At 39.7% G+C, this 203,795-nt stretch carries 184 protein-coding genes, 40 tRNA genes, 1 rRNA gene and 3 pseudogenes; 87 read left to right on the top strand and 141 right to left on the bottom strand.

Going from position 1 to position 203,795, the window contains the following annotated elements; translation table 11 throughout:
* Positions 1–482, bottom strand: a 16S ribosomal RNA gene (locus ATS75_RS12515); the annotation flags it as partial.
* A gap of 624 nt (positions 483–1,106) precedes the next feature.
* Here ATS75_RS12515 and ATS75_RS12510 point away from each other — a divergent pair.
* Positions 1,107–2,528 (top strand): alanine/glycine:cation symporter family protein, encoded by a 1,422-nt coding sequence (locus tag ATS75_RS12510; protein ID WP_058560748.1) that lies wholly within the window; start codon positions 1,107–1,109, stop codon positions 2,526–2,528.
* Between the two features lie 705 nt (positions 2,529–3,233).
* Here ATS75_RS12510 and ATS75_RS12505 read toward each other — a convergent pair.
* The 12 genes from ATS75_RS12505 to ATS75_RS12450 all read right to left on the bottom strand — a co-directional run bounded on the left by ATS75_RS12505 (position 3,234) and on the right by ATS75_RS12450 (position 8,648).
* Positions 3,234–3,320: transfer RNA gene (locus ATS75_RS12505), tRNA-Leu, on the bottom strand.
* Between the two features lie 37 nt (positions 3,321–3,357).
* A tRNA-Cys gene (locus tag ATS75_RS12500) sits at positions 3,358–3,431 on the bottom strand.
* Positions 3,432–3,450: 19 nt separating this feature from the next.
* Positions 3,451–3,526 (bottom strand) — tRNA-Gly (locus ATS75_RS12495).
* A gap of 47 nt (positions 3,527–3,573) precedes the next feature.
* Positions 3,574–3,660, bottom strand: a tRNA-Leu gene (locus tag ATS75_RS12490).
* A 39-nt stretch (positions 3,661–3,699) separates the two neighbouring features.
* A tRNA-Gly gene (locus ATS75_RS12485) sits at positions 3,700–3,775 on the bottom strand.
* Positions 3,776–3,871: 96 nt separating this feature from the next.
* A tRNA-Leu gene (locus ATS75_RS12480) sits at positions 3,872–3,958 on the bottom strand.
* A 37-nt stretch (positions 3,959–3,995) separates the two neighbouring features.
* Positions 3,996–4,069 (bottom strand) — tRNA-Cys (locus ATS75_RS12475).
* A gap of 30 nt (positions 4,070–4,099) precedes the next feature.
* A tRNA-Gly gene (locus ATS75_RS12470) sits at positions 4,100–4,175 on the bottom strand.
* A gap of 141 nt (positions 4,176–4,316) precedes the next feature.
* Positions 4,317–4,862 (bottom strand): CDP-diacylglycerol--glycerol-3-phosphate 3-phosphatidyltransferase, encoded by a 546-nt coding sequence (gene pgsA, locus ATS75_RS12465; protein WP_058560747.1) that lies wholly within the window; start codon positions 4,860–4,862, stop codon positions 4,317–4,319.
* 42 nt (positions 4,863–4,904) lie between these two features.
* Complete coding sequence (uvrC, locus tag ATS75_RS12460) at positions 4,905–6,728, bottom strand: excinuclease ABC subunit UvrC (protein ID WP_058560746.1); 1,824 nt, start codon at positions 6,726–6,728, stop codon at positions 4,905–4,907.
* A gap of 8 nt (positions 6,729–6,736) precedes the next feature.
* Complete coding sequence (gene uvrY / locus ATS75_RS12455; protein WP_058560745.1) at positions 6,737–7,387, bottom strand: UvrY/SirA/GacA family response regulator transcription factor; 651 nt, start codon at positions 7,385–7,387, stop codon at positions 6,737–6,739.
* Between the two features lie 109 nt (positions 7,388–7,496).
* On the bottom strand, positions 7,497–8,648 hold the full coding sequence (locus tag ATS75_RS12450; RefSeq protein WP_058560744.1) for a dicarboxylate/amino acid:cation symporter: 1,152 nt from the start codon (positions 8,646–8,648) through the stop codon (positions 7,497–7,499).
* A 213-nt stretch (positions 8,649–8,861) separates the two neighbouring features.
* Between ATS75_RS12450 and ATS75_RS12445 the strand changes: the two genes are divergently transcribed.
* The 4 genes from ATS75_RS12445 to ATS75_RS12430 all read left to right on the top strand — a co-directional run bounded on the left by ATS75_RS12445 (position 8,862) and on the right by ATS75_RS12430 (position 15,374).
* Positions 8,862–11,195, top strand: a complete 2,334-nt coding sequence (locus ATS75_RS12445) for a carbohydrate binding family 9 domain-containing protein (RefSeq protein WP_058560743.1) — start codon at positions 8,862–8,864, stop codon at positions 11,193–11,195.
* A gap of 473 nt (positions 11,196–11,668) precedes the next feature.
* Positions 11,669–12,637 carry a cysteine synthase A gene (cysK, locus tag ATS75_RS12440; protein ID WP_058560742.1) on the top strand — a complete coding sequence of 323 codons (969 nt, stop codon included), beginning with the start codon at positions 11,669–11,671 and terminating at the stop codon, positions 12,635–12,637.
* A gap of 188 nt (positions 12,638–12,825) precedes the next feature.
* Entirely contained in the window at positions 12,826–14,814 is a 1,989-nt protein-coding gene (locus tag ATS75_RS12435) for a sensor histidine kinase (protein ID WP_161936899.1), read from the top strand.
* 83 nt (positions 14,815–14,897) lie between these two features.
* Positions 14,898–15,374, top strand: coding sequence for a hypothetical protein (locus ATS75_RS12430; RefSeq protein ID WP_058560740.1), 477 nt, complete (start codon positions 14,898–14,900; stop codon positions 15,372–15,374).
* Between the two features lie 84 nt (positions 15,375–15,458).
* On the opposite strand, the gene ATS75_RS12425 is transcribed toward ATS75_RS12430, so the two are convergent.
* The 4 genes from ATS75_RS12425 to gltB form a co-directional block, all read right to left on the bottom strand.
* Complete coding sequence (locus ATS75_RS12425) at positions 15,459–16,148, bottom strand: response regulator (protein WP_058560739.1); 690 nt, start codon at positions 16,146–16,148, stop codon at positions 15,459–15,461.
* Between the two features lie 324 nt (positions 16,149–16,472).
* On the bottom strand, positions 16,473–18,641 hold the full coding sequence (locus ATS75_RS12415) for an ATP-binding protein (RefSeq protein WP_058560737.1): 2,169 nt from the start codon (positions 18,639–18,641) through the stop codon (positions 16,473–16,475).
* Positions 18,642–18,769: 128 nt separating this feature from the next.
* On the bottom strand, positions 18,770–20,185 hold the full coding sequence (locus tag ATS75_RS12410; protein ID WP_058560736.1) for an FAD-dependent oxidoreductase: 1,416 nt from the start codon (positions 20,183–20,185) through the stop codon (positions 18,770–18,772).
* 9 nt (positions 20,186–20,194) lie between these two features.
* On the bottom strand, positions 20,195–24,652 hold the full coding sequence (gltB, locus tag ATS75_RS12405) for a glutamate synthase large subunit (RefSeq protein ID WP_058560735.1): 4,458 nt from the start codon (positions 24,650–24,652) through the stop codon (positions 20,195–20,197).
* Between the two features lie 760 nt (positions 24,653–25,412).
* On the opposite strand from gltB, the gene ATS75_RS12400 reads away from it, so the two are divergent.
* The 6 genes from ATS75_RS12400 to ATS75_RS12375 all read left to right on the top strand — a co-directional run bounded on the left by ATS75_RS12400 (position 25,413) and on the right by ATS75_RS12375 (position 32,670).
* Positions 25,413–26,666: an efflux RND transporter periplasmic adaptor subunit gene (locus ATS75_RS12400; RefSeq protein ID WP_058560734.1), complete on the top strand. Its 1,254-nt coding sequence runs from the start codon at positions 25,413–25,415 to the stop codon at positions 26,664–26,666.
* A gap of 33 nt (positions 26,667–26,699) precedes the next feature.
* Complete coding sequence (locus ATS75_RS12395; protein WP_058560733.1) at positions 26,700–27,410, top strand: ABC transporter ATP-binding protein; 711 nt, start codon at positions 26,700–26,702, stop codon at positions 27,408–27,410.
* A 3-nt stretch (positions 27,411–27,413) separates the two neighbouring features.
* Positions 27,414–28,727, top strand: coding sequence for an ABC transporter permease (locus ATS75_RS12390; RefSeq protein ID WP_058560732.1), 1,314 nt, complete (start codon positions 27,414–27,416; stop codon positions 28,725–28,727).
* Between the two features lie 9 nt (positions 28,728–28,736).
* Positions 28,737–29,942, top strand: coding sequence for an ABC transporter permease (locus tag ATS75_RS12385; protein ID WP_058560731.1), 1,206 nt, complete (start codon positions 28,737–28,739; stop codon positions 29,940–29,942).
* Positions 29,943–30,025: 83 nt separating this feature from the next.
* Complete coding sequence (locus ATS75_RS12380; RefSeq protein WP_058560730.1) at positions 30,026–31,354, top strand: sigma-54-dependent transcriptional regulator; 1,329 nt, start codon at positions 30,026–30,028, stop codon at positions 31,352–31,354.
* Positions 31,354–32,670 (top strand): sensor histidine kinase, encoded by a 1,317-nt coding sequence (locus ATS75_RS12375; RefSeq protein ID WP_058560729.1) that lies wholly within the window; start codon positions 31,354–31,356, stop codon positions 32,668–32,670. The genes ATS75_RS12380 and ATS75_RS12375 overlap by 1 nt, the downstream gene beginning before the upstream one ends.
* 52 nt (positions 32,671–32,722) lie before the next feature.
* On the opposite strand, the gene ATS75_RS12370 is transcribed toward ATS75_RS12375, so the two are convergent.
* Positions 32,723–33,061 (bottom strand): Grx4 family monothiol glutaredoxin, encoded by a 339-nt coding sequence (locus ATS75_RS12370; protein WP_058560728.1) that lies wholly within the window; start codon positions 33,059–33,061, stop codon positions 32,723–32,725.
* A gap of 275 nt (positions 33,062–33,336) precedes the next feature.
* Between ATS75_RS12370 and ATS75_RS12365 the strand changes: the two genes are divergently transcribed.
* The 4 genes from ATS75_RS12365 to ATS75_RS12350 all read left to right on the top strand — a co-directional run bounded on the left by ATS75_RS12365 (position 33,337) and on the right by ATS75_RS12350 (position 39,098).
* Positions 33,337–33,918, top strand: coding sequence for a superoxide dismutase (locus ATS75_RS12365; protein ID WP_058560727.1), 582 nt, complete (start codon positions 33,337–33,339; stop codon positions 33,916–33,918).
* A 404-nt stretch (positions 33,919–34,322) separates the two neighbouring features.
* Positions 34,323–36,245 (top strand): PrkA family serine protein kinase, encoded by a 1,923-nt coding sequence (locus ATS75_RS12360; protein ID WP_058560726.1) that lies wholly within the window; start codon positions 34,323–34,325, stop codon positions 36,243–36,245.
* Positions 36,246–36,278: 33 nt separating this feature from the next.
* Entirely contained in the window at positions 36,279–37,562 is a 1,284-nt protein-coding gene (locus tag ATS75_RS12355; protein WP_058560725.1) for a YeaH/YhbH family protein, read from the top strand.
* A gap of 21 nt (positions 37,563–37,583) precedes the next feature.
* Positions 37,584–39,098: a SpoVR family protein gene (locus tag ATS75_RS12350; RefSeq protein WP_058560724.1), complete on the top strand. Its 1,515-nt coding sequence runs from the start codon at positions 37,584–37,586 to the stop codon at positions 39,096–39,098.
* A 341-nt stretch (positions 39,099–39,439) separates the two neighbouring features.
* Here ATS75_RS12350 and ATS75_RS12345 read toward each other — a convergent pair whose 3' ends face one another.
* Together ATS75_RS12345 and ATS75_RS12340 are read right to left on the bottom strand one after the other, a co-directional pair.
* Positions 39,440–40,420 carry a diguanylate cyclase gene (locus ATS75_RS12345; protein WP_058560723.1) on the bottom strand — a complete coding sequence of 327 codons (981 nt, stop codon included), beginning with the start codon at positions 40,418–40,420 and terminating at the stop codon, positions 39,440–39,442.
* A 4-nt stretch (positions 40,421–40,424) separates the two neighbouring features.
* Positions 40,425–41,429 (bottom strand): response regulator, encoded by a 1,005-nt coding sequence (locus tag ATS75_RS12340; RefSeq protein WP_058560722.1) that lies wholly within the window; start codon positions 41,427–41,429, stop codon positions 40,425–40,427.
* A 202-nt stretch (positions 41,430–41,631) separates the two neighbouring features.
* On the opposite strand from ATS75_RS12340, the gene tpx reads away from it, so the two are divergent.
* Positions 41,632–42,213 (top strand): thiol peroxidase, encoded by a 582-nt coding sequence (gene tpx, locus ATS75_RS12335; protein ID WP_058560721.1) that lies wholly within the window; start codon positions 41,632–41,634, stop codon positions 42,211–42,213.
* A 58-nt stretch (positions 42,214–42,271) separates the two neighbouring features.
* Here the strand turns inward: tpx and adk are convergent, their stop codons facing one another.
* The 10 genes from adk to ATS75_RS12290 form a co-directional block, all read right to left on the bottom strand.
* On the bottom strand, positions 42,272–42,916 hold the full coding sequence (gene adk / locus ATS75_RS12330; RefSeq protein WP_058560720.1) for an adenylate kinase: 645 nt from the start codon (positions 42,914–42,916) through the stop codon (positions 42,272–42,274).
* A 177-nt stretch (positions 42,917–43,093) separates the two neighbouring features.
* Entirely contained in the window at positions 43,094–45,007 is a 1,914-nt protein-coding gene (htpG, locus tag ATS75_RS12325) for a molecular chaperone HtpG (protein ID WP_058560719.1), read from the bottom strand.
* Positions 45,008–45,184: 177 nt separating this feature from the next.
* Positions 45,185–45,793, bottom strand: a complete 609-nt coding sequence (recR, locus tag ATS75_RS12320; RefSeq protein WP_058560718.1) for a recombination mediator RecR — start codon at positions 45,791–45,793, stop codon at positions 45,185–45,187.
* An 8-nt stretch (positions 45,794–45,801) separates the two neighbouring features.
* Positions 45,802–46,128 carry a YbaB/EbfC family nucleoid-associated protein gene (locus ATS75_RS12315; RefSeq protein ID WP_058560717.1) on the bottom strand — a complete coding sequence of 109 codons (327 nt, stop codon included), beginning with the start codon at positions 46,126–46,128 and terminating at the stop codon, positions 45,802–45,804.
* A 58-nt stretch (positions 46,129–46,186) separates the two neighbouring features.
* A complete protein-coding gene (gene dnaX / locus ATS75_RS12310) occupies positions 46,187–48,625 on the bottom strand; it encodes a DNA polymerase III subunit gamma/tau (RefSeq protein WP_058560716.1) in 2,439 nt (812 codons plus the stop codon).
* Positions 48,626–48,629: 4 nt separating this feature from the next.
* Positions 48,630–49,169 (bottom strand): adenine phosphoribosyltransferase, encoded by a 540-nt coding sequence (apt, locus tag ATS75_RS12305; RefSeq protein ID WP_058560715.1) that lies wholly within the window; start codon positions 49,167–49,169, stop codon positions 48,630–48,632.
* A gap of 265 nt (positions 49,170–49,434) precedes the next feature.
* Entirely contained in the window at positions 49,435–49,557 is a 123-nt protein-coding gene (locus tag ATS75_RS20750) for a hypothetical protein (RefSeq protein WP_268801568.1), read from the bottom strand.
* A 60-nt stretch (positions 49,558–49,617) separates the two neighbouring features.
* Positions 49,618–50,379, bottom strand: a complete 762-nt coding sequence (locus ATS75_RS12300; protein WP_058560714.1) for a DUF2063 domain-containing protein — start codon at positions 50,377–50,379, stop codon at positions 49,618–49,620.
* A gap of 5 nt (positions 50,380–50,384) precedes the next feature.
* On the bottom strand, positions 50,385–51,206 hold the full coding sequence (locus tag ATS75_RS12295; RefSeq protein WP_058560764.1) for a DUF692 domain-containing protein: 822 nt from the start codon (positions 51,204–51,206) through the stop codon (positions 50,385–50,387).
* A 206-nt stretch (positions 51,207–51,412) separates the two neighbouring features.
* Complete coding sequence (locus ATS75_RS12290; RefSeq protein WP_058560713.1) at positions 51,413–51,925, bottom strand: hypothetical protein; 513 nt, start codon at positions 51,923–51,925, stop codon at positions 51,413–51,415.
* A 182-nt stretch (positions 51,926–52,107) separates the two neighbouring features.
* On the opposite strand from ATS75_RS12290, the gene ATS75_RS12285 reads away from it, so the two are divergent.
* On the top strand, positions 52,108–53,064 hold the full coding sequence (locus ATS75_RS12285; RefSeq protein WP_058560712.1) for a tRNA-dihydrouridine synthase: 957 nt from the start codon (positions 52,108–52,110) through the stop codon (positions 53,062–53,064).
* A gap of 72 nt (positions 53,065–53,136) precedes the next feature.
* On the top strand, positions 53,137–53,478 hold the full coding sequence (locus tag ATS75_RS12280) for a TraR/DksA C4-type zinc finger protein (protein WP_058560711.1): 342 nt from the start codon (positions 53,137–53,139) through the stop codon (positions 53,476–53,478).
* Positions 53,479–53,483: 5 nt separating this feature from the next.
* Here the strand turns inward: ATS75_RS12280 and ATS75_RS12275 are convergent, their stop codons facing one another.
* From ATS75_RS12275 to pyrC, 10 genes are all read right to left on the bottom strand, one after another.
* Positions 53,484–54,539, bottom strand: a complete 1,056-nt coding sequence (locus ATS75_RS12275) for a hypothetical protein (RefSeq protein WP_058560710.1) — start codon at positions 54,537–54,539, stop codon at positions 53,484–53,486.
* A 112-nt stretch (positions 54,540–54,651) separates the two neighbouring features.
* Positions 54,652–55,911: a tetratricopeptide repeat protein gene (locus ATS75_RS12270; protein WP_058560709.1), complete on the bottom strand. Its 1,260-nt coding sequence runs from the start codon at positions 55,909–55,911 to the stop codon at positions 54,652–54,654.
* 10 nt (positions 55,912–55,921) lie between these two features.
* Positions 55,922–56,494 (bottom strand): energy transducer TonB, encoded by a 573-nt coding sequence (locus ATS75_RS12265; protein WP_058560708.1) that lies wholly within the window; start codon positions 56,492–56,494, stop codon positions 55,922–55,924.
* The gene (locus tag ATS75_RS12260) at positions 56,494–56,898 is read right to left on the bottom strand and encodes an ExbD/TolR family protein (RefSeq protein WP_058560707.1); all 405 of its coding nucleotides are present in this window, start codon (positions 56,896–56,898) and stop codon (positions 56,494–56,496) included. The genes ATS75_RS12265 and ATS75_RS12260 overlap by 1 nt, the downstream gene beginning before the upstream one ends.
* Before the next feature lie 14 nt (positions 56,899–56,912).
* Positions 56,913–57,437, bottom strand: coding sequence for a MotA/TolQ/ExbB proton channel family protein (locus ATS75_RS12255; RefSeq protein ID WP_058560706.1), 525 nt, complete (start codon positions 57,435–57,437; stop codon positions 56,913–56,915).
* Positions 57,437–58,801, bottom strand: a complete 1,365-nt coding sequence (locus ATS75_RS12250) for a MotA/TolQ/ExbB proton channel family protein (RefSeq protein WP_058560705.1) — start codon at positions 58,799–58,801, stop codon at positions 57,437–57,439. The genes ATS75_RS12255 and ATS75_RS12250 overlap by 1 nt, the downstream gene beginning before the upstream one ends.
* 6 nt (positions 58,802–58,807) lie before the next feature.
* The gene (locus tag ATS75_RS12245; RefSeq protein ID WP_058560704.1) at positions 58,808–59,578 is read right to left on the bottom strand and encodes a DUF3450 domain-containing protein; all 771 of its coding nucleotides are present in this window, start codon (positions 59,576–59,578) and stop codon (positions 58,808–58,810) included.
* A gap of 462 nt (positions 59,579–60,040) precedes the next feature.
* Positions 60,041–60,652, bottom strand: a complete 612-nt coding sequence (locus tag ATS75_RS12240) for a response regulator transcription factor (RefSeq protein ID WP_058560703.1) — start codon at positions 60,650–60,652, stop codon at positions 60,041–60,043.
* Positions 60,653–61,044: 392 nt separating this feature from the next.
* The gene (locus ATS75_RS12235; protein ID WP_016707789.1) at positions 61,045–61,254 is read right to left on the bottom strand and encodes a cold-shock protein; all 210 of its coding nucleotides are present in this window, start codon (positions 61,252–61,254) and stop codon (positions 61,045–61,047) included.
* Between the two features lie 308 nt (positions 61,255–61,562).
* Positions 61,563–62,615 (bottom strand): dihydroorotase, encoded by a 1,053-nt coding sequence (gene pyrC / locus ATS75_RS12230; protein WP_058560702.1) that lies wholly within the window; start codon positions 62,613–62,615, stop codon positions 61,563–61,565.
* Between the two features lie 222 nt (positions 62,616–62,837).
* Between pyrC and ATS75_RS12225 the strand changes: the two genes are divergently transcribed.
* A complete protein-coding gene (locus tag ATS75_RS12225; protein ID WP_058560701.1) occupies positions 62,838–65,207 on the top strand; it encodes a GGDEF domain-containing protein in 2,370 nt (789 codons plus the stop codon).
* A 69-nt stretch (positions 65,208–65,276) separates the two neighbouring features.
* Here ATS75_RS12225 and ATS75_RS12220 read toward each other — a convergent pair whose 3' ends face one another.
* Positions 65,277–66,665: a YjiH family protein gene (locus ATS75_RS12220; RefSeq protein ID WP_058560700.1), complete on the bottom strand. Its 1,389-nt coding sequence runs from the start codon at positions 66,663–66,665 to the stop codon at positions 65,277–65,279.
* 67 nt (positions 66,666–66,732) lie between these two features.
* Positions 66,733–67,794 carry an outer membrane protein assembly factor BamC gene (gene bamC, locus ATS75_RS12215; RefSeq protein ID WP_058560699.1) on the bottom strand — a complete coding sequence of 354 codons (1,062 nt, stop codon included), beginning with the start codon at positions 67,792–67,794 and terminating at the stop codon, positions 66,733–66,735.
* A 343-nt stretch (positions 67,795–68,137) separates the two neighbouring features.
* Between bamC and ATS75_RS12210 the strand changes: the two genes are divergently transcribed.
* The 10 genes and pseudogenes from ATS75_RS12210 to ATS75_RS12160 all read left to right on the top strand — a co-directional run bounded on the left by ATS75_RS12210 (position 68,138) and on the right by ATS75_RS12160 (position 82,075).
* On the top strand, positions 68,138–68,671 hold the full coding sequence (locus tag ATS75_RS12210; RefSeq protein WP_058560698.1) for a glycine cleavage system protein R: 534 nt from the start codon (positions 68,138–68,140) through the stop codon (positions 68,669–68,671).
* A 10-nt stretch (positions 68,672–68,681) separates the two neighbouring features.
* Positions 68,682–69,053 (top strand): annotated as a pseudogene (gene bcp, locus ATS75_RS12205) (thioredoxin-dependent thiol peroxidase); the annotation flags it as partial.
* Positions 69,054–69,172: 119 nt separating this feature from the next.
* Positions 69,173–70,417 carry a tyrosine-type recombinase/integrase gene (locus ATS75_RS12200; protein WP_058560697.1) on the top strand — a complete coding sequence of 415 codons (1,245 nt, stop codon included), beginning with the start codon at positions 69,173–69,175 and terminating at the stop codon, positions 70,415–70,417.
* Positions 70,414–72,225, top strand: coding sequence for a tyrosine-type recombinase/integrase (locus ATS75_RS12195; RefSeq protein ID WP_058560696.1), 1,812 nt, complete (start codon positions 70,414–70,416; stop codon positions 72,223–72,225). The genes ATS75_RS12200 and ATS75_RS12195 overlap by 4 nt, the downstream gene beginning before the upstream one ends.
* Positions 72,226–72,234: 9 nt before the next feature.
* The gene (locus tag ATS75_RS12190) at positions 72,235–74,289 is read left to right on the top strand and encodes a site-specific integrase (RefSeq protein ID WP_058560695.1); all 2,055 of its coding nucleotides are present in this window, start codon (positions 72,235–72,237) and stop codon (positions 74,287–74,289) included.
* Positions 74,282–74,752 (top strand): hypothetical protein, encoded by a 471-nt coding sequence (locus tag ATS75_RS12185; protein WP_058560694.1) that lies wholly within the window; start codon positions 74,282–74,284, stop codon positions 74,750–74,752. The genes ATS75_RS12190 and ATS75_RS12185 overlap by 8 nt, the downstream gene beginning before the upstream one ends.
* Positions 74,753–74,830: 78 nt before the next feature.
* Entirely contained in the window at positions 74,831–77,071 is a 2,241-nt protein-coding gene (locus ATS75_RS12180; RefSeq protein ID WP_058560693.1) for a retron Eco8 family effector endonuclease, read from the top strand.
* A 121-nt stretch (positions 77,072–77,192) separates the two neighbouring features.
* Complete coding sequence (locus ATS75_RS12175; RefSeq protein ID WP_235591177.1) at positions 77,193–78,389, top strand: reverse transcriptase family protein; 1,197 nt, start codon at positions 77,193–77,195, stop codon at positions 78,387–78,389.
* A 54-nt stretch (positions 78,390–78,443) separates the two neighbouring features.
* On the top strand, positions 78,444–78,902 hold the full coding sequence (bcp, locus tag ATS75_RS12170; RefSeq protein WP_058560692.1) for a thioredoxin-dependent thiol peroxidase: 459 nt from the start codon (positions 78,444–78,446) through the stop codon (positions 78,900–78,902).
* A 935-nt stretch (positions 78,903–79,837) separates the two neighbouring features.
* The gene (locus tag ATS75_RS12160) at positions 79,838–82,075 is read left to right on the top strand and encodes a hypothetical protein (RefSeq protein WP_058560690.1); all 2,238 of its coding nucleotides are present in this window, start codon (positions 79,838–79,840) and stop codon (positions 82,073–82,075) included.
* 108 nt (positions 82,076–82,183) lie between these two features.
* Here ATS75_RS12160 and ATS75_RS12155 read toward each other — a convergent pair whose 3' ends face one another.
* Entirely contained in the window at positions 82,184–82,723 is a 540-nt protein-coding gene (locus ATS75_RS12155; protein ID WP_058560689.1) for a hypothetical protein, read from the bottom strand.
* Positions 82,724–82,844: 121 nt separating this feature from the next.
* On the opposite strand from ATS75_RS12155, the gene ATS75_RS12150 reads away from it, so the two are divergent.
* Positions 82,845–83,156, top strand: coding sequence for a helix-turn-helix domain-containing protein (locus ATS75_RS12150; protein ID WP_058560762.1), 312 nt, complete (start codon positions 82,845–82,847; stop codon positions 83,154–83,156).
* 147 nt (positions 83,157–83,303) lie between these two features.
* On the opposite strand, the gene ATS75_RS12145 is transcribed toward ATS75_RS12150, so the two are convergent.
* Both ATS75_RS12145 and ATS75_RS12140 read right to left on the bottom strand, forming a co-directional pair.
* On the bottom strand, positions 83,304–84,707 hold the full coding sequence (locus ATS75_RS12145; RefSeq protein ID WP_058560688.1) for a DUF4145 domain-containing protein: 1,404 nt from the start codon (positions 84,705–84,707) through the stop codon (positions 83,304–83,306).
* A gap of 248 nt (positions 84,708–84,955) precedes the next feature.
* On the bottom strand, positions 84,956–85,651 hold the full coding sequence (locus ATS75_RS12140) for a hypothetical protein (protein ID WP_058560687.1): 696 nt from the start codon (positions 85,649–85,651) through the stop codon (positions 84,956–84,958).
* Between the two features lie 385 nt (positions 85,652–86,036).
* Between ATS75_RS12140 and ATS75_RS20835 the strand changes: the two are divergent.
* Positions 86,037–86,144, top strand: a pseudogene (locus ATS75_RS20835) (thioredoxin-dependent thiol peroxidase); the annotation flags it as partial.
* Between the two features lie 59 nt (positions 86,145–86,203).
* Here the strand turns inward: ATS75_RS20835 and ATS75_RS12135 are convergent.
* Entirely contained in the window at positions 86,204–86,890 is a 687-nt protein-coding gene (locus tag ATS75_RS12135; protein ID WP_058560686.1) for a DUF3334 family protein, read from the bottom strand.
* A 117-nt stretch (positions 86,891–87,007) separates the two neighbouring features.
* On the opposite strand from ATS75_RS12135, the gene cmoA reads away from it, so the two are divergent.
* From cmoA to ATS75_RS12110, 5 genes are all read left to right on the top strand, one after another.
* Positions 87,008–87,733: a carboxy-S-adenosyl-L-methionine synthase CmoA gene (gene cmoA / locus ATS75_RS12130; protein WP_058560685.1), complete on the top strand. Its 726-nt coding sequence runs from the start codon at positions 87,008–87,010 to the stop codon at positions 87,731–87,733.
* A 15-nt stretch (positions 87,734–87,748) separates the two neighbouring features.
* Positions 87,749–88,717: a tRNA 5-methoxyuridine(34)/uridine 5-oxyacetic acid(34) synthase CmoB gene (gene cmoB / locus ATS75_RS12125; protein WP_058560684.1), complete on the top strand. Its 969-nt coding sequence runs from the start codon at positions 87,749–87,751 to the stop codon at positions 88,715–88,717.
* Between the two features lie 229 nt (positions 88,718–88,946).
* Positions 88,947–89,999 (top strand): phosphoribosylformylglycinamidine cyclo-ligase, encoded by a 1,053-nt coding sequence (gene purM, locus ATS75_RS12120; RefSeq protein ID WP_058560683.1) that lies wholly within the window; start codon positions 88,947–88,949, stop codon positions 89,997–89,999.
* Positions 89,999–90,646, top strand: coding sequence for a phosphoribosylglycinamide formyltransferase (purN, locus tag ATS75_RS12115; protein WP_058560682.1), 648 nt, complete (start codon positions 89,999–90,001; stop codon positions 90,644–90,646). Before purM ends, purN begins: the two co-directional genes overlap by 1 nt.
* Complete coding sequence (locus tag ATS75_RS12110) at positions 90,591–91,394, top strand: DUF3108 domain-containing protein (protein ID WP_082665472.1); 804 nt, start codon at positions 90,591–90,593, stop codon at positions 91,392–91,394. The genes purN and ATS75_RS12110 overlap by 56 nt, the downstream gene beginning before the upstream one ends.
* A 128-nt stretch (positions 91,395–91,522) precedes the next feature.
* Here ATS75_RS12110 and ATS75_RS12105 read toward each other — a convergent pair whose 3' ends face one another.
* The 24 genes from ATS75_RS12105 to ATS75_RS11995 form a co-directional block, all read right to left on the bottom strand.
* Positions 91,523–92,287, bottom strand: a complete 765-nt coding sequence (locus ATS75_RS12105) for a class II glutamine amidotransferase (RefSeq protein WP_058560681.1) — start codon at positions 92,285–92,287, stop codon at positions 91,523–91,525.
* 662 nt (positions 92,288–92,949) lie between these two features.
* Positions 92,950–93,756 (bottom strand): hypothetical protein, encoded by an 807-nt coding sequence (locus ATS75_RS12100; RefSeq protein ID WP_058560680.1) that lies wholly within the window; start codon positions 93,754–93,756, stop codon positions 92,950–92,952.
* Positions 93,757–93,758: 2 nt separating this feature from the next.
* Positions 93,759–94,448, bottom strand: a complete 690-nt coding sequence (locus tag ATS75_RS12095; RefSeq protein WP_058560679.1) for a hypothetical protein — start codon at positions 94,446–94,448, stop codon at positions 93,759–93,761.
* Positions 94,448–94,939, bottom strand: coding sequence for an adenine glycosylase (locus ATS75_RS12090; RefSeq protein ID WP_201020964.1), 492 nt, complete (start codon positions 94,937–94,939; stop codon positions 94,448–94,450). Before ATS75_RS12090 ends, ATS75_RS12095 begins: the two co-directional genes overlap by 1 nt.
* Positions 94,940–94,960: 21 nt before the next feature.
* Positions 94,961–97,498, bottom strand: coding sequence for a phage tail protein (locus tag ATS75_RS12085; protein WP_058560678.1), 2,538 nt, complete (start codon positions 97,496–97,498; stop codon positions 94,961–94,963).
* 1 nt (position 97,499) lies between these two features.
* Entirely contained in the window at positions 97,500–98,144 is a 645-nt protein-coding gene (locus ATS75_RS12080; protein ID WP_058560677.1) for a phage tail protein, read from the bottom strand.
* Positions 98,141–99,337, bottom strand: coding sequence for a baseplate J/gp47 family protein (locus ATS75_RS12075; protein WP_058560676.1), 1,197 nt, complete (start codon positions 99,335–99,337; stop codon positions 98,141–98,143). The genes ATS75_RS12080 and ATS75_RS12075 overlap by 4 nt, the downstream gene beginning before the upstream one ends.
* Positions 99,337–99,672 carry a DUF2590 family protein gene (locus ATS75_RS12070; RefSeq protein WP_058560675.1) on the bottom strand — a complete coding sequence of 112 codons (336 nt, stop codon included), beginning with the start codon at positions 99,670–99,672 and terminating at the stop codon, positions 99,337–99,339. Before ATS75_RS12070 ends, ATS75_RS12075 begins: the two co-directional genes overlap by 1 nt.
* On the bottom strand, positions 99,669–101,471 hold the full coding sequence (locus tag ATS75_RS12065) for a phage tail tape measure protein (protein ID WP_058560674.1): 1,803 nt from the start codon (positions 101,469–101,471) through the stop codon (positions 99,669–99,671). The genes ATS75_RS12070 and ATS75_RS12065 overlap by 4 nt, the downstream gene beginning before the upstream one ends.
* Positions 101,471–101,596 carry a DUF6890 family protein gene (locus ATS75_RS20830; RefSeq protein WP_414858285.1) on the bottom strand — a complete coding sequence of 42 codons (126 nt, stop codon included), beginning with the start codon at positions 101,594–101,596 and terminating at the stop codon, positions 101,471–101,473. Before ATS75_RS20830 ends, ATS75_RS12065 begins: the two co-directional genes overlap by 1 nt.
* A 62-nt stretch (positions 101,597–101,658) precedes the next feature.
* On the bottom strand, positions 101,659–101,922 hold the full coding sequence (locus ATS75_RS12060) for a putative phage tail assembly chaperone (protein WP_058560673.1): 264 nt from the start codon (positions 101,920–101,922) through the stop codon (positions 101,659–101,661).
* The gene (locus ATS75_RS12055; RefSeq protein WP_235591176.1) at positions 101,919–102,179 is read right to left on the bottom strand and encodes a hypothetical protein; all 261 of its coding nucleotides are present in this window, start codon (positions 102,177–102,179) and stop codon (positions 101,919–101,921) included. The genes ATS75_RS12060 and ATS75_RS12055 overlap by 4 nt, the downstream gene beginning before the upstream one ends.
* Positions 102,176–102,565, bottom strand: coding sequence for a 3TM-type holin (locus ATS75_RS12050; protein ID WP_058560672.1), 390 nt, complete (start codon positions 102,563–102,565; stop codon positions 102,176–102,178). Before ATS75_RS12050 ends, ATS75_RS12055 begins: the two co-directional genes overlap by 4 nt.
* A gap of 2 nt (positions 102,566–102,567) precedes the next feature.
* A complete protein-coding gene (locus ATS75_RS12045) occupies positions 102,568–103,125 on the bottom strand; it encodes a pesticin C-terminus-like muramidase (protein WP_058560671.1) in 558 nt (185 codons plus the stop codon).
* Positions 103,126–103,129: 4 nt separating this feature from the next.
* Positions 103,130–103,330: a TraR/DksA C4-type zinc finger protein gene (locus ATS75_RS12040; protein ID WP_058560670.1), complete on the bottom strand. Its 201-nt coding sequence runs from the start codon at positions 103,328–103,330 to the stop codon at positions 103,130–103,132.
* A gap of 12 nt (positions 103,331–103,342) precedes the next feature.
* Positions 103,343–103,792, bottom strand: a complete 450-nt coding sequence (locus ATS75_RS12035; protein WP_058560669.1) for a phage protein — start codon at positions 103,790–103,792, stop codon at positions 103,343–103,345.
* 2 nt (positions 103,793–103,794) lie between these two features.
* Positions 103,795–104,907 (bottom strand): DUF2586 domain-containing protein, encoded by a 1,113-nt coding sequence (locus ATS75_RS12030; RefSeq protein ID WP_058560668.1) that lies wholly within the window; start codon positions 104,905–104,907, stop codon positions 103,795–103,797.
* A 4-nt stretch (positions 104,908–104,911) separates the two neighbouring features.
* Positions 104,912–105,568, bottom strand: a complete 657-nt coding sequence (locus ATS75_RS12025; protein ID WP_058560667.1) for a hypothetical protein — start codon at positions 105,566–105,568, stop codon at positions 104,912–104,914.
* Complete coding sequence (locus tag ATS75_RS12020; protein ID WP_058560666.1) at positions 105,565–106,047, bottom strand: phage tail protein; 483 nt, start codon at positions 106,045–106,047, stop codon at positions 105,565–105,567. Before ATS75_RS12020 ends, ATS75_RS12025 begins: the two co-directional genes overlap by 4 nt.
* Entirely contained in the window at positions 106,044–106,493 is a 450-nt protein-coding gene (locus ATS75_RS12015) for a head completion/stabilization protein (protein WP_058560665.1), read from the bottom strand. The genes ATS75_RS12020 and ATS75_RS12015 overlap by 4 nt, the downstream gene beginning before the upstream one ends.
* A gap of 114 nt (positions 106,494–106,607) precedes the next feature.
* Positions 106,608–107,219 (bottom strand): phage terminase small subunit, encoded by a 612-nt coding sequence (gene gpM / locus ATS75_RS20140; RefSeq protein ID WP_268801569.1) that lies wholly within the window; start codon positions 107,217–107,219, stop codon positions 106,608–106,610.
* A 47-nt stretch (positions 107,220–107,266) separates the two neighbouring features.
* Positions 107,267–107,842 (bottom strand): hypothetical protein, encoded by a 576-nt coding sequence (locus ATS75_RS12005; RefSeq protein WP_058560664.1) that lies wholly within the window; start codon positions 107,840–107,842, stop codon positions 107,267–107,269.
* A gap of 67 nt (positions 107,843–107,909) precedes the next feature.
* On the bottom strand, positions 107,910–108,923 hold the full coding sequence (locus ATS75_RS12000) for a phage major capsid protein, P2 family (protein ID WP_058560663.1): 1,014 nt from the start codon (positions 108,921–108,923) through the stop codon (positions 107,910–107,912).
* Positions 108,924–108,971: 48 nt separating this feature from the next.
* Complete coding sequence (locus ATS75_RS11995; protein WP_058560662.1) at positions 108,972–109,904, bottom strand: GPO family capsid scaffolding protein; 933 nt, start codon at positions 109,902–109,904, stop codon at positions 108,972–108,974.
* Between the two features lie 195 nt (positions 109,905–110,099).
* Between ATS75_RS11995 and ATS75_RS11990 the strand changes: the two genes are divergently transcribed.
* From ATS75_RS11990 to ATS75_RS11980, 3 genes are all read left to right on the top strand, one after another.
* Positions 110,100–111,881: a terminase large subunit domain-containing protein gene (locus ATS75_RS11990; RefSeq protein WP_058560757.1), complete on the top strand. Its 1,782-nt coding sequence runs from the start codon at positions 110,100–110,102 to the stop codon at positions 111,879–111,881.
* Positions 111,860–112,894: a phage portal protein gene (locus tag ATS75_RS11985; protein ID WP_058560661.1), complete on the top strand. Its 1,035-nt coding sequence runs from the start codon at positions 111,860–111,862 to the stop codon at positions 112,892–112,894. The genes ATS75_RS11990 and ATS75_RS11985 overlap by 22 nt, the downstream gene beginning before the upstream one ends.
* Positions 112,895–112,969: 75 nt before the next feature.
* Complete coding sequence (locus ATS75_RS11980) at positions 112,970–113,215, top strand: ogr/Delta-like zinc finger family protein (RefSeq protein WP_058560660.1); 246 nt, start codon at positions 112,970–112,972, stop codon at positions 113,213–113,215.
* Positions 113,216–113,338: 123 nt separating this feature from the next.
* On the opposite strand, the gene ATS75_RS11975 is transcribed toward ATS75_RS11980, so the two are convergent.
* From ATS75_RS11975 to ATS75_RS11930, 10 genes are all read right to left on the bottom strand, one after another.
* On the bottom strand, positions 113,339–113,524 hold the full coding sequence (locus ATS75_RS11975) for a hypothetical protein (protein WP_058560659.1): 186 nt from the start codon (positions 113,522–113,524) through the stop codon (positions 113,339–113,341).
* Positions 113,525–113,596: 72 nt separating this feature from the next.
* Positions 113,597–115,117 (bottom strand): DNA cytosine methyltransferase, encoded by a 1,521-nt coding sequence (locus ATS75_RS11970; protein ID WP_058560658.1) that lies wholly within the window; start codon positions 115,115–115,117, stop codon positions 113,597–113,599.
* Positions 115,107–115,391 (bottom strand): hypothetical protein, encoded by a 285-nt coding sequence (locus ATS75_RS11965; protein ID WP_058560657.1) that lies wholly within the window; start codon positions 115,389–115,391, stop codon positions 115,107–115,109. Before ATS75_RS11965 ends, ATS75_RS11970 begins: the two co-directional genes overlap by 11 nt.
* Positions 115,388–115,654, bottom strand: a complete 267-nt coding sequence (locus ATS75_RS11960) for a hypothetical protein (RefSeq protein ID WP_058560656.1) — start codon at positions 115,652–115,654, stop codon at positions 115,388–115,390. The genes ATS75_RS11965 and ATS75_RS11960 overlap by 4 nt, the downstream gene beginning before the upstream one ends.
* A gap of 8 nt (positions 115,655–115,662) precedes the next feature.
* On the bottom strand, positions 115,663–118,260 hold the full coding sequence (locus tag ATS75_RS11955; protein WP_058560655.1) for a replication endonuclease: 2,598 nt from the start codon (positions 118,258–118,260) through the stop codon (positions 115,663–115,665).
* Positions 118,261–118,264: 4 nt separating this feature from the next.
* Positions 118,265–118,540, bottom strand: coding sequence for a hypothetical protein (locus ATS75_RS11950; RefSeq protein WP_058560654.1), 276 nt, complete (start codon positions 118,538–118,540; stop codon positions 118,265–118,267).
* Between the two features lie 32 nt (positions 118,541–118,572).
* Complete coding sequence (locus tag ATS75_RS11945; RefSeq protein WP_058560653.1) at positions 118,573–119,157, bottom strand: hypothetical protein; 585 nt, start codon at positions 119,155–119,157, stop codon at positions 118,573–118,575.
* Positions 119,158–119,166: 9 nt separating this feature from the next.
* Positions 119,167–119,562, bottom strand: coding sequence for a hypothetical protein (locus ATS75_RS11940; protein ID WP_058560652.1), 396 nt, complete (start codon positions 119,560–119,562; stop codon positions 119,167–119,169).
* A 9-nt stretch (positions 119,563–119,571) separates the two neighbouring features.
* A complete protein-coding gene (locus ATS75_RS11935; protein ID WP_058560651.1) occupies positions 119,572–119,847 on the bottom strand; it encodes a helix-turn-helix transcriptional regulator in 276 nt (91 codons plus the stop codon).
* Positions 119,844–120,131 (bottom strand): helix-turn-helix transcriptional regulator, encoded by a 288-nt coding sequence (locus tag ATS75_RS11930; protein ID WP_058560650.1) that lies wholly within the window; start codon positions 120,129–120,131, stop codon positions 119,844–119,846. The genes ATS75_RS11935 and ATS75_RS11930 overlap by 4 nt, the downstream gene beginning before the upstream one ends.
* A 162-nt stretch (positions 120,132–120,293) precedes the next feature.
* Here ATS75_RS11930 and ATS75_RS11925 point away from each other — a divergent pair, with 162 nt between their 5' ends.
* Positions 120,294–120,758 carry a helix-turn-helix domain-containing protein gene (locus tag ATS75_RS11925; protein ID WP_058560649.1) on the top strand — a complete coding sequence of 155 codons (465 nt, stop codon included), beginning with the start codon at positions 120,294–120,296 and terminating at the stop codon, positions 120,756–120,758.
* Positions 120,759–120,787: 29 nt separating this feature from the next.
* On the opposite strand, the gene ATS75_RS11920 is transcribed toward ATS75_RS11925, so the two are convergent.
* From ATS75_RS11920 to ATS75_RS11910, 3 genes are all read right to left on the bottom strand, one after another.
* Positions 120,788–121,498 (bottom strand): hypothetical protein, encoded by a 711-nt coding sequence (locus ATS75_RS11920; RefSeq protein ID WP_058560648.1) that lies wholly within the window; start codon positions 121,496–121,498, stop codon positions 120,788–120,790.
* A 106-nt stretch (positions 121,499–121,604) separates the two neighbouring features.
* Positions 121,605–121,949, bottom strand: a complete 345-nt coding sequence (locus ATS75_RS11915; RefSeq protein ID WP_058560647.1) for a hypothetical protein — start codon at positions 121,947–121,949, stop codon at positions 121,605–121,607.
* Positions 121,949–122,500, bottom strand: a complete 552-nt coding sequence (locus ATS75_RS11910) for a hypothetical protein (protein WP_058560646.1) — start codon at positions 122,498–122,500, stop codon at positions 121,949–121,951. The genes ATS75_RS11915 and ATS75_RS11910 overlap by 1 nt, the downstream gene beginning before the upstream one ends.
* A gap of 426 nt (positions 122,501–122,926) precedes the next feature.
* Here ATS75_RS11910 and ATS75_RS11905 point away from each other — a divergent pair, with 426 nt between their 5' ends.
* Complete coding sequence (locus tag ATS75_RS11905; RefSeq protein ID WP_058560645.1) at positions 122,927–123,343, top strand: helix-turn-helix domain-containing protein; 417 nt, start codon at positions 122,927–122,929, stop codon at positions 123,341–123,343.
* Here ATS75_RS11905 and ATS75_RS11900 read toward each other — a convergent pair.
* The 3 genes from ATS75_RS11900 to ATS75_RS20450 all read right to left on the bottom strand — a co-directional run bounded on the left by ATS75_RS11900 (position 123,340) and on the right by ATS75_RS20450 (position 124,555).
* On the bottom strand, positions 123,340–123,720 hold the full coding sequence (locus tag ATS75_RS11900) for a hypothetical protein (protein ID WP_058560644.1): 381 nt from the start codon (positions 123,718–123,720) through the stop codon (positions 123,340–123,342). The two genes, ATS75_RS11905 and ATS75_RS11900, sit on opposite strands and share 4 nt — an antisense overlap.
* Positions 123,713–124,297: a hypothetical protein gene (locus ATS75_RS11895; protein WP_058560643.1), complete on the bottom strand. Its 585-nt coding sequence runs from the start codon at positions 124,295–124,297 to the stop codon at positions 123,713–123,715. Before ATS75_RS11895 ends, ATS75_RS11900 begins: the two co-directional genes overlap by 8 nt.
* 84 nt (positions 124,298–124,381) lie before the next feature.
* On the bottom strand, positions 124,382–124,555 hold the full coding sequence (locus ATS75_RS20450) for a hypothetical protein (protein WP_161936898.1): 174 nt from the start codon (positions 124,553–124,555) through the stop codon (positions 124,382–124,384).
* 69 nt (positions 124,556–124,624) lie between these two features.
* Here ATS75_RS20450 and ATS75_RS11890 point away from each other — a divergent pair, with 69 nt between their 5' ends.
* Complete coding sequence (locus ATS75_RS11890; protein WP_058560642.1) at positions 124,625–124,996, top strand: LexA family protein; 372 nt, start codon at positions 124,625–124,627, stop codon at positions 124,994–124,996.
* On the opposite strand, the gene ATS75_RS11885 is transcribed toward ATS75_RS11890, so the two are convergent.
* Positions 124,982–126,214 (bottom strand): tyrosine-type recombinase/integrase, encoded by a 1,233-nt coding sequence (locus ATS75_RS11885; RefSeq protein WP_058560641.1) that lies wholly within the window; start codon positions 126,212–126,214, stop codon positions 124,982–124,984. The genes ATS75_RS11890 and ATS75_RS11885 overlap by 15 nt on opposite strands.
* A gap of 448 nt (positions 126,215–126,662) precedes the next feature.
* On the opposite strand from ATS75_RS11885, the gene fadE reads away from it, so the two are divergent.
* A complete protein-coding gene (gene fadE, locus ATS75_RS11880) occupies positions 126,663–129,119 on the top strand; it encodes an acyl-CoA dehydrogenase FadE (protein ID WP_058560640.1) in 2,457 nt (818 codons plus the stop codon).
* 10 nt (positions 129,120–129,129) lie between these two features.
* Here fadE and ATS75_RS11875 read toward each other — a convergent pair whose 3' ends face one another.
* Together ATS75_RS11875 and ATS75_RS11870 are read right to left on the bottom strand one after the other, a co-directional pair.
* Positions 129,130–130,239, bottom strand: a complete 1,110-nt coding sequence (locus ATS75_RS11875) for a DUF6136 family protein (protein WP_058560639.1) — start codon at positions 130,237–130,239, stop codon at positions 129,130–129,132.
* A complete protein-coding gene (locus ATS75_RS11870) occupies positions 130,236–130,826 on the bottom strand; it encodes an ATP-binding cassette domain-containing protein (RefSeq protein WP_058560638.1) in 591 nt (196 codons plus the stop codon). The genes ATS75_RS11875 and ATS75_RS11870 overlap by 4 nt, the downstream gene beginning before the upstream one ends.
* 425 nt (positions 130,827–131,251) lie before the next feature.
* Here ATS75_RS11870 and ATS75_RS11865 point away from each other — a divergent pair, with 425 nt between their 5' ends.
* Positions 131,252–133,174 carry an alpha/beta hydrolase family protein gene (locus ATS75_RS11865; protein WP_058560637.1) on the top strand — a complete coding sequence of 641 codons (1,923 nt, stop codon included), beginning with the start codon at positions 131,252–131,254 and terminating at the stop codon, positions 133,172–133,174.
* 85 nt (positions 133,175–133,259) lie between these two features.
* On the opposite strand, the gene ATS75_RS20640 is transcribed toward ATS75_RS11865, so the two are convergent.
* The 12 genes and pseudogenes from ATS75_RS20640 to dnaQ all read right to left on the bottom strand — a co-directional run bounded on the left by ATS75_RS20640 (position 133,260) and on the right by dnaQ (position 137,433).
* Positions 133,260–133,445 carry a hypothetical protein gene (locus ATS75_RS20640; RefSeq protein ID WP_235591174.1) on the bottom strand — a complete coding sequence of 62 codons (186 nt, stop codon included), beginning with the start codon at positions 133,443–133,445 and terminating at the stop codon, positions 133,260–133,262.
* On the bottom strand, positions 133,445–133,750 hold the full coding sequence (locus ATS75_RS20635; RefSeq protein WP_235591178.1) for a hypothetical protein: 306 nt from the start codon (positions 133,748–133,750) through the stop codon (positions 133,445–133,447). The genes ATS75_RS20640 and ATS75_RS20635 overlap by 1 nt, the downstream gene beginning before the upstream one ends.
* An 81-nt stretch (positions 133,751–133,831) precedes the next feature.
* A pseudogene (locus tag ATS75_RS20630) lies at positions 133,832–133,897 on the bottom strand (hypothetical protein); the annotation flags it as partial.
* A 572-nt stretch (positions 133,898–134,469) separates the two neighbouring features.
* Positions 134,470–134,546: transfer RNA gene (locus ATS75_RS11855), tRNA-Asp, on the bottom strand.
* 54 nt (positions 134,547–134,600) lie between these two features.
* Positions 134,601–134,677, bottom strand: a tRNA-Asp gene (locus tag ATS75_RS11850).
* A 37-nt stretch (positions 134,678–134,714) separates the two neighbouring features.
* Positions 134,715–134,791, bottom strand: a tRNA-Asp gene (locus tag ATS75_RS11845).
* A 38-nt stretch (positions 134,792–134,829) separates the two neighbouring features.
* A tRNA-Asp gene (locus ATS75_RS11840) sits at positions 134,830–134,906 on the bottom strand.
* Positions 134,907–134,937: 31 nt separating this feature from the next.
* A tRNA-Asp gene (locus ATS75_RS11835) sits at positions 134,938–135,014 on the bottom strand.
* 41 nt (positions 135,015–135,055) lie between these two features.
* Positions 135,056–135,132: transfer RNA gene (locus ATS75_RS11830), tRNA-Asp, on the bottom strand.
* Between the two features lie 27 nt (positions 135,133–135,159).
* Positions 135,160–135,236: transfer RNA gene (locus ATS75_RS11825), tRNA-Asp, on the bottom strand.
* Positions 135,237–135,334: 98 nt separating this feature from the next.
* Entirely contained in the window at positions 135,335–136,711 is a 1,377-nt protein-coding gene (locus ATS75_RS11820) for a TIGR03503 family protein (protein WP_058560636.1), read from the bottom strand.
* Between the two features lie 8 nt (positions 136,712–136,719).
* Positions 136,720–137,433 (bottom strand): DNA polymerase III subunit epsilon, encoded by a 714-nt coding sequence (gene dnaQ, locus ATS75_RS11815; RefSeq protein WP_058560635.1) that lies wholly within the window; start codon positions 137,431–137,433, stop codon positions 136,720–136,722.
* A 68-nt stretch (positions 137,434–137,501) separates the two neighbouring features.
* Here dnaQ and rnhA point away from each other — a divergent pair, with 68 nt between their 5' ends.
* Together rnhA and ATS75_RS11805 are read left to right on the top strand one after the other, a co-directional pair.
* On the top strand, positions 137,502–137,969 hold the full coding sequence (gene rnhA / locus ATS75_RS11810; RefSeq protein WP_058560634.1) for a ribonuclease HI: 468 nt from the start codon (positions 137,502–137,504) through the stop codon (positions 137,967–137,969).
* 99 nt (positions 137,970–138,068) lie between these two features.
* Positions 138,069–138,923, top strand: a complete 855-nt coding sequence (locus ATS75_RS11805; RefSeq protein ID WP_058560633.1) for an MBL fold metallo-hydrolase — start codon at positions 138,069–138,071, stop codon at positions 138,921–138,923.
* Here the strand turns inward: ATS75_RS11805 and ATS75_RS11800 are convergent.
* The gene (locus ATS75_RS11800; RefSeq protein ID WP_058560632.1) at positions 138,894–139,652 is read right to left on the bottom strand and encodes a class I SAM-dependent methyltransferase; all 759 of its coding nucleotides are present in this window, start codon (positions 139,650–139,652) and stop codon (positions 138,894–138,896) included. The genes ATS75_RS11805 and ATS75_RS11800 overlap by 30 nt on opposite strands.
* A gap of 52 nt (positions 139,653–139,704) precedes the next feature.
* Here ATS75_RS11800 and gloB point away from each other — a divergent pair, with 52 nt between their 5' ends.
* The gene (gloB, locus tag ATS75_RS11795) at positions 139,705–140,490 is read left to right on the top strand and encodes a hydroxyacylglutathione hydrolase (protein ID WP_058560631.1); all 786 of its coding nucleotides are present in this window, start codon (positions 139,705–139,707) and stop codon (positions 140,488–140,490) included.
* Positions 140,491–140,614: 124 nt separating this feature from the next.
* Complete coding sequence (locus ATS75_RS11790) at positions 140,615–142,210, top strand: LysM peptidoglycan-binding domain-containing protein (protein ID WP_058560630.1); 1,596 nt, start codon at positions 140,615–140,617, stop codon at positions 142,208–142,210.
* A gap of 41 nt (positions 142,211–142,251) precedes the next feature.
* Here the strand turns inward: ATS75_RS11790 and ATS75_RS11785 are convergent, their stop codons facing one another.
* The 3 genes from ATS75_RS11785 to ATS75_RS11775 are packed head-to-tail and all read right to left on the bottom strand — an operon-like array spanning position 142,252 to position 143,778.
* Positions 142,252–142,701 carry a flavodoxin gene (locus ATS75_RS11785; protein WP_058560629.1) on the bottom strand — a complete coding sequence of 150 codons (450 nt, stop codon included), beginning with the start codon at positions 142,699–142,701 and terminating at the stop codon, positions 142,252–142,254.
* Complete coding sequence (gene truC, locus ATS75_RS11780) at positions 142,701–143,465, bottom strand: tRNA pseudouridine(65) synthase TruC (RefSeq protein ID WP_058560628.1); 765 nt, start codon at positions 143,463–143,465, stop codon at positions 142,701–142,703. Before truC ends, ATS75_RS11785 begins: the two co-directional genes overlap by 1 nt.
* Complete coding sequence (locus tag ATS75_RS11775; protein ID WP_058560627.1) at positions 143,458–143,778, bottom strand: YqcC family protein; 321 nt, start codon at positions 143,776–143,778, stop codon at positions 143,458–143,460. Before ATS75_RS11775 ends, truC begins: the two co-directional genes overlap by 8 nt.
* A 103-nt stretch (positions 143,779–143,881) precedes the next feature.
* On the opposite strand from ATS75_RS11775, the gene ATS75_RS11770 reads away from it, so the two are divergent.
* Complete coding sequence (locus ATS75_RS11770; protein WP_058560626.1) at positions 143,882–144,910, top strand: DUF3549 family protein; 1,029 nt, start codon at positions 143,882–143,884, stop codon at positions 144,908–144,910.
* A 1-nt stretch (position 144,911) separates the two neighbouring features.
* Positions 144,912–145,211: a DUF3301 domain-containing protein gene (locus tag ATS75_RS11765; RefSeq protein WP_058560625.1), complete on the top strand. Its 300-nt coding sequence runs from the start codon at positions 144,912–144,914 to the stop codon at positions 145,209–145,211.
* Between the two features lie 1,041 nt (positions 145,212–146,252).
* Here ATS75_RS11765 and ATS75_RS11755 read toward each other — a convergent pair.
* The 5 genes from ATS75_RS11755 to ATS75_RS11735 form a co-directional block, all read right to left on the bottom strand.
* Positions 146,253–149,450, bottom strand: a complete 3,198-nt coding sequence (locus ATS75_RS11755; protein ID WP_058560623.1) for an AAA family ATPase — start codon at positions 149,448–149,450, stop codon at positions 146,253–146,255.
* Positions 149,450–150,001, bottom strand: coding sequence for an ABC-three component system middle component 1 (locus tag ATS75_RS11750; RefSeq protein ID WP_058560622.1), 552 nt, complete (start codon positions 149,999–150,001; stop codon positions 149,450–149,452). The genes ATS75_RS11755 and ATS75_RS11750 overlap by 1 nt, the downstream gene beginning before the upstream one ends.
* On the bottom strand, positions 149,994–151,352 hold the full coding sequence (locus tag ATS75_RS11745) for an ABC-three component system protein (protein WP_058560621.1): 1,359 nt from the start codon (positions 151,350–151,352) through the stop codon (positions 149,994–149,996). Before ATS75_RS11745 ends, ATS75_RS11750 begins: the two co-directional genes overlap by 8 nt.
* Complete coding sequence (locus ATS75_RS11740; protein ID WP_058560620.1) at positions 151,349–152,422, bottom strand: ComEC/Rec2 family competence protein; 1,074 nt, start codon at positions 152,420–152,422, stop codon at positions 151,349–151,351. Before ATS75_RS11740 ends, ATS75_RS11745 begins: the two co-directional genes overlap by 4 nt.
* A gap of 287 nt (positions 152,423–152,709) precedes the next feature.
* Positions 152,710–153,192: a hypothetical protein gene (locus ATS75_RS11735; RefSeq protein WP_152996221.1), complete on the bottom strand. Its 483-nt coding sequence runs from the start codon at positions 153,190–153,192 to the stop codon at positions 152,710–152,712.
* Positions 153,193–153,608: 416 nt separating this feature from the next.
* Between ATS75_RS11735 and ATS75_RS11730 the strand changes: the two genes are divergently transcribed.
* From ATS75_RS11730 to ATS75_RS11705, 6 genes are all read left to right on the top strand, one after another.
* Positions 153,609–154,211, top strand: a complete 603-nt coding sequence (locus tag ATS75_RS11730; protein ID WP_058560618.1) for a hypothetical protein — start codon at positions 153,609–153,611, stop codon at positions 154,209–154,211.
* Positions 154,208–156,205: a Mu transposase C-terminal domain-containing protein gene (locus tag ATS75_RS11725; protein ID WP_058560617.1), complete on the top strand. Its 1,998-nt coding sequence runs from the start codon at positions 154,208–154,210 to the stop codon at positions 156,203–156,205. The genes ATS75_RS11730 and ATS75_RS11725 overlap by 4 nt, the downstream gene beginning before the upstream one ends.
* Entirely contained in the window at positions 156,205–157,083 is an 879-nt protein-coding gene (locus ATS75_RS11720) for an ATP-binding protein (RefSeq protein WP_058560616.1), read from the top strand. Before ATS75_RS11725 ends, ATS75_RS11720 begins: the two co-directional genes overlap by 1 nt.
* An 11-nt stretch (positions 157,084–157,094) precedes the next feature.
* Positions 157,095–158,051: a hypothetical protein gene (locus tag ATS75_RS11715; protein ID WP_152996220.1), complete on the top strand. Its 957-nt coding sequence runs from the start codon at positions 157,095–157,097 to the stop codon at positions 158,049–158,051.
* Between the two features lie 454 nt (positions 158,052–158,505).
* Positions 158,506–159,078, top strand: coding sequence for a hypothetical protein (locus tag ATS75_RS11710; RefSeq protein WP_058560614.1), 573 nt, complete (start codon positions 158,506–158,508; stop codon positions 159,076–159,078).
* Between the two features lie 93 nt (positions 159,079–159,171).
* Positions 159,172–159,522, top strand: coding sequence for a hypothetical protein (locus ATS75_RS11705; RefSeq protein WP_058560613.1), 351 nt, complete (start codon positions 159,172–159,174; stop codon positions 159,520–159,522).
* Between the two features lie 889 nt (positions 159,523–160,411).
* On the opposite strand, the gene ATS75_RS11700 is transcribed toward ATS75_RS11705, so the two are convergent.
* The 7 genes from ATS75_RS11700 to ATS75_RS11670 all read right to left on the bottom strand — a co-directional run bounded on the left by ATS75_RS11700 (position 160,412) and on the right by ATS75_RS11670 (position 161,348).
* Positions 160,412–160,487, bottom strand: a tRNA-Val gene (locus ATS75_RS11700).
* A 105-nt stretch (positions 160,488–160,592) separates the two neighbouring features.
* A tRNA-Val gene (locus ATS75_RS11695) sits at positions 160,593–160,668 on the bottom strand.
* Positions 160,669–160,702: 34 nt separating this feature from the next.
* Positions 160,703–160,778 (bottom strand) — tRNA-Val (locus ATS75_RS11690).
* A 34-nt stretch (positions 160,779–160,812) separates the two neighbouring features.
* Positions 160,813–160,888 (bottom strand) — tRNA-Val (locus tag ATS75_RS11685).
* Between the two features lie 35 nt (positions 160,889–160,923).
* Positions 160,924–160,999: transfer RNA gene (locus ATS75_RS11680), tRNA-Val, on the bottom strand.
* 49 nt (positions 161,000–161,048) lie between these two features.
* A tRNA-Val gene (locus ATS75_RS11675) sits at positions 161,049–161,124 on the bottom strand.
* A 148-nt stretch (positions 161,125–161,272) separates the two neighbouring features.
* Positions 161,273–161,348 (bottom strand) — tRNA-Val (locus ATS75_RS11670).
* A 676-nt stretch (positions 161,349–162,024) separates the two neighbouring features.
* Here ATS75_RS11670 and ATS75_RS11665 point away from each other — a divergent pair.
* The 11 genes from ATS75_RS11665 (at position 162,025) to ATS75_RS11615 (ending at position 168,434) form a co-directional block, all read left to right on the top strand.
* Positions 162,025–162,100 (top strand) — tRNA-Ala (locus ATS75_RS11665).
* Positions 162,101–162,140: 40 nt separating this feature from the next.
* Positions 162,141–162,216 (top strand) — tRNA-Glu (locus tag ATS75_RS11660).
* Positions 162,217–162,354: 138 nt separating this feature from the next.
* A tRNA-Glu gene (locus tag ATS75_RS11655) sits at positions 162,355–162,430 on the top strand.
* 81 nt (positions 162,431–162,511) lie between these two features.
* Positions 162,512–162,587: transfer RNA gene (locus ATS75_RS11650), tRNA-Glu, on the top strand.
* Between the two features lie 81 nt (positions 162,588–162,668).
* Positions 162,669–162,744: transfer RNA gene (locus ATS75_RS11645), tRNA-Glu, on the top strand.
* A gap of 81 nt (positions 162,745–162,825) precedes the next feature.
* A tRNA-Glu gene (locus ATS75_RS11640) sits at positions 162,826–162,901 on the top strand.
* Between the two features lie 81 nt (positions 162,902–162,982).
* Positions 162,983–163,058: transfer RNA gene (locus ATS75_RS11635), tRNA-Glu, on the top strand.
* Between the two features lie 81 nt (positions 163,059–163,139).
* Positions 163,140–163,215, top strand: a tRNA-Glu gene (locus ATS75_RS11630).
* Between the two features lie 195 nt (positions 163,216–163,410).
* On the top strand, positions 163,411–165,057 hold the full coding sequence (locus tag ATS75_RS11625; protein ID WP_058560756.1) for a response regulator: 1,647 nt from the start codon (positions 163,411–163,413) through the stop codon (positions 165,055–165,057).
* A gap of 51 nt (positions 165,058–165,108) precedes the next feature.
* Positions 165,109–166,464 (top strand): extracellular solute-binding protein, encoded by a 1,356-nt coding sequence (locus tag ATS75_RS11620; RefSeq protein ID WP_058560612.1) that lies wholly within the window; start codon positions 165,109–165,111, stop codon positions 166,462–166,464.
* Between the two features lie 11 nt (positions 166,465–166,475).
* Entirely contained in the window at positions 166,476–168,434 is a 1,959-nt protein-coding gene (locus ATS75_RS11615; protein ID WP_058560611.1) for an ATP-binding protein, read from the top strand.
* 205 nt (positions 168,435–168,639) lie between these two features.
* Here the strand turns inward: ATS75_RS11615 and msrB are convergent, their stop codons facing one another.
* The 8 genes from msrB to ATS75_RS11575 all read right to left on the bottom strand — a co-directional run bounded on the left by msrB (position 168,640) and on the right by ATS75_RS11575 (position 177,504).
* Positions 168,640–169,080 (bottom strand): peptide-methionine (R)-S-oxide reductase MsrB, encoded by a 441-nt coding sequence (msrB, locus tag ATS75_RS11610; RefSeq protein WP_058560610.1) that lies wholly within the window; start codon positions 169,078–169,080, stop codon positions 168,640–168,642.
* Between the two features lie 42 nt (positions 169,081–169,122).
* Complete coding sequence (locus ATS75_RS11605) at positions 169,123–169,563, bottom strand: hypothetical protein (RefSeq protein WP_058560609.1); 441 nt, start codon at positions 169,561–169,563, stop codon at positions 169,123–169,125.
* 9 nt (positions 169,564–169,572) lie between these two features.
* Complete coding sequence (locus tag ATS75_RS11600) at positions 169,573–170,082, bottom strand: DUF2919 domain-containing protein (protein ID WP_058560608.1); 510 nt, start codon at positions 170,080–170,082, stop codon at positions 169,573–169,575.
* Positions 170,082–170,426, bottom strand: a complete 345-nt coding sequence (locus ATS75_RS11595) for a DUF3392 family protein (protein WP_058560607.1) — start codon at positions 170,424–170,426, stop codon at positions 170,082–170,084. The genes ATS75_RS11600 and ATS75_RS11595 overlap by 1 nt, the downstream gene beginning before the upstream one ends.
* Entirely contained in the window at positions 170,419–172,440 is a 2,022-nt protein-coding gene (ligA, locus tag ATS75_RS11590; RefSeq protein WP_058560606.1) for an NAD-dependent DNA ligase LigA, read from the bottom strand. Before ligA ends, ATS75_RS11595 begins: the two co-directional genes overlap by 8 nt.
* 87 nt (positions 172,441–172,527) lie before the next feature.
* Entirely contained in the window at positions 172,528–173,274 is a 747-nt protein-coding gene (gene zipA, locus ATS75_RS11585) for a cell division protein ZipA (protein ID WP_058560605.1), read from the bottom strand.
* Between the two features lie 38 nt (positions 173,275–173,312).
* Positions 173,313–176,705, bottom strand: a complete 3,393-nt coding sequence (locus tag ATS75_RS11580; RefSeq protein WP_058560604.1) for an AAA family ATPase — start codon at positions 176,703–176,705, stop codon at positions 173,313–173,315.
* A gap of 67 nt (positions 176,706–176,772) precedes the next feature.
* Complete coding sequence (locus tag ATS75_RS11575) at positions 176,773–177,504, bottom strand: TrmH family RNA methyltransferase (RefSeq protein ID WP_058560603.1); 732 nt, start codon at positions 177,502–177,504, stop codon at positions 176,773–176,775.
* Positions 177,505–177,670: 166 nt separating this feature from the next.
* Here ATS75_RS11575 and ATS75_RS11570 point away from each other — a divergent pair, with 166 nt between their 5' ends.
* From ATS75_RS11570 to ATS75_RS11560, 3 genes are read left to right on the top strand one after another with little or no spacing between them, the layout of a single operon-like run.
* Positions 177,671–178,768: a YjgN family protein gene (locus ATS75_RS11570; protein WP_152996219.1), complete on the top strand. Its 1,098-nt coding sequence runs from the start codon at positions 177,671–177,673 to the stop codon at positions 178,766–178,768.
* Positions 178,768–179,805 carry a M48 family metallopeptidase gene (locus tag ATS75_RS11565; RefSeq protein WP_058560601.1) on the top strand — a complete coding sequence of 346 codons (1,038 nt, stop codon included), beginning with the start codon at positions 178,768–178,770 and terminating at the stop codon, positions 179,803–179,805. Before ATS75_RS11570 ends, ATS75_RS11565 begins: the two co-directional genes overlap by 1 nt.
* Positions 179,802–180,095: a hypothetical protein gene (locus tag ATS75_RS11560; protein ID WP_058560600.1), complete on the top strand. Its 294-nt coding sequence runs from the start codon at positions 179,802–179,804 to the stop codon at positions 180,093–180,095. Before ATS75_RS11565 ends, ATS75_RS11560 begins: the two co-directional genes overlap by 4 nt.
* Before the next feature lie 62 nt (positions 180,096–180,157).
* On the opposite strand, the gene speB is transcribed toward ATS75_RS11560, so the two are convergent.
* The 4 genes from speB to ATS75_RS11540 form a co-directional block, all read right to left on the bottom strand.
* Positions 180,158–181,081, bottom strand: a complete 924-nt coding sequence (gene speB, locus ATS75_RS11555; RefSeq protein WP_058560599.1) for an agmatinase — start codon at positions 181,079–181,081, stop codon at positions 180,158–180,160.
* Position 181,082: 1 nt separating this feature from the next.
* Positions 181,083–182,996, bottom strand: coding sequence for a biosynthetic arginine decarboxylase (speA, locus tag ATS75_RS11550; RefSeq protein WP_058560598.1), 1,914 nt, complete (start codon positions 182,994–182,996; stop codon positions 181,083–181,085).
* A gap of 214 nt (positions 182,997–183,210) precedes the next feature.
* Positions 183,211–183,672, bottom strand: a complete 462-nt coding sequence (locus ATS75_RS11545; protein WP_058560597.1) for a GNAT family N-acetyltransferase — start codon at positions 183,670–183,672, stop codon at positions 183,211–183,213.
* A gap of 179 nt (positions 183,673–183,851) precedes the next feature.
* Positions 183,852–184,493, bottom strand: coding sequence for a sulfotransferase (locus ATS75_RS11540; protein WP_058560596.1), 642 nt, complete (start codon positions 184,491–184,493; stop codon positions 183,852–183,854).
* A gap of 194 nt (positions 184,494–184,687) precedes the next feature.
* Between ATS75_RS11540 and cysZ the strand changes: the two genes are divergently transcribed.
* On the top strand, positions 184,688–185,398 hold the full coding sequence (gene cysZ, locus ATS75_RS11535) for a sulfate transporter CysZ (RefSeq protein ID WP_414858286.1): 711 nt from the start codon (positions 184,688–184,690) through the stop codon (positions 185,396–185,398).
* 258 nt (positions 185,399–185,656) lie between these two features.
* Here the strand turns inward: cysZ and rlmM are convergent, their stop codons facing one another.
* The 12 genes from rlmM to hemA form a co-directional block, all read right to left on the bottom strand.
* On the bottom strand, positions 185,657–186,742 hold the full coding sequence (gene rlmM, locus ATS75_RS11530; RefSeq protein WP_058560594.1) for a 23S rRNA (cytidine(2498)-2'-O)-methyltransferase RlmM: 1,086 nt from the start codon (positions 186,740–186,742) through the stop codon (positions 185,657–185,659).
* A gap of 39 nt (positions 186,743–186,781) precedes the next feature.
* Positions 186,782–187,150: a DUF423 domain-containing protein gene (locus ATS75_RS11525; protein WP_058560593.1), complete on the bottom strand. Its 369-nt coding sequence runs from the start codon at positions 187,148–187,150 to the stop codon at positions 186,782–186,784.
* A gap of 20 nt (positions 187,151–187,170) precedes the next feature.
* Entirely contained in the window at positions 187,171–187,797 is a 627-nt protein-coding gene (locus tag ATS75_RS11520; RefSeq protein ID WP_058560592.1) for an alpha/beta family hydrolase, read from the bottom strand.
* 1 nt (position 187,798) lies between these two features.
* Positions 187,799–188,695 (bottom strand): transcriptional regulator GcvA, encoded by an 897-nt coding sequence (locus ATS75_RS11515; protein WP_058560591.1) that lies wholly within the window; start codon positions 188,693–188,695, stop codon positions 187,799–187,801.
* Positions 188,696–188,814: 119 nt separating this feature from the next.
* Positions 188,815–189,669, bottom strand: a complete 855-nt coding sequence (gene kdsA / locus ATS75_RS11510; RefSeq protein WP_058560590.1) for a 3-deoxy-8-phosphooctulonate synthase — start codon at positions 189,667–189,669, stop codon at positions 188,815–188,817.
* A 9-nt stretch (positions 189,670–189,678) separates the two neighbouring features.
* A complete protein-coding gene (locus ATS75_RS11505) occupies positions 189,679–190,932 on the bottom strand; it encodes a DUF819 domain-containing protein (RefSeq protein ID WP_058560589.1) in 1,254 nt (417 codons plus the stop codon).
* A 15-nt stretch (positions 190,933–190,947) separates the two neighbouring features.
* Entirely contained in the window at positions 190,948–191,775 is an 828-nt protein-coding gene (locus tag ATS75_RS11500; protein ID WP_058560588.1) for a tetratricopeptide repeat protein, read from the bottom strand.
* A gap of 112 nt (positions 191,776–191,887) precedes the next feature.
* Positions 191,888–192,262, bottom strand: a complete 375-nt coding sequence (locus ATS75_RS11495) for a SirB2 family protein (protein WP_058560587.1) — start codon at positions 192,260–192,262, stop codon at positions 191,888–191,890.
* Between the two features lie 51 nt (positions 192,263–192,313).
* Complete coding sequence (locus tag ATS75_RS11490; protein WP_235591173.1) at positions 192,314–193,855, bottom strand: DUF3369 domain-containing protein; 1,542 nt, start codon at positions 193,853–193,855, stop codon at positions 192,314–192,316.
* Between the two features lie 49 nt (positions 193,856–193,904).
* Positions 193,905–194,747: a peptide chain release factor N(5)-glutamine methyltransferase gene (gene prmC / locus ATS75_RS11485; RefSeq protein WP_058560585.1), complete on the bottom strand. Its 843-nt coding sequence runs from the start codon at positions 194,745–194,747 to the stop codon at positions 193,905–193,907.
* Between the two features lie 2 nt (positions 194,748–194,749).
* Complete coding sequence (gene prfA, locus ATS75_RS11480; RefSeq protein ID WP_058560584.1) at positions 194,750–195,835, bottom strand: peptide chain release factor 1; 1,086 nt, start codon at positions 195,833–195,835, stop codon at positions 194,750–194,752.
* A 7-nt stretch (positions 195,836–195,842) separates the two neighbouring features.
* Positions 195,843–197,099 (bottom strand): glutamyl-tRNA reductase, encoded by a 1,257-nt coding sequence (gene hemA, locus ATS75_RS11475; protein ID WP_058560583.1) that lies wholly within the window; start codon positions 197,097–197,099, stop codon positions 195,843–195,845.
* Positions 197,100–197,182: 83 nt separating this feature from the next.
* Here hemA and lolB point away from each other — a divergent pair, with 83 nt between their 5' ends.
* The 16 genes from lolB (at position 197,183) to ATS75_RS11395 (ending at position 203,680) form a co-directional block, all read left to right on the top strand.
* Positions 197,183–197,770, top strand: coding sequence for a lipoprotein insertase outer membrane protein LolB (lolB, locus tag ATS75_RS11470; protein WP_082665468.1), 588 nt, complete (start codon positions 197,183–197,185; stop codon positions 197,768–197,770).
* A 1-nt stretch (position 197,771) separates the two neighbouring features.
* Positions 197,772–198,653: a 4-(cytidine 5'-diphospho)-2-C-methyl-D-erythritol kinase gene (gene ispE, locus ATS75_RS11465; protein ID WP_058560581.1), complete on the top strand. Its 882-nt coding sequence runs from the start codon at positions 197,772–197,774 to the stop codon at positions 198,651–198,653.
* Positions 198,654–198,729: 76 nt separating this feature from the next.
* Positions 198,730–199,677: a ribose-phosphate pyrophosphokinase gene (locus ATS75_RS11460; protein WP_058560580.1), complete on the top strand. Its 948-nt coding sequence runs from the start codon at positions 198,730–198,732 to the stop codon at positions 199,675–199,677.
* Positions 199,678–199,827: 150 nt separating this feature from the next.
* Positions 199,828–200,436, top strand: coding sequence for a 50S ribosomal protein L25/general stress protein Ctc (locus tag ATS75_RS11455; protein WP_058560579.1), 609 nt, complete (start codon positions 199,828–199,830; stop codon positions 200,434–200,436).
* A gap of 16 nt (positions 200,437–200,452) precedes the next feature.
* The gene (pth, locus tag ATS75_RS11450) at positions 200,453–201,037 is read left to right on the top strand and encodes an aminoacyl-tRNA hydrolase (RefSeq protein WP_058547453.1); all 585 of its coding nucleotides are present in this window, start codon (positions 200,453–200,455) and stop codon (positions 201,035–201,037) included.
* Between the two features lie 49 nt (positions 201,038–201,086).
* Positions 201,087–202,178, top strand: a complete 1,092-nt coding sequence (ychF, locus tag ATS75_RS11445) for a redox-regulated ATPase YchF (protein ID WP_058560578.1) — start codon at positions 201,087–201,089, stop codon at positions 202,176–202,178.
* 276 nt (positions 202,179–202,454) lie between these two features.
* Positions 202,455–202,531, top strand: a tRNA-Met gene (locus ATS75_RS11440).
* A 45-nt stretch (positions 202,532–202,576) separates the two neighbouring features.
* Positions 202,577–202,661: transfer RNA gene (locus tag ATS75_RS11435), tRNA-Leu, on the top strand.
* 39 nt (positions 202,662–202,700) lie between these two features.
* Positions 202,701–202,775, top strand: a tRNA-Gln gene (locus ATS75_RS11430).
* A 5-nt stretch (positions 202,776–202,780) separates the two neighbouring features.
* A tRNA-Met gene (locus ATS75_RS11425) sits at positions 202,781–202,857 on the top strand.
* Between the two features lie 94 nt (positions 202,858–202,951).
* Positions 202,952–203,036: transfer RNA gene (locus ATS75_RS11420), tRNA-Leu, on the top strand.
* Between the two features lie 41 nt (positions 203,037–203,077).
* Positions 203,078–203,152, top strand: a tRNA-Gln gene (locus tag ATS75_RS11415).
* Between the two features lie 64 nt (positions 203,153–203,216).
* A tRNA-Leu gene (locus ATS75_RS11410) sits at positions 203,217–203,301 on the top strand.
* 40 nt (positions 203,302–203,341) lie between these two features.
* A tRNA-Gln gene (locus ATS75_RS11405) sits at positions 203,342–203,416 on the top strand.
* Between the two features lie 65 nt (positions 203,417–203,481).
* Positions 203,482–203,566, top strand: a tRNA-Leu gene (locus ATS75_RS11400).
* Between the two features lie 39 nt (positions 203,567–203,605).
* Positions 203,606–203,680 (top strand) — tRNA-Gln (locus ATS75_RS11395).
* Positions 203,681–203,795: the final 115 nt, after the last annotated feature.

Below are 203,795 nucleotides of genomic sequence, written 5' to 3'. Positions count from 1 at the left end.
GTAACGTCACAGCTAGCAGGTATTAACTACTAACCTTTCCTCCTGACTGAAAGTGCTTTACAACCCGAAGGCCTTCTTCACACACGCGGCATGGCTGCATCAGGCTTTCGCCCATTGTGCAATATTCCCCACTGCTGCCTCCCGTAGGAGTCTGGACCGTGTCTCAGTTCCAGTGTGGCTGATCATCCTCTCAAACCAGCTAGGGATCGTTGCCTTGGTGAGCCATTACCTCACCAACTAGCTAATCCCACTTGGGCCAATCTTTAGGCGAGAGCCGAAGCCCCCTTTGGTCCGTAGACGTTATGCGGTATTAGCAGTCGTTTCCAACTGTTGTCCCCCACCTAAAGGCATGTTCCCAAGCATTACTCACCCGTCCGCCGCTCGTCAGCAAAGTAGCAAGCTACTTTCTGTTACCGCTCGACTTGCATGTGTTAGGCCTGCCGCCAGCGTTCAATCTGAGCCATGATCAAACTCTTCAATTAAAAGTTTTTTCTGTCTTCTCCCATAAAGAGAGCCGACACGCTCAATGAATTCTGAATTTATTTAATATCTTTCGATATTGAATTGACTGTGCTGCAATTCCTACCGAAGTAGTTATTGCTGTTGGTCACTCAGTTTCAATTGAGACTCTAATTTTTTGCCTCGCTACCTAAGTAGCTTGGCTGTTAGAACTCAATCTGTACGAGTGCCCACACAGATGATTGCTTTATATTGTTAAAGAACGTTGCGATTAAAGTGTTTACTTTATCTCGCTAGGGCTGCGCATGTTACGCTTTCCAATTTTTTTGTCAACACTTAATTTTAAACTTTCTAAAAATCTAAACTCAAGTTTTACTCGACTTACTGAGTAGCTGCTTGCCTCGCTAAGCGTTGCCTGCTCTGCCGTCTCAGTGGGGTCGCATTATAGGGAGAACAGATTTTTACGCAAGCGTTTTCAAACGTTTTTTTGAATTTAATTTTAATTCATACGTTACCCAAAGCGCACGCACAACTTACTCACATTTACTTGTGGATAACCCAGCTTTTTTAACTTTATCACTAAACTATCATGGTAGGTTGTGGTAAGTTTCGCCGCAGATTTTAAACTCGTTCTTTAGGCATATAACATGATAGATATTATAAATAGTATTAGTGGGCTATTATGGGGGCATATTCTCATCTACCTATTAATAGCTGCTGGTCTCTTCTTCACAGTAAAACTCAAATTTATTCAATTCGTTCAATTTCCCCACATGATTAAGGTCATGTTTAACTCTCGCCAATGTGATAAAAATGGTATCTCGTCGTTTCAGGCGTTCTGTACTTCTTTAGCTGCACGTGTTGGAACAGGCAATATGGCAGGTGTTGCCGTGGCACTTTATTTAGGTGGTGCGGGTGCTATTTTTTGGATGTGGCTAATTGCGCTTATTGGTATGGCAACAAGTTTTGCTGAAAGTACGTTGGCACAAGCTTATAAAACAAGAGATGAGCATGGTAACTTTCGTGGTGGCCCTGCTTACTATATGGAATATGGCTTGGGTAAACGATGGATGGGTGTCATATTCTCGTTATGTTTAATCTTAGCCTTTGGCCTAGTTTTTAATGCCGTGCAATCTAATTCTATAGCGGCTGCCTTTGAAGTTGCATTTGGCATACCAAATTATGTTGTTGGTCTTCTACTCGTTGTTGGATCTGGCATTATTATATTTGGTGGTCTAAAAACAATCTCAAGATTTGCCGAAATGGTTGTCCCATTTATGGCACTAGCATATTTGATTGTTGCTCTTTATGTGTGTGCTATGAATGCATCTGAATTACCCGCTGTATTTATGCGTATTATAAATAGTGCATTTGGTATTGAACAAGCTGGTGCCGGAGCAATTGGTTACGGCGTCATGCAGGCAATGATCCAAGGAATTAAACGCGGATTATTTTCAAATGAAGCCGGCATGGGAAGCGCAGCAAATGCAGCTGCCACAGCAACACCTAACCCGCCACATCCTGCTTCACAAGGTTACGTACAAATGTTAGGTGTATTTATTGACACTGTAGTGATCTGTACAGCAACTGCCGCTCTAATATTATTATCTGATCAATTGATAGCTGATTCAGGTGTCACTGGCATTGCATTAACTCAAGCTGCACTTGAGGAACATGTAGGTAGCTGGGGGGCGATATTTATTGCAATTGCCATTATGTTTTTTGCATTTACATCCATCGTAGCGAATTACTCATATGCTGAAACAAACCTACTTTTTCTAGAGCACAATCATGAGCATGGAATGCTAATCTTCCGCATTGCAGTTTTAGGTATGGTAATGTTTGGTTCAGTGAGTGAATTAGGACTTATTTGGACTTTGGCTGATATATCAATGGGCTTAATGGCTATTGTAAATGTTATAGCACTCTTTATGTTGTCTGGTATCGTCATATGGTTGGCTAATGATTACAGCGCCCAACGTAAAGCTGGTAAAATACCGACCTTTGATCCTACTCAAAATAAACAGCTTGATATAAGTATCCCTAAAGGGATATGGCACAAAAATTAGTATTGCTTATTTTAATATAAAGGGAGCCTAACGCTCCCTTTTTTGTTTCCCGTTTAAAGCTATCAACAAAAAGGCTATTCAAACCTCATTACGTCTAATCAACTGTTTGCATAAATGATTAGCACCCTTCCTCTAAGTAATAGAAAGTTATAAACCTATAACTTCACTTTTGTAGTTTGATGAACTCATTCGCCTGGTTGGTCGATTATTTATGATTGCTATAAGTCTTGATTGTATATCAACGGAGCGCTAATAATAGGCCAGCTTTATTGCTCATCAGTAGAATTATACCAATCCACAATAATATTTAATCATTTTACGGGGCTAAACGTGTCGTTATATTCGTTAAAAAACTCTCATTTAGCGCAATTAAATAGCGATTTTTTTTGCCTAGCTATCAACACGTTTTCACCCTCAAAATACCTCAGTGAATTGAGTGAATTGAGTGAATTGAGTGAATTGAGTGAATTGATATTAAACAATCACTAAAGCATATTTAATACCCTTTAAAATTGTATATGTCTGACCAATATTCAATTAATAGTTGCAATGTTTAATAAATTATAAATAAGGTTTAAAATCTATAAGGGATAGGAACGATTGGAATGTAATTTTAATATATAAAATTGGAAATAGCTGTGAAGGCATGATTTTACCGAAATAGCGCGCGAAATGAATATTTCAGTTATGAACACTTTTATAAAGTGGTGCCCGAGGCCGGACTTGAACCGGCACGACTTGTTAGTCGAGGGATTTTAAATCCCTTGTGTCTACCAATTCCACCACTCGGGCATCGAGTTTGCTATTTAAAGCATGTGGAGTAATTAAATGGAGGCGGAACCCGGAGTCGAACCGAGGTGGACGGATTTGCAATCCGCTGCATGGCCACTCTGCCATTCCGCCTTAACGCTTCCAATTAATTTGGAGCGGCACACGAGGCTCGAACTCGTGACCTCGACCTTGGCAAGGTCGCGCTCTACCAACTGAGCTAGTGCCGCAAATAATTATTTTATCTACTTTTAACTATCTTGGTAATAATTAAAAGTGGTGCCCGAGGCCGGACTTGAACCGGCACGACTTGTTAGTCGAGGGATTTTAAATCCCTTGTGTCTACCAATTCCACCACTCGGGCATCGAGTTTGCTATTTAAAGCAAGTGGATAAAACTAATATGGAGCGGCACACGAGGCTCGAACTCGTGACCTCGACCTTGGCAAGGTCGCGCTCTACCAACTGAGCTAGTGCCGCATCATATTAATTCTATTTCTTACATAAATATTAGTCATGTATTTATGTAACATTAATTTTATAGATTACATTTGGCGATGTAATCAAACCACAAAGTGGTGCCCGAGGCCGGACTTGAACCGGCACGACTTGTTAGTCGAGGGATTTTAAATCCCTTGTGTCTACCAATTCCACCACTCGGGCATCGAGTTTGCTATTTAAAGCATGTGGACTGTTGAAATGGAGGCGGAACCCGGAGTCGAACCGAGGTGGACGGATTTGCAATCCGCTGCATGGCCACTCTGCCATTCCGCCCCAATACCGGGGTTAACCTTTAAGATAAACTGGAGCGGCACACGAGGCTCGAACTCGTGACCTCGACCTTGGCAAGGTCGCGCTCTACCAACTGAGCTAGTGCCGCTTAATGTTTATCTAGGGGGCTATGCCCTCTCAACACGGACGCATTCTACAGAGATTATTAAACGCGTCAATACAAAAAATGCTAGTTTTGAACTGTTTGATTATTTTTTATCTAAAACGGTGCGTTATTAGACGTTTACAATCAATTTTTAGTCAATTCACCCCATGCAGCTACTAAATATTGCAGCATTGAACTCAAGGTTAAGAAGGTCGCAATGTATAATAAGCTATAACTTAGATACATCATCCACGTATCATACTGCCAAATCAAACCAATAATGGCTAACATTTGTGCTGCAGTTTTAATCTTGCCCATGTTGGATACAGCTACATTACCCCTTTTACCTTGTTCTGCCATCCATTCGCGTAAAGCAGAGATCACTATTTCGCGGCTAATAATAATTAACGCAGGAATCGTCATGTACATAGATTGATAATAGCTAGATAGCGCAACCAAAGCGGCGCATACCATCACTTTATCCGCTACAGGATCGAGAAACGCACCAAAAGGCGTTGATTGTTCTAATTTACGAGCAAGATAGCCATCAAGGATATCTGTTATTGATGCTAACCAAAAAATAAACGCAGCAGCAAAAAAAGCCCATGTGTAAGGTAAATAAAATACCACCAAAAAAATGGGGATAAGAAAAAGTCTAAATGTTGTGAGTGTGTTTGGAATATTCCACATAACTACTTGGAGATGTCTTTTTTTCTATATTCGCACGAAGGGCTAGCCCTTGTCATGCAAATGATTAAATATCTTCTCAGCCATATCAGGGCTGATCCCAGGAACTTGCTTTAATTGGTCTATATTAGCAGCTTTTACACCCTGCATGCCCCCTAAAAATTTTAATAATGTTTGGCGTCTTACAGAGCCAACCCCATTTATCTCTTCTAACAAAGATTGAGTTCGTTGTTTTTGACGTTTATTTCGATGCCCTGCAATAGCAAAACGGTGCGATTCATCACGAATATGCTGAATAAGATGGAGCGCTGGCGAATCAGAGTCCATAGGTATCGTTTTACGTCCACCATCGATTAATAAAGTTTCTAAACCCGGCTTACGACTCGTACCTTTCGCAACACCCACTAATAGTGGCATTTTACTGTGCGGCCAAGTTTCAAAATATTGCTCTGCACGAGATAGCTGCCCTTTACCGCCATCGATAAAAATGACATCAGGAATTTTTGCTTCATCTACGAGTTTGTTGTAGCGTTTATTTAGAGCAAACTCCATCGCTGCGTAATCATCTCCGCCTGTTATCCCGATTACATTAAAACGTCGGTACTCTTTATTATTAGGCCCTTGCGAATCAAATACTACACAGCTTGCTACCGTGTTTTCACCCATTGTATGGCTGATATCAAAACATTCCATGCGATTAATATCATCAAGCCCCAGAGTGCTTTTAAGTTGTGCGTAGCGTTTGTTGATTGAATCAATCGTACTCTGTTTTACAGTGATGCTATTTAATGCATTTTTATTGGCTAATTGTAAATATTGAGAGCGCTCGCCCCGAGTTACTGTTTTTAAATTGACTTTACGCTCACTTATTTGACCCATTGCATCACTTAAAACATTCGCTTCATCAAGGGAAAATGGCAGAATAACTTCTTTCGCAATTCTGCCTGTTGCACCTGGCGCTAGATAATATTGGCCTAAAAATGATGTAAGAATTTCTTGTTGTGATGAGTCTTTAGGTACTTTCGGGAAATACGTTTTACTGCCGAGCACTTTATGATCTCGGATCATAAGTAAATGAATCCCATTCAATCCATTTAAGTGGGCAAAGCCGATTACATCCATTTCAGCGTGGTTTCCAGAAATAGATTGCTGTTCTTGCATCTTACGCAGTAGCATGATTTGGTCTCGCACCTTGGCAGCCAATTCAAATTGCAACGCGTTACTTGCCTTTTCCATTTTCTTAACGAGATCTGCAATGACCTCATGAGATTTCCCAGCAAGGAACTTTCGCACATAATCCACTTGCTGTGAGTATTCATCCTCAGTTACTTTATTAACACACGGCGCAGAGCAACGTTTAAGTTGATATTGTAAACAAGGGCGGCTGCGCGCTCTATAATAGGCATCCTCACATTGACGGACGGGGAAAATTTTCTGCATTAAGCGTAAGCTTTCAGACACAGCCCCTGCACTCGGAAAAGGGCCAAAATACTCACCTTTTATTTTGCGACTACCTCGATGAAATGCCAACCGAGGGTGTTTATGAGAGGTGAGTAATATATAGGGATACGACTTGTCATCGCGTAGCAGTATGTTGTAACGCGGTTGATATTTTTTTATTAAGTTGTTTTCAAGAAGAAGTGCTTCTGTTTCGGTGTTGGTAAGAGTAACTTCAATGCCACAGATATTGCTAACCAAAACACGGGTTTTGCTGTCTGTTACATTACTTCTGAAGTAGCTTGTTACGCGTTTTTTTAAATTTTTCGCTTTGCCGACATAAATCACTTTTTTTTCACTATCAAGCATCCTGTATACGCCGGGCTCACTTGATAGTGTTTTTAAAAAATGCGAATGATCAAATTGAGTCATAAAAGTGATTAATTAACGCTATCAATATCAATCATTTTATAACGAATTGCGAAGTGGGTTAATTCAACATCACCACTTACATTAAGCTTTTCAAACATACGATAACGATAACTATTAACCGTTTTAGCACTTAAATTTAAACGCTCTGCAATATCTTGCACTTTTTGCCCTTTGGTTATCATCAACATTATCTGCAATTCACGCTCAGATAAACAATGAAACGGGTTTTCATCTGTTCGCCCCGTTACCTGCGCCAGGGCTATTTGCTGAGCTATATTAGGGGCAATGTAACGTTGACCAGCATTAACTGCTCTAATTGCATTTACCATTTCATCAGAGCCCGCATCTTTAGTTAAAAATCCATGCGCACCAATTTGCATTACTTTGCTGGGGAATGGGTCTTCACACTGCACTGTGAGTACAATGATTTTCACATCAGGGCAGTAGCGACAAATCTTTTTCGTCGCCTCAAGTCCACCTATTCCGGGCATATTCATATCCATTAACACAATATCCGGCGAGTTTTGACGGCAAAACTGAACAGCTTCTTCCCCTGTTTTTGCTTCACCGATGACTTTGAAACCACGAATATCATCTAGAATACGTCTGATCCCTGTACGCACAAGTTCATGGTCATCAACTAGAAGTACATTAATCAATGGAACACCCTCATATAACCTAAAAACATGCCATAGTGGCAAAATTAATATGTCACATTAACACATAAAGCAGAAACGATAACAGTATTATCGTTTCACAAAGATCAAATTAAGCTGATTCTTTTTCACTAAAACGATCAACCCATAATGCAATAACACCATCCCCTGTTACATTACAAGCCGTACCGAAACTATCTTGGGCCAAATAAAGTGCAATCATTAATGCTACTGCGCCCTCGTTAAAGCCTAACATACTGGTTAATAAGCCTAATGCTGACATAACTGCACCACCTGGCGCACCAGGCGCTGCAATCATAACAAGCCCCAACATCATGATAAATGGCAACATGCTAATGAGTGAAGGCACGTCCATAGAGGGCGATAAAAACATCACTGCCATCGCACATGTTACTATGGTAATTGTTGACCCAGAAAGATGGATAGTTGCACATAAAGGTACACTAAAATTCGCCACATCTTCTTTTACGTTATTTGCTTTACTTGCTCGCAAAGAAACGGGGATTGTTGCAGCACTCGACATAGTCCCTAATGCAGTAAAATAAGCGGGTAACATATTTTTTATTAACTCAACAGGGTTTCGTTTTAATAAAATGCCACTGCCAATATAAAGAATACTTAACCATAGCCAATGCATTACAAGCGCAGCGATAAGCACCACGCCAAATGTCTGTAACGTATCCACTACCGTGCCTGCTACGGTCATCTCTGCAAATACACCCGCGATGTAAAAAGGTAATGCTGGAATAATCACTTTTGATAATAGCGCATCAATAACATCGCGCCCTTGGTCAGATACTTTTTTAAGCGCGTCCAACTCTAATTGGCTCATCCCAATCCCAAATACAAACGCTGTGGCCAATGCAGTCATAACCCCCATTAACGGTGGGATTTCTAAATCAATAAAACTGGCAACTTCAGTGACAACTTCAGCCTCGAATGTTAGGCCTCCATCAAAAAGAGGGATTACGGCACTGATAACTAAAAAAGCCAATGTGCCTGCAATGACGGTTGAGCCATATGCAAAGCCAACTGTTTTACCCAAAAGGTGCCCAGATCCTTTTGGTAAACCCGCAATACCTGAAGCAATAAAAAATAAAATAATTAGCGGGATAGTAAAAGAAATTAACTGCCCGATAATCTCTTTCGCAGTGTAAAGAAGCTCAACACCAGTAAGTGGCACAAATAAGCCCACTAAAATACCGCCGACTATACCGGCTATTAACTTAAGTATTAAATTCATAACAATCACTTTAAAATATAGATATTAACGTTTTACCACGTTTTAATTTATTTTTGTTATAAAATAGGCAGTTTTATGTTTAATTGCATAAATTACCAGCATAAGAAGGCTAAAACTGATTTAAACGTGAATATATGCGCCCTATCGCGTTGCAATTGTTAACAAACCAGCAAATTTATAACATACCACTAGTTTTAATTCTTATAAGTACTTATGCATAAATCAATTATCTTTGCATCTTTTTTTAGCGCTTCATTTAGTGTTTTATGTGCGACTCAACCCATTGAACTACCTTACATCCCTCAGCCAGCTAAAGTAGACGGAAAACTTGATGAGCCAAGTTGGCAACAAGCTAAAAAAATTGTTATTGATAATGTGACTTGGCCTTATGAGAATACTCAAAGCCCTGTCACAACCTATGCATATGTCTATGAAGATGGTGAAACACTTTATATAGGCTTTGACGCACAGGACGCAAACCCTGAACAAATTCGTGCATTTTACCGCGACCGAGATGCTGCCTGGGATGATGATTTAGTCGGATTGAAAATCGACTCATATAATAACTCCCAGCTTGCGTATCAATTTTTTATTAACCCGCTCGGCGTTCAACAAGATTCTATTGAAAATGAACTCACTAAACGTGAAAGTGCTTCGTGGGATGGTATTTGGGATAGCGTAGGCGTGGTTCATGAAAGCGGTTATACAGTTGAGGTCGCTATTCCACTGCGTGTACTTAATTTTGATGACAGCATAACAACAAAAACTATGGCAATGGAGTTTTTACGTTTTTTACCTCGAAGTGAACGTTTGCGTATTTCGAGTATGCAGATAGATCATGGAAATAATTGTTGGATTTGCCAAATGCCTAGTTACAACGGTTTTGAACAAGCAAAGCAAGGCAATAATATTGCTGTGATACCCTCAATCGTAGCCGGGAAAAATGAAAACCGTGATATTGATGCTTCGAAAGCTGGCGAATGGCAATCAGAACAAAACACCGAAGTAAGTCTCGACTTAAAGTGGGGTATCACCCCTGATATAACTCTTAATGCCACAATAAACCCTGATTTTTCTCAAGTCGAAGCGGATGTTGCACAATTAAGTGTTAATAATAATTTTAGTTTGTTTTTCCCAGAGAAACGGGCATTCTTTTTAGATAATGCTGACTATTTCGCTTCGACACTGAATCTCATACACACTCGTAATATTGCACAACCAGACTATGGAGCGAAGATTACGGGCAGTAAAAGTGGGCATACCTTCGCAGGGTTTATTGCTAATGACAGCCAAACAAACGTCCTCATACCCGGTAATTTGGGCTCTTCCCTTGTCACCCTTGATAGCAAAAGTGAAAATGCCGCAATGCGTTATCGCTATGATTTTGAATCCGACTTGTCACTCGGCTCTACCATTACCCACCGCCAAAGTGATGATTACAACAATAGCGTATTGAGTATCGATAGTAAGTATAAGCCAACCGTTAACGATACTTTTTTAGTGCAAGTTTTACAGTCTGAAACGCAATACACTGAGGCATTTATTAATGCGTTGTGTGATGGTGATAGCTGCTTAACTGCTAACACAGAACCATGTGAAATTAATCAAGATTGTGATTTCAATGAAGGCGTACTACGTGTGCTTGATCAACAAAAGCAATCAGGCAATGGTTACTTTGTTAAGTATGAACACGACGAGAAGTATTGGCGAGCATTTGCCGATTACCAATATCGAGATGCTGATTTACGTGCTGACTTAGGCTTTATTTCTCAAGTAGATTTTCAAAAATTCACGACTGGCGGTGAATATCGCTGGTATGGTGAAGAGCATAACTGGTGGAATCGTGCTAACTGGTATGCAGATTGGGATATTACTCACAACGAAAATAATGAGTTACTAGAAAAAGAAGTTCAAACAAGCTTTTCAGTCAATGGGCCGATGCAAAGTTACTTTGAACTGTCCGTAGAACATCGAAACCGTACAGGGCTTCGCCATGATAAGTCACGCCTAGATATAGAGAGCAACACCGACTTATTCAGCGAAAATGGGATTGGGCTATACAGTAACTTTAAGCCAAAAGCAGGATTATTTGCATCTCTCTATATGTACACAGGAAATGCCGTAGATCTGGCTAATAACCGTGTAGGCAATAAGTTGAAAATTCGCCCAATTTTGAATATGAATTTGAGTAAGCATTTTGAAGTACGCCTTCGCCATACCTATGAAACACTCGATGCGAATGGAAGTGAGGTCTTCACTGCTAACTTAAGCGATGTACGTTTTACCTATCAATTCAATGTTAATAGCTTTTTAAGGCTTGCTGTCATCTACACAGATCTCGAGCGTAATAAAAACAACTACATTGACGATGTAGACAGCCAATATAAAAAATTAGCCACACAATTATTGTACTCCTACAAACTAAACCCGCAAACGGTGTTCTTTGCAGGCTACTCTGACACGGGTTATCAAGATGATGACCTTTCATCAATTACTAAAGAACAACGTACTTTATTTGCTAAATTCAGCTACGCTTGGCTTTTATAATATTGCTTAGAGAGCCTTTTATTTAAGGCTCAATTTAGCTGCTAGCCACTGAGTATACCCAAGCCACCTCAAGATGCAGAATTCAGCGTTTCACAGGGGCTTAATATCAAGGCGTTACTTTGCAAGAATGGCCATCCCTTTTAAGAAGGAACAACGATGAGAGTAAGTCCCTGTGAAACGCCCAAGGGGTTGGTTTAAAAGCGATTTATACTGCGTTATTGATTTAAACAATAGAACCACTATTATTTGCAATCAATGCCTTGCCTAAATCGCTTTTAATTCCAACTGAAACTCACATCTTGAGGTGGTTTGGGTATGTAAGGCTTATGACTAAATGCTATAAGCCTATTCGCTATATGTTATAGCCAAACTTTACTTTCGTTTTTTATAGGGCAAAGTAAAGTGTCGTCATTACAGATCGAACACACATGTGATTTGATCCCGATTGAATAAATTGCTTCCAAGGGAACATTATGTCTAACATTTTTGAAGATAACTCATTAGCGATAGGTAACACACCAATCGTAAAGCTTAACCGCGTAACATCTGGAAATGTATTTGCCAAGATAGAATCTCGTAATCCAAGCTTCAGTGTGAAATGTCGTATTGGCGCATCAATGATTTGGGAAGCAGAAAAATCTGGCGTTTTAACCAAAGAAAAAGAGTTAATCGAGCCAACGTCTGGCAATACAGGTATCGCACTTGCTTTTGTTGCTGCTTCACGCGGTTACAAATTGACTTTAACCATGCCGAACACGATGAGCTTAGAGCGTCGTAAATTACTTAAAGCATTAGGTGCCAATCTTGTATTAACAGATGGTGCTAAAGGTATGAATGGCGCAATTGAAAAGGCAAAAGAAATTCAAGCAAGTGCACCTGAAAAGTATATCCTTTTACAACAATTCGAAAACCCTGCGAATCCTAAAATTCACTTTGAAACAACGGGCCCTGAAATTTTCGAGGCAATGGACGGAAAAATTGATATCTTCGTTGCAGGTGTTGGCACGGGTGGTACTATCACGGGTGTTAGCCGTTATCTAAAACTTGAAAAAGGGCTAGATATGTTATCTGTTGCTGTTGAGCCAACAAACTCACCAGTTATCAGCCAAACACTCGCTGGCGAAGAAGTTAAACCTGGTCCACATAAGATTCAAGGTATTGGTGCAGGCTTCATTCCTGGCAACCTTGATTTAGAAGTTGTTGACGCTGCTGAGCAAGTATCCAATGAAGATGCAATCTCAATGGCGCATGAGCTAATGAAAAACGAAGGTATTTTAGTGGGTATATCTTCAGGTGCAGCCGTAGTAGCTGCTAAACGTCTTGCTGAAAAGCCAGAAAATACTGATAAGAACATTGTTGTTATCTTGCCTAGTGCCACTGAGCGTTACCTTTCTAGCCCATTATTTGCTGATGAATTTTCTGAGCAAGAACTTGTACAGTAACTAATTTATTTGTATCTAGTATATAAAACCCCGCCTCCAAGCGGGGTTTTTATTTGTGCCTCTATGAAATTAAAACAAAACCCTACCCTCCATAATTAGACCACATTTGAAAGTTAGTGTTGTAAAACACATCTTCATTTTGCCTTTTTATGTATAAATTTATATACCTCATACTATTAATAGTATCTTTGCCAGCTCCAGCCCTTGAAAATGCCCAAATAGAAAATGCATTAGATAGAATAAAGAAGAGTAAAACAGCCGTAGCAGATAGAAGTTTAGATATCTTGGTAAAGCAATTTGCACACTCGTTTCAAGTTCAGATGGAATTTGCAAAGTCTCTTAGAAAAGCGAGTAATCATACGAAGGCTATTGACGTTTTAAAGCCGCTTTTAAACCTCACACAATTATCTAATAGGGAGCTATTCGCACTCCACACTGAGCTGGGGATCAACTATCGACGATCTTTATTATTGAAAAAAGCCACAACCCATTACTTATTGGCCAAAGAGATAGCGAATAAAGTTGGTGAAAAAGAGTTACTTGCCAAAGCACATACAAATCTAGGCGTGCTATATGAAACACAGAGCAACTTAGCACTGGCTATGCAAGAGCAAACTAAAGCATTGGAATTGCTTGATAAAAGCTCAAATTGGGGACTGAAAGCCAGTGTGTATTATAACCTAGGTGAAATATCTAGTCGGTTAAATAAGTTAGAGGAAGCATCATACCTTTATTCAAAAGCACTTGATAATGATAAAAAATCACATGACAAATTTAATATCGCTTCCACTCATTTAAGTTTAGCTAAAATAACAATCAAGCAAGCTAATTATCACCTTGCAATAACACAGCTAAATAACACGCTAGAGCATCTCAGTAGCATGAATGCCCCGCAGCAGCTTTCTGTGACGCATAGACTATTGTCCTTGGCTTACCTGAAAACCAATCGATTAACTAAAGCATTTAAGCACGCAGAAATAAGTATATCTTTTGCACAAAAAACAGACTCTCCGATATACAAAGTTTATGCGTTGATGCAATTATTGGAATTGTCATTAACAGAAAAAAATATACTCTTAAGTACACAAACTTTACATAAAGTTCAGGAGGAATTAGAGCATATTGATAATGAAGTACTGCTTTTAAAATACCATAGATACAGTGCTCTACTATTTGAATTAACCGGTGATTTTGGAAAAGCAATACAGCATTTAAAGAAAGTTGACTCCTATCACAACACTATTCAAGTAAACTATTTAAATGAGGCTACTACGCGTTATATGAAACAAGTAGATTCACTTGTACAAAGACAAAAGCTTATAACCTCTGAGCAAAATAATATTGTCAGTCAAGCTAAATTGGAAACACAAAAGTTAGAAAGAAAAATATGGTTACTAGCATACTCAATTGTATTTATACTCTGTGTTTTGATCATTACCCTTTACTATATAAAACATAGGAAAGCTCAGTATAAAGCTAGGCTTTATCAATCCAGCTTGGATTTAAAAGACAAAATGTTAGCCGACATTTCTCATGAATTAAGAACCCCTTTGAGTGTCCTCAAACTGAACATCGAAGGCCTAGAGCATAATTTGCAAGAAGATAAGTCTCTTGCTTACCAAAAAATTAATGACAAAATTGGCCAGCTCAATAACTTGATCAGTAATGTTTATCAATTATCGCAAGTAGATAATGCAACAATGAATTTAAACAACCAAAGCTATTGTATTGTTAATTTATTTAAAACCTATTCTGAAGACCTTGAATCAATGGCTGAAAATAAAGGCCTAACATTTATCTTAGACAACTCAGTTTCTCACTCACAAAGCATTTTTATTGATAAGCATAAACTCGACCAAATTATTTATAATTTATTTAAAAATGCTTGTTTGTATACCGATAGTCCAGGGTTAGTTAGATTAAAAATCCACCTCAATCCTTCACAACTTTTTATTCAAGTTGATGATAGTTCTCCTGGCGTCTCAGAACCACACATTGAACATTTATTCGAACGCCTCTACAGGGTCGAAGATACGCGGGCAAAATCTATAGACGGATCAGGCCTTGGACTCTCAATATGTGCCAGTTTGATAAAGCTTATGCAAGGATCCATTAAAATAAAACAAGGGAAGCACGGAGGGCTATGCGTGAGGGTTTTACTCCCATTAAAAACTTAAAAAGCAATATAAATTAAGTGCTTATCCATTTTTCATCCATATTTAATTGTTTAAATATAACAATACAGTGATGGAGAAACGACATGACACAGCAAGCATTAAAACACCGAGATTGGGTAAAAATCATTGATAGTCGGCACAGAGAAAGTTCAGTCAAAAAAAAGAAAACAATGTTAGAACTATTAGCTTGTTATTTAATGTGCACTGCAGCTCTAGGATCATCACTTTTAATACTATCCAGCTTTATAAAACCAAACAAGCAAGCAGAGCTGTCTCTTCAAGAAAAGCAAATTATTCAGCAATATTTCAGCACAAAAGTCAGAGCTGGAAAATGGTACCTCAGCCACTCAGATTTTAATGGTAATGAGATTAATATTTATATCAACTTACCTGAGCTCCTTCCCATAGAAGAGCCCTACCTTAGTAAATATATTCAACAAACTTTATGCCCATCAAGTGAAGAACGAGAATCAAGCAGAATAAAAGATCATAGCCTATTGATAAATTTATTTACCGGCCCAGAAGCCAAGATTATGCAAAGTGCGAGATGTAATATTTGAGTATTCTGAGGTGAACAATAATTTCTAACTGAGCAATAAAAAAGCCAGCATTCATAAATACTGGCTTTTTCATTTATTAATAAGCTAACTTATTTCATCTTTATTGAAGCAATAGCCGGCCCCGTAAACAGAACCGACTATTTTAGGAGAGAAGTTTAAGCATTTAATCTTTTTTCTAATGTTTTTGATATGACTATCAATCACCCTGTCGGTGATCTCTAAGTTACAAGGTTGCACATACTCAAGTATATACTGCCTTGAGAAAACGCGGCCTGGTGATTTATATAGAAGCGAAAAAATGTCAAACTCAACTTTAGTTAAAGCAAGTAACTTGCCTTTCAACTTTACAGTTAATTGCTCATCGTTCACCACGATGACTGGCTCCGCCTCTTCAATACATACACTTTGCTTTTGCGAGCACCGACGTAATATAGCCTTCACTCGCATCACTAATTCGGCTGCACTAAAAGGTTTACACACATAATCATCAGCCCCCAACTCGAGCCCTTTGAGCCGGTCTGCTTCAGCAACTTTAGCAGTAACCATAATGACAGGGACTAACGAAAAAAGTCGAATCTCCCTTAGGCACTCGGTACCATTCTGGTTAGGGAGCATTACGTCCATTATGATTGTATCGGGTTTATTTTCTTTTACCCAAGAGACAACTTTTGAACCATCATCGATATGTGTTGATTTAAAACCTGCCGCTTTAAAAAAAAGCATTACTTGATGTGCTATATCTATATCATCTTCAACAATTAAAACGTGATGCATAAATGAGCCTGTTTATTTTATTTGAATTGCTTTTAAATGCTTTTTTATCGAGCACCTAAAAGTTAATGATAGTGTTTCATCAAATAATAACATTGATAATACTTCATCGATATCATCACAACTTTCCAACTCACAAAGTAAATCCTGCTCTATGGGTGTTGCTGACTTGATAAAACCGAGAGTCGATAGTTTTGTATAAGAAACAGACATACCTAAGTGCTCTATCCATATAAGTTTGCACCAAAAAAACTATTTTGGTTTTGAGTTCTAATTTAACTATTACAACTCAACATTGTGGAGAGAATATGGATAATTCATTGGATATTACTTATTCAAATATAACGGCAAAGTAATGAGAACAGTGATCCCCCCTAGTTCACTTTTAGATGCTCTGATTGTCCCTCCATGTAGCGAGATTATTTTTCGGCTTATCGCCAATCCTAAACCAGAACCTCCTGATTCTCTGCTTCTCGATTTATCACATCGATACAAACGGTCAAAGATTTTATCTAAATCATTAACACTCACGCCTGGACTAGAGTCACTAAGGCGTATAATCAAATTATCATTGAGGACTTCGCCACAAAACTCGACTTTACCCGGTAAATCTGTGTAATTAATACTATTTCGTGCCAAATTATAAATAACCTGGTTTAATTTATGAACATCGATTGATACAACAGTATTTAACTGGATTTTAAACTGACTTTTAAATGATAACCCTGCTGTAGTCACTAACAATTCGATGTCTTTTGAGCAGTTTGAAACAAGTTCATTCGCATCACAATGAACCCTCTGTAACTCTAGATAACCACTATCAGCCTGAGCTAGCTCATATATATCGGAAATTAACTTATTTAGACTATCTAACCTGACATGTAAAAGCTTATATGTTGCTTCTGGGTTATCTATCAAGTTATGCTCTAATGACTCTATATTCAATTTTAATACTGTCAAAGGTGTACGAAGCTCATGTGATACATCCGCTAGTAATTGGTCCTTCATCATAATCGAATTATTTAATATCGTCGCTTCTTGCTGAGCTAACTTACGTTTTTGTCTGTAAAGTAAATACAAACCAATGAAACTAAATAGGAATATCAATGCCACACCAGCTATATAAAACATATACTGTTGATTTTTTATTTTATTAATTTCTTGCTCCGCTTTAATTTCAGCTAATTCAATCCGAGATGTTTGGTATTGTGCTTGTGCTGCTAAACCTAAGGCCCGAGAGTTTGTCTCATTCTCCATTTTATCTGTTAGAAGAGTATATGACGCACTTTTCATAGCAAATGCTTCCTCAAAGCGAGCTAATTGACTATAAACGGTGGCCAGTAGATTAGTTAGTGTATGCTTAGAGCTCTGCTCAACGCCATCAGTGTGCAGCTTGTTTAAAACCTTTAGGGCTTTTAAGTTATCATTGTTTCCTATAAGCGCTTTGCCATAAGATAATGATAGCTGTTGATATAGTATCTTACTTTCAACTGGATCCAAGGTCTCAAATACCTCTTCAAAAAGAGCGATAGCTTCTACATGTTGATTTTTAAGTACAAGTAACTCAGCCTGGTTTCCTTTTGTCCATGCAATATTCCTCACACTTTTTAACTCAATGAAAAGCGCCAGGGCTTCATCCAAATACTCGGGGACTTCTTCATATCTTTCAAGAGCCATTAACTGTTGGCTTATTTTAATTAAGTCCGACCCAACATAGTTAAAAAACTGTGTTTTTTTATCATACTTATAAGCATTTAAATAAGCAGCGAGACTTTTTTCATGATCTTTTAAACCCGCGTAGCTTTTACCGATACTGTAATATAACTGTCCATACCAATCCTCAGGGGCTTCAGCTTGATTCGTTACATAGTCTAAAAGATCTAACTGAATTTTTAGCGCTTTTCCTGGTAACATAAGATCATTGTATATGGTCGCTTCAGCATTATAAGCTGCCATGGTAACAGGTGTATTGTTAGCCATAGTTGCAGCAGTTTTTGCTCTCTCTACAGCTTGGATTGCTTCACTATAATTACCACTTCCTTTAAGCGCAAAAGAATAAAACCGTAAAGTATGACTTAGCATCCGATGGTCTTTACTCTTTTCAAAAAATGTAACTGCTTGTTTAAAATTTTGTTGTGCTGATATGTACTGCCCCAGGTTTAGAGATAAATCTCCACGAGTAATAAATAGTTTTCCCTGATATTCCAAACTTTGATACCGAGTAAGTAACTCTTCGAGCTGATTTAGGTAATCATCTACTTTAGAAAAGTGACCTAGCTTATTGAACAACAGTGCAACTTTGTGAAGGACGTAAGCACGTTGCTCATCAGTCAGTTCTATTTCGAGCAAACTTTCTCCATGTTGAGCCAGTATTTCTTTATCTGGTTGTTCCTCTATTGCTGCTACAAACGAATCAAAGTGAGTTGCATCATTTGCAAATATTACCGGAGCTGTAAATACACATAGAACTAAAGCTAGCTTAATCAATAATTTCATTTATTTTGCAAATCCGCACTGTAAATTATTTTATTGATTTAATAATAACAGTTTGCAATACATAATTCTGTTTATAATAAAAAAGCAAGCCAGATGGCTTGCTTTTTAAAGTCAAAGAGGTGCGAAACTTACACCTTTAAGTAATCCATAATCCCTTCAGCAGCGTTACGCCCCTCGAAGATTGCAGTTACTACTAAATCTGAGCCGCGAACGATATCGCCACCAGCAAAGATTTTTGGATTTGTGGTTTGATGAGTAAATTCACCCTGCTCTGGTGCGGTAATGCCGCCCCAGTGGTTAATTTCAACATCGTATTTTTCTAACCAATCCATTTTGTGTGGTTTAAAACCAAATGCCATAAGTACTTGGGTCGCTTCAATAACATGCTCCGACCCTGGTACTACTTCAGCGCGGCTACGGCCGTTCTCATCAGGTTCACCCATCTGCGTTTTAACCATTCTTACGCCAGCAACATGGCCTTTGTCGTCAAGTTCAATACCAGTAGGCTGCACATTAAAGGTAAATTCAACACCTTCTTCTTTGGCATTTTTAACTTCACGCTTTGAACCTGGCATGTTTTCTTCATCACGACGATATGCACAAATAACTTTGTCAGCACCTTGACGAATCGATGTACGTACACAGTCCATCGCAGTATCACCACCACCAAGAACAACCACTTTTTGCTTCGCCATATCGATATATGCTTGGTTCTTCTCATCATAGCCCATTACACGGTTTGTGTTACCAATTAAAAACGGCAGTGCATCATGTACACCCGGCGCATCTTCATTTTCAAGACCAGCACGCATACTTTGGTAGGTACCCACGCCCAAAAACACTGCGTCGTAATCAGCTAAAATATCGTCCATGGTGATATCCACACCCACTTCAACATTGAGCTTAAACTCAACGCCCATTTCAGTGAATATTTCGCGGCGTTTTTGCATCACTTCTTTTTCAAGTTTGAATGAAGGGATACCAAAGGTTAAAAGCCCGCCAATTTCAGGGTGACGATCAAATACCACTGGCTTTACACCATTACGCACGAGGATATCTGCACAACCAAGTCCCGCAGGCCCTGCACCAATAATCGCTACTTTTTTATCTGTCCATGTCACATAGGACATGTCAGGCTTCCAGCCCATTTTAAATGCCGTGTCAGTAATATATTTTTCGATATTACCTATTGTCACTGCACCAAACTCTTCATCTAACGTACATGAACCTTCACATAACCTGTCTTGTGGGCAAACACGGCCACACACTTCAGGTAAGCTGTTAGTACGGTGAGACAGCTCTGCTGCCTCTAATATACGGCCGGTACGAATTAACTTTAACCACTGCGGGATATAGTTATGTACTGGGCATTTCCACTCACAATATGGGTTACCACAATCTAAGCAACGATCAGCTTGTGAGTTCACTTGCTTTTCTGAAAAGGGCTCATAAATTTCAACAAACGATTTTTTACGTGACGATATAGGCTTTTTACGTGGATCAACACGCTGCACGTCTATAAACTGATATACATTCTCGCTCATACTACCCCCTTACTGTGCTTGAACACGAAGTTCTGCACTACTGCGAGCGCGATGCCCGAGTAAACTTTTTACATCACTTGATTTTGGTTTGACTAATTTGAACTTAGGTAAATATGTTTCAAAGTCCGCTAAGATACCTTCTGCGCGGCTTGACCCTGTTAACTCTAAATGCTCTGCAATTAATCCACGTAAATGTTCTTGATGTGAGCTAAGTTCATCGAGTAGTACAACCTCGACTAGCTCTGGGTTAATGCGTTTTTCAAAATCACTTCGCTCATCTAATATATAAGCAAAACCACCGGTCATACCTGCACCAAAGTTGACACCAACATTACCAAGTACACACACAACACCACCGGTCATATATTCACAACCGTTATCGCCAAGCCCTTCTACAACAGCTTGTACACCTGAATTACGAACAGCAAAACGTTCACCAGCACACCCTGCTGCAAATAATTTACCGCCTGTTGCACCATATAAGCAGGTATTGCCTGCAATTGTGGCTTTGTGACTTTCGAATGATGAACCAAGCGGAGGGCGAATCACCAATTTTCCACCAGCCATACCTTTTCCAACATAGTCATTGGCATCGCCAACGAGTGTCATTTCTAAGCCACCCGCGTTCCATACACCAAATGATTGACCAGCTGTGCCATGTAATTCAATTGATACAGGATCAGCGGCCATACCTTGGTTGCCATGTCTATCGGCGATATACCCCGATAACATCGCCCCAACAGAACGGTCAGTATTACAAATGCGATTAACCAGGGAAATACCCGTACTTTCATCGATTGCTTGTTTTGCTTTTTCAAGCAGCGTTTCGTTTAACTTACCCTGGTAATGTGACGTATTTGGCGCACTGCAATAAAGCGTTTCACCCGTTGGGTTATTTGGCTGAGCAATGACAGATGATAAATCAATCTTTTGTTGCTTCGCAGTTTTGCCTTCAATCGCTTCAAGTAAATCTAAACGACCAATTAAATCGGTTAAATGGGCAACACCTAAGCTTGCCATGATTTCACGCGCTTCTTGTGCAATAAACTTAAAGTAGTTCATCGCCATTTCTGGCAAACCATGGTAATGCTTTTGACGCAATGTATCGTCTTGCGTTGCAACACCTGTCGCACAATTGTTTAAGTGACAAATACGAAGATACTTACACCCTAGTGCAACCATAGGTCCTGTACCAAAACCAAAGCTCTCAGCACCTAAAATAGCCGCTTTAATGATGTCTAAACCTGTTTTTAAACCACCATCGGTTTGCAAGCGAATACGATGACGTAAGCCATTTTCAACAAGCGCTTGTTGAGTCTCTGCAAGACCTAGCTCCCATGGACTACCCGCATACTTAACGGATGTTAATGGGCTTGCACCAGTACCACCATCGTAGCCAGAAATTGTAATTAAATCAGCATAGGCTTTAGCAACACCCGTGGCAATCGTGCCCACTCCAGGCTCTGATACCAACTTCACAGAGATTAACGCGTTAGGGTTAACCTGCTTCAAATCAAAAATCAGTTGCGCTAAATCTTCAATAGAGTAAATGTCATGATGTGGAGGAGGTGAAATTAACGTTACTCCCGGAACGGAATAACGAAGTTTTGCAATATAAGGAGTCACTTTCTCTCCTGGTAATTGACCACCTTCACCCGGTTTTGCCCCTTGCGCTACTTTAATTTGAATAACATCAGCACTGCGTAAGTAATGCGGTGTTACACCAAACCGGCCAGAGGCAACCTGCTTGATACGTGAGTTTTTCTCAGTACCGTAGCGTAATTTATCTTCACCACCCTCACCCGAGTTCGAACAACCGCCTAAACGGTTCATCGCAATCGCAAGTGCTTCATGTGCTTCTGGTGATAATGCACCTATACTCATCGCCGCCGAGTCAAAACGTTTATAAAGCTCGGTCGCAGGCTCTACATCATCAATACTGATGCCCTCTGCCGGCAATTTTAGTGCTAACATATCGCGCAATGTAGAAATTGGGCGTTTGTTAACTAAATCTGCATACACACTGTAATCAGTATATTCACCTGAACGCACGGCTTTTTGCAGAGTTTGAATCACATCAGGGTTGTAAGCATGATATTCGCCGCCATGAACGTATTTTAATAAACCGCCATGGCTTAATAACTTACGCTTACTGTGCGCTAACTTGTGTAATTTGCGTTGGTCTTCATCAAAGTCGCTAAAACAGGCACCTTGAATACGACTTGTCACACCGTAAAAGCAGGTATCAACTACCGAATTTGACAGACCTACGGCTTCAAACAACATAGAACAACGGTACGAAGCGACGGTACTAATACCCATCTTCGACATAATCTTGTAAAGACCTTTGTTTATCGCATTACGATAAGCAAGTGTAACTTCACAATAGCTTTTATTGATTATCTTAGCGTCACTCATTGCAACCAGTGATTCATAGGCAAGATATGGATAGATTGCCGTTGCACCAAAGCCAATTAATACCGCGAATTGATGTGCATCACGAACGCTACCCGTTTCAATAATGATATTTGATTCACAACGTAAATTATTATCTACAAGACGTTTTTGAACTGCACCCACCGCCATTGCAGCTGGGATTGGCAGTTTGGTCTCATCAAAGTTACGATCACTTAAAAACAGCATGACACAGCCACCAGCTGCTTTTTCTTGCGCTTCATCACAAATACGGGCGACTGCATCTGCGAGCCCTTCTTCTTCGCTGTAAGTAATGTCAATTTTACAATAGCTATAATGTGCCTGGTCGGCGCTGAGTAACTGTTGCATGTCTGCGTACATTAAAATAGGGGTATCAAATTGTAAGCGTTTAGCATGACCCGTAGTTTCGTTAAATACGTTTTGTTCACTTCCAATACAAGTCGCCAGAGACATAACGTGATTTTCACGAAGTGGATCGATAGGCGGATTGGTTACTTGCGCAAACTTTTGGCGGAAATAATCAAACACCGAACGGTTACCCTCAGACAATACGGCGAATGGTGTATCGTCCCCCATAGAGCCCGTTGCTTCTTGACCAATTTCGCCCATTACACGAACGACGCTATCTAATTCCTCATTGGTAAAACCAAACATTTTTTGGTACTTAAGCAATGTTTCATCATCAAAAGAACGATTTCCCGCGTCTTTTTCTGCTAATTTTTCAAACGGGGTTAAACGCTTAACATTTTCTTCAAGCCAAGCCTTGTAAGGGTGACGTGCTTTCAAATCTTGATCGATTTCATCAGAGTGCCAAATCTTGCCTAAGTGTGTGTCAATAACGAGAAGTTCCCCCGGACCAACACGGCCTTTTTCGACCACTTCATCTGCAGTGTAATCCCAAATACCCACTTCTGAGGCAAGTGTAATAAAACCGTCTTGTGTGATCACATAACGCGCAGGACGCAAACCGTTACGGTCTAGATTACATGCCGCAAAACGACCATCAGACATAACGATACCCGCAGGGCCATCCCATGGTTCCATGTGCATTGAGTTGAAATCATAAAATGCGCGTAAGTCTTCATCCATGGCTCGGTTTTTTTGCCATGCCGGTGGCACAAGCATTCGCATTGCACGGAATAGATCCATACCACCTGCTAAAAACAGCTCAAGCATATTATCTAAGCTTGATGAATCCGAACCAGTCTCATTAACAAATGGCGCGGCGGTTTGTAGATCTGGAATAAGTGGCGAGGCAAACTTGTACGAGCGCGCACGCGCCCATTGGCGATTACCTTGAATCGTGTTGATTTCGCCATTGTGCGCTAAATAACGAAATGGTTGCGCAAGCGGCCAACGAGGCTGTGTATTTGTTGAAAAGCGTTGATGAAAAACACAAATCGCGCTGGTCATGCGAATATCAGCTAAGTCTAAATAAAAGTTAGGTAAATCTACCGGCATCATCAAGCCTTTGTAGATAGTGACTAACCCAGATAGACTTGCAATGTAAAAGCCTTCATCATTGCTTAAGCGTTTTTCAGCACGGCGACGCGCTACATATAAACGACGCTCTAAATCTTTTGGGCGCCAACCCTCTGGTGCATTAACAAAAATTTGCTCAAAATTTGGCAGCTGCTTTTTTGCAATTGGCCCCAAGCATGAAGCATCCGTAGGTACAACACGCCAGCCTTGAATATTAAGGGTTTCTTTTTCGAGTTCTTCTCTCAATACATCTTTCGCAGTTTGCGCAAGCACGGGATCTGAATTTAGGAAAATCATACCTACAGCATAATTTTTTCCTAAGTGCCAATTTTGCTCATTGGCGATTGCGCGGAAAAAACTGTCTGGTTTTTGTAATAATAAACCACAGCCATCGCCTGTTTTACCATCAGCAGAAATACCGCCACGGTGTTCCATACGATCAAGACCTGTGATCGCCGTTCTTATTAAGCGATGACTAGCCTGACCATTAACTTGGGCTATCAAGCCAAAGCCACAATTATCTTTTTCTAATTTTGAGTCGTATAACATAGACCCCTCCCCTTGCTACAACAGCTAGCTATTAAAGACCTTCTTGACGGTTTGCTAGCAGACAGTCAAAACTATCGCCAATTGTACACAGAGTCAATAGCATGATGAATACATATTCACATTCTTGAATATTTCTCACGCAAGTACAATCTTTTTATTTCGTGCCATTTTTTAACATTTAGCGAAGAAACACCCATTATTTTTTTATGACACTGGTGTCAAATTTAACAACTTGTAAAAAAAGCAGTTTAAAAAGCACAGTTTACGTAAACGTAAACCAGCCATAAAGTGAATAAATATTCACTATCGAATTCAGTGATAATCACCATGTAGTGTCACCTTTACGTTGGTTTGTTACTTATGTGGACTGCTTAACTTAAGTGATCTGTCAATCTATCACTCATCACGCTAGGCCTTTCAAGCTGCATAAAACAGACAGAAATGCATAAATAGCGCAGCAGCTGACCTTTTTTACACAATTGCTTTGTAGAGTTAACCCTAAGGGAAGGCAAAAATTTCATATGTCCGCTGCGGACACTTTTTCTGTCCGCGGACACATAAGAACGGAACGTGATTGATTTTTAAATCTAAAAATCAACAACTTAAAACTTGGCACGGTAATCGAATATAAAGATTACGTTATTAATAGGACACCATTATGTTTATTCTCAGTTTGTTTTTAGTTTCACCAATAACCGTGTTTGCAGTGAGCTTAATGATTACATACTTCGAAAAATAGATTTAAAAAGAAGGAAGCCCCATGATAAAAGATACGAGTGCACAGGACAGCTCTGTTGTTCAAACTAAAAACTATAAAAAACCTATCATCGTTGTCGCTACCATTATGTCTTTTGTCGCATTATGTGCCCAGGCATTCATGGGTAATGAAAAAGGGACGATTTCTGTAGATAAAAATACCGTGCGTATCGCCCCCGTGACACTCGCTACTCTAGTAAGGGATGTATCGGCCAGTGGTAAAGTTGTTGCTGCAAGTGCACCTAAGGTGTACAGCCCTGAACGAGGCTATGTAGATTTGCGTGTAAAAGCAGGTGATAGCGTCAACAAAGGTGCAATCATCGCTATTGTTGATAGCCCAGAACTCACCAATGAATTAAAGCAGCAACAATCTGTGTTGGTGCGCCTTGATGGTGAGCTAAGGCGTAAACACCTAGAAGCTCGCAGACAGAAACTCAGCTTAACTAAAGCACTCGATCTCGCGCAAGTTGAACTCAATGCTGCTGACAGAGAAAACCGCCGCGCTAAACTGTCAATTTCCAAAAATTTAATTAGCCAAATTGATTTAGAAAAAGCAGTCGATGACTTAGCTCGCGCCAAGCTTTCATACAAACATGCCGAGCAAGAAGTCGCGTTAGCGAAGGACACATTAACATTTGAACTTCAAGCTGCTGAACAAGATTTAGGGCGCCAACAGCTTATCGTCGACGATCTGAATCGCCAAGTCGGCAATCTCACTATTGAAGCCAGTGTCTCTGGCATCGTCGGGAATTTACTAGTACAACAAAAAGAAGCCGTTACGCAAAGCCAACCGCTAATGACTTTAGTCGATTTAAGTAACTTTGAAGCAGAACTGCAGGTCCCTGAAAGTTATGCCAATGAACTAGGCCTAGGAATGACAGTAGAGCTAATATTAGGGGCTAACAAAGTAATTGGTACGCTCAGCGCAATTTCACCTGAAGTTAATAACAGAGAAGTCACCACACGTGTCAGATTTAATAAAGAACTCACCGGTATTCGACAGAATCAACGATTGACCGCCCGTATTTTGCTAGAAAATCGCGATAATGTTTTGCAAGTTAAACGCGGTGCGTTCATCCAACAAGGAGGTACTCACGCTTATAAAGTCATTGGTGACTCTGCGCAACGAATAGATATTTCAATTGGGGCAACCAGTATCAATGCTGTCGAAATTATGACTGGTGTGGAGCCTGGGGATCAATTGATCATCTCAACCTATGACAATTTTAAAAAAGCATCCACCTTATTACTTCGCTAATCGCGACGTTTAAACAATAAAAGGATTATAACCATGCTAAAAATGAATAATATCAGTAAATTATACCAAACTGAAATGGTACAAACACACGCATTACGTGACTTTAATTTGCAAGTAGAAGAAGGCGAGTTCATTGCTGTAACAGGCCCTAGCGGCTCGGGGAAAACCACATTTTTAAATATCGCAGGTATGCTAGAGCCTTTTAGTAGTGGTGAATATCTGCTTGATGGGATTGATGTCGGCAAACTCAACGACAATCAACGCGCTGATGTACGTAATCAAAAAATCGGTTTTATTTTCCAAGGTTTTAACCTCATACCTGATTTAAATTTATACGAGAATATTGAAGTACCACTGCGCTATCGTGGTATTAAAAGCGCTGAACGAAAACGTCGTATCGAACAGTGCTTAGAGCAAGTTGGCCTTGCCTCACGCGCTAAACATTTACCACAACAACTTTCAGGCGGCCAACAACAGCGAGTCGCGATAGCCCGTGCCCTTGCTGGTGAGCCACGTTTTTTATTGGCCGATGAACCAACAGGTAATCTCGATAGTTTAATGGCACGACAAGTGATGGAATTGCTAGAGCAAATTAACCGCGATGGTGCAACCATTGTGATGGTAACTCATGATCCAGAGCTTGCTAGACGGGCACCGCGCAATATTCAAGTAGTCGATGGGCAACTTGCCGATTTTACCTTATATCAAGGCGCACAAAACCTTAGAAATGTTGCAGGAGCATAAGTCATGCTATTACATTACCTTGATTTAAGTTGGCGTAGTTTTAAACGCACACCATTGGTGAGCTTTTTAATGGTTTTAGCCATTGCCATTGGTATTGGCGTAACCATGACAAGTCTAAGCGTTTACCACATGATGGCGAGCGACCCAATCCCTAGTAAAAGCAGCCAACTGTTTAGCGTGCAACTGCAAATAATGGATGATGGCAATACGTGGTGGACAAACGATAATTTGCCGCTTCAGTTGACATACAAAGATGCGACCAATTTATATCGTGCTAACACTGAAGGCAAACGCTTGAGTATGCTACGTAGTGGCTTTTCTATTTATACCGACTCAGACACTGTTAAGCCTTTTAGCAAAAGTGCGCGGATGACCACGCCTGAATTTTTTGACATGTTTCAACTTGAGTTCTTGTATGGCAATAAATGGTCGCAACAGCAAGAAGAAAACGCAGCTCCTGTCGTTGTCATAAGTGAAGAATTGAATGAAAGGCTATTCGCTGGTGAAAATTCTATCGGTAATATCATTTACCTTGATAACGAAAGCTATGAAGTTATTGGCGTCACAAAGAACTGGCCTTTAGTGGTTAAGTACTACGATTTAAATAATGGTGCCTTTAATGAGCCTGAGAGCATGTTTTTACCATTTAGCCTTGTTGAAGCGAAAGAGTTTGGTAACTGGGGTAATACCAATGGCTGGAAACATGAAGACGTTAGAAGCTTTAAAGCTAAGCTACAGTCGGAGATGGTATGGGTTCAATTTTGGGTGGAATTAAACAGCGCACAGCAAAAAGAAGACTATGAAACCTTTTTAATGGCTTATATGGAAGAGCAACAAAAGCGTGGCCGTTTTAATCGTAAAGAGCTTATTTATAGCTTACGAGATGTCAACCAATGGATGGAATACAACAATGTAATCAGTGAAGACAATAAAATCTTAGTCGCCTTAAGTTTTATGTTTTTAGCCGTATGCCTAGCCAATATACTTGGCTTATTGTTAGCAAAATTTTTACGCCGCGCACCAGAAGTGGGTGTACGCCGCGCTTTAGGGGCCAGTAAGCGCCAAGTATTTTTGCAACACCTTGTTGAAGTTGCAATGCTCGGATGTTTCGGTGGTTTAATCGGTATCGTACTTGCACAATTAGGGCTGTGGGGGGTTCGTCAAAGTTATGATTATTACTCATCAATCGCCACTATGGATATCACCATGTTACTCAGTGCACCTATTATTGCAATTACAACCTGTATCTTAGCCGGACTCTATCCTGCTTGGTTAGTATGTAAAACCAACCCTGCAATTTACCTAAAGAGCCAATAGGAGCATATTATGTTAGAAATAAAACCAATTTTTCACGCGTTATGCCGTTCAAAAATAGGCGCCTTATTGCTATTGCTTCAAATTGCTATCACCACTGCGATTGTCAGTAATGCTGCATTTATAATTGAAGATAAAGTCAGCTATTTAAGTCAAGAAACAGGCTATCCTGAAGACGAAATATTTTCATTCCATGTCATGTTGTTTGGTGGTGATGTTTCTAGTCACCAGCAGTTTGAGCTGGACGAAGCAATGTTACGTGGGTTACCCGGCGTAATTGATGCCGCTTATATTAGTAATACACCACTTTCAGGCAGTGGCAGTGCATCTGACTTGAGTATTAACCCAGCTCCCGAGCCTGGGCTATCAGCCAGAACGTCTTATTTTTTTACGGATGACCATGCTTTAAATACTTTAGGACTTGAACTTGCTGCTGGGCGAAACTTCAACGAAAGTGAAGTTATTGTGACTGATAATAATGAGCAACGTGCTAATGTCACTATCATTACCCAAGCACTGGCCGATGAATTATTTCCTGATACAGATGCTGTAGGGAAAACCGTATATTTAGGTGATATTGCACTTAAAATAGTCGGCACTATCAAAAAAGCTAAAGGCCCTTGGCTCAAAGATAGCCGCCCTGATAGTGTTGCTTTAATCCCTTATATTAACCCCAATATTTCAGGTAACTTTATCGTCCGTACCGATGCCAGTCAACGTGCACAATTAACGAGTACAATTGAAGATGAGATGCTAAAAAACTATGACAAACGCGTGATTGTAAGAGTGCGAGGTTTAGATGAAGCCAAAGAAAGTTACATGGCGCAAGACACCTTAATGATGCGCATGTTAATTGTGCTCATCACTATATTAGTTCTGGTAACTGCTCTGGGTATCTTCGGCTTAACTTTATTTAATATCAGTAAGCGGACTAAACAAATTGGTACCCGTCGTGCATTGGGCGCGAGAAAGTCTGCCATCATTAGCTATTTCTTAGTTGAAAACGCCATGATTTGTAGTATTGGTTTAATCTTAGGTTGTATCGCAGCCTTATTACTTGGGCAATTGCTCATGCAACACTTTTCAATTGCCGCACTGCCAACAAGCTATATAGCAGGCACCGCAATTATGGTATTTGTAATGAGTTTACTTGCGGTATTTGGTCCAGCCAGACGTGCGGCGAATATATCCCCTAGCATTGCTACGCGAACCATATAAAGCCATTCCCAACCTGTGCTACACTGGTGTAATACCGTGTAGCATTTTAAAATAAAGATAATAAAAACAGCGATTATATTCTCATGGAAAAAATACTTATCGTTGATGATAACCCCGCTGTTTTAGAGGCGCTATCATTACTACTGGAAATTCATGACTTTGCCGTTGTGACTGCCACTAATCCATTTGAAGCCATTCAAGTGGTGCAATATCAACGTATTGTGTTGGTCATCCAAGATATGAACTTCACTGCAGACACAACCTCTGGTGAAGAAGGTAAAGCTCTTTTTTATCAATTAAGGCAACTCAATCCACACTTACCCATTATTTTAATTACCGCATGGACAGAGCTTGAAATAGCCATAGAGCTTGTTAAAGCAGGCGCCGCAGACTACCTACCCAAACCGTGGGATGATACAAAACTGCTAACGTGTGTCACTAACTTAATTGAACTTGGTAACGTTAAACAACAAAACGCGATTTATGAGCGTCATCAACAAGAGCGCGATAAAAGTATAAATGATGCAAAACTAGTCGGTTTAGTATACAAAAGCACAGCCATGGAAAATATTCTCAATATGGCTATTCAAGTAGCAAAGTCAGATGTGTCAGTTCTCATAACAGGCCCTAACGGCAGTGGTAAAGAACGCATAGCGCACATCATTCAAGCTAACTCACTATTGCATGAGCAGCCCTTCATTACGGTGAATGCTGGTGCCCTGCCAAGTGAACTTATTGAAGCCGAGTTATTCGGAGCAGAAGCAGGGGCTTACACAGGGATAACAAAACAACGTATTGGCCGCTTTGAAGCCGCCGATGGGGGCACATTATTCCTAGACGAAATTGGTAACCTCCCCCTTTCAGGACAAATGAAGTTACTCCGTGTATTACAAACTGGTGAATTTGAACGACTCGGCTCAACTCAAACACGAAAGGTCACTGTGCGCGTCATCTCAGCGACCAATGAAAACTTGGTTAACGCGATTAGACTCGGTAAGTTCAGAGAAGATTTATATTATCGTCTTAATGTTATTGAATTAAATTTACCCGGCCTTGCTGAACGTCCAGATGATATTTTGGTGCTAGCAAACCACTTTTTGAGCAACCGAGAGATCAGCGTTGAAACTGAACAAGCATTATTAGCCCATAGCTGGCCTGGCAATGTACGCGAACTCGAGAATGCATGTAAACGAGCAGCCGTTTTAAACCCAATGGGTGTGATTACTTTAGTGGACTTTGCATTGCAAAACCCCACCATAAGCAACACGGCAGTAAAAACGGAAGTGACAAAACACGATATAGAGCAAGCTATGCACCTTCATCAGGGAGTCATTGCTAAGGTTGCTAGGCAGTTTGGTATGAGTCGGCAAGCTCTTTACAGGCGCTTACAAAAATTTGAGATTGATTATTAATGAATACTAAAAAACGCTTTATCAGTATTCGTTTCCAGTTATTGATCATTAGTGCTATTGCTGCCCTCTGCCCCGTTTTATTCATATGTTGGCTTATTCATCTTCCGTGGTATTTCACTCTTGCCTTCAGTGCATTTACGCTCGTTTTTACAAGCTATCTATCTTTGCGTTTAGTCAACCCGCTATTACAAGGAATACATGCTTTAGAAACAGGCTTACTTAACTTTAAAGATGGCGAACTATCATCATTACTTGCCTATCGAAGTCATAATGAAGTAGGAAGACTATGTGATCTTTACAATCAAACAGCAAAGCAACTCCGACAAGAAAAACAATGGATTTATCAACGAGAGCTTATGTTAGATAAAGTGCTTCAAAGTTCTCCACAGGCCGTTGTTCTTAAGAATGATAGAGACTTTATCGTCTACAGTAATCACAGTGCCCGTGATTTGTTCAATGCCAAAACATCATTAGAAGGTGAACAGTTTTCCAACTTATTTGCTAATGCCCACCCTCAACTGAACAACGCATTAAAACGTGGTGTAGATGGACTGTTTACACTGGATAACCAACACCAAGAATCACAAACCTGGCATTTATCAACAGGAAAGCTATTACTTAATAATCAATTTCATACCTTGTATGTTTTTAAACAGTTAACCCGTGAATTAAGCCGACAAGAAGTCGAAGTATGGAAAAAGGTTATTCGTATTATCAGCCATGAACTTAATAACTCACTTGGCCCAATGTCCTCAATGTTACACAGCGGCAAAATACTCAGTGAAAAAGTGGATGAAGCGAGACTTACTCGTGTATTTTCAACCATTGAAGAACGCATTAAACACTTAAACGAGTTTGTTCAAGGTTATGGTAAGTTTGCCAAACTCCCACCACCACAATTTTCAAAGATAAAGTGGCCTTTATTATTCCAGCAACTGCAAAATCAATGGTCATTTAATTTATCAGAGCAAAAAGAAGTGACAACGTTTGCAGATCAAACTCAGGTTGAACAACTACTCATCAACCTGCTCAAAAATGCACATGAGTCAGGCTCTAAATCAGAACATATTGCTATCACTCTATCGCAAGATAGTAACAACACACGCATAACTGTAACCGACCAAGGCAAGGGAATGAGTGAGCAAGTGATGGCAAATGCACTGATTCCTTTTTACTCAACAAAATCAAGTGGCAGTGGTTTGGGGCTTGCATTATGTAGAGAAATCGTTGAAGCGCACCACGGCCAAATAAGTTTGCATAATCAAGCAATAGGCGGATTAAGCGTACACATTATTTTACCTAATAACACCCAATAAAAAAGTCGCTATTTAGCGACTTTTAAACATTCATTGCTATACACAATAAATATTACTCAGCGTCAGCTTCTTTGAACTTTGCTGCCGTTTCAGTAATCAATGGTTGTAACTCACCACGCTGGAACATTTCGATGATGATATCGCAACCACCGATTAATTCACCTTCAACCCATAGCTGTGGGAATGTTGGCCAATTTGCATAAGCTGGAAGTTCAGCACGGATATCTGGATTTAGTAAAATATCAACATACGCAAACGGTTCGCCACAAGACATTAGAGCTTGAGACGCCTGTGAAGAAAAACCACAATTTGGTAATTTTGGTGAGCCTTTCATATAAAGAATAATTGGATTTTCTGAAATCTGCTGTTTAATTTTATCAATGGTTTCCATCTACAACCTCAAAGTGACGATAGCTGAACATATTTATGGCTTGAAAAATTTTCATTAAGCCTTATATATGTATCTTAAAATGGGCAAATAAAGCCGCAATCGAAATAGTCTTGCATTTGCATTGCTGTTTTGCATTGCTGTTTGCTAAAACTTGAGTAAAATACTCAACAATTATAGTAACACTATAATTCTGTTTGGTATAGATAAGTGGTCTGTTCGAGCAGGCATTACGTATTACCAAACGGACTATCAACCAAAAGAAGATGGAGATAAAAATGTCATTTGAACTACCGTCACTACCGTATGCAATTGATGCACTTGAGCCACACATTTCAAAAGAAACGTTAGAGTTTCACCACGGCAAACACCACAACACTTATGTTGTTAAATTAAATGGTTTGATCCCTGGCACTGAATTTGAAGGCAAAACACTTGAAGAGATCGTATGTTCTTCAGAGGGTGGCGTGTTTAACAACGCAGCGCAAATTTGGAACCACACTTTCTACTGGAACAGCCTATCTCCAAATGGCGGCGGCGAACCAACTGGCGCAATCGCTGACGCGATCAATGCTAAATGGGGCTCATTCGATGCGTTTAAAGATGCATTAAATGATAAAGCAGTAAACAACTTTGGTTCAAGCTGGACTTGGTTAGTTAAATTAGCAGATGGTTCACTAGACATCGTTAATACATCTAACGCTGCTACACCTTTAACTGATGCAGGCGTTACACCGGTTCTTACTGTTGATTTATGGGAACACGCATACTACATCGATTACCGTAACGTGCGTCCTGATTACCTTAAAGGTTTTTGGTCTCTAGTTAACTGGGAATTCGCGAACGCAAACTTCGCATAATTTAGCAACTTATATAGAGTTTGCTAATAAAAAAGGTGCTTCGGCACCTTTTATGTTTACATCATATATCGCCGAAAAGCATTTATTGTTCAATTAAAACCTTATCTCTCAATGCCACAAATAGTCTGAAGTGCATGCCTTCTCATGCTCCTTTAAGTTTTATCATTAAATTTCCCTCTACACTAGTCTCCTCTTATTTAAAGGGGTGTCGAGGTTAAGTAGGCTTGGTCTTAGCTAAAATTCGGTACATATACACAAAAACCATCAATAAAAATTAAAAGACACTAAGATAAATTTTTAATTTTATTGCACAAAAAGTCAAATTCGTGACTAAGCTTTAGTTAACCTTTGCTTATTTTTAAATCATTCAGCACCTAGTTTAAGCAGGTTCTTTGGAGGTCTTCATGAGTATTTTCGAGCATTACCAAGCACGCTACGAAGCGGCACAAGAAGAAGAATACAGCATTGCTGAATTCTTAGAAATTTGTAAAACCGATAAATCGGCCTATGCCAGCGCTCCTGAGCGACTATTGATGGCGATAGGTGAGCCAAAAATGGTGGATACTTCTACTGACGCAAGGCTCAGTAGGCTATTTTCAAACCGCGTTGTCGCTCGTTACCCTGCCTTTAATGATTTTTATGGCATGGAGGAGGCCATTGAGCAAATAGTCTCTTACCTTAAACATGCCGCTCAAGGGCTTGAAGAGTGCAAACAAGTACTTTATTTACTTGGTCCAGTTGGTGGCGGGAAATCTTCGATTGCAGAGAAGCTAAAATATTTAATGCAACAAGTGCCTATTTATTCAATTAAAGGCTCACCTGTTAATGATCACCCCTTAGCATTATTTGATGTGAATGAAGATGCTGGCGTACTTGAAAAAGAATATGGCATTAAACCTCGCTACTTAAAAACAATCATGTCCCCATGGGCAACCAAACGCCTACATGAATTTAATGGTGATATAAGTCAGTTTAAAGTAGTAAAGCGTTATCCCTCAATCTTAAATCAAATAGCTATTGCAAAAACTGAACCCGGCGATGAGAACAATCAAGATATCTCTGCACTCGTTGGTAAAGTAGACATTCGTCAGCTTGAGCATTTCGCCCAAAGTGACCCTGATGCCTATGCATACTCAGGCTCACTATGCCTAGCTAATCAGGGGCTTATGGAATTTGTGGAGATGTTTAAAGCCCCAATTAAGGTGCTTCACCCCCTACTAACAGCGACCCAAGAAGGTAATTACAATGGTACCGAAGGGATCAGTGCACTGCCTTTTAACGGGATGATTTTAGCCCACTCGAATGAATCTGAATGGCAAACATTTAAAAACAATAAAAACAATGAAGCATTTCTAGACCGTGTTTACATTGTCAAAGTACCTTATTGCCTTCGCGTTTCTGAGGAAATTAAAATTTATGATAAGTTACTCGAGCACAGTGAATTGTATAATGCGCCTTGTGCACCAGGCACATTGGAAACATTAGCCAAGTTTACTACTTTATCTCGCCTTAAAGATCCTGAAAACTCAAGTATCTACTCTAAAATGCGTGTTTATGATGGTGAAACACTAAAAGACACAGATCCTAAAGCAAAATCGTATCAAGAGTACCGTGATTATGCGGGTGTAGATGAAGGTATGACAGGACTCTCAACACGATTTGCATTCAAAATTCTATCTCGTGTGTTTAACTTTGATACACTTGAAGTTGCAGCTAACCCCGTGCATTTATTCTATGTACTAGAGCAACAGATTGAACGAGAACAGTTCTCTGCTGATGTAGAGGATCGTTATTTAAGTCACTTGAAAGGCTATTTGATTCCGCAATATGTTGAGTTTATAGGCAAGGAGTTACAAACAGCTTACCTTGAGTCTTACTCTGAGTATGGACAAAATATATTCGACCGCTACGTAACCTACGCCGACTTTTGGATTCAAGACCAAGAGTACCGTGATCCCGATACAGGCCAATTGTTTAACCGTGAAGCACTCAATGCAGAGCTTGAAAAAATTGAAAAGCCTGCGGGGATCTCTAATCCGAAAGATTTTAGAAACGAGATAGTTAACTTTGTGCTTCGTGCTCGTGCTCACAATAACGGTAAAAACCCACTTTGGACGAGCTATGAGAAACTTCGGACAGTCATTGAGAAAAAAATGTTCTCAAATACCGAAGAATTGTTACCCGTTATTTCATTTAATGCCAAAACTTCGGCTGAAGATCAGAAAAAACATGAAGACTTCGTTAACCGCATGGTCGAAAAAGGCTACACCCAAAAACAAGTTCGCTTGCTATCAGAGTGGTACTTACGCGTTCGCAAGTCGCAGTAGTAAAGTGACTGGTGCATTTTAGGGGGTCAATATATGGCGAATTTTATAGACCGTCGTCTAAACGGTAAAAACAAAAGCACGTTGAATCGTCAGCGTTTTATAAGACGGTATAAAAAACAGATAAAAGAGGCGGTATCTGATGCTGTAAACAAACGCAGTGTGACAGATACCAGCAGCGGAGAAAGCATTTCAATCCCGCAAAGAGATATTAGTGAACCTATTTTTCATCAAGGCAAAGGCGGTGATAGAGAGCAAATACACCCTGGCAATGATCAATTCTCGACTGGCGATAAAGTAAAGCGCCCTCAGGGGGGGCAAGGGGGAGGTGCTGGCGAAGGTGACGCAAGTGATACTGGTGAAGGAGAGGATGATTTTGTGTTTTCTATTTCAAAAGACGAGTATTTAGATTTACTGTTTGAAGATTTAGAACTGCCAAACCTTCAACAGAACCAACTTGATAAATTAATACAAATGAAAACACACCGTGCCGGATTTTGTAGTGATGGCATGCCTAGTAACATAGATATTGTTAGGTCACTACAAGGCTCTTTAGCTCGGCGTGTCGCCATGTCCGCAGGTAAAAAACGTCGCTTAAAAGAGCTCAATGAACAACTTGCAAACCTGCTTGAAGAGAGTGAGCCTGACCGAGCAGCCGTCACACTAATAGAAAAAGAGATCGCACTATTAGAGCAACAGATTAAAGCTGTGCCTTTCATTGATAACTATGATCTGCGGTTTCGTAATTATGAAAAACAGCCCCACCCCACCAGCAAGGCTGTGATGTTTTGTATCATGGATGTGTCAGGCTCGATGGATCAAGCAACCAAAGATATGGCAAAGCGTTTCTATATCCTGCTGTATCAGTTTTTAACACGCAGCTACAAAGATATAGAAGTGGTGTATATCCGCCATCATACTCAAGCGAAAGAAGTGGATGAGCAGGAATTTTTTTACTCGCAAGAAACTGGTGGCACAATAGTTTCAAGTGCGTTGAAGCTAATGAACGAAATAATTAAAGAACGTTACAACTCGTCACAATGGAATATTTATGCTGCACAAGCATCTGATGGCGACAATTGGGCTGATGACTCGCCTCAATGTTCACAAATCCTTCGCAATAAATTACTCGATGACGTACGTTATTACGCCTATATCGAAATCACAACTCGTGCTCATCAAAGCCTTTGGCGAGAATACCAGAGTATTTGCCAAACTTACGACAATTTCGCTATACAGCATATCAAAAGTGTTGAAGATATATACCCTATTTTTCGTGAGTTATTTAAGAAGAACCGTCAACATCAAGGTGCTGCGTAAATTGCACAATGAGGTATTTATATGACCGATAAACGTATGAGTGATGGTCCTGACTGGACGTTTGAATTACTACAGCAATATCAAGATGAAATAGCACGTGTTGCAGAACATTATCGACTAGATACCTATCAAAATCAGATAGAAGTGATCACGGCAGAACAAATGATGGATGCCTACTCAAGTGTGGGCATGCCTATTGGCTATAGCCACTGGTCTTATGGTAAGAAGTTTATCCAAACTGAGCAAAACTATAAGCGTGGTCAAATGGGCCTTGCTTATGAAATTGTCATTAATTCTGATCCTTGCATCGCGTATTTAATGGAAGAAAACACATTACCAATGCAAGCACTGGTCATGGCCCATGCGTGTTATGGACACAATTCATTTTTTAAAGGGAACTACCTATTTAAAACGTGGACTGATGCAGGTTCAATTATTGATTACTTGTTGTTCGCTAAGAATTACATCTCTCGTTGCGAGGAGAAGTATGGCATCGATGAAGTCGAAACCCTTATCGATTCCTGCCATGCGTTAATGAATTACGGTGTTGATAGGTATAAGCGCCCACAACAAATATCTTTATTTGAAGAGCAAAAGCGTCAACAAGAACGCGAAGAATACATGCAATCACAAGTCAATGAACTTTGGCGTACCATCCCTGTTCAGCATCAAGAGGCAAAGAAAAGTGAACATAACTTTCCCTCAGAACCACAAGAAAACATTTTGTACTTTATAGAGAAAAATGCGCCACTTTTAGAGTCATGGCAACGTGAAATAATTCGTATTGTGAGAAAAATATCCCAATATTTTTACCCACAAAAGCAAACACAAGTAATGAATGAAGGATGGGCCACATTTTGGCATTACACCATTTTGAACCACCTATATGATGAAGGTAAACTAACCGACTCATTTATGCTGGAGTTTTTACAAAGCCATACCAATGTTGTGTATCAGCCACCCTACAATAGTAAATATTATTCAGGTATTAATCCTTATGCACTAGGCTTTAATATGATGGTAGATATTAGACGTATCTGCGAAAAACCGACTGAAGAAGATAAACAGTGGTTTCCAGAATATGCAGGCAGTAATTGGCTTGATACACTTCACTTTGCAATGGAGAACTTCAAAGATGAAAGTTTCATTAGCCAATTTCTATCACCGAAACTCATCCGAGATTTTAAGTTATTTACTATCATTGACCATGAGAAGGATCCCACGTTAGAAATAGGTGCTATTCATGATGATAGCGGCTATCATAAAGTGCGTGAAGCATTATCAGCCCAATATAATTTAAGTAATCACGAACCAAACTTACAAGTATTTAATGTGGATATTCGAGGTGATCGCTCACTGACTTTACGCTACGTTCCTCATCAAAATATACCTTTAGCTGATTCATATGATGAAGTACTTAAACACCTTTATCGTTTATGGGGCTTTAAAGTTAAATTAGAGCAACAGTCCACATCAGGTGAGGTCACATTACTTGCGCAATGCCCTACTGATGACTCACGGCATATAGTAGAGTGAAGGTAAACAATTGTGCATTAATGAAGGAACATTAGGGTCTGTTTACCTTTGCGGATTAAAATTTGTTCAAACTTGGGGCGATTTAATCGCGGCGCGAGGTTTGTAACCTAGTGGACTAAGTCAAAACCGAGTAACAAAGAGTAAATAGCCCCTAGGCAGAACACGCAGGGCAGCGCCTGTTTGGCATTGATGCTGCGTTATCGCCTATTTATGGGGAATACCACACCACATAGGCGCTGACTTGCCTAAATACCAAACAGACTGCTTCAAATTTAACCTTGAAAGGTCAACATACCCTAGCTGGCAAGTAAAAAAATGACGCTTATTAGCGTCATTTTTCTTTATTCAGTTTCAGCTTGCTGAAGGGTGATGTAATCGGTAATGCAGTTTCTACCTTTATCTTTTGACACATAGAGCGCTTTATCTGCAGCTTCAATCCATTTTTCATAGCGCTCAAAGTCAGCTTGAAAGCAAGCAAGGCCAATACTAATCGTCATTTTTATTTGCTGACCATCAAAAAATATTGATGAGGCTTCGATTAAACTGCGCAGTCTCTCAGCAAATATTTCGGCGCCCGCTTTATCTGTATCTAAAAGCGTAACCGCAAACTCCTCGCCACCGTAACGACCTGCAACGTCCGTTTCACGAAGTGCTTTTCGTAATAGATCTGCAATATGGCGTAACGCCTCATCACCACAACGGTGTCCGTACTGATCATTGATTTTTTTAAAGTGATCAATATCAAACATCAGCAAACAGCTGACCCCTGCACTTCTTTTAATCCTTAAAAATTCTTTCCTAAGCGAATCTTCCCAGTGACCACGGTTATTGAGCTTAGTTAATGCATCTGTTTGACTCATTAATTCTAACTTGCTATTTAACTCTTCAAGTTCTTTTTTGTTTACCGCTTCATCTGTAACATCATAAATAATAATACAGATATGACTCACTTCACCTCTAACATTAGATAAAGGTATAAAAGTGGCGTTCTGATACATATGATCCGCTTTACCGGTGATAGGCCTGTAATTTTTAAAGCGAAAAATGTAAGGCTGTTGTTCCCAAATGGTAAAAGAGCGGTTTTTCAAAATAAATACTGATTCTGATTTACTACGAAACCATTTTTCGTCAATTGAAGGGAAAAGATCAAATAAGTCTTTATCTTTAACCGCACTAGGTAGTAAGCCTGAATGGTTTTCCATAAACCCATTCCAGATACATACTTTGTACTCGCGGTCTAACACCACTAAACCCACATCGACCGTGTTAAACATATCCATTAACCAATGGATTTCATTCATATTAAAATCAGCAGCTGGCATAATGTTAGTCTTCTAATAGATAAGCAACTTTGTATTTCAAAGTTTTCAGTGAATCTTCGGTAAATAACAGCATTAAATCACAATTTATATTGTGGTTTTCAATGCCGTAACTGATCTCAATAGCAAGTGTACGTTGCCAGCGCGACTTATTAGCTTTCACTAAATCTGACACATCGCAATGCTGTCCCAGTACAACTGGATGTCCTTGGCTAAATGTCATATCTAACTGGCGAGAGAGACCAGTAAGAATTGCACCAATCAAGATATTGCTAACATCCATAAGTAGCTCAAGTTCAACTTTGTTATTTAGCTCGCCTTGGTAATTCATTAATGAAGCAATTTCTTTGAAGCTTGAATCATTCAAAAGCAGTAATGCTTCACCAGATACGCCCCCACCGATAAACCCTTGGCATACACCTGAAGTCGTGGCATTTGCATCAATTGAACGCAACGCCATATCTAATTCATTAACTTCTAGAATATTGACGTTAGGTATAGGCAGCTCGACGAAAACATTTAATAACCGAGCAAGTAGGTCACCCGCTTGGCCCATGGCAACATTCGTTAGCTCTTGATAAATATCCCGCACATCCGGGTCAACTTGCTCCCCAAGCTGATGCGCTAAACGCTCCCGCATGGCTTTGTCTTTAATACCATGGTGTTCGATGATGTCGGCAAGTTTTTGAGCATCACAAGGTTTTTGAATAAAATCAATAGCACCTAAGCCAAGCACTCGTTGGTGAGCGTTAGGTTGAATATCACCCGACACTACAACGGTTAATACTGAAAGAGATTGATTTTGAATTTCTTGCAGTACTTCGTAGCCATCCATTTTTGGCATATTAAGATCTAGAAAAAGGATTTCTGGCTGTATCGCTTTTATTTGCTCAATACAGTGCTCACCATCTTCAGCAAACTCAACTTTGATATCCCAATCATCTGGTAACGATCGTGCTAATTGTCGCCGTGCTAGCTTTGAGTCGTCGCAAATTAATACCGATGTTGACATAGCTTCTCTCTGTTTTGCAGTTGCACGTATATAGTATACAACATGCCTTTATTGTTATTTGTCAGCGAATAAACGTTTAACTGTGTAATATGTTAATCAATGTAACCCATATTTACAATTTTAAATTACAGTAAACTCTTTGTCCTGTTAGTTGATTATAATACACTGAATACAATTGCGTTAATTTTAAAGGAAATACCTTATGCTTAGATTGTTTACGTTTGTTTTATGTAGCTTTTATGCAACAACCTCCGCTGCTGATATTACTCAAAATACCCTAGATGCTGGTAAAGTAACCGCTCAATCAAAACCTGTAACGTTACTTGGAAATGGCGTTAAAGTCAGTCAGCAAGCCCCAAACTTTAAAGTTGTGAATGATTCTTTTGCCCCTGTCACGCTAAAAGACTACCAAGGTAAAGCCATTTTAATTAGCGTCGTTCCCAGCTTAGACACTGGTGTGTGCAGCATTCAAACTAAGCATTTTAATGAAAAAGTCGCTGAACAATTTCCAAATATCGCCATGCTGACAATCAGCGCAGACTTGCCTTTCGCACAAAAACGGTTTTGTAAAGCTGAAAACATTGACAAAATTACCACATTATCAGATTCAGTTTGGCGGGATTTTGGTCAAAACTATGGGTTAATCATTAAAGATATGGGCTTACTCACACGCGCTGTATTTATATTAGATAATGAGCACAAAATTGTTTACAAGCAGTTAGTTAATGAGTTATCAAAAGAGCCTGATTACACACCCGTCATTGATGCGATGAAATCGCTCTAAACCATTACAAAATAATGAATTAAAAAACCGCCCTACAGGGCGGTTTTTTTGGTCATTCTTAACCTAGCAATTCACCTAACTGACTGCTTACAGCTTCAACGGCTTGCGTTCCGTCAAGTTTATGATATTGCGTATTACCTGCAGAGGCTTCTGCCTGGTAGTAATCAACTAATGGCATCGTTTGCTCATGGTAAATACCTAAACGTTTACGTACTGTTTCTTCTGTGTCATCCGCACGAATAATAAGGTCTTCACCCGTCACGTCGTCTTTACCTTCTACTTTAGGAGGGTTATATACAATGTGGTATACGCGACCAGATCCCGGATGTACGCGGCGTCCGCCCATACGCTCAACAATGATTTCGTCTGCAACATCAAATTCAATAACGTGATCAACTACAACGCCATTTTCTTTCATTGCATCGGCTTGTGGAATAGTACGCGGGAAACCATCAAGCAAAAAACCTTTCTCACAATCTTCTTTAGCGATACGCTCTTTTACTAGCCCGATGATGATGTCATCAGAAATTAACTGACCAGCATCCATCACTTTTTTTGCTTCAAGACCCAGTGGTGTGCCTTCTTTAATTGCTGCACGTAACATATCACCAGTAGAAATTTGTGGAATACCGTATTTGTCCATCAAAAACTGAGCTTGAGTGCCTTTACCTGCACCCGGCGCGCCCAAAAGAATAATGCGCATATCATTGTCCTCGGTTGATACTGTTCTGAAAAAGCAGTTCAGTATTATTTATTTTAAAGATTGAATTCTTCCATATGCGCCGCGGATACTCAAGCAACTTATACTAATTGCTTACCCCCAATACACAAAAAAGGGAGCAATAAGCTCCCTTTTCAATTAATGACTCTTTTGAACCTGTTATTTACTAAGATCGAGCATCAATTTATTCAAACGAGTCACGAAACCTGCTGGATCTTTTAACGTTCCACGCTCTGCAAGCAATGCTTGATCAAGCAACACATGTGACCACTGAGAGAACTTATCTTCATCTTGTTCAACATTTAAATGCTTAACTAGTTGATGTTCTGGGTTAAGCTCAAAAATTGGTTTGGCTTCTGGTGCTGCTTGACCTACAGACTCCATTAGCTTTTGCATTTGTGAGCTCATATCATTGTCATCGCTAACCACACATGCAGGAGAATCAGTTAAGCGGTGAGTAAAGCGAACGTCTTTAACGCTCTCACCCAATGTCGTTTTAATACGTTCGACTAAACCTTCAACTTCTTTTTCTGACTCTTCTTGTGCTTTTTTGGTTTCTTCGTCGTCCAAATCACCTAAATCAAGATCACCCCGTGTGATTGACTTTAATGGCTTTTCAGAGAACTCTGTTAAGTGGCTCATCATCCACTCATCAACACGGTCGCTTAGTAATAATACTTCAATACCTTTCTTACGGAAGATCTCTAAGTGTGGTGAGCTCTTAGCAGCAGTAAACGAGTCAGCAACAACATAGTAAATTGCATCTTGACCTTCATTCATGCGCTCAATGTATTGCTCGAGTGAAACATTTTGAGCTTCTTCGTCTGTGTGCGTTGAAGAGAAGCGTAATAATTTAGCTATTGCTTCTTTGTTGGTCGCATCTTCAGCTGGGCCTTCTTTCATTACTTGGCCAAATTCATTCCAAAATGTTTGGTAGTCTTCAGCTTTGTTTTTAGCCATACGCTCTAGCATTTTTAAAATACGCGATGTACAGCCCTTACGAATTGCTTGCGTTACTTTGTTATCTTGTAAAATTTCACGCGATACATTCAATGGTAAATCGTTTGAATCTAGTAAACCTTTTACAAAGCGCAAGTAGCTTGGCATAAATTGCTCAGCATCATCCATTACAAATACACGTTGCACGTAAAGTTTTAAACCACTCTGACGCTCACGATTCCATAAATCGAAAGGGGCTTTTTTAGGGATATAAAGGAGGCTTGTGTACTCAGTTTTACCTTCAACTTTATTGTGGCCCCAGCTTAGTGGCTCTTCCCAGTCATGGCTAACATGCTTATAAAACTCTTTATACTCGTCTTCAGATATTTCTGATTTATCACGCGTCCAAAGAGCGGTAGCACGGTTAATACTTTCCCAATGTGCTGGCTCTGCAGGTGTTTTCTCGCCATCTGGGCCTTCTGACTCAGGTACTTCTTCTTTAAACATTTGTACTGGTGTAGAGATATGATCTGAGTATTTAGTAACAATACTACGCAAACGCCAATCATCAGCAAACTCTGCTTCATCTTCACGAAGATGCAGAATAATGTCTGTACCACGACCTTCTTTTTCAATTTCTTCTAGGGTGTATTCGCCTTCGCCTTGTGATTGCCATTCAACACCTTTATCTTCACCTGCTTTGCGTGTACGAACTGTCACTAAGTCAGCCACAATAAATGCCGAGTAAAAACCAACACCAAACTGGCCTATTAATTGTGAATCTTTACTTTGGTCGCCAGTTAGGTTTTTAAAAAATTCAGCAGTGCCTGATTTTGCAATTGTGCCTAACGAGCTAATAACTTCATCACGCGTCATACCGATGCCGTTGTCAGAGATAGTCACTGTTTTTGCATCTTTATCTGCACTAATACGAACGCGTAAATCCGCATCGCCTTGATATAATTCACCATTCGAAAGTGCTAAAAAGCGAAGTTTGTCGGCCGCGTCTGAAGCATTTGACACAAGCTCACGTAAAAATATTTCTTTATTCGAATAAAGTGAGTGAATCATTAAGTTTAATAATTGTTTAACTTCTGTTTGAAAGCCTAATGTTTCTTTTTGTGCTGCAGTCATTTATATATCTCCAATTAGCAAAGTGTCTGCGTTATGCACTTAATATGGGGCACAGAGTGTGAACTTCAAGGGAAAAATTAAAAAAGGTTTATGTGTTTAGGAAAAAAGTTTAAACGCGTTAAATAAAAAAGCCCGTGCATATGTAAAATATGCACGGGCTTTTTAAAAAATTAGGAATTAATCTCTACTAACGGCCTTACGACCACTAAAGGCATGCATAAGAGTCATACCATCTAATAAATCTAACTCGCCACCCACGGGGATACCATGGGCAATCCGAGAGGCTTCCACATCATAACGATGGCATAGTTGAGCGATATAATGGGCGGTAGTTTCGCCCTCAACCGTCGGATTGGTTGCTAGTATCACTTCATTGATGCCACCTTCACTTAGTTTAGCTTCAAGAATATCAAGGCCTATTTCATTCGGGCCAATACCATCAATCGGCGATAAGTGACCCATTAATACAAAATATAAGCCTTTGAATTGCCCTGTTTGCTCTATCGCAAGCACATCAGTGGGTGATTCAACCACACATAAAACACCACTGTCTTGGCGCTTAGGACTCATACAAATTTCGCATTGTGGCTGTTCTGTAAAAGTGCGACATGATTGGCAATGCCCTACTGCACTCATAGCCTTTGTTAACGCATTACCCAATTGAGTTCCCCCTTTACGGTCACGCTCAAGTAGGTGAAAAGCAATGCGTTGTGCTGATTTTGGGCCAATGCCGGGTTGGCACCTTAATGCTTCAATAAGTTGGCTTAAACTGTGTGAAAGTTGCATTATTTACCTTAAAATGGCATTTTCATGCCCGGTGGTAATTGCATGCCACCCGTTACTTTACCCATGCGCTCTTGAGTTTCATCAGCTACACGGCGAACAGCATCGTTACACGCAGCGGCTAACAAATCTTCAATCATGTCTTTATCATCTTCCATCAAGCTTTCATCAAGCTCAACACGACGAACATTGTGATTACCCAGCATGGTTACTTTTACAAGACCAGCGCCAGCTTCACCAACAACTTCCATATTAGCTATTTCTTCTTGGGCCTTTTGCATGCGCTCTTGCATTTGCTGCGCTTGCTTCATCATGTTACCCATTCCACCTTTAAACATAATTTTCTCTCTTTGTGTAATCTTTAATTGTCATGAAGATAAGGGCTATTGTAATGAATTACAATGCCTGGATACTGTTTTCGTCTATTATTGCAGAAAATAACTGCTGAAATTGCACGATATTTTCATCTGAATTAATCACATCAATTGCTTGCTGATGTCGTCCAACATCTATTTTTTGCTGGATTAAATAAGGTGAGTCAATTACACCTTGCGCAAAATTGATACTGAGCGTTACGTTGTGCTCGTATATACTTGAAAGTGCAGCATCGAGCTTTTGCCTAAGTATCGGCGAATCTAAGTGCTTTTGTGATTCATCGACATCAATATGTAAATCATGGCCTTGTTTAGTGAAAATTGAATGCAATGCAAATTGACGCATTCGTCCACCTAGTCCCATCCGTTTAATTAAATACGCCCACTCATCTTGTTGATGAGCGAATCTAATCTCACTGATTGGACTTTGAAAGTCATCAGGGACTGGAATACTAGGCTCCTGTACAACCACTTCAGGCTTTTTCTGTGGATTAATTTGCTCAAGTAACTCAGGCGCTAAATTTTCAGTAATTGTTTGATGCTTTTCTTTAAAGTCAACTTTTTTTGTTGCAACTTCATTAGCTGAGCGTGTCTGGCTCCCCGTTTCTGGGAGCGCTGACTTTTTTACGGTTTGCCCTGCGTCATTCGACCAAGGTGGCGCATCAATAGTCGCAGATTGCAGCTCTGCTGCCTGCTGTGGCTGTGACTCAACCAATGGTGCTTGAGGCTCAGGTCTAGGAGTATTTTCGTCAGCATGGTTAACTTGTTGCGCTGTAGTTTGTGTGCTCTTAATATTCGCACCAGACAACTTACCTGCACCGGATATGTTTCTATCACGTAGAATGCGCGCTATGGCTGATTGTGCTTGTGACTCTTGTTGGGCAATTAAGTCTTGAGGTTCGCTATTAGCGTCAGGCTCAACTTGTGCTGTTTGGGCTTGGTCATTAAAGCCTTGCTCTACTGCACTGCTCATAATGTCATCAAACTGTGTCGCTAACGTTTGTTCAGCGTCACTGTGTTGTTGGTAGGCATCGTCTTGACTTTGCTGCTGAGCATGTTCATCGCTGTGGGTGATTTTAGTGTTTGACGGTGCTTCTATTTTATCGACTTGATTTACTGCTTGTGCGACTTCACCAAGTTGTTCACTGGTTTTGCTTTGCTCAACTTGATTCCCCGATGCAATGTTATTATCAGACTGCAGTTTATCGGCTGCATTTACATCACTGACTGTTGGCTGTATCTCACGATTAGCCTCAGCGCTGGGACTTTGCTGCACCGTTTTATTTTTATTAATAATATCGCGCAGTGCACTGGCTCGGCCAATTTTGTTTTGTATCGGCTGCGTTGTGCTAGGTGACTCTTGCGTTGAAAAAGAACCCGCAGGTTCAAAGGCAAGAAGCCTTAGCATTATCATTTCAAAACCTAACCGAGGTTCAGGAGCCCACTGTAAATCTTTTTTACCATTGAGCAGTAACTGATAGTAAATTTGAATTTGCGTGCTTTCACAGCTAAGAGCAACCTCACGCACAAACTCTGCATTCACTTCATCTAATTTAGCTGCATCTGGCACAAGTTGTGTAAGCTGAATTAAATGTGTTAAACCAATGAGATCATCTAACAAAGAGATATATTGTGGGTTTTGTGATGCAACTTGCTCTACTTGAGCCAGTAAACCTGCACCATCTTGCGCAAGTAGCGCAGCCAGTATATGTTGACTGTAATGATTATCCATCAAACCCAACATACTTTGTACAGCTTGATGCTGTATGTTGCCATTTGTTTGTGCAATAGCTTGATCAGTTAAACTAAGTGCATCGCGCATACTACCATCAGCGGCTTTAGCTATGATGTGTAATGCCTGCTCATCAAAACTTAATTGTTCTTCGTTTAGTACATACTCTAGTTGCTGTAAAATCTCAGGTTGTGATAACGCATTCAGATTAAACTGCAGGCAACGCGATAGTATCGTAACGGGTAGCTTTTGTGGGTCTGTTGTAGCAAGTAGAAATTTAACGTGTTCTGGTGGCTCTTCTAACGTTTTCAATAACGCATTAAAACTATGCTTGGAAAGCATGTGCACTTCATCAATAAGGTACACTTTATAACGTCCGCGAGTAGGTGCGTATTGAACGTTATCAAGAATCTCACGGGTATCTTCTACTTTGGTCCTTGATGCAGCATCAATTTCGAGTAAATCAATGTAGCGCCCTGCTTCGATGTCCTTACAGCTGCTGCATTTGCCGCAAGGTTGGGCAGAAATACCTTCGTCACAATTTAAGCTTTTGGCAAAAATTCGTGCAATCGTAGTCTTACCCACCCCGCGGGTCCCAGTGAATAAATAAGCGTGGTGCAGTCTATTTTGTGTTAATGCATTAATTAATGCTTGTTTCACATGTGACTGACCGACCAATTCATGAAAGGTCTGAGGACGCCATTTTCTCGCCAGGACTTGGTAACTCATGTAATTATTCGCCTTCGAATTCAACCAGTTTTAGGATTTTAATGCCCATTTTTTCGATACGTTGTTCACCACCAAGTTCTGGTAATGACACAACAAAGGCTGCATCAGTTGCATTGCCACCGAGTTTATTTACTAGCTTAGCAGTCGCTTCAATTGTGCCACCTGTTGCTAATAAATCATCCACTAAAAGCACTTTATCACCAGGAACTATCGCATCCGTATGAAGTTCAAGCACATCTTCGCCATATTCAAGTTGATAATCTTGAGAAATAACAGCACGAGGTAATTTACCTGGTTTACGCACTGGAATAAATGGAATTCCTAATGCGTATGAAAGCGGCGCACCAAAAATGAAACCGCGTGACTCAGTGCCTATAATTTTGGTAAACCCTTGGTCTTTATAGGCATCAATAAATGCGTTGATAGTTGCTTGAAATGCAGCTGGATCAGCCATTAGCGTTGTTACATCACGAAACATAATGCCTGCTTTTGGGTAGTCGGCTATCGTTGTGATACTGTCTTTAATGATAGATGGTGTTGTCATAATTTAAGCTGTTATATCGTTTATATTACAAAGCAGGTAATTATATACCCAAGCGACCCTAAGATGCGAGCTTCGCTGAAATTAAAACGCACTAAGATAAAAAATCAAGAGACAATGACACTAAGTCTCGAGGGAACAATTGCTGCAGTCATTTTATTTACATGCACTTTAGGCTTGCGGTAAGAAAATAAGCGTTAAAAAATGGATTAAAACTGGCTAGAAAGGCTGTACCAAGTACAGCCCTATTACATTTAAATGGATTATATTACGAGAGAGTAGTTATCCAACCTAAAATTGCATTCAAGCAACCAATTCCAACAAAAATAGCTAAAAATGCTAAGAAATACATTAAATTAAATGGGTCTTTAAAATCTTTATCTTCCGACATGGTACTACCTTTTATTAAGCGCGACGTTTAAAAGCGCACATGATAATTCATGTGAAATTATCAATAAAGGTTTTCATCTTTATTTTTTGTCACAATAACCCCTTTTTGAGCCATCGTAAGTAACGTACTTTTAGCCCCTGCTTGGATTTGTTGTTCGCTAAATTGAGGAGCTTGAAGCATCACGCCATTGCATAGTTCATAAAAATGAATCCCTGGTGTCGCCTCAATAAGTGAAAGCAACAATGCCGTCATCGCATTCGTCACAAGAAACTGAGTATCATCTTCTTGATCTCTATAAACCACAAAATAATGCGGGGTTGCATCTGGTTGGGTAGGTATATAATCAGCACTAATATTATGAACGGCATATTGATAGCTTAAATGGCGTGCCGTACTACTTATATATAAAGGGGCCGAAGTTAAGTCACTGTCGATAATACACTCACTCTCGTCTTGTTGATATATAGACACGTCTAATTCAACCCATTCATAATGCGCAAGCTCGATCATAAAAATAGGATCATCTTGTGATTGCTCATATGTATTTACCAAATAATTGACAAATTCTGCAGCAATATCTAAGAAATACGGTGATTGACAGTCATGCTCACTAAAAAACCGCCTGATTAGCTTTTGCCAATTTTCACTGGAGTACAATGTTTTTAGAACCGGAAAACCCGATGAAATAAACCCTTCGATATTATTAAAAAATAAATCACGATAAATGGCCATTCGGCGGTCTTCAACGCCAAAAGGCAGTGAGATTTTGTCAGGCTGACGAATATGATCAATAAAGGCGTGTTGGATTGATTCAAAAGACATATCGCTTAAGCTCGCTTTTGCTTTATGAAGCCGTGTTTGCTTTGTAACTGCGTTATTTTATCTAACTCTTTCACTAAAACATCCATTGGTGGAATGTTAAAGTCTCGTTCTAACAGTGTTGGGGATACACCATGAAACTCGTAAGTCTTATCCAACAACGCCCAAACGGGATCAATGACATCAGCACCATGTGTATCAACAATCAAATCGTCTGCTTCATTGTAATGCCCAGCAATATGAATATAATCAACCCTGTCAGAAGGTAAACCTTCAAGAAACTCAACTGCGTTATAGCCATGATTGATTGAGTTTACATAAATATTATTTACATCAAGTAGTAACTTACAATCAGCCTGTAACAGAATTTCTGTTGTGAATTCGAGTTCACTTAATTCTTGACCAGGTGCTGCATAATAAGAGACATTTTCGATTGTCAAAGGCTGTTCTAAAATATCCTGTACTTGCTTTATTCGTGTGACAACATGTTTAATTGCTTGTTCTGTAAATGGAATTGGCATTAGATCATACATATGCCCTTTACCAGAACAATAACTTAAGTGTTCACTGTAACGTCTAATATCATGCTCTTTAAAAAAGCCCTTTAATGCTTTAATAAAATCGATATCCAACGGTTCTGGTGAACCTATAGATAAAGACAAGCCATGGCAGACAAAGTTATGCGCATTTGTAAGTGATTTAAATTGCTTTTTATATCGACCACCCAATTTCAGCCAATTTTCTGGAGCGACCTCAAAAAAGTCAATTTGCTCTGGTACGTCAGTAAGTAATTCATCTAGCATTTCTCGGCGTAAACCTAAACCCACCATACCAAATTCATTCTTGTTCAAATTCATATACATTCCTAATATACCCAAGCAAACTGTAATAAGTGTTAACGCATTAATAAGTAGTAAATAATAGCTGTTTATTCATTAACACAGGAGAAGTCATTGTGCATTGAGTGCTTAGAATTAAGATAAGTTAGAATCAATAAGACAGTAACCCTATCGATCCTAAATGTTAAATTAGCAGCTTAGTGGCTACCACCACACTTACCTTCGCCACATTTACCTTCTTTTTTTCCTTTTTCGCCTTTCATTTTAGCATGGCCACCGCATTTGCCTTCTCCACATTTTCCTTCGGTTTTAGCCTTTGCATCCTTTGCTTTTGCATGCCCACCACATTTGCCTTCGCCGCATTTACCTTCAGTGACCATTTTAGCGTCTTTTGATTTTGCATGTCCGCCGCACTTCCCTTCACCACACTTTCCTTCAGCCTTGGCTTTAGCATCTTTTGCTTTTGCATCACCGCCACATTTACCTTCGCCACACTTGCCTTCAGCTTTCACCTTAGCGTCTTTTGACTTAGCGTGACCGCCACATTTACCTTCTCCGCACTTACCTTCTGTAGCATCTATTTGGTAGCCAGTTATTAACTCTTGAAATTCAAATGGATTAGCTTCAGCGTGAGTAGATACTATACTTGCACTGCTGATCACAACGGCACCTAGTGCCAATGCAACTGTATTTTTTTTAACTGTGTTCATTGTTTTACTCTCTCTTTATTCAATAGGTATACTTAATAGACCAGCGTCTAAGATAAAACTTTCAAAAAATTTAAAATAACCTTTATTATTTTTGATAGATACAAAGAACCGATATTGATTTATCAATTACCTAGGAAAAGGTAAACTACGCATCCATTTTTTTAAAGGTAAAAGTTACATCAATGAAATTAGTATTAGCACCAATGGAAGGCGTTGTAGATTTTAAAATGCGCCAACTACTTACCGACATTGGTGGTTTTGACTTGTGTGTAACCGAATTTGTTCGCGTAATAGATGCAAAATTACCTGACAAAGTGTTTTACCGCTATTGCCCAGAACTTAATAATAATGGATACACTCGCGCAGGTACACCTGTTCGTATTCAATTATTAGGGCAAGTTGCAGAAGCTTTAGCTGAAAATGCTGCTAAAGTTGTTGAGTTAGGATCACATGGAGTCGACCTTAATTTTGGTTGCCCAGCTAAAACGGTGAATCGGAGCAAAGGCGGTGCCGTGCTTCTTAAAGATCCTGAGCACATGTATCAAATCATCAAAGCCGTGCGTGAGGCTGTTCCAAAAAAAGATGAAGTCAGTGCAAAAATTCGCTTAGGCTTTGATGACGATAGTAACAGCCAAGAGATTGTAGATGCCGTTGTGAGTGCCGGCGCTAACAGTATTGCGATACATGCTAGAACAAAGCGAGATGGCTACAACCCACCTGCATATTGGGAGAAAATTCCGCCGTTAATTCAAGGTAAAGACATTGATGTAGTGGCTAATGGAGAAATATGGCAAGTATCAGATGCTATCTTATGCCAACAACGCAGCCAATGTGCTGATCTTATGTTAGGTCGAGGCGCTTTATCACACCCTGATTTAGCTAGAAAAATTAAGGCACATATTAATGCTGAGCAATATGATGGCCTAAAGTGGGAAAATATTTTATATCATATTATTCACTCTTCCATGCACCATGATCCGAGTAAGGACGAAAAATACTTTGCATCTAGAACAAAGCAATGGCTTGGCTACTTAAAACGTGAATATACGCAAGCCAGCACATTATTTGACGAAATACGACGTTTAAAGACAAAAGAAGATGTCGCTTTGGTCTTAAACAAATATGCAATCGCTCCCTAAGTTGATACACATCATTATTAACCTCAATTAAATTATGGATAATACCCTCATCGCACAATGAGGAAATAAGCCATGAATCAATCACAACATACTTTAGCGCGTTTAAACAATGAGCTAGCTTCGCAGCGTAAATCGCTACTAGCGGCTCTCGCGCAATCAAACAACCTAACCCATCACTGCTTATTACATACCCTTGAATCGAATAACCCAGAGCAATGGCTTGAACTTACAGAACGTCAGCTTGGCTCTGAGTACAGCGAATTAATCATCCGGTTGGAGAAACTTGAAGCAGCCGTTTGCCAAATAGAAATCGGTCAATACGGCTACTGTTGCGATTGCGAAGAGAAAATTGATGCACAGCGTTTATTAGATGACCCCACTAACCAGCGCTGCAAAAAGTGCGACCCAGACTAAAGTTTTTACATCTTGTCTAAGAGCGGTGCAAACGCAAAACTAAACGCAGGAAAGTAAACTAAATTTTCTACTGCATATGTGGCCTGCTCAGATGACAATTTAACACGTTTTTCTAAATTAACTCTCGCTTGTTGCGCTGTCCAAGCATGATAATGAATCCCTAAATCAGTTTCCATCATCGCGAGCCAAAAGACCTTATCGGATTCGGTCATTGTTTCAATTAATGCTAATGCGCTCAACGGCAAGTTTTTATAATTTTGCTCCCAATCAAGCCCCTCTATTAATTTATCTGAATGAACGTTTACCCATTGCTCAAGCAATGACTCAGAATGGTCATTTGAAAAAGACCGTGTATATTTTTGCTGCAAAGATAACTCAAGCATGCTTTGTATTTTCGTTAGCCAAACTAAAGGTGGGTTTGTTTTTTGCCCAAAATAGTTCAATTTGCTTTGGTACCACGCCGCGCCATTTGGTAAACCAAGTAAGCCTAAACTGCCACGCGGGATATAATCAGCTAGATATTCATCTAAATTAACTAAAGCCTTTGCTATATCTTTTGGAATATTTGCCTGTTGTTTCGCCCTTGTAATATGCGATTTAAGACTGTTTAGTTCAAGCTTGCTTAATTTTAACTTACTCTCTAACCCCTTTGAGAGCTGCTGCTCTGTAAACTCAACCCAGTTAACAATTTGCTGTTCAGTTAACGATTCAGCATTGAGCATATTTTCAACAACATTTATATTGGCTGGCCATGGAAAATAACGTGCTGGAAAACGCTCTGCAATGCTTAAATAATCTGTTAGTTGCTGCTCCGAAGGCGTTAAGTTCATAGCATTTAAGGATCTATAAATTTCATGCCGCGTTTTAAGATACGACTCTGAATATGGCAGCTTACTCTCAGTCTTCATTTCATGAATTGTCTGGTTCTTTAAAGGCTGTAAAAGTGAATTTTGTAGTTTTAACTGATGCCTCACTTGGTTTACATCAGCATAATGCGTAACTGGCTCACTGCACGCAGTTAAAAACAATATCAATAAGCTTGCGCCCAAGTATTTTCTCATTTTAAGATCCAAAAAATTCTTTGCTAAGAAGTGTTAATAAATATACTTTTATTCAAATAAAAGAAATAAAAAAAGCCCCATAGGGGCTTTTTAAACTGTAAATAACAATATACTAAATTTTAACACCGTTGCGAGCGGCTTTATCTTTAATATAAGTTGACCAACCTTTTGCAAACTTACGAGTGCGAGGATCGTCCATTGCTTTTACAATTGCAGCATATGCTTGCTTATATTTCTCTTGATAGTAATAAGCTTCCGCTAGATCTGTATATATAGTTCCTTTTTTATCAGAACCTAATTCCAGCGCTTTGTTCAAACGAACAACAGCTGAGCTATAATTTTGCGACTGAAGTAATAATGAACCCGCTTTGCGGTAAAGCTCAGCATCATCATCAAACTTAGCAGCTTCTTCATAGTACTTAGCAGCTTTTACAATATCTTTAGAGCGATGGTAATTACTTGCTATTGCGCTAACATTTTGTTTTGTACGCTTTACTATCTTTTCATTTATAGACTTTTCAAGAACTTGTGCAGCTTTGAAAGGTATTTCATTCAAAGAATAGAAATTTGATAAAACTTTATAGTCAACTTCAGCTTCAAAATAACCATTTTTGTAAGCTACTTCCATTGTTGCAAGACCTTTTTTATAGTCTTCCGTTTGAAGGTAGTACTTACCTAAGCTTACCCATGCTTTTTTATCGTCAGGCCAGATACGAACAATCTCTTCACCTACTTTTACCATATTGCTATAGTCTTTAAGCTCGAAGTACGAACCTAACTTAAGTTGGTAAGGGCCTTTATTTGGCTCTTTATTAAGTTTAATTGCTTTATCTGCCGGCTCAAAAACGTCGCGGAATTTTTCTAACTGGTAATTAGCTTGAGCAATACGGGTATAAACCGTTGCATCTTCTTCACCAGTGAAATCCATCCACTTCAAGTAAGCTTGTTTGGCTTTTTCATACTGTTCAGTACCAGCATACATATCACCTAATGTTTTTAAACTTTGCTCTTGATCCGCAAAGTTCAAAACATCAGGGGCTACAGCTAACTCTAGGAACTTAATCGCAGTTTTGTACTGCTCTTTTTGCCCATACATACTACCGAGGTAGCGGTTAACTGTTGCTTTATCAAAGTCATCTGAAGGTTCAAGCTCTTCAAGCATAGCGATTGCTTCGTCAAGCTTGTCTTCATTATACAAATCAAATGCTTTTACAACTTTTTTACCAGTGCGCTCACCCATGATTTTAGTTTTTGCTTTTTTACGCTCTTCTATCTTCGCGTAATCTGGCGCAGCTAAAACCGGTGCAGTAATCACTGCACCCGAGAGAGACATAAGTACCGCAAGTGCTGTTACTTTAGATAAATTTCTCATACTTGCCTCCTTAATTGCCTTGGTTAAGTTTAAAGTCTAACTGAACTTGTAAACCAACTTGCTTTTGTGGCTTACCGTCAATGATCTTAGGACGATATTTCCACTTTTTAAGTGCACGCTTAGCTTCTCTATCAAAAATTCGTTTAGGGTCAGCGTCGATTACTTCAACATCAGTTACCCCACCCAATTCATCGATTGAGAATGAAAGTTGTACCCAACCTTCTTTACCATCACGTGCCGCTTGTGTTGGATATTTTGGTTCAATACGAACGATAGGTGTCGCATCACCGTCACGTCCAAATGCACCTGGACCACTTAAGCCACCAGCCGAACTTCCCACATCGATGCTACCCATATTAAATGACATAGCACCCGGATTAGGGTTGTTGTTTTCCGGCTGAGGCGGAACACGCTTCCTCTCCTGCACCTTAGATTCAGGCGGATTCGTCATAATTTCGACTACGATCTGCTCTTTTTGCTCCGTGTTACGGTCAGCCCCACCAGAGATGAGGAAGGCCATGAAGTAGAACAAGCCGAAAGTAACTGCCCCACCTGCAATCAGTGAAAACAGAAAACGAATCATTACTGATCTCCAGCTATTGAAATTCTCAGGTTGTCACCCGTCGCTTTGATCTGGTCCATAACTTTAACCACTGTGCCATGCTTTGCTTCTTTATCAGCCTGCAAAATTACAACATCAGTAGGTTGTTCTGCTAATAAACTTTCAATTTTTGCTGAAACACGTTCAACATCAACTTGCTGTTTATCAATCCAGATTTCACCGTTGTTACGAATTGCAATAAAAATGTTCGCATTTTTTTGCTTCGTAGCTTGGGCCGCTTTTGGTTTATTGACCTCGATACCAGCCTCTTTAACGAACGATGTAGTTACGATAAAGAAAATAAGCATGATAAATACGATGTCAAGCATTGGCGTCATATCAACCGCTGCTTCTTCTTCTTCACGAAAACGTTGTTTACGTGCCATATTTAATTCTCTCTCTAGTGATGAGGCATACTATCTACAAGTTTGGCTTTCACCATTCTCGCTCTTGCCTCAAGGCGTGAGCTAAAGAAAACTCCAGATAGTGCCGCAACCATTCCAGCCATTGTTGGGATTGTTGCCATTGAAATACCAGATGCCATTAAACGTGCGTTACCAGTACCTTGTGTAGCCATAGTTTCAAATACTGAAATCATGCCTGTTACTGTACCTAGTAAGCCAATTAAAGGACAAATAGCTACTAATGTTTTAATCAACAACATACGCTGATCTAATTTTTCAGACGCTTCAGAAATCCATGCTTCACGGATTCTGTGTGCGTACCAAGACGTAGTGTCTTGGCGGGCATCCCACTTTCCTACAATTTCCTTCGTCATACGAGGAAACTCAGAAAGTAAGAACCAATAGCGCTCAATCATTAAAACCCACATAAGAAAGAGTGCTATCGCGACCACGTATAAAACCTGGCCGCCTGTGCCAACAAAATCCCTGATAGATTCCCAGATCTCCATCAGGACTAGCATTAGGCTTTCTCCTTCTCCGCGTGAGTAGCAACGATACCCGCGCTTTGCTCATCAAGGATGTGTAGTACCGACTTACTGCGACCCGCTACAACAGCGTGAAGAAGGATAAGTGGTAATGCAGCAATTAGACCTAGCGCAGTAGTTACAAGTGCTAGAGAGATGTTACCTGCCATGATCTTCGGATCACCTGTACCGAACAATGTGATTGTTTGGAACGTTAAGATCATACCGATTACCGTACCTAGTAGACCAAGTAGTGGCGCGATTGCAGCAAGGATTTTGATGATGTTGATACCAGCTTCGATACGTGGCGTTTCACGAAGAATCGCTTCATCAAGTTTAAGCTCAAGGTTTTCAACGTCTTGGTTTTTATTCTCTTGGTACACTTTAAGAATACGGCCCAATGGGTTATTTGCATTCGGTGTAGACACGTTTTTAAGCTGGCTCTTAATTTTGCCCGTAGTAATTGTTAAATCAACAAAACGAACTAAGAAGATTAATAAACCAAAGCCTAGTAAAGCTGTGATGATATAACCAACTACATCACCTTGATGGTAATATTCCATCAAAGATTTTTTCTGTGTATTGATACGTAAGATAGCACCACGTGTTGGATCCACGTAAACACCAGCGTATTCACCCGCAGAAGTAGCTGCTAAATCATCAATACCAGCAAGGATGTAACCATCTGGTTGCTTACCTAGAGGCTGGATAGACTTAGTTTCTGGTGAGTAGATTAGGTAACCATCGTCTGTAACTAAGTTAAAGTTACCAATACGTGTTACTTTTTTCACTGAAGAGTTACCGTCAAGACCTGCAACTTCTGTTTCAAAAGTTGAAACTTTAGCTGATTCAGTCATTTCAGTTTGTAGTGAAATCCAAAGTTCTTCTAATTCACGAACTGTTGGTAATTCTTTAGCCGCAGCTAATGAACGTAAGATTTCAGCACGGCCTGGCTTTTCGGCAGATACAAGTGATGCTTCGATTGAACCGATTGCATCTTGAGCAGCACGACGAACAACACCGAACATCTCACCTAGAGTACCTTGAGCGTTTTGAAGAGCTTGCTCTCTTTCCGCTAAAGTATTCTCATTTTGTGCATATTCTTTAGTAAGACGATCACCACGTGCTTTCTCGCTTGATAAATCGCTTTTAGCTTTGTTAAGTAACGCTTGCTTATCAGCACGAGCTGAAAGAAATTCTTGCTCACGTTGCTTATTGATTTTGCCTTCAGAGATACGCTCTTGCTTAACTTGCTCAAGAATTTTGTCAAGAGCATCAGTGTTTGCATGTGCATTTAGCGCGGTACCTGCAGAAACAGATAGTACTGCTGCAACAGCAAAACCTTTAAATAGTTTCTTCATTATTGATTACTCCGCGCCAAAGATTGGTAGTTTAACAAGTTCTAATGTCGCTTGCTTACGCGCCATACGAATAACTTCTTTAACAGGTTTTAGGTACTCTTCACCTAATTCTTTCCACTGTTTAGTGTTGTTATCCCAAACCCACGCATGCTTCAGATCAAATGATTGAGCAACATAAGTGATACGACCAAGTTGACCGAAATCTACGTTGATTGTTTTACCATTGATTTCAAGCGTACCTTGAGAAGCAGAAACTAATGAGCTGTATGCAGCTTCAATAGTGTATGACTCAAGTACTTGACGGAATTTTTCTGAAGTAGTAACAGAAGAAGAAACCATAGTTTCGCGTAATCTTTCAACACGCGCTAAACGATTTTCGATGTTAAACGGAACGTCCGCTTTGATGAATTGCTCAAGCGTATCGATCATGCGATACATCAAAGGCACAACGTTTTGTTTAGTATTGTCGATAGTCGCGATTTGGCGATCAAACGATTCAATTTGTGCATTTTGGTCTGCGACCAAACGTGCAACGTGATCGTTATAGACTTTCAAAAGCTCAGTTTCATCAACAATGCCACGGTACTCAGCAATTAGCTCTTGAGTTTGACCGTATACGTTGTCAATTTTAGTTTGAGACTTAACCGCAGCCTTTTGAATTTGCTGACCTGCTTTTTGCACGTCATTCAAAGGATCTGCAATCACATTGCTGCTTGCAAATGCAAATGCGCCAACCAACGCAGTTGCTACAAGACTCTTTCTGATTTTAACAGACATAGTTCCCAACCAATTAAGTAATGTTACTTTTATAATTTAATTACCCCCCGAAGGAGACAACCCTGATATCTTTTAATAGATATCAACCCTCCAATAATGCTAAATGCATTGCACGCTGTCAACTTGATGTTTAGATTTAACCATAAATAAATTGTCATATATAATTTTAGCTAACATACAAAAAAACAAAGGATTAACACAATTGTAACAATGATCATGTAAAGCATTCTACAAAGACCACTGCTCATAACGATTTTGAGATATGAAAAAAATTACAAAACATAAATGTAACATTTTATAATTATATTGAGGGTGTAATAAAAAATTGAAAAAAATTTAAAGAAGGTCTAATCATTCATTAAAAAAGCGTTTTTATTCAGCTAAAGATGACAAATTAGACAATACTTGCCACCTTTTAGGTTTCATTACGCGCAATGTGAATTGAACTTTACAGTATATGTATTATAAAGAATCGTTATTTACGAGTTTAGCCAAGGAGATGACTGAATCAACACCTAACTTCTCGAATATTTTTGTTTTATATGTACTAACGGTTTTATTACTAATAAACAGTTTTTCTCCAATATCCTTATTTGAGGCTCCCTCAACTAAGTAATTCATTACTGTTAGCTCTCGCTCCGTTAAAATTTGGTCGATATCTTTGTCATGCGATAAAAGATCCTCTTGAGGAAAAAAAGTAAAACCTCTTAAAATCAATTCAACGGCAGACGTAATATTCTCAAGACTTTCGGCCTTATTTATAAATCCCTGCGAGCCAAGTTTGGCCGCCGTCCTAATAATATGTTTATCTTGTTTTGCAGATAAAAATAAAACTCGCCCTTTATATCCATCTAGAAGCGCTCGTTTATATAAACTAAATCCGTCGGACTCTTCCAATTCGATGTCTAATATAATCAGATCACATTGATTTTTTCTTAAGTGTTCAAGCGCCGCCTTCTGACTTGCTACCGCATAGATATCATTAACTAAAGCTGATTTGCTTAACGCTGTTTTAATAGCCGCGCACACCATAGGATGGTCATCAACAACTAGTACATCATGTGTTGTATTCATTTACTAGCAAACCTTTAACTTAGTATTTCTAATTACTTTACCTTAGTGTAAACCCTGATTATTAATAGCGTGAATAAATTAACCTGCATTAACCTTAATTTTCACAGCATAAAGAAAGATTATAGTGTGAGTATAAGTGAGGATAAAACAAACTAACTGATTGTAAAGTTAACAATCTCTATTGAAGATTTACATGAAGGTGCGAGAATAACCAATTTAACAAGTTTGATACAGGGTTAAACGACTCAGGATGCGAATTTCATAAATAATGACTTAAGAAAAAAAAATATTTAATAATTTAGTATGGAGAGAAATGATTGGAGTGATTAAGAAGAAATTATGGTGAAACAGAGAACTGTTTCACCAAGATGAACTTAGGTTCACATAATAAATTATGCTACTTCTACGTTCTCAGCTTCAGGGCCTTTTTGGCCTTGCTTGATGCCGAAAGACACTTGTTGGCCTTCGCTTAGAGTGCGAAAACCTGAGCCTGTAATAGCGCTGAAATGTACGAATACGTCAGGACCATTTTCTTGTTCAATAAAACCAAAGCCTTTAGCTTCGTTGAAGAACTTAACTTTACCAGTAACCGTGTTTGACATACTAAATTTTCCTGTAAGTCAATAATTAAAATTCAGCCAGATTGGCTATATCCTCCCTGAGTGAATGCCCAAAAAACCATGGGTATAGTACAGGAAGAAGCAAAACCATTAACCGGTAACCTTACACGCCGCACAATATCCGTAAATTCTATACGCAAAAACTCAAAGCAAGTTAAGATTAACACAATATAATCGTTTTAGCTCTATTAATTAAAAAATATTTTATATGCTGTGTATTTATAAGGCTAACACAGCATAACTGGTTAATATAAAGGCTAAAAATATAATATCAGTTAATAATTAACTTTCTATTTTACTTGCCAATCAATTACTGATTCAGCTTTTATAGGGACAACATGATCTCCCCCCAGCGGATAACTTGCAGGTACAGTCCATGGTTGTTTTACTAACGTGACGGTATCTGTATTGCGAGGTAAACCATAAAAATCTGGACCAAAATGGCTCGCAAACCCTTCAAGCTTATCTAATGCACCAGCATCTTCAAATGCCTCAGCATAAAGCTCTAAGGCTGCATGTGCAGTATACGCGCCTGCACAACCGCATGCGGCTTCTTTTTTATCTTTATAATGAGGTGCTGAATCAGTCCCTAAAAAGAACTTATTACTTCCGCTTGTTGCAGCCTCTATGAGTGCTTGCTGATGCGTGTTACGCTTTAAAATTGGCAAACAATAATAATGAGGTCGAATGCCGCCTGCTAACATATGATTGCGGTTATAAAGCAAGTGGTGCGCGGTAATTGTTGCAGCCACATTATCTGACGCATTATTGACAAATTCCACCGCATCTTTTGTTGTAATATGTTCAAGAACGATCTTTAGTTTAGGGAAATCGTTAACTACATCACATAAGATTGTCTCTAAAAATACTTTTTCTCGATCAAAGATATCGATTGATGAATCTGTAACTTCACCGTGAATAAGCAAAAGCATACCAACTTCCTGCATTGCTTCAAGAACAGGGTAAATGTTCTTCATTGAAGTAACACCTGAATCAGAATTCGTTGTAGCACCAGCAGGGTAAACTTTTGCAGCAACAATCTTACCCGTTGCATGTGCCTTTTTTATTTCTTCTGCAGTCGTATTATCTGTTAAATACAATACCATTAACGGTTCAAAGTTACCTTGAGGTTCAGCAGCCATAATACGATCTCTATAAGAAAGTGCTGTCTCAGTACATATTGCTGGCGGTACTAGATTAGGCATTATGATTGCCCTACCCATATAACGGCTGATATCACGTACTGTATCTTTTAGCTGGTCACCATCACGTAAGTGTACGTGCCAATCATCCGGACGCGTAAGGGTTAAAGTAGGGATTATTTGAGTTTCTTGATTTGACATTACTTAGTTCCACGGGTGAATTTAGCTGATCATAGGCATATGAAGCAACTGAGTAAAGTAATATCCTCAATTTGTTTATTTCAACCTTTTGGTTGATATCACACCAATGTGTACTACTCTTTACAGCTGTAATATATGTTTTTAATTTATTTTTTGTACCAGAGTTAATATTAAGTTAACGTATGCCTATAACTAAAAATATAAACAGCTTCAGACTAATTTATGTCGAATAATGTAGACTCTCCTACCGCACTAGAACTCAAAACTGAACAATTGAGTATTATTAATCAATTTTCATCCAGTCTTTTGCAACTTGATGAACTCGATGAATTGTTTGAGTACGTCACAACACAAGTTGTAAAGCGCTTAGGTTTTGTCGATTGCGTTATTTACCTTGCCAATGACTTAAACGAGACCCTTCATGAAGTTGCAGCTATGGGCGTTTCACCTATTGCAACTGATTATTACATTGAACAAAATGTGATACCTTTTAATCAAGGTATCACAGGTTATGTTGCCACAACTGGGCAGGCAGTGATAATTGGGGATGTTAGTTCTGACGTTCGCTATATAGCCGATGCGCGCCCTGCCATGTCAGAGTTGTGCGTCCCTCTTATATATAATTCAAAAGTGCTAGGGGTCATCGACTGTGAACACCCTGCTCGCAATTATTTCACTGACGCTCACCTTGAAATACTGACAACGGTAGCGCATTTGTTAAGCGCAAAAATAAATCAGGTACGCACTGTAAAAAGCCTGCAAAAAACGGTTAATCAACTTAATAATGCACAAAAGCTAGAAACCACTCTATTACAAATTGCCAATTTAACGTACCAAGCAAGCGATTTAGATACATTCTTAGAATCTCTTCATAATGTGATGACGAGCTTACTTAGAACTGATAACTTTTTAGTTGGCTTGTATGATAAAAATATAGATGTACTTGAAATTGTTTATATTATTGAAGAAGGCGTGCGTTCAAACGCACATAAAAAAGTATCTAAAGAACAACTAAAACATACTGCATCATATTATATGCTTAGTGCTGAGCGATCATTATTATTGGACAAAGTCGAGTATCAACAGCACATAGATGCTGGACACTTTAAAATGGTAGGACGACCTTCAGAATCTTGGCTTGGTGTGCCATTCGATGTAAACGACCACACGACGGGTGTAATCGTCGTTCAAAGCTACCAAGCGAAATATCATTATAGCGAGCATGATAGAAACATATTAACCTACGTTAGCCGACAAATTAGCATGGCAATTGATAGGCAGCTTTCTCGTCAAGCACTGGAACACAGAGCGTTACACGACGAGCTAACAGGTTTAGCAAACCGCTCTTTGCTCATTGAAAAAATGAAGCATGCTATCTTAAAGCTAGCCCGAGAGCCTAAAAAAGTTAGCCACTGCTTGCTGTATTTGGACTTTGACCGCTTTAAGAGTATTAATGATTCCTTGGGCCATGAGGTCGGAGACCACTTTTTAATTGCAATCTGTGAGTTAATAAAAGGGACTATTCGTAATACTGATACATTTGCTCGGTTAGGCGGTGATGAATTTGCCATTTTCATGGAAAATATTAGCCATAAAAACCAAGTAAACGAAGCATTAAAAAGAATCGAAGCCGTTCTATCTCAGCCTATTAACGTCGATGGTCACTTACTTCAAGCATCAACCAGTATAGGTGTTGCGTTTACTCAAAGTAGCGATGATAAAGCGTATCAATTACTTCAACACGCTGATGCCGCCATGTATGAAGCAAAGTCATCAGGCCGTGGACAAGTAAGGTTTTTTAACGGCACGATGCGTAAAAAGCTCAAAACACACGCTGATATAGAAAATGACCTCCAACATGGTATTGAGCATAATGAATTTGAACTCTACTACCAGCCTATATTTACGATTCAAAGTAATGAAATAATCGGCTTTGAAGCGTTAGTTCGTTGGCACCATCCTATAAAAGGGTTTGTTCCACCGAATGATTTTATCCCTGTCGCCGAAAATACGGGGCAAATAATTAATTTAGATCTGCACTTACTCGATCTAGCAGCACAACAAATCGCGGCGTGGATATCACAAAAAAAACGTTTTTTAAGAGTTACTGTAAACGTGTCATCAAGGCACTTTGCCAGCCTTGACTTTGTACCACAGATCCATTCAATTTATAATAAATACCAATTACCGTTGGGCTCATTATGTTTAGAAATAACAGAGTCCGGATTGATTGAAAACTTAGAATTGGCCACTCAAATCATCGAAGGCCTCGCCCCTTTAAAAGTAAAACTGTGTTTGGACGATTTTGGTACAGGGTACTCCGCACTCGGGTATTTACACCAACTGCCTATACATGTGCTTAAAATTGACAAAAGCTTTATAGATAACCTACAAGGTGACTCTAACCCGCTCGTTGGTGCTATTTTATCACTCGCTTCATCATTAAAATTAGATGTTGTTGCAGAAGGAATAGAAACACAAGAGCAATTATCTATATTACAAAATACCCAATGTGATTTTGGACAAGGCTTTTTAAAGTCAAAGCCGCTGCCTGCCCTTGAAGCAATAAGCTTGATAGATCACCCGTTGTAATACGTAAAATTGATAGATACAAAAAAGCCCTGAGGTATCTCAGGGCTTTTTTGTATCTATTTTTAGGTGCTACCCTACCAACCAATGTGCCATGAACGCGATGACCGGTAAAGTAACAAGCGTCCTTAGAATAAATATAATAAAGAGTTCAAAAATATTCACAGGGATTTTACTGCCTAATAACAGCGCACCCACTTCTGACATGTATATTAACTGTGTGACACTCATTGCCGCAATAATAAAGCGCGTTACGTCACTTTCAATAGAGCCTGCTGCTAATATGGATGGAATAAACATATCAGCAAATCCGACCATAATTGTTTGCGCAGCCGCCTCTGCTTCAGGCACACGTAACAATTCAAGGAATGGGATAAATGGCATACCTAAGTATTGAAATATAGGCGTATATTCGGCAATAATTAATGCGAATGTTCCCACTGCCATAACAACAGGCAATACTGCAAACACCATATCTAAGGCATTATGAATACCTTCTTCAATAGTCCCTTTAATGCCAGGGGCTTTATCAGCTTTATCTAATGCAACATCAAGCGAATGTTTAAAAAGAGTTTTACCTTCGGGAACAAGTTCAGCGTTTCCATCTGGCTCTTTTCCATCGATAAATACATCTTTTTTAAAACTAAGCGGCGGAAGCCTTGGTACGATAATCGCTGCGACAACACCAGCTAGACAGACAGTTAAGTAAAAAGGTGCAAATAAATACTCGAGCTTTACTTGGCCAATTACAACCAAGCAAAAGGTAATAGACACAGCTGAAAAGGTCGTGCCAATAACAGCGGCTTCTCGTTGTGTGTAATATTTGTCTTCGTATTGACGGGCTGTCATCAATATACCGACACTCCCATCACCTAACCATGACGCAACACAGTTCACAGCACTACGCCCTGGGACACCAAACAATGGACGCATTACTCTAGTCAGTAATGTACCTACTAATTCTAGCAGGCCAAAGTTCAACAGCAACGGCAGTAACAAACCGGCTAATATAAAGACAGAAAATAAAACGGGTAATAAGTCCTTTAAGACTAGCAATCCTGTGTTCTCAGAATTAATAGCATGAGGACCTATTTGGTAGTAAGTCATTAGTACAAATACAGTGCCTAACAAGCGCGTTACTAGCCAAATCCAACTCACATTAAACAAATGATTTAACAAGCGAAATTTGGTTAACATCTTGGGCTTTAAAACACTGAACAGCAACGACATTACACCGGTAATGCAGATAATAGTCGCAATCAGGCCCAGTGCAAAGTCGTTAAATGCCGTTTGAATCCCTTTAGCCATCACCGCAATTGGAATAGTCATTATTTCACCTGATGGAACAGGTGTCATAAATAAGAAAACACCAATTAATGACGGAATTAGAAAAGTGAACCACACTTTCAAATTACGCTGTTTTACATCCGGCTTCGGTGTGGGCGAGTTTATCTGTGACATAGTTTCAACCTGTTAAAAACACAAAAAGAGCGAAGTGCTCTTTTTGTGTTAACTTTTTTATTTGTTATTAAATTTTTATACCACGTTGGCGTAAAGCATTCTCTAACGCTTGCTGTAAGTCGTTCATTGTACCTGGCTCTAGTGTAGCGCCTTGGTCATCCATCCACGTTAAACTAGTGCCACCTTCTTTGGTGCGACTAACTAATATTTGATATTGACCGTTCACTACAGGCAATTCTGCAACATCCTCACCCCAAATAGAGTCCCATACACTTGACTCAGGCTTGGTGTAATCAGCAGTAATCAAACCTCGTTCTTGATCAATTTCTACGATAGTGAACGAAAGACGCTCTAAAAACCCAGAGAAGCGATCAAATACGTCGTCATAACTTTGCTCAGTCACTAGTGCGGCATTACCTTTGTTATCAAAGCCCATTTCCAACGAGATGATGCCTTGTTTTTTACGTAACTCGAGCTCTAGTTGACGATACAAATAGTCAAACTCCGCAATAACTTGATTTAGAGCGCGCACTTCTAATTGCTGTTGCAATAAAGGTGTTAGCTTTTCACTTTTACTTTTATAGTCAACCAACTCACTGCGTAAAGAAACCGTTCTTTGATGTGATTTTTGATCCAATGTAAACAGAAATCGCTGCTGTGATACTTCTTTAGCGCTATCCCACAACCACCCTTCTTCTGGTTGAATGATTGCATACCAACCCGTTTCAAGTGTGCCTGCTTGCTGATCAAAATTCATGGCATTTGTTTGGCGCTCTAACAGCACACTCTGCACTGCTTGCCATACAAATTGATCAAGCTCTGTTATACCATCATTTTTATCAAAATAGATACGTGGAAGCTTATCACCTTCCTCAACCCAGCTCCCTTTAGCAACGGTCAAAACCTGAGCTGGAGGACGATAATTTGTTGAATCTGGATTATTATCATATTCTGCCACTTCCATTTTATAAGTTGGATCTTGTCTCGGTTGCGCCAGTTCACCAGGCACCACAACCGGATCACCCGCTTTATAATTACGCTTATGGTGTGCTTCATCAGTAAACACACCACACCCTGATAAACTAACCAACACACTTACCGTAAGCGCCTTTGGGATCCAATACTGCACAGATAATTCTCCTTAGCATACCCTTAATTGTTTTAACAAGTATATGAGTGGGTAATACCGATTTGGTTCAGTGTAAAGTCAAGATTAACCCTACATTTCTTATTTGATGCATGCCCCATTTATTGGATATTAACTTAAAATAGACCAGTGGCTATGCAAAATTTTGACTATGTTACTTTCCCATGCCACTAAAAACAAGAAACACTGCGCTTTAATACGGCTTAATTACTATGGGTTGTAGTTTAAACGCCAATTTGTGCTAAACTTCGCCGCCGTGCATTTACATTTACTCGTTTAGCTCACTGAAGCTGTTATTATTAATATAACCTAGGTACTTGAATTCATGACTGCTTTTTCAAATCATCAAATCGTATTGACTGCTATTGGCGAAGATCGTCCAGGTATTGTGAGTGAGTTAACTCAATTGGTCAGCGATTGTCACTGTAATATCATTGATAGCCGTATCGCTATTTTAGGTAATGAATTCACATTCATCATGCTACTCGCCGGCGACATGTCAGCAATTAGCCGCATTGAACATACTTTGCCTGTAAAAAGTATGGAACTTGGCTTATTAACCATGATGAAACGCACTTCAAGCCATACTCAGTCTGAATTTTGTGCTGGTTACACTTTAGAATATACAGGTATCGATACGCCTGGGACATTAAGTAAAGTGACACGCTATTTTGCTGATAGTCAAATAAGTATCTGCTCTTTAAAGTCAGACACATATGCTGATGAAGCCAGTACATTGATGCGATGTGAAATTGAGTTTAATATTCCCATCGATGTAAATATTGATGAGTTTAAGATCGCTTTCGAGACACTCTCTCGTACACTAAATGTAGATTATATTTTTAGACGTATTCGATAAGGAGAATAATATGAACTTAATTAATCCATTAAATGCAGGTGATGATGCACCCGCATTTAGCCTACAAAATCAAGATGGTGAAATCATCACACTCTCTGAGTTACTTAAAGAACAGCAAGTATTAGTCTACTTTTATCCAAAGGCATCAACACCTGGTTGTACAGTGCAAGCTGAAAATCTACGTGATGAAAAAAGTGAGCTTGCTAAACTCAATACCCGCGTTGTGGGTATAAGCCCAGATCCAGTTAAGCGATTAAAAAACTTTGAGACCAAAAAAGAATTAAATTTTGATTTACTCTCTGATGAGGATCATGCAATTGCTGAAGCTTTTGGTGTATGGGGATATAAAAAGTTTATGGGCAAAGAATATGACGGGATCCATTTATACCCCCATTAATATTATGCACACTACATATTAAAAAGTTAATCCCTCCTTTCTAAAACTCAATTTTACTACTACGATTAAAAACTGCACAGTCTTAATGGATAAAGTAAGTTTTTATGGATCAATTCAGTTCTTATATTGTCGCTAATGAATACGTTGATCTATCAAAGTCTTTATTGAATGAAGATGAAGGAGTCTGGTTATCTGTAAACAAGCTTCATAGTGGCGTAGTTGCATTAGATGAAAAAATGAGAGTACTCCCATTAATTTCTGAATTTCTATCCTATAGCTTCCGAAACAACAAAATAAGCCGCCACACGGCAAAAACGTACGCTAAGAATCTGAGTTATTTTTTGGCTTATCTTAAAAATAGGAAAGAATTTCAAAAAACTCAGCTTGATGAAGCATTCCTTACGGTATCAAAATTTGTTATCGAAGAATATTTAGCGGAATTAAGAACTAAATATGATTTATCTACTGCAACAGTGCGAAATCGAGATGCAACACTTCAAGCATTCATCCACAAATTCCTCTATCAAAATCACGAGCTACGAAACGCATATATTGAGAAAAGCCCGTATTCAAATGGGTTAATAAGTGGGCCCGTAAAGCAAAAGCTTGTCATTTCATGCTCTTTAGATGAGTTAACAAAATTAATAATACAAACCGGCTCTGAGCGTGAAAGGCTCATTATTCAGTTTATTTTTGATTCTGGGGTTAGAAGATCAGAGTTACTAAACATAACCAAACAAGATATAGAAGATGCTATAGAGTTTAATAGTCAAAAGTTGATACACCAAAATACGGACATGCCAGTAATATCACCCTACGCCCCACTTTCTATACAAGGTGTGAAAGGCAGACATAACAATACTAAGCAAAGAATGACCTTGGTAAGTCGAGCTGTTTTAAACCGTATAATGAGATACCATGCCTCCCCCCTATACAAAAAGCATTCAAGAAAGTATTCATCCCTATCAGAAACCCCTGCATTCTTTAATGCCGAAGGACGCCCGATTACCCCCAAATGCCTGTCTAAGCTATTGGATAGACTATCAGAGCGTGCATTAAAGAAAGGTATGCTATCCAAGCCTATGTCACCGCACAAATTAAGGCATGGTTACGCATACGATTTACTTCAATCACCTGACATAGGACAAACCTACGTGGACAGGCTTGCTGTAGTGCAAAAATCACTTGGCCATGCATTCTTAAGTAGCACTGAAGTTTACACAAAAATACCTTCAGAACTATATAAAACAATAACTAATAGCGACGGTGAATTATTAACCAAAGCGGATAGGATGGATCGGCTTGTTAAAAGCACGATACTTAAAATATCACTTAAGGACAAGAAATGAAGCGTTCAGCTAATTTATGGGTTTATGAATGGGATGAGTTACTCACCATGCCACTAAACTGCTTTGATGACTTAGCTCAACCAACTAATGCATCTCCGCATCGACAACTAATGCACTTATTCACATCAGTATTTAAAGTTAAAGTAAGTAATTCTTATCGTAACGATGTAAAGTCCACTTTTAGACATGTTTCAAGACAGATTAGCGAAAAGCTGAGTAAGCAGCCTGTATACCTTGGCGAAGTTTTAAATGAGTTCTCATTAGATGAATTTCATGCTTATTTAAAACGCTGCATGTTAGATGAAAAAATACATAACCGTTATGCAAACGTTTTACAAAGTACTTACAAGAACGTTTTAAACAAAGCTATTGACATTAATGTTCCTAATTTCGAAAGATTTTACTTACCCAGCTCATTTTGCTATTACACAAGAGTCACTGAGCGCTACAAACCCTACAATAAAGATGATAAGGAAAAAATTACAAAAGCAATAGAAAGTGAAATGAACCAAGTTTCAAAACTTCTTCAACCTTATCAAAAATCAGGTAGTGGCACAGAAGTTATTGATGAAAACGGTGAGCTTACTATAGAAGATTACGACACTCTTACATTAGAAGATGCTCGTTGGCTTTTTGAAAATAAAATGGCTTGCACACCCATAAGTACCTCAAATAATTTTCGTCAAACGCTCGTTGAAAGTACCTTCCACGAAATAATCAGTAGTAATGGTGCGTGCTATCAAGATGTTTACGAGGCTTGGGGCGTTTTATACAAAGTCACAATGAACCATTTACTTCCATTTTTACTTAAGCTAATGCAAATAACAGGTATGAATGTAGAGTCAATTTATGCTCTTGAACTGGATGATCTGGTAGACAAGCACCCTGCAACTGGCAAACCATGTCTTAGATATTGGAAGGAACGTTCTAATGGTCAAAAGTCATACCACTTAGATATTTTTAAAGCGAACCTTCAGTGGCTAACCCATAGCCAAGGAACCCATGTAAAAGATATTTTTAATACTGTTACGAGACTAACATCTGTACTCCGAGAAAAGTCCTCAACTGAACAAAAAAATAAACTGTGGCTATTTGAAACTCATAATGGGCTAATAAGAAACCTGCCAAATAGCAACTACTTAAATAAAGCTTTAAACACATTTAGAGAAAAAAACCAAATTTTAGAACATGCAGATAGTGAAAAGATATTAGAGACAACTAGGTTTAGACCTACATTTGTTAGCGACCTACTAGAAGAAGGAGTTTCAATTAGAGAAATACAGTTACTAATGGGGCATAGAAACCTACATACAACAATGCGATACCTTGATATTCATGATTTTGGGCAGATCGCAAGAATAAAAATAAGAGATAAATTAATAGAGCTTCACAGCAATATAAGCTCTTCGGTGGGTAGTAAACCTAGTAAAAAAGTAAATAACCAAGAGCGATTGCCCATATCAACCCCTTTGGCAACGTGTAAAAATATTTTTGACCCGCCTGAATCTGTGAAAGCCCTCAAAAATTACATCCCAGGCAAGCCGTGTAGTACTTATAATATGTGCCTCAGTTGTCCAAATGTGATCATAACCAAAACAGATTTACCAAAGCTTTTCGCAATGAGACGTGATTACCTCATTAAAATTCAAAATAGCAGGGTTATAGATACTCCATTTGGCCATGTAATAAAAAGTAACCTAGTACTTTTAAATTCAATCCTAGAACCATCAATGTCAGAATTCGGATTAGAAGAGCTCGACGACGCTGAAAGACTATCTCTTTATGTAGAAACAACTGAGCTTATTTAGGTGGATAAAATGGAAAGATTACCAAAACATTACAGTGTACTAAGTACTATTGCTGAATTTAAAAAGTATAAATTATACTTTTCAAATATTGACAAAAAAATAGTGGCAACTAATGAAAGTAAAATATATCTAACCAAACTATTAAGCCTTCCTGCCTCCATGGCATCTCAGTTCTCAGACGTAGAATGGGATTTCAACTTAGAAAACCCTAATGTCTCAGCTAGTATCAGTGGTAGTAAATTAAAAATTAATTTCAGCAAATATAAAAACATACCTACAGGAATAATTATTGAAATAAAATGTTTGCTTCTGAGCATTCTGCTATCCCCTGAAGTTTTCATTAACAATCGTAGAAAAGCCAAAAAGAAAGGAACTACCAGACTTGCTACAAGCACTATCTTAGCGCACATTAAATCTGGACTTAGATTTTTAGACACACTTTTTAAAGTTTTAAAGGTTAACCTCGGAAAAGAACATATTGAAAAAATATATTCATCTCTGACTCAAATTCAAGCCATCGATTACAAAGAAACCGCAAAAGTTCATAGCAATTCTTATAATGATGACTTGAAACAATTTTTTTCTTATATACAAAACCCTCACACATCAGAACATATCTTTGGTGAAAATATTTCAGCCTTTGATTCAGACCAGTTTAGTTGGAAAAAACGATATAAAAAGAAAGCCTCAAATGTAGTAATGCCGAACTGGGCTTTTGATAAGCTTATAAGAACCGCTTCTTTACTGGTACACGATTTCCTAAAAACAATAGGTGAGGAAGTGTCGGACTCTTTTGTAAGCAGATATAAATTACAAAATGAAACTATGTACTGTCGTAATGCTGGGGTAACTAAAGAAACATTTCAGCTTTACAGAGCTTACCGCCTTATAAATGCAGGTTACCCAAAAACATATGTAAAATCAAAATATGGTATACCTGATGAACTAGTTAACTCAAAAGGTAATTACAACCTTCATGACATGACTGCATTCCTCAATAGAGGAGAGTCTAATAAATGTTTACTTCAAAATATTAATGAACAGCTAAAACTTGTGAGTTTTGCAGCTAAGTACTTAATAGGTCAATATACTGGCATGCGACCTTCAGAGTTAGCCGTAATAGATTTAGATAATTGCCTCGTTGAGGAAGGTGGTATAAAGCTACTTCGCTCTCATGTTTTCAAAGGAAAAAACACTTTTTCAAAAGGTCTTTTCGATGATAAATGGGTGGTTATTCCAATTGTTGAGGATGCTTTAAAGACAATGCAAGCCTTAAGCACAATAACGCAACGAAGTTTTGTGTTTAGTGCTATCAACACAAAGAAATATGACAAGACAGAAAAGCCACAAATACCTCACTCGATAAGTTACCAGATAAAGAGATTCATAAATTTCGTTTCACCAGATGATGATCTTGGGTTTAACAATTGCATGATGCGTCACACACTTGCATATCAACTTTATAGGTTAGAAGCAGGCCTGCCACTAATCTCATTCCAGCTTAAACACTTAGTAAATACTGTAGATAAGTTTCTATCAAGGGGTTCAACAAGTGATGTGACTATGGGCTATGGTGGAATTGCTGATAGCCTTGTTGAAAGTCAAACGGCGCAAAAGCTTAGAAAACAATCAGAGATTGAAGTAATCAAAGCAACAGCAGACCCTGACGGTAATTACCTTGGGGGTAAAGCAGATGAGCATAAAGAGCGTCTTAAAACAGCATTTAAAGGTTACATGGCAAGCGGGTATTCAAAAGAAGAAATTTTTGAAGCTATGGCAGAGCAAGGGCTCGGTGTAATAAATGTTGGATTAGGTTATTGTTATGGTTCAGATAGTAAAAATGAGAATCTCCCCTGTATAGGCTCACTAAGATGTAACCCAATCAGGTGTTCAAACGCCATAGTCAGTGAAGCAAACGCACCATACTGGAGAGAGGTTTATTCAACCAATTTAGCTAACCTTAATAACCCTAGTTTTGCAGACAATAAAGAGCAAATCAAAGAAGTCATCAATGAAGCTAAAGGTGTTTTAACACTACTTGGTCATGGAGTGCCCAATGAGTAATCCCTTTGACATCAAAAATCAACGTGACTTTGATGAAAATACTGAAAAGCTAGTTGCCGCAATAGATAAAATAAATAATACGCCTTCCCTGCCAGCAACTATAGCTGAGCTTTCTAGATTAACAGGCCTTCACCGTAATGCTATAAGTAATAGAGGCTGGCCAAATCAAAAATTAAAGCTTATAAAAGAAAAAAGAAAAACCCAAAAAAAGTCAGAAACCAATCCTACTGTAAATAAAAACCCTATAAAAATTTTGGAAGAAAAATTAGACAATGCAAAAAATGAGCTTGTGTATTGGTTTAATAAAAATCTTGATAATGAGAAGCAAATTAAGCAGCTAGAAATAAACTTAGAGCGAATGTCATTAGCGCGTAATGACTATGAAACTATGCTTAAAAATGAGAGGATTAAAAGTATGGAGCTAACTAAACAATTAGAGCAACTAAAAAATTTAATATCATAAATCTCCAATAATCTAGCGATAACTTATCGTTCCCCATACCTTTATAATTATTACACTTTTACGGATTGAAATTGCAATATGGCCATCAAGTCAATAAGAATAAAAAACATACTTTCTTTCAGAGACTTTAAACTTCAAAACCTAGCAGACATAAACTGTTTAATTGGGAAAAACAACTCAGGGAAATCCAACTTATTAAAAGCTATAGATTTTTATTATAAATCTCTCAATGATGAACCAGTAAACAACTTAAACTTACTATCCAGCTACTCGAATCATGGAGAGATAGAAATAACTTTTGATACAAATAGACTGGAAGATGTCATTAGGACAAAAAAAGAAAATAGTTCTTACCAAAAACATATGTATAAGACAATGTTCAAGAGTGAATTAAGCGAGTGGGAATATTTGTATAAAAAAAGTGACAATAAAAAACAATATACCCTGACACTTAAAATTCATAAAAATAATTCCATATCATGGTCTAACCAAGATAAAGATATTAGAGAAATTATTCATCGAATTTATCCATTCTTTTCTATTGATACACGTAGAATAGACCTATATGACTGGAAGTATCTATGGAACATAATTACTAAGCTAAAGTTTCTTAACACATCAAACCTACCTAGAGAAGAGCTCATAAGTTTTATTGATAGTAAGATATCGTCAAAGAGTAATTCGTATAAAGAGTATGTAGAAAAAATTAATGATATTACTGATACAAGCCAGTACGATTATCAAGAGATGTTACTTAATTACATAAAAGTAGGCTTAAAGGGCCACACTTTTCTTATTGATGGATTTGATCTCACGAAACAGTCCGATGGAACTAATTCTTACAAATTCATTGAGATATTCCTTCATCTGGTTATCTCGTTAACTAGGCGTGAGTTTATAACCCCAACAGTTTTTATTGATGAACCAGAAATTGGTTTACATCCAAAAAAAGCTGAACAACTAATTGATAGCTTACATATAATATACTCAAATCTTAAAAGCACTAGTGAAAAATGGGAAAAAGGTAAATATAAAACCCCCAACCCTAAATTCATATTTAGTACACATAACCCTTCAATACTAAAAACGACTGTTAAGCTTTTTAATAAAAAGGATGAACATAAAGTTTACCATTTGACATGCAAAAAAAATAAACACCATGCTGTAACTTCATGTTCTACAATGAACTCATACTTTGAAGATGACAGATTTGTAAATGTTTTTGACGATAATGAGGCTAAACTTTTCTTTAGTAATTTTATACTATTTGTAGAGGGTGAAACTGAACTAGAGCTTTTTGGAAACCTATCTTTAAAAAGAATTTTCCCAGCATTAAATAAGATCGATGTATACAAAACAAATGAAGTGATGCTGAAAGCAATAAACCCAACAAAGTCAAATGTAGCAATACCATACCTAGTTTTATATGATGCTGACAAGATGATTAATATAGACCTTAAAAATGGCGCCATAAATTTTTTATCAAAAGAAGTAGATATATTTAAAATAAGAAATAGTCTTAAATACAGCTTCTGGGGCTCAAAAAATGCTTACTTACATAAAAGGTTGGGAAGCATATTAAAACTTAACGGAGTTAAGAATCACTTAACCGATAACAAATTAGCATTTAAGAAAAGGAATATTTCAGATCTTATTGAGAAAATAAATTCAATTCTTCTCGAAAAAGAACGTATTCTTTTAGCACCTAACACAATCGAAGGGTTTCTGATAAGTTCTCGCAGCCAAAGAATTTTTATTAAGTGGATAAAAATAGAGTTTTTAAAAAACTCAACCCCTGGCTCCAAAGGTGATGTAAATGTAATAATCGAGAAATATAGAAATACAATTTTAGATAAGAGTAAGTTAGAAAGATGCTTCCTATCAATATTTACTGGTTGGAACAGCAGCAAAGAAATATCTCAAGATAATATGATATTTGCTCATAAGATCAGAGCTATGATGCTAAATCATATCGTCAGTAAGTTTAAAGAAAGCCAAATAACAAAGCCTGAACGCTTAATTATTTTTAGAATGTTATTAAAAGGTAAATCTGACACATTATGTAGTATTGAAAACAATAATTACAACCATATTAGTAAAGAGACTAAAGTATTAATCAAATTTTTAGATAAAAATGTGATTAAGTTTATTCCTTCATGTAATTCGAAGACTGGTGGTTGGGTATCTAGCTTCCTTAACTTTTCGATTGAGGAGTTAAGAGGAACTGCTGCAAGCCCAGCAGAGCTTGAAAAAGCATTCGCTTTTACATTCCCTCAAATATCCCGTATCATTGAAGATGTTTCTTCTTCGATAGATTAGGGGATTCTACATTTAGAATAAAGCCTAGTGCTTTCTAGCTCCGTTATTTACTTGCTTTGCGCCTTGTATCTCCTGTTGCCGCTTTTAAAGCACGTAAACGTGAAAAGATGTTCTTTGTGTCATGGAAGAAATAGAAATGAAAAAGATTACTTTATCTAAAACTGTATTTGATATATTAGATGATTATTCATTTTTCGATAAAGCTAAGGGGCTCACGCCCCTTAGCTTCGAAAATGTAAATGAATTTAAAATTGGTAAGAAATTTACATACACCCCAGAAAGCAATTTAAAACCGCTCCACAAAAAATTATCTCGTTTTATTCTTAATAACTATCTATCACATATACCTCTTAACCAATCTTCTGTCGCATACCAAACTAAAAAGTCATATTTTGATTTTATTGAGCCACATAGGAATAACTACTTTTTTATACGCATTGATCTAAAGAACTTTTTTCATTCAATATCACCAGCAATTATAAAATCCAATTTCCTAAATCACTTTTCTGACGACCCAATATCAGAGTCTTGCCCTCAGTCTCACGCAAAACTAGTGTATAATTTGATCACATTGAAACTTGATGAAAATAGCAAAAATAAAACTTTCATGAACGAAGAAATACTACCTATGGGTTTTCCATTATCACCGGTGGTATCAAATATCATATTCAGAAAAATAGACATTCTTATAGAGAAATTCTGTGATATTCATCACATCAAATATACTCGATATGCTGATGATATGCTCTTCTCTTCTAAAGGTTCTTTGCTACCAAAGCCAATTTTTAAGCCCATAGTCATGGGTCGAAAAGCAGTAACAAAAAGCTATAAACCTCACTTTATTCACTCCGAAAGATTTTTAGAGGAAATATCCATACTTTTAAATTTAGATGGGTTCAAATTAAACAGAAAAAAGACAATGAAAGCTGTGAACACTTTATCCCTAAATGGCTATACAATTTCTGGAAGTAACTTTCCTGATATAAACGGAACAATTAGAATATCAAATAAAAAAACTAAGTTAATATCGCAGCTGATACATGAGCTAAATTCTGAGGAACCTAAAACAGATGTAGAAATTTTCAAGCTTTGTTTTAGGCACGAATTCCCAAAACCCAAATATAAGAAAAATGCAGGGCAATTTATAGAAACATTTTGTATTAACCAGATTAACAACAAGCTAATTGGTTACGTATCATATCTAAAGTCTATTATTTATTACCACGATGACCATAACTGTCTAAGTAATGAGTCTATTGATAAATACAGTAAAATTATAAATGAACTCAGTACAATTATTTCTAAAAGAGTTAAGTAGCATAACTTAAAATGGTAGGATAATGTCCTTACAAACAATAGTAGGAACTGTAAAATGTTACATGAAGGTCAAAAAGCCCCTGATTTTACGTTACAAGATCAAAACGATGAATCTGTATCACTTGCCTCTTTTAAAGGCAAAAAGGTATTAGTGTATTTTTACCCAAGAGCATCAACTCCTGGCTGTACAGTTCAAGCATGTGCATTGAGAGACTCTAGAGCAGAGCTTGACGAATTAAACGTCGTTGTTTTGGGTATTAGTCCCGACACACCAAAAAAACTAACTAATTTCACTAACAAACAAGATCTTAATTTCACTTTACTTGCCGATGAAGATCATGCTGTTTGCGAAGCTTATGGTGTTTGGCAACTAAAGAAGTTCATGGGCCGTGAAAATATGGGGGTAGTTCGTACTTCATTTCTAATTAATGAGAATGGCGAAATAGAACATGTCTTTAATAAATTCAAAACAAAAGATCACCATGAAGTCGTTCTAAGCTACTTAAACCAATAAGTTTAAAAAATAATGTAGTGGTCTCAAATAGCTCACTACATTTCCTTTACCTGATAAGGTTACAACTGAGTTTGATCCTTAAGGTAAAAGCCAACAAGTTTACTTCCTTTAAATGCAACACTAGAGTTACATTTCTTTTAGTATATTTGAATACGTCATAATCATATAGAAAGCTCCCCGAGTTTTTCGATACAGTGGTGTTGACCAAAACATAAACAGTTGGACTTCCATAGTTTTTAAGCATTTTTATGCGGTTTTCTTGCTATTTCAAATTAATAGCTTGTTTCATTGTAATATGAACAGTATCCGATTTCTTACATCTTGAATAAGAACAACTAGATAAATCTCTATCCGCCTCTCTTTAACCTTTTGAAAATTAAGAGGTAAATAATAAATATTATCATGATTTCATTGCGTAACTTGATCTAACACTCAGTGAATACTACATTTATTACCCAAGTCGTACATTGTATGGTGTTACTCATGAGTTATAGAACAATACATAAATTTCTAATAATTATTATTTTGGGACTGTGTAGCTATAAGTTCTATAAATGCAATTGCCCAAGAGTTCACATTCTCTCATAGAACCCATGAGCAATATAAAGTGTTCTATGAGCTGCAACGTAACATGTCATCAATGCAGAGGATAGGAATTACTCTTTATAACAATTACGCCTTTTCGGTCTTTATTGGAAGGATACCAGCTACAACACCATTAGTAATTGCTACTTCTGAATGTGAACCAGTCACTACTGCATCAAGCGGATTGAGTACACATTACAATCAGCAACTCAAGATATTTGCCCAGTTTGAAGCTTTAAAGCAAAACAGCAGCCCTATAGATTATAGACTTTGGAGAAAATTAGCAGATAAATTCATTTAACATTTTTCTTAAGAAATCCACTTAAACCTTTAGTAAGGAAGCTTTTGTTATGAGAATAACGTTATATATAATTTTTCTAACGCTCCTAAAATCTAATCTAAGTTTTGCAGACGACACAGTGTTTCTTCCGTCTGTTTCTTACCACATTGAGTCAATTGTTGAAATTGGTGTAGAAAAAGAAGGGATGTATCACCAACTTGTTAAAACAACTAGTAGAGATAAATTATCTCAAGGTGGCTCGAACTCAACTGTTAATAAAAGTGACAATAGTTCAAGCACTTCTAAATCCAAAGTTAAGAAAACAAACCCCAATAAAGCAAAAAGTAGACCTAAAGCAAGTGGCCTTTTAACTGGCATTAGTAGTGCATTTGGTGGGGATTATTTGGGATTAGTCAGTTGGGGAGGGGAATTCTTAGATCATATGTCAGAGCCTAGATATAATTATGATGTGAATTATATCTATGAAACAAAAACATCCGCTTCAACCACTTTTAGCAACACTATTCAAAATTCATGGAGTAGCTCCACTGAGCTTAATTCAGTTATAACTAAAGACCTCAAATATGATGTTAATAAAGGATTTATGAGGTTTACTGTTAATTTCTCTAATATCGGCGAGAGAACTTTTAAAATGCTAGAGCCGGAATTCGTTATATATCTTATATTGGGAGGTGGTAACAAAGTGTTTGTTGGAAAAACATCCCCAATAATGGGAAGCAATGATATAAAAACAATAGGTGTTAATGAAAGTGTTTCATTACCAGTACAAGTATCAGATTTAGATTTTACTAGTTTGATTGAGAGTTATCAGAATGCTGTAGGTATTGAGATTAAGCTCCAAGATCTCAAGGTCATGCATAAAGGTGAGAGTTTAGCTATAAGTGAGATTAAAGAACACTTCTTCAAGGAATATATTCAATTCGATTATTTTGATGGTCAAAAAAGAACTATCAGATATATCAAAGTTTCTCAAGATGGGATTAGTTTAGGAGATTTTTATGCTGTAGCTCTAAAGAAAAAATCTTTCTTAGTAAATAGTAATATTAATGAAATAAATGGAGCTACTCCTTATGTGCTGTCTATATCTAATAAAAAAAGTAACAAAGAGTTATTCTCAAATTTATCTAGTAATGAATCAAGACTTCAATGGAGGCGCTGGTTTTCTTCTGTTATAGATGATAATGGCCTTGTTTATGAGCCAACTATAGATAAGAAGGTTTATCCTGGCTACACTCTTAAACTTGGTTATTATGGGGCGAAGGATATTCTCCCTGCCGAACAATATGAACCTGTAGTATATGAAAAAAAAGATATGAACCTGACTAGCGGTAATAATATTTCTTTTCCTTTGAAGTTTGAGAAAGGTGATATCATAAAGTTTACTAATATACGTTTTAGTGATGAAGTATATATAAACAAAGTGAATATCAGCTTAGAAAAAATGTCACAGAAAGAAGTTGAGATAGAAAATCAAAAAGCTGCACAAATAGGAATAAAAGACATCGGTGGAGGTACATTCATAGTAAGTAACGATATAAATTTTGATGCCCCACTTCACAGTCATCACTTGTCAAAAGACCAACAACAAGCTTCAATTCAGTATAATTCTTACAGGATGAAAGTCAAAAGTGCTTCCTTAGCGGTAGTTAAACCTTCTGTATTCTTTGTTACTCCCCCAAAGATGAAACCTATGAAAGAAAAATATGCACATTTATTATTACGAAGTAAACAAGTTGAGCGTTTAAGTAGAATTTTTAATCATTACCGTGATATTGATTACCCTGAGAAGAATTTCAACATTTCTGTACTCTCTACTAATACCGATTTAAATAATGAAGACCTTTTCGGTCTTATACTTGAATCATCTAAACGACCAAATGAAAATTTAGATGATTTTTTATCACGCATGATAGAAGAAAAAAATATTTTGACTTATGAAGTATCTGAATCGATTCCTGAGGTCGATAACTATTGGAGCTTCCGCTTTCCAAAGAATACCCTTTATTCTTCAAACGTTCTTCTTCCAGCTGATAGTTCGGTTAATATCCCTAGTACGACAACTGGAGTTGTGTTGGGAGATGGCTATATGATTAGCCCTATTCGGGTTGAAAGTATGTTCCCAAATATGAGACCCATTAGTTTGCACCTCACCGATGAACGTGCGTTTCTGTATGTAAAAAACCTACCTTCAAGAATTATTTTTACTCATAAGCATGACACACAACCAATATCGCTCAAGGTCTCTGGGTATGAGATTCAAGCCGATATGAAAGTACTGCGGTACTAATATGTAAGTAGTGACTTGGCAAGCTTGGTCATGTAATTAGAATTCAATCTATGAGAAAATAAGTCAAATTGCGCGGCTTGAAATAAAGGCAATAAGTGGCAGCTAAAATTAGTACCCAACCGCATTATCCCCTTTCCTAGTATCATGACACTCTCCTAAAATATTCTGTATCGCCGCTATACGACCTAAATAGCTATATTTTTTCTCTTTGGCCAAATCAAACTTTGACTTCAGTAAAGCCGTTATTTCTGGGTGCTCCACCATATAACTTTGGTACTCTTCCATTTCAGATGTGCTAATAAGTAGGCGATATCTATACTTTATAAGTCTGTCATTTAACATAGCCTTAAACTCCTCATCAGGTATTAAGTTATTTCCAGCCTTCGGATTATCTAAATTATAAAAATGTTGTTTAAATTTTTCGGTATGGATATATCTAATTTTTTGTGTGTTTTTCTTACCAAGCTTTAGTAAATATCCATGATTAACAAGTCGATAAAGCTGTCGGTGGATAAAAACTCTTGCTTTAAAATCATTTTTCGTAGAACTATACAAACGAATATAGGTTTCAACTAGTTCAGTAACAGAAAAATTATCAATTCTTTTTTCCACTAAAAGTAAGTACATGGCTTCATTTAAATTTTTCATAATCAACGATGACCGATATTAAAGTTAAAAATCTCAAGCTTAGTATTCCTAAGTATACAACATTAGCATAAACTTAGAGAATCTAAGTATTGATATTGTGAATTAAGATGAATTCTTGGAAATTACGATTAACCCAGTCCCAGGCCGAATTAAACAGGCACGAGTCTCTAAGGGGATCTCTCAAAAAGAACTCGGCATTAGAATTGGGCTTGACCAAAGTTCTGCGAGTAGTCGTATGAACCACTATGAGAAAGGTAGGCATACCCCAGACATTCCAACCCTTAAAAGAATGGCGGATGAATTAGGAGTACCTTTAGCTTATTTTTTTTGTGAATCAGATAAAACAGCCGAGTTGATTTGCCTTATAGAAAACTTATCAGAAACAGATAAAAAGACCTTAATCCATAGACTTAAAGAAAGTAACAATCGTTAACCTAATAAAATCGATATACAATTGTTCTATTAATACCAATAATTTATTTTTGCTTTCCCTAAAGTCAACTAAACATTTAGGAGTTTAGTTGACTTTAGAAAGATTACCACGGCATATAACTGCAAAAAAATTGACTAACCAGCAGCTCTATTTAGCCCAAGGAAGGTGTATATCAGAACCTTTATTTGATGGGCCGTTCTTGCAACACTTTTTGTACTTCAAATTAGAACCGCATGGACATAATGAGTTGGGTGAAGTTTTACTCTGTGCTCTGTAGGGCTTCTGTTTTCTTTCTTCAATAATTTTTTGCATGCGTTCACCGAACTTTGATGCCTCAATTGCTACTTTCTTAGCGAGATCATTAAAATGAACTGTCATATAGTTTCTGCCAATAACACTTCCTTCAGATATAGACTTTTCTAAGTGTTCCTTTGCTTTTGAGTCATCTTTATTTATCAAAGCTCCTTTATGGTACTCTGAACCTAATATAGCTTCACAATCGGCATTACCTAACTCAATACCGCGTGAAAGAAAACTTAACGCTTTATCTATGTTAGAATCAGATGCAATTCCCTCAGAGTAATAATAAAATAAATACTTAAGAGCTAATGGCTCATCTTGACCTCCAGCTTTGTTTAGATAATTTATTGCAAGTTCATATTCACACACTGAATAATAATACGCACCTAAAAAAGCTTGCGCAGGAATATACCCTCGCTCTGCCGCTGCTTTAAGTCTATACACCGCTAATTTGTCATCAACACGATTATCTTTACGTAGAAATAATGACGCAAACCTAAAAAGAGCTTCTACATCGCCTTTATTTTGAATTATTTTCTCTTTATCGTTTAAGTTACAGCCAAGCTTAAACTGCAAGTCAAAATTTGCCGATATTCTACACGCTGAATCATAAAACTGGATTGCATGATTTTCGATGCCTTCGAGTTGTAAACCTATTAATTCTGACACAAAAATAGGTGAGTCTGCATGGATCTCATTATATATTGATTCACATATTACCCCAGCGTTGAGTTTTGTCTTGTAACAATCAGATACTAAAGCACTATAGATAAGGTCTTTATACTCTTGCTGTCCAGCTGGAACTTCTTCTATTTCTTTTGCTATAAAATGACCATTGATGCAAAAGTAAACGTTTTCAAGCACTGATATTAGACACTTCCTAGCTTCTACAGCTTTTTTTGCCAGCATTCGTTTCCTCTCTTTAATAAAGTTACTATCATTAAGGTTTTCATTGGAATAATGTACAGCTTTATTACCAAGTTTCCTTATTTGATGAAGCTGGTTTTTCAGAGGGTTACTAATGATCTGGTCTTCACTAAGATTTTTGATACGCTCTTGTAAGTTTTTGGCATCAGGTTCAAGGTGATTTCTTTTCTCAAGCATTGAAACTAATATTTCAACTATTTCTCTAAATTTTTGAAGAGCATAGTCAGGGTTTGCAGTTATAAACTCTAAAGCTGTGATATAAGACTCTTGGATTTCTTTCGAAAGCTTTAGACTAAGCACTAAATCTGTAATTTTTTCTTGCATATGAACTTATTCTTGATGTGAGTTAATTAAACCATAAAGTTTGAAAGCTCTTATTGAATGATATTCTTCCATTGCAAACATTACTTCAAACAATATCCTTATAGTGATTTATTAATGCTACGTTTTGTAAACACTTCTAGATACCCTAGAGGCTCTATGTACCTCTTTCGAAACTATAAATTTGTTGCTGAAGTATCTAAACAGTAAATCTTGAATTAAGTTAACTTGAAATAAACAGCCCACTTAAATTACATTTGGTCTATATTCTCTTTACGAGAAGCTACAGTAATCATACCAATAGAACTTTCACCCTTTCCTTTACTACTGTCCAAATTAATATGATGTTGATAACTATATATTAGAGAGGCCCTTAAAGCGTATGTGAAAGTCCCTTTTATTTCGTTCATGATTTCATTTACTCTTGCATGTATTAAATCAGCATTACTAGACTTGGATTCAGGAACTAATAAAAAGATATTCACAATAGCGAGCCCTTGTAGATTTAACTTTGTAGACTGCAATATTTCGTGCTGCTCAATTTGCTCTAGCTGACCGCTTGCTTCTTTCAGCTTGTTTCTAATTTTATTAGTAATAGTTGTAATATGGCCAAATAGCTTAACCCTACCAGCTTTTAACTCAATTAATTCAATATGTTCTTTGCCAATCAAAGCTAAATCTAGGCGGCCTTTACTGTTACCTCTATTGACTTGTATTTCTGCTGATGGAATATAACTAATCTTTTTTGCCGAATAAGCCTCAAAAGCTGCATGGTAAAACAATGGTGTAATTGAAATTTCTCTGCCAGATGTTGGTAACAAACAGCATGGAATTTTAGTATTTTCTATGTATGTTTCTTCAATTGTCTCCAGTACATTTTTGATTAGTGGTCTGATGTAACTCAGCTTTGAGTAGTTCGGTGCAGTTATCGTAATTATTCCGCTCATAAGCCTATCCTTCAAATTTGTTCTATCCATATATCACAGTGCTAAATTTAACATTACAGACATAGCCAGGTTTCACAGTGTGAAACCTATAAACCTACCCTATAGGTAAAATAACAATTTAGTGGAGGTCAATATGACTGTTATTTCTTTAGGCATTTTTATAACCATTTTTTCCATTGAGCCTCAAATGATTGAGCTCATTTACGAATACCTACTTTTACATGCAACATACCTTAAAGTATTTGTAGTATTACAAATTCAAGTTAAATGGAAGTTTCTTAGTTGTGAAATAAAAGTGTGCATAAATTAACCTGCACACATAACAAAATCTAGCTATGCGCTTAAATTTTAGTTAAATGTGCATTTTATAAGGGGTATAAATCAGCATCGCTTGAGCTTTTTAATTGGCCAAGACGGTAAAATAAAGCATTTATTTGATAAGTTTAAAACAAAAGACCACCATCAAGTGGTGTTGGATTACTTAAATTCATAACATTTAACGATAACCCCGAATATTAGTTCGGGGTTATTTCATTTTTTACTGGTTAACAATTACAACCCTAAATCAGCCATAAAGTCATCATCAGCATCGTCTACAACGCTAGTTTTAGCAGCATTTTCTTTCTCTGCTTTTTGTTTAGCTTCATTCGCAATGATGTCATCTGGGTCAACGGCTTCACTAATATCAAAGTCATGTAACTTTATGAACTCTGTTTTATCCATCGCAAGCTCTAGATAGAAAATATTTTGCTTCGCAGTGGTAAACGTCACTCTTCGTGCTTGCGGTCGGTCCATCGTGGTATCAACTGAAATTTGAACTTGTTTGTTGATTGCCATCATTTTAGGTTGATTTTGCGTTATAGATGTATGTAATTGCTCACGTACTTTGGAAGTGAAATCACCTACAATTTGGTTCATTAGTTCACCAAGCACGTTTGAAACATCATCTGATAAATGACTATGCGCAATTTCTTCTTCTGGCATACCCATACTACGCATATAGTCATGGTAAATTTCCATCGCTGCTTGCGAGGTGAAATTTGTAATTACCAGGCCTGTAAAACCACCATCAAATAACACAAAGCAGCCTATGTCAGGTCGCATACATGTTCGCGTTATTTTTTGTACCATCGCTGAATAGCTAATACTATTACCACTTGCTGATGACAATACACCAGTCACTGAATGGCATAATGTTGCCAATATATCATCAGTGCTAATTACTTTACTTTTCGCCATTGAACTTCTCTTTTTATACTTGTTACCTAATATTCTAGCCAAGCTACTGAAATTATCACTGACTATCCAGTATAAAATGTTAAAATAGCGCTATTATTTTCAAATGAGACTGTTTGTGTGACTGTAAAAGACAGTATTTATGCCACAGAGCAAGCGGTTAAAGATTTTAGCTTTGACCAAAACGTCGTAGAAGTTTTCCCTGATATGATCCAGCGTTCGGTGCCGGGTTACGCTACTATTGTCAGTACTATGGGCAAACTAGCTGGGGAATATGCGCAAAGTAACTCTAATTTGTATGACCTTGGTTGTTCATTAGGTGCCGTTACCCTGAGCATGCGCCGAAATATTCGTACAGATAACTGCCACATTATCGCTGTAGATAATTCAGAGGCCATGGTTGAGCGTTGCAAGCTTCATCTGCAAGGGTTTCGTTCTGAAGTGCCAGTAACGGTAACGCTTGGTGATATAAATGAGCTACAAATTCAAAACGCATCCGTTGTAGCAATGAATTTTACCTTGCAATTTATTCCCCCTGCACAACGCCATGCAGTGCTTGAAAAAATTTACGCTAATTTAAAACCAGGCGGTGTTCTGTTACTGAGTGAAAAAGTTAAAGGTGAAAATGAGCAATGTGATAATTTGTTGATTGATTTACATCACGATTTTAAACGTCACAATGGCTATTCAGAATTAGAAATAAGCCAAAAACGTACGGCTATTGAAAATGTAATGCGCCCAGATACATTAAGCGAGCATTACTCTCGATTAAAAGAGATTGGCTTTAGCCAAACTCAAGTATGGTACCAATGTTTTAACTTTTGCTCATTAGTTGCAATAAAGTAATTTAGGAAATATGTAATGTCTTCATGGTTTAACCAATTTTATGCTGCAATTGCACAAACACCTCTTAGCCACTGGCTCGAAACGCTTCCAAGTCAATTAAAGCACTGGCAAAATGAAGCCAGCCATGGTGACTTACCCAAATGGCAAAAAGTGTTAAAAAACTTACCAGAAGTTCACACTAAGCACGTAAATATCACTGATAAAGTTGAAATTGGTGCGCCAGGGGAAATGACTGAAGGTGAGCAAAAGCAAACTACACACTTATTGAAACGTATGATGCCGTGGCGTAAAGGCCCATTTAGCGTGCACTCAATAGAGATTGATACCGAGTGGCGCAGCGATTGGAAGTGGGACAGATTGTTACCCCATATTGAACCGCTTAAAGGCCGCACTGTATTAGATATTGGCTGTGGTTCAGGCTATCACTTGTGGAGAATGCGTGGAGAAGGCGCTGAGTTTGTGGTTGGAATAGACCCGTCTGATTTATTTTTGTGTCAATTTCAAGCCATTAAACATTTCAACCCTGATGAAAATGTTCATTTACTACCGCTAGGTGTTGAAGCCCTTCCAGAGTTGAAGGCATTTGACACCGTTTTTTCAATGGGCGTGCTTTATCACCGCCGATCACCAATAGACTTTTTAGCGCAATTAAAAGCACAACTGCGTCCTGGTGGTGAGTTAGTCCTTGAGACACTCGTTATCGAAGGTGATGAAAATACAGTTTTGGTACCAACTGACAGATACGCTAAAATGCGAAATGTATGGTTTATTCCAAGTACGGATGCATTAAAACTATGGATGGAACGCGTTGGTTTTAAAAATGTACAAGTAAAAGACTGTGCAATCACTACACTTGAAGAACAACGTAAATCAGATTGGATGGAAAACGAATCACTGATCGACTTTTTAGACCCTGACGATACCAGCAAAACAATTGAAGGTTACCCTGCACCACTGCGTGCAATTTTAACTGCAAAGGCTTAGACTTCGGCAATTTTTTAATTACTGCACTTTAGCGTCGTGGCAATCACCGACGCTAAAACACTACCCTATAAACCATTTCTTAGTGCCATTCTCTCATTATGCGGACAACTGTCCTTGTCAAGGATGTTAAAGTTATATTTGCGCTAGCCGCGCCTTCGCAATTGTTGTAAAATACGCGCGTTTCTAAGCATACACATGCAAAACCATGCAACTTTTTTGAGGAAATCCTGTGAGCGAACAAAAACAGTCTCTAAGTTATAAAGACGCGGGCGTAGATATCGATGCCGGTAACGCACTTGTTGAGCGTATTAAAGGCGTAGTTAAAAAAACCCGTCGTCCTGAAGTTATGGGCGGAATTGGTGGTTTTGGCGCACTGTGCGAAATTCCTGAAGGTTACAAGCAACCAGTTTTAGTTGCAGGCACCGATGGCGTAGGTACTAAATTACGCTTAGCTATCGATCTTAAAAAGCACGATACTGTTGGCATCGACTTAGTTGCAATGTGTGTGAATGACCTTATCGTTCAAGGTGCAGAACCATTATTTTTCTTAGATTACTACGCAACGGGCAAACTTGATGTTGATACAGCGGCAGATGTTGTAACTGGCATTGGTAAAGGCTGTGAGCTTTCTGGCTGTGCTTTGATTGGTGGTGAAACTGCTGAAATGCCAGGTATGTACGAAGGTGAAGATTACGACATGGCTGGCTTTTGTACTGGCGTTGTTGAAAAAGCAAACATTATTGATGGCACTAAAGTAGCCGCAGGCGACCAGCTAATTGCACTTGCATCAAGTGGCCCTCACTCAAATGGCTTTTCGTTAATTCGTAAAGTACTTGAAGTGTCAAACGCTGATACTAACGCTGAATTTGAAGGTAAAACACTAGGCGAAACATTGCTTGAACCTACACGTATTTACGTTAAACAGTTGCTTGAATTGTTTAAGCAAGTAGATGTGCATGCCCTTTCTCACATCACCGGAGGTGGTTTTTGGGAAAATATCCCACGTGTATTACCTGAATCTGCGAAAGCTGTTGTTAAAGGTGATAGCTGGCAGTGGCCGGGTATCTTTAACTGGTTACAAGAAAACGGTAACATCACGACCCACGAAATGTACCGCACATTTAACTGTGGTGTAGGTATGGTTTTAGTGGTTCCTGCCGACAAACTTGAGCAAAGCTTAAGCATCTTAAAAGAGCTTGGTGAAGATGCATGGCACCTTGGTGAAATTCAAGATGCTAAAGCAGGTGAAGAACAAGTAGAGATCCTAGGCGGCCGTGATTAATGGCCCCTTCTCGTCTAGTAGTCTTAATTTCAGGTAGTGGCTCAAATTTACAAGCCATCATTGATGCCTGTAATAATGGCGAGATAAACGCAAACATAGCGGCTGTCATTAGTAATAAAGCAGACGCTTATGGCCTTGAGCGAGCAAAACAAGCTGGCATTGCAACCGCAGTGCTCAGCCATAAAGATTTTGACTCGCGCGAAGCCTATGATGCTAAATTAATGAACGTTATTGACTCTTTTACACCAAACTTAGTTGTATTAGCTGGTTTTATGCGTATTCTTACTCCTAGCTTAGTGCAAAAATTTAAAGGAAAAATGTTGAACATTCATCCTTCTTTGTTGCCTAAGTATCAGGGTCTGAATACCCACCAAAGAGCAATTGATGCAAAAGATGACGTTCATGGCGTAAGTGTGCACTTTGTTACTGAAGAATTGGACGGTGGCCCCGTTATTCTTCAAGCCAAAGTTCCCGTGTTAGCAGATGATACAGCTGACACATTAGCAAAACGTGTACATGCTCAAGAGCATATAATCTATCCTTTGGTGGTCAAATGGTTCAGTGAACAACGACTTACGATGGAAGCAGATTATGCAGTTCTTGATAAAAAACAACTCCCAGTGCACGGCGCAGACTACCCACAATAAAAAAGCAAGCGCCCTACTACTTTGTGCGGGCGCTTTACTTCCTACCAGCTTACTTGCCAATGAGCTCACTCAATTTGAAGCAAAGTATGACATTTTGCGACAAGGTGAAAACCATGGTGAAGGCATTAGAACATTGAAAAAACTCGTCGATAATAACTATCAAGTGAGTTATCACAGCGATATTGAGTGGATGATTTTTTCTGACTCACGCAAAGAAACCTCTGTATTTAGTCTAAAAGGCACCCAAGTATCGCCTGTCAATTATACAATGGTACGTAAAGGCACAGGGCCTGATAAAAAATACACACTCCAATTCAATAACAACAAAAAGTTAGTAAAGAGCAGCGAAAGTAAATATCCTATTGAATGCGAGTGGACAGATAAATTCCAAGATTCTATCTCATATCAAGTACAAGTTCGTGAAGAGCTCAAAATGGGTAAAACTAATTTTTCATACCCATTGGTAGATAAGAAAGGGAATTGCCGCGATTACAATTTTGAAGTGGTCGGTAAAGAAATGATTTCACTGCCAATCGGCAACATTGAAGCGATTAAAGTGAAACGTCTTTATGACAACGATAAGCGCCAGGCATTGGCCTGGTTTGCACCAGAAATGGACTACATGTTAGTAAGAATGTGGAAAGGCGAAAAAGGGGTAGAGCAATTTGAAGTTCAAATGAAATCTTTCACCGTAACCAGTCCAGCTACATCACCCCAAGAAGCAAAAAGCGAAACGGCACCAGAATAAATTGAGTTCAAAATCGAAGAGCCCAAGTGGATATTCATAATTTGGGCTTTTCACTTTTAATTCTTATTCTCTTTATTAATTTAAAGCGCTAAGTTGGGTTTCGTTTCACTTTACCCAGCCTACATACACTAAATTAGCTCACCCATTTTAAATAACGCGAACTCACCCGGCTCCATTTTTTGCCAGCGCTCATCATTAGTCAAAGGTCTTGTCGCAATCACTGTTACCACATCATTGGGCGTCGTTTCTTTTTGAAAATCTACCACCATATCGGCATCAATCAGCGTTGCTTTGCCAAATGGAGCCCTACGCGTGATCCAATGCAAGTTATTAGTACAATACGCTAATACATATACCCCATCAGTAAGCAGCATATTAAATACGCCCTTTTCACGAAGAGTATGCGAAAGTTTTGCCGCATAACGAAACACCGACGCCATGTTAGACGGGCGTGTGGGGTACTTTTCACGGATTTTGTCGAGTAGCCAACAAAAAGCCAACTCACTGTCTGTATTGCCTACAGGGCGATAATATGTGGGTTTCAAATCATGATAGTTCGATAGTTGACCATTATGAGCATAAGTTATTTCACGCCCCCACAGCTCACGAGTAAATGGGTGTGTATTTTCAAGACATACTCGGCCACGGTTACCTTGGCGGATATGGCTGATGACTGAAACACTTTTGATCGGGTAAGCTTTTACTAATTTCGCTATTTCTGACTGGCAACTGGGTTCTGGATCTTTAAATGTACGACACCCTTTTCCTTCATAAAACGTTATCCCCCAGCCATCTTTGTGCGGCCCCGTATTACCACCTCGCTCAAGAAGACCTGAAAAGCTAAAACAAATATCTGTCGGCACATTCGCCGACATGCCAAGCAACTCACACATAAAATATATAAACCTTTAAAAATAAGTGGTTATAAAATTAACTGAAATTAAAAACCGATTAAGGTCACAGTTTTGGTCACTGTTTGGTTTTTCTAAGGGAAAAATTCAATTATTTTTAACTCAATACTGACATTGTTAAACAACATTTCGACAAAGGCAATCTGTTATACCGTTTTCAATGAACAAAATACCAAATTCAATATACGTTTTTAATTTCAGTTTTGTTTTTAATTAAACTATTGTTTTATATTGCTTTTGTTACCTTCATTAAAATGCTCTTTGATCTTTGAAACCTCACGTAAACTAGGTAAGTTGTTGTTTAATGGTTTTATTATTTTTAATTTCTTATTAATTACAGGCTGTTAAACTGAAAAATAGTGAAATTAACTTCGATCTTTTCAGATCTTTGATCTGGTAAGAGCCTTATATATGGCGCTGGCTGGCGGTTTAAATGAAGCATTTAAAAACTGAAAAAAAATAACGATAAAGAGCGCGCAGGAGGGTGAGGAAGAGTGCGGATTCCGTGAGAAAGTTTTTGTATGGCGCTATTTTCCGTGGCTGAAAGTGTTGTGGCCAACATAGACGCTAATAACTTTACTGCAGCGAGTGGCGGGCACTAAAAAGCCCAGCGGGTTGCTGGGCTTGTTTGGGTGGCTTTGGTGCTATTTGGTTATTGGGTCTAGCCTGCTTTTTTGCCCGTCGGCTTCTGATGCTTTGCCGCTGAAGTCTCCGGCTTGTTCTGGTGGTGCTGTTTTGGCAGGGCCTGCGGTAACGCCCGGGTGTGTATGAGTTGCACAAACATTTGCTAGTGCGCTGACTGTTGCCATTAATTCTGATAATAATTTGAGTACGTTCTCGCCGTCGCTGCCTATCCATGTTTTTGGGCTTTTATGCTCTTGCTCTGCACTTGCTGTTACTTTTTGGGTTTCACATTCTAGCTGTGCCAGCTCTGTTGCTATTACTTTGCGGGTTTTGCATTCAAGCTGTGCTAGGTCGCCAATGATGTCATTGAGTGACTTATCTGTTTTGTTTTCAAAGTTGCCTTGATCATCAATGTACTGATAAACACCCTCGCGTACTTGTGTACGGGTTTCACCTTCTTTGATGGCGGGAAGGTCCCAGCCAAATGGTAGTACTGTTCTGATAAATGGCTTATCAGCTCTGCCATAGGCAAAGCCAATTTCAACTATGCTATCAATAGCCGGCGGTTCTAATCGGCCTGCTTTATTACCCGCACCTGGTAACGGGAGCGGCACGGCTTGAAGTGGTTTTGATTTGGTATCTGTGCCGTTTTCGTCAATGAGTTGCACGTCGACTGCATAGCGCGGGTAAAATGGGTCGCTGCCGCGTTCGCCGTCTTCGGTGGGTAGCTCTGGCAATGCAACTACTCTGCCCCAGCGTGGTAAATGTAATTGGCCTGTTAGTTCGGGGAATAGCTTGCGTATGATTCTATGAATTGCTTTTTCCATGATCACCAACTTATTTGCATGTTAGTGCCTTTGAACTCAACGGCGGTTATGCGTTCATCATTAGCGGTTACGTTTGGGCGCACCATTGGGGCGGCTGGCATTGTGGCGGTTTTGCCTGCTTGATGATCAGTCATTAGACCGATAGCGATTTTTACTGGTTTATCTGCCCAAAATGAGTCGGCATAACTGCCCACGTAAACTTTACCGTTGCCTTGTTGATACCACACAAAATCATCAATCTTAAACGCGCGGCCGATGTTGTTTAGCATGGCATAGCCTGAGCAATCAGAGTAAAAGCATGGTATTGCAGTATCGGCATAGCCAGCGCTTGGTATTACAAACTCAATACCTGTTTGAGATGTGATTTCGTCAAGCACTTGGCGCATAGTTGGGTGGCGCAGCATTACACTTAAATTATACGCGAGTGATGCGGACCACTCGCGGCAAAATAGCGTGTACCAGCCATTAACCGACGGCATTGCACGTTCAACATAGCCACTAAAAACACGGTCAACCACATCGCCCCAGCCAAGATCAACTTTAACCTGTGCAAGCATATCTGCTTTTTGATTAACGGTGATTTGGCATGTACCAGGCGTTGATGATTGCAGTACAACCCAATGGTCTTTCATATCAACTTTTTCATCGTTGATATAAGCGCGGGCAATAAAACGAGCGTTTGGGGTTGTCATTATGCGGTTCTCAACTTTGCAAAGTTATCGGTTAGATGCTGGTTAATATTCGCATATTGAACACCACTATCACCGCCTTGCACATTGGCCGATACATCGGGTGAACGTTCTTCAACCTTTTGCGGCACTGAACGGTATTCAGCAAGCGTAAAACTAACCGCCCATTGCCGCGTGATTTCTTGCTCGACCGCTTCAATTTTGCTACTAAAGCGCACTTGTTTAACACCCAGCGCCGTGGCCGTTTGGTTGCTAATGCGATAAATAACCCGGGCACCGCTTTCGGTTGCTTCAGCCATAGTAAACAAATCAGCTAATAGCTCGCCTTGTTTGAATGGCAATAAACCAGACACCGTCAGCATTTTAGCCTTAGTGCCTGTTTCTGCGGTGTCAGTGTTTGAGGTTTGCCCGCTGGCATCTTCACTGGCAAGCTCTTGGCTTGCCGTAATGCGCAATGATTTAAGAGCGATTGATGTAGAATTAAGGTTAAGCATAATATTCCTTAACACGTAAAATTAAGTATTCAATATGCCAACACTAACAACTTGCCATTTTTTTGACTCAGACGAATAGAGAATTGTTAAGCCTGAATACGATGCGGGTAATGATCCTACAGATACCGAACCACCTGGTATTTTAAAATTTTCAGAATCTACAAGCTCTGTGTTATATGCAGTTCCAATAATATGCAGTATAGCCCCGTCACCAGGAGGAGTTCCGGGATACACTCCTTGGACGCTGCCTATTTTACACCCATAGTGGTTCTGTGCGGCCCCATAGATTTCAATAGTACTATTCTTTCCTGTCAAGCTCAGTGCAATGTTTTGACCGTTTGATGATATAACCTGTTTATTCCTTCCGTAGTCTTCGCCAACTAAATCACCATTAGCGTTTACCATAATAGTGTTCGGTTCTTTTACTAACCTTGCACCATCTCGTAAGATCAATGGTTCCATAACTTCAGACTTCGCCGCAGGAGTAATAAACGATTTTGATCCTAATAGCCTACACAACCCCCCGAATAAAGTTATTCCTCTTGACCAATTACTAGAAGATAACTTTAAATCCGCCCCACGCCCTGTAATACTTCCGGAAATTTCACAAAATGAACCTGAAAATGTAGAATTATCTAACTTTAAAGCTCCTTTTATTTTTACTTTATTAGTTTCACTACCAGCACATTGAAGCTGCCCCCCGGTCGCAATCGTCGATACACCGTTTATTTCAGCACCATAAGCTAGTTGTAAAAACCCCGTTACAGTGATTTTACTTACTTTTGTTAAACTACCAGCTAAAGATGCCCCTGATGTGGGGTAGACTACAACATCTTGAACACTACATTTAACTACTTCAGAATCAATTAATTCAGCCCAGCCGCCAGCTTCGCAAACCAACCCCAACTTGGAAATTCCCTCGCCACTTAGTTTGACATTTCGGCAATGTACATATGCTGATCGATGTGAAGTTATCAAAGTCTCTGCACCACTCTCATCGGGCTTTATTGAAAGATCTTGAATAGCGATCTCAGTCCCTGAGCAGTAGACACCAAAAGGGTAACCCCTATTTTTTGATGGCTCGATAATAGTACTCTCTACTCCCGCTCCTTTTATTACTATCATCCCAACCAAATCATCTCCTGATTGCGCTGCTCTTCTCGAGATATATCTACCTTGTGGGTATATGACAGCTGGTCTTGGCATTTCACCTGGCATTCTTGAAGATTCTTTATATACACCTTCTGCGAGATTTATTGTCTGTTGATATCCGACGATGTCGGGTAATGAATCAAGCGCAAACTGTGGTGTTTTAGCTGGCCTTTCTATTGATATGCCATGTGAAAATGCATCAATTCCGTTAACTGGGTCTACGTACCAATCAACATTTTTTGACGCTTTCATAGCTATATTTATCTTACTCTTTTGTGCTGTTAATACTTTAATTTTTTCAATGGAAGCTAACATATACATGATGCCATTTATAAATATATTTCCTTTTATTAAATCTATACTGTCTAATGTTCCATCTGATTTTGTACAGTTATCAAGATTAAAAACTTTAATCTTGCCTTCATGATATAGCCTTACAGCTTCGGTTCCTTCAGGCACAAAATTACCTGCTTTTATATAACTACCAACTCCTGGATACACCCTTGATTCATTCCATTCATCAGTAACACTATTTCCTATTTCTTTGACGAATTCTTTATCCGCATTTTCACTATCTGGCCGTAAATCTTCAATTGTATCGAATGCCGTTATTTCAGCTAATTTATTAACGTAATGTTTGATGCCAGCTGCATCGGTGTAATCATCTATTTCAGTATCACTCACAGTAAACATTAATGAAGGTGACCACATACTGTTTGCATCGCCTTCAAACCAGGCATCTACATAAACAAATTGAGGGTAACTTTCTACGTTAAAAATATGCTCGTTCTCAAGCTCTACACGTAGGCCGCTCACGTAACCCACACCTGGTAATATTTTAAATGTGTTTACCGTTTCTCTTGGCTCTACTTTAAAACCGTCATCAATAAACCAGTCTTTGCCATTCATATCTTTTGCAAGCTGCTGGGTTAACTTATCCATACCTTGCAAGCGGGCGGTAAAGTCTAGTTGCCATGTCTCGGGTGCTACATCAATACCAGTTAGGTCGGCAATGCCTGAGTACTCAATACCAAAGTTACGGTTTAGGGTATTACCTGCAACACCTGCGGCAGTAGCGGTTTTTGGCGTTGTTGGTACATGGTTAATTGCAACTAAGGTATCGTTAATTGATGAATACAAACCAACCCAGTTAAATTCAAATGGGCCTGTTATGCTGTCGAGCACTGTAGAGTAAACAACTACGTTGTCGTTTATGCGGCCAACCTGTTGCACAATTTGTTGATGCACTACGTGATCGGTTGGTAAGCCTTCTTCACGGTTGATTGGGTCGGTTGGGTCTTGCTCTGGCACGTTTGCAAAAATAAACGTGTCTATGTCTAGTTGCTCATTAGCTTGTGCTTTAGCAGCAAAAAGTTTTTCACCTGCAATTGTAATTATTGAAGCCATGTTAATTCCTCTCGTTAGCTAATAAGCTGTTATTTGTTGCAATAATAAAATGTGATTCGTTGTCCATTACCGCTAAGCCTAGTTTTGGTCTCATGTCGTCGCTGTATCTTGCAAAGCCCGTTAGGCTATCAAGCGAAAAGTCATTAGGCGGTGCAACAAGCGGCATGCTAGCAATAGTGCCGTATTCATAACGGCGGGTTGTTCGCCCGTACTGCCTGCAAATGTAATCAATTAGCTTGTTTCTCTCTGCTAAATCAGAGTCAAGCAGTTGCAGGCTTATTACATCCCAATCAGTTTCACTTACTCGTTCGTCTATGGTGATCCACGGTGTGCCGAGTTTTTCAAACATGTAATACCAGCCGCTTTTTGTGCCTGCGCCTTTGGCAAATTGCAGGGCGAACTTAACGCGGATGCGGTAGGTTTGTTCGGTTTCGTTGGGTATTTGGGTTATGTCGCGTTCCCATGCTAGTAAGTGCACTAGCTCAAGCTCGGCGGTCATTGGGTCAAGCTGTTTTGCAGGCCATGCGAGCATGTCACTTACGCGCTGCCAAAATAGCACGGCGCCTTGGCGTAGTTTGTCTAGCTCGCTGTTTGGTCGGGCTAGCCAGTATTTGAGTTTTGTTATTTCGTGCCAATCAATGTTCATACATCGTTACCGTTTTCAATGGTGAGTGCGGTTAGGCGTGGCACGTTGTTTTGACTTGTAATGTCGGTTTGTTGCCAACTTAGTGAGTCGATTCCTGCAAACTCTTTGTGTAGCTCTTGGCCTAAGCGGCTAAAGCTAAAACGGCTATTTGGTTTGGTGCGGGTTACTGTGTAATCGTTGTTTTCTCTAAACGCGCTGCGGATAAAGTTTTCAATGTTGGCAAGTAGCGCGGTGACCTCTTCATCAAGCAAGTAAACATGTGGGTAAACCGTCAGGCCTACGCTTACATCAACACCTGGCATGGCAAGTACGAGTAAATCATCGCCGTGGCCGTGATAGCCTTTTGCCATAATGTAGGTGTTTAAGTCTTCAATTAGTGTCTCACTTGGTACGCCTGTGTCTAACAAAATAAAGGCGTTTGCTGTGCCTGGACCACGTGGGGCGTCGTGTTCAAAATAAATGTTATCGGTGTCTAGGCCGCTGCGTTCTGTGAGCATGGCACGGTAAACGGCGTCAATGTGCCAAGGGGCTGCGGCGGTAAATGCGTTGCGGGTGCGTAGCTTTAAATCTTGGTTAGATTCTGCATCAGCGCCAAGTACGTCTATCCAGTCTTCATCGTTAATGGCGCTACCAATACCAGTGATCGCTTCTGGTAAAATATGGTAATAGCCTGCGCCTAAGTTATATGCCGCGCCTGCGTTTTCGGCAATTACTGCAACTAATACGCTGGCTTGGTTTTCTGGCAATATTACGTCATCAACGGTGAGCACACGGTAAACCGTGCCGTTTATAGCATCGGTTTGTATTACGGTGCCTGCGCTAATTAATAAGCTTGGGCCAGTACTGGCCGCGCGGTTAAAACGTACTTTGCCTTGGGTGCGTTCTTCGCTTTTACGGGTTAAGTCGTGCTCCCATGCTTTTGCTTCAATAAAGTCGCTGTCTGTTGCTGTTTGCAAAAATAAATTAGGGAGTATTTTCTCAATTAATACTTTGTTGACTACCCAATTAGCCGGCTTTGCTACTACAGCCGTAACAACACGCCAAAACGGTGAATAAGGCGAGTCGTTCGCAATTAAACCGCCTTCGGTTTCTACGTCTTGTTTAAATAAAACCTTCCAGCCTTCCTCAGTTGTAGGAATGCCTGCTTTTTCTACAATACGTTTAAAATCAATTGTTGGTGTTTCATCAGCCATTATTCTACCCCTGTGATCAACGATGATATTTCACCGAATTCTATTGTTTGGGCAAATACCCACCATTGGCCTTTGTTGATTTCGTTTTGCTCAACTTTTACGGTGCCTGGCATAATGCGCACATCGTCTTCAACCAGTAGTTTGATTTTGGTTTGGGTGTCTTGGGTTACGCCCGTTCCGCGGTCGCTTACTAATAAATTTGCAAGTCCGGTGTCTAAAATTGCGTGCACTATGTCTTGGGCAATTACGTCACGATCGGTTAAGTACGTGGGGTTGTTGCCTGCGTCTAGCACTACATCACCGTTTTTAATGTGTAAATCGCGGTAAATACTCATGAGTGCATCTCAACTAGGTTTGCAAAGTTGGTTTCGCCTTTGGCTGGGTAAACATTCACGGTGCCTACATGGGTTGATTTTTGTTGATTGGCGTTACTAATTTGCTGCGTGATGCCGCCGCGCTCAACACGGCTTTGTACTGGGGCAATGGCCGCAACGCTTGGAATACTGGTACTTTGTATTTTGTTGGCATCAAGGGCGATGTTAGATGCTAAGTTTGCTGTGTTGACGTTGGCTTCAATATCAACACCGGGGATCATATTTAGCTTATCTATAATCCAATCCATAGTGTCGTTAAATACGCTTTTAATACCGCCCCATACGGTATTAAAAATACCCGCAATGGCTTTAACCCAACCCCATTCGCTCATGGTGGCTTTTAGGTCATCCCAGTAATAAATTAGCGCGCCCACGGCTACAACGGCGGCGGCAATACCCGCAACAATTAAACCAATGGGGTTGGCGTACATTGCTATATTAAGCGCCAGCATTGCGCCTTTTAAAAAGGTGATCCCACTGGCTAATGCTGTGTTTATACCTGCCCACACCATTGCCCCCACGCCCCAAGCAACCATGGCCATTTTGCCCGCGCCCATCATAAGCGTGAATAAACCGCCCGCCGCAACAAGGCCGAGTAAAGCAACGGCACCAAAGCCAATCCATTGCGTTAACGTTGGGAACTGTTCGGTAAACCACACAACATCGGTTCCCGCATCGGCAATAATGCCTACAAAGTTATTAAATACGGGCAATATAGCCGAGCCCCACGCGGCACGTATTACGTACCAGCTTTGTGCTAATCTCTCGCTTTGGTCGGTCATGGCCATCGCCATTTCTTCGGCTTTTTGCATGCCTGTCACTTGGCCGAGTGAGTCAATTGATTGATTTAGGCCGTTGATGTCGGTTAATAATAATTTAACGGTAGCTGCGGCATTTTTAGAGCCAAATGCTTTTGCTAGCTGATCGCCTTCGGCTACGTCGATGGTTTCGCCAAACTTGCCTTTAATTTGGTTTAGTATGTCGACCATTGGCAGCATTGCGCCTTGGCTATCGGTAAAAGTTAGGTTTAATGCGTCTTGCGCTTTACCAACACCTGCTAAGAACGCGGCGTATTTTGTGCCCGACTCACTGCCCGACATGGTTGCTTGCAATGTACCAAGAATCGCCATTTGTTCATTCATGGCAATGCCTGCGCTCGTACCTTCAGCACCGATAGACGTAAATGCCGCTGACATTTCAGTGCCGGTGGTTTTAAATGCTTGTACTGCGGTTGCTGTCATGCCAGTAACTTGCTCTACCCAGTCACTTTTGCCCATATCGTTGGCTTGGTTTTTAAATATGCCATACATGGTGCCCATGTAATTAGTGATGGTGGCGGCATCTGATTTAGTGGCGGCGGCTAGTACGTTGCTCGACATAGTAAACGCTGATAAGTCAGCATCGTTAAGCCCTGCAATGGCACTTTGTATGTCGTAACTTGAGCCCACAAACCCTGTTGCCGATTTACCGTATTTAAGAGCGTATTCGTAAGAGCTATCTGTAAGTTGTTTTAATGCAGATTCACGCACACCAAGCGATTTAACCTCGCCTAACACACGGTCCATTTCAATGGCTGGCATAAGTGCGTTTTGTAATGCATAACCGCTGGCAGCAATGCCCGCAACGCCTGACGCCATTTTCATGGTGCCCGCTTGGTAGTCATTAGTTAACCCATTTAGGCTGTGGCTTATTTTGGCGATCGGTTTAGTGATCTGGTCAATAAGCCCAACTTGGAACATTAACTGCTGCGGTAAACTCATTACTTGCCCCCAAAGGCTTTGCTAACAGCGTTAGCGGTTATGTTTTCTAAATCTTCGCGCTGGCGGTTGTACAACCAGCTCGCGCGGGCAATGTTGTATTCGCTGTCATCTTCGTGTGGTAGCAAGTAACGGCGAATAATCAGTTGCTGTTCAAGCGGGTTGTTTTCTATTGCATCAACCAGCGCCGCTATTTTTTTACGCTGATCTCAATTGCTGGGGCAAACTCTTGTTGTAGCAAACCACTAATTTGCATTGCTGCACCTGGGGAGCTTTCAAGCACTTTACGCAGCTCGTCTTTATCGCTTTCAACAACTGAGCGCATTACAAAGTTATGCGATGGTGCTACTTTGTTGTTTGGCATAATGTCGTTTAGGTAACCGTTATAATTTTCGGTGGTTACGTCAAAACTCAGTTCTTTACCCGCGATTGTTAACGTAATTTTCTTGTTCATGCTGAATCCTTAGATTTGGTTATTAGCTTTTCAATTGTTTCAAATCCGTCTTTCATTTGGCGTTCCATGCGATCGGTTAATTTGTCAAAATCGGTTTTAGTGGCGTAGGTTTCGGCCACATGGGTTTTATGGTCGCTCAACTCTTTTGCCGTCGCTTTATGAGCGTTGAACAAGCTCACTAACAGCGGCACTAATACAGTGAGTACTAAACTAATAAAGGCGATTGCCACCATTAACCACGTTGCTACTTCTGTCACTTTGCTACTCCTTTAATTTTTTCGACTGTCCTTAAGCTTGCTAGGCCAAGTAATGCGAGTGTTAATTCCATCATCACATCTGTTGGCAGTTCTGGCGTTCCTGCTTCTGGCATGATCCATTGCAAAATTGGGTTAATTAAAAAGGTGAACAAAAAGCCAAAGCCGCACACCCACAGTAAAAATGGCCGTGCACCTGCGACAAATGTTGAACGGTGCTGGGCTGCATGGGTATTTGCTAGCGCTTGCATTAGCAGAGGCTTTTGCTTAATTTCTGCTAAATCGTTGCTTAACTGCTGGCGTTCTTCGTCTGATGTGAATAACGCGTCGCCCGCTTTGCCAATCGCTTCAATTGGGTTGCCACCCACTAAACTTGAAAACCAGCCCATGATCAGTGCCTCGCTTTTTGTAAATAACGTGCTTCACGCCAGCGGCGCGTTGTGTATCGGTCGCCAAAATCAACCAGTTCATCAATCATGGCTTGGGTATTTTGAGTAATGGCCGTACGCCAAAAGTTAGGGCAACGCTTTGCTAAATTGCCGTATTGGAATGCTACCGATGCAATCACGGTTTGCATGGGTTCTGGCAGTTGTTCAAACTTAATAGTTGAATGCTTGTTGTACTTTTCAGCTACGCGAGTAACTGACTCAGACTTGACGCACTGATCAATCAACTGCGCTTCATCTTCAGTAACTTTTAACGGCATTAGCTTAAGCATCATTTCTGCGTGTTCGCCGTGTTGCTCGCAATACGGTAATAACTTATCAATTAACGCAGGCTGCGCAGGGAACATGCGGTTCAAGTCTTCGCGTGATCGCTGGCCAATATCAAAGCCGGTGGCTATGGTTACCCCAGATTTAGAGTTAGCCGCATCGGGCACATAGCCGTTTAGCTGCGCGCCGCCTTCTAGTTCTGAAATAAAGCTGTAATTCACTTTGATATTGTTCATTTTGCTACTCGCTTAACGATTGGCACGGTACACAGCGCTGCACACCTTTTATGGCTTTTTGCCGCGCTTTGGGTATTGGGTCGCCGCAATCAATGCATTCCGTTGCACTGATAACGCGGCTGTTTTTAAGTCCTTTTAGGCGCTGATCAATAAACCGCTGATCGGCGCGTTCCTGTGCAATAACTAGGTGGTCTAGATCATCCATTTACTAACTACCTTATTGCACTATGTTTTCAATTTCTTCGGGGCGCAGGTATGGCACACCGTTAATTTTGACAAAGTCAGGATCGGTTACATCAAACGGAATTTTAAACAGGCTGGCTTGCCCGCCTTTTTTGTCGATGTCTAAAATGTCGCTGAGCTTAATGCGGCAACCAAAGGCTTCGACTTTCATTTCGTCTTTGCTGGTTTTGGCATAAAACATAATGTCGAAGGTGTCCATTGCCCGCCAAGCGCCTGCACTTTTTGCAGCGTCTGACACTAACGCAAAGTTGCTGGCGTTAACTGACAGCTCACCATTTGCCGATACATCACCGTCTACAAAGCCATCTGGCACACCGCCTGACTGGCTTACTGCACTGTTGTCGGTAATGCTCAATGTTGCGGTGTCTACTTGAATCATTGTGTCGCCCAAGTTCACGTTAAAATTCATTCCTGATAAACGCATGGCTATTCTCCTTTACTGCTTAGATCAAGCATGATGTTGACGGTAATTTCTTTCGGGCTGTTGTACGGGCGCAAGATGAGGTAAATCACTACGCTTTTATTGCTGGTCCATACAATGGTGATATCGCCTTCAATTGGCGGGGTAATTTCACCAGGGAACATGGTGCCGTTAATGGTGGTGCTTTTGCTCATTTTGCGCAGCGGCTTCATAAAGTAGGCTTTGTTTAGCTCAATACTGTTAGGCGTTGAGTTAAGAGTACGGTTTGCAACACGGCGAATGGCTAACACGCGTACTTCTCGGCTGGCTTTGTGCACTGGGCGTAAATGCTCAAGGTATTGATAGTCACCGCCAGCGGCGTCTAGCGTTTGGGCGTCACTCCAGTAAATGCCCTCAAAATCGCTGTACCACTGCGGCACACTCATACGTGCATTTGCTAACGTTTCAAGTGTGGCTAGTGATAACGGGTCGTCGTTGGTGTCAACCGGTGCATCACCTAAACCCAACACACTGCCTGTGGCTACGCGCATTGGGCTGTCGGCAATGCTTACGCTGCGGTCACATAATCGCCCCGCTAATACGCCCACGTTATTACCGTGTAATTGTGGTACTGGCACAACTAAGTGCGCAGCAATGCCCGCTTGCAGGGCAACGGTTGCAGCTTCATACGCTGACCATGTTTGTGTTGCTACGTCGATACCTGGCAACGCAACTAAGCTTGATACAAAACGGCCAAGTGTTGCTTGCAGCGATGTTAAGTGATCATGTATATCAGTAAGGCCACCGCTGGTGTTTTGTTCGTCGCACACAATAACCATTTCAAAGCTTTGCACTTCGTTGGCGCGGTCGATTGCATCAATAATTGTTTCATCGTCAGCCAGAGGGTAAACCGCTGCTGTCCAGTTTTGGCCTGCGTTAAGTTGCGCGGCAATGAGCTGATCACGTAGTGGGCTGTCAGCAAATGATTCTTCAAGATCAGTTTGTGCGCCTACGCTGAATAATTGGCTTTCTTCGTCTACTGAACCCGCACGGCCAACAAACAAGAAGTGTCGTTCAACACCTTGGATGTCGCCTTGCCCTAAATTCAGATTGTTAACTTGCACTTTACCTAGTGACATGGGTTTATCCTCGTTTATTGAGTTGGTTTAAAATGGTTGCTAGCTGTGCTTGCACGTTGGCGCTGCTGTCACCTAAGAACGGGCGGGCTTTTACAGGTATTTGCCAGCTATTGAGGCGTTTATCGTCGCGCATTTTGCTTAGTACCAGGGTGGCTTTACCGTGAGTGACATTGGCCATAATTTCTTTAATGCTGGCGCGGCGGTAGCCATTGCCTTTGGCTTTACGTACTTTGTACCCCTCAGCCGATAGCGCTTTTGCTTGGCTGCGTGTGCACGGCGCTTTGTAATCTGGTTTGCCATGTATGCGTGCCATGCGGCTGGCGGTCATACGTTCTACGCCGCCCTCTTGGTGTAGCCCTGCAATTTGGCCTGAGAATTTATTTTTATGCTTAAGCTCTAAGCGGTTACTGGCTTTTACGTATGGTTCTAATGTTCTCCCCATGCGTTTGAGCATTTTTACTTTTTTGCCATTTTCGCGCGCTGCAAACTTTTTACCGTCTACTGTGGTTTGGGTGCGTATGCGCTGGCGTGCGAGCTTACGTTCATAACGCCCTAGTGTTTTTAAGGTGCGAGTACGTTTAGCCGGTGGTAATGCTAATAACTGCAACTGGTGCTTTGCGCTCAATGCTTGTTTGCTGTTTGGGGTGATCACTAAACTCATGATTGCCCCTTAACATCTACGTCAACGTTTTCGGCAATGCTGATTGGTACAAGCGATACGTGATAACGCGCGCCGTTAAATAGTATTGGGCCGTTGTCGTTGGGTATTAATTCGATGTCGTCAATCAGTTGCACATCAATCATGATGGTTGCGTCATCTTTGCTTACTACGTCAATTTCAATCTCTGGGTCATCTAGCCCAAAGTTGTCACGTTCCCAGTCGCTGTCGATTAAAAACGCGCTGATCAATGCAAGTAAGTTGTACGGGTTTACACGACGATGCGGGAACTTTTCAATTGCGATTACGGCTGTGTACTTCCATTTTGCTATTGCGTAGCCGTCTTGCCCGCGGTCGTCGCCAATGCCGTGCAATGTGCCGCGTTCTTGCCATGCGTCTATGTTGTTGGTGTGAATAGCACCGCTTAAACTGGTTTGTAAAAACTCGGTGAGTTGCTGCAATTGGGTAATTGTTTGGCTCATAGTGTGTGCACTCCCGCGCGCCCCAACCCGAGCAGTAAACGAACGCTACGGTTAGACTGCGCAAGTATCGCGTCTTGTTGGTTAACATCGTCTGCCTTATTGTTGCCTGCTGGTTTTTGGTCAACCGATGAAAAATAGCCCATTAAATCGCTATGCGAACGGGCATAAACAGCACCACGGTAAACACTTTGCTGGGCGGTGTTAAAATCTGGCACGCCGTTTGTGATGGCGAAAGCAACGTCCGTGTTGTCTTTCATTGTGTATTTAATTATTTGTTGTTGTACTTCTAGTGCGCTGCGGTTGAGTGAATCGGCAATTACGGCCTCTTCATAAAACTCTGGTATACGGCGATGTTTACGAAACTCTGCCGTGCTTAATGCAGGCCAGCCGCTATCGGCATCTATGCTGATGCTGTCTTGTGCTGTGGCTTCGAATCCAAATGACATACCGTATACCTTTTTCAATAAATTAGGTTCAGTGCAGTTAGCGTCGACGCGGTTATTAACAGTCGCCTGTTAAACGCTCGGCTAGTGCACTGGAGGGTTGGGAGCCGTTAGCGATTACTGAGCGTTTAGCTCGGCAATGGCTCGCAATCTCATTGCAATTTTGTTTCTTACTGTTTTAACTTGTACCTTTGGGTGTAACTCGGCGGCTTTGGCTAAGTAGCCATCTGCTTGTTGCAGGCGCTGAACGTCGCCAACATGCGATGGCGAAACGTCGCCGTTTTTGCTGCGCAGTAACGCAAGGCCCGCAAACTTGTAGTACTTAGCCGTAACTTGCTCAGGTAATTTCCAATGGTTCGCAACCTTGCTGAACACTTGGCCAAAATACGGCTCAATGCTGTTGCCTTTTTCTGCTTGGGTGCTTGCCCAGTCAAAAACAGTGTCGGCAATAAAACCAGGCCACTGGCGGCGGATGTTACTAGCCATGGGATGGTTAAACTCAATGGCTCTGAGGCCAAACTCAATGCCACGGCTGAGATTGCCAACGTCGAAAAGCCAAATAGTGCAATACGCGAAAATCGGGTTGTCTTCATTTTGTCTACCTTCTTTTGCTAAATAGTCTTCAACAATGGGTAACCACTTTGGCAATAACACATCACGTTTGTGAGCGATTTTGTCGGCGCGGGTTACCATTTTTTTTAACCGTTTTAGGTCGTCTTCTAATTCAATAAGCTGTAAGTGCAGGCTTGGGGCGTATTGCCCTGAACCTGTAACACTTACTTTTTCGAGCTGTTTTTTTGCTCGGTTGCTTTCTTTGAATCGGAGGATTTTTGCGCCGCCGACGGCTTTTTTAGCTCTTCAACCGTGTCTTTTAAGTCGCTATTAGCGGCGTTAATGTCGTCGGCTTGGTAGGCTAAATCGCTGGCGGCGTCACTTGCCTGATCAGCAGCAGTTTTAATTTCACCTGCAGCAGTGCTTGCGCTGTCTATGCTGTGGTTAAGCTCGTCGGTTGCATCTTCAACGTTTGAAACATCAATGTTTTCAATGTTGCCTTTTTCATCTAAGGTGACGTTTGCAACAGCGGTTTTGTCTTCGTCTGGCGCGGCAGGATCAACGCTCATGGTTACATCAAAAAAGTGAATGTTTTGGTCAACGTATTGTTGAGCGGTTTCAATCGCTTTTGATTCATCACAACCTAGCAACTGCGCGAGCAATTTAAGCGCGGTTGTTTCTTTGGCTTCATCCGCCAAACCTTTCAACGTATCAACAAGCTTTTCGCCTGTTTCAGCCACCGTTTTACGTTTAGCTTTTGCAGCTAGGCGGCGCTTTTTAAAATCAGCAATGGCACTCATGGCACTTACCTTTTAATAAATGGATAACAGCTAGGCGGTTAGGCCTAGCAATTAATGATTAAAACGTTTAGCCCGCTGGCTTTTCACCAATGTTCATGGCGCTTTCGTCAATCGCGGCGTAGGCTTCAAACTCTTCGATTGCGTAGCCTTCTTGACGCCAGTATGAGTTCTCGTATTGCTTGCGGTCTTCTTCGTCTTTGGCTTTGCGGTGCGCGGTGCCTTTTTGCGTGTAAATATGCAAGTTGCTTAAAATGGTGATCGCGATGCGTTTACCCGGGAAGAACGGCGGCGTATACGCGCGCATGCCACCAATGTTTTTATCCATTTGCTGTGCGGCCACTTTTTCACTTGGCTTGTCAGCTTGGTTCATCATGTGGGTTTGCGCGGTGGCCGTTAGGTCGTTACCAACCAATACAACTAGGCGTGGGTCATTACGCAGTGATGGGTGAATAAGCGAGTTTTTAAGCTCGGTTACAATGGCGTCTAACGTTTTGTAATCACCTGCGCCGTCTGGGTCAAAGTAAACAGGGTCTGTCATTATTTGATCAGCCGCTTTTTCTTTAACGATTTGATGCCAGCCTTTATTTACGTCTTCACCATTTGGGTTAGCAACTGGGTCTGATGTGGCCGCAGCCGATACACCGTTAAAACCAACGCGCAGCATGTCGAGTGCAAAGCGTAGCGTAGCGTTTTGGTTAATCAGCTTCATGAACTCGTTTAGGTTACCGGCATTGGCCCATGTAGATAACAGCGCCCAAGTAACCGCTGAGCATGAATCGGTTTCGGTCAGTTCATATGTATGACCATCAACGCCTTGCTCTGATGTAAAACGACCACCCGCTTTACGCCCTGTCGCAATACCGTAGTTACCTACTTTTACAACTTGGCCTTTAATTTGGTCGACCTGCATGGTGGTGATCATGCGTAAGAACTCGACCGACTCTAAAAGCGCGGCGCGCAGTTTGGTTTCCATTGGGTCTGAAATGGCAAACTTGTGTGATGCGTCTTCAACACCAAATGATTTTGCTACTTGCGTTGAGTATTTTTGTAAAAACCCAGCGGCTGTTTGATTTAAGTGCATGCGTTATCTCGCTCTGTTATGCATTAGTAAAAAGTAAACGTGGTTTGCTTAAACCAGGTCTACGGTTTCGCCGCCTACTGGGTCAGGCTCTTGGCCGCTTTGCTCTTGGCTAAGGGCGTTAAATTTGGTTTCAATGCCGTCTACTTTTTTGCTAAAGCCATCAACCTTTTCCATTAGCTGGCTGAATTGCTCAGCGGTTACGCCTGTTTCAGGCTTGTCACCTTCAGGCTTTGCGGCTGGCGGTTCTTCAACTGGCGGGGTTTCTTCGCCTTTTGGCTGTTTGCTGAATTTAGTTTCAAGGTCAGTCACCTTGGTATCTAATCCTTCAACCTTGCCCATTAGGGCATCAAACTGTTCTTTGTTCATGGGTTCTTCCTCGGTGAGTGGCTCTTGGGGATCAGCTGGCTGCTGATCACTAGAAAATAAATTAAATAGTTGGGCAAACAGGCCTAGTGCTTTGGTTTGCTTGTCGGCTGGAATGTCGTTAGCTGGGTCGCTAAAGGTGGTAATAAAGTCACTGTGTTGTAGCGTTTCAAGGTGGCTATATTCGTGATCAGCTTGGTTATCACCAATAGAGAATTTTAAGCGGCTGGTGCCAGAACTGGCTGGCGAGTCGGTAACGGCAAGGCCTTGTAAGTAACAGCGCCCTTCGCTTTTATAATCGGGATTTGGTTCGATAGACATAAACAGCTTTTGGCCGTCTTTATTTGCAGCAAGTAGGTAGTCGTTAGCAGTAATTTTTACAAACAGGCGTAATTTGCCACCTTGTTTAGCTGCTTTAACTTCGTCAACTGACCCCCAGTTTTTGCCTTCACTTGGGCCCCAACTTGAACGAAAATGTTCAGGCCAAATAAGCGCGGTGTATTCGTCAGGTGAATACGATTCGGCCATTTGATTAATCCATTCTTTTGAAATGGTGCGGCCGTCTACCGTTGCGCCTTCTGTTGCTGCAATTACCCAACCTGTTTGCTTTGCTGCCATTTGCTTGCCGTGCTGCGTTACTGAATATTTAAACGCAGCATAGCCATAAAAAAAGGGCTGTTCACCTAGTTAGCTTTTTGAAAATTCCTAGATTGAGGTTTTAGGAAACGTAAGGATTTTTAAGCGGTTATAGTCTTATTATAAATGAATACACTGTCGCTAGTTACTAATTTTATGAGCGACTTATACCACGTAATGGCTTATTCACCGGAAATACGCGAAGCAGCAAAACGGCTTTATTTGCGCCACCACACCCCCGACGAAATACGCGAGGAACTGGCGTTACCAAATAACCGTGTTATTTACTATTGGGCTGAGAAATATAGCTGGCGCGATATGCTGCGCGAAGAAGACGTAGACGAAGCCATTGCACGGCGCATTTTAATACTCACCGATGTAAGCGACAAAACAGGTAACCAAATAAAAGAGCTCGACATGCTGATCGAAAAGCACGTTAAGCTTAAAAAGCAGCGTGCCCAGCAAGAAAAAGCAGCACAGGCCGAGCAACCCCACGGTACAAACCAGCCCAGTAATAAAAGCAGCAGCGGTAACGACAATAAAAAAAGTAAAGGCCGTAAGCGTAAAAACGATGTTAGCCATTTAACCGCTGAAGACTTTGGCACCTGGTACGACTCACTCTTTGAATACCAAAAAACGATGCACGAAAACTTGCATCAGCGTATTCGTAATATTTTAAAAAGCCGCCAAATTGGGGCTACGTACTATTTTGCGGGTGAAGCGTTTAAAGATGCGGTATTAAGTGGCGACCCACAAATATTTTTATCAGCGAGTCGCGCACAAGCTGAAGTATTCCGCAGTTATATCATTGCGATTGCGCAAGAGTTTTTTGAAATAGAGCTAACCGGTAACCCAATTACATTACACACCGCCCATGGGGACGCCGAATTACGCTTTTTAAGTACTAACAGCAAAACCGCGCAAAGTTATCACGGCCATGTTTATGTAGATGAATACTTTTGGATTGGTAAGTTTAACGAGCTAAACAAACTAGCCAGCGCCATGGCCACACATAAAAAGTGGCGTAAAACGTATTTTTCGACCCCGTCTACTAAAGCGCACCCTGCTTACACTTTTTGGACTGGCGACCACTGGCGACAAGGCCGCGCCGAACGTGAAGAAATTGAGTTCCCTACATTTGTAGAACTGCAAGATAACGGCAGGCTGTGCCCTGATAAACAATGGCGCTTTGTTGTTACCATTGAAGATGCCCAACGCGGCGGCTGTGACTTATTCGACATTGAAGAACTGCGCGATGAATACAACGCCGATGATTTTAATAACCTGTTTATGTGCATCTTTGTGGACGATGCCGACAGTATATTTAAATTCAGCGACCTTGAAAAAGCCATGGTTGATGCCGCCCGCTGGCAAGATCACAAACCCAATGCCGCGCAACCATTTGGTAACCGTGAGGTATGGCTAGGTTATGACCCATCACGCACCCGCGATAATGCCGCCTTGGTGGTGGTTGCCCCACCTGAAAAGCCCGGTGAAAAATTTAGAATACTGGAAAAGCACTACTGGCGCGGGATGAACTTTTCACACCATGTGAGCGAAATTCAAAAAATTTACGCTAAGTACCGCGTTACGTATATTGGTGTAGATACCACAGGCATTGGTGCGGGGGTGTTTGACTCGCTCACCACACTTTACCCGCGTGAAGCCACCGCCATACATTACAGCGTGGGCAGTAAAACCCGCCTTGTACTTAAAATGATTGACCTGATTGAAGGTGGCCGACTCGAATGGGATGCATCCCATAAAGATATAGCTATGAGCTGCCTGTCAATACGCCGCACCAGTACTGACTCTGGCGGCGCCATAACGTTTAAAGCCAGCCGTGATAACACCATAGGCCATGCAGACGTATTTTTTGCAATAAGTCACGCTGTTATTAACGAACCACTTAACCATGCACATAAGAGAAAATCACGATGGACCATGCAGAACAACTAACAGACCAGCCAAATGATCAGCAAGGCGATCAACAAGGTAAGCAAAATGCGCCCGTTGTGTTTGGCTTGCCTGAGCAAGTAATGCCAGATATGTGGCTAACCGATTACGACTCGCTATTTTATAACGATATGGATAATTACTGGGAGCCGCCAGTTGACCGCCATTTATTAGCCAACCTTACACGGCGTAATGCCCAACACGGCGGCATAGTGCAAAGCCGTGCAAATATGGCATCGGGTCGGTTTATTAGTGGCGGTATGAGTGCGCAACAAGTGCAAGCGGCGTTTTTAAACCTGGTGCAATTTGGTGATGTTGCTTTATTAAAAATACGTAATGGTTTTAGGCAAACGGTGCGCCTGTTCCCGCTGCCGAGTTACCGCACGCGTGTTGCTGGGGATGGCGGCGCAGTAGTGCTTGAACGTAATAGCCAAGTTAAAAAATACAAAAAAAGCGACATTATTTGGGTTCGCCAGTACGACCCAGTGCAGCAAGTATATGGCTTGGCCGATTACTTGGGCGGTTTGCAGGCTACGTTATTAAATGAGGACGCTACGCTATTCCGCCGTAAGTACTTTTTAAACGGCGCGCACATGGGCTTTATTATGTACGCGACTGATCCTAACTTAGACCCTAAAGTTGAAGACGATATAAAAGAAAAAATTCAAGATTCAAAAGGCGTGGGTAACTTCCGCTCACTCTTTGTAAACATACCCAACGGTAAAGAAAAGGGCTTGCAAATAATTCCTGTGGGTAATTTTGAAAGTAAAGACGAGTTCATGAACGTTAAAAACGTATCGGCGCAAGATATATTAAACGCCCACCGTTTTCCACCGGGCTTGGCAGGGATTATACCGGCTAACAATGCAGGCCTTGGTGACCCGACTAAATACGATGCCATGTATTTTAAAAATGAAACTAAAATGCTGATTAAATTAATGATGGACGAAGTAGCGCGGGATCCTGAAATTGGCAGTAAATTGCAGCTTAATTTTGATTTAGAGCCCGCAGCGTAAAGTTAAATGCCTGTTTGTTAAACATCAATACACTGTATATAATTACAGTGTATTTTTTAACGGTTGGTGAATGTTATGGCGCGGGTAACTTGTCCAAATTGTGAAGCTAAAGCAATAATTACGTCTCGTGAAAAGCAAAGCGCGCATGTGGTTAATTTATATTGCTCGTGTACCAATACTAAAGAGTGCGGTGCTACGTTTAGAATTACCCAATCGTTTGATCACTTCTTAAATCCTCCTTGCAAAACCACCGCGCAAATAGCCGCTGGGCTTATTAAAAACCTACCGCGTGAAGAACAATTAGAATTAATTGGTTTATAGCTCCCCATAAATTGCAGACATAAAAAAGGGCCACATCCAATGTAGGCCCTTTTTTAGGATTTGAAGTTTTTAACTTTAATAGTCACTTTTAAAGGTAGTCCCTTTTTTAGGGTTTGCAAATAATTAGTTTAACCCTTTCTGCATGCATTGAAAAAAAACCTGAGCTGCTAGCCTATTCTCAATATGTGTAGCTGATGTTTTTAAAATGCATGCAGCTTGAACACCTTCAAAACCTCGCCCTTTTAGGTATTCAATTACGTCTGCTGCTACTTCAAGTTCTTGCTTTTGGGTTAATTGTTTATCTTTCATTTTTCTGCTCGCTTTGCTTTGGTTTAACAACTGAGTGATATACCCAGTTGCGGCGCTTAACTGGTTTTTTCATTATGCGGCCACCTCTGATACTTGGTTTTCACCAAAGTTAACTGCAACTAATGCTTGTGCAATTGGTGGGCATACTGCGTTACCACAGCGAGCAACTTGGTTTTTCTTGGTGTTTTTTTTGCCGTTTGAATCAAAAGCTATTTGATAATCAGCTGGGAACCCCATTGCTGCAAATAGTTCGTGTGGCTCAAGCATTCTCATTCCAATATCTACAATTTGATACTTCTCCCCTTTTACTGTTACTAGGCCAAAACGATCCTTGGTTGTTACTGTATCGAGTGGATTATCAATTGAGTGAGCTGCGCTAGTTCCGTAGTACTTAATTAAGAATGCTTGAACTTCACCAAAGTGATTACCTCCTGCCGAAATTGTTTGCAAGGGCTCGTCAGTTGCATGGCCAACATTATCACCGCGCAATTTAATCATGTGGCTTGTAACCAATGCCGACTTGCCACCACCTCCAGCGGTGATAGTTGCCAATGGCTCATTGGCTTTATTACAATTTGATGCGCTAAACTGCCTTTCGATAATTGGGGCTACCAATGCAAAGTGACCTCCTTTCACTTGAGCGCATATTGTTCTTAAAGGTTCATCAACAGCCATATTTCGCTGATTAGATGCGTTGGCATGCTCTGTTATAAACGGTATAGCTTTTTCATTATCAACAATAAATGGTGTATCTGTATCAACTATAAATCTCTGAATACCTTTTGCTATGCGCTTCATTGTGTTTTCAGCTAATGGCTTTTTACGGTTAAAAATTGATTTAGCCGGTATTGACCAATCAATAATATCAGCTGCGGTTAGATATGGTTTTAAACCTGACCCCGCTTTGCCGTGTGTTGGATTTGGCCAGTTAATACTTTGCCCATCGTCACGGCCAACGAGAAAAAAGCGCTTTCTGCTTGTTGGTGCGCCAAAATCACATGCAGTTAATATTTTATGATCAATGTTATACCCCAAGCCTTTTTCAAGTTTGTAATATGGAAAATCATCGCCAAGTGCTTCTTTAATTTCAGGCCATGCTGGGTGATCTGACTTTAAGCCGGTGGTCATACATTTTATAAATGCGTTAAACGTTTCACCCTTACGTATTTTGCATGGTTTAAAAATACCTGGCGATTCTTCTACCACTGGCCCCCATGTTAAAAACTCTTCAACATTTTCGAGCATAAAAACACGCATTGGCACTAGCGCAGCCCAACGAACCACCACCCAAGCAAGTCCGCGAATGGCTTTATTAACAGGTGTCGCACCTTTAGCTTTACTAAAATGTTTGCAATCAGGACTAAACCACGCCATACCTACAGGCCTACCTGCGCATGCTTCAATCGGGTCAACGTCCCAAACAGATTCGCAATAGTGCTTTGTTTCCGGGTGATTTACTTTGTGCATATCAATTGCAGCGGGATCATGGTTAATTGCAATATCAACTTTACGATTTAAACCAAGCTCCATGCCAGTAGATGCCCCACCGCCACCTGCAAAATTATCAACAACAATTTCATTTTTATAAAGCATTTGTAATTTCCCCAATCAATAAACTTGGACGTTTAAATAACAGCGCCGTGTTTTGTAATTTATCAATAGTCATTGTTCGGCCATCGATGGCGGTTACTTTTACCCGTTTAATTGGGTTTTGCTCTATCACTACTTGGTAACGTGAGTCGGCGCATATGTTTTTAATGCAACGGGCACCGTGTTTGGCTGAGCAACCAAACTCACGGCCTAGTAATAGGTCGTTGTAAAACAGCCCTGTTGAAAGCATTTTTTCTGCTGCTGCGTGTGTGTTCATAATGTCACCTGTTGTTTTGGTTGTGGTCTGTTAGTTACTGCAAATACGTTAGCGTTAGGTTCTTGCTGATAGCCGCTGCAAATTTCGGTAGCAAATACGCTGTTATTGGTTTTACCGCATAGGCCGTATTGGGTTTTAGGCTTTGGCTGGTCGAATTTAGTAATAAAAGGGCTGTGCTGATCTTCTGCATACCCTTTAGGGCAAAACGCCTGGCAACTAATACATGCCATTGGCATTGATACTTTTGAAATTTGAATAGTCATATTTTCTCCTACGCCATTAAATCCAGTGCCCACCAGTCGTTATCACTAACTGCTGATGCGCTGCCGTTGTTTACTAAAATTGCTAAGTCCCAATCGCCAATGGTGATCACGCCTTTTTTATTCTCTCCGTAATGGAACTGGCCTTGTTCATTGCGCGTTGCATTAAGAGTTTCACGCCCGTCTAGCTGTGCGTATTGGTAAGCAAGGTCTACTAATTGGCGAGCTTGCTGCCAGTGATTCTCTGTTACATGCCAGCTTGCCGATTTTTGGGCGAGTGTTTTTGCTCGGTATTCAATTGCGAGGTGTTTGTTGTGTTTTATTTGCGCGGTTTCGTCTAAAACATGTAATTGGCCGTTTTTAACATGGTAAATTTGGCCGTCTCTGGCGATCCTTTTACCGTCATTTAGATCCTTTTTAACCTCTGTGATCTGTTTTTCATCACACCCCACCATATCGAGTATTAACTCCGCGCTAGAGCCCACGGCTATAGGCGTACAGTTATTACCACTAGACCAAGATAGGCCTCCTTCGTCGGCGTTGGTGCTAGCCTTAGCTGCGAGTTTTTCTGCTGTGCCCTTGAGTTGTCTTGTCCATTCGATAAGACGGGTTTTTAAGCTGGTTGCATCCGTTACGTTATGCACGTTGTTAAACAAACGTGTAAGCACGGCTTTGTAATCAATGTTGGTTACAACACCTTTAATGCGGCGCACTACTTCGGCGTAGTCGTTGCCCATGGGGGTGTCTTCATACATTGATTTAAAATTAGCAGCGCGGCCAATACACATACCGCCCTGTAGTTTTACGTAGTCTTTCCAGTTGGCGTTATCTGCCGCGTAGCGAATAGGCTCTATAATTTCGTCTTTAATTGGTTTGCCTTTTGGCATACGGCGAAGCTCTCGCCAAACCGTAACGCTAGGCGAACCTTGAAATTGAAACTGGCGAATGTTCCACGTACTTGCCCAGGCTAAAACGGGGTTTGCTTGCTCTTGCAGGTTTTCGCCTGTGTCGGCGTCAACATGATCGGTCAGCATGTAACCATCAATATTTTTACTAATGTATTTAGCAATGTAGGCCGCTGCACTGCCCTTGCTTTTATCTAGCTTTACAGCGTCAAAGCGTGGGCTAAAAGTACGGTAAAATTTGGTGGGCGCTTTATGGTTTTTCGCCTTAAACTTTTTAGGTTCTCTTTTTTCAGCCTTGGCTTTTTCGGCTTCTTCTTTATTGCGTTGTATGGCTACTTCGTTGGCTTTCTTTTTAGCAAAGCCCCACTCGCTGCGCTTTTGTTTATAGATTTTAAATAACTTGGTTTTCTCAGTGCCTGCACGGTATTTAACACAAGCTTCAACCGTTTTTATGTGCGTACCATGAGTGTTTATATCTACAAATTTGTTAAACACTTTTGCTCGTGTAAGCTCTGGGCCATAACGATCGTAAAGTTCGGTTTTATCTTCTTGGATAAAGTACCAACGCAAAATAGCGTTGATTTCTTGAAGTTTGTTTTTTGGCATGAATAGCATCATGTGCCAATGCGGGCAACCGTCGGCGTGTGGCTCAACGACGCGCACACCAAAGTATTTAAGGCCACGGCGATTAAGCTTTGAACGGGCACGCGCCCATGTTGTAGTTAAATAATTTTGCGCATCTTTAGGCGTTGAGCCATCCCACGTACTTGCATTGGCATGATAACGCGCGGGGCATGTAATGGTGTAAAACATGGCAACATAGCCCATTTCGTCGGCTAGTTCTTCAGTTTCACGAATGCGCAGCATTAACTCATTACGGCGGTTAGCGGGGTTTGCCATGCCTGTTTTTACGGCTTCAATTAAGTCAATTACATCGCCGTCACTGCTTTGTAGTTCCATCATTTCAAGGAACTGGCGGCCACTGGCTTGGGCAAAGCTAAATTCTCGTTGTGCTTGCTTTGACGAATAAGGGCTAATACCGCGGCGTTTAGGCTTTTGGCTTTTTTTATCGTAGTAAAGGTCTTTACCCACTTGGCCGGTTGCAATTTCTAGTAATTCTAAAAACTGTTTACGCAGGGTTTTTAATTGGCGAGCCCACCACTTATCACATTGCAGTTTAAGCAAGGCGATTTCAAAACAGGCTTGCGGTAATTCGTCTTCGCGCATGTCGTAAAATGGCACATTTACGCCAAACTGTTTGGCGTACGCTGCAACACCTTCGTAGGTAAGGCGTACTATTTTTTCATAGGGTAAATGCTGGTTTTGTTCACTTACATCAAGCGCCTTTTCAACGCACTCTAATGCTAGTGTGCCTGCATGCTTTTTGGTTTTTTCAACACTACTTAGAATATGCCATGGCAATGGCATATTGTGAGTAATACTGAGTAGCACACCAAAGCGGGGTTTTAACCGCGCAATGGTGCGGCGCATCCACGTATTGGCACGGAACTGGCTCCCCGCTTTTTTTTCAGTGTAACGATCAATGTATTTACGGGCCATGCGACTTTGCAGCGACACAGGCACCTTTTCCAAGTTACTAGCAAGGTAATTAAAGTCGTCAACATCAGTAATAGACGAAATTAAGCCCTTAGCTATGGTCGATAGGTTAAGGGCGTCAAGATCGAGGGGTCGAGGTTGAGCCACGGCGCTACAGCTCTATCTCTGTTGGTTCACCACCAATTTGTACGGCATTTAATGCAATGCTCATTAGGCTGTATGCTCGTTCAAAATTAACGTCGTCATCTGCAATCATTTTTACGATTGGTAGTAAATCAGTCAGTGTGTCTTCGCACTGCATTAGCATGTGTACGGTGCTGCGTTTGTTTAAAAGGCGAATTGTAAAATTGGCTTGCTCAATAGCGTGTAAAACAATATTGAGTATTAACTGATTTTTAGATAGATCTTGGTCTTTGATGGTGTTCATTTTTAGTATTCCTTTGGGTGTTGTTTTTGGTGTTAAATTACAAAAAGTTCAGAGGCGTGTTCGTAGCCTTTGCAAAATACAAAGTGGGCGTATTCGGTTGAATCGGTTTTACTTGGTTTTTGTGGGTCAAAGCCCGGGCGTTTACTGTGAACATAAACCGCCGCTAATGGCAGTTTTTGCCACATGGGTTTGCGCTTTTGACTACCCAACCAATTAAGGCGTTGCAGCATAATGACTAAACCGCCTTCAAAAACCATTTCGAGTGCATGTTCGGTAAACTCTTGTGCTTTGTTAAACGGTGGATTTGTGATGATCATGTCATAAGGTGCAAAAGGTTTGACTGCAAGGAAGTCGATACCCTTATCTTTTGCACGAGAGTCTTTGCGAATATCCCAGCTATTAACATTAAACCCGTGTTTTTCTAATACGGTTGGGTAGCTCATTTCGTACTTATCACAACCGCCAGCACTTGGGTCTAACACTAATGGGTATTCTTCTGGGTCAAAGCGAAAACGGCAGTTTTCACTGAACGCTGCTACAAAATCTTCAATTAACCAATGCGGTGTTACGTAGTAATCATCTGCATTGCGCTCGGTTCCGCGATTCGTTGAGCTCATGATCAATCCTTAGTGCGAACTAACAGTTAAGTGTGAATAGTCGGTGCTGGTATTCTCACGCGGGGCGTTTTGCACAAATTTAGCCGGTGCCATGGCGTTGGCATCGGTGAATGCTTTAACCAGTTCTTGTAACTGCAAAATGGCTTTGTGAATTTTTAAGCGGGTATCGGCGCTAAAATTGGCAAAGCCTTTTTCAAGGTCATGGCGTTTTAGGCCTGCGGTAAAACACACTATTGTGCGTTCTTGATCACTTAATACTTGGGTGTAAACATATTCTGGCGTGTGGCGTTCACTACTCATAAGCGCTTTTATTTCAGCAAGCCCTTTTGGAATGTGGCGCCCTTCAACCGCTTTTAATGGCGCTGGTTGTGCGTGATTGGTTTGTTTAACTAATGCATTTGCCATGATGATCACCTAGTTGTTTAACTGTTGTTTGCCGTAGAACTCGTGGAACTTCTCAGCGCCTAGGCGCATCCACTCTTGTATGTCTTCTTCAACCCATACCACACGGCCGCTTGATGCTTTGTGCGATTTAGGAAACTCGCCGCGCTCCATTAAGCGGTAGATAGACGAACGGTGAATACCGCATTTTTCGGCCACATCAGCAGGACGTAAATAACGGTCGTTAATAGTGATAACTTCACCGCGTAAATTTGTACGGTAGTGTTTTGATGCATCAACTTGGCTCATGCTGTTGCACCCTCTCCAAGTTGTTGTGCTTTAATTTGCTCACCGTACTCGGCAAAAAAATGATTGGTATTCATTGATCGCCAAAGGTTTATATCTGACTCAAGCCAGACCGCACTACGGTGTGATACACGATGCGACTTAGGAAACATGCCTTTATTCATTAGGTAGTACAGGTGAGATAATGAAATACCGCACATTTCGAGCACTTGCTTACGCTTTAAGAACTTTTCATCAGGGCCAACTACTTCACCCTGTAAGTTTTTTCTGTATTTTTCAGTATCCATAATTGACCTCTAACTTTATTTGTTTGGTTCCTAAACGGACTATAATTGTGCTAATCTTTATTCTTAGGGCATGTTATTAAGCCCAAACACATTTAAAGAACACTAAAAGAACCATTTCGTACACTATTATGTATGAGCTAATACTAGGATCTTATAAGAACCATGTCAAACACTATTGGGCTTAAAATAAAAACTATTCGTGAATCACTTCATTTAAGTCAGGCTAAGTTCTGCGAATTACTTGATATTGGGTTGAGTGGTTACAAGAAATATGAGTCGGGAATCTCTGAGCCAGGTGCTGGTAATTTAGAAAAAATTGCTAACCACCCACAGACTAAAATGTATTTAATGTGGTTATTTACAGGTGAAACTAACCCTGCTGCTGGGCAAATTGCGCCAGGCGATCTAACCAGTCAACAAGGCATGTTGGATGAAGAAGAGTTTGAGAAAGAGTTTATTGATACTTCAATTAAATCGTTAATGATGTTCTTTCATCTCGATTGGTTTAAGGTAAACCCAGAAAAAAAGATTGATATAAATGACTGCGGTAAATTACTGCTAAAAGACTTAAAACCCGTTATTGATGCCCGAGCAAGCAAACCCGCTAAGAGCCAAAAAACAGCATAGAAAAAGCCCGCATTAAGCGGGCTTTTTAGTTATTTACTATTTAATCGTTTTATTTCTTCATCTACTTGTTGCTTTAAGTTTTGATAATCAGGCTCAAACTTTTCTCTCAATTTTGGTATTTCATCGTAAGAACCACTTTTTAAATTTTGAATTACATGAACAAGACTGAGCCTAAAGTTTTTGCACGCTAAAGATTCATCATAATATTCACTATTTAAATTACCTGTATCTTTTACCAATCTGTCAAAGTCTTCACAAATAATATCTAGCTGCTTATCATAACTATTTTTTACATCATAAAATCTTAATTTGTCGTTAGCTTTGAATGGCCCTTTAAACCAATAGTCCAGCTCGTCAACTTTTGTTATTAATTGATAAATTAAGTCTATTGGTTTTAACTGTCCACGTTCTGATGAATCAATAGTTTGTTTTTTCTCTTGAGCTTTTTCAACGGTCTCATTTTCTGGCTTTGGGTCACTTCCACTTCCAATGAAAGCGGCAACAATTAATATAACAACACCTAATATGTTGGCTGACTTTTGAGACGTTGCGCTGTGAGTTTTACCTTTTTCATCTGCCGATTTTTTGTTAGCTGAATTAATTTTATTGAGGATTGGGGGGATTAAAAAGCCAATAGCGAAAAAACAAATAATACCCGCTAACACTTCACCATTATCAAAGTGCATTCCTACACTGGCAATTGCCAACACTCCTAGCAACCAACCTATTGCTTTTGCCATTTTCTTTCCTTTTATTTTCCGTAATATGTTTAAGTTTATAGGTTAATTTATCACTTAAGTTTTAACAAGTTTGAATGATGGGCATTAAAAAACCCGCCTTAGCGGGTTATTTAACGATTTTGAATGCGGGCCGTTCTTGGCGTTGGGGTAGGTCTGTTGGCTGTTTTAGTGCGTGAACTCTGAAGTTAATGGCGCGTTTATGAATTACTTGCATTGACTCTATTTTATTCCAATTGTCTGGCTGTTCTAAGGTGGCGCCTAAGTCCATAACAATAGAGTGAGCTGTTGGTTGCTCGCTTTGATTTTTTATTAGCTGTTCTGGCATGTATTCTTTTAATTTATGTTTGAGTGTTGTTTCAAGCCCGTGTGTGTTGTGTCCTCTCACTAATGCGTATGCTGTTATTAACCCCATTTTTACTATGCACAGTAACATTACTATTAATAACGACATTAGCGATCCTCGGCTTTTCTATTGTTAATGATTACTTTAAGTGGGTATACGGCAATTACTGCAAGTGTTGCTATGTTTAGCAAAACGACACTCATGCTATAAAAAGGTGAAAGCGTGCTGTTGTCTAGCATACCGCGCATGATGAATTGCATTAACTGAAGTATGGCTTGGGCGATTGCTAAATATAAGCATAGGCGCGATGGTGTTGAAAATGTACACCCTCTAATTATGTGTAATAAGAAAAGTGTTACTGAGAATGCCACTGAACAGCTAAACATTGAAAAATAAAAGAACTGCCTTAGCGCTAATTTACCCATTTCAATAGTTAAAATGTACTGCGATAAGTTTGCGCTTACAAAATGAAACACCATGACTGTTAACGCTGCAATAAAGCATGAGTGCATTGTGTGATCATCTGTTGTGTTTAAATTACTTTGACCACCAAAAAATAATGCAAACCTGTGCTGTTTAAATAAATACAGTATGTTTAATACTATGACTAGCTCTAGTGTGCGTATGGTCCAGCTTGTTGCTGTTAAAAAATCAATCATGGGGGCTTTCCTTTGATTAGCATTAACCAGCATGACGCTGGTTAATAGTGGCTCGCTACTTTGTTGATGGTGGCTCTACACCGTCACCGCCGCCGCCGTTGTCATCGCCGCCAATAAATACGTTTGATGCTAACTTTAGGTGTGTTTTGAGTGGATATGGTTTCATGATGTTTCCCTTCGTTGGGTTAGTTGTACTTTACTTTGTGTAAGTTAGTTAATTGGGGCTAATTACAACCAATTAACTACTGTATATTTATACAGTAGTTTGGAAAGTATTTCTATATTCCCTGATATTTTGAGGATTGAAAATATCATAATTTGAATGCTTTGCAATAAAAACTTACACATTGTAAGTTTTTATTATTAATCTCTGTTTTTCAAAATAAAACTCGTTTAGTATTGATTAGGATTAATTAGGAAGGTTATATGCTTAAGCTTAAGAAGACGCTAACACCAGAACAGCAACATGTAAGTGATATTTTTAAACGCTTGTGTATGGCTTATGGTGTTAATAAAAATGCTGGGCTTGAACGACACCTTTCGTTAAGCAACTCTTTTTGCACTAATACGATTAACCGCGGTTCTATTCCTTTTCAGCTCATACACCAGACTAGCTTGGCTAAAAACTTAAGTTTTGATTATTTACTTAACGGTACGCTGCACGAAGGTACACGTGATTTTGATGTGATTAAAGATGGGCTACTTAAGGGGTTGAGTGTGCTTGCAATGAATGGATTTATTAAAGGTGATACACATAACAGTGATGTTTTGCGTAAGCTTGCTGACATTCAACTTGAGTATATTAATAAGGAAATTGAATTAAAAAAGACAACAACTGATTAGTTATTGCCTTGATTGAACTTTTGGTATGTTTGAGCATATTTGTATTTAACTTCGTAATCTCTGAGTAACTCGCCTAAGCTTTTTTCTTTAAACTCTTCTTTTTTACTTTGTATTTCATCTTCTAATTTGTAATTAGCAAAGTTTGGTTTATTGAACGTTAGCGCTGCTATTTCATCTTTGAGCTTTTGCGCTGCATTAAAAAAATTAAGTGATTTTTGAATGTCTGGCTCTTGCTCTGCTTGAATGGTTAACCAAATGGCCTCTACCGATTTAGCCCTTACTTGCTCTTCGAAAATATTTTTACGAGCTATTAACCAGGTACTGATAATGAGTATTACTGCAAATATACCTATTGCTATATAAATTAATTCAAACATTGCGACTCCTTGGCAAACTGAAAGTGAATATACACCCAAAAGTAGTGTTTAGAATATAGGGAAAAAGCATTATAACAGCGAGTACACCACTGATATATAGGACAATAAAACTATATAGGTAATGAAACTGTGCAAATTCTTGCTGTAGATTTAACACTACGAGCTTTAACCAAAGGGCAAAGTGAAAAGCACTTAGGATAAGAAACAGCTTATTTACTGCAAAATATAACGGTGTAAATACATAACTGAGTGCAACATGGGCTTTGTACATAATGAAAAGCGTTAGTATGTTGGCTAATGTAACAGCTAGGTATAAGTTTTGAGCACTCGCGGCAGATTCGTGCCGCTGTACATAATCTAGCGCGAACTCAGTAATTAAAGCGGTTAATAAGTAATTTGCACATACAAAAGCTATTGTAAGAAAGTTACTGAACGATTCTTTATGATAAATCGCTTTTCTTAATGAGTTTAAAAGCGCTACTAAAAATGCAGTGGCGATAATTGCTTGTGATGAAAAGACGGTTGTATATGGCTTTATGACTAGCCATTTTTCATAGAGTTCTTGAATAAAATCCATGTTAAAACCCTTTATTTTTAGGGCTATGCTAAACGTTTAGGGACAAAAAAACCAGCATTACGCTGGCTTAGTTGTTTGCCTTTATTATTTAGGCTTTTTCTTTGGGTTTAATATAATGATGCCACCTGTATTTTTAACTTTTTTAGGCTTTTTAGGATTTAAGATGATAATGCCGCCAGTATTTTGTATTTTTTGTACGCTTGGCGTTGGTGTTACATCGAAAGATAGCGCGCTAAGTAGTAACATAGAAAGTGTCATTTTTTTGCTCCTTGTAAGTTGGAGCGTTGACAAAGCAATTATTAAGCCAATTAAGTAAGAGGTAGCTTTATGCAATTATCGAACGTTGAGATAGGTCCCAAAATAAGCGAGCTTGCGGGTACTTTAAATCAAAACCTACTTAGCAACTCGACCTTTATTGGGCGTGCAAGCGGTAGGAGTATGGAAGGTGTGGGCATATTTGATGGCGATTTACTGATAATTGATAGAGCTGAAAAACTAAAACACGGTGATGTTATTGTTGCTGTTTTCAATGGTCTATTTATTTGCAAAATTGCTGATTTAAATAATAACCAGCTTTTATCTGCTAACCCGGATAACCCACCTTTAAAGCTCACTGAATTTGATGAATACAGTGTTGAAGGTGTTGTAAGCCAATCAATTAGAATGCATAGAACAACGAGTGCATTAGACGGTGTTTAGTATAAAGCTTTCCCACATTGTAATGCTGGCTTGTTTTTCTTTCATGTAGTCGTACCTGTCATAGTGCACGCTGGATACGTCAAACTTATTGTGTTGCTGTAAAATATCGCGGTTAACTTTGTCTATGCCCGCCTTACCCATTAGCGTTTTAGATGTTCTGCGAAGGTCGCGTGGGTTGAATGGTTCAAAGTTGTTTTTTTCACACCACCTTAGTATTGCCATTCTTATTGTTGATACGTGGGCTGTGGCTGTTGGGTTGTCACGGTGAGGGAACATTTGCCCTGCTTTACCACTTTGTTGCATTAACTCTTGGATGATTGGTATTGCTGTTTCACATAGTGGCACTATGTGATCGCCCCGTTGTTGTACTTTTATACGGTTTGCGGGAATGGTGAATGTTTTGTTTTCTACGTCAAAGTCACTTACGTATGATCCATAAACTTCGTTTACGCGCTGGCCCCCGAGTAACAATGCCAATTTTATGTATTGCTGGGTGTAATAAGGTAGATCGTCGGCATTCCATACTTTTTTAAGTTCGGCTTCGCTTAACCATCGCTCGCCTTTGTTTTTTGGTGTTTCAAAGTTAATGTCTCTAATGAAGTTGGTTTTAATGTCGTAGAGATTTGGCTTTTTGTATTGCTCTGGTGAATTATCAAAATCTATGGCGAATTTTAATATGCTCATTAATGTGCTGCGAACCAGGCGCGATTGCTCTTTTGCTCCACGGTTGTAGACGCGGTAAATAATGTCGCGGGCCATGTCGATTGTGAACTCATCGGGCATTAATTCTGTTGCTATAAATGGTGTGATGTTTCTTTTAATTAGCTTTTCGGTTCTGGCTATTGTTGACTCTGCCCAGCGAGTATTTATAAATACATTAAAGTCATCGAGCATTTCTAGCATGGTACGTTTTGCTGATGATGCGAACTCTGCTTTTTGGGTTTTTAATTGCTGTTCTTGCGGGTCAATATTATCACTTAACAATACTGATATTTCAGCGTGTTTGCTTCGCGCTTTTTTGAGGTCAACTGTGGGGTAATTGCCAAGGCCTATTACTTTACGTTTACCGTTTAAGTGGTATTGCACGCGAAACGTTTTAGCGCCAGATTCACTGACACGTATTTGTAAACGCCCTTCCCCATAATTACCTGACTCGGTTAATACATAACGTTTGTCTTTGGCCTTAAGTGCCTTAATTGATTTGTCTGTAAAGTTCATTATTGCCCGCTCTAAACTGTGACCACAACATTGGTCACAGTTTTGGTCTCAGTTTAGCTTGCGATAACAATAACAGAATGAGACAGAATGAACAGCTTTAGTGTTGTTAATACTGGGGAATATATGAGGTTGCGACAGGTTAAGACTGGATAGAATCTAAAAAACGGACATGCCAAGTAACTCACACATAAAATATATAAACCTTTAAATAAGTAGCCGCGATTTATACCTAAAACCCTATCGCAGCGCCTATACAATGAAATAAAGCCTTCTTGCTATGCATTGTTAAACATAAGGTTGGCCATAGCAAGCTTATGTTAGTTTCCACATTGTACTCTTTACAAATTGATGACTAAACTGATAGATAATCTTATTTTGACTCTTGATAATTACCGATTCTAGCGCTACTCTAACGGAGGTGGTCTGACCTCTATTAAGGATTAAGTACATGACACTCATATTTACACTCGGTTTAATCGCGCTGCTCAGCGTCGCGAGTTACCACAGAGCGAGCTGGAATACAGCCCTTGGCATTTCAATCGCGACCCTTGTTATTGGTACCTTTGCGGGTGCTTTTGGTGCAATTAGCTGGTTAATATTTTTAATCATCAGTGTGCCGCTTTCTATCTCTGGCATTCGTCAGCAATACATTATCAAACCAATCTTTGCCATGTTTAAAAAAGTAACCCCTACAATGTCTGATACCGAAAAATCAGCAATTGATGCGGGCACTACGTGGTGGGAGGCCGATTTATTTTGCGGCCGACCTGATTGGGAAAAGCTTCATCAGTACCCTATGCCAAAACTAACAATTGAAGAACAAGCATTCATTGATGGCCCTGTTGAAGTCGTTTGTAGTATGTTAGATGATTGGGAAGCAACCCATGAACTAACTGATTTACCACAAGATGTATGGCAATACCTAAAAGACAATAAATTCTTTGCCATGATCATCAAAAAAGAATATGGCGGACTTGAGTTTTCAGCCTTTGCCCAATCATGTGTGCTGCAAAAACTAACTAGTAAATCGACTCTACTTTCGTCGATTGTGGGTGTACCTAACTCATTAGGTCCAGGTGAATTGCTACAACACTATGGTACAGAGGATCAAAAAAATCATTACTTACCACGTTTAGCCAGTGGGGCAGAAATACCGTGCTTTGCTTTAACGTCACCAGAAGCGGGTTCTGATGCCAGTGCAATTCCTGATTATGGGGTTGTCTGTAAAGGCATGTGGGAAGGTGAAGAAGTCATCGGTCTTAGTCTAACTTGGAATAAGCGTTACATTACTCTCGCACCTGTTGCCACTGTACTTGGCCTTGCGTTCAAAATGCAAGATCCTGACGGTTTATTAGGTGACACAAAAGACTTAGGTATTACCTGTGCACTAATTCCAACCGATATGTCAGGTGTTGAGATTGGCCGTCGTCATTTCCCGCTCAATGTACCATTTCAAAATGGCCCAACGCGCGGTAAAGACATCTTTGTACCACTTGACTACATTATTGGTGGTCCTGAAATGGCTGGCCAAGGCTGGCGTATGCTGGTTGAATGTTTATCGGTTGGTCGTGCGATCACACTCCCTTCAAACTCTGTAGGTGGTATCAAAACAATTGCACTTGCCAGTGGTTCGTACAGCCGTATTCGTCGCCAGTTCCGTTTACCTATTGGTCAAATGGAAGGGGTTGAAGAGTCACTCGCTAAACTTGCAGGCTACGCTTACAGCTCAGATGCAGCCGTAAGCATGTCTACCGGCGCTGTCGATTTAGGTGAAAAGCCTTCTGTTGTATCAGCTATTATTAAATACCACCTGACTGAACAAATGCGTGATTCAACTATCCATGCAATGGATGTCCATGGTGGTAAAGGTATCATGCTTGGGCCAAATAATTACTTAGGTCGTGGCTATCAAGGTGCACCTATTGCCATAACCGTTGAAGGTGCAAACATCTTGACCCGTAATATGATTATTTATGGTCAAGGGGCTATTCGTTGTCATCCATTTGTTCTCACTGAGTTGAATGCTTGCGCTATTGAAGACAAAGAAGAAGCACTTGCAGTATTCGACAAGGCGCTAATGGGTCACGTTGGCTTTACTATTTCAAACCTTGTGCGTACCAAATGGCTCGCCTTTACAGGCGCTCGCTTTACAAAAACGCCTTACAAAGATGAGACGGCTGAATTTTACCGTATAGCATCTCGCTTTAGTGCATCGCTCGCACTGATGTCAGATATTAGTATGGCAGTATTCGGCGGCTCACTAAAACGTAAAGAACGTATTTCAGCACGTTTAGGGGATTTATTAAGCTACTTATACTTAGTGTCTGCTACGCTTAAACGTTACAACGATGAAGGCCGTAAAAAAGAAGATTTTGCGTTGGTTCAATGGAGCTGCCAAGATCACCTTTACCACTGTCAACGTGCGCTTGCTGATTTAATTAACAACATGCCGTCAGCGCCGCTTCGTGCAGCACTTAAGCTTATGTTATTCCCGTTTGGTCGTCCGGTTCGTAAACCGACAGATAAGCTTGAGCATAAACTAGCGCAACTATTACAAGTACCAAGTGAAACCCGTAATCGTTTAGCAAGTTATGTATACCTAACCAATGAGCCACTTAACTTAGTGGGTCGTCAAGAGCAAACGCTTAAAGACGTACTTGCTGTTGAGCCTCTGTTTGATAAAGTTTGTCGAGAGAAAGGCGTTAAGTTGCCTTTCTTCCAACTTGATAAAGTTGCACAAATGGGCCTTGAAGCAGGTATTTTAACGCAAGCAGAAGCTGACAAACTAGCTGAAGTTGAAAAAGCCCGTTTAGATGTGATTAATGTTGATGACTTTGATCCAGCAGATTTACTGGCAGGTAAAGCAGCACGCAATAGCACAGACAACAAGGCTGATGCAGCTTAATTGATTTGTGTTAATACACAGCAAGCAACGAACCTGTTATAACAATCCAAGCCAGCGCATAATGCGCTGGCTTTTTTTGCGCTAAAGCCTGTTGTAGTAAACACCACCCCCCCCCTATTACTAGCAATAAACTATTTGCTTGATTAAACAAAGCCACAAAACCAACAAGCGTTAGTAGTAAGACAATTAAGCTAGGGATAAATAAGCTAACAAAGAATGCTGTTTGCTTATTCTGCATGTTAAAAAACACTCTGTACTGCTGATGTAGGTGACGGCAATCAAACTGTAATGAGCTACTAAACAACACTATAAAAGCAAGTGACAAAATACTGACTATAGCAGCTAAATCAGCGCGTTCTTGTAACAACACTTGAGTTGCTATAAATACGCACAGCAATAAAGCCCCTCGCCATATCAAAACCCAGCTATTATGCATAAAAAACAACAGCCAAAAGCCTGTAAGTGAAGTCAATTTTACCTTAGCTGTAAAATTAAACGGGACTATAAAAGTACTTAGCCCAAACAACAGCACTAAACCACTATGATAAAGCAATGGACTAATATCAAGTGGTAACGTTACCCAGATTGCGGATAACAAAAAACCATAAACAAGTGCTATTGGCTTGTATAAACATAAAATGCCGAGCACAAATTGCAATAGTAAAAACAACAAGAAATGCGGCACTCTCAACCACTGACTCACACTAAGATCAATCGCAACAATGAGGCTGCCAATCAACCAGCCATTACTTAACAATAAAAGCTTTATATCCATTAAACCAAGCCAATAATGTTTCACCAAGGTCTGTTGAAAGGCACGTTGAGCGGTGTTTTTTATCGCAGATTTCATTGCGCTTAACATGACACTTTGCAACAGCAAATACAGCCAAGCCATCTGTGCACCATACTGCGATGCATCGCTACTATCGATAATTTTCCCCAGCCCTAAAAATAACAGTAAAATCATACCAAGCATGGCAGAGCCAAGTACCACTAGAAATAACAAGCCAAAGTTTTTAAGCTGTAATAATAATTGGGTGAGTTCAGTTTTGTAAGCCTGATAACGATAATCCACAAAAGAGCAATATTGCCCAATTGATTGTTTTAAATTTGTAATCATAAAGGCATACACTCAAAGCCATGCTCAATAAATGGCGCGGGTTCATGGCAGGTAATGATTATTTGCCCTTCAGGCTTATCAATTAAATATTCATCAAGTAAATTTAGTAAATACTGAATACTGGTTTGATCAAGGGCTGCGCTGGGTTCATCTAATAGCAAATAAGATGCATCACGCATAAGTGCAAGAATTAGCTGGCATTTCTTTTGGTTACCTGACGACAATGCATCAAAACGGGTATTTAAAAATTCATTGAAATTAAACCCATCAATTATTGTCTTTGGCCAATGACAACACAGCGTATTCACGGATAAGTTAATAATTTGCTTTGCCGTAAGAAAGTTGGGCAAAGCAATGCAGTCTGAGGCTATGGCAACTTGCTTATGTGGTTCAGTTAATACTTTGCCTGAAAACAAAATCTGCCCACTTTGGCGTGTTTCAAGCTCTGCTAACATCATCAACAACGTTGTTTTACCTTGGCCATTAGGCGCTTCAATGCATATTTTAGGTGCACAAAACTGCACACTATAACTACTGTACAATACGTTTTCAGCAAACTGCTTATGTAACCCTATGACTTCTATCATAAATACTCCCTGATTTTGAAAGTGAATTATACCCAAATCACCTCAAGGTGCGAGTGTCGTTGGAATTAAAAGCGATTTAGGCAAGGCATTGATTGCAAATGATGGTAATTCCCTTGTTAAAATCAATAACGCAGTATAAATCGCTTTTAAACCAACCCGCGGGGCGTTTCACAGGCACTTATTCTCACCCTTGTTACTTTTTAAAAGGGATGGCCATTCTTGCAAACTAACGCCTTGATATTAAGCGTCTGCGAAACGCTAAATTCTGCATCTTGAGGTGGCTTGGGTATATTAACTGGTTTTCTATTTTCGTGGGCTACATGGTTTGTAACACTTTATTGCTGTTCGAATAGGCTAATTACTTGCGTTTAAAAAATGTTCTGTTAACACTAAAAGCCCATAATTATAATCCAAGGAATGTATCTATGAAAAAAGCCCTCAAACTTGCCTGCATTACCTGTGCAGTATCAATTGCATTAACAGGTTGCAGTCAATCTAATAATTCAGCCTCTGCGCCTGTGACAACTGAGCAAACACAACAAGTAAAAACCTATGATGCAAAAACCTTTTTTGATACAACATCTATCATGGGCAGTAGCTTTTCACCCTCTGGTGATAAAGTTTTAGTTAGTAGCGATGAAAGCGGTATTTACAGCTTGTATGAAATAGACGTAAAAACAGGTAGCAAAACTCGCTTAACAAATTTTGAAGATAGCACCTACCCTGTACGTTATTTTCCTAATGATGAGCGCGTATTATTTACCAAAGACTCCGGCGGGAACGAGCGATACCATGTTTATGTGCGCGAAGTTGACGGTTCAATCAAAGATTTAACCCCTGGTGATGAAACTCGCGCAAGCTTTGCAGGCTTTACCAAAGATGGTAGCCAGTTTTTTATCACCAGTAATCAGCGTGATGCCAAATTTATGGACTTATACCGAGTCGATAGTAAAACATATCAAATCACGCCCATATATCAAAATACATTGGGTTTAAATGTGGGGGCAATTAGCCCTGATGGCCGTTACATCGCGCTGTCTAAGAGCAATACAAATAAAGACAGTGATACGTTTATTCTTGATACTTATAAAAAAACACTCAAGCCACAGTTAATTTCTAAACACGATACACCGGCACAATATACGCCTGAGACCTTCTCTGTAGACAGTAAGTATTTATACTACTCTACGGACGCTAAAGGCGAGTTTTCACAGGTATGGCGTTATGAGTTAGCCACAGGTGAACATAGCACTGCATTAAAGGATGATTGGGATGTCAGCTTTATATACTTTTCTAAATCAGGTCGCTATCAAGTAAGCGGCGTAAATGCTGATGCCAGCACAAAAGTGACCGTCAAAGATACAAAAACGGGTAAAGAAATTGCTATGCCTAAGCTACCTGCAGGTAATTTACGCAGCGTAAATTTCTCAAGCGATGAGAAAACGATGGCATTTTACTTAAACTCAGACACCTCACCAAGCAATTTATTTGTTTGGCAAGTTGGTAGTAATGAAACTAAGCAGCTTACCAACACATTAAGTAAAGCCATAAATCAAAATGACTTAGTTGAAAGCACTATCGTACGTTTTAAAAGTTTTGATGGCTTAGAAATACCAGGCGTGTTGTATAAACCAAAACAAGCCAACAGCAGTAATAAAGTACCCGCGCTTGTGTGGGTACATGGTGGCCCAGGTGGGCAAAGTCGCACTGGTTATAGTGCAATGCAACAACATTTAGTGAATCATGGCTATGCTATTTTTGCCGTCAATAACCGTGGCAGCTCAGGATATGGTAAAACATTCTTCCATTTAGATGATAAGAAACATGGTACCGACGATCTGCAAGATATCGTCTTCGGTAAAAAACACTTACAAAGCTTAGACTGGGTTGATGCTGATAAAATCGGCATTATGGGTGGCAGCTACGGCGGCTTTATGACTGCAGCTGCACTTGCCTTTGAGCCAGAAGAATTCAAAGTGGGTATTAATATCTTTGGCGTTACCAACTGGGTACGCACGCTGAACTCAATTCCACCCTGGTGGGAAAGCTTTAAAAAAGCGCTGTATGATGAAATGGGCGACCCTGCCACCGATGGTGAGCGCCATCGTGCAATATCACCCTTGTTTCATGCAAAAAACATCACTAAGCCGCTAATGGTGATACAAGGTGCGAACGATCCACGCGTGTTACAAGTAGAAAGCGACGAGCTTGTTACTGCAGTAAAAGCCAACGGCGTACCAGTAGAATATGTTTTATTTGACGATGAAGGCCACGGTTTTAGTAAAAAAGAAAATCGTATTACGGCCTCCAACGCGTACTTAAACTTTTTAAATACCTATTTAAAATAGCGCGTTAGCCCACAAGGGAAATTATAAGCCAATTTAATTTAGAGCCTGCTGCGCCTTCTTGTATGCAGGCTTTTTTATTACTTCTTTATTGTTTGGTCAATCTAGGTTCCAGTAAAGCTAGCGCCAAACCAAATACAGCAGAAAAAATCCCTAAAAACTCAAACCAACTATTGCCTGCATGTGGCATAGTCCGCGAAAGCTCATTTGCAGTATAAACACGTTTACCTCCCTCAACCTCTTCAACAAATGATTCACCAGCATACTTATCCATTAACTTAGAAATTGGTATCCTTCTGGCCAGCATTTCCCGATTTTTTTCATCTCTTTTCTGGCGGTTTGGCTCAATAATATAATTATGCCAATGAGAAAAACATTCAGAGGTTCTTCTGTTTTGATTACACCTTGTGATTTATATTCGTAAAAGCGTTCATTGAACAGATAGTTTTTATGTCCTGCATAAAATAATGCACAGCCAAAAGAAATCAAAAACATAGCGAGGTATATAATTTTACGCTGTGCGACTGAGCTCTTTACTGCTTTACTTTTAAACCACAGCTCTACATCGGGTATTTGCATGAGTCTTGTTTTGTCATGGCTGGAGGTAAGGGGCTTCATAAACTCATCAATTGAAAGGTCTAATGCTATTAATAAAGCTCTAAATATTTCATTCGAGGGAATTGATTTATCGTTTTCAAGTTTTGATATATACCCAAGCCACCTCAAGATGCAGAATTCAGCGTTTCACAGGGGCTTAATATCAAGGCGTTACTTTGCAACAATGGCCAACCCTTTTAAAAAGTAACAAGGGTGAGAATAAGTGCCAGTGAAACGCCCCATAGGTTGGTTTAAAAGCGATTTATACTGCGTTATTGATTTTAACAAAGGAATAACCATTATTTGCAATCAATGCCTTGCCTAAATCGCTTTTAATTCCAACTGAAACTCGCATCTTGAGGTGGTTTGGGTATGGCTCTGCTCTATCCCTACTTGCTGAGCGAACTCTGGTTGACTCAATTTTTATCGTTTCGTAGCTGCTTTAATTGTTGACCTAAAGTACTCATCTTAATGCTTCCTTTTTTAAAGTGAGATTAGATTCTTGGTAATTCATGCAGATATAAGAAGCTGAATATTGAAGAATAGATAAGAATATTAGCAGGTTAGTATATGATAGTCGATCTGACAGCTGATAGTCGATAGTCGATAGTCGATAGTCGATAGTCGATAGTCGATAAAATTCTGTTTGGATTTATTAATTAGGAAAGTATTTATTAACTTGTTATTGAGGAAATAACAAGTGGCGGAGTGGACGGGACTCGAACCCGCGACCCCCGGCGTGACAGGCCGGTATTCTAACCAACTGAACTACCACTCCGCAGTGGTATGTGCATGGGGTAATGCACTTACTAATTTTATTACTGATATCAAGTGGCGGAGTGGACGGGACTCGAACCCGCGACCCCCGGCGTGACAGGCCGGTATTCTAACCAACTGAACTACCACTCCGCAGAGATATCATTGTACTTGTTATTACTTAACTTGTTGGCGGAGTGGACGGGACTCGAACCCGCGACCCCCGGCGTGACAGGCCGGTATTCTAACCAACTGAACTACCACTCCAGCATACAAATTTTGTAATATAACAGGGCTTAAATAGTTGGCGGAGTGGACGGGACTCGAACCCGCGACCCCCGGCGTGACAGGCCGGTATTCTAACCAACTGAACTACCACTCCAGCGCATATTTAAACTGTTACTTTTTCTTATTGGCGGAGTGGACGGGACTCGAACCCGCGACCCCCGGCGTGACAGGCCGGTATTCTAACCAACTGAACTACCACTCCATAATAAGAATATGTTTTACAACCATATGTTGTGTAAGCGTTGGCGGAGTGGACGGGACTCGAACCCGCGACCCCCGGCGTGACAGGCCGGTATTCTAACCAACTGAACTACCACTCCAGCTTTTACTTACAAATTGTCGAAAATTGGCGGAGTGGACGGGACTCGAACCCGCGACCCCCGGCGTGACAGGCCGGTATTCTAACCAACTGAACTACCACTCCGCATCTTCGTTGCTGTTTAGGTCTCCCTTTGCAGCGGCGTGAATAATACGAATCAGCCCCTACTTCGTCAAGGGCTTTTTTGTTTTTTTACAGGTTTTTTAGTCATCTGACATCGAAAGGTTTAAAATTTCACCTGATTTGTCATTTTTTGAGCCGTTTTTGCTCACTTCATTTTTTTCATCATTTGTTGAGTCATCGTCGGGTGCTGGTTTTTTCTTCAAAAAAGGAATGTTTATTTTAGGCATGATTGACTTTTTCTGTACGAAAACCCGAATTGCCAGCCAGCCAATAACTAAAACTAACAAATTACCACCCATGATAAGGCTGACAAACAAGATAGTAGACATCGACTCGGCTTCTTTTTTCAATCGTGCGATCTCTTCTATTTCTGCTTCAGTGAGCACCGGTTCGGGTAACTCAGGAACAATTTCAATGGGCCTATCGATTTCAAAACGATAAGTCGGTAGTGTCGCCATAAACTCGCGCCCATTGATATTTGTACCAAACACTGACAGCTCAACACTATAACGACCCCAATCATAGTTTTTGATAATGAGCTCCCTGGTTGGTGCATTCGTACCTTCTAAATTAAACATTTGCTCTTCATTGTTTGGGTAATAAATTTTACCCTGTATGAGTACCGTCTCTGGTTTCACGACTTCAGGGTCTAATGAAATTGTTAGCGTATGCTCAAGGGTATCGTCTTCTGCTAAGGCAATTTCAAAGTTAAAGGGAGGTTCTTTTACTTCGAGAATGTCTTGAACTACGGTACGTTTTAGCAGAGGTGTTTCAATATAAAGCTCTGGTTGCCACTGTCCTGCTGGAAACACGAGTTTAAACTCACCGGTGAAGACACCGTCTTTGGGGCGTTCGTCAAAACCGCGTCCATCATCTCTAAATTGCGCTACGTTGTGCGTGCCTGCACCAAAATTAGCATAATCGCTATTATTTGTACTGATGAAGTCAACATGAAGGCTAACCACATCACGAAACATCCCCACACCAATTGGTTCACCATCATTTAAAATTTGACCTGTAATTTTAACTGTCTCCCCTCTAAAAAGAAGAGGTGGTAAAGGTTCAACTTCCAAATCAATATCACCAATCACCACAATACGGCTATCAGGCAAAATACTGCCAACGACTTGCCAAGGCCCAGGCGTTGGCTCACGGATAGTTATTAAGTCATAGCTTATTTCATCATACCAATCTAAGTTAGGTTCTTTTATTGAAGATGTCGCATAGAGTTTACTGCCATCAGGTTGCACCAAAACAACAGCCGGTGTGCCGGGTTTACGAAAGAATAAAAGATTAATTTCTTCCACTTTATAATCAATCCGAAAGCGGTTATTTAATAACGGCACTTCATTCTGTTTACCGTCACGCTTAAGTAATGTAATTTTATCATCGCTTTGTGCGCTTAGTACCTGCGGTGAAAAAAACACCACCAGCAATATAAATAAAAAATGTCTCATTGTAGGCCTTATTCAGCGCGCCATAAGCAATGGCCGCCAGCATCTTGAACGATATCTAGCCGTGCTTGATGGGCTGCGTGTTCTTCGTCATTAGCTAAAAGTACTTTCAGTGGTGCACGCTCTAAGCTTAGTCGACGTATCGCTTTTTGTTGTTGCTCGTTGCCTTGATTTTTATTCTGATTTAAGTTGAGTTTTACTTGGCCACCAGTCATGGCTAAATAAACATCCGCTAAAATCTCAGAATCCAGTAATGCGCCATGTAATGTTCGTTTGGTGTTATCTACGTCATAACGACGACACAATGCATCAAGGTTATTCTTCTGACCAGGATGCAAATCACGCGCCATTTTAAGTGTGTCGAGAACTTGGCAGTAATCATGGGTGTTCGGATAACCTTGATTAAGTAATGCAAATTCATTATCCATGTGCCCAACGTCAAACGGCGCATTATGAATAACAAGCTCTGCCCCTTTGATGTAATCAAAAAATTCTTGTGCTATTTGATGATACAACGGCTTATCACGTAAAAATTCATTGGTTATACCATGAACATCGATTGCCTCTTCTTCAATGCTGCGCTGAGGGTTAATGTATACGTGAAAGTTATTACCCGTTAATCGACGATTGACTAATTCAACACACCCTATTTCTATTATGCGGTGCCCTTGTTTTGGGTCGATGCCGGTGGTTTCTGTATCTAAAACTATTTGTCTGCGGTGCATATCGAACTCAGCCTGATTCTGGTATCTTTCTATAATCACTTTATTGTACATAAGATCAAGGTAAAACAGTGCAAAAAACCGTAGAGATTTACACCGATGGTTCATGTTTAGGTAATCCGGGCCCCGGCGGTTATGGTATTTTTATGCTTTATAACGGTCATGAAAAAAAAATGAGTCAAGGTTATACGCTCACAACAAACAATCGTATGGAAATGCTTGCCGCAATTGTTGCGCTGGAAAGTTTAACGCGCGCTTGTGAGATTAATCTGACGACTGATAGCCAATATGTAAAACAAGGTATTGAGTCTTGGGTCGCAAATTGGAAAAAGCGTGGCTGGAAAACCTCAGCAAAAAAGCCGGTTAAAAATGTAGATTTATGGAAGCGCCTTGATGAAGCTTGCAATAGGCACACCATAACGTGGAAGTGGGTTAAAGGTCATAGTGGTAACAAGTACAATGAAATCGTTGATGACCTAGCCCGTGACGCTGCAGGCAGCAAAGAGTTGCTCGTTGATGAAGGCTACCAGCCAGAATAAACTGTTTACTCACTGTAACACGCTCAATTATTCGCAAATCATTTTACAATTCTGTTATATATTATAATATTTAGCTATATCACATAACGGAGTTGTAAAATGCCTATCGCTGTTAAGTCGTTTTTTCATCAACAAAGCGCAACATTCACCTATTTAGTCAGCTGTTTAGACACTCACAGTTCGATACTCATTGACCCTCCTGCTGATTTCGACGCACCAAGTGCAACGTTAACTTTTACCACAGCAAATCAAATCATCGGCTATATAACAACTCATAAACTCACGCTTGAATGGGTGTTAGAGACACATGCCCATGCCGATCACATCACAGCAGCGAGTTATATTAAGCAACAACTTAAAGATAAACATCCGTGTAAACTCGGCACAGGTGCAGGTATAACGCAAGTACAGGCTTATTTCAGCCATTTTTATCAACTTGATATGCCATGTGATGGCTCACCATTTGATGCATTATTTGATGATGGGGATCGCTTATTGTTAGGTAATACACATTTCGATGTTATAACAACCCCTGGGCATACTCCTGATAGTGTGAGCTACTTAATTGAGGGAAATATTTTTGTTGGGGATACCTTCTTTATGCCTGATAGCGGAACTGCTCGGTGTGACTTCCCTGGCGGCAGTGCAAAAGCACTTTACGCCTCTTTACACAAGCTATTAGCGCTCCCTGATAAAACAATTATGTGGATGTGTCACGACTACCAACCTTATGGACGAGAGTTGGCAAATAACACCACGGTGCAAACGCAGCGTTTAAAAAATGTTCATTTACAACAATCTGAACATGCATACATAGACACGAGAGAAAAGCGAGATGCAACACTTAGTGCCCCCCAATTATTACACCCTGCAATTCAAATGAATATACGTGCCGGTCAAGTACCCCACCCTACGTATTCATTTTTAACAATCCCGCTTACAGTGTTGCTTTGAGGTTTGTCTAAGGCCAGCACCTTTAACAGGTGAAAACTGCGGCCTCGCATGCCATTTGGGTTTAATCGGTGTTAGCGGAGCTACTCGCTTTCTTGCCACGAGCATGTAGACACTGCCCATAGGTTTCAAGTACTGCTTTGTAAAGCGCCTCCAGGGCGCAAAACGTGATAGACGCGTCCCTCGTGCAAGTGATGAAAAAATAAACCGTTCATCACTCACTATTTCAAAACCAAGTAGATGCAACCAATCTTTAACCCGGGCTGGTGTAAAAAATCGACCCGTCCAAGGCAGTTTTTGCCTGCTAAATGGCAATAATTGCGCAAGCCCACACAAGCTAAACGGATTAAAGCCTGTGATCACCATATATCCCCCAGGTAATAATGTTCTGTGCACCTCACGAAGAATATGATGAGGATCTGAGTGATATTCCAAACAATGACTTAATATACATGCATCAACACTGTGTTCATAAAAGGGCAGTTCATCAATATCTGCAACAACCCCCGTATGTGGGCCAGGCCCTGCTACGCAGACTTGATGTTTAATGCTGCTCTCACTGGTATTAAGCTCACCGCTTAAATTTCCCAACTTTAACATGTGATAACCAAACATACGTGGTAACCACTTTGCCATTTTACGCTCAATATCAGAGCGCAAATAGTCACCATGAGGAAATTCATGCCACGATAATGGCTTAGGTCCTTCTTGAAAACTAAGGGCTGGTTTCATCTGCTAAGCTCGTTATACTATTCAATATGATCACTTTATAGAGCAATGTTAAATGGTGCAAGTCAAAGCAATCAAAGCCTTTTCAGATAACTACATTTGGTGTATTACACACAGTGCACAACAACTCGCCTGGGTGGTAGACCCAGGTCAAGCTGAACCCGTATTGACTCATTTAAATCAACATGGACTGACACTCGCTGGCATATTAATCACTCACCATCATTATGATCATACCGATGGCGTGTCCGCCTTGTGCAAAGCATCTCCTGGTATTCATGTTTATGGCCCAGCGAATAGCCCGTTCACAGGAATAACCAATCCGCTTTGTGATGGAGACGCTGTGAGCGTCTTTGACCTTGAGTTTACTGTTATCACGACACCTGGACACACACTGGATCACATTTGTTATATTCACCCTGAATTTGCTTTTACGGGTGATACGCTCTTCAGTGGTGGGTGTGGGCGTCTATTTGAAGGAACCGCAAAGCAAATGCAAGATTCCTTTAATAAACTCAAGCAGCTGCGTCCCGAATGTAAAGTGTATTGCACCCATGAATACACACAGGCAAATCTCGCTTTTGCCTTGGCTGTAGAGCCCGCAAATAGAACATTAATTGAATATGCCAATTGGGTTTGCTCACAACGAAATAAAAACCTAATAACACTGCCCAGTAACATTGCTTTAGAGCGAGAAATAAACCCATTCATGCGCAGTGACACCGCAGAAATTACGAAACATATCCCTAATGAATACCGCGGCAATACACACAATACACTGCAAGCAAACGAGCCTTGGCAGAACTTCGCCAGCCTAAGAAAATGGAAAGATCATTTTTAATGTCCCCCATGATGAATCAACGTTAATGGCTGTATTATTGCTGCTTTTAAATGGTCAAAAAGTGGCAATACTTCGCCATAACGGGTAGTATTTGCCGAGTTTTTTACCTGATGTATTGGTATTTATGAAAAAGTCCCCACTCGTTTTAGGCTTAGCGGTGGTGCTAAGTGGTTGTCAAACATTAACTTCAACTCACTCTGAAAGCACAACAGATAGCATCATTGCTAATCAATCAGTCGAGCAGCTCAATGGCGCAAGCCCAAGCGAAATCAATGATGCATTAATGATGAATGCGCAATACGTTCAAGTGAATGAGCTTGATGATGCTTCACCTATTTTTGATGATGTGTGGGAAAGAATTCGCTACCAACTATCAATCGAAGTGCCACAAAACCGTCCCGTTGTCACCGAGCGTAACTATTATGCTCGCCACCAATCCTATCTAGACAGAATTTCAAAACGCGCAGAGCCTTATCTACACTTTATTGTAGAAGAAGTTGAAAAACGCGAAATGCCTATCGAAATAGCGCTTTTGCCTATTGTAGAAAGTGCATTTGACCCGTTTGGCTATTCACATCGCAGTGCATCTGGCATTTGGCAGTTTATGCCACAAACAGGTGAACGTTTTGATCTTAAACAAAACTGGTGGTACGACGGCCGCCGAGATATTGTACAATCAACACGTGCAGCACTCGATTACTTATCGTATTTACATAAGACACTTGAAGGCGATTGGTTAAATGCAATTGCAGCTTACAATTCTGGTGAAGGACGTCTACTTCGTGCAATCAGGAAGAACCGCAAAAAGCATTTACCCACAGACTTCTGGTCACTCGATTTACCAAAAGAAACGACGGCGTATGTCCCTAAATTATTAGCACTGTCTGACTTACTAAAACGACAAGAAGAGTTTGGTTTAACATGGAACCCAATCATCAATGCACACGTTGTAGAAACGGTTGATGTCGGGTCTCAAATAGATTTAGCACTCGCAGCCGAGATGGCTGAAATCAGTTTAACCGAGTTGCACCGTTTAAACCCGGGCTTTAATCGTTGGGCAACGGATCCAAACGGCCCTCATTTTTTATTGATACCATCAGATAAAGTCGAACACTTTGAGCTACAACTGGCCAAAACAGACATTAAAGCGCGCTTAAGGTGGCAACAATATAAAGTAGCCAATGGAGATAGCTTATCCGTTATTGCAGATAAATTTTCAACCAGTGTGAGCGCGATAACATCCCTTAATAAGTTAAAATCGAGTACAATACGCGTTGGTCAGCAACTTTTAGTGCCGCTCAGTGACGGCGCTGTTAAAAGCGAACACCTTCCACGAAAAATGCGCCTAGCGGTTAATAAAAAACACGAGCAAAAAGTACTGCATACAGTCACTAGTGGTGATACGTTATGGGATATTAGCCGTGAATATGATGTCACCATTGCTGAGCTAGCTGAATGGAATAAACTGAACAAAAGTAGCGTGTTGCGATTAGGCCAAAAGCTAACGGTTTTTAAAAATACAGAAACAGCTCAAACTGGCCTCATCACTCAAAATAGAACGATTACTTATCATGTTCGCCGTGGTGACTCACTCGCACGCATCGCGTCTAAATTTAACTTATCAGTTCAAGACATTATTGAGTGGAATAACTTAAAAGGGAAAAAATATTTACAACCAGGGCAAAAGTTGAAGTTAAAAGTAGATATTAAACGCACCTAAAATAGGGCTTATTAAAAGGAGCGTCTTGCCGCTCCTTCTACTCATTCAGGCAATTTCTCAAGCCAACGTTTTAACCAAGGCTCCGTAACGGGCCATGGCTCAAAATCTTCACTCGCATCAATTTCTAATCGATGCCCTATTGGCTTAGCCTGTAAATCTCTAAATAACTCATCGAAACTACGCCCAGCGGCGCAAAAAGTATCACCATAATTTCTATCGCCCAAGGCGATAATCCCATAAGGTTTCCCTGCTAATGTCGGAAACTGACTCTCAAGCTCTGCGTATAAAGGTGATAGGCTGCCTGGAATATCACCTTTTCCTGTCGTTGACGTAATAATGAGTAGATGGCTTGCTGACTTTATGTCGTCAAGCGAGGGAGTTTCAATCAACACAGCTCGATGATTTGAGCATTTAATTGCTGCCATCACGTCATCAGCTAAACGCACTGCCCCACCAAAAACGCTCCCTACAAATAGGTTAATAGTCGCCATTAATAATCCCTCTCTTCATGTGGCCATCCGAGTTGCTTACAAATGCTCAGCATTGCTTCTCCCAATGGCGCTTTAATGTTTATTGCTTGCTTGGTATAAGGATGAACAAAGCTTAACTCTGTTGCAAATAACATAAGTCGTCGCAATCCAAAGTGTTCCCTAAAAAACTGATTATGCTGATTGTCACCATGATTTACATCGCCAATAATAGGAAGGGAAAGGTGCTTTAAGTGCCGTCTAATTTGGTGTTTTCGGCCTGTTTTAGGGAAGCACTCAACCAAAGAATAGCGCACTGTTGGATACTTGCCTATAGGGATAGGTAAAGCAGACTGCTGCACGCAATTAAACTGAGTTTGGGCCTCTTGTGGGGCTTTGTTTTGATCTGCAAACTTATCAGCTATCTTATCCAGTTCTTCTTTCAATGGCTTATCTAAAAAGACTGAATCAGGTGCAAAACCACGTACTAAAGCTAAGTAACGTTTTGATATTTGGTTATTGATAAACAATTGATTGATGTCGCGGGCAGCGTCTGAGCTCAAAGCAAACAATAAAACACCGGAGGTAGGCCTGTCTAATCGATGAACCGGAAAGACATGCTGTCCTATTTGATCGCGCAACATCTGCATAGCAAATTGCGTTTCATGTTTATCTAAAAAAGAGCGATGTACAAGTAACCCTGAGGGTTTATTTATCGCAATGTAATCTGCATCTTGATATAAAATTTCGAGCTCACCAAATACAACTGGCTCTGGACGTTCAATCATTTACTCTTCCAAAAAAGTTATCAATCTCTTTCAATAGTTCGATTATTTCATCGCTACCTATAGACTTGGACAGCATTAGTTCTGCCATTGGCGCAATTGACATATTACTTGGTAAAGGTTGCTGTTGCTTAATTAGCAAAGACATTTTCTTTATGAATACAAATTGCAGCCATTGCTCAAACGCCATCGTATCGTGGCAAAAGGGAACTGTAGAATGTAAGGCCTCATTATCAATAGGCTCATTTTGCCAACGTTGATGCTGTTTTAATAAATATTCTAATTGCACTAGGTAGTCTTGAATTACGTGTGTCATTACAACCTCTTTTATATAGACCCAAAGATTATACCCTGTTCCCTCATAAGCGGCTATCGCGTATAATTAGCGGCATAGTACAGTGTAAATTTTAGAGAAGAGAATGACTGAGCAAATAGCAACTTTAGGGCAGCTTCTTGATGGAGCGGGCACACAATGGCGTGCTTTTGATATTGGCAGACGCATAACCAAAATTGATAAAAAACAATTCAATGCCATTGAGCAAGCCCAGAGCCCCTATCCATATCCACTGGCAGGACATGCATGGATTGCTATCCAGTTTTGGGACAGCTCAGCAAGTAAAGAACCTTACGTTTGGTTTTTAAAATTCCCTGTTGATGAACAAAGTAAATTGGTGTGTGCTAGCCGAGATCATTTTGCCAACATGGTGATAGAAGCACTTGGCAATGATCTAACGGGTGAACAAGCTGATGGCAAACTCGATAATAACCCGTATGTATTTACGCCCAACGCCAATAAACTTGCGGCATTTAATGCACTTCTAAAAGTGTTGCTAAAGCAACCAGCATCGCAGTATTACGAATATACGCAACTTTATTTTAGTTCTAAACTAGGTTTTAATAGCTGGCAAAGTTTAGCAATTCAAGGTATTGCTGATTACGCACTGCGCTTGGATAACGACACCAACTTAGTTAATCTGAAAAATGCATGGGGACAGCTCCCCGCTGAGGTATTGCAACCCCTCAGCGCTATGCTTGAACATGTAAATATCCCTATAAGCTTAACCGAACAATTTTCTAAACACGCAAAAAATGCAATTGACGAACATGATTCATTAGCCCTTGTTTGTGCACTGCGCGCAATGTCGAACTCGCAAGCGCAAGGCCTTACTGCACAAATAGTTGATGCTGTGCTAGCGAGCACACTTGCCACAGATTCAGACGTATTACTGACCATTGCAGGGCGTTGTTATTCATTATTAGAAGAACCTGAAAGGCTACATATCTTTATGGATAACTGTGCTCATCATCAAGAAATTGAAACCCTTTTCCCAAGTATTTTTGCTGACTTAGTTGCAATTCCAGCAGTACGCCCGCATCTATTAGGTTTACTACGAAAAGAAAACCGCAGCGAAACACTCGCTCGCGCAATTGGAAGGTTATTTTCTTAACATGGCAAGTTTGTGGACATTCATCCTAATTGGCAGTGTAATATACCTGTTTTGGCTAAACCGAAAAGTGGCAGAAGCAGCAAACGCACACGCTAAACGACAAAGTGAGCAACTGCAGGTCCAGCTGATGAGTGTCGCATGTACCAAGCGTCGCCTGGGCATTTTAAAAAATGGTAAACCGGGAATAAAAAGCGAGTTTATGTTTGAATTTTCAAGTGACGGTCAAAGCGTTTATCAAGGGGTCTTACTGATGGAAAATGAAATGTTGAAAAGTGTGATCGTACCTCCACACAAGATATGAGATGTAATTAGATTAACATACTTGCAAATAAAACTAAGGCGTAACATATAGTTACGCCCCAATCTGACTTCATCCATAATAAGGCATCCATACCTACGCCGAAGCTACCTTTTTGATCATCCCCTGAACGGGTATACATCCTATATACACCCTCATATTGCATCGCTGCAACTTTACACATCCTAGTGCTATCCACTTGCCACCCTGGCTGTTCCTACGCTTCCAAGCGCTCCTATTACTTCCTGTAATATAATCCTTAGTGTAATCCTTTTCATTAGCTCCGCTAATGTGCCGCATCCTGGCAGTGTCCTTATTCTTCCTTGCTGTCCTTGTATGCTTGTCCATTTGGCTTCTTGCCTAGCTTCATGCTAATTTGCCGTAATCCATTTCCTTGGCATCTGCTCAATCGTTGAGTCAGTATCGTCTTGATGCGTTAAATAATAATGGAATCTTGAATAAGTGAAAGCGTCAAACAAAGATTTTTTTATTGCAACATTTATGAAACAAATTTATTTTTACTAAAAAACAGATAGTTAAGTGTATTAACCACCTATTTTAAGTGGTTTTAACTGACAATACGCACATCAACGTAAGATATATCGCACACCCCAACTTCCAATACAGCGCCACTTGATTTGACTGATGGTATCCATCATTCGATATGAGATTCTCAGTCATTCAAATTCTGAAATTTTAGTTTATCCCGACCATGTGAGTTATAAAGCCCTCTCATGGATAGCAGCATATGACTCAACTTGGATATAGGCTTATCCATCTTAAATTCAGAATCATTCAAAGTGATTCACAAACTGAAGATAGCCTCTCCATAAATGAAGAAATAAGATTAATCATTTTAAGGCTTTGTAAAGGTTGTGTCGGTTACATTCTAATACCTATAAACTTTCTTTAGCATATCCATTTTTCTTATTGCATTTTATTAAGTTGTTAAAGCGTAATTAAATATATCTAAGCTTTAAACTCATAATTTCCTTGATATCAATTATGAAGTTCAATTCATTAGTGTTAAAGAGTTACAATCTTTTAATCTTCAATTGCTTTTCCAAAACTTTCTAGTCTTAAGTATTTTGATTTATATAAATTATTTGGAATTTTTCTTTTTAACAATTCATGAAAGTTTTCATCATGAGTAGAAATAATAATCTGTTTTTTAAAATTAACGATCAAGTTTCGTAGTAGATCTATTAAACTCAAAATATTAATTGAATCCATCGATTGAATAGGATCGTCGATAAAAATAAAATTAACGTCTTCTTTATCATCATCTTTTGTTGTCAAAGCCCTTGCAAGAAAAATACTTAAGCTAAGGACATTTATTTGAGCAGAACTAAAAGTCAGATTAGGTGGTGACCTTAAACTTTCGGAGGGGTCATACGCATAAATATTCAACTCTCCCTTTGATTTATCATGCAAAGTACATTCAAACTGAACTTTTTTGAAGTCTGGGTGAGGATCAATTGATTCATATATTTGATTTATAAGCGGAGTATTAAAAAAATTATTCGCTCTAGTTTGGATGTGTTTATTAATTTTTGTTAAATCATTTTCTAAAGGCTCAAGCAATTCTCTGTGTAAGGCAACTCTCAATTCTAAACTATATACTTCAGCTTTTATTAACCCCAGCTTACTAAAATCTAATGCCTGATTTGACAACTTCTCTAATATAGTGCAATTTTCCAAGTGCAAATCATATACTTCTCTTTCACGGTATAATTCTGGAGACTTTTCGATAAGTAATTCTTTAACATTAACTAAAGAATCTTCATTATCAGGCATTTGAATTGAAAATAAATTACATACTTCTAAAAGTTTTACAAGATTTGATCTTTTAAAGCTAATTGCCTTTCTTAGACTCTCGACTTTTTCTGTAACTTCACTTGATGAATCAGAATATTCTTTGCTCAACATTAACACTTCACGTTTTAGTTTTTCACTATCCAGAACTAATTGATGTAAAGCTTTATTTTTGATAGAAAGACGATCGTTGAGAAACAGTCTTAACTCCAAACCATTACTACTATGAGCAACTTCTTCTAAATCTAATATTTCTATAAGTTCTTTAAATTGAGTTAAATATTGTTGTTTTTCATTAACTCTAAGTTGTGCTTCCGAAAGCTGACTCTCTAATTGAGAGACTTCAATATTTAATAAGCTAATTTGTTCAAATGACCTGTGTTTTTGCTCATCTAGCTTAACCATGATCTGTTGTTGATTATTAGCTTTTGATAATAAAGACTTGCTGAATTCATTCTCTTCACTAAACTCTGTTTGCTCTTTTAAAGAGCTTAGCCTTGAGAGGTTTTCTTCTAATGAAGCTATTTTATTTTGAGAATTAATTTCCTCAAGTTTGATAGTCGCAGCTAATTCTGAAATGGATGATTCATATCTTTCAATTACTCCAATTAGCCTAGAACGATATAAGCTTTCTTGACTTCTGCTTGTATCTTTCAGAGAAGTTAGATTGTTAAGTGTTTGATTATGAGAAAGCCTCAAAGATTGTTGGTAGTCATTAAAAACATTATTAGAAAGAAGTGAATTTTTTAAATTATCAAAATTGGCATGATCATGATTACAAACGGGGCAACGAGATTGCTTAGTAGCATCAATAATTTCGGAAGCACTGTTAATTAAATTAATAATTGAGTTAGACTGCATATTCGCATCATTAATCTTACTCTCTAACAATGATAGGGACTTTTCTTCTTTTTCAATTAAATTTTTATTTTCACAATAATCATTGTGATATAAATTTAAGTTATATGCTAAATTCCTAGTCTCCGATGCCCATTCAGGCTGAATAGTTATTGGTTTTAGGATTTCAAAACTTTTTACAATTGCTAATTCAGTTTCGAACAGCCTTAGTTGGTTTTTTTTATTTCTTATAACACTATTTCTTTCTTCGACTTCACTCTTATCGTTTGAAATTAATTTTTCTAAGCTTTTTATTTCTTTGAAAATATATTCAACTCTATCTATTAAATCACGTAACCTGAACAACTCTTTACTAGCTTCACTTGACCTTTTAACTAGATCTGAATGTTTTAAGTTAATTTCTGACTCATAATTTTTCTTAGCTGCTATTTTTGAAATTAGTTGTTCTTTGTTGCTTTTTAGCTCACTTAGTTCTTTGCCAAAAAGTAAGTATGATTCTATTTGCTCTATTGCTTCATTAATCTTTTGAATATCTATCTTTACGGCGCTAATTAAAGAAACCTCTTCATTTAATCTCTTTTCAGCAGCTTCTTTCTCGGATATTTTTTCAAAAGCGATTTTTTCTTCTTTGAGCTGGTTAATTAAATTATTAAGATCATTTAGATTAGATGATATTACCTCTTCACTATTCAAAAATTCTTCTATAAGAGCAATTTTGGTATCTACTTTTTGTCTAACATGTCCTTGCAACTTTTCTTTAATGATAAGAAGCTCATTTTTAAGGATTTCATGATCATTTTGGCTAAAAGGACTAGAAAAGCTTCTAATTTTATACAACTCAAGTAAATTTAATTCTTGGATTATTTTATTAACCTCAGAAAAAGGTGAGGAAATAGAACCAATATTTTCAACCTCTACTTTATTTTTATCTATATCCTGTTCAAGTTTACTTATCGCAGATTCCAGTTCTTTGCATTGCTTTCTAATTATTTCTCGCTGTTCAAAAAGTTCGATTAACCGTGAGTCGGAATGTTTTATAAAATCATTAAACCTATCTTGCGGATTAGTTTCCCTAAGAAATGAGTCGATAGACTCTTGGGAAAGAAGGACTCTTTCCATAAACTCAGTTTTATCCGTTCTCTGATTCTCTGGTTTAGCTCTATTAGATAGGTAATCAGTTTTTTGATTTGGTTTAGGCTTTGTAACCTCATTTTTATAGCTTTTTTTGGTTGTGGTTACACTTAATAGAGTAGGAAGAGACTTACCTGTTTCAAATTCATATTGATCAGCATTTTTGTTTCTAAGTATATATTTACTACCACTATCAATACACAAAGACGCATTACTCTTAGCTTTTTTTCCCTTTATATATCTATTAACATTATTCGTTATTGCAAAATCGACTCCATCATAGAAACTAGTTTTACCGAAACCATTTGGTGCATATAATGAAATAAAATCAGCAATCTCTTTTTTTCCCATTGCTCTTTCAATTTCAAAATTAAAAAAGCCATTTTCTGGTAATAAATATGACTTAAAAGCCTGTATAGATACATTTTTAATTTTCATTAAATTTCCTTACTTAACTGAGCTTCAAGCCATTCTTTAAAGAAAGCATCATTTACTTCACCAATATTAGAAGCGCGATTATATTCTCTTATTAAATCAGTACCAATTTTTGAAATTTCAATATCACCCTTTTCTTCTAAAGGCTCTTCAATATTTATATGAGATGAGAGTATTTTTCTGTCTAAGAAATTAATAATTTCTTTATCAGGAAGAGAAACACAACTTTTATCATATATGAGCTTTCTAACTGCAAATTTATTATTTTCAATACTAAACTGTATACTTTTAGGTATATCTTCATTACAAGAAAACAATACATATATATTCATCTTCTCAAATATAGATAAATCATCTTTGAAATACTCACTAGCTAAAAAGCTTATCCACTGAAGCCATAAATTACTAAGCTCAGATATTGTTTCGAAATGACAGTAAAAAGCTCTTAACTTAGCTCCATTTTGATTGACTGCGAAATGCTTAATTGAAGCGGTACTAAACTCTTTTTCTATTGACGTAAAGTTTTCACTTCCAACACGTGTAAAACTAGACATTATTTTCCTCTACTTTAGGAATATAGATTGAATAACTTTTCATCAAAAAATCTGTGACTTGGCCCAATCTAAGTTTTTGTAATCTAAATTCGTTATCAACGTAGCACTTATCATGTAATTTAGCTAAGTGCACGACTTTAACCGCTCCTGTTAGAACAGGTGACTTATCAACAGTATCAATCAAATGAAAATCACAGTTCAAACCTCTTGTAATATCTGGTTGTGCATTTCGAAAATGATCTATTTTTAATATTGGATCTTCAGGCCAATACTTATCTCCAATTAGAACAAGCAACGCTATTCCATTTTGTTTTAAGTTACTAAAATCCGTGCAAAGAATATTAGGTACAAACCTTTTCCATGTATTTTCTGAATTGATAAATATAACTCTCACTGAATCAAAAATTTCCCTTAGATATTTTATATCTATCGCTCTTTCAGTTTCTTCTTCTATCAAGTGTTTTATTATTACTATTTCAAGAAGAGCAACCCAAAGTTTTTCATTTATTAATTCTTCTGCATTTCTTTTAGGGACTAGCAGAAACTCTTTTAACTCACTTAATATCTCATTAGGACTACAAAAACCTTTTTCCAAGTAGTTACTTGCAATTTTAAGAAGCGTAGCCTTAGCTTGCACAAAGTTAGATTCATTATCACAATTATCAAACTTAAATATTTTCGATTTAACTTCTTCAATGTTTGTCATATGAGAAGGAAGTATTGGAGGTAAGCTATTCTCAGTAATTAAGTCGTAAAAGAGTTTTAACGGCAAAGCCTGAATATGTTGATGTTCAGCACTTTTATCAGCCATGCGATTTTCAATCGCTACTAAACTAACGTCACCTTGCACAGGATAAAAAACACCTCCGCCAGAATAACCTTGAACATCGTCATAATTTGCTACCGAGAGGTTTCTAAATTGATAAAACGATTCCTCTCTTCTAAGCATTTCGAGTGTAAATGTTTGTAGCTCATCAAATAAAGTAGTCTGTTGCTTTACTGCTTGTTGAGGAAATCCCCAAAGCTGAACTCTTTCACTCTGCTCTATAAGATTAATATTTGGGGTGATACAAAGTCCATCTTGGTAGTTAACTTGTAATATTGCGACATCTTTGTCAGGTGAAAATACAACTTCTCTTACTGTAATTGATTCAAAGCCGCTATCTGATGACTTATCGATTCTTTTTACTATAATTTCCTCTTTTGTTTTTACAGCAGATTTTTCATCTTCCTGTATGCAATGTTTCGCTGTAAATATATAACTGATGTTTTTATCCGAAGGTTGAACTAACACCCCGCTACCATTGTTAACTTTTACAATATGCTTTCGTATTTTATCTTCTAATGTCATTTTATTTTAAATGGCTCTTCACAGGCTAAACATTTAGCTCCCATCTGTTCTAAGAGCTTTATTTCTGGTTCTGAAAATATTTTTTCTTTTATTATCTCTGGGTAGTTAAAATAAATCTTAAGTTCTGACTTATTATTTAACAATCTCGCAATTGTTTTTTTATTTGGGAGATTAAAGATCTTTGTATTAGATGAGATTATAAAATTATTGCAATTTAAAATAGATAATAATCTAGGGCTTGTATTAAATTTACTACCGTGATGTGATAATTTTACATATTCTACATTTAAAGGGTTTGCTTCTGTAAACCCAAGTTTTTCTAGCTCTTGCTCAATTACCGAACTATGTGCATCACCTAGAAAAAGAATATTCTTATCAGAGTATTCAACAAGAAAGGCTATTGAGCTACCATTAGCTATTGACTTATCTTCGTCAAATATATCATCACCCAATAAATCTCTTAAATTTTCTCTATAGTCACTTTCTTTACTACTAGTAAAATTTGAAGATTCCTCTCTTTCCCATTTATTAAATAGCTTTTGTAAAGTTAAATCATTTGGCGAAAGAATAGTAAATTTCAAACCAAAAAAAGAATAAGAATTACCTGCTTTTATCAGACTCTTGTCCCATATTTTCAAGCTTGTAACATACCTTTCAAATGTGACACCTTGTCTTACGCTAGTGTTGTTATTTGTTTCTTCCAGTTGGAATTGCTCAGCCGATACACTTTTATTGTAGTTTTTATCAAAACCAAAATGCTCAGCTATTGAATTAGCAGCATTAAACCAAACTTTATCAGTAAGCTGCGTTAGAATCCCGTTATCTTTAAATCCTTTAATCAATCCACCAATATGATCATCATCTATATGAGTTAAAATTAACAGATCAACCCTTTCACCTAAACTTGAGATCCGTTCTAGCTCTTTCAGTAGTGGCCCTTTTGAGTTTTGACTTCTAAAGGTAGCACTAACTCCTCCATCTATTAGAATGTTTTTATTAACACCCTCTATATCTAAACTCAAAAGTATACAGTCGCCATGCCCAGCTTTTAGCACTTTAAACTTCAACACAGGTTAATTTCCTTTTTTTATTTTCTTACTGCATATTACACGCGGATAATGAAACTCAAACCAAACCTTGGTTTTAAATCAATAATATATAAAAACAATATGATGTTACACTATAGCTTCACAGAAGAAGTTAGGAAAGTTCACTATTTTTTTTACATATCTAATTGCCGCCATAGTGGTTTATAAACTATGAAAAATTACCACTTTATAAAACACTACAAACAAAAGACTTTAAATATCAACATTTTACACAATCACAAATTAGCTGACCGATAACATGGTTAGACTCAATCTCTTAAGCGCCCCATAATTAGCCTTTCTGTCAGGTTATCCATCCTTTCTTGTTGAGTGAGCCTCTTTTTAAATGAGTGCTCTAAGATATATAGAGGCTTTAGGTCAGAACGCTGCGTAACTAATTTTTCATCTAAAATAATTCGGTTACATGCATTTCGTAATGCAAATTCTACCAACATCGGCCTTGTAAAATTGTGAAACTTACAAACTGAATCCATTTTTTTAACAAATTCATTTGTCATTCTTATAGACTCATCAGCTTTAGCAAACTTTTGCCTTTGCTTCTCAAGGTACTTTAAGGCCGCAGGTGTATTTGTAGGCAACCCTTTTTCTGATTTTATATAGTCAATTTCAAACTCAATGAAGAAACATGCCCAGCCATCCTTCTTGAGTTCCAACTCATCACATATTTTCTTAAATTTGTCTGCTACAGAACGATTTATAAAAAATTTTCTAGATGTTTTTTTTATTTCCATTTTCATTCTACGTCATTTGACGTAGCCACATATTTTTAAAAAAAATTTCCCGTTTTCTTTGGAAATAACCTCACTAAATTTGAATTACGGCGGCGGTTTTCAGCCTAACTCGCAATTAATGGGCAAAACTAAGGAATTTTTCAGCCAAAAACATAGTAACTTAAAACATAACTCAAATGTATCATCTTGATTATAAAGATTTTAAAAACACAAACCGCACAAAAAACACACAACACTTCAGGCAAATTTCGAAGCCTTTACTTAAATGTATTTGCAAACCTAAAATCCTCTATAGAGCACGTAAATAAAGGCTTTTAGGGCCATTTTTATATTTGCAGTTTTTAAAAGCACAATCTTTAATTATAGCTAAGAATTATTTTTAGCCATAAAAATTGATGTGGATGTTGAGGTGAAAAATGAAAGGCAAAACAAAAACAGCTAAACATCGTTCCAAATTTACGATCAACTTTTATAGCCATTTAAACAAATGCCACATGTGGTGCGAATCTTTTCTTGAGATGAACTACGCACTTACCCTTGAGTTCGATGAATCGGTTAAATCCTATTGTACTCAACCAGAATATTTCAGCGTGTACGGTAAACGCTATACACCTGACTTTTTAATAGAATATAAATCTGGGTATTCAGATTACGTTGAAGTAAAGCATACACATTTCATTGATGATGACTTTTTCAGCCTCCATCATTTAAGAAAAGAAGTGATTTATCAACATAACCGCCATGAATTAATGCTTGTAAGCGAACTAGACTTAGATTCTAAGATTATTTCTAACTACGAACTTTTAAGACCCTACAAACAAATTGATGTTGAACCTATCACCCCTCTACTAGTTAAGCTACCGAGAAAGCTAACATTAAAAAGGCTTGAATTTTATATTTCTAAACACTCCAACGGTACAAGGGCACATGCTTGGGCGCTCGTTGCACACCAATTCTTTGACTTTGATGCTCGTTTTAATCTTGGCCCCGACACACTATTAATGAGGAGGCTAGGATGAACCATAATCCTATCGTTGGAGATACTTACTTTGATGAAAATAGAGAGGCATTTAATCTTATTTTCTTCGACAGTGACGAAGCAATACTTAAGCCTTTAGGACTAGAAACCTCACGTATAAGCTTGCCGATACCAAGGGATGAGTTTGAACAGCAAGTTCAAAGCGGTTTTTACAGGCCAGAATATAGCTTAAAACATGACAACGACACATTGACCGAAGACCAGGAAAAGGAGATTAATAAACGAGAACCTTATTTAGTTGAGCTTCAAGCATTGGTAGATGCAGGCCACAATCCAACGTCACCCAAAACAATGGCAATCCTAAAATCAAATGTACATGACAAGTATCACATTGGCATACACAAACATGGTAATTCTAGTATTGCTCGTTGGTGGAAAGAGTATAAGGCTGCCGATTATAAACTAAAAAAATCAGTTTCTCCCAGAAAGCAACAACCTAAAAGAACAGATACTGCTAGTGAGAACTTTTTAAATCAATTTTTTGTTGATACTTGGGTCAAAGGTTCTACAGCTAATATTTCTGCTGGCTACGATGCATATAAGAAAGCAGTCGAAGCTGTTCAGAGTCACAATGATGCAATTATGCTAATGAGCGATTCAACCTTTAGACGTCGAGTCGAGTCGTTAAATAAGTTCAACATCATCTTCAATTCAGGTAACTACGCCGAAATTAAGCGAGCTTTAAGAACACTTAGTAAGAAAATCCAGACTTCATATGTCATGGAACGAGTAGAAATGGACAGAATGTCATTAAACTTTTGTTTGATTGATGAAGATGGTCAACCAACAGATACTGTTGATATCTATATAGCGCTCGATTGTCATGCTCGATACCCGTTGAGCGTTACCTATGAGCTAGGCTGTGCTGAAGACACTATAGGCGTTGTAAACTCTTTCAAACGTATTTTTTATAGAACTAGCAATAGCCTTAATGCTTTTGGTGTACCTAACAAAGTAATTGTAGATAATGGCCCAGGTTATAAATCAGCAGCATTCAGGAGTGTAGTTGAACGCTTAGGCTGTGATTTAGTTAAGGCCCCGTCGAATGAACCTTGGAAAAAACCATTTGTCGAAAGCTTTATTGGTACTTTGCGAAGTGAGTTTTTCGAAGGTGGCAAATTTGAAGGGCCAGATGGAAAAATTATAATTGGCTTGCCAGGCTACAAAGCTAAGCGAACTTCTAAAAACTCTTCTCCTATATCTAATGACAACTTAAAAAAAGCTGCGGCAATCACTATAGAGGAGTTCTCTAAACTCTTACATGATTACCTTGTTGAGTATGTGAATCAACCTCATTCAAGCCTAAATGGAAAGACTCCCCAGCAAGTGTGGAATGAGTCTGTAAATGAAAAACCTTTAGTTCCAGTCAATAAAGCTCTTGTTGAAGCTGCCTGCCACTATAAAGAGGAAACACCAAAATTGCAGTCTCGTGGAACAGTACGAATTGATCATCAGTTTTTTTACTCTGATGAACTTCACAGATGCGCTCGATTGGTTGAAAAATTAAATCCTGACCAAGATATGCGTGTTTCTGTTAAATATGACCCAGATGACGCTCGCTGGGTGACTGTTATAGCTGACTTTGATTGCTATGAACAAAAGGTAATTTTTGAAAAAGTTGAAAATAGAGCTTTAGTTGGCGAACAACTTGAGACACCCGTTTCGTTTGAAGAACTAAATGAAAATAAAGCGTCTGTGAAGCGCCGTGATATTAGTATCATGAAAATAAGCAAGATTGTTAAACAAACTACAAGACCTCGCCGTGATAGCAAGGAGGTCGAGAGTGCTAAGAAGAATGCAGCTAAGGGCTTATCTGTAGCTGAAAGAATCAAACAGAGCAATAAACAGTATACAAAAGTGCCAAAAAGCACTCAAAGTGTTAAACCAAAAGAGGAGGATAAGAACTCTAAGACAAAACGTAGACGGAAGAATTTACTACGTGATGATAGACAAACCGAAATATGGCCTACCTGATGTTTTCGCACCCATCTCTCTTAAAGTGCACCCGTTTAATTGAGCAAGTTCATAATCAACAGTTCGATAAAGCTTATGGACTTCTCATTACGGGGTTGAGCGGCACGGGTAAAACCTTTTTAGCAAAGAATTACCAGAGTCAATTTAAAGTTCGTAAAACTCCTGAGTTAACAACTTACCCTGTCGTTTATGTAAAACTTTCAGAAACAAGAACAGCGACAGATCTCTTACTACAAATAATTAAAAGCTTTACAAACGTATTAGGCAGACATTCCAATAAAGCATTTGTTGTTCAAGATAGACTTTCAGCATTACTCGTTGCACACCAAGTCGAACTTATTATTATTGATGAGGTGCAAGAGTGCCTAACCGATATCGACGGCATTACCAGTCAAAGAATGGCAAAACAAATTGCAGCCTTAATCGATAACAACCCACAGGTTGGAATTGTATTGATCGGCACACCTGTAGCAGGCAGACTGTTAAGGCTTAAATATGGTAAATCAAAAGAACGACTTCAAGGCGAGGAGCAACTTTCGAGAAGATTCTTATCTGAACAAACTCTTACAATCATACCTTCCCGCTGCGACTGCTGGCTGAATTGTTGTAACTATGCTGCCGAGATCTTTAAATTTTCACCATTTTCACGTAATGATTTAGTTCTTTTAAATCGACTTCATGTAGCTACTGAAGGGAAAATTGGACTGCTTTTAAAGCTATTTTCAATTGCCTCATTTAGCTCAGAAGAGACAAACATTGAAAAGTTTGAGGATGCATATCTCACAGGCATCAATTCATCAGCCTATAATCCATTTGATGAAGATGCTTTCAGCGATACGCATGTATTAGATATTCTCGATATACGTGAGTTTAGGTAATGCTGTCTGTAATGCCGAAAAAAATAGATGATGGAAGTCTTGTTGGCTACATACTAAGACTAACAGCTCGTAATGGATTTCAGATGCCGCTTGATTGGATTAATGAGGCTCAGTTAAAAGCATCTATCAACAATACATTAAGCATTAAACAAGTTAGTGCTCTAAACGAGTTTTTTCCGGTAACTCATAGTTTAAAGTATTTAAGCTCCAGAAGGCACTCTGCTCTGTTTCAAAACTACCACATTGAAACTCCTAGAGTTTGCCCTATTTGCATAAGAGATACTGGTTATATCAAAGAAGAGTGGCGGTATATAGGCAACCTTAAATGCTCAATCCATGATGTTGGGCTAATTGATGTTTGTCATCTATGTAACCATAAACTGGAGTGGTCAATAAATTTGCTTGAAGGTATTTGCACTAATGAAATGTGTAGCTGCTCTCTCAAGTCAGAACCATTGAATAATGCCTTAGAGTGTTTGTTTATTGACGAAATCTGTGACTGTCTTTTGGCAGACTTTGTTTACTCTCACCCATATAATACCTACTGGCCTAATTTATCACACCCAAACAGCGAGAACTTACTTACAGCCACCAGCAAAGGTTATGATTTACTAAATTGTGACTTCAAAAGATGGATAGAGTTATATGACGCACAAAGCAACCCGTTTAATGCTCTAGCAGTTAAGTTCAAATACTTTCCACTTTACCACCTTGCTCATAGCCTACAGAATGAGTGGCTTTTCAGTGAGCAATTGAAAAAACTAACTGCATCCACATCATCACCAACCAAGCAACTATTTAACTTAAGCAGCTATGTGGTAACAGCCGAAAGCGCCATGACAATACTTGGCCTGTCAAAACATGAAATCATAAGCTATTCGCCAGAAGCTAAAAACAAAAAAGTAATTCCAAGTAGGCTTAGGATAAATATTGCACCAATTATCAAAGCAACTAAGGTGACGAAATAGCGCTTTATTATCTCAACTTAATAGTGCTTTTTTTCACTATAGTGTCGGTTTTATGTCATTAATAGTGAAAAAAAGCACTATTATGAAATAATGACTTCTTAAGTTTCTGGATTAAATTTAAGGTCAATTAGAAATCCGATATAAACTCAACTGTTAGACTGTTTTTACAAAAATTATTCATGCTTATTTTATTCCTTTCAGTTTGTAGTAAAGGCTTAAACTGTCTTCTTTGAGAAACATTACTTTTATGTTCAAGGAAACGGCAGATAGGTCATATTCTTCGTAATCAAACAAGTGATTAATTGAAATTTATTCTTACTAGCGAATAGTTAGGAACTCTGGTAGAAATAGGCTATTCAGAAAAACGAGCAATTGAGTGCTAGAAAAATGCGTAATTCGCTTGTTATAAACATGTTGTGTGCCAAAGGTTTTACTTCCGATATTAGGGAAATTTATGGATTTACGGGTTAAATTAAACGTTGATGAACCAACTCTTTATGAGTTGAGTTTTTTCTCTTTAGATCTATTAAGACTAAACGTCGTTTCTTCCTTGGTTGATGAAGCGCAATCAGATAAAGAGTCAAAGTTAGTTTCTGCTAAAAATATTGATCGAACTTATCAAAATAGATCATCTCTTGGGTCTTACTACAAAAAGCATAAAAAAGATATCCAAGTCAAAGAGTTCAAGGAAGGCAGTATAGAACTCGTAATTGCAGGAATTGGTGTTGCAGCTTCAATTATTGTTCCTACCATTTTTTACTATTTGAACAAAAAGAATCAAGAAGAGAACCAAATGGTTAATTTTACTGTGGATTCACAAGATGATGAAATAAATAGGTTTCTGGAAGAAGTTCAAAACAGAAACTTTGGTTCATTTGATGATTGCTTTGATTTCATTAGGCAAACAATGGTTAGGCGAGGATATAGTTTCGAAGCTATTTCTGATAATACATATAAAGCACTCAAAGCAAACTCGAATCGTTTAGAAGATGTTGTATTAACAACTAGACGTATAAATCGTAATTAGCACACAACAAACGATTGACTTTGTTCGTAGTTCACAAATCTTAGCCAACTATTTTTAACCTGTCACAAGACGTTGGGCTAGTAAGGAGATTCAATGTTCGGCTTCATTAAAAAGCTAATATCTAAAAGTGATGAATATGAAACAGCAAAAGAAGAGTTAATCTCAGGAATGTTTGAACGCTCTGAGAATTGGCAATCTAAAGGGGTTGAGATGGCAATTGACTGCTATGAAAACGGCTTAAAAAATGGAGCACTAATTCAGTTTGATCAAATATCAGAACAGATAAAGTTACATTATCCTAATAATGTTGGTTCGATTGAAAATGGATTTCTCACTCAAATGAAAATATATATAGATTCTGAGGAAGTTGTAAATGTTTCTATTGAAGGCAGTACATTGAACTTTATTCATAAAGATTATTTAAAAGATTTGATGAATTCATAGCACTAACAAGTGCAGTAAATTTCGATAAACGGGCGTTAACCCTTCTGTTTCTGGCACGAATATGACTGTCAGTTTGTCTTGGAAAGGCATTCTAATTCAACAATATTAATCGACCCTTCCCTAAACTTAGCCCTCGAAATTGCTATATAAAGTAAAGTTCCACTCTAAAGTTTTATTCATTATCAATTTGCGTATTTAGATCATATTTGATACTTATAACGCGTTTTTTGCGCTAGCCCAAAAAAGTAGCCAGCGTTAATAATGTTTATGAATAAACGACCAAGCTTCCGAGCATCACCCAAAATGAGATTATTGCTAACATTTCCCACTTCAAATGAAATAAATTTTGAGCCTGATTCTCTAAGAAGCAGGCCCCTCAATGCCTCTACTGAGTGAGATTCTCATCTCGACTGATTAAAGACACTGAGGCAGCATGAAAAACCACTGTGCTACATTTCCCTAGGCTTTTCTCTAAAAAATGTAATGAAGAGCGATTTCCATACTCAGTTATAATACCAATTCACTTAATTAAATGATCTATTTTGAGGATGGAAAAACGTGTTGATAGCAAAGCAAAAAAAATTGCTATTTAGTTGTTCTAAATGAGAATTCTATAACGCAGGCAGCGACACGTTTAGCCCCGCAAAATGATTAAGTATTATTGCAGATTAGTATAACTACTATTTAAGATTCGATTAATGTTAATGATGCATGACGGTTTGCGTATTCTGAAACGGGTGATACTGAATTTAATACCTACGACCCACACCATTCGTTGTATAAGCGGCGATGCTCTTTGCTCAGTTGAGTTAATAATTCACTAAAGGATATTTTTGATAATAATGAGTGATTTGACTAGTGTTTTGGTATTTTGAGAGGATTTTATATGTGGTGGGTGATACTGGACTTGAACCAGTGACCCTCGCCTTGTAAGGGCGATGCTCTCCCAACTGAGCTAATCACCCACATATAAGAGTACTACTTTTAATTGAAGGTGGATTGCAATAACTTGACCACCTAGCCTTTTTTGAAAGAGGGGCAACGCTCTTTTTGCACTTGTTTCGATTAAATGGTGGGTCGTACTGGACTTGAACCAGTGACCCTCGCCTTGTAAGGGCGATGCTCTCCCAACTGAGCTAACGACCCCAGATAATCTGTAACCTTGCTTCCCACCAGTTAATGGTGGGTCGTACTGGACTTGAACCAGTGACCCTCGCCTTGTAAGGGCGATGCTCTCCCAACTGAGCTAACGACCCGCAAAGTTTATCTAAATGTGAACACCATTAAAAATGGTGGGTCGTACTGGACTTGAACCAGTGACCCTCGCCTTGTAAGGGCGATGCTCTCCCAACTGAGCTAACGACCCATTTAGATTATTGCAATATGAAGCACCATTTAAAATGGTGGGTCGTACTGGACTTGAACCAGTGACCCTCGCCTTGTAAGGGCGATGCTCTCCCAACTGAGCTAACGACCCATATTACAATTTAAAACACAACTATTAATACAACAACAGATTTTATATGTGGTGGGTGATACTGGACTTGAACCAGTGACCCTCGCCTTGTAAGGGCGATGCTCTCCCAACTGAGCTAATCACCCACATATAAATAAAGCGCTACTATTAGAAATCAATAGTACTGGACTTTAACCAGTGAACCTCCCCGTTACCTATAAATAGCGGTGACATTCTCTTTTTCTAACGGATTTAATGACTCCATTAGAATTTAGTTACACCATTATTTAATAATGGTGGGTCGTACTGGACTTGAACCAGTGACCCTCGCCTTGTAAGGGCGATGCTCTCCCAACTGAGCTAACGACCCATATCTAAAAACAACACATTGCTGCGTTGTTGTGGGGCGCTATTATAGATAGAGTTGCAAATGTGTCAACACTTGAATGTGCAAAAATAGTTTAGATGTGGTTTTTATAATCAAAGAAACGTATTCTTGTTTACTTTATAGACATTGTGGTTACTTTTTAATATTAAACATTTAAATACCCTCTTCAATCGACGTGTTAATAGCAACTGAGTCGATAAGCAATATCCAATAAGAACTAAATTAACTTGCGGATTTCTAGTTCGCAATACAAACCTACTTATCACCCAAAGTAACTTGTGTAACTCAACTCACATCAAAAAGCGGTTTATCACTTAATTTGCCCCCCCTTTATTTTATGAATTAAACACATTGCTAGACAAAGTAAATACACACAGCCTATTTTGCATATAAATGTATACCTTTATGAAAAGGCATCAGATAGCATGCGTAGAGTTAGAAACGCTTTCCAAACTTCACTTTAGTACCACTGCCACTGTTAAAAAGCTCAAAAAACACACAGCTTAGTTTATAGAATATCCAGTTTGTTGAAAAATAGGACGTTTGAATAAAGTTACTTAAAAAATTGTTGACATTATTTGGGTGGCTGCATAGAATGCGCCCCGCACTCAGCAATACACAGCACGGTTTACCTAGCAGTGTAAAGCAACAATGAGTTGGGGCTATAGCTCAGCTGGGAGAGCGCTTCGCTGGCAGCGAAGAGGTCTGCGGTTCGATCCCGCATAGCTCCACCAAACTTATTAGTGCATTTGTCCTAGGGTAGCAGTTTTCTGTGTCCCCATCGTCTAGAGGCCTAGGACACCGCCCTTTCACGGCGGTAACAGGGGTTCGAATCCCCTTGGGGACGCCAATCTGATTTTCAGAGGCGGTTTTACCGAGAAAATAGCGAAGTAAATATAGCTCGAGTCTTTATTTGCACATACTCGCATTACCTTAAACTCAGGATTTGAGTCTAACTAATCAATTGTCCTAGTGACACATTTTTTGTGTCCCCATCGTCTAGAGGCCTAGGACACCGCCCTTTCACGGCGGTAACAGGGGTTCGAATCCCCTTGGGGACGCCACTTACTATAAGTGCTGTGTTATGAAAACAGCTCGCCTGAATCGAGTTTAACCATTCAGTTGTCCTAGTGACACATTTATGTGTCCCCATCGTCTAGAGGCCTAGGACACCGCCCTTTCACGGCGGTAACAGGGGTTCGAATCCCCTTGGGGACGCCACTTACTATAAGTGCTGTGTTATGAAAACAGCTCGTCTGAATCGAGTTTAACTATTCAGTTGTCCTAGTGACACATTTATGTGTCCCCATCGTCTAGAGGCCTAGGACACCGCCCTTTCACGGCGGTAACAGGGGTTCGAATCCCCTTGGGGACGCCACTTACTATAAGTGCTGTGTTATGAAAACAGCTCGTCTGAATCGAGTTTAACCATTCAGTTGTCCTAGTGACACATTTATGTGTCCCCATCGTCTAGAGGCCTAGGACACCGCCCTTTCACGGCGGTAACAGGGGTTCGAATCCCCTTGGGGACGCCACTTACTATAAGTGCTGTGTTATGAAAACAGCTCGTCTGAATCGAGTTTAACTATTCAGTTGTCCTAGTGACACATTTATGTGTCCCCATCGTCTAGAGGCCTAGGACACCGCCCTTTCACGGCGGTAACAGGGGTTCGAATCCCCTTGGGGACGCCACTTACTATAAGTGCTGTGTTATGAAAACAGCTCGTCTGAATCGAGTTTAACTATTCAGTTGTCCTAGTGACACATTTATGTGTCCCCATCGTCTAGAGGCCTAGGACACCGCCCTTTCACGGCGGTAACAGGGGTTCGAATCCCCTTGGGGACGCCATATAAAAAATGTAATGTCATTAGTTTATCTCATACCCTACCCTCGTACACACTCACTAAATACTCTTCTTCATTAAGTTACTTTTAATAATCAAGCAAATATAAATTTATTTAGAGCGATTAAATTCTAAATTGCCTTGTAAGCGGCTAGACTGTTTATTATAGTCAAAGGTACATTCATATGGTCCGAAGCTTAATGTCGAAAAAGACTTTTTCTAACGCAAAAATACTGATAGTTGAAGAGCAACTGCTTGCTCAAAGCTACATGAAACAATCGCTTGAAAAGTTAGGCTTTCGGCAATTGCATTTTGCTGAGCATGCTATTGCGGCAAAAGAGCTATGCCTTACTGAACAATTTGAACTTATCGTCTGCTCCTTCAACTTAAGCAAACACCAAGATGGCTATCAATTATATGAAGAACTCCGAGTCAAACGTTTAATTAAAAACTCTACCGGGTTTATTTTCATTTCAGCTGAAACAACAGGCTCATTAGTCCATAGCGTACTGGAATTGCAGCCTGATGACTTTCTGGTTAAACCTTTTTCTATCAGTGATCTAAAAACACGTATCGAGAAAATATTAGTTAGAAAAAGTAATTTACAAAAAATATATAACTTCATCGATGACGGTAATGATTCAAAAGCATTAAAAAGTATCAACGCATCATTAATGAGTAAAAAGAACACTTACAGTGCCATTTTATTACGCTTAAAAGGTGATGTATTACTTAGGTTAAAACGCTATGAAGAAGCCAAAACATTCTTCAAATCAGCGCTTAATATTCAAAAGTTCACATGGGCTAAAGTGGGCTTAGTTGAAGCGTTAATCGCAAATAATGAACATATCCTAGCCCAGCGAATGCTTAAAACAATGCTTACTCATAACGAAACACGCTTAGTGGCATTAAACTTACTGGGCACTTTGGAAGTAAAGCTCAATCAATTTGAGTCTGCTCAAACATTTTTAAGTGAAGCAGCTGATATTGCCCCACTTAATTTAAAACGCCAAAAATCTCTAAGTAATGTCGCCATGCTGAACCATGATTACGAAAAAAACTATACTACGCATAGAGACATAGCACAGTATGCTAAGTACTCTATCCATGATCATCCTGATATTTATTTAAACGCCGCACGTGCAGGGATTGATTTTGCGCTTACAACTGACCAAAGCGATCAAATACAACGTATTTCACGACAAACGAATAAGTATTTGAGCGACTTAAAAAATCAATTTCCCAATAGCCACAATCAAACACAAGTCGATGTCTTAAATGCCCGCTTACACTACTTAAAAGATGAACATCAAAAAGCCAAAAAGTTAATTGAACAACTTGAAGATGATGACAACCAAATTAGATCGATTGATGGTGCACTTGATAAAGCCAAAGCGTTCCATGAGTTAGGCTTTCATGCAAAAGCCCAAAACTTATTTAATCAAATAATTAATCATTGCGAACGCCACCCGAGTGTCAGTGACCCTGTTTACTTGCGTTATATCCAACAGCAACAAGTTGAACGCAGAGACATTAAAATGGGTCCAAAAGAACTTAATAACCATGCTGTAACGCAATTTAATAAAGGGCAATTGAATACCGCGCTTGAAGCATTTAGCCAAGCATTCAGAATTATGCCAAAAAATGCCAGCATTGCGCTTAATCTACTGCAATGTTTATTTGATGATAATAAAAAAAATGCACAATCTTTTAATTTAATCGCTGCCAAAAAATGCTATACGTTATTATCAACTGCATCTCTAGACACTGAACAGCAGCAACGTTTTAATAAAATAATTAAAAATGCCCAAGAGATGGGGTTAAAATTAGCAGAAAAAGACGACTAATTAACGACAGTGTCGAAGTTCCACTCTTTAACCTGCAGCAGGAGAAATACATTGAAACGCCGTTTTAATTTAATATATCTAATCCTTGCATGTTGCTCTTTGCTAAATCCACTTCAAATAGCTCAAAGTAAAACATCATTAGCTCATTGGCAAAAAGCAGACATTAATTGGCGTCAATACCAAGGCAGCCACATTAATGTGCTTGCAGATGAACAACCTGCTTTTATGGCTTTGAAACCCTACTTACCCGTATTTCAAAAGCTGACTGGGATTTCTGTTGGCTTTCATGCATTAGAACAATCAAAAATGCGCCATCGCCGAGCGATTGACCTCAATAAAGGGCTCGGACTCTATGACGTTATTCCAATGGGCGTCACTTTTCTAGGCCAAGCACATGCAAATAACTATATAGAGCCACTTGCTGATTATTTAAACAACCCACAATTAACGGATCTAAACTGGTATAAGATGGAAGATATAAGCCCAAACAGCTTATCTTTATGCCAGATAGACGGCACATTATTGTCATTACCTTTTGATTTCTCCGCACCAATTTATTTTTACCGAAAAGACTTATTTGAAAAGTTTAATATTAGTGTCCCAGATACTTATGAAACCTTGTTAACGACTAAAAAAACACTTCAGCAAGCGCTCGATAAAGATCCTGAGTATAACGATATGCATGCATTTGCATCACGTACTATGCCAGGTGCAGGGTTAAACACCTGGACCGTTTTACCTATTATGCGTTCATACGGGGCGCAGATAGTCTCTAAAAAATTGACAGCAACGAGCAATTCTCACGCCGCTCATACCGCTATTCGTGTTTATCGTGACTTAGTCACAGGCTATGGCAACCCTAAAAATAGCCGTACATTGCATTTTTATCAGATACGTAAACTCTTTAAGGAAGGTAAACTCGCCTCGGCTTTCATTGCTTCACATTTTTATAATGAAATAGACACCGAGAAAGAATCTATCATTTGGGATAAGTGGGAAGCAGCCCCATTACCTAAAGGCCCCCATTCACGGGAAACATCTCCATGGGCCTGGGCGTTTTCAATAAATGCGCAATCTAAAAATAAATCAGCAGCATGGCTATTCATTCAATGGGCCACAAGCGCCCAGACTGCGACACTTTTAAGCACAGGGGGTTCTCCTCCGCGGATGCAAGTTTGGCAGGAACAGTTATTTAGCCTAGTCAATAAACCCGGGTTCAATAATACCATGCTTTGGGTGTTTGAAAATGCGACTCCTAGTTATATACAATCTGGTATTACCCTTTTTCCTGAAATTGGGGAAATAATTTCTCATGCGTACAGTCAAATTTTTTACGGCGCAGATATTCAAAATACGCTTGACGATAGTAATAAAAAAATTGACTCTATACTAAATAAAAACGAATAAGCCTGAAGCCTATGTATTTAACAATCGCTCATAAAATTTTATTGATCATTGGCTTTACCATCACGCTCGTCTTAGGTGTAAGTACAGCTTTGCATGTTATTGAGCTCAAAGATCAAACATTATTAAATATGAGCGAAAAAGCCTCTGCTATTGTGGCGCCAATGCTGGTTGAAATAGATCAACTAACAACTGATGGCAATGAAGACAATTGGGTACTTAAAATTCAAGCCATCGCATTAACTGACTTATTAACACAAAATAATTTTAACGATTTAACCAATATATATTTTGTCGATAACAATGCTCAAATTGTCGCACACATAGATAGAGAACAACTATCTAAAACGATTTACGATGATTCTCTTTTACAAGCAATGAAAAAAGATCAACAGAGTATTCTAAGTAATAACAGTCATTATAATGTGGTTATCCCTGTCCACAATCATAATAATATTAGAATGGGCTCTGTGATTGTCAGCTTTGCGGATGATGACTTAGTGAAAAAAATTAAGCTTATCATCACCAATGCCATTTCTTTATTTGCTATTTATTTATTTACTGCATTAGTAATTGCCTACATCGTTATTCGCAAAATTATTTTACAGCCCATCGATAAACTCGTTGAATTCTCTCACGCTATAACAACCGGCGATTTAGACTACCCCATTCATATTAATAGCCATGATGAAATTGGTACTTTGGCTAGTGGGTTTAAAATGATGCGAGCAGCAGTGAGAGAACAGATCAATAACATGCATGAGCAACAGTCAGTTCTCGAAGAAATAGTGACAACACGTACCCAGGAGTATCTAGCAGCAAAAGAACAAGCTGAGTACTCTAATCAGGCAAAAAGTGTTTTCTTAGCAAACATGTCGCATGAATTGCGCACCCCTTTAAACGCAGTACTTGGATTTAGTCAGCTTTTACAAGACAGAGAAATAGAAGCGACAAAATTACGTTATTTAGAAGCCATAACTGTTTCAGGGAATTCACTTTTAAATATTCTCAACGATATTTTAGATATCTCTAAAATTGATGCTGGTAAAATGCACTTAGAACTTGATCACGTAGAGCTAGACGCTATGTGTAACGAGTTATCTATGATGTTTATGCAGCAATGCGCGCAAAAAGATTTAGAGCTAAGTATTAAATGCACAAGCAATGCCCACAAAGCTCTTCTACTTGACGGAAACAAACTTCGCCAAGTAATGATTAATCTCTTAAGTAATGCTATCAAGTTTACACACCAAGGCTACGTGCGCGCGATTTTTGATGCAAACGTCAACAATACTGGCGATCATGTTAATTTAATCATACGGGTTATCGATTCTGGCAAAGGCATTGCTGCAGATCAACAGCAAAATATTTTCAATGCTTTTGAACAAGTTCAAGGGCAAAAAAGTGATGAATATGGCGGGACTGGCTTAGGTCTGACTATATCGCTAAAATTTACTAAGCTGATGGGTGGCACACTGAATGTAACCAGTAAACCAAACAAAGGCAGTGAGTTTACTATTGAAATTCCTGACGTTGCATACGCTCACCACAAGGAGGTCGCAACCAAACATAACTTCCCCGCCATCGCCAGCTATACATTTGGGCCGAGTAAAATTTTAATTGTTGATGATATTGCGTATAACCGGGATTTTTTAGTGTCGTTTTTATCGCGCTGGCCATTTCAAATCGATGTGGCTGAAAATGGTAAGATTGCGTTAGAAAAAATTGCTCAATGTGAGCCAGATCTTATTATCATGGATATGAAGATGCCAATAATGGGGGGACTTGAAGCCACAAAAGCATTGCGCGAAAACGAACACTACAAACATATCCCTATTATTGCAGTCACCGCATCAGCATTGAAAAATGAACAACTTGAATTTACGCAACTGACCGATTACTGCATAACAAAGCCGATTTGTCGGGAGCATTTAATTTTTACGATTGCTCAACTAATAATGCCTCCCGAGTAAACACTATTTAACCTGAACTCTGGTTAAGAGATATACTAATGCATTGATATTAATCACAAATATACTTATTAGTCTCCGCTGGAGACTTTTAGCGATAACAAGGCGAATTTACGCGTCAATAGCTGGTCTATTGCAAGTAAATTCAACGCAGTTAGCGTTGAAAGTAGCCGCTGGAGATAAATTTATTGTACAGAGTTCAGGTTATTTAAAGCTTTTTAAGTGATAAAGCATTAACACAATAGCGTAAACGACTTGGCATTGGTCCATCAGGAAAAACATGGCCTAAATGCGCATCACAGACATTGCACACAGCCTCAATTCGCTGCATACCATGGCTAACATCGCTATTATATGCAATTGCATTTGTAGTGGCAGGCTGTGTGAATGACGGCCACCCGGTCCCACTATCAAACTTTTCGCCCCCCTCAAATAACACATTATTACAGCATACGCAGGCATACTCGCCAGGTTCAAACAACGTACAACTGTCTGAGCTATGAGGGCGCTCGGTTCCTTTATTACGCGTGACATAAAAAGCTTCGTCTGATAAAAGTGCTCGCCATTGTTCATCACTTTTAATCACTTTATCAGCGGGCGCTGGATTACCTTTCGTTGCAAAATCTACAATACTATTCCACGTCAGCATACGTTACCTCTTTTACATTAACTTACTTTTATCTCTGTCGATTTAATCAATGGTCACTGACAGCTTTTCTTGCGACGTCAATAACGAATTGAAATAATCACGTAACAGCTTTTTACTGCCTGGCAAACGAGTTGAATAAACACACGTATTAGCGGCGTAGATAGAAAATCCATCTTGTTCACACTTAATCCTATCTATCGAATCAATTGAAAAGCAATACGGACCCGTCGTGCAATTAAAAAAACCTGACAGGCTCAAACACACTAATGATGTTTTATCCCGTTGAATAAGCTTATCCACCGTATTTTGCGCATAAAATAATGCAGTTAGGCGATAACAGCATGAAGAAAATACAAAGATCCATAATGCAACAACAAAAACGAACCAAGGTTGCGCAAGCAAATCAGTAAATAAACTCAACAATAATAATACTAAGCCGAAGCAAGCGACGATCATCGCTAATTGTTTATTGACTTCTTGCACGCAATTTCCTCAACGCTTATTACTTTTTGTACTATTTTTTTGTGTTTCTGGATCGGGCCAATCATTAAAAAACACGGTCAAATAACGACTTTTGGCTAAATACAATAACACCCATAGTACCGCCACCATCTGTAACGCTAAGAACATTGAAAATTGATAATAACTATGTGCTGCTTGAACTACTAACCAGATTAAATCCACAACCGCACAGAACAGTAATGGCCAACGCATAAATCGCCATATGCGCGCCAAACGAGCTGCTGAAAGAACATTTTTTTGCGGCCGCCTAAAGCAAAAAACAGCTGCGGGTAGTATTGCCAATGCGCCGATAGCCAACGCACTAAAAAAATCCTGCTTAGAACGAAAAGCTAAAGACATTATATCCAATTCAGGGCGACGACTTAACGCCGCTATAACCCAAATAAAATAAGCGCGCAGTAAAACCAATAAAGTTAAATGAAATGCGATGGGAGTACGATACGTGCCGTATTTATCCCAAAACTCTGGCCCATAACGCATTACAATTGATTCTTCTTGTCAGCAATAACACCTAACACAGTAAAAGCACATATGACCATGAGACCTAACCACTGTGTACCAAAAAGCAATAACAGTTTACTCAATAGAGGTGTTGCAAATACCACCAGAAAGCCAAAACCAAAACCGGTTACTAAAACAAATACAGCGACTCTGACAAAAAAATGCCGCCTTGCAACAAAGCGTTTAGTGACCTTGATAATGTCATTAGCATATAGAGATACCAAACATACAACCAATAACAAGGCTATGTTGTACAGATACGGCTTTAGCCACTGGCCAAAGCTCAATGCTGTACTTTCAAATACAGCAAGTGCGCTATCCATTGTGTTTCGCCAGTAGCGCGATTAAATCATCTTCAGTGAGGACCTCAATGCCTAAATCTTGTGCTTTAGTAAGCTTTGATCCAGCCTTTTCACCCGCAATTAGTGCATCTGTTTTTGCCGACACACTGCCAGAAACCTTAGCCCCTAATGCTTGCAAGCGTGCTTTTGCATCATTGCGGTTAAGCTCATTAAGTGTGCCAGTCAAAACATAAGTTAGCCCTGCAAGTGGTTGTGAATCTTCGCTCGGCACAGTTAACTGTGACCAATGAACCCCTTGCTCGATAAGCGCATTAACCACATCTGTATTATGTGGCTCGGCAAAAAAACTACTCACATGTTTTGCGACAATTTCTCCAACATCAGATACTTCAACCAAAGCTTCGATATTTGCTTGAGTTACTTTTTCGAGAGTTAAAAAGTGTGTCGCCAAGTTTTGCGCCGTCGCTTCACCAACCTCTCTAATACCTAAAGAGTATAAAAATTTAGCTAACGTTGTTTGCTTTGCATCTTCTAAGGCGCTAACCAAATTCTTAGCAGACTTTGGGCCCATTCGTTCAAGCGATTCAAAGTGCCCTTGTTTTAAAATAAACAGATCTGCGGGTGTTTTAATGAGCTCTCTATCCACCAGCTGGTCAACTATCTTATCGCCTAAGCCATCAATATCAAGGGCTTTACGTGACGCAAAATGTTTAATCGCTTGTTTACGTTGTGCTTGGCAAACAAGTCCCCCCGTACAACGTGCAACTGCTTCGCCCTCTACTTTCTCTACGTGAGAGTCACAAATAGGGCATGTAACAGGAAAAATAATATCTTTTGCATCATCAGGACGACGCTCAAGCACAACTTGTGTTATTTGTGGTATCACATCCCCTGCACGCCGGATAATCACCGTGTCACCCACTTTAACACCAAGACGCGCTATTTCATCACCGTTATGAAGTGTCGCATTTGACACCGTGACCCCGCCAACAAAAACGGGATCTAACCTCGCGACAGGCGTAATCGCTCCTGTGCGGCCTACTTGAAATTCAACATCAAGCAATTGTGTAATTTCCTCTTGAGCTGGAAATTTATAAGCAATGGCCCAACGAGGTGCGCGAGCAACAAAACCCAAGCGTTCTTGCATCGCTTTGTTGTTTACTTTAATTACAACACCATCAATCTCGTATTTGAGGGTGCTTCTACGCTGTAAAATATCTTGGTAGTACGCTATGGCAGCCTTTTCACCTTCAACTAACTTTGTTTGTGGACAAAGCGGCAATCCCCAATCAGTTAATTTAGCTAGCTGCTGGTAATGATCGCTCGGTAATTCACCGTCGGTTACAACACCGGTACTGTATGCATAAAACATCAGTGGCCTTTTTGCCGTAATTTTAGAATCTAACTGACGCAAACTGCCTGCGGCGGCATTACGTGGGTTAACAAATACTTTCTCGCCTCGTTTTTGAGCGTCAGCGTTCAACTTGTCAAAACCCGCACTATCCATAAATACCTCACCGCGTATTTCGATTTCACGCGGGTAATCGCTGCCTCTTAATTTAAGCGGGATATTACGAATCGTTTTGACGTTTTGCGTGATGTTTTCACCTGTTTGGCCATCCCCTCGAGTTGCTGCCTGCACAAGCACACCATCCCGATACAAAATAGACACAGCTAAACCATCTAATTTTGGCTCACAGCAAAAAGTCAGCTCACTGTTATCCATTAAGCGCTCTTTTATACGACGATTAAAGGCAGCAAATTCTTCATCTGAAAATGCATTGTCTAAAGATAACATGGGTACTTGATGGGTTACTTGATCAAACTTCGCCAATGCTGCCCCACCGACCTTTTGCGTCGGTGAATCTGGACTTAAATACTCTGGGTGTTCGGTTTCTAAAGCACTCAACTCGCGCAAAAGTCGATCATATTCAGCATCTGGAATTGATGGATTATCAAGTACATAATAATTGTAATTATGATCATCTAATTGCTGACGGAGTGAGTGAATTTTCGTTAAAACTGAACTAGACATAATGACCTCTAAAACATAAAAAAACCACTTAAACGAGTTATCGCCAAGTGGCTTAAAAATTCTTAAATAAGATGTTGTTAACTGTTTTTAGACAGTAAACTTTCTCACTTTTTCAACATACTCACGTACGCTATCAACAGTCATTTCTTCACGTTGAGAATCTAAAATTGTTGCACCAAATTCATCCGCTAATTTCTTCGCGGCACTGTGCAGCATATTAAATGCAGCAAGGCCATCGCCATCGCATGGTAACGTCATAAATAAGCTAATGCCCGCGGTACTAAACTGTTCCATGTTATCAATGTCAAATGTACCTGGGTTATACATATTCACTAAACGAAACAAAACGGGACCCAGGCCAGCCGGGTCGAGATGACGATTAAAAAAACCTTCCTCTGAATATTTAAACCCAAGTGTATTAATCGCCGGGAGTAACTTACTCCCTTCCATTGCAAGCCCTTGCGGCATTTGTATATGAACGATGATGAAATCAGCAGGAGGTGCCGCTTGTTCTTCTTCATCTTGTACTGCATCTACTGACGCATCTGAACGATCCGTGTCAATGTCTTGTGCATCTGACTGCAAACTGTGATTTTCATCATCAGCAGCTGAAAAACTAAGATCGCCAAACTGTGGCTCATCGCGTTCAGTTTGAGCTGCTTGTAAAGGCTCTGATTGCTGTTCTACTGGGGTGTGCTCAGTTGGTTCAACACGTTCATTCGTCGCAGCAGCGGGTGCCTCTTTTTTGCGAACTGACCATAGGCCATGTATTAATAATCCACCGATGACTATTACACTGATAATGATTAAAACCCATCTTAATTGTTCGGCCATCCCCTCACCTTTTATTAATTATTCTAACAAAAATAGTATTATGCATGTGCCATCTGCACTGCCTGTTCAATATCAACTGCAACCATTCGTGATACGCCTGGCTCAGCCATTGTAACACCAGTTAATCTTCCTGCCATTTCCATCGCAATTTTATTATGACTGATGTAGATAAATTGCACCGATTGTGACATTTCTTCAACTAAACGGCAAAATCGGCCCACATTCGCATCATCCAGTGGTGCATCTACTTCATCCAACATACAAAAAGGCGCTGGATTAAGCCTAAATATTGAAAACACTAATGATAATGCGGTCAGCGCTTTTTCTCCACCACTTAACAGGTGAATTGTTGAATTTTTCTTGCCGGGTGGTCGTGCCATGATACTAACACCACTTTCCAGTAGGTCATCACTGGTTAATTCCAGGTAAGCACTGCCTCCACCAAACACTTTTGGGAAGAGCTTACCGAAATCTTGATTAACTTGATCGAACGTTGACTTAAAACGCGTTTTCGTTTCGCGGTCGATTTTTTGAATAGCGCCTTCTAAACTTGATAACGCATTTGTTAGATCATCTAATTGTTGTTCAAGGTACTCACTGCGTTGTTTAGCCTGTTCAAATTCGTCAATGGCTGCTAAGTTGACCGCTCCAAGTTCATTTATATTGTGCAATACCCGACTCAACTGTGTTTGCATACTGGACATATTTGCAGTGTCAGGTAACTGCTCAAGCACCGATTTTAAGTTCTGCTCTAGTTCACTCAGCGGTTCTAATGCTGATTGCGCTTTAACAATTAAGCTTTGCTCTTCAAGGGCTAGTGCCTGCAGCGACTCTTGCAAAGCTGTTAATTCGCCTTGTGACAGTTTAAGCGCGGATTGTTTTTCTGCCAAAGCCTTCTTTGCCTCAACTAACTGTTGATTCAGCTCGAGCAATTGGCTTTCACCATGTTGGTGCTGTTCCAGTAATTGAACAATTTGCTCTGCGCTTTGCTCAAGCGGCATCACTAACTCTTCAATTTGGCTGGTTAATTCTAAAACGGCTTCACTAGCAGACTCGTAAGCATGTAAGGCATGGTGTAACTTAGTATCACTTAATTGGCATTCGCTGCGCGCTTTTTGTTCCGCAAGATTAGCTTGATGAGCCTGTGTTTTATATTGCTCATACAGCGCACTATTGTTTTTAAATTGATCTTCACACGCTTGTTGGGCCTGATTGGCCTGTTCGAGCTCAATTGACAGTTGCGCTTTTTGTTTTTCAAAATCAACCGTCAGCGCTTTTTTAAGTACGATGTCGGTCTTTAAATCTTGTGTTTGTTCATTTAAATGCGTTTGCTTTTGTATCAGTTTCTCTTGCTGTACATGCCACTGAGTTAATTGCTCTTTTAACATATCTCTTCGTGTGCTAGCTGACGCAATTTGCTGTGCTAATTGATGAATCACACTTTTAATATCGTCTATGTGTTGTAAATGACTCAGCTGTGCACGTTTATTCTGTGAAACCTCTATGTGCTTTGCATCTTGTTGCTGCTTTAATAGGATCTCCTGCGCGTTACATTCGTTAAGTTCTTTATGCTTAATAAGCAGTGAGTGGTTGTTATCTGAATTGTCTAAACGCCAATTTCGACCTTGTAAATTGGCGTTGACATCAATAGCGGCGACCCAAAATTCATCCTGAAATAGACTCTCATCAAAGCTTTCACAAAATATAATCCGTTCGAGAAGGTCTGGGTATACACCTTGCTCTATTAGCGCTGCCACGGAGGCTTTGTTTACCTGACTTGAACTTTTCCACACACTGTTAGAACGGGATGACTGGCTAATTGTCAGTGCTGTTAAGCCAAAAAGTGCGTGCTCAACTATTTGCTCATACCCTTTTTTTACAACTAACTGAGCAAGTAAATTGGCCTCTTGGTGCGGGTTTTCAGCATCGAGCATACTCATCAGCCCTGCAATTTTGGCTTTATTCTCGTTTACTGTTTGCGTAATAGATTGCAGCTCATCTTGGCTTTTTATCAATGATTCATGGTTTTCTTTTTCTAACAGCGTTAATTTATTCAAGGCACTTTGTTTAGCCGCAAGTTCCTTGGTAAGTGATTGCATCTGAACGTGTTGGTTTTGTAGTTGTTCAGCCAGTGTACTTTGCGCAAGCTCATTTATTTGCTGCGTAATATCCGCTTGTTGATTTTTAAAGTGCTCAAGGTTCTGCTGTTGTTGCGTCTGCGCATTGAGCGCTTGATTGTGGCTAACTGATACGCTTTGGTAATGTTCATTTAGTAACTGAAATTTATTAAATGCCTGGTGTTTTTGCTGTTGCGAACTTTCAACAAGTTCGCGAGCCTGCGTCACATGCTCATTACACACTAAGGTTTCTTCAATCGCTTCTTGTAACGCATCTGCCAGTTCATTACTGTTATCCTTTTGCTGTAATTGCAGCTCTTTGCCTTGTAATTGAAGACTTTGTTGTTTAATTAAATTTTGACTTAACGACTGCTGTTGTTGTTTCAGACTAATTTGTTGTTGTTCTACTCGCGTAAGAGCTGTGTGCGTATTATGCTGAGCTTGCTGTGCGTCGCTTAGCTGTTGCTGGCACTGTTGAACCTGCACCTCAAGGCTTGCTAAAACATCATCATGCCCTGAATTCGCTTGCTTAAAGAAATCGATTTGTTCATTGAGTGCGGCTATTTGCTGGTTTTTTTTAATTTGTTGCTGATGTAACTTTTGCCATTTTAGTACCGCTATTTGCCCTTTAAGAGCGCGTTCTTGCGCTTTTAATTCTCTATACTTTTTGGCATTCACAGATTGAACAGCTAGTTTCTCAACTTGTGCCTGCAGTTCCTTTCGTACATCAAGTAAACGCTCTAAATTTTCACGGGTACTCTTTATGCGTGTTTGGGTTTCTCTACGACGCTCTTTATATTTAGATACACCTGCCGCCTCTTCTAGAAAAACACGTAAATCAGCAGGTTTGCTCTCAATTAATCGAGAAATCATACCTTGCTCAATAATCGCATAACTGCGAGGACCCAAACCTGTGCCTAAAAATATATCGGTAATATCACGTTTACGGCACTTGCTGCCGTTTAAAAAATACAGTGATTGACCATCCCGCGTAACTAACCGTTTAATCGCCACTTGGTTACGATCTGCAAATGTATTGGGGAGCTGACCTTGCGTATTATCGAAAGTAAGCTCAACAGAAGCTTGAGATATTGGCTTGCGATTTGTTGAACCATTAAAAATAACATCCGTCATGGCATCGCCACGTAGGTTTCTTGCAGAACTTTCACCCAACACCCAGCGCACCGCATCAATGACATTTGACTTACCGCAGCCATTTGGGCCAACGACGCAAGTCATTTGATCAGGAAAAGGGATTTTAGTGGGTTCAACAAAAGACTTAAAGCCCGCTAATTTTATGGTGCTTAAACGCATCTATAGGGTTTACCGATTGTTATTATTATTTATCGAGCACTAATTTAACCTATTTTGCAATAAAAGGTTAAGCTTGACGTTTAAAGTTGTCTAAAATAATGCCTGTTGCCATTGCGACATTGAGCGATTCTGCCACGCCAAAAGCTGGAATGGTTATTTTATGTGTTACCAACGCAGCGCATTCACTGCGAATACCGTGCGACTCACTTCCCATCAATATGACACCCGAGTGTGATAGGTTTGCTTTATGAAGGTTATCACCTGCCAAAAAAGCACCGTAAATGGGTACATCTAGTGTTTGTAAATAAGCGGGTAAATCTGTCTGGCTAACCGCCACACGAACAAACGACCCCATTGTGGCACTTATGGTTTTTGGGTTGTAAGGGTCAGCGCTATCTGTACTTGCAACAATATGGTTAATACCGTACCAATCCGCGACGCGAATAATTGTCCCTAAATTTCCTGGATCAGACACCCCATCTAGCGCGAGGATCAATCCATTTGTTTGAGGCAGTTCAACCCTCGGCATAGCAACAACCGCTATGGCTGCATTATTTGAAACTAATGTGCTGGCTTTAGTCAAGCTGTCTTCATCTGCTTCTATCATCGTGATTTGAGGATACTGTGATTGAAACTGACTAATAAATGCAGATGTAGCAAATACATCTACAATCGTTAAGCCACTTGCTAATAGTTCAAGTACGTTTTTCTCACCTTGTACAAGGTATTGGTTATGTTGCTTACGATACTTTTTTTGGCCTAAAGCACGGATTAACTTGAGTTGGTTTTTTGAAATCATAACAGCCCCATAAAATGATGTGACGAGTATAACAGATTTCGGCTAGAGTTCTAAAATCGATAAGTCCAGAAAATTACTATAATTCAGCGTTCACAATAAAATTTGATTGATAATAATGCAATTCTTTAGTAAGTTTTGGCCCTAATTTAAGGATATGGAAAATAATATGGAACCCACCTCACCTTCAGTTGACCCTACGCAAACCAAATTGCCACAAATAATATCTCAAAGCCGAGTAGAATTTAGCGGTAAAGCCAGCGAATTTTTTGGTATTTGGACCGTCAACATTTTACTGAGCATACTAACCTTAGGCATATATTCTGCTTGGGCAAAAGTACGTACTTATCGCTATTTTTATAGTCATACTCGTATTGATGGTCATAGCTTTGATTACCTAGCAACACCCATACAAATTTTAAAAGGCCGTATTTTAGCCGTTGTGGTATTTATTACTTACAGCTTAGTGATTCAATTTTTTCCTGCCTTTGGTATTTTATTAGCCGTTGCTTTATTTTTTGCGATGCCCTGGATTATTAATCAGGGTCTTCGTTTTAACATGCGCATGACTCGCCATCGTAATGTGCGTTTTGCATTTGCTGGTAACTACGGTGAAGCATTTCTCAACTTTGTAGTATTACCCATCGCGAGTATTTTTACGCTCTATTTGTTATTACCTTATGCATTAAAACGTATTGACCAATATATGCATGAAAATATTAGCTTTGGTAATAAACCAATCAATGTGAACCTCCAAGGTGAGAAATATTACATTGCAGCTTTAATAACCATTGGTGTTACGATTGGTGGTCTCGTTATTTTTGGTATCTTTTTAGGGCTGACTGGAACGGCAATAGGCCTTGGAGCTGTAGATGCAGAGAATATTCACCCATCAACCATACTATTCCCTATTTTAATTGGTGCATTGTATGTGGCGTTTTTAACTTTGGTCAGTGCGGTGTATCAGTCCATTATTCGTAATCATATTTTTAATAGTAGTGAATTCGAGGACGTAGCAAGCTTTAAATCAGATTTGAAAGCAATTGAATACGCCCTATTATTATTCACCAACGCACTCGCTATCATTTTTACCCTCGGGTTAGCTTACCCATGGGCAAAAATACGCGCAGCGCGTTTGCTTTGTGCTGCGACTGAGGTAACGATATATTCTGGTGCTCTGGCTATTATTGACACGACAGAAGAGCAACAGTCTTCTTTTGCTGAAGAAGCCGCTAACGTTTTTGATATTGATATATCCCTGACCTAATGAGCCATAAAAAAACGAAAGGCTACTACTACTATCCTAGTAGTAGTCAACACATACAGTGCAGCGCAATCATTATTGACGAACACATACAGTTGTTTGATAATGGAGCCTGCCCTATTGTGAGCTCTTCTAAAGATGCATGTACCCTTGAAAGCCCGTTACCTGGTATAGCAGCAGCACTTTGCTTCGCCGACGGTGGACGATTTATCCCGGATGATATCAATTTTCGATGGCCGTTTGCTCATCAAAAACACGGTTTAGCGCAGCGATTGGAAAAAAATAAACTACTCATTGTTGCTTCAGTTGTTTTTACTCCAATATTACTCTGGCTCATTCTCTACCGTGGTATTCCAGCCGCTGCAGTTTATAGCATTGGTTTAGCCTCCCCTTCTACTATTGAAGCGATGGGCGAGCAAAGCTTACACGTCATTGAAAAGTTAGCATTAGCGCCAAGCGAGTTATCGAGTGATAAACAAGCCATGATTCAAAAACAATGGCACGTTATGCTTGAACAACTGCAACTAGATAACGAACAGTTTAGGCTTTCGTTTTATCAATCAGACTACTTTTCAGCTAATGCATTTGCACTCCCTCATGGCCGCGTAATTGTCACTGATGAATTGGTGCTTTTGCTACAAGATAAACCCGACGCATTACGGGCAATCTTACTCCATGAAATTGGCCATGTTGAATATCAGCACGGTATTCGATTAGCTTCACAAGCAACTGCCAGTACGATAGTTTTAGCGATTATTTTTGGTGACTTAGAAGGGATCACTGAAGTCGTACTTGGCTCTAGCTCTTCTTTTTTACAGCAAGCGTTTTCACGAGATATGGAACGTGAAGCAGATAAATATGCTATCGAGAAATTAATTGCTCTAGGTTATTCTAATGATGATTTTGCCGATGCCATACAAGCACTGCAAAACAAATTAGATGAGCAAGCGCAACTTGATGAGTCGTGGCTTAAATATTTATCTACACACCCTAGTTCTCAAGAGCGTATTGATTTTGCCAGGCAGTACACACCACAATGACACCCGAGTTAACGTTAATTACATTGGTTATTACCGTAATCGCACTAGGTTATGGGGTTATTTACCCGCGTTTTGCTGGGAATGACTTTAAAAAAGTATCATGCCAAGACTTGTTCGCGACAACCATATCATTAGTCGTTGCTGGGAGTCTTTATTATGATTCTGGCATTGAGTTTAGTTGGTTAATCTTTAAGGTTAATTGGTTTTGGTTCACGTTTTTAACCTATGTCCTCATCGAAGTTCCTGTGTGTTTAGCATATGCAAAAAAACACAACATGAAATTCAAGTGAGTTATGTAGCTATATAACTAGACAACAAAAAGCGCCTATATGGCGCTTTCTATTACAGCGTTTCAGTACTTATGTTTTAACGTCCATAAATGCAGCAATTCATTAGCAATAGTCGCTGCTGCAATAGCGGTGAGTTCACTTTGATCATACGACGGCGACACTTCTACAACATCCATTCCCACCATATTTATACCTTTAAGCGCACGCAAAATTTTAAGCACTTTATCGCTTGTTAAACCACCACAAACAGGTGTGCCTGTGCCCGGAGCAAATGCTGGGTCTAAACAATCAATATCAAAGGTCACATACACAGGTAGCTCCCCCACCCGCGCAAAAATTTGCTCAGCAATGGTTTGCGCCGATAAATCATTTGCTGTCATGGCATCAATGACGGAAAATTCGTGCTTACTTTGATCAAAGTCAGTACGAATACCGATTTGAATACTGTGCTCTACATCTATAAGCCCTTCCATTGGCGCATGATAAAACATGGTCCCGTGGTCATAGCGTGAGCCATTGCTATAAGTATCTGTATGCGCATCAAAATGCACTAAAGCCATTTTGCCAAAGCGTTTAGCATGGGCCCGCAGTAAAGGCAACGTAACAAAGTGATCGCCACCTAACCCTAAAATCGTTTTACCTTGATTTAGGATACCCGTTGCAGCTTGTTCTAGCTTAGCTGTAAAGTACTCTGCATCACCTACAGGGTAAGTAAAATCCCCGGCGTCTGCGACTTTTAAACGCTCAAATAACGGGAACGCCCAAGGGTATTTAGTCTCTTCCCACGCTAAGTGCACTGACGCACGACGAATGGCATCTGGGCCTAAACGTGCACCAGGACGACCCGAAGTCGCCAAGTCAAACGGTAAACCAAACACCACCACATCCGCATGAATATCTGCAATATTTTGCACCATGGGCTGGCGTAAAAACGTCATGCCATTGGAGTACAGTGAGTGATCAGTATGATCAAACAAGGCCGTCATATTAAAGCTCTTCTAAATAAGTATAACCGTCTAAGCCTGCTTTTAATTCATCAAGCACACTTTGCTGCTCGCTCGCAGGTAATTTACTGGCCACCAGCTGCGCGTAAGAAGACTGAAAGCCTTCAACATCCAAGTGAACATAGCGCATCATATCTGCCACTGTGTCACCTTGGTTTATCTCTACTATACGGGCATCACCTTGCTCATCCATACTGATCATCGCACTGTGGGTATCACCAAATAAATTATGCATATCACCTAAAATTTCTTGGTAGGCACCCACTAAGAAGAAGCCCATTAAGTACGGTTTTTCAGCACTAAATTCTGGCACAGGTAATGTGCTTTCAATGCCTTGACCATCAACATAATGATCAAGTGCGCCGTCTGAGTCACAAGTTATATCAAGCAATACCGCGCGCTTTTTCGGCGCTTCGGTCAAACCACTTAATGGCAGTACCGGGAATACTTGATCAATTCCCCACGCATCAGGTAGTGACTGAAACAATGAAAAATTAACAAAAAACTTATCTGCTAATCGTGCATTAAGTTCATCAATAATAGGCCGGTGAAAACGGTTTTTATTGTCCATGTGTTTGTTAAGTTCATAACATACACGTAAGTTAATTTGCTCAGCCCACGCACGCTGAGTTAAATCTAATAACCCCATTGCAAATTGGTTATGCACCTCAGCTAAATCACCTTGGCTATCGTGATAAATCTCAATTAATGCACGGTCATCAGTAAGCACATGTAATTGCTGCCACGACTGCCACATATTTTTAAGTAATAAAGGCGCGTCATCATCCGGCGCTTCAATGTCTTCTGGTACGTAGCTTTCGGTACCAATCACGTTTGAAATAAGCACTGCATGGTGAGCCGTTAACGCACGCCCTGACTCAGAAATAATCGTCGGAAACGGTTGTTCATACTGCTTACAAATATCGCCTATGGTGTACACAATGTTATTTGCATATTCAGCTAGGCTGTAGTTCATTGAGTTATGTGATTGGCTTCGCGTTCCATCGTAGTCAACAGCCAAACCGCCACCGACATCTAAACACTCAATTTGTGCGCCTAATTTGCGCAGCTCACAGTAAAAACGCGCTGCTTCACTCACGCCCAAACGTACATCACGAATATTGGCCATTTGCGAGCCTAAGTGAAAATGTACTAACTGCACTAAATCAAGTTGGTCAGATTCTTTTAACTTGTTTACCACATGCAGTACTTGCGATGCAGATAAACCAAATTTAGATTTTTCACCCCCACTTGCTTGCCACTTACCTTTACCTTGCGATGCCAAACGCACACGGATACCAATACGCGGTTTCACATTCAGTTCTTTAGCTTGGCTAAGCACCATGTCCAGCTCAGATAGCTTTTCGAGTACGATGTAAACTTTATGGCCTAACTTTTCTCCAATCAGTGCTAAACGGACATATTCTTGGTCTTTATAACCATTACATACGATCACTGCGCTGGTTTTTTCAGCCATAGCTAAAACAGTTAATAGCTCAGGTTTACTGCCTGCTTCAAGGCCTAACTGTTTCTTTTCGATATTAGCTTGGCTTGCAACGATTTCTTCAACCACTTCACGTTGTTGATTTACCTTTATTGGATAAACTAATAAATAATCTTTAGGGTAACCATAACTTTCAATAGCAGTATTGAAAGCGGCGCATAAGCTGTGTACACGGTGATGCAAAATCTGCGGAAAACGAACGAGTGCAGGTAAGCTGAGCCCTTTGTCCTCTAATTGTTTTGCAATATCAATTAAAGCCACCGTTTGCTGTGGGGCATCAGCTTTGGGGGCAACATACACATCACCTTGATCATTAATGCCAAAAAATCCTTGGCTCCAATGACGAACATTGTAGCTCGTGCGAGCTTGTTCAAGTGATGTTGTATCTTTCATTTATCTTTCTCTCTTATTTAATGATGCCGAATTCAGTGTCGGCGAATTGGGCGCATTAAAAGAGAAAAAGACAGCTAAGTCCAACAAATATTTTTGCTCGTAACAAGCAGATTTTGTGATGCAGACTTTATTGAAAAGGAAATGAGATTATCGGGTGGATAAAAGCCTTTAAGCACCCGATAAAAAGCTAAATAGCATAAATCAGCATTTAAAACTATTGATTAAGACCCAACTCCATAAACAAACTTTGGGGGTTTTCACTGTAATTCCCAAAAGGACCACAACGCTGGAAACCTAAATTTTCATAGAGGTTGATTGACTTCGTTTGTTTTGGGCCGGTTTCTAATCGGATCAATGGAATTTGTTCTTCTCCTGCCTGATGCAAAAGAATTTGCATGATTCGCCGAGATAACCCTTTGCCACGGTAGCTCGGTTTAACATAGAGGCGCCTAATTTCACCATAAGGCGGAGTGTCTGACTTAGTTACTATGGCACCACACGCCACAATCCCATCTTCATTCTTAAGCCCTATGGCGTAGACATCAGGGTGACTTAGCTCTTCTAAGGTAAGTGACTGTGCTGTTGCAACGGGGTATAAGGAGCATATAAGTCGGTCGATATCGGCAAAAACATTAATCACATCCTGGTCATTGGGGTTTAAATCGACTAACTGCATTGAACATCTCAATTTTATATTAAAAATTTGTTGTGAAACTATACCGAATTGTAACAAATGAACAACCTTGTTCCGGCTATTTTTCACCAACTAACACATTTTGCTTATTTTCAATCGCTATTTCACTCAAATATTTGACGGTATTGGCTTACCTTTATTCATATTATTAAGCGAGGTTCTCAGACCTCAACCGTCGCTATTGTTGAATAATCAAAAAACTGTCTATGCTCTATCCCTGCTAAATTCGCATTCACTTTATTTGGATGCTTATGCTCTCGCCAATTGGCCACATTTCGCCCTACATTTAACTTAGGGAAATCAGCCGAGCCTGTCGTGGGTAAGCCGAGGAATTGTTTTAATGTTAAAAAGCTACCAGGATCACTGACATCAATCGATAAAAAATCATCACGGTTTTTAAAGTACTGAAATACAGCCTGTTGATGCACTTTATAATTGTCTGTAAGTGTTTCGACACAAGGCGCCTCAAACATTGGAAATGTGGTGTGAAAACTGCGTTTTAATACGGGGCTAAAGTGCCCTGTTTTTTGTTCTAAATGCGGCGCCATCTTTTCTAGCAACATAGAGATTGATGGCAGCCATTTAGCCAAATCACGGTTCAAGTACACAAACTTAGAGCCAGGAAATAAAAAATCGAGTTGTTTATAATCACTAAAACAAGGCGCATCTGAGATCGCATCCGCCACCTCAAACGCTTTTTTTGTAAAGGCAGTATGTGCAACAAGTAACCCTAATTCTAATAACGCGACACTGATGCTTGTAGTGCCCGTTCTTGGCAGGCCAATAATAAATATTTTAGACATTCTCAGCGCTCGACGTTAAAGGGACGACAGTATATAGCTAATTGTCGTTTAGATTCTACCTAGCCAGTCATTTTTGATTTATGCACTTATAAACACTTTGTTACCTAAAACTGCTGTTCAAAATAACTCAGCAATTTATACTGCGGCTATGATAAAAATAATCTGAGGAATGTACCGTGCAGTTTACCCAAGGTATGGAATACTTTTTTTCTGGTTTTAAATTGATTACACAAAAAGGATTAAAACGCTTTGTGTTTATTCCATTGTTAATCAATATTGTGCTTTTCGGTAGCTCGTTGTTTTTTCTTTACGGGTGGTTAACCGATGGCTTTACTTACTTAACTAATATGTTGCCAAGTTGGCTTAGCTGGTTAGAGTGGCTTATGTGGCCCATTGCTGTGTTAGTTATTTTATTTAGTTACAGTATGTTGTTTACTGTCATAACGAACTTTATCGCGGCACCATTTAATGGGTTACTGAGTGAAAAAGTGGAGATGCATTTAACGGGTCAAAAAATAAATGATGATGGCTTTGCAGATCTTGTGAAAGATGTCCCGCGCATGCTCGGACGAGAGTGGACCAAGCTTTGCTATTATTTACCCAGAGCCATTGGCTTTTTTATTTTATTATGGGTACTCCCTGTCGTTGGGCAAATTTTGTGGGTTTTGTTTACCTGCTGGATGTATGCTATCCAATATAAAGATTATGCATTTGATAATCATAAGATTTGCTTCTCTCAGATGAAACAAGATCTAAAACAAAAACAAGGGCTGTCATACGGATTTGGTCTTGCCGTTTTGTTACTTACTGCAATTCCTATCGTCAACTTGATTGTAATGCCTGTTGCGGTATGCGGTGCGACTCGTCTGTGGGTTGATAACTACCGACCTAATTACCGAGATTAAATTGGCCTCAGTATGAAAAAGCACAGTATTAGCTGTGCTTTTTACATTTTAAACTTACTTAACCTGAACTCTGGTTAAGAGATGTACTAATGTATTGATATTAAATCACAAATATATTTATTAGTCTCCAGCCGGAGACTTTTAGCGATAACAAGGCGAATTTACGCGTCAATAGCTAGCCTATTGCAAGTAAATTCAACGCAGTTAGCGTTGAAAGTAGCCGCTGGAGATAGATTTATTATCCAGAGTTCAGGTTACTTAACTATACAAACTCTGTGGAACTTTGGTGACATTCAGGTGCACTGTTATCTCTTCTCTATCATGATATAAATGCTTTGCTTGTAGTTCATAGCTAATACCGTATTTCTCCAGCTCTTCTCGTATCATGGTCAAGCATTCATAAACGCTATCAAAACGTTTTTTCATGGGTAGTTTTAAGTTAAAGATAAGCTCTTTAGCATACGCATTCACAGCCCAATCAATCATCAAGCTTGTTACTTTTGTTGGTTTTTCAACCATGTCACAGACTAACCATTGAATATTGCGCTTCTCAGGACGGTATTTAAAGCCATCGGCTCTAAAGTGCTTAACTTGGCCTGTTTCCATTAAATCATCGTTCATTGGGCCGTTATCAATAGCGCTGACAAACATGCCGCGACGCACTAGTTGATATGTCCAACCACCTGGACAGGCACCTAAATCTACGCCACGCATTCCTGCTTGTACCCGTGACTCAACTTCATTGGGTGGTATAAATACATTAAATGCTTCATCAAGCTTTAAAGTCGAACGGCTAGGCGCATCACTTGGCATACGCAAGCGCAAAATACCCATGAAGAATGGTGAATTATTGTAGCTGTATGAATGTCCAACGTAAGCTGTATTGTTAGTCAAAAACATCACATGCATAACTGGGCGGTTAGCTTTGGGCTCACGCAGTACGGTGCTTTGTTTTTCTAATGCTTTTTTGAGGGGTGTTGATATTTTTTTACAAAACGTTAAAAGCTCTTTCCCTTCATTGGTATCTGGTGTTTCTACCCGTAATTCTGAACACAAAGGAAAATCTGCTGCCGCGGCTTTAATTTCACCCACGCGGTCTTCTACAGGCATATTCTCAAGTAATGTGCCGGCAAACCACTGGCGTGCAAACACCATGTTTTTAAAGTCGACTTTTTTGATGATTTCGTCGCTGTGTGAAGCTTCAAAGCATTCATAAATTACATAACCCGTATTTGGCTTTGCTTTTACATAACCAGCAAAGCCTTGCTCGGCAGCATGAAACGTTATTTCAGCAGCGGCATCATTTTCAAAACCACTACGACAATAAATTACTACGCTTGACATAAAAACCCTTAAATTGCGCATTCTGCGCGATATTCTTTATTAAAATTTAAACCGTGCCACTTGCACTAAAATAATCAACCAACCAACAATAAAACACAGTCCGCCTAGGGGTGTAATGGGCCCTAGCCACTTCCAGCCTGTCATTGCAAGTAAATATAAACTCCCACTAAAGAGTAAGGTACCCGCGATAAAAAACCAGCCGGCGGCGTTTAAATTTAAGCCCCACTTTATTAAAATAGCCACAGCTATCAGTGCAAGGCCATGGACCATTTGATACTCAGCAGCGGTTTTAAACACGCCGATAGCATATTCAGAAACACGATTTTTTAAACCATGAGCAGCAAATGCGCCAAGTACCACTGACAACATACAAAACACGCTACCCGCCATAAGAAATAATTTGATCATAACGCTCTCCTTTATTTCAACTAACAATGGTGTTTAATAAATTTACTTGCGTGCTCTGCGGCTATCTGTAAATTTTGCTCAAGCGTCATACCACTTTTTTTACGCGGTTTTAAAGAATGGTCGCCATCTGTTAACCAGACAAACTCAGGACGTTTATCAAGCGTAAGTGCATCTAACTCTTCACGGGTACCAAATGTATCGCGCTCACCTTGGAGCACCAAAAACGGGCACAGTATTTGGCCAAAATGGTCAATACGTAACTTCTCGGGCTTACCCGGCGGATGAAATGGGTAACCAAATGCCAACACACCGTTAATCTTTTTATTTGTTTCACAGACCAGCATAGAGGCCATTCTTCCTCCCATTGACTTACCACCAATAAATAATGGCAATGTTGGCTCTGCTTGTTCAATTACGTGGGTAAAATAAGCAAGTAATTTGGGGGCTCGCTCAGGTGGTCTGCGCTTATTCGTTTGTTTTGCTATTTGCATATATTCAAAATCAAAAAGCCCAACATTAATACCCTGCTCAGCTAACAAACTGGCCATGTTTTGCATAAACTCAGAGTCACTGCCTGCGCCTGCACCATGAGCAAATATAAATTGTGCGTGAGCAGGTTCTTTCGCTTTTATCCATTGTATTGTCATTTTAAAACTCTTGTTCTTGCTCTACTAATCCTAGCATCCATTCTTTAAAGGAAACTATTTTACCCAGCTCTGATTGTGATTCACGGTTAACCAAGTAGTAGGCATTTTTACTTTCTAGGCTATGGCTAAAGGGGATCACCAAACGTCCGGCGTCAATATCTGGTTTTGCTAAAACACTATTACCAATTGCCACACCTTGACCATGGACGGCTGCCTGTAGAACCATAGATGAATGGCTGAATATAGGCCCTTGGTTCACGTGTACATTGCGAACACCGGCGGTTTTCATCCAGGTTTTCCAGTTTTTCCGCGTAGTATCATGCAACAATGTGTGATTAGCTAAATCGCTTGGTTGATCAAGAGGTTTAGACCCTGTTAGCAACATAGGGCTACATAAGGGCACCAGGTATTCGGTGTGTAGTTTATGTGTTTGCACTCCACTCCAATGACCACGGCCATAATAAATAGCCACATCAACATCATCAGAGAGCGAGTTCTCGTCTTGGTCTTGCGCCTTTATTCGTACATCAATCTCAGGGTGTAACTCATTAAATAAACTGAGTCTGGGCACTAACCACTGAATGGCAAAGCTAGGGGTTAAGCTTACGGTCAAAGAACCTTTTGCACCGCGAGCAAGTAGCTTTTCTGTGGCATCAATTAACTGCGTGAAAATTTCTTTTATATCTAAAAAGTAACCCTGCCCTTCCTCGGTCAATAACAACGAGCGGTTTTTACGCAAAAACAGTTTTAAACCAAGGTGTTCTTCAAGTGTTTTGATTTGATGGCTCACCGCGGCTTGAGTTACATAAAGCTCTTCAGCCGCTTTGGTAAAACTCAAATGACGGGCGGCGGCTTCAAATGCTTTGAGCGCATTTAATGGCGGGACACGTCGAGACATAGCAACTACTCTTAGAATTAGTTTTTCTTATGAGTAAGATTATATACACATGCTACGGATGTGTATATTCAAGACACAAAAAAAGCGACCTACGTCGCTTTTCATCTTATCCTTTGTGATTATAAGTCACTGGCACTGGTATCCAGCGGTGCGAAGCTTTTAATCAAATCATCAACCGCTTTCATTTGACTCAAGTAACCTTCTAACTTACTTAATGCTAGCGCACATGGGCCATCACATTTTGCTTCATTTGGGTTCGGGTGCGCTTCAATAAATAACCCCGCTAAACCAAGAGCCATTCCACTTCGTGCAAGTTCTGCTGCTTGAGCGCGGCGTCCATCAGCTGAATCTGCACGGCCACCTGGGCGTTGTAATGCATGGGTTGCGTCAAAAATGACCGGAGCCATTGGTTTCATGTCATCCATACCAAGCATATCAACAACCAGGTTATTATAACCAAAGCTTGAACCACGTTCACATAGCGCAACATTATTGTTACCCGCGTCATTAAATTTAGTAATGATATGGCGCATTTCGTGGGGGGCTAAAAATTGCGGTTTTTTAACATTGATCACGGCACCTGTTTTTGCCATTGCAACGACTAAGTCAGTTTGGCGAGCTAAGAATGCAGGTAACTGAATTACATCAACCACTTCAGCAACTGGGGCTGCTTGATGCGGCTCATGTATATCAGTGATAAGTGGTACATTAAAAGTCTTTTTTATCTCTTCAAATATCTTTAAACCCTCTTCCATACCTGGTCCGCGGTAAGAGTTGATTGACGAGCGATTAGCTTTATCAAATGAGGCCTTAAATACATAAGGAATATTAAGTTTTGTGGTAACTTCAACATAGTGCTCAGCGATACGCATTGCCAAATCGCGTGACTCAAGCACATTCATACCACCAAATAATACAAATGGCTTGTCGTTAGCCAGTTCAATGTCATTAATTTTTATTAAATGATTATTCATTTTCAATCCTTAAGGTGCAACAGCTTGCATCATTAATCCACAAATATACGCCATGTAAGTCCCCACACCATACCCCATTACTGCTAATAAAACGCCAACAGGTGCTAAGGATGGATGAAATGCCGATGCGACAACCGGCGCTGATGCTGCGCCACCTACATTAGCCTGCGAACCAACAGCCATATAAAATAGAGGGGCTTTAATTATTTTAGCTACAATAAGCATTAAGCTTGCGTGAGTGAGCATCCAAATCAACCCGATAACAAAATACATTGGTGACTCTAGGATAGCCGTAATATTCATGTGCAAACCAATTGACGCAACAAGAATATACAAAAAACTAGAAGCAACTTTTGAAGCGCCAAATGCCTCAATATGACGAACACGTGTGAATGATAAAGAAATGCCAATCGTGGTTGAGATGACAATCAACCAAAAGAATTTGCTATTAAGACTATACTCTTGCGCCCACGGGAAGTTAGCACCAAAATAAGGCCCTAAAAAGTCAGCACAAAAATGAGCCAATCCAGTGATACCAAACGCAATCGCGATTATCATCATGTAATCATTGAGGGTTGGCATGCGGGCATGTTCAGCATGGTACTTTTCCACACGTAATTTTAATTCTTCAATGGCGCTAGTGTCAGCCCCAGTTCTCGCATCGATTGCTTTGTGGTTAGCAGCCATCAACAGCAACACAGCCATCCATAGATTAGCAACAATCACATCAACGGTAACCATTGCAGAAAATATATCGCCGCCTACCTCAAACATCTCTTTCATGGATGCTTGGTTTGCACCGCCGCCAATCCAGCTGCCTGCAATCGTTGTCATACCACGCCACACGGCATCGGGCCCATGTCCCCCAACCGCTTCAGGATATACGGCACTCATAATTAAAATAGCTAAAGGTCCACCAATTACAATACCCACTGTCCCTGTTAAAAACATAATCAATGCCTTAGGTCCCAGATTAATAATGGCACGTAGGTCAATACTGATCGTTAACAAAATTAAACACGCAGGCAATAAATAACGTGAAGCGACGTAATAAACATTCGATGAATGTCCGTCAACAATACCAAAGGTATTAAGTAATGAAGGTAAAAAGTAGCATAACAATAACGCCGGGACATATTTGTAAAACTTCTTCAGCGAACCATTCTCACTGTGGGATGTTTTAAAAATAAAGCCAAGTATTATCGCCAATAAGCCAAATACAACGGCATCATTAGTGATTAATGCTGTATGGGTGTCAGCCATGTTAGTTCCTTTAAATTAGTGGTGAGTTATGTTGTTATCTTCGAGTTCTTCTATTTGGTGCTGAATAATCTCAATTGCTGGATCATCAGGGCATTCATCAATAAAAAACTGTAGATCATCTCGGGCCATTTTTGGACAATCTAATTGATTGAGTAAATATCCACGATCTCTGCGTTCATAAGGGTCGTTGCCAAGTAAATCCATCAATAACTCAACACATGTTAATGCGTGACCAAATTTATTTTCACTTATAAATGCCCACTTTTGCTGAGCCAAATAAAGTTTATATACATCATCACCAAAAATAAGTTCCAATGGCTCTTGCTCATCACCGTTTTCTTCACTTGCATTCTCAGGAATGATATACCAACTCTGTTGTCCACTGCTGGGCTCTAAAACATAGCCCTCCTCGTCACTAATAGCGACATGAACATTCACATCACTATTAGAGATGCAAACACTGGCATCATAATTAGCGTGACATAAAAGGTGGCATAATAAAATACCCAGCGTGGTAGGGGATCCGCTTCGCATTGATAATGTATAGCTGAAACTATTAAGTGTGTATTCAGGGACTTTTAAGCTCGATACGCTAAACATCCATTGAGTGTAAAACATATCTAATAGGGTATCTAGGCGTTCATGAATATCGTCTTGTTGCTGACAAACATCCATTACTAAGTTTTCAAACTCACTGAGCGTAGCAAAACCTTCACTTATCTTAGCTTGTGGATCCCATTGTGATTCTGCGCTTATACAGCGGTATAGGGAATCGGGTACAAATTCATCGTAAGGTTCATTTTGGTAGGTCTCATTTTCATCTTCAAACCAAGGAGCGGTCATCAATACTACAACATCTTTTATTAAAACTAGGGGTTAGTTTACCTAGTTTTTAAACCAGTTACCAACGTGAATATCGCTCAAAGGTATGAAGATTTACCTTTGAGCGGCATTATTAGATAATCAGCGCTGTTTTGGTTACAGCAAGCTTACCAATTAATGCAATGACAACGGTTGTTACAACCAAAAAAATGACTTTAACAATCATCGCTTTTTGTTTGCTCGCAATAATACCTAAGGCAATGTAAGCGACCACTAAAATGATTTTCTCAAGTAACCACATTTGTTCAAATGGATTCATCTTTGCCATAGCCATCACTGCAATGGCAGATATCAGTAAAAATGTGTCTGTGGCATGACTGCCAATAAAAACGATTTTATTTTTTGCAATTGAGCCACTGCCCATACGCGAAAATGAACGAACATAAAATAATATAATACTCAATACAGCGATTGCCATATGTGTGTGCTTTACTGCTAAATAATCCATGGTGTCCTATTTATCTCTTGTTAAAATGACGGCGTATATACCCAAACAAATTTAGTCTGGGTATAGTGCAAGAATCTTTTCTAAATCATCGATTTGATCGTTAAATACATCCACTAACTTAGGTTCAAAGTGTTTGCCCTTTTGAGAGTTTATTTCATTAACAACATCCTCTACTGACCACGCTTCTTTGTAGCAGCGTTTATGGCGTAATGCGTCATAAACGTCAGCCAAAGCAACAATACGACCAAAAATATGAATACGCTCACCTGATATACCTTGTGGATAGCCTGTACCATCCCATTTTTCATGGTGATCACGTGCTATTTCGGCACCGGCAGTTACAATGTCACGGTTTGAACCTTCGAGTATTTTATTTCCCTTTTGCGTATGGGTTTTCATTACTTCCCATTCTTCACTATTAAGCTTTCCTGGTTTATTCAAGATAGCGTCGGGGATACCTACCTTGCCCACATCATGCAGTGGTGATGCTAATCGAATCAGCTCCGCATCACGTTTTGATAAGCCGTATTTCAGTGCTAACAAGTTACAAATATGAGATACACGTTTAACGTGATTACCTGTTTCTGTAGAACGCTGCTCTAATGCTTCACTTAACCGATAGACAAGCTCTTGCTGAGTGGCTTCAATTTCAGCTTGTAGTTGTACATTTTCATACGCGAGCTGCACATTTTGCGAAAAAATTTCAATTAAATGGCGCTGTGTGTCTGTTAGGTATTGCGGTATACCTGAAATAAATAGCATTGAATTATGGTTATATTCACTGCAACAATAAGCAAACAAATAATTATCTTTATAAACGATTGTTTTACCTTGTAACGCCTGCTTACACGCTAGTAACTGCTCACTATCTAAAACCTCTTCAATCGCTTTACCTTCACTTCGTTCAAAGTCACCACTACCAGAAAAGACCACTAACTTTTTTCGATTATCCTCTGGATTGCTTGCAACTAAACTTGTTGCGTACATAGCTTTATCCACGGTCCCCAATAAAGACGTTAACTGCTGCATAACGCCTTCAATGAAGCTTTCTAGTGAATGCGCAGAAAAAATATCACGTGACGCTTTAATTATTTTTTCTAGGCCTTGACGAGATTGTTCAATTGACAAGATGTCGCGGTATGATCGTAAACTCGACATGACAACAGTAAATAACTTTTGCGCTGTTAACTCGGTTTTTGACTTGTAATCATTAATATCATAATTAACAATAACTTGCCTTTCAGGTGCTTGACCTGGCTGACCAGTACGTAGGATGATTCTGATGTGATTATTTTTTGCTGTTTCTCTAATATATTGCGCGACTTTAAGACCGGCATCATCCGTTTCCATTACGACATCAAGTAGTACAATGGCCGCGTCGGGATTAGCGTCAATAATATTTTTTGCTTCAGCGCCTGAATAAGCACTGATAAACTCCAAATGCTTGTCTTGGAACTCAAAGTCACTTAATGCAAGCTTTGTGACGGCGTGTACTTCTGGTTCGTCATCAACAATGACCACTTTCCATGTACCGCGAACCACATCATTGACTTCTTCATGCGCTTCATCTGAAAACAAAAAATCATCCATCATACTCGGTCCTTTTGGCCATTTGCATAGATTCTCAACAGTGCTGTTTTGGTTATTTTGGCCACTGAGCGAATGTTACACGATCGTTATCTGCTAAATCTTTAACTGTAAGTATATTTATATATGCCATTTGTGCAAAAAAACGATGCACTTTAATGCTTTGTTCAAAACCATGCTCTATCAAAAGATAGCCATCTGGCGATAAATAATCCCTTGCCTGAGTAATGATATGCTTTATGTCAGCCATACCATCATCTTCTGCTACCAAAGCAGAAAGCGGTTCAAAACGAACGTCGCCTTGACCGAGGTGCTCATCATCATGTTCAATATAAGGCGGATTACTCACGATGAGATCAAACTTTTGATTTTCAACTTCGCTAAACCAATTACTCTGTAAAAAATTAACGTGCTGTAAGCCTAGTCTTTGTTTGTTCAATGTTGATAATGCAACTGCTTCGGCTATTCGGTCAACCCCTGTTATTCGCCAATGGGGTTGTTCTGATGCTAATGCCAGCGCGATTGCCCCCGTGCCAGTGCCTAGATCAAGAACTGTCGCCTTATCGCAAAGCGGAAGTCCGAGTGCCGTTTCGACTAGCGTTTCGGTATCTGGACGAGGTATGAGTGTTGTAGCGTTAACCTGTAACGATAAACTCCAAAACTCTCTTGTGCCTGTGATATGCGCAACCGGCTCACCATTTAAACGCCGCTGACAATAGCTATCATATAACGCTTTTTGTTGTTCAGTTAATTGTTTTTCTGGCCAACTGAACAAGTAACTTCGTGGTTTATTTAGCACTTCAAGCAACAAAACTTGTGCATCAAGCTTAGCGCTGTCTGTGCTACTTTCCAAAAGCAAAGCTGCACTTTGAATGGCCGATTCAACCGTGTCTGCCACCGTTACTCATCACCCATAGCAGCAAGTAAATCAGCTTGATGTTCTTGCATCAAAGGCTCAACAACACAGCCTAAATCACCCGCAACGACTTCATTTAAGCGATAAAGTGTTAAGTTAATACGGTGATCGGTAATACGCCCCTGAGGATAATTGTACGTACGAATACGTTCTGAACGGTCACCACTACCGACGAGATTACGACGTTCAGAGGCTTCTGCTGCATGGCGTTTTTCATCTTCAGCTTGTTGTAGGCGTGCTGCAAGTACTGACATCGCTTTCGCGCGGTTTTTATGCTGCGAACGCTCATCTTGACACTCCACCACTACACCTGTTGGTATATGCGTGATACGTATCGCTGAGTCTGTTTTATTAACATGCTGACCACCGGCTCCCGATGCACGAAACGTATCAACCTTGATGTCTGCAGTGTTAATTTCAATCGCTTCAGCTTCGGGTACTTCAGCCATTACCGCCACGGTACATGCAGATGTATGAACACGCCCTTGAGACTCCGTTTCAGGTACGCGTTGAACACGATGCGCACCGGATTCGAATTTCAATTGTCCGTAAACACCTTCACCGCTAATGTTAGCAATCACTTCTTTGTAGCCGCCGTGTTCACCTTCATTAGTGCTCACAACCTCAACTTTCCATTTTTTAGTTTCAGCATAGCGTGTGTACATACGGAATAAGTCGCCAGCAAAAATCGCGGCTTCATCACCACCTGTACCTGCACGCACTTCAAGAAACACATTATTATTATCACGTGGATCTTTTGGCAACATTAACACTTGAATTTGGTCTTCAATGATTTGAATTTGTGCTTTTGCTTCTTTATATTCTTCTTGCGCCATTTCACGCATTTCTGGATCTGAATCTTTCAGCATTTCCTCAGCCGTAGCTACATCATCTTGTGATTGCTGATACGATAAAAATGCTTTTACGATTTCTTCAAGCTCTGAATATTCTTTTGAAAGAGCACGAAAGCGATTTTGGTCGCTGATAACAGATGGGTCACTCAGTAGTGCCTGAACTTCTTCATAACGCTCTACTAAAGTTTCTAATTTACGATAAACGGACTCTTTCATGTAACGGCTATTCCTGGTCTATACCTAACATTTTCTTCAATTGGCTTAACTGGTCAACTTCACCTTTTTTGGCCGCATCTTGGATTGCACGGGTAGGTGCGTGCATTAAGCGGTTGGTTAACTTGTTGGCCAGCTCTAAAATTACTTTTTCTGCGTCTTTTCCAGTCGACAATTGGCTTACAGCTTTATCAACCAGTTCAGACTTAATATCATGAACGTCTTGGCGGTAACTGCGAATCAAATCAACAGAATCCAATGAACGCATCCACATCACAAATTCAGCACTGCGATAACGGATAATACCTTGTGCTTCTTCGGCCGCCTGCTCACGTGATGCGATATTCTCGCTCACAATGGCTTGTAAGTCATCAACGGAATATAAATACGCAGCATCTAACTCACCTACTTGACTCTCGATGTCTCGAGGCACGGCAATATCAATAAATAACATAGGCTTGTTTCGACGTTGCTTAAGTGCCTGTTCAACCACACCCTTACCAATTATAGGCAAAGTACTGGCCGTCGAACTAATTACGATATCAGCTTGATATAAGCGCTCAGGTAACTGTGCTAACGCTATCACATTGGCCGATACCTCTTGTGCTAACGAACGAGCTCTTTCAATTGTTCGGTTGGCAACCGTAATTTGCTGAGGTTCATTTTGGTATAAGTGTTTAGCTACAAGCTCAATTGTCTCCCCTGCCCCTATTAATAAAACTTTTGTTTTGTCGAGTTTTCCGTAAATATGCTTCGCTAAGTTTACTGCGGCATAAGCAACAGATACCGCGCTGGCACCAATCTCAGTCTCAGTTCGCACTTGCTTAGCCACTGAAAACGTTTTTTGAAATAACCGATCGAATATTAAATTAACTGAGTTATGGTTTTTAGCACTATTATAGGCTTGCTTAATTTGCCCTAAAATTTGAGGTTCGCCTAAAACAAGCGAATCCAAACCACACGCAACGCGCATTAAATGGTTGATTGCTTGTTCATGTTGGTAGCAATACACATTTTTGCTCAGTTCATGTTCATCTAACCCATGGAAACTAGCAAGCCATTGCAAGAGTATTTGGGAATTTTGCTGGGCAAGGCTACAATAGATTTCAGTTCGGTTACAGGTTGAAACAATAACGGCTTCATTGAACTGATCATGATCACTCAATTGCTGTAAGGCTTCTGAAAGTTGCTCTGGTGAAAAAGCGACCTTTTCACGCAGTTCTACAGATGCGGTTTTATGATTAATACCCAGTGCTACTATGGTCATATGTGCCAAATATTGCTAAGCGATGCTCGAAAGGCAATAATTTTATCAAAAATCAGCGGAATATGGAAAGTAAGGAACGACATTTGATTCGACTATATTTGATTTTACTCACATTTTTTTTATTTTTAAGTGGTTGCGCGCATAGAATTGACCCTCAAACACGCCTATATGATAACTGGAAAGTAAAATTATCAACACAAGAGACATGGAAAGTAGAAGGTAAATTGGCCTTTATTAGCCCTGATGAACGCCAGTCTGCAAACTTAAACTGGCAACAACAAGGGGATTTAAATCAATTAGTACTCACTACATTTTTGGGGATTCGAATACTCGAATTAGCGCATGATGAACACAATGCAAAGCTCGAATTTGACAATGAAATGTACCAAGACGCTAGTGCATCGCGTTTACTGCAACAATTAACCGGCTTTACTATCCCGATAGAGGATGCCGATAATTGGTTAAAAGGGACGGTCACAAACGATACGCTGCGCGTTGATGAATTAGGTCGAGCGCAAATCGTCACGTGGCAATCAAAGAACGGTCAAAAATGGGAGATTACCTATGGCGACTATCAACAATACGCGGGGTATTGGCTACCAAAAAAGCTGACACTAAAACACAAAAAAATTAAACTTAAAATTCAACTTTACCGATGGCATTTTAATTAACATGACGTTAGATTCTCACGCACAATTTTCACTTATTGCGCCAGCTAAACTCAATTTATTTTTACACATAAATGGTCGTCGCGATGATGGCTATCATGAACTCGAAACTCTTTTTACTTTTTTAGATTACGGTGACAATTTAGCATTTACTCGTTTAAGCACATCCGACATTGAGCTAACAGGTGATACAAATAATATCCCTTTAACAGAAAATTTAATCTACAAAGCAGCTGTATTACTGCAAAAGCATACAAAAACAGCCTGGGGTGCGAAAATAAATTTAACAAAAATCTTGCCCATGGGCGGAGGAGTTGGTGGAGGTTCCTCTGATGCTGCAACAACACTTTTAGGGCTTAATAAGTTATGGAATTGCCAGCTCACTTTGCAAGAACTTGCCAAACTAGGTATTCAACTCGGTGCAGATGTACCCGTATTTATAAACGGTAAAAGTGCCCTAGCGCAAGGGATTGGTGAGAAGCTGGTCGATGTTGAGCTTGAGCAAAAGTGGTATTGTGTTGTTCACCCAAGTGAACATGTAAGTACCGCTAAGATTTTTACACATCCCGATTTAACACGAGATACACCCAAGCTCAAAAGTGATTGGCAACAGCACCTTTTACGCAACGATTGTGAGCCATTAGTTAAAAAGCTCTGTCCTGAGGTTGAAAAAACCCTCCAGTGGTTGCTAAAATACGCACCGTCTAAGATGACTGGCACAGGGTCATGTTGTTTTGTGGAATTTGCTACGCAAACAGAAGCACATCATGTTCTTGAAAATCTTCCGAGTGATTGGAATGGTTTTATTGCCCGAAGCGTTAATACCTCTCCTGCCCATATGCAGTTGAACGCAGTTCATTTAAGCAATCAAGTAACGTACAAGTAAAATACAATTTAAGTTAACAAATGGCGCTTTTGTCTCATTTGTTAGTCCCAAATTTCAGTGCCTGAGGAACCCTACCGTGCCTGACATGAAGCTCTTCGCTGGTAACGCAACACCTGAGTTAGCTCAAAAAGTTGCAAAACGTTTATATATTGAAGTTGGCGATGCTGTTGTTGGCCGTTTTAGCGACGGTGAGATCAGTGTTCAAATTAATGAAAATGTTCGTGGCTCGGATGTTTTTATTGTGCAATCAACCTGTGCCCCTACGAACGATAACTTAATGGAGTTAATCGTTATGGTTGATGCATTACGTCGTGCGTCTGCAGGTCGTATTACAGCCGTCATTCCTTATTTTGGTTACTCTCGTCAAGATCGTCGTGTACGTTCTGCGCGTGTGCCAATTACCGCAAAAGTTGTTGCTGACTTCCTATCAAGTGTAGGTGTTGACCGTGTTCTAACTGTTGATTTACACGCAGAGCAAATTCAAGGCTTCTTTGATGTGCCAGTTGATAACGTGTTTGGTAGCCCTGTTTTATTAGAAGATATGAAAGAACGTCAGTTTGATGACGTTGTTGTAGTATCGCCTGATATTGGTGGTGTCGTTCGTGCCCGTGCTATTGCAAAACTACTTAATGACACTGACCTTGCTATCATCGATAAACGTCGCCCTCAAGCAAACGTTTCTCAAGTAATGCACATTATCGGTGACGTTGAAGGCCGTGACTGTATTATTGTTGATGACATGATCGACACCGGCGGAACACTATGCAAAGCAGCTGAAGCATTAAAAGAACATGGTGCTAAACGTGTTTTTGCCTATGCAACACACCCTGTTTTATCTGGTGCAGCGGCAGAAAACATCCGAAACTCTGTCATTGACGAAGTGATCGTTACCGATTCAATTCCATTATCTGACGAATTAAAGTCGATTGAAAAAATCAAGGTACTTACACTTGCAGACATGCTCGCTGAAACGATTCGTCGTATTAGCAATGAAGAGTCTATCTCTGCGATGTTTGAACATTAATATCGATACTTTATTGTGATTGAAGCGCCTATTTGGCGCTTTTTTTTTACCCTGTGTTTCTTTTGTCAATAGGTGGTGGTATGATAGCGCGCCTTTTGGCTAGGGACCTTGGTCGCAAAGGCCCTACACTTTTAAATTATTGGAGACATTATGTCTGATACAACTTACACTTATAACGCTGAACTTCGCGTAGAAACTGGTACTGGTGCGAGCCGCCGCCTACGTCGCGAAGACAAAGTACCTGCTATCCTTTACGGTGCAGATAAAGAAGCAGTAGCACTTACTCTTGCTCATAAAGACATGATCAAGGCACAAGAAAGCGAAGGTTTTTACACTCACATTCTTACGCTTAACATTGGCGGCGAGTCAGTTGAAGCTATCTTAAAAGATATCCAACGTCACCCATTCAAGCCAAAGCTTACTCACCTTGATTTCCAACGTGTTGATGCTACTCATAAACTACACACGAAAGTACCTGTTCACTTCATCGGTGAAGACGTAGTGACTAAAGCGGGCAACACTGTTGTTCACCAATTAACTGAAATCGAAATCACGTGTCTTCCAAAAGCACTTCCTGAGTTCGTTGAAGTTAACGTTTCTGAATTAGTTGCTGGTGATTCAATCCATATCTCTGACGTTAAACTACCTGCAGGTGTTTCATCTGTAGATTTAGCGAAAGGCGAAGATCACGATCAGTCTATCGTAACTATCAAAGCTAACAAAGCTGCGCCAGTTGAAGACGAAGCAGCTGCTGAATAATTTCTAGGTTTGCACCTTGAATTCTATTCAAATGCTTGTGGGCCTGGCTAATCCAGGCCCCGAATACGCAAATACACGCCACAATGCAGGTGCTTGGTTCATTGAGCAACTCGCTGCACGCTATAACTGCACGTTAAAACACGACCCTAAGTATCATGGCCTTACTGGCAAAGTGATCATCCAAGGTCAAGAATTCAAATTACTGATCCCCACCACTTATATGAATCTAAGCGGTAAAGCGGTCGGTAGTCTAGCCAACTTTTTCAAAATTCCTGTTGAGAACATTTTAGTAGCTCACGATGAATTAGATCTCGATCCCGGCGTTGCCAAATTAAAAAAAGGTGGCGGACACGGTGGGCATAATGGATTAAAAGACATTATTGCAAAGATGGCAAATCAAAAAGACTTCATGCGTTTACGTATCGGTGTAGGTCATCCTGGACATCGTGAGATGGTGACTGGTTGGGTGCTTGGAAAAGCAGCTAAAGAAGACCAAGAAAAAATGGATGCTGCAGTTGATGAAGCAGTTCGCTGTATGGAAATACTTGCGAAAGACGGTGTGTTAAAAGCACAAAACAGACTACATTCGTTTAAACCCTAGTAACAACGTTATTAAATCGGTTTAACGAATCTAAATAAGGTATCTTACTATGGGTTTCAAATGCGGCATCGTCGGTTTACCAAATGTCGGTAAATCAACACTTTTCAATGCATTAACAAAAGCGGGTATTGAAGCCGCTAATTTTCCTTTTTGTACCATTGAGCCTAATACAGGTGTGGTACCTGTACCAGATCCTCGCCTAGACGAGCTCGCTAAAATTGTAAATCCACAACGTATTCTTACTACAAGTATGGAGTTTGTTGATATTGCCGGCCTTGTAAAAGGGGCATCAAAAGGTGAAGGTCTCGGTAACCAGTTCTTAGCTAACATTCGTGAAACGGATGCAATTGGTCATGTAGTTCGTTGTTTTGAAGACGAAAACGTAATTCACGTAGCGGGTACAATTGACCCTGCTGACGATATTGACGTAATCAACACCGAATTAGTGCTCGCTGACATGGATAGCGCTGAAAAAGCTATGTTCCGTAATGCTAAAAAAGCCAAAGGCGGTGACAAAGACGCAAAAGAGCAAAATGCAGCACTTGAAAAAGTAAAAGCACACCTTGATGAAGGCCTAACACTTCGCTCATTAGCATTAACTAAAGAAGAAAAAGCAGCCATTAGTTCTGTAAACTTCTTGACTATCAAACCAACAATGTACATCGCTAACGTAGCAGAAGATGGGTTTGAAAATAACCCACTACTTGACCGTGTGCGTGAGATTGCCGCTTCAGAAGATGCTGTTGTAGTACCTGTTTGCGCAGCCATTGAGTCTGAGCTTTCAGAGCTTGATGAAGAAGATAAGCTTGAGTTTATGGCTGATCTTGGTTTGGAAGAGCCTGGCCTTAATTTAGTAATCCGTGGTGGTTATGAATTACTTCACTTACAAACTTACTTTACTGCTGGTGTTAAAGAAGTACGTGCATGGACTATTCCTGTCGGTGCTACTGCACCACAAGCTGCAGGTAAGATCCACACAGACTTTGAGCGCGGCTTTATTCGAGCGCAAACTATTGCTTATAATGACTACATTGCCTGTAAAGGTGAAAATGGTGCAAAAGAAGCTGGTAAGATGCGCCAAGAAGGTAAAGAGTACATAGTTAAAGATGGCGATGTAATGAACTTCCTGTTCAACGTATAGCTCTTCTTATTGCCAAATGTGTTTTGGTCGTATTTTTAAAGGCTCGAATTTTCGAGCCTTTTTTATTTGTGTTCTATAATGAAGATGATGCACTTCAAAACAAATAACTAAAAGCAGTCAAAAAAACACCATTTTTATTAAAATTTAGCCGCTTAGCTTAATTTTCCTGCAAACAAACCCTGATAAGTGTTTTTTTGCAAAAAAGGTGTTGACGGATTTGGGTCATATCAGCATAATACGCCCCGCACTCAGCGATGAAGTGCTGACAAAAAAGATGGCTAAGTAGCTCAGCTGGTTAGAGCACATCACTCATAATGATGGGGTCACAGGTTCAAATCCCGTCTTAGCCACCATTCTTTTTTGTACTCAATGAAGAGTTTAAAATAACTACCTTGTGTGCGGGAGTGGCGGAATTGGTAGACGCGCTGGATTTAGGTTCCAGTATCTTAGGATGTGAGAGTTCAAGTCTCTCCTTCCGCACCATTATTCTTGATAAGAATTAAAATTATCAATTGTTTTTGTTGGGATATCGCCAAGCGGTAAGGCACCAGGTTTTGATCCTGGCATTCCCAGGTTCAAATCCTGGTATCCCAGCCAACAATGGCTAAGTAGCTCAGCTGGTTAGAGCACATCACTCATAATGATGGGGTCACAGGTTCAAATCCCGTCTTAGCCACCATTTCTTTCTTGAAGTGGCTCTGCAAGAGTTAAATTGCAACTCAATGAAGAGTTAAAAATAACTACCATGTCTTTGATTAACTCAAAGAGATAATGCGGGAGTGGCGGAATTGGTAGACGCGCTGGATTTAGGTTCCAGTATCTTAGGATGTGAGAGTTCAAGTCTCTCCTTCCGCACCATATTCTTTGATAAGAATTAAAACTATCAAAAGCTTCTTAGTTGGGATATCGCCAAGCGGTAAGGCACCAGGTTTTGATCCTGGCATTCCCAGGTTCAAATCCTGGTATCCCAGCCAACTTCTTCTACCAAAGAACGTTGCAATAAGAAAACTCTGTTAAGAGTTTAAATATAAGCTGTATGCGGGAGTGGCGGAATTGGTAGACGCGCTGGATTTAGGTTCCAGTATCTTAGGATGTGAGAGTTCAAGTCTCTCCTTCCGCACCATGTTCTTGATATGAACTAAAACCATCAACTCATTCTTAGTTGGGATATCGCCAAGCGGTAAGGCACCAGGTTTTGATCCTGGCATTCCCAGGTTCAAATCCTGGTATCCCAGCCAACTTCTTCTACCAAAGAATGTTGAATTAAGAACACTCTGTTAGGAGTTAAAATATAAACTTGTATGCGGGAGTGGCGGAATTGGTAGACGCGCTGGATTTAGGTTCCAGTAACTTAGGTTGTGAGAGTTCAAGTCTCTCCTTCCGCACCATGTTCTTAATTAGAACTAAAACTCATCCAAATTTAGCGTTGGGATATCGCCAAGCGGTAAGGCACCAGGTTTTGATCCTGGCATTCCCAGGTTCAAATCCTGGTATCCCAGCCAACTTATCAAAGTATTCTCAATCCTTAATAAAAATTAATTAATAATCATAGTCTCTTTTTATACCTATCCTTTTTAATATCTTTTATTCCTCTGTTTTAGTGTTTGTAAAAAACAT

Origin of the sequence: Pseudoalteromonas sp. H105, from assembly GCF_001469215.1 — a bacterium.
Classification (GTDB): Bacteria; Pseudomonadota; Gammaproteobacteria; order Enterobacterales; family Alteromonadaceae; genus Pseudoalteromonas.
Note: the sequence above shows the minus strand (reverse complement) of the source record. Positions and strands in the feature narration are given on the sequence as shown.

Bases quoted from the DNA above. Each gene is read 5' to 3' on its own strand.
- adk (WP_058560720.1), bottom strand. From the start codon at position 42,916: ATGCGCATTATTCTTTTGGGCGCGCCGGGTGCAGGTAAAGGCACTCAA.
- ATS75_RS12180 (WP_058560693.1), top strand. From the start codon at position 74,831: ATGGCCATCAAGTCAATAAGAATAAAAAACATACTTTCTTTCAGAGAC.
- ATS75_RS12000 (WP_058560663.1), bottom strand. From the start codon at position 108,923: ATGCACTTAAATCAAACAGCCGCTGGGTTTTTACAAAAATACTCAACG.
- ATS75_RS11875 (WP_058560639.1), bottom strand. From the start codon at position 130,239: ATGATTACAAATTTAAAACAATCAATTGGGCAATATTGCTCTTTTGTG.
- ATS75_RS11565 (WP_058560601.1), top strand. From the start codon at position 178,768: ATGAGCCATAAAAAAACGAAAGGCTACTACTACTATCCTAGTAGTAGT.
- ATS75_RS12200 (WP_058560697.1), top strand. From the start codon at position 69,173: ATGGATCAATTCAGTTCTTATATTGTCGCTAATGAATACGTTGATCTA.
- pgsA (WP_058560747.1), bottom strand. From the start codon at position 4,862: ATGTGGAATATTCCAAACACACTCACAACATTTAGACTTTTTCTTATC.
- ATS75_RS11870 (WP_058560638.1), bottom strand. From the start codon at position 130,826: ATGATAGAAGTCATAGGGTTACATAAGCAGTTTGCTGAAAACGTATTG.
- ATS75_RS12225 (WP_058560701.1), top strand. From the start codon at position 62,838: ATGTCGAATAATGTAGACTCTCCTACCGCACTAGAACTCAAAACTGAA.
- ATS75_RS11895 (WP_058560643.1), bottom strand. From the start codon at position 124,297: ATGGATTTTATTCAAGAACTCTATGAAAAATGGCTAGTCATAAAGCCA.
- ATS75_RS11910 (WP_058560646.1), bottom strand. From the start codon at position 122,500: ATGATTGATTTTTTAACAGCAACAAGCTGGACCATACGCACACTAGAG.
- ATS75_RS12050 (WP_058560672.1), bottom strand. From the start codon at position 102,565: ATGGGCTGGTTTTCAAGTTTAGTGGGTGGCAACCCAATTGAAGCGATT.
- ATS75_RS12360 (WP_058560726.1), top strand. From the start codon at position 34,323: ATGAGTATTTTCGAGCATTACCAAGCACGCTACGAAGCGGCACAAGAA.
- ATS75_RS12390 (WP_058560732.1), top strand. From the start codon at position 27,414: ATGCTATTACATTACCTTGATTTAAGTTGGCGTAGTTTTAAACGCACA.
- ATS75_RS11490 (WP_235591173.1), bottom strand. From the start codon at position 193,855: ATGATGGATGATTTTTTGTTTTCAGATGAAGCGCATGAAGAAGTCAAT.
- ATS75_RS11790 (WP_058560630.1), top strand. From the start codon at position 140,615: ATGAAAAAGTCCCCACTCGTTTTAGGCTTAGCGGTGGTGCTAAGTGGT.
- ATS75_RS12015 (WP_058560665.1), bottom strand. From the start codon at position 106,493: ATGTCATTTGGATTCGAAGCCACAGCACAAGACAGCATCAGCATAGAT.
- ATS75_RS12100 (WP_058560680.1), bottom strand. From the start codon at position 93,756: ATGGAAAAAGCAATTCATAGAATCATACGCAAGCTATTCCCCGAACTA.
- ATS75_RS12030 (WP_058560668.1), bottom strand. From the start codon at position 104,907: ATGTCACTAGGTAAAGTGCAAGTTAACAATCTGAATTTAGGGCAAGGC.
- gloB (WP_058560631.1), top strand. From the start codon at position 139,705: ATGGTGCAAGTCAAAGCAATCAAAGCCTTTTCAGATAACTACATTTGG.
- apt (WP_058560715.1), bottom strand. From the start codon at position 49,169: ATGACAACACCATCTATCATTAAAGACAGTATCACAACGATAGCCGAC.
- ATS75_RS12005 (WP_058560664.1), bottom strand. From the start codon at position 107,842: ATGAGTGCCATTGCTGATTTTAAAAAGCGCCGCCTAGCTGCAAAAGCT.
- ligA (WP_058560606.1), bottom strand. From the start codon at position 172,440: ATGTCTAGTTCAGTTTTAACGAAAATTCACTCACTCCGTCAGCAATTA.
- ATS75_RS11925 (WP_058560649.1), top strand. From the start codon at position 120,294: ATGTCAAACACTATTGGGCTTAAAATAAAAACTATTCGTGAATCACTT.
- tpx (WP_058560721.1), top strand. From the start codon at position 41,632: ATGCTTAGATTGTTTACGTTTGTTTTATGTAGCTTTTATGCAACAACC.
- ATS75_RS12345 (WP_058560723.1), bottom strand. From the start codon at position 40,420: ATGCCAGCTGCTGATTTTAATATGAATGAAATCCATTGGTTAATGGAT.
- ATS75_RS11935 (WP_058560651.1), bottom strand. From the start codon at position 119,847: ATGAGCCAAGTTGATGCATCAAAACACTACCGTACAAATTTACGCGGT.
- ATS75_RS12255 (WP_058560706.1), bottom strand. From the start codon at position 57,437: ATGCTAGTCCTGATGGAGATCTGGGAATCTATCAGGGATTTTGTTGGC.
- ATS75_RS12395 (WP_058560733.1), top strand. From the start codon at position 26,700: ATGCTAAAAATGAATAATATCAGTAAATTATACCAAACTGAAATGGTA.
- ATS75_RS11560 (WP_058560600.1), top strand. From the start codon at position 179,802: ATGACACCCGAGTTAACGTTAATTACATTGGTTATTACCGTAATCGCA.
- ATS75_RS12300 (WP_058560714.1), bottom strand. From the start codon at position 50,379: ATGTCTTTTGAATCAATCCAACACGCCTTTATTGATCATATTCGTCAG.
- ATS75_RS12350 (WP_058560724.1), top strand. From the start codon at position 37,584: ATGACCGATAAACGTATGAGTGATGGTCCTGACTGGACGTTTGAATTA.
- ATS75_RS11455 (WP_058560579.1), top strand. From the start codon at position 199,828: ATGTCTGATACAACTTACACTTATAACGCTGAACTTCGCGTAGAAACT.
- ATS75_RS12250 (WP_058560705.1), bottom strand. From the start codon at position 58,801: ATGAAGAAACTATTTAAAGGTTTTGCTGTTGCAGCAGTACTATCTGTT.
- ATS75_RS12370 (WP_058560728.1), bottom strand. From the start codon at position 33,061: ATGGAAACCATTGATAAAATTAAACAGCAGATTTCAGAAAATCCAATT.
- ATS75_RS12415 (WP_058560737.1), bottom strand. From the start codon at position 18,641: ATGAAATTATTGATTAAGCTAGCTTTAGTTCTATGTGTATTTACAGCT.
- bcp (WP_058560692.1), top strand. From the start codon at position 78,444: ATGTTACATGAAGGTCAAAAAGCCCCTGATTTTACGTTACAAGATCAA.
- ATS75_RS11745 (WP_058560621.1), bottom strand. From the start codon at position 151,352: ATGACATTAGAAGATAAAATACGAAAGCATATTGTAAAAGTTAACAAT.
- ATS75_RS11995 (WP_058560662.1), bottom strand. From the start codon at position 109,904: ATGGCAGCAAAGCAAACAGGTTGGGTAATTGCAGCAACAGAAGGCGCA.
- ATS75_RS11525 (WP_058560593.1), bottom strand. From the start codon at position 187,150: ATGATCAAATTATTTCTTATGGCGGGTAGCGTGTTTTGTATGTTGTCA.
- ATS75_RS11725 (WP_058560617.1), top strand. From the start codon at position 154,208: ATGAACCATAATCCTATCGTTGGAGATACTTACTTTGATGAAAATAGA.
- ATS75_RS11990 (WP_058560757.1), top strand. From the start codon at position 110,100: ATGGCTTATTCACCGGAAATACGCGAAGCAGCAAAACGGCTTTATTTG.
- ATS75_RS11515 (WP_058560591.1), bottom strand. From the start codon at position 188,695: ATGTCTCGACGTGTCCCGCCATTAAATGCGCTCAAAGCATTTGAAGCC.
- ATS75_RS11500 (WP_058560588.1), bottom strand. From the start codon at position 191,775: ATGACCGCTCCTTGGTTTGAAGATGAAAATGAGACCTACCAAAATGAA.
- ATS75_RS11890 (WP_058560642.1), top strand. From the start codon at position 124,625: ATGCAATTATCGAACGTTGAGATAGGTCCCAAAATAAGCGAGCTTGCG.
- ATS75_RS12020 (WP_058560666.1), bottom strand. From the start codon at position 106,047: ATGAGCCAAACAATTACCCAATTGCAGCAACTCACCGAGTTTTTACAA.
- ATS75_RS12155 (WP_058560689.1), bottom strand. From the start codon at position 82,723: ATGAAAAATTTAAATGAAGCCATGTACTTACTTTTAGTGGAAAAAAGA.
- ATS75_RS11985 (WP_058560661.1), top strand. From the start codon at position 111,860: ATGGACCATGCAGAACAACTAACAGACCAGCCAAATGATCAGCAAGGC.
- gltB (WP_058560735.1), bottom strand. From the start codon at position 24,652: ATGTTATACGACTCAAAATTAGAAAAAGATAATTGTGGCTTTGGCTTG.
- ATS75_RS11800 (WP_058560632.1), bottom strand. From the start codon at position 139,652: ATGAAACCAGCCCTTAGTTTTCAAGAAGGACCTAAGCCATTATCGTGG.
- ATS75_RS11920 (WP_058560648.1), bottom strand. From the start codon at position 121,498: ATGGCAAAAGCAATAGGTTGGTTGCTAGGAGTGTTGGCAATTGCCAGT.
- ATS75_RS12075 (WP_058560676.1), bottom strand. From the start codon at position 99,337: ATGGCTGATGAAACACCAACAATTGATTTTAAACGTATTGTAGAAAAA.
- ATS75_RS11960 (WP_058560656.1), bottom strand. From the start codon at position 115,654: ATGACTATTCAAATTTCAAAAGTATCAATGCCAATGGCATGTATTAGT.
- ATS75_RS12245 (WP_058560704.1), bottom strand. From the start codon at position 59,578: ATGTCTGTTAAAATCAGAAAGAGTCTTGTAGCAACTGCGTTGGTTGGC.
- ATS75_RS11600 (WP_058560608.1), bottom strand. From the start codon at position 170,082: ATGCGTTATGGGCCAGAGTTTTGGGATAAATACGGCACGTATCGTACT.
- prfA (WP_058560584.1), bottom strand. From the start codon at position 195,835: ATGAAAGAGTCCGTTTATCGTAAATTAGAAACTTTAGTAGAGCGTTAT.
- ATS75_RS12060 (WP_058560673.1), bottom strand. From the start codon at position 101,922: ATGAACAAGAAAATTACGTTAACAATCGCGGGTAAAGAACTGAGTTTT.
- ATS75_RS12375 (WP_058560729.1), top strand. From the start codon at position 31,354: ATGAATACTAAAAAACGCTTTATCAGTATTCGTTTCCAGTTATTGATC.
- ATS75_RS20450 (WP_161936898.1), bottom strand. From the start codon at position 124,555: ATGACACTTTCTATGTTACTACTTAGCGCGCTATCTTTCGATGTAACA.
- htpG (WP_058560719.1), bottom strand. From the start codon at position 45,007: ATGACTGCAGCACAAAAAGAAACATTAGGCTTTCAAACAGAAGTTAAA.
- ATS75_RS12085 (WP_058560678.1), bottom strand. From the start codon at position 97,498: ATGGCTTCAATAATTACAATTGCAGGTGAAAAACTTTTTGCTGCTAAA.
- ATS75_RS12135 (WP_058560686.1), bottom strand. From the start codon at position 86,890: ATGGCGAAAAGTAAAGTAATTAGCACTGATGATATATTGGCAACATTA.
- ATS75_RS12025 (WP_058560667.1), bottom strand. From the start codon at position 105,568: ATGAGTTTAGTGATCACCCCAAACAGCAAACAAGCATTGAGCGCAAAG.
- ATS75_RS11930 (WP_058560650.1), bottom strand. From the start codon at position 120,131: ATGGATACTGAAAAATACAGAAAAAACTTACAGGGTGAAGTAGTTGGC.
- ATS75_RS12380 (WP_058560730.1), top strand. From the start codon at position 30,026: ATGGAAAAAATACTTATCGTTGATGATAACCCCGCTGTTTTAGAGGCG.
- ATS75_RS11495 (WP_058560587.1), bottom strand. From the start codon at position 192,262: ATGGATTATTTAGCAGTAAAGCACACACATATGGCAATCGCTGTATTG.
- ATS75_RS12270 (WP_058560709.1), bottom strand. From the start codon at position 55,911: ATGAGAAATTTATCTAAAGTAACAGCACTTGCGGTACTTATGTCTCTC.
- ATS75_RS11900 (WP_058560644.1), bottom strand. From the start codon at position 123,720: ATGTTTGAATTAATTTATATAGCAATAGGTATATTTGCAGTAATACTC.
- ATS75_RS20640 (WP_235591174.1), bottom strand. From the start codon at position 133,445: ATGGATAAGTATGCTGGTGAATCATTTGTTGAAGAGGTTGAGGGAGGT.
- ATS75_RS11575 (WP_058560603.1), bottom strand. From the start codon at position 177,504: ATGATTTCAAAAAACCAACTCAAGTTAATCCGTGCTTTAGGCCAAAAA.
- ATS75_RS12040 (WP_058560670.1), bottom strand. From the start codon at position 103,330: ATGGATGATCTAGACCACCTAGTTATTGCACAGGAACGCGCCGATCAG.
- cysK (WP_058560742.1), top strand. From the start codon at position 11,669: ATGTCTAACATTTTTGAAGATAACTCATTAGCGATAGGTAACACACCA.
- ATS75_RS12210 (WP_058560698.1), top strand. From the start codon at position 68,138: ATGACTGCTTTTTCAAATCATCAAATCGTATTGACTGCTATTGGCGAA.
- ATS75_RS11950 (WP_058560654.1), bottom strand. From the start codon at position 118,540: ATGAACACCATCAAAGACCAAGATCTATCTAAAAATCAGTTAATACTC.
- ATS75_RS11505 (WP_058560589.1), bottom strand. From the start codon at position 190,932: ATGGCTGACACCCATACAGCATTAATCACTAATGATGCCGTTGTATTT.
- ATS75_RS12175 (WP_235591177.1), top strand. From the start codon at position 77,193: ATGGAAGAAATAGAAATGAAAAAGATTACTTTATCTAAAACTGTATTT.
- ATS75_RS12095 (WP_058560679.1), bottom strand. From the start codon at position 94,448: ATGACAACCCCAAACGCTCGTTTTATTGCCCGCGCTTATATCAACGAT.
- ATS75_RS12090 (WP_201020964.1), bottom strand. From the start codon at position 94,939: ATGCTTAACCTTAATTCTACATCAATCGCTCTTAAATCATTGCGCATT.
- ATS75_RS12385 (WP_058560731.1), top strand. From the start codon at position 28,737: ATGTTAGAAATAAAACCAATTTTTCACGCGTTATGCCGTTCAAAAATA.
- dnaQ (WP_058560635.1), bottom strand. From the start codon at position 137,433: ATGCACCGCAGACAAATAGTTTTAGATACAGAAACCACCGGCATCGAC.
- ATS75_RS12145 (WP_058560688.1), bottom strand. From the start codon at position 84,707: ATGCAAGAAAAAATTACAGATTTAGTGCTTAGTCTAAAGCTTTCGAAA.
- ATS75_RS12285 (WP_058560712.1), top strand. From the start codon at position 52,108: ATGAAATTAGTATTAGCACCAATGGAAGGCGTTGTAGATTTTAAAATG.
- ATS75_RS12410 (WP_058560736.1), bottom strand. From the start codon at position 20,185: ATGAGCGAGAATGTATATCAGTTTATAGACGTGCAGCGTGTTGATCCA.
- ATS75_RS20635 (WP_235591178.1), bottom strand. From the start codon at position 133,750: ATGCAAATACCCGATGTAGAGCTGTGGTTTAAAAGTAAAGCAGTAAAG.
- ATS75_RS12045 (WP_058560671.1), bottom strand. From the start codon at position 103,125: ATGAACAATATCAAAGTGAATTACAGCTTTATTTCAGAACTAGAAGGC.
- ATS75_RS11520 (WP_058560592.1), bottom strand. From the start codon at position 187,797: ATGACAATACAATGGATAAAAGCGAAAGAACCTGCTCACGCACAATTT.
- ATS75_RS11915 (WP_058560647.1), bottom strand. From the start codon at position 121,949: ATGTCGTTATTAATAGTAATGTTACTGTGCATAGTAAAAATGGGGTTA.
- ATS75_RS12400 (WP_058560734.1), top strand. From the start codon at position 25,413: ATGATAAAAGATACGAGTGCACAGGACAGCTCTGTTGTTCAAACTAAA.
- ATS75_RS12240 (WP_058560703.1), bottom strand. From the start codon at position 60,652: ATGAATACAACACATGATGTACTAGTTGTTGATGACCATCCTATGGTG.
- ATS75_RS11615 (WP_058560611.1), top strand. From the start codon at position 166,476: ATGTATTTAACAATCGCTCATAAAATTTTATTGATCATTGGCTTTACC.
- ATS75_RS11945 (WP_058560653.1), bottom strand. From the start codon at position 119,157: ATGAGCTCAACGAATCGCGGAACCGAGCGCAATGCAGATGATTACTAC.
- ATS75_RS11770 (WP_058560626.1), top strand. From the start codon at position 143,882: ATGACTGAGCAAATAGCAACTTTAGGGCAGCTTCTTGATGGAGCGGGC.
- ATS75_RS12140 (WP_058560687.1), bottom strand. From the start codon at position 85,651: ATGAGCGGAATAATTACGATAACTGCACCGAACTACTCAAAGCTGAGT.
- cysZ (WP_414858286.1), top strand. From the start codon at position 184,688: ATGGAATACTTTTTTTCTGGTTTTAAATTGATTACACAAAAAGGATTA.
- uvrC (WP_058560746.1), bottom strand. From the start codon at position 6,728: ATGACTCAATTTGATCATTCGCATTTTTTAAAAACACTATCAAGTGAG.
- ATS75_RS12295 (WP_058560764.1), bottom strand. From the start codon at position 51,206: ATGGTGGGTTTAGGTTTACGCCGAGAAATGCTAGATGAATTACTTACT.
- ATS75_RS11570 (WP_152996219.1), top strand. From the start codon at position 177,671: ATGGAACCCACCTCACCTTCAGTTGACCCTACGCAAACCAAATTGCCA.
- ATS75_RS11750 (WP_058560622.1), bottom strand. From the start codon at position 150,001: ATGTCTAGTTTTACACGTGTTGGAAGTGAAAACTTTACGTCAATAGAA.
- speA (WP_058560598.1), bottom strand. From the start codon at position 182,996: ATGAAAGATACAACATCACTTGAACAAGCTCGCACGAGCTACAATGTT.
- ATS75_RS12105 (WP_058560681.1), bottom strand. From the start codon at position 92,287: ATGTGTGAGTTGCTTGGCATGTCGGCGAATGTGCCGACAGATATTTGT.
- cmoB (WP_058560684.1), top strand. From the start codon at position 87,749: ATGTCTTCATGGTTTAACCAATTTTATGCTGCAATTGCACAAACACCT.
- ATS75_RS11975 (WP_058560659.1), bottom strand. From the start codon at position 113,524: ATGAAAGATAAACAATTAACCCAAAAGCAAGAACTTGAAGTAGCAGCA.
- ATS75_RS11755 (WP_058560623.1), bottom strand. From the start codon at position 149,450: ATGAAAATTAAAAATGTATCTATACAGGCTTTTAAGTCATATTTATTA.
- purN (WP_058560682.1), top strand. From the start codon at position 89,999: ATGGCCCCTTCTCGTCTAGTAGTCTTAATTTCAGGTAGTGGCTCAAAT.
- ATS75_RS11715 (WP_152996220.1), top strand. From the start codon at position 157,095: ATGCCGAAAAAAATAGATGATGGAAGTCTTGTTGGCTACATACTAAGA.
- ATS75_RS11785 (WP_058560629.1), bottom strand. From the start codon at position 142,701: ATGGCGACTATTAACCTATTTGTAGGGAGCGTTTTTGGTGGGGCAGTG.
- recR (WP_058560718.1), bottom strand. From the start codon at position 45,793: ATGCAACTTTCACACAGTTTAAGCCAACTTATTGAAGCATTAAGGTGC.
- ATS75_RS11735 (WP_152996221.1), bottom strand. From the start codon at position 153,192: ATGGAAATAAAAAAAACATCTAGAAAATTTTTTATAAATCGTTCTGTA.
- ATS75_RS12080 (WP_058560677.1), bottom strand. From the start codon at position 98,144: ATGAACATTGATTGGCACGAAATAACAAAACTCAAATACTGGCTAGCC.
- ATS75_RS12190 (WP_058560695.1), top strand. From the start codon at position 72,235: ATGGAAAGATTACCAAAACATTACAGTGTACTAAGTACTATTGCTGAA.
- ATS75_RS12355 (WP_058560725.1), top strand. From the start codon at position 36,279: ATGGCGAATTTTATAGACCGTCGTCTAAACGGTAAAAACAAAAGCACG.
- ATS75_RS12365 (WP_058560727.1), top strand. From the start codon at position 33,337: ATGTCATTTGAACTACCGTCACTACCGTATGCAATTGATGCACTTGAG.
- ATS75_RS11970 (WP_058560658.1), bottom strand. From the start codon at position 115,117: ATGCTTTATAAAAATGAAATTGTTGTTGATAATTTTGCAGGTGGCGGT.
- ATS75_RS12110 (WP_082665472.1), top strand. From the start codon at position 90,591: ATGCAGTTCTTGATAAAAAACAACTCCCAGTGCACGGCGCAGACTACC.
- ATS75_RS11965 (WP_058560657.1), bottom strand. From the start codon at position 115,391: ATGAACACACACGCAGCAGCAGAAAAAATGCTTTCAACAGGGCTGTTT.
- ATS75_RS11980 (WP_058560660.1), top strand. From the start codon at position 112,970: ATGGCGCGGGTAACTTGTCCAAATTGTGAAGCTAAAGCAATAATTACG.
- ATS75_RS11905 (WP_058560645.1), top strand. From the start codon at position 122,927: ATGCTTAAGCTTAAGAAGACGCTAACACCAGAACAGCAACATGTAAGT.
- ATS75_RS11705 (WP_058560613.1), top strand. From the start codon at position 159,172: ATGTTCGGCTTCATTAAAAAGCTAATATCTAAAAGTGATGAATATGAA.
- ATS75_RS11775 (WP_058560627.1), bottom strand. From the start codon at position 143,778: ATGACACACGTAATTCAAGACTACCTAGTGCAATTAGAATATTTATTA.
- ATS75_RS12280 (WP_058560711.1), top strand. From the start codon at position 53,137: ATGAATCAATCACAACATACTTTAGCGCGTTTAAACAATGAGCTAGCT.
- ATS75_RS12195 (WP_058560696.1), top strand. From the start codon at position 70,414: ATGAAGCGTTCAGCTAATTTATGGGTTTATGAATGGGATGAGTTACTC.
- ATS75_RS11710 (WP_058560614.1), top strand. From the start codon at position 158,506: ATGGATTTACGGGTTAAATTAAACGTTGATGAACCAACTCTTTATGAG.
- ATS75_RS11765 (WP_058560625.1), top strand. From the start codon at position 144,912: ATGGCAAGTTTGTGGACATTCATCCTAATTGGCAGTGTAATATACCTG.
- ATS75_RS12185 (WP_058560694.1), top strand. From the start codon at position 74,282: ATGAGTAATCCCTTTGACATCAAAAATCAACGTGACTTTGATGAAAAT.
- ATS75_RS12265 (WP_058560708.1), bottom strand. From the start codon at position 56,494: ATGATTCGTTTTCTGTTTTCACTGATTGCAGGTGGGGCAGTTACTTTC.
- ATS75_RS11885 (WP_058560641.1), bottom strand. From the start codon at position 126,214: ATGAACTTTACAGACAAATCAATTAAGGCACTTAAGGCCAAAGACAAA.
- ATS75_RS11865 (WP_058560637.1), top strand. From the start codon at position 131,252: ATGAAAAAAGCCCTCAAACTTGCCTGCATTACCTGTGCAGTATCAATT.
- ATS75_RS11540 (WP_058560596.1), bottom strand. From the start codon at position 184,493: ATGTCTAAAATATTTATTATTGGCCTGCCAAGAACGGGCACTACAAGC.
- zipA (WP_058560605.1), bottom strand. From the start codon at position 173,274: ATGGCCGAACAATTAAGATGGGTTTTAATCATTATCAGTGTAATAGTC.
- ychF (WP_058560578.1), top strand. From the start codon at position 201,087: ATGGGTTTCAAATGCGGCATCGTCGGTTTACCAAATGTCGGTAAATCA.
- ATS75_RS12445 (WP_058560743.1), top strand. From the start codon at position 8,862: ATGCATAAATCAATTATCTTTGCATCTTTTTTTAGCGCTTCATTTAGT.
- ATS75_RS11595 (WP_058560607.1), bottom strand. From the start codon at position 170,426: ATGGATAGCGCACTTGCTGTATTTGAAAGTACAGCATTGAGCTTTGGC.
- ATS75_RS12315 (WP_058560717.1), bottom strand. From the start codon at position 46,128: ATGTTTAAAGGTGGAATGGGTAACATGATGAAGCAAGCGCAGCAAATG.
- hemA (WP_058560583.1), bottom strand. From the start codon at position 197,099: ATGACCATAGTAGCACTGGGTATTAATCATAAAACCGCATCTGTAGAA.
- kdsA (WP_058560590.1), bottom strand. From the start codon at position 189,669: ATGAATAATCATTTAATAAAAATTAATGACATTGAACTGGCTAACGAC.
- ATS75_RS11940 (WP_058560652.1), bottom strand. From the start codon at position 119,562: ATGGCAAATGCATTAGTTAAACAAACCAATCACGCACAACCAGCGCCA.
- ATS75_RS11720 (WP_058560616.1), top strand. From the start codon at position 156,205: ATGTTTTCGCACCCATCTCTCTTAAAGTGCACCCGTTTAATTGAGCAA.
- ATS75_RS20750 (WP_268801568.1), bottom strand. From the start codon at position 49,557: ATGTCGGAAGATAAAGATTTTAAAGACCCATTTAATTTAATGTATTTC.
- ATS75_RS12220 (WP_058560700.1), bottom strand. From the start codon at position 66,665: ATGTCACAGATAAACTCGCCCACACCGAAGCCGGATGTAAAACAGCGT.
- ATS75_RS11580 (WP_058560604.1), bottom strand. From the start codon at position 176,705: ATGCGTTTAAGCACCATAAAATTAGCGGGCTTTAAGTCTTTTGTTGAA.
- ATS75_RS12235 (WP_016707789.1), bottom strand. From the start codon at position 61,254: ATGTCAAACACGGTTACTGGTAAAGTTAAGTTCTTCAACGAAGCTAAA.
- ATS75_RS12275 (WP_058560710.1), bottom strand. From the start codon at position 54,539: ATGAGAAAATACTTGGGCGCAAGCTTATTGATATTGTTTTTAACTGCG.
- fadE (WP_058560640.1), top strand. From the start codon at position 126,663: ATGACACTCATATTTACACTCGGTTTAATCGCGCTGCTCAGCGTCGCG.
- ATS75_RS12510 (WP_058560748.1), top strand. From the start codon at position 1,107: ATGATAGATATTATAAATAGTATTAGTGGGCTATTATGGGGGCATATT.
- ATS75_RS12070 (WP_058560675.1), bottom strand. From the start codon at position 99,672: ATGAGTATTTACCGCGATTTACACATTAAAAACGGTGATGTAGTGCTA.
- ATS75_RS12065 (WP_058560674.1), bottom strand. From the start codon at position 101,471: ATGAGTTTACCGCAGCAGTTAATGTTCCAAGTTGGGCTTATTGACCAG.
- ATS75_RS11805 (WP_058560633.1), top strand. From the start codon at position 138,069: ATGCCTATCGCTGTTAAGTCGTTTTTTCATCAACAAAGCGCAACATTC.
- speB (WP_058560599.1), bottom strand. From the start codon at position 181,081: ATGACGGCCTTGTTTGATCATACTGATCACTCACTGTACTCCAATGGC.
- ispE (WP_058560581.1), top strand. From the start codon at position 197,772: ATGACGTTAGATTCTCACGCACAATTTTCACTTATTGCGCCAGCTAAA.
- dnaX (WP_058560716.1), bottom strand. From the start codon at position 48,625: ATGAGTTACCAAGTCCTGGCGAGAAAATGGCGTCCTCAGACCTTTCAT.
- rlmM (WP_058560594.1), bottom strand. From the start codon at position 186,742: ATGTCAAGCGTAGTAATTTATTGTCGTAGTGGTTTTGAAAATGATGCC.
- ATS75_RS11730 (WP_058560618.1), top strand. From the start codon at position 153,609: ATGAAAGGCAAAACAAAAACAGCTAAACATCGTTCCAAATTTACGATC.
- ATS75_RS12035 (WP_058560669.1), bottom strand. From the start codon at position 103,792: ATGCGTTTATCAGGAATGAATTTTAACGTGAACTTGGGCGACACAATG.
- ATS75_RS12260 (WP_058560707.1), bottom strand. From the start codon at position 56,898: ATGGCACGTAAACAACGTTTTCGTGAAGAAGAAGAAGCAGCGGTTGAT.
- ATS75_RS12450 (WP_058560744.1), bottom strand. From the start codon at position 8,648: ATGAATTTAATACTTAAGTTAATAGCCGGTATAGTCGGCGGTATTTTA.
- ATS75_RS12160 (WP_058560690.1), top strand. From the start codon at position 79,838: ATGAGAATAACGTTATATATAATTTTTCTAACGCTCCTAAAATCTAAT.
- pyrC (WP_058560702.1), bottom strand. From the start codon at position 62,615: ATGTCAAATCAAGAAACTCAAATAATCCCTACTTTAACCCTTACGCGT.
- msrB (WP_058560610.1), bottom strand. From the start codon at position 169,080: ATGCTGACGTGGAATAGTATTGTAGATTTTGCAACGAAAGGTAATCCA.
- ATS75_RS12430 (WP_058560740.1), top strand. From the start codon at position 14,898: ATGACACAGCAAGCATTAAAACACCGAGATTGGGTAAAAATCATTGAT.
- ATS75_RS12290 (WP_058560713.1), bottom strand. From the start codon at position 51,925: ATGAACACAGTTAAAAAAAATACAGTTGCATTGGCACTAGGTGCCGTT.
- ATS75_RS12425 (WP_058560739.1), bottom strand. From the start codon at position 16,148: ATGCATCACGTTTTAATTGTTGAAGATGATATAGATATAGCACATCAA.
- truC (WP_058560628.1), bottom strand. From the start codon at position 143,465: ATGATTGAACGTCCAGAGCCAGTTGTATTTGGTGAGCTCGAAATTTTA.
- ATS75_RS11545 (WP_058560597.1), bottom strand. From the start codon at position 183,672: ATGCAGTTAGTCGATTTAAACCCCAATGACCAGGATGTGATTAATGTT.
- ATS75_RS11820 (WP_058560636.1), bottom strand. From the start codon at position 136,711: ATGAGACATTTTTTATTTATATTGCTGGTGGTGTTTTTTTCACCGCAG.
- ATS75_RS12340 (WP_058560722.1), bottom strand. From the start codon at position 41,429: ATGTCAACATCGGTATTAATTTGCGACGACTCAAAGCTAGCACGGCGA.
- ATS75_RS11625 (WP_058560756.1), top strand. From the start codon at position 163,411: ATGTCGAAAAAGACTTTTTCTAACGCAAAAATACTGATAGTTGAAGAG.